Origin of the sequence: Streptomyces sp. NEAU-sy36 (assembly GCF_013423905.1) — a bacterium.
Lineage (GTDB): Bacteria > Actinomycetota > Actinomycetes > Streptomycetales > Streptomycetaceae > Streptomyces > Streptomyces misionensis.
Map to the genome: position 1 here is coordinate 1165336 of NZ_CP058977.1, position 227410 is coordinate 1392745.

Annotated in this window: 205 protein-coding genes and 5 tRNA genes (1 of these 210 cut by a window edge); 130 read left to right on the plus strand and 80 right to left on the minus strand. The window is 72.5% G+C overall.

Going from position 1 to position 227410, the window contains the following annotated elements; genetic code table 11:
• A protein-coding gene (locus HZZ00_RS05215) for a CDP-glycerol glycerophosphotransferase family protein (RefSeq protein WP_257585660.1) crosses the window boundary here: on the plus strand, positions 1 to 1120 show its 3' portion. The gene continues 983 nt to the left of window position 1, outside the view; 1120 of the gene's 2103 nt are visible here — the last part of the coding sequence; its start codon lies beyond the left edge, outside the window; the stop codon is at positions 1118 to 1120.
• Positions 1121 to 1447: 327 nt separating this feature from the next.
• Positions 1448 to 2659: a glycosyltransferase gene (locus HZZ00_RS05220; protein ID WP_180331107.1), complete on the plus strand. Its 1212-nt coding sequence runs from the start codon at positions 1448 to 1450 to the stop codon at positions 2657 to 2659.
• Between the two features lie 22 nt (positions 2660 to 2681).
• On the opposite strand, the gene HZZ00_RS05225 is transcribed toward HZZ00_RS05220, so the two are convergent.
• Positions 2682 to 4109 (minus strand): polysaccharide pyruvyl transferase family protein, encoded by a 1428-nt coding sequence (locus tag HZZ00_RS05225; protein WP_180331108.1) that lies wholly within the window; start codon positions 4107 to 4109, stop codon positions 2682 to 2684.
• A 218-nt stretch (positions 4110 to 4327) separates the two neighbouring features.
• On the opposite strand from HZZ00_RS05225, the gene proB reads away from it, so the two are divergent.
• The 5 genes from proB (at position 4328) to HZZ00_RS05250 (ending at position 9152) form a co-directional block, all read left to right on the plus strand.
• Complete coding sequence (gene proB / locus HZZ00_RS05230; protein ID WP_180331109.1) at positions 4328 to 5455, plus strand: glutamate 5-kinase; 1128 nt, start codon at positions 4328 to 4330, stop codon at positions 5453 to 5455.
• Between the two features lie 122 nt (positions 5456 to 5577).
• A complete protein-coding gene (locus HZZ00_RS05235) occupies positions 5578 to 6003 on the plus strand; it encodes a hypothetical protein (RefSeq protein WP_070027071.1) in 426 nt (141 codons plus the stop codon).
• Between the two features lie 75 nt (positions 6004 to 6078).
• Positions 6079 to 7365, plus strand: coding sequence for a glutamate-5-semialdehyde dehydrogenase (locus HZZ00_RS05240; protein ID WP_180331110.1), 1287 nt, complete (start codon positions 6079 to 6081; stop codon positions 7363 to 7365).
• 49 nt (positions 7366 to 7414) lie between these two features.
• On the plus strand, positions 7415 to 7996 hold the full coding sequence (locus HZZ00_RS05245; RefSeq protein WP_180331111.1) for a hypothetical protein: 582 nt from the start codon (positions 7415 to 7417) through the stop codon (positions 7994 to 7996).
• 88 nt (positions 7997 to 8084) lie between these two features.
• Complete coding sequence (locus HZZ00_RS05250) at positions 8085 to 9152, plus strand: hypothetical protein (protein WP_180331112.1); 1068 nt, start codon at positions 8085 to 8087, stop codon at positions 9150 to 9152.
• A 45-nt stretch (positions 9153 to 9197) separates the two neighbouring features.
• Here HZZ00_RS05250 and HZZ00_RS05255 read toward each other — a convergent pair whose 3' ends face one another.
• Positions 9198 to 10277, minus strand: a complete 1080-nt coding sequence (locus HZZ00_RS05255; protein WP_070027064.1) for a M48 family metallopeptidase — start codon at positions 10275 to 10277, stop codon at positions 9198 to 9200.
• A 100-nt stretch (positions 10278 to 10377) separates the two neighbouring features.
• Here HZZ00_RS05255 and HZZ00_RS05260 point away from each other — a divergent pair, with 100 nt between their 5' ends.
• From HZZ00_RS05260 to HZZ00_RS05325, 14 genes are all read left to right on the plus strand, one after another.
• On the plus strand, positions 10378 to 10548 hold the full coding sequence (locus HZZ00_RS05260; protein WP_107409123.1) for a hypothetical protein: 171 nt from the start codon (positions 10378 to 10380) through the stop codon (positions 10546 to 10548).
• Between the two features lie 141 nt (positions 10549 to 10689).
• A complete protein-coding gene (locus tag HZZ00_RS05265) occupies positions 10690 to 10842 on the plus strand; it encodes a hypothetical protein (RefSeq protein WP_180331113.1) in 153 nt (50 codons plus the stop codon).
• A 50-nt stretch (positions 10843 to 10892) separates the two neighbouring features.
• A complete protein-coding gene (gene nadD, locus HZZ00_RS05270; RefSeq protein WP_180331114.1) occupies positions 10893 to 11591 on the plus strand; it encodes a nicotinate-nucleotide adenylyltransferase in 699 nt (232 codons plus the stop codon).
• A 19-nt stretch (positions 11592 to 11610) separates the two neighbouring features.
• Positions 11611 to 13479 carry an LCP family protein gene (locus tag HZZ00_RS05275; protein ID WP_180331115.1) on the plus strand — a complete coding sequence of 623 codons (1869 nt, stop codon included), beginning with the start codon at positions 11611 to 11613 and terminating at the stop codon, positions 13477 to 13479.
• 91 nt (positions 13480 to 13570) lie between these two features.
• The gene (gene rsfS / locus HZZ00_RS05280) at positions 13571 to 14014 is read left to right on the plus strand and encodes a ribosome silencing factor (RefSeq protein ID WP_180331116.1); all 444 of its coding nucleotides are present in this window, start codon (positions 13571 to 13573) and stop codon (positions 14012 to 14014) included.
• A complete protein-coding gene (locus tag HZZ00_RS05285) occupies positions 14014 to 14682 on the plus strand; it encodes a histidine phosphatase family protein (protein WP_180331117.1) in 669 nt (222 codons plus the stop codon). Before rsfS ends, HZZ00_RS05285 begins: the two co-directional genes overlap by 1 nt.
• 98 nt (positions 14683 to 14780) lie before the next feature.
• Positions 14781 to 14853: transfer RNA gene (locus HZZ00_RS05290), tRNA-Ala, on the plus strand.
• 217 nt (positions 14854 to 15070) lie between these two features.
• The gene (locus tag HZZ00_RS05295; protein WP_067006897.1) at positions 15071 to 15304 is read left to right on the plus strand and encodes a hypothetical protein; all 234 of its coding nucleotides are present in this window, start codon (positions 15071 to 15073) and stop codon (positions 15302 to 15304) included.
• Positions 15305 to 15422: 118 nt separating this feature from the next.
• Positions 15423 to 15495, plus strand: a tRNA-Ala gene (locus HZZ00_RS05300).
• A gap of 275 nt (positions 15496 to 15770) precedes the next feature.
• On the plus strand, positions 15771 to 18644 hold the full coding sequence (gene leuS, locus HZZ00_RS05305; protein WP_180331118.1) for a leucine--tRNA ligase: 2874 nt from the start codon (positions 15771 to 15773) through the stop codon (positions 18642 to 18644).
• A gap of 128 nt (positions 18645 to 18772) precedes the next feature.
• Positions 18773 to 19426: a hypothetical protein gene (locus tag HZZ00_RS05310; protein WP_180331119.1), complete on the plus strand. Its 654-nt coding sequence runs from the start codon at positions 18773 to 18775 to the stop codon at positions 19424 to 19426.
• Between the two features lie 85 nt (positions 19427 to 19511).
• Positions 19512 to 20357 carry a DegV family protein gene (locus HZZ00_RS05315; RefSeq protein WP_180331120.1) on the plus strand — a complete coding sequence of 282 codons (846 nt, stop codon included), beginning with the start codon at positions 19512 to 19514 and terminating at the stop codon, positions 20355 to 20357.
• A gap of 202 nt (positions 20358 to 20559) precedes the next feature.
• Positions 20560 to 21558 (plus strand): ComEA family DNA-binding protein, encoded by a 999-nt coding sequence (locus tag HZZ00_RS05320; protein ID WP_180331121.1) that lies wholly within the window; start codon positions 20560 to 20562, stop codon positions 21556 to 21558.
• Entirely contained in the window at positions 21555 to 24077 is a 2523-nt protein-coding gene (locus HZZ00_RS05325; RefSeq protein WP_180331122.1) for a ComEC/Rec2 family competence protein, read from the plus strand. The genes HZZ00_RS05320 and HZZ00_RS05325 overlap by 4 nt, the downstream gene beginning before the upstream one ends.
• 26 nt (positions 24078 to 24103) lie before the next feature.
• Here the strand turns inward: HZZ00_RS05325 and HZZ00_RS05330 are convergent, their stop codons facing one another.
• Positions 24104 to 24619, minus strand: a complete 516-nt coding sequence (locus HZZ00_RS05330) for a DUF3761 domain-containing protein (protein WP_180331123.1) — start codon at positions 24617 to 24619, stop codon at positions 24104 to 24106.
• A gap of 275 nt (positions 24620 to 24894) precedes the next feature.
• Between HZZ00_RS05330 and HZZ00_RS05335 the strand changes: the two genes are divergently transcribed.
• From HZZ00_RS05335 to holA, 3 genes are all read left to right on the plus strand, one after another.
• Positions 24895 to 25776: a YceI family protein gene (locus HZZ00_RS05335; protein WP_180331124.1), complete on the plus strand. Its 882-nt coding sequence runs from the start codon at positions 24895 to 24897 to the stop codon at positions 25774 to 25776.
• A 41-nt stretch (positions 25777 to 25817) separates the two neighbouring features.
• Positions 25818 to 26063 (plus strand): hypothetical protein, encoded by a 246-nt coding sequence (locus HZZ00_RS05340; protein ID WP_180331125.1) that lies wholly within the window; start codon positions 25818 to 25820, stop codon positions 26061 to 26063.
• A gap of 66 nt (positions 26064 to 26129) precedes the next feature.
• Positions 26130 to 27119, plus strand: coding sequence for a DNA polymerase III subunit delta (holA, locus tag HZZ00_RS05345; protein ID WP_180331126.1), 990 nt, complete (start codon positions 26130 to 26132; stop codon positions 27117 to 27119).
• 191 nt (positions 27120 to 27310) lie between these two features.
• On the opposite strand, the gene rpsT is transcribed toward holA, so the two are convergent.
• A complete protein-coding gene (rpsT, locus tag HZZ00_RS05350) occupies positions 27311 to 27577 on the minus strand; it encodes a 30S ribosomal protein S20 (RefSeq protein WP_070027045.1) in 267 nt (88 codons plus the stop codon).
• Between the two features lie 225 nt (positions 27578 to 27802).
• Between rpsT and lepA the strand changes: the two genes are divergently transcribed.
• The 4 genes from lepA to hemW all read left to right on the plus strand — a co-directional run bounded on the left by lepA (position 27803) and on the right by hemW (position 35099).
• Positions 27803 to 29677 (plus strand): translation elongation factor 4, encoded by a 1875-nt coding sequence (lepA, locus tag HZZ00_RS05355; protein WP_180331127.1) that lies wholly within the window; start codon positions 27803 to 27805, stop codon positions 29675 to 29677.
• A 269-nt stretch (positions 29678 to 29946) separates the two neighbouring features.
• Entirely contained in the window at positions 29947 to 31821 is a 1875-nt protein-coding gene (locus HZZ00_RS05360) for a long-chain fatty acid--CoA ligase (RefSeq protein WP_180331128.1), read from the plus strand.
• Positions 31822 to 32002: 181 nt separating this feature from the next.
• Entirely contained in the window at positions 32003 to 33823 is a 1821-nt protein-coding gene (locus tag HZZ00_RS05365; RefSeq protein WP_180333394.1) for a SpoIIE family protein phosphatase, read from the plus strand.
• A 43-nt stretch (positions 33824 to 33866) separates the two neighbouring features.
• Positions 33867 to 35099: a radical SAM family heme chaperone HemW gene (hemW, locus tag HZZ00_RS05370; protein WP_180331129.1), complete on the plus strand. Its 1233-nt coding sequence runs from the start codon at positions 33867 to 33869 to the stop codon at positions 35097 to 35099.
• A gap of 100 nt (positions 35100 to 35199) precedes the next feature.
• On the opposite strand, the gene HZZ00_RS05375 is transcribed toward hemW, so the two are convergent.
• Positions 35200 to 36009: a DUF3097 domain-containing protein gene (locus HZZ00_RS05375; RefSeq protein WP_180331130.1), complete on the minus strand. Its 810-nt coding sequence runs from the start codon at positions 36007 to 36009 to the stop codon at positions 35200 to 35202.
• Positions 36010 to 36043: 34 nt separating this feature from the next.
• The gene (locus HZZ00_RS05380) at positions 36044 to 36766 is read right to left on the minus strand and encodes an MBL fold metallo-hydrolase (protein ID WP_070027040.1); all 723 of its coding nucleotides are present in this window, start codon (positions 36764 to 36766) and stop codon (positions 36044 to 36046) included.
• A 163-nt stretch (positions 36767 to 36929) separates the two neighbouring features.
• On the opposite strand from HZZ00_RS05380, the gene hrcA reads away from it, so the two are divergent.
• The 16 genes from hrcA to HZZ00_RS05460 all read left to right on the plus strand — a co-directional run bounded on the left by hrcA (position 36930) and on the right by HZZ00_RS05460 (position 53792).
• Complete coding sequence (gene hrcA / locus HZZ00_RS05385; protein WP_070027039.1) at positions 36930 to 37946, plus strand: heat-inducible transcriptional repressor HrcA; 1017 nt, start codon at positions 36930 to 36932, stop codon at positions 37944 to 37946.
• Positions 37947 to 39083, plus strand: coding sequence for a molecular chaperone DnaJ (dnaJ, locus tag HZZ00_RS05390; protein ID WP_180331131.1), 1137 nt, complete (start codon positions 37947 to 37949; stop codon positions 39081 to 39083). It begins immediately after the preceding gene.
• Positions 39084 to 39422: 339 nt separating this feature from the next.
• On the plus strand, positions 39423 to 40496 hold the full coding sequence (locus HZZ00_RS05395; RefSeq protein ID WP_180331132.1) for a nitronate monooxygenase: 1074 nt from the start codon (positions 39423 to 39425) through the stop codon (positions 40494 to 40496).
• Complete coding sequence (locus HZZ00_RS05400; protein WP_180331133.1) at positions 40493 to 41239, plus strand: 16S rRNA (uracil(1498)-N(3))-methyltransferase; 747 nt, start codon at positions 40493 to 40495, stop codon at positions 41237 to 41239. The genes HZZ00_RS05395 and HZZ00_RS05400 overlap by 4 nt, the downstream gene beginning before the upstream one ends.
• A gap of 19 nt (positions 41240 to 41258) precedes the next feature.
• On the plus strand, positions 41259 to 41651 hold the full coding sequence (locus tag HZZ00_RS05405; RefSeq protein ID WP_070027035.1) for a VOC family protein: 393 nt from the start codon (positions 41259 to 41261) through the stop codon (positions 41649 to 41651).
• Positions 41652 to 41765: 114 nt separating this feature from the next.
• Positions 41766 to 42305, plus strand: coding sequence for a hypothetical protein (locus HZZ00_RS05410; protein ID WP_257585663.1), 540 nt, complete (start codon positions 41766 to 41768; stop codon positions 42303 to 42305).
• Between the two features lie 45 nt (positions 42306 to 42350).
• A complete protein-coding gene (locus HZZ00_RS05415) occupies positions 42351 to 45560 on the plus strand; it encodes a S41 family peptidase (protein WP_180331134.1) in 3210 nt (1069 codons plus the stop codon).
• A 74-nt stretch (positions 45561 to 45634) separates the two neighbouring features.
• The gene (locus HZZ00_RS05420) at positions 45635 to 45988 is read left to right on the plus strand and encodes a histidine triad nucleotide-binding protein (RefSeq protein ID WP_180331135.1); all 354 of its coding nucleotides are present in this window, start codon (positions 45635 to 45637) and stop codon (positions 45986 to 45988) included.
• Between the two features lie 6 nt (positions 45989 to 45994).
• Complete coding sequence (locus HZZ00_RS05425) at positions 45995 to 46900, plus strand: ribonuclease Z (protein WP_180331136.1); 906 nt, start codon at positions 45995 to 45997, stop codon at positions 46898 to 46900.
• Between the two features lie 20 nt (positions 46901 to 46920).
• Complete coding sequence (locus HZZ00_RS05430) at positions 46921 to 47910, plus strand: adenosine deaminase (protein ID WP_180331137.1); 990 nt, start codon at positions 46921 to 46923, stop codon at positions 47908 to 47910.
• A gap of 266 nt (positions 47911 to 48176) precedes the next feature.
• Positions 48177 to 49319 carry a carbohydrate kinase family protein gene (locus tag HZZ00_RS05435; RefSeq protein ID WP_180331138.1) on the plus strand — a complete coding sequence of 381 codons (1143 nt, stop codon included), beginning with the start codon at positions 48177 to 48179 and terminating at the stop codon, positions 49317 to 49319.
• A 160-nt stretch (positions 49320 to 49479) separates the two neighbouring features.
• Positions 49480 to 50559, plus strand: coding sequence for a PhoH family protein (locus tag HZZ00_RS05440; protein WP_180331139.1), 1080 nt, complete (start codon positions 49480 to 49482; stop codon positions 50557 to 50559).
• Positions 50560 to 50571: 12 nt separating this feature from the next.
• Positions 50572 to 51069, plus strand: coding sequence for an rRNA maturation RNase YbeY (ybeY, locus tag HZZ00_RS05445; protein ID WP_180331140.1), 498 nt, complete (start codon positions 50572 to 50574; stop codon positions 51067 to 51069).
• A 9-nt stretch (positions 51070 to 51078) separates the two neighbouring features.
• Positions 51079 to 52374 (plus strand): hemolysin family protein, encoded by a 1296-nt coding sequence (locus HZZ00_RS05450; protein ID WP_180331141.1) that lies wholly within the window; start codon positions 51079 to 51081, stop codon positions 52372 to 52374.
• Positions 52371 to 52730 carry an MmcQ/YjbR family DNA-binding protein gene (locus tag HZZ00_RS05455; protein WP_070027027.1) on the plus strand — a complete coding sequence of 120 codons (360 nt, stop codon included), beginning with the start codon at positions 52371 to 52373 and terminating at the stop codon, positions 52728 to 52730. The genes HZZ00_RS05450 and HZZ00_RS05455 overlap by 4 nt, the downstream gene beginning before the upstream one ends.
• Positions 52731 to 52772: 42 nt before the next feature.
• Positions 52773 to 53792 carry a S66 peptidase family protein gene (locus tag HZZ00_RS05460; RefSeq protein ID WP_180331142.1) on the plus strand — a complete coding sequence of 340 codons (1020 nt, stop codon included), beginning with the start codon at positions 52773 to 52775 and terminating at the stop codon, positions 53790 to 53792.
• On the opposite strand, the gene HZZ00_RS05465 is transcribed toward HZZ00_RS05460, so the two are convergent.
• Positions 53777 to 55231 carry an MFS transporter gene (locus HZZ00_RS05465; RefSeq protein ID WP_180331143.1) on the minus strand — a complete coding sequence of 485 codons (1455 nt, stop codon included), beginning with the start codon at positions 55229 to 55231 and terminating at the stop codon, positions 53777 to 53779. The two genes, HZZ00_RS05460 and HZZ00_RS05465, sit on opposite strands and share 16 nt — an antisense overlap.
• A gap of 95 nt (positions 55232 to 55326) precedes the next feature.
• Between HZZ00_RS05465 and HZZ00_RS05470 the strand changes: the two genes are divergently transcribed.
• The 5 genes from HZZ00_RS05470 to HZZ00_RS05490 all read left to right on the plus strand — a co-directional run bounded on the left by HZZ00_RS05470 (position 55327) and on the right by HZZ00_RS05490 (position 58738).
• A complete protein-coding gene (locus tag HZZ00_RS05470) occupies positions 55327 to 56205 on the plus strand; it encodes a helix-turn-helix transcriptional regulator (RefSeq protein WP_180331144.1) in 879 nt (292 codons plus the stop codon).
• A gap of 38 nt (positions 56206 to 56243) precedes the next feature.
• On the plus strand, positions 56244 to 56597 hold the full coding sequence (locus HZZ00_RS05475) for a cytidine deaminase (RefSeq protein WP_180331145.1): 354 nt from the start codon (positions 56244 to 56246) through the stop codon (positions 56595 to 56597).
• Between the two features lie 115 nt (positions 56598 to 56712).
• Positions 56713 to 57666, plus strand: coding sequence for a GTPase Era (gene era / locus HZZ00_RS05480; protein WP_180331146.1), 954 nt, complete (start codon positions 56713 to 56715; stop codon positions 57664 to 57666).
• 47 nt (positions 57667 to 57713) lie between these two features.
• On the plus strand, positions 57714 to 58223 hold the full coding sequence (locus HZZ00_RS05485) for a nuclear transport factor 2 family protein (RefSeq protein WP_180331147.1): 510 nt from the start codon (positions 57714 to 57716) through the stop codon (positions 58221 to 58223).
• Positions 58224 to 58228: 5 nt separating this feature from the next.
• On the plus strand, positions 58229 to 58738 hold the full coding sequence (locus HZZ00_RS05490) for a hypothetical protein (RefSeq protein WP_180331148.1): 510 nt from the start codon (positions 58229 to 58231) through the stop codon (positions 58736 to 58738).
• Positions 58739 to 58765: 27 nt separating this feature from the next.
• Here the strand turns inward: HZZ00_RS05490 and HZZ00_RS05495 are convergent, their stop codons facing one another.
• Positions 58766 to 60079 (minus strand): GH1 family beta-glucosidase, encoded by a 1314-nt coding sequence (locus tag HZZ00_RS05495; protein WP_180331149.1) that lies wholly within the window; start codon positions 60077 to 60079, stop codon positions 58766 to 58768.
• Between the two features lie 130 nt (positions 60080 to 60209).
• On the opposite strand from HZZ00_RS05495, the gene HZZ00_RS05500 reads away from it, so the two are divergent.
• Complete coding sequence (locus HZZ00_RS05500; RefSeq protein WP_180331150.1) at positions 60210 to 61223, plus strand: hypothetical protein; 1014 nt, start codon at positions 60210 to 60212, stop codon at positions 61221 to 61223.
• A 26-nt stretch (positions 61224 to 61249) separates the two neighbouring features.
• Here the strand turns inward: HZZ00_RS05500 and HZZ00_RS05505 are convergent, their stop codons facing one another.
• Together HZZ00_RS05505 and HZZ00_RS05510 are read right to left on the minus strand one after the other, a co-directional pair.
• Complete coding sequence (locus tag HZZ00_RS05505; protein WP_180331151.1) at positions 61250 to 61516, minus strand: protealysin inhibitor emfourin; 267 nt, start codon at positions 61514 to 61516, stop codon at positions 61250 to 61252.
• 25 nt (positions 61517 to 61541) lie between these two features.
• Entirely contained in the window at positions 61542 to 62612 is a 1071-nt protein-coding gene (locus HZZ00_RS05510; protein ID WP_180331152.1) for a M4 family metallopeptidase, read from the minus strand.
• Positions 62613 to 62955: 343 nt separating this feature from the next.
• On the opposite strand from HZZ00_RS05510, the gene leuA reads away from it, so the two are divergent.
• The 3 genes from leuA to HZZ00_RS05525 all read left to right on the plus strand — a co-directional run bounded on the left by leuA (position 62956) and on the right by HZZ00_RS05525 (position 66835).
• On the plus strand, positions 62956 to 64677 hold the full coding sequence (gene leuA / locus HZZ00_RS05515; RefSeq protein ID WP_074992259.1) for a 2-isopropylmalate synthase: 1722 nt from the start codon (positions 62956 to 62958) through the stop codon (positions 64675 to 64677).
• Between the two features lie 183 nt (positions 64678 to 64860).
• Positions 64861 to 65556, plus strand: coding sequence for a TerB family tellurite resistance protein (locus tag HZZ00_RS05520; protein ID WP_180331153.1), 696 nt, complete (start codon positions 64861 to 64863; stop codon positions 65554 to 65556).
• A gap of 70 nt (positions 65557 to 65626) precedes the next feature.
• Positions 65627 to 66835 carry an exo-alpha-sialidase gene (locus tag HZZ00_RS05525; RefSeq protein ID WP_180331154.1) on the plus strand — a complete coding sequence of 403 codons (1209 nt, stop codon included), beginning with the start codon at positions 65627 to 65629 and terminating at the stop codon, positions 66833 to 66835.
• On the opposite strand, the gene HZZ00_RS05530 is transcribed toward HZZ00_RS05525, so the two are convergent.
• The gene (locus HZZ00_RS05530) at positions 66814 to 67422 is read right to left on the minus strand and encodes a ScbR family autoregulator-binding transcription factor (protein ID WP_180331155.1); all 609 of its coding nucleotides are present in this window, start codon (positions 67420 to 67422) and stop codon (positions 66814 to 66816) included. The two genes, HZZ00_RS05525 and HZZ00_RS05530, sit on opposite strands and share 22 nt — an antisense overlap.
• A gap of 395 nt (positions 67423 to 67817) precedes the next feature.
• On the opposite strand from HZZ00_RS05530, the gene HZZ00_RS05535 reads away from it, so the two are divergent.
• Positions 67818 to 68501 carry an HAD family phosphatase gene (locus HZZ00_RS05535; protein ID WP_180331156.1) on the plus strand — a complete coding sequence of 228 codons (684 nt, stop codon included), beginning with the start codon at positions 67818 to 67820 and terminating at the stop codon, positions 68499 to 68501.
• 7 nt (positions 68502 to 68508) lie between these two features.
• Here the strand turns inward: HZZ00_RS05535 and HZZ00_RS05540 are convergent, their stop codons facing one another.
• Complete coding sequence (locus HZZ00_RS05540) at positions 68509 to 69435, minus strand: dihydrodipicolinate synthase family protein (protein ID WP_180331157.1); 927 nt, start codon at positions 69433 to 69435, stop codon at positions 68509 to 68511.
• A 271-nt stretch (positions 69436 to 69706) separates the two neighbouring features.
• Between HZZ00_RS05540 and HZZ00_RS05545 the strand changes: the two genes are divergently transcribed.
• Genes HZZ00_RS05545 through HZZ00_RS05555 form a run of 3 tightly spaced genes read left to right on the plus strand, consistent with a single transcriptional unit; the run spans position 69707 to position 71656 of the window.
• Positions 69707 to 70129 (plus strand): hypothetical protein, encoded by a 423-nt coding sequence (locus HZZ00_RS05545; protein ID WP_180331158.1) that lies wholly within the window; start codon positions 69707 to 69709, stop codon positions 70127 to 70129.
• Between the two features lie 14 nt (positions 70130 to 70143).
• Entirely contained in the window at positions 70144 to 70752 is a 609-nt protein-coding gene (locus HZZ00_RS05550) for a cell wall protein (RefSeq protein WP_180331159.1), read from the plus strand.
• A 19-nt stretch (positions 70753 to 70771) separates the two neighbouring features.
• On the plus strand, positions 70772 to 71656 hold the full coding sequence (locus HZZ00_RS05555; protein ID WP_257585665.1) for a MauE/DoxX family redox-associated membrane protein: 885 nt from the start codon (positions 70772 to 70774) through the stop codon (positions 71654 to 71656).
• A gap of 56 nt (positions 71657 to 71712) precedes the next feature.
• Here the strand turns inward: HZZ00_RS05555 and HZZ00_RS05560 are convergent, their stop codons facing one another.
• The 3 genes from HZZ00_RS05560 to HZZ00_RS05570 form a co-directional block, all read right to left on the minus strand.
• Positions 71713 to 72396 carry a TetR-like C-terminal domain-containing protein gene (locus tag HZZ00_RS05560; RefSeq protein WP_180331160.1) on the minus strand — a complete coding sequence of 228 codons (684 nt, stop codon included), beginning with the start codon at positions 72394 to 72396 and terminating at the stop codon, positions 71713 to 71715.
• A 67-nt stretch (positions 72397 to 72463) separates the two neighbouring features.
• The gene (locus HZZ00_RS05565) at positions 72464 to 72667 is read right to left on the minus strand and encodes a DUF397 domain-containing protein (RefSeq protein WP_180331161.1); all 204 of its coding nucleotides are present in this window, start codon (positions 72665 to 72667) and stop codon (positions 72464 to 72466) included.
• Positions 72649 to 73482 carry a helix-turn-helix transcriptional regulator gene (locus HZZ00_RS05570; RefSeq protein WP_180331162.1) on the minus strand — a complete coding sequence of 278 codons (834 nt, stop codon included), beginning with the start codon at positions 73480 to 73482 and terminating at the stop codon, positions 72649 to 72651. Before HZZ00_RS05570 ends, HZZ00_RS05565 begins: the two co-directional genes overlap by 19 nt.
• 115 nt (positions 73483 to 73597) lie before the next feature.
• On the opposite strand from HZZ00_RS05570, the gene HZZ00_RS05575 reads away from it, so the two are divergent.
• The 4 genes from HZZ00_RS05575 to HZZ00_RS05590 all read left to right on the plus strand — a co-directional run bounded on the left by HZZ00_RS05575 (position 73598) and on the right by HZZ00_RS05590 (position 75735).
• Entirely contained in the window at positions 73598 to 73813 is a 216-nt protein-coding gene (locus HZZ00_RS05575; protein WP_070025171.1) for a hypothetical protein, read from the plus strand.
• Positions 73810 to 74028 (plus strand): hypothetical protein, encoded by a 219-nt coding sequence (locus HZZ00_RS05580; protein ID WP_180327580.1) that lies wholly within the window; start codon positions 73810 to 73812, stop codon positions 74026 to 74028. The genes HZZ00_RS05575 and HZZ00_RS05580 overlap by 4 nt, the downstream gene beginning before the upstream one ends.
• Positions 74029 to 74104: 76 nt before the next feature.
• Positions 74105 to 74854: a DNA repair protein RecO gene (gene recO / locus HZZ00_RS05585; RefSeq protein WP_180331163.1), complete on the plus strand. Its 750-nt coding sequence runs from the start codon at positions 74105 to 74107 to the stop codon at positions 74852 to 74854.
• Positions 74855 to 74895: 41 nt separating this feature from the next.
• Positions 74896 to 75735 carry an isoprenyl transferase gene (locus tag HZZ00_RS05590; protein WP_180331164.1) on the plus strand — a complete coding sequence of 280 codons (840 nt, stop codon included), beginning with the start codon at positions 74896 to 74898 and terminating at the stop codon, positions 75733 to 75735.
• Between the two features lie 25 nt (positions 75736 to 75760).
• On the opposite strand, the gene HZZ00_RS05595 is transcribed toward HZZ00_RS05590, so the two are convergent.
• From HZZ00_RS05595 to HZZ00_RS05610, 4 genes are read right to left on the minus strand one after another with little or no spacing between them, the layout of a single operon-like run.
• Positions 75761 to 76177, minus strand: coding sequence for a Fur family transcriptional regulator (locus HZZ00_RS05595; RefSeq protein WP_070025175.1), 417 nt, complete (start codon positions 76175 to 76177; stop codon positions 75761 to 75763).
• Between the two features lie 59 nt (positions 76178 to 76236).
• Positions 76237 to 77130, minus strand: a complete 894-nt coding sequence (locus HZZ00_RS05600) for a metal ABC transporter permease (RefSeq protein WP_180331165.1) — start codon at positions 77128 to 77130, stop codon at positions 76237 to 76239.
• Positions 77130 to 77903 (minus strand): metal ABC transporter ATP-binding protein, encoded by a 774-nt coding sequence (locus tag HZZ00_RS05605; protein WP_180331166.1) that lies wholly within the window; start codon positions 77901 to 77903, stop codon positions 77130 to 77132. The genes HZZ00_RS05600 and HZZ00_RS05605 overlap by 1 nt, the downstream gene beginning before the upstream one ends.
• Before the next feature lie 11 nt (positions 77904 to 77914).
• Entirely contained in the window at positions 77915 to 78874 is a 960-nt protein-coding gene (locus HZZ00_RS05610; protein ID WP_180331167.1) for a metal ABC transporter substrate-binding protein, read from the minus strand.
• Between the two features lie 160 nt (positions 78875 to 79034).
• Here HZZ00_RS05610 and HZZ00_RS05615 point away from each other — a divergent pair, with 160 nt between their 5' ends.
• Positions 79035 to 80417 (plus strand): glycine--tRNA ligase, encoded by a 1383-nt coding sequence (locus tag HZZ00_RS05615; RefSeq protein ID WP_070025179.1) that lies wholly within the window; start codon positions 79035 to 79037, stop codon positions 80415 to 80417.
• Between the two features lie 93 nt (positions 80418 to 80510).
• Here the strand turns inward: HZZ00_RS05615 and HZZ00_RS05620 are convergent, their stop codons facing one another.
• Positions 80511 to 81791, minus strand: coding sequence for an MFS transporter (locus tag HZZ00_RS05620; RefSeq protein WP_180331168.1), 1281 nt, complete (start codon positions 81789 to 81791; stop codon positions 80511 to 80513).
• Positions 81792 to 81856: 65 nt separating this feature from the next.
• Positions 81857 to 82912 carry a chitinase gene (locus tag HZZ00_RS05625; RefSeq protein ID WP_180331169.1) on the minus strand — a complete coding sequence of 352 codons (1056 nt, stop codon included), beginning with the start codon at positions 82910 to 82912 and terminating at the stop codon, positions 81857 to 81859.
• Between the two features lie 163 nt (positions 82913 to 83075).
• Between HZZ00_RS05625 and HZZ00_RS05630 the strand changes: the two genes are divergently transcribed.
• Both HZZ00_RS05630 and HZZ00_RS05635 read left to right on the plus strand, forming a co-directional pair.
• Positions 83076 to 84092: an aldo/keto reductase gene (locus tag HZZ00_RS05630; protein WP_257585668.1), complete on the plus strand. Its 1017-nt coding sequence runs from the start codon at positions 83076 to 83078 to the stop codon at positions 84090 to 84092.
• Positions 84093 to 84118: 26 nt separating this feature from the next.
• Entirely contained in the window at positions 84119 to 84706 is a 588-nt protein-coding gene (locus HZZ00_RS05635; protein ID WP_180331170.1) for a TetR family transcriptional regulator, read from the plus strand.
• On the opposite strand, the gene HZZ00_RS05640 is transcribed toward HZZ00_RS05635, so the two are convergent.
• Positions 84699 to 85226, minus strand: a complete 528-nt coding sequence (locus tag HZZ00_RS05640) for a hypothetical protein (protein WP_180331171.1) — start codon at positions 85224 to 85226, stop codon at positions 84699 to 84701. The two genes, HZZ00_RS05635 and HZZ00_RS05640, sit on opposite strands and share 8 nt — an antisense overlap.
• 303 nt (positions 85227 to 85529) lie before the next feature.
• Positions 85530 to 86966: an MFS transporter gene (locus HZZ00_RS05645; protein ID WP_180331172.1), complete on the minus strand. Its 1437-nt coding sequence runs from the start codon at positions 86964 to 86966 to the stop codon at positions 85530 to 85532.
• 101 nt (positions 86967 to 87067) lie between these two features.
• Between HZZ00_RS05645 and HZZ00_RS05650 the strand changes: the two genes are divergently transcribed.
• Together HZZ00_RS05650 and HZZ00_RS05655 are read left to right on the plus strand one after the other, a co-directional pair.
• Positions 87068 to 87943, plus strand: coding sequence for a helix-turn-helix transcriptional regulator (locus HZZ00_RS05650; RefSeq protein WP_180331173.1), 876 nt, complete (start codon positions 87068 to 87070; stop codon positions 87941 to 87943).
• A gap of 135 nt (positions 87944 to 88078) precedes the next feature.
• Positions 88079 to 89446, plus strand: a complete 1368-nt coding sequence (locus HZZ00_RS05655) for a S8 family serine peptidase (RefSeq protein ID WP_074992243.1) — start codon at positions 88079 to 88081, stop codon at positions 89444 to 89446.
• Positions 89447 to 89518: 72 nt separating this feature from the next.
• Here the strand turns inward: HZZ00_RS05655 and HZZ00_RS05660 are convergent, their stop codons facing one another.
• Complete coding sequence (locus HZZ00_RS05660; protein WP_180331174.1) at positions 89519 to 90964, minus strand: MFS transporter; 1446 nt, start codon at positions 90962 to 90964, stop codon at positions 89519 to 89521.
• Between the two features lie 164 nt (positions 90965 to 91128).
• On the opposite strand from HZZ00_RS05660, the gene dusB reads away from it, so the two are divergent.
• Entirely contained in the window at positions 91129 to 92259 is a 1131-nt protein-coding gene (dusB, locus tag HZZ00_RS05665; RefSeq protein ID WP_180331175.1) for a tRNA dihydrouridine synthase DusB, read from the plus strand.
• 63 nt (positions 92260 to 92322) lie between these two features.
• Here the strand turns inward: dusB and HZZ00_RS05670 are convergent, their stop codons facing one another.
• Positions 92323 to 94260: a glycogen debranching N-terminal domain-containing protein gene (locus HZZ00_RS05670; protein WP_180331176.1), complete on the minus strand. Its 1938-nt coding sequence runs from the start codon at positions 94258 to 94260 to the stop codon at positions 92323 to 92325.
• Positions 94257 to 95675 (minus strand): hypothetical protein, encoded by a 1419-nt coding sequence (locus HZZ00_RS05675; protein WP_180331177.1) that lies wholly within the window; start codon positions 95673 to 95675, stop codon positions 94257 to 94259. The genes HZZ00_RS05670 and HZZ00_RS05675 overlap by 4 nt, the downstream gene beginning before the upstream one ends.
• 139 nt (positions 95676 to 95814) lie before the next feature.
• On the opposite strand from HZZ00_RS05675, the gene HZZ00_RS05680 reads away from it, so the two are divergent.
• From HZZ00_RS05680 to HZZ00_RS05695, 3 genes are all read left to right on the plus strand, one after another.
• On the plus strand, positions 95815 to 97044 hold the full coding sequence (locus tag HZZ00_RS05680; protein WP_180331178.1) for an ROK family protein: 1230 nt from the start codon (positions 95815 to 95817) through the stop codon (positions 97042 to 97044).
• A 413-nt stretch (positions 97045 to 97457) separates the two neighbouring features.
• Complete coding sequence (ppdK, locus tag HZZ00_RS05685; RefSeq protein ID WP_180331179.1) at positions 97458 to 100178, plus strand: pyruvate, phosphate dikinase; 2721 nt, start codon at positions 97458 to 97460, stop codon at positions 100176 to 100178.
• A 264-nt stretch (positions 100179 to 100442) separates the two neighbouring features.
• Positions 100443 to 100682 (plus strand): hypothetical protein, encoded by a 240-nt coding sequence (locus tag HZZ00_RS05695; RefSeq protein WP_180327581.1) that lies wholly within the window; start codon positions 100443 to 100445, stop codon positions 100680 to 100682.
• A 35-nt stretch (positions 100683 to 100717) separates the two neighbouring features.
• Here the strand turns inward: HZZ00_RS05695 and HZZ00_RS05700 are convergent, their stop codons facing one another.
• The gene (locus HZZ00_RS05700; RefSeq protein WP_180331180.1) at positions 100718 to 101038 is read right to left on the minus strand and encodes a hypothetical protein; all 321 of its coding nucleotides are present in this window, start codon (positions 101036 to 101038) and stop codon (positions 100718 to 100720) included.
• Between the two features lie 224 nt (positions 101039 to 101262).
• On the opposite strand from HZZ00_RS05700, the gene HZZ00_RS05705 reads away from it, so the two are divergent.
• The 3 genes from HZZ00_RS05705 to HZZ00_RS05715 are packed head-to-tail and all read left to right on the plus strand — an operon-like array spanning position 101263 to position 104250.
• Complete coding sequence (locus tag HZZ00_RS05705; protein ID WP_180331181.1) at positions 101263 to 102525, plus strand: ABC transporter substrate-binding protein; 1263 nt, start codon at positions 101263 to 101265, stop codon at positions 102523 to 102525.
• Positions 102522 to 103424: a carbohydrate ABC transporter permease gene (locus HZZ00_RS05710; protein WP_180331182.1), complete on the plus strand. Its 903-nt coding sequence runs from the start codon at positions 102522 to 102524 to the stop codon at positions 103422 to 103424. Before HZZ00_RS05705 ends, HZZ00_RS05710 begins: the two co-directional genes overlap by 4 nt.
• A complete protein-coding gene (locus HZZ00_RS05715; RefSeq protein WP_180331183.1) occupies positions 103417 to 104250 on the plus strand; it encodes a carbohydrate ABC transporter permease in 834 nt (277 codons plus the stop codon). The genes HZZ00_RS05710 and HZZ00_RS05715 overlap by 8 nt, the downstream gene beginning before the upstream one ends.
• Before the next feature lie 8 nt (positions 104251 to 104258).
• On the opposite strand, the gene HZZ00_RS05720 is transcribed toward HZZ00_RS05715, so the two are convergent.
• A complete protein-coding gene (locus HZZ00_RS05720; protein WP_180331184.1) occupies positions 104259 to 104933 on the minus strand; it encodes a class F sortase in 675 nt (224 codons plus the stop codon).
• A gap of 154 nt (positions 104934 to 105087) precedes the next feature.
• Positions 105088 to 105642: a hypothetical protein gene (locus tag HZZ00_RS05725; protein WP_180331185.1), complete on the minus strand. Its 555-nt coding sequence runs from the start codon at positions 105640 to 105642 to the stop codon at positions 105088 to 105090.
• Positions 105643 to 106267: 625 nt separating this feature from the next.
• Here HZZ00_RS05725 and HZZ00_RS05730 point away from each other — a divergent pair.
• The 16 genes from HZZ00_RS05730 to HZZ00_RS05805 all read left to right on the plus strand — a co-directional run bounded on the left by HZZ00_RS05730 (position 106268) and on the right by HZZ00_RS05805 (position 119804).
• Entirely contained in the window at positions 106268 to 106456 is a 189-nt protein-coding gene (locus tag HZZ00_RS05730) for a hypothetical protein (RefSeq protein ID WP_180331186.1), read from the plus strand.
• Positions 106457 to 106711: 255 nt separating this feature from the next.
• Positions 106712 to 107641 carry a PqqD family protein gene (locus tag HZZ00_RS05735; protein ID WP_180331187.1) on the plus strand — a complete coding sequence of 310 codons (930 nt, stop codon included), beginning with the start codon at positions 106712 to 106714 and terminating at the stop codon, positions 107639 to 107641.
• A gap of 15 nt (positions 107642 to 107656) precedes the next feature.
• Positions 107657 to 109012: a TldD/PmbA family protein gene (locus tag HZZ00_RS05740; RefSeq protein WP_180331188.1), complete on the plus strand. Its 1356-nt coding sequence runs from the start codon at positions 107657 to 107659 to the stop codon at positions 109010 to 109012.
• A complete protein-coding gene (locus tag HZZ00_RS05745; RefSeq protein ID WP_180331189.1) occupies positions 109009 to 110343 on the plus strand; it encodes a metallopeptidase TldD-related protein in 1335 nt (444 codons plus the stop codon). The genes HZZ00_RS05740 and HZZ00_RS05745 overlap by 4 nt, the downstream gene beginning before the upstream one ends.
• Positions 110340 to 111287: an ABC transporter ATP-binding protein gene (locus HZZ00_RS05750; protein ID WP_180331190.1), complete on the plus strand. Its 948-nt coding sequence runs from the start codon at positions 110340 to 110342 to the stop codon at positions 111285 to 111287. The genes HZZ00_RS05745 and HZZ00_RS05750 overlap by 4 nt, the downstream gene beginning before the upstream one ends.
• Entirely contained in the window at positions 111284 to 112081 is a 798-nt protein-coding gene (locus HZZ00_RS05755; RefSeq protein ID WP_180331191.1) for an ABC transporter permease, read from the plus strand. The genes HZZ00_RS05750 and HZZ00_RS05755 overlap by 4 nt, the downstream gene beginning before the upstream one ends.
• 2 nt (positions 112082 to 112083) lie before the next feature.
• Complete coding sequence (locus tag HZZ00_RS05760) at positions 112084 to 112872, plus strand: ABC transporter permease (RefSeq protein ID WP_180331192.1); 789 nt, start codon at positions 112084 to 112086, stop codon at positions 112870 to 112872.
• A gap of 50 nt (positions 112873 to 112922) precedes the next feature.
• A complete protein-coding gene (locus HZZ00_RS05765) occupies positions 112923 to 114203 on the plus strand; it encodes a hypothetical protein (RefSeq protein ID WP_257585671.1) in 1281 nt (426 codons plus the stop codon).
• Positions 114204 to 114248: 45 nt separating this feature from the next.
• Positions 114249 to 115190, plus strand: coding sequence for a nucleoside-diphosphate kinase (locus HZZ00_RS05770; protein ID WP_180331193.1), 942 nt, complete (start codon positions 114249 to 114251; stop codon positions 115188 to 115190).
• Positions 115187 to 115405 (plus strand): bacterioferritin-associated ferredoxin, encoded by a 219-nt coding sequence (locus HZZ00_RS05775; protein ID WP_180331194.1) that lies wholly within the window; start codon positions 115187 to 115189, stop codon positions 115403 to 115405. The genes HZZ00_RS05770 and HZZ00_RS05775 overlap by 4 nt, the downstream gene beginning before the upstream one ends.
• The gene (locus HZZ00_RS05780; RefSeq protein WP_180331195.1) at positions 115392 to 116363 is read left to right on the plus strand and encodes an acetylxylan esterase; all 972 of its coding nucleotides are present in this window, start codon (positions 115392 to 115394) and stop codon (positions 116361 to 116363) included. Before HZZ00_RS05775 ends, HZZ00_RS05780 begins: the two co-directional genes overlap by 14 nt.
• Complete coding sequence (locus HZZ00_RS05785) at positions 116360 to 117316, plus strand: nucleoside-diphosphate kinase (RefSeq protein WP_180331196.1); 957 nt, start codon at positions 116360 to 116362, stop codon at positions 117314 to 117316. The genes HZZ00_RS05780 and HZZ00_RS05785 overlap by 4 nt, the downstream gene beginning before the upstream one ends.
• The gene (locus tag HZZ00_RS05790; RefSeq protein ID WP_180331197.1) at positions 117313 to 117966 is read left to right on the plus strand and encodes an MOSC domain-containing protein; all 654 of its coding nucleotides are present in this window, start codon (positions 117313 to 117315) and stop codon (positions 117964 to 117966) included. Before HZZ00_RS05785 ends, HZZ00_RS05790 begins: the two co-directional genes overlap by 4 nt.
• Positions 117963 to 118628: a hypothetical protein gene (locus tag HZZ00_RS05795; RefSeq protein ID WP_180331198.1), complete on the plus strand. Its 666-nt coding sequence runs from the start codon at positions 117963 to 117965 to the stop codon at positions 118626 to 118628. Before HZZ00_RS05790 ends, HZZ00_RS05795 begins: the two co-directional genes overlap by 4 nt.
• Positions 118616 to 119344, plus strand: a complete 729-nt coding sequence (locus tag HZZ00_RS05800; protein WP_180331199.1) for an HAD family phosphatase — start codon at positions 118616 to 118618, stop codon at positions 119342 to 119344. Before HZZ00_RS05795 ends, HZZ00_RS05800 begins: the two co-directional genes overlap by 13 nt.
• Positions 119328 to 119804 carry an adenylate cyclase gene (locus tag HZZ00_RS05805; protein WP_180331200.1) on the plus strand — a complete coding sequence of 159 codons (477 nt, stop codon included), beginning with the start codon at positions 119328 to 119330 and terminating at the stop codon, positions 119802 to 119804. The genes HZZ00_RS05800 and HZZ00_RS05805 overlap by 17 nt, the downstream gene beginning before the upstream one ends.
• Before the next feature lie 97 nt (positions 119805 to 119901).
• On the opposite strand, the gene HZZ00_RS05810 is transcribed toward HZZ00_RS05805, so the two are convergent.
• Both HZZ00_RS05810 and HZZ00_RS05815 read right to left on the minus strand, forming a co-directional pair.
• Positions 119902 to 121389, minus strand: coding sequence for a membrane-associated oxidoreductase (locus HZZ00_RS05810; protein ID WP_180331201.1), 1488 nt, complete (start codon positions 121387 to 121389; stop codon positions 119902 to 119904).
• Positions 121390 to 121391: 2 nt separating this feature from the next.
• Entirely contained in the window at positions 121392 to 122093 is a 702-nt protein-coding gene (locus HZZ00_RS05815; RefSeq protein WP_180331202.1) for a vancomycin high temperature exclusion protein, read from the minus strand.
• A gap of 182 nt (positions 122094 to 122275) precedes the next feature.
• Between HZZ00_RS05815 and HZZ00_RS05820 the strand changes: the two genes are divergently transcribed.
• From HZZ00_RS05820 to HZZ00_RS05835, 4 genes are all read left to right on the plus strand, one after another.
• Positions 122276 to 123550: a deoxyguanosinetriphosphate triphosphohydrolase gene (locus tag HZZ00_RS05820; protein WP_180331203.1), complete on the plus strand. Its 1275-nt coding sequence runs from the start codon at positions 122276 to 122278 to the stop codon at positions 123548 to 123550.
• Positions 123551 to 123654: 104 nt separating this feature from the next.
• Positions 123655 to 124920, plus strand: coding sequence for an NAD(P)/FAD-dependent oxidoreductase (locus HZZ00_RS05825; RefSeq protein WP_180331204.1), 1266 nt, complete (start codon positions 123655 to 123657; stop codon positions 124918 to 124920).
• Between the two features lie 46 nt (positions 124921 to 124966).
• Positions 124967 to 126874, plus strand: coding sequence for a DNA primase (gene dnaG / locus HZZ00_RS05830; protein WP_180331205.1), 1908 nt, complete (start codon positions 124967 to 124969; stop codon positions 126872 to 126874).
• A gap of 78 nt (positions 126875 to 126952) precedes the next feature.
• Positions 126953 to 128092, plus strand: coding sequence for an RNA polymerase sigma factor (locus tag HZZ00_RS05835; RefSeq protein ID WP_374028516.1), 1140 nt, complete (start codon positions 126953 to 126955; stop codon positions 128090 to 128092).
• 48 nt (positions 128093 to 128140) lie between these two features.
• On the opposite strand, the gene HZZ00_RS05840 is transcribed toward HZZ00_RS05835, so the two are convergent.
• From HZZ00_RS05840 to HZZ00_RS05855, 4 genes are all read right to left on the minus strand, one after another.
• Positions 128141 to 130069, minus strand: coding sequence for an ABC transporter ATP-binding protein (locus HZZ00_RS05840; RefSeq protein WP_180331206.1), 1929 nt, complete (start codon positions 130067 to 130069; stop codon positions 128141 to 128143).
• Positions 130069 to 131802 (minus strand): ABC transporter ATP-binding protein, encoded by a 1734-nt coding sequence (locus HZZ00_RS05845; RefSeq protein WP_180331207.1) that lies wholly within the window; start codon positions 131800 to 131802, stop codon positions 130069 to 130071. The genes HZZ00_RS05840 and HZZ00_RS05845 overlap by 1 nt, the downstream gene beginning before the upstream one ends.
• A gap of 163 nt (positions 131803 to 131965) precedes the next feature.
• A complete protein-coding gene (locus HZZ00_RS05850; protein WP_180331208.1) occupies positions 131966 to 133414 on the minus strand; it encodes an FGGY family carbohydrate kinase in 1449 nt (482 codons plus the stop codon).
• A 54-nt stretch (positions 133415 to 133468) separates the two neighbouring features.
• Positions 133469 to 133774, minus strand: a complete 306-nt coding sequence (locus tag HZZ00_RS05855; protein ID WP_180331209.1) for a YtxH domain-containing protein — start codon at positions 133772 to 133774, stop codon at positions 133469 to 133471.
• A 158-nt stretch (positions 133775 to 133932) separates the two neighbouring features.
• Between HZZ00_RS05855 and HZZ00_RS05860 the strand changes: the two genes are divergently transcribed.
• From HZZ00_RS05860 to HZZ00_RS05875, 4 genes are all read left to right on the plus strand, one after another.
• A tRNA-Asn gene (locus HZZ00_RS05860) sits at positions 133933 to 134005 on the plus strand.
• Positions 134006 to 134011: 6 nt separating this feature from the next.
• Positions 134012 to 134084: transfer RNA gene (locus HZZ00_RS05865), tRNA-Asn, on the plus strand.
• A 177-nt stretch (positions 134085 to 134261) separates the two neighbouring features.
• Positions 134262 to 134335, plus strand: a tRNA-Ile gene (locus tag HZZ00_RS05870).
• A gap of 223 nt (positions 134336 to 134558) precedes the next feature.
• Complete coding sequence (locus HZZ00_RS05875; protein WP_180331210.1) at positions 134559 to 135626, plus strand: acyl-CoA desaturase; 1068 nt, start codon at positions 134559 to 134561, stop codon at positions 135624 to 135626.
• A gap of 303 nt (positions 135627 to 135929) precedes the next feature.
• Here the strand turns inward: HZZ00_RS05875 and HZZ00_RS05880 are convergent, their stop codons facing one another.
• Positions 135930 to 136616: an ANTAR domain-containing protein gene (locus tag HZZ00_RS05880; protein ID WP_180331211.1), complete on the minus strand. Its 687-nt coding sequence runs from the start codon at positions 136614 to 136616 to the stop codon at positions 135930 to 135932.
• Between the two features lie 174 nt (positions 136617 to 136790).
• Here HZZ00_RS05880 and HZZ00_RS05885 point away from each other — a divergent pair, with 174 nt between their 5' ends.
• Positions 136791 to 137756 (plus strand): anti-sigma factor RsbA family regulatory protein, encoded by a 966-nt coding sequence (locus HZZ00_RS05885; protein ID WP_180331212.1) that lies wholly within the window; start codon positions 136791 to 136793, stop codon positions 137754 to 137756.
• A gap of 4 nt (positions 137757 to 137760) precedes the next feature.
• On the opposite strand, the gene HZZ00_RS05890 is transcribed toward HZZ00_RS05885, so the two are convergent.
• Positions 137761 to 138597, minus strand: a complete 837-nt coding sequence (locus HZZ00_RS05890; protein ID WP_180333400.1) for an EamA family transporter — start codon at positions 138595 to 138597, stop codon at positions 137761 to 137763.
• A 70-nt stretch (positions 138598 to 138667) separates the two neighbouring features.
• On the opposite strand from HZZ00_RS05890, the gene HZZ00_RS05895 reads away from it, so the two are divergent.
• The gene (locus tag HZZ00_RS05895; protein WP_180331213.1) at positions 138668 to 139531 is read left to right on the plus strand and encodes a MurR/RpiR family transcriptional regulator; all 864 of its coding nucleotides are present in this window, start codon (positions 138668 to 138670) and stop codon (positions 139529 to 139531) included.
• 18 nt (positions 139532 to 139549) lie between these two features.
• On the opposite strand, the gene HZZ00_RS05900 is transcribed toward HZZ00_RS05895, so the two are convergent.
• The 5 genes from HZZ00_RS05900 to HZZ00_RS05920 all read right to left on the minus strand — a co-directional run bounded on the left by HZZ00_RS05900 (position 139550) and on the right by HZZ00_RS05920 (position 147773).
• A complete protein-coding gene (locus HZZ00_RS05900) occupies positions 139550 to 140587 on the minus strand; it encodes a rod shape-determining protein (protein ID WP_070025224.1) in 1038 nt (345 codons plus the stop codon).
• A 134-nt stretch (positions 140588 to 140721) separates the two neighbouring features.
• Complete coding sequence (locus tag HZZ00_RS05905; RefSeq protein WP_180331214.1) at positions 140722 to 144528, minus strand: SAV_2336 N-terminal domain-related protein; 3807 nt, start codon at positions 144526 to 144528, stop codon at positions 140722 to 140724.
• Positions 144518 to 145561, minus strand: a complete 1044-nt coding sequence (locus HZZ00_RS05910; protein ID WP_180331215.1) for a MoxR family ATPase — start codon at positions 145559 to 145561, stop codon at positions 144518 to 144520. Before HZZ00_RS05910 ends, HZZ00_RS05905 begins: the two co-directional genes overlap by 11 nt.
• A gap of 32 nt (positions 145562 to 145593) precedes the next feature.
• A complete protein-coding gene (locus tag HZZ00_RS05915) occupies positions 145594 to 147387 on the minus strand; it encodes a trypsin-like peptidase domain-containing protein (protein WP_180331216.1) in 1794 nt (597 codons plus the stop codon).
• The gene (locus HZZ00_RS05920; RefSeq protein ID WP_257585676.1) at positions 147384 to 147773 is read right to left on the minus strand and encodes a CU044_2847 family protein; all 390 of its coding nucleotides are present in this window, start codon (positions 147771 to 147773) and stop codon (positions 147384 to 147386) included. The genes HZZ00_RS05915 and HZZ00_RS05920 overlap by 4 nt, the downstream gene beginning before the upstream one ends.
• 239 nt (positions 147774 to 148012) lie before the next feature.
• Here HZZ00_RS05920 and HZZ00_RS05925 point away from each other — a divergent pair, with 239 nt between their 5' ends.
• On the plus strand, positions 148013 to 151651 hold the full coding sequence (locus HZZ00_RS05925; protein WP_180331217.1) for a S8 family serine peptidase: 3639 nt from the start codon (positions 148013 to 148015) through the stop codon (positions 151649 to 151651).
• A gap of 7 nt (positions 151652 to 151658) precedes the next feature.
• On the opposite strand, the gene HZZ00_RS05930 is transcribed toward HZZ00_RS05925, so the two are convergent.
• From HZZ00_RS05930 to HZZ00_RS05940, 3 genes are read right to left on the minus strand one after another with little or no spacing between them, the layout of a single operon-like run.
• Positions 151659 to 153008, minus strand: a complete 1350-nt coding sequence (locus HZZ00_RS05930) for a carboxyl transferase domain-containing protein (protein WP_180331218.1) — start codon at positions 153006 to 153008, stop codon at positions 151659 to 151661.
• Positions 153001 to 154446 carry an acyl-CoA synthetase gene (locus HZZ00_RS05935; protein WP_180331219.1) on the minus strand — a complete coding sequence of 482 codons (1446 nt, stop codon included), beginning with the start codon at positions 154444 to 154446 and terminating at the stop codon, positions 153001 to 153003. Before HZZ00_RS05935 ends, HZZ00_RS05930 begins: the two co-directional genes overlap by 8 nt.
• A gap of 40 nt (positions 154447 to 154486) precedes the next feature.
• A complete protein-coding gene (locus HZZ00_RS05940) occupies positions 154487 to 155539 on the minus strand; it encodes a protein phosphatase 2C domain-containing protein (RefSeq protein ID WP_180331220.1) in 1053 nt (350 codons plus the stop codon).
• 134 nt (positions 155540 to 155673) lie between these two features.
• On the opposite strand from HZZ00_RS05940, the gene HZZ00_RS05945 reads away from it, so the two are divergent.
• Complete coding sequence (locus HZZ00_RS05945) at positions 155674 to 156546, plus strand: RimK family alpha-L-glutamate ligase (RefSeq protein WP_180331221.1); 873 nt, start codon at positions 155674 to 155676, stop codon at positions 156544 to 156546.
• Between the two features lie 138 nt (positions 156547 to 156684).
• Here the strand turns inward: HZZ00_RS05945 and HZZ00_RS05950 are convergent, their stop codons facing one another.
• From HZZ00_RS05950 to HZZ00_RS05965, 4 genes are all read right to left on the minus strand, one after another.
• Positions 156685 to 157251 carry a hypothetical protein gene (locus HZZ00_RS05950; RefSeq protein ID WP_180331222.1) on the minus strand — a complete coding sequence of 189 codons (567 nt, stop codon included), beginning with the start codon at positions 157249 to 157251 and terminating at the stop codon, positions 156685 to 156687.
• Positions 157252 to 157271: 20 nt separating this feature from the next.
• Complete coding sequence (locus tag HZZ00_RS05955) at positions 157272 to 158498, minus strand: MAB_1171c family putative transporter (RefSeq protein ID WP_180331223.1); 1227 nt, start codon at positions 158496 to 158498, stop codon at positions 157272 to 157274.
• Positions 158495 to 159121 carry a toxin-antitoxin system, toxin component family protein gene (locus HZZ00_RS05960; protein ID WP_180331224.1) on the minus strand — a complete coding sequence of 209 codons (627 nt, stop codon included), beginning with the start codon at positions 159119 to 159121 and terminating at the stop codon, positions 158495 to 158497. The genes HZZ00_RS05955 and HZZ00_RS05960 overlap by 4 nt, the downstream gene beginning before the upstream one ends.
• Before the next feature lie 114 nt (positions 159122 to 159235).
• Positions 159236 to 162202, minus strand: coding sequence for a beta-galactosidase (locus HZZ00_RS05965; RefSeq protein ID WP_180331225.1), 2967 nt, complete (start codon positions 162200 to 162202; stop codon positions 159236 to 159238).
• Positions 162203 to 162276: 74 nt separating this feature from the next.
• Between HZZ00_RS05965 and HZZ00_RS05970 the strand changes: the two genes are divergently transcribed.
• A complete protein-coding gene (locus HZZ00_RS05970; protein ID WP_180331226.1) occupies positions 162277 to 162735 on the plus strand; it encodes an Rrf2 family transcriptional regulator in 459 nt (152 codons plus the stop codon).
• A gap of 50 nt (positions 162736 to 162785) precedes the next feature.
• On the opposite strand, the gene HZZ00_RS05975 is transcribed toward HZZ00_RS05970, so the two are convergent.
• The 10 genes from HZZ00_RS05975 to HZZ00_RS06020 form a co-directional block, all read right to left on the minus strand.
• Positions 162786 to 164039 (minus strand): PLP-dependent aminotransferase family protein, encoded by a 1254-nt coding sequence (locus tag HZZ00_RS05975; protein WP_257585677.1) that lies wholly within the window; start codon positions 164037 to 164039, stop codon positions 162786 to 162788.
• A gap of 91 nt (positions 164040 to 164130) precedes the next feature.
• Positions 164131 to 165129: an NADP-dependent oxidoreductase gene (locus HZZ00_RS05980; protein WP_180331227.1), complete on the minus strand. Its 999-nt coding sequence runs from the start codon at positions 165127 to 165129 to the stop codon at positions 164131 to 164133.
• A gap of 41 nt (positions 165130 to 165170) precedes the next feature.
• A complete protein-coding gene (locus HZZ00_RS05985) occupies positions 165171 to 166409 on the minus strand; it encodes an MFS transporter (RefSeq protein WP_180331228.1) in 1239 nt (412 codons plus the stop codon).
• On the minus strand, positions 166406 to 167803 hold the full coding sequence (locus tag HZZ00_RS05990; RefSeq protein ID WP_180331229.1) for a hypothetical protein: 1398 nt from the start codon (positions 167801 to 167803) through the stop codon (positions 166406 to 166408). The genes HZZ00_RS05985 and HZZ00_RS05990 overlap by 4 nt, the downstream gene beginning before the upstream one ends.
• A complete protein-coding gene (locus tag HZZ00_RS05995) occupies positions 167800 to 169758 on the minus strand; it encodes a phenylacetate--CoA ligase family protein (protein ID WP_180331230.1) in 1959 nt (652 codons plus the stop codon). The genes HZZ00_RS05990 and HZZ00_RS05995 overlap by 4 nt, the downstream gene beginning before the upstream one ends.
• Positions 169755 to 170942, minus strand: a complete 1188-nt coding sequence (locus tag HZZ00_RS06000; protein ID WP_180331231.1) for an acetyl-CoA carboxylase biotin carboxylase subunit family protein — start codon at positions 170940 to 170942, stop codon at positions 169755 to 169757. Before HZZ00_RS06000 ends, HZZ00_RS05995 begins: the two co-directional genes overlap by 4 nt.
• Positions 170939 to 171901: a 3-oxoacyl-ACP synthase III family protein gene (locus HZZ00_RS06005; protein ID WP_180331232.1), complete on the minus strand. Its 963-nt coding sequence runs from the start codon at positions 171899 to 171901 to the stop codon at positions 170939 to 170941. Before HZZ00_RS06005 ends, HZZ00_RS06000 begins: the two co-directional genes overlap by 4 nt.
• The gene (locus HZZ00_RS06010; protein WP_180331233.1) at positions 171901 to 172740 is read right to left on the minus strand and encodes a TauD/TfdA family dioxygenase; all 840 of its coding nucleotides are present in this window, start codon (positions 172738 to 172740) and stop codon (positions 171901 to 171903) included. The genes HZZ00_RS06005 and HZZ00_RS06010 overlap by 1 nt, the downstream gene beginning before the upstream one ends.
• Before the next feature lie 108 nt (positions 172741 to 172848).
• The gene (hemA, locus tag HZZ00_RS06015; RefSeq protein WP_180331234.1) at positions 172849 to 174051 is read right to left on the minus strand and encodes a 5-aminolevulinate synthase; all 1203 of its coding nucleotides are present in this window, start codon (positions 174049 to 174051) and stop codon (positions 172849 to 172851) included.
• A 33-nt stretch (positions 174052 to 174084) separates the two neighbouring features.
• The gene (locus HZZ00_RS06020) at positions 174085 to 174249 is read right to left on the minus strand and encodes a hypothetical protein (RefSeq protein WP_180331235.1); all 165 of its coding nucleotides are present in this window, start codon (positions 174247 to 174249) and stop codon (positions 174085 to 174087) included.
• Positions 174250 to 174666: 417 nt separating this feature from the next.
• On the opposite strand from HZZ00_RS06020, the gene HZZ00_RS06025 reads away from it, so the two are divergent.
• Positions 174667 to 175959: a helix-turn-helix domain-containing protein gene (locus HZZ00_RS06025; RefSeq protein WP_180331236.1), complete on the plus strand. Its 1293-nt coding sequence runs from the start codon at positions 174667 to 174669 to the stop codon at positions 175957 to 175959.
• 92 nt (positions 175960 to 176051) lie between these two features.
• Here HZZ00_RS06025 and HZZ00_RS06030 read toward each other — a convergent pair whose 3' ends face one another.
• Complete coding sequence (locus tag HZZ00_RS06030; protein WP_257585678.1) at positions 176052 to 178508, minus strand: SdrD B-like domain-containing protein; 2457 nt, start codon at positions 178506 to 178508, stop codon at positions 176052 to 176054.
• A gap of 224 nt (positions 178509 to 178732) precedes the next feature.
• Here HZZ00_RS06030 and HZZ00_RS06035 point away from each other — a divergent pair, with 224 nt between their 5' ends.
• Positions 178733 to 179515, plus strand: coding sequence for a hypothetical protein (locus tag HZZ00_RS06035; protein WP_257585923.1), 783 nt, complete (start codon positions 178733 to 178735; stop codon positions 179513 to 179515).
• A gap of 24 nt (positions 179516 to 179539) precedes the next feature.
• On the opposite strand, the gene HZZ00_RS06040 is transcribed toward HZZ00_RS06035, so the two are convergent.
• A complete protein-coding gene (locus tag HZZ00_RS06040; RefSeq protein WP_180331239.1) occupies positions 179540 to 180883 on the minus strand; it encodes a nitrous oxide reductase family maturation protein NosD in 1344 nt (447 codons plus the stop codon).
• Positions 180884 to 180971: 88 nt separating this feature from the next.
• Here HZZ00_RS06040 and HZZ00_RS06045 point away from each other — a divergent pair, with 88 nt between their 5' ends.
• Positions 180972 to 182141: a Dyp-type peroxidase gene (locus HZZ00_RS06045; RefSeq protein ID WP_180331240.1), complete on the plus strand. Its 1170-nt coding sequence runs from the start codon at positions 180972 to 180974 to the stop codon at positions 182139 to 182141.
• Between the two features lie 138 nt (positions 182142 to 182279).
• A complete protein-coding gene (locus tag HZZ00_RS06050) occupies positions 182280 to 183251 on the plus strand; it encodes a helix-turn-helix domain-containing protein (protein WP_180331241.1) in 972 nt (323 codons plus the stop codon).
• On the opposite strand, the gene HZZ00_RS06055 is transcribed toward HZZ00_RS06050, so the two are convergent.
• Entirely contained in the window at positions 183245 to 183661 is a 417-nt protein-coding gene (locus HZZ00_RS06055) for a hypothetical protein (protein WP_180331242.1), read from the minus strand. The genes HZZ00_RS06050 and HZZ00_RS06055 overlap by 7 nt on opposite strands.
• A gap of 220 nt (positions 183662 to 183881) precedes the next feature.
• Here HZZ00_RS06055 and HZZ00_RS06060 point away from each other — a divergent pair, with 220 nt between their 5' ends.
• Both HZZ00_RS06060 and HZZ00_RS06065 read left to right on the plus strand, forming a co-directional pair.
• Positions 183882 to 184595, plus strand: a complete 714-nt coding sequence (locus HZZ00_RS06060; RefSeq protein ID WP_180331243.1) for a hypothetical protein — start codon at positions 183882 to 183884, stop codon at positions 184593 to 184595.
• Positions 184596 to 184724: 129 nt separating this feature from the next.
• Entirely contained in the window at positions 184725 to 185885 is a 1161-nt protein-coding gene (locus HZZ00_RS06065; RefSeq protein ID WP_180331244.1) for a serine hydrolase domain-containing protein, read from the plus strand.
• A gap of 8 nt (positions 185886 to 185893) precedes the next feature.
• Here the strand turns inward: HZZ00_RS06065 and HZZ00_RS06070 are convergent, their stop codons facing one another.
• The gene (locus HZZ00_RS06070; protein ID WP_180331245.1) at positions 185894 to 186313 is read right to left on the minus strand and encodes an organic hydroperoxide resistance protein; all 420 of its coding nucleotides are present in this window, start codon (positions 186311 to 186313) and stop codon (positions 185894 to 185896) included.
• 95 nt (positions 186314 to 186408) lie between these two features.
• Entirely contained in the window at positions 186409 to 187419 is a 1011-nt protein-coding gene (locus HZZ00_RS06075; protein ID WP_180331246.1) for an NADP-dependent oxidoreductase, read from the minus strand.
• A gap of 88 nt (positions 187420 to 187507) precedes the next feature.
• Here HZZ00_RS06075 and HZZ00_RS06080 point away from each other — a divergent pair, with 88 nt between their 5' ends.
• Positions 187508 to 187942, plus strand: a complete 435-nt coding sequence (locus HZZ00_RS06080) for a MarR family winged helix-turn-helix transcriptional regulator (protein WP_180331247.1) — start codon at positions 187508 to 187510, stop codon at positions 187940 to 187942.
• Positions 187943 to 187977: 35 nt separating this feature from the next.
• On the plus strand, positions 187978 to 188763 hold the full coding sequence (locus tag HZZ00_RS06085) for an EI24 domain-containing protein (RefSeq protein WP_180331248.1): 786 nt from the start codon (positions 187978 to 187980) through the stop codon (positions 188761 to 188763).
• 13 nt (positions 188764 to 188776) lie between these two features.
• Here HZZ00_RS06085 and HZZ00_RS06090 read toward each other — a convergent pair whose 3' ends face one another.
• Entirely contained in the window at positions 188777 to 189769 is a 993-nt protein-coding gene (locus tag HZZ00_RS06090; protein ID WP_180331249.1) for a GlxA family transcriptional regulator, read from the minus strand.
• A 160-nt stretch (positions 189770 to 189929) separates the two neighbouring features.
• On the opposite strand from HZZ00_RS06090, the gene HZZ00_RS06095 reads away from it, so the two are divergent.
• From HZZ00_RS06095 to HZZ00_RS06105, 3 genes are all read left to right on the plus strand, one after another.
• Positions 189930 to 190523 (plus strand): cysteine hydrolase family protein, encoded by a 594-nt coding sequence (locus HZZ00_RS06095; RefSeq protein WP_180331250.1) that lies wholly within the window; start codon positions 189930 to 189932, stop codon positions 190521 to 190523.
• Positions 190520 to 191239, plus strand: a complete 720-nt coding sequence (locus HZZ00_RS06100) for a cysteine hydrolase family protein (RefSeq protein WP_180331251.1) — start codon at positions 190520 to 190522, stop codon at positions 191237 to 191239. Before HZZ00_RS06095 ends, HZZ00_RS06100 begins: the two co-directional genes overlap by 4 nt.
• Before the next feature lie 168 nt (positions 191240 to 191407).
• Positions 191408 to 192535 carry a hypothetical protein gene (locus HZZ00_RS06105; RefSeq protein ID WP_257585679.1) on the plus strand — a complete coding sequence of 376 codons (1128 nt, stop codon included), beginning with the start codon at positions 191408 to 191410 and terminating at the stop codon, positions 192533 to 192535.
• 94 nt (positions 192536 to 192629) lie between these two features.
• On the opposite strand, the gene HZZ00_RS06110 is transcribed toward HZZ00_RS06105, so the two are convergent.
• The gene (locus HZZ00_RS06110; protein WP_180331252.1) at positions 192630 to 193607 is read right to left on the minus strand and encodes an aldose epimerase family protein; all 978 of its coding nucleotides are present in this window, start codon (positions 193605 to 193607) and stop codon (positions 192630 to 192632) included.
• A gap of 26 nt (positions 193608 to 193633) precedes the next feature.
• Complete coding sequence (locus tag HZZ00_RS06115; RefSeq protein ID WP_180331253.1) at positions 193634 to 194512, minus strand: SGNH/GDSL hydrolase family protein; 879 nt, start codon at positions 194510 to 194512, stop codon at positions 193634 to 193636.
• A gap of 256 nt (positions 194513 to 194768) precedes the next feature.
• Here HZZ00_RS06115 and HZZ00_RS06120 point away from each other — a divergent pair, with 256 nt between their 5' ends.
• Positions 194769 to 195263 carry a DUF3145 domain-containing protein gene (locus HZZ00_RS06120; protein ID WP_070027636.1) on the plus strand — a complete coding sequence of 165 codons (495 nt, stop codon included), beginning with the start codon at positions 194769 to 194771 and terminating at the stop codon, positions 195261 to 195263.
• An 81-nt stretch (positions 195264 to 195344) separates the two neighbouring features.
• Here the strand turns inward: HZZ00_RS06120 and fabF are convergent, their stop codons facing one another.
• The 5 genes from fabF to HZZ00_RS06145 form a co-directional block, all read right to left on the minus strand.
• Positions 195345 to 196607, minus strand: coding sequence for a beta-ketoacyl-ACP synthase II (fabF, locus tag HZZ00_RS06125; protein ID WP_180331254.1), 1263 nt, complete (start codon positions 196605 to 196607; stop codon positions 195345 to 195347).
• 95 nt (positions 196608 to 196702) lie between these two features.
• Entirely contained in the window at positions 196703 to 196951 is a 249-nt protein-coding gene (locus tag HZZ00_RS06130) for an acyl carrier protein (RefSeq protein ID WP_180331255.1), read from the minus strand.
• Between the two features lie 81 nt (positions 196952 to 197032).
• The gene (locus HZZ00_RS06135) at positions 197033 to 198064 is read right to left on the minus strand and encodes a ketoacyl-ACP synthase III (protein ID WP_070027633.1); all 1032 of its coding nucleotides are present in this window, start codon (positions 198062 to 198064) and stop codon (positions 197033 to 197035) included.
• A 17-nt stretch (positions 198065 to 198081) separates the two neighbouring features.
• Complete coding sequence (locus HZZ00_RS06140; protein ID WP_070027632.1) at positions 198082 to 199008, minus strand: ACP S-malonyltransferase; 927 nt, start codon at positions 199006 to 199008, stop codon at positions 198082 to 198084.
• A gap of 89 nt (positions 199009 to 199097) precedes the next feature.
• Positions 199098 to 200303, minus strand: a complete 1206-nt coding sequence (locus HZZ00_RS06145) for a CdaR family transcriptional regulator (RefSeq protein WP_070027631.1) — start codon at positions 200301 to 200303, stop codon at positions 199098 to 199100.
• A gap of 166 nt (positions 200304 to 200469) precedes the next feature.
• On the opposite strand from HZZ00_RS06145, the gene HZZ00_RS06150 reads away from it, so the two are divergent.
• Entirely contained in the window at positions 200470 to 201123 is a 654-nt protein-coding gene (locus HZZ00_RS06150) for a pirin family protein (RefSeq protein WP_180333403.1), read from the plus strand.
• A gap of 70 nt (positions 201124 to 201193) precedes the next feature.
• Here the strand turns inward: HZZ00_RS06150 and HZZ00_RS06155 are convergent, their stop codons facing one another.
• Positions 201194 to 202021: a serine hydrolase gene (locus tag HZZ00_RS06155; protein WP_070027630.1), complete on the minus strand. Its 828-nt coding sequence runs from the start codon at positions 202019 to 202021 to the stop codon at positions 201194 to 201196.
• 19 nt (positions 202022 to 202040) lie between these two features.
• The gene (locus HZZ00_RS06160) at positions 202041 to 202514 is read right to left on the minus strand and encodes a GNAT family N-acetyltransferase (protein ID WP_180331256.1); all 474 of its coding nucleotides are present in this window, start codon (positions 202512 to 202514) and stop codon (positions 202041 to 202043) included.
• Positions 202515 to 202611: 97 nt separating this feature from the next.
• On the opposite strand from HZZ00_RS06160, the gene HZZ00_RS06165 reads away from it, so the two are divergent.
• Complete coding sequence (locus HZZ00_RS06165) at positions 202612 to 203076, plus strand: MerR family transcriptional regulator (RefSeq protein ID WP_070027628.1); 465 nt, start codon at positions 202612 to 202614, stop codon at positions 203074 to 203076.
• Positions 203073 to 204089, plus strand: a complete 1017-nt coding sequence (locus tag HZZ00_RS06170; protein ID WP_180331257.1) for an aldo/keto reductase — start codon at positions 203073 to 203075, stop codon at positions 204087 to 204089. Before HZZ00_RS06165 ends, HZZ00_RS06170 begins: the two co-directional genes overlap by 4 nt.
• Here the strand turns inward: HZZ00_RS06170 and HZZ00_RS06175 are convergent, their stop codons facing one another.
• The 3 genes from HZZ00_RS06175 to HZZ00_RS06185 all read right to left on the minus strand — a co-directional run bounded on the left by HZZ00_RS06175 (position 204090) and on the right by HZZ00_RS06185 (position 207033).
• Positions 204090 to 204935: a DUF4429 domain-containing protein gene (locus tag HZZ00_RS06175; RefSeq protein ID WP_180331258.1), complete on the minus strand. Its 846-nt coding sequence runs from the start codon at positions 204933 to 204935 to the stop codon at positions 204090 to 204092.
• Positions 204936 to 205001: 66 nt separating this feature from the next.
• Complete coding sequence (locus HZZ00_RS06180) at positions 205002 to 206222, minus strand: alpha/beta hydrolase (protein ID WP_180331259.1); 1221 nt, start codon at positions 206220 to 206222, stop codon at positions 205002 to 205004.
• A gap of 184 nt (positions 206223 to 206406) precedes the next feature.
• Entirely contained in the window at positions 206407 to 207033 is a 627-nt protein-coding gene (locus HZZ00_RS06185) for a TetR family transcriptional regulator (RefSeq protein ID WP_180331260.1), read from the minus strand.
• Between the two features lie 121 nt (positions 207034 to 207154).
• Between HZZ00_RS06185 and HZZ00_RS06190 the strand changes: the two genes are divergently transcribed.
• Complete coding sequence (locus HZZ00_RS06190) at positions 207155 to 208774, plus strand: MFS transporter (RefSeq protein ID WP_180331261.1); 1620 nt, start codon at positions 207155 to 207157, stop codon at positions 208772 to 208774.
• A 255-nt stretch (positions 208775 to 209029) separates the two neighbouring features.
• On the opposite strand, the gene aceE is transcribed toward HZZ00_RS06190, so the two are convergent.
• Positions 209030 to 211777: a pyruvate dehydrogenase (acetyl-transferring), homodimeric type gene (gene aceE, locus HZZ00_RS06195; RefSeq protein WP_180331262.1), complete on the minus strand. Its 2748-nt coding sequence runs from the start codon at positions 211775 to 211777 to the stop codon at positions 209030 to 209032.
• A gap of 462 nt (positions 211778 to 212239) precedes the next feature.
• Between aceE and HZZ00_RS06200 the strand changes: the two genes are divergently transcribed.
• From HZZ00_RS06200 to HZZ00_RS06225, 6 genes are all read left to right on the plus strand, one after another.
• Entirely contained in the window at positions 212240 to 212677 is a 438-nt protein-coding gene (locus HZZ00_RS06200) for a DUF3052 domain-containing protein (protein ID WP_180331263.1), read from the plus strand.
• A gap of 121 nt (positions 212678 to 212798) precedes the next feature.
• Positions 212799 to 213257, plus strand: a complete 459-nt coding sequence (locus tag HZZ00_RS06205; protein WP_070027620.1) for a peroxiredoxin — start codon at positions 212799 to 212801, stop codon at positions 213255 to 213257.
• 140 nt (positions 213258 to 213397) lie between these two features.
• Positions 213398 to 213973 carry a TerD family protein gene (locus HZZ00_RS06210; RefSeq protein ID WP_070027619.1) on the plus strand — a complete coding sequence of 192 codons (576 nt, stop codon included), beginning with the start codon at positions 213398 to 213400 and terminating at the stop codon, positions 213971 to 213973.
• 102 nt (positions 213974 to 214075) lie between these two features.
• Positions 214076 to 214654, plus strand: a complete 579-nt coding sequence (locus HZZ00_RS06215; protein WP_070027618.1) for a TerD family protein — start codon at positions 214076 to 214078, stop codon at positions 214652 to 214654.
• Between the two features lie 63 nt (positions 214655 to 214717).
• Entirely contained in the window at positions 214718 to 215857 is a 1140-nt protein-coding gene (locus HZZ00_RS06220) for a DUF475 domain-containing protein (protein WP_180331264.1), read from the plus strand.
• 88 nt (positions 215858 to 215945) lie between these two features.
• The gene (locus tag HZZ00_RS06225; RefSeq protein ID WP_180331265.1) at positions 215946 to 216671 is read left to right on the plus strand and encodes a Tellurium resistance; all 726 of its coding nucleotides are present in this window, start codon (positions 215946 to 215948) and stop codon (positions 216669 to 216671) included.
• Here HZZ00_RS06225 and HZZ00_RS06230 read toward each other — a convergent pair whose 3' ends face one another.
• Positions 216672 to 217409: a TerD family protein gene (locus HZZ00_RS06230; protein ID WP_180331266.1), complete on the minus strand. Its 738-nt coding sequence runs from the start codon at positions 217407 to 217409 to the stop codon at positions 216672 to 216674.
• 178 nt (positions 217410 to 217587) lie between these two features.
• On the opposite strand from HZZ00_RS06230, the gene HZZ00_RS06235 reads away from it, so the two are divergent.
• From HZZ00_RS06235 to HZZ00_RS06245, 3 genes are read left to right on the plus strand one after another with little or no spacing between them, the layout of a single operon-like run.
• Complete coding sequence (locus HZZ00_RS06235; RefSeq protein WP_180331267.1) at positions 217588 to 218754, plus strand: HpcH/HpaI aldolase/citrate lyase family protein; 1167 nt, start codon at positions 217588 to 217590, stop codon at positions 218752 to 218754.
• Between the two features lie 16 nt (positions 218755 to 218770).
• Entirely contained in the window at positions 218771 to 221227 is a 2457-nt protein-coding gene (locus tag HZZ00_RS06240; protein ID WP_180331268.1) for a phosphoribosyltransferase, read from the plus strand.
• A complete protein-coding gene (locus HZZ00_RS06245; protein ID WP_180331269.1) occupies positions 221227 to 222042 on the plus strand; it encodes an HAD family hydrolase in 816 nt (271 codons plus the stop codon). The genes HZZ00_RS06240 and HZZ00_RS06245 overlap by 1 nt, the downstream gene beginning before the upstream one ends.
• Positions 222043 to 222063: 21 nt before the next feature.
• Here the strand turns inward: HZZ00_RS06245 and HZZ00_RS06250 are convergent, their stop codons facing one another.
• Positions 222064 to 222273 carry a zinc ribbon domain-containing protein gene (locus HZZ00_RS06250; protein WP_070027611.1) on the minus strand — a complete coding sequence of 70 codons (210 nt, stop codon included), beginning with the start codon at positions 222271 to 222273 and terminating at the stop codon, positions 222064 to 222066.
• Between the two features lie 170 nt (positions 222274 to 222443).
• Between HZZ00_RS06250 and HZZ00_RS06255 the strand changes: the two genes are divergently transcribed.
• From HZZ00_RS06255 to HZZ00_RS06265, 3 genes are all read left to right on the plus strand, one after another.
• Positions 222444 to 224627, plus strand: a complete 2184-nt coding sequence (locus tag HZZ00_RS06255; protein WP_374028544.1) for a transglycosylase domain-containing protein — start codon at positions 222444 to 222446, stop codon at positions 224625 to 224627.
• Positions 224628 to 224675: 48 nt separating this feature from the next.
• Positions 224676 to 225971 carry a hypothetical protein gene (locus HZZ00_RS06260; protein ID WP_180331270.1) on the plus strand — a complete coding sequence of 432 codons (1296 nt, stop codon included), beginning with the start codon at positions 224676 to 224678 and terminating at the stop codon, positions 225969 to 225971.
• A 108-nt stretch (positions 225972 to 226079) separates the two neighbouring features.
• Positions 226080 to 227363, plus strand: a complete 1284-nt coding sequence (locus HZZ00_RS06265) for an amidase domain-containing protein (RefSeq protein WP_257585680.1) — start codon at positions 226080 to 226082, stop codon at positions 227361 to 227363.
• Positions 227364 to 227410 lie beyond the last annotated feature (47 nt).

Genomic DNA, 227410 nt, shown 5'->3' on the forward strand with positions numbered 1-227410 from the left:
CAGCGACAAGCTCGCCAGCGTCAACCCGTTCAGCAAGGTCTACGACGAGGTGTGGACCGCGGGCCGGGCGGGGCGCGACCGCTACGCGATCGCCGACGTCGGTGTCCGCGACGACGACATCGTGGAGGTGGGCCGCCCGCAGCTCGCGCCCATCCAGAGCTGGCAGGGCGTGCCCGAGGGCCGCATCCCGACCGTGCTGTACGCGCCCACGTGGGAGGGCTGGGACGGCAACCCGGGCAACACCTCGATCGTGCTGGCCGGCGAGAACATCGTGAAGAAGCTGGTCGCGGCCGATCCGCCGGTCCGCGTCCTGTACAAGCCGCACCCGTTCACCGGCACGGTCTCCAAGCGGGCCGGCGCCGCCCACCAGCGGATCACCGCCCTGGTCGAGAAGGCCGCCGCCCAGCGGGCCGGTGACTCCCGGTTCACCGCCGACGCCAAGGCGATGGCGCAGGCCAAGGCCGAGCTGGCCCGCATCGAGGCCCGGCTCGCCGAGCTGGCCGGCCCGGCCGGCGAGCGCGGTGACGAGGCCGAGGCCACCCGTGACGGCGTCGTGGACGTGGCCAGGCACCAGGAGGTCGCCCGGCTGCGCGCCGAGTGGAACGACGCCTACTGGCGCTCCTTCCCGTCGTACGAGCACCGGGTGATCACCGGCGCCGAGCCGCGCCTGTACGACTGCTTCAACGTCTCCGACGCGATGGTCTCCGACATCTCCTCGGTGGTCTCCGACTTCATCGCGAGCGGCAAGCCGTACGCGGTCACCGACTCGGGCGAGCTGGGCGCCGAGGAGTTCAAGCGGCAGAACACCGCGGTACGCGCCGCGACCATCCTGACCAACAGCGCGGCCGAGCTGGGCGAGCTGCTGGCCGCCGTGCGCGACCCGGCCGGCGATCCGCTGGCCGAGGACCGGGTGGAGCTGAAGCGCTATCTGCTGGGCCCGGACGAGCCCGCGTCGATCCAGCAGTTCAACAACGCCGTGACCGATCTCGCCGTCAAGGCGGAGGCCCGCAACGTGGGCCAGCAGGCGCGGCTGAGCGGCGAGGGCGGCGGTCTGGCCGGCGCGGTGCCCGGACCGCGCACCGCGGCCGCCGGTGACACCGACGGCGTGAACGCGGGCTGACGCCCACCGCCGACGAGGGCCGGCCCCGGGACACGATCCCGGGGCCGGCCCTTTTCCGTTCCCTTGCCCCGGGTTTCTCCGGTTTTTGCCCGCCGTTCAGGTTTCCTGCGCCCTCTCTTACCCGGGCCGCCGGTCGCGGGTGAACGGTTCTTACCGGACTTCCGTAGTCTCGGGCGGTGCCAACCCGGATCGGCTCCGGCCGCCGGGACCGGTGTGACGTGCGCCACTCATGGTCGTACGGAGGGCAACCGCTTCCCCTCGGTGTCCGTCTAACAAGGTGCCATTGCGGCGAAACGCGGGGGAATGTTCCTTTTGCAAGGGGGAAGTGTGACCGTCGGGACGCAGCCTGATGTGACGGTGATCATCGGGGCGTACGAAGCGATGCCGTATCTGGTCGAGTGCCTGGCGTCCGTCGAGGCGCAGACCATCGACCCGGCGCGCCTGGAGGTCATCGCCGTCGACGACGGTTCCACCGACGGCACCGGGGAGTGCCTGGAGGAGTTCGCCGCCCGCGCGCCCATGCCGGTCACCGTGATCCGCCAGGAGAACTCCGGCGGCCCCAGCGGCCCGCGCAACGTCGGCCTCGGCAAGGCGGCCGGACGCTACGTGTTCTTCCTCGACGCCGACGACCGGCTCGGCCCCGAGGCCCTGGAGCGCATGGTCGCCATGGCCGACGAGAACGGCACCGACGTCGTGCTCGGCCGGGTCGAGGGCATCAACCGCACCCCGCCGAAGTCCATGTGGGGCAAAACGCTGCCGCGGACCGACGTCTTCTCCTCCAACATCAAGTTCACGCTCAGCGCCCAGAAGATGTTCCGCCGCGCGCTGCTGGAGCGGCACGGCATGCGGTTCGACGAGTCGCTGTTCACCGGCGAGGACGCCCTGTTCACGCTGGAGGCGTATCTGCGCGCGGACGGCGTCTCCGTGCTCGCCGACTACACCTGCTACTACCTGGTCGGCCGCGACGACGGCAAGCACGTCACCAAGACCGGCAGCTACACCCTGCGCTTCGACTCCGCGCGCGCCCTGATGGCGCTGATCGAGGAGATGGTGCCGGCCGGCGACAAGCGCGACATCCTCATGGTCCGGCCCTTCCTGATCACCCTGCTGCCGCAGTTCGGGCCGAAGTTCCTCAAGGACAGCGAGGAGGTGCGGCGCCACAAGCTGGAGCTGGCCAAGCCGCTCATGGACGCCCACTGGACCCCCGGAGTGGCCCGGCGGCTGCGGGTCCACGAACGGCTGCGACTGCACCTGGTGGCCTGCCGGCGGCCCGAACTCCTGCTGGACGTCCTGGAGTTCATGAAGGCGAAGAAGGAGCCCGAGGCGCTGCTGGAGAAGCGCGGCACCCGGGTCTACCTGGCGTACCCGCACTTCCGGTCGAAGGCGGCCGCCATCCCCGACGACATCTACCTCGCGGAGCCCCGCGAGGCCCGCGCCGTCCCGGGCTACCGAGCGGCCGCCGCCAACACCTTCCTGCGCCGGGCGGTGCGCAAGGTCCGCCGCACCCTGCGCGCGCGGAACTTCAAGGCGGCGGCCTGAGGGCCGCCGCCCGCCCCGGCCCTTACTGCTGCCGGCCCGACTGCAGCGCGCGCTTCAGGGGCCGGCCCACCGCCCGGCGGGCGCGCCGGTAGACCGACGGGGCGGGCGCCGCGTTCTGCGCCTTCTGCGCCCGCGCCAGCTCCTTGCGCAGCTCGGCGTTGTCCTGGGTCAGTTCGCTGACCTGGGTGTGCAGCCAGGAGAAGCGACCGCTGAGCGAGGCCGGGTCGGTGTCGTTCCAGGGCCGTACGCCCGGGGGGAACGGCAGCGAGCGCATCCGCTTCTCGAAGGCCGCGCCGCCGTCGCCGTGGGTGAAGGTGTTCTGCAGCCCGTTGCGCTCCATGAACCCCGTGAACCGCGCGAAGCGCTCGCCGTGGTTGCCGACCAGGGCGCCGAAGTCGGCCTGCGCGTACAGCAGGGCCGGGTCGGCCGAGGCCGGGTCCTTCGCGGCCTGGTCCAGGCGCCGGTGCGGGATCTCGAAGTAGCGGCACAGCTCCAGGGTGCGCGAGTCGCCGCACAGCACCGTGGCGGGCGTGCCGGCCAGCAGTGCGGTGATGTTGCCGTGGATGCGGGAGCCGAAGGAGAAGTCGAACTCCCGCAGGTCCTCGATCCAGGTGCGCGGATCGACGTACACCCGTACCTGGTCCGCCCGGTACATCGGGTGGTCCGGGTGCGTCGGCATCGCGGTCAGCCTGGCGTTGGGGTCCGTCAGGTCCCGCCAGTGCAGCTGCCGTGCGTCGCTGAGGTTCTGGCCGACGAAGCGCAGGTTCGGGTAGAGCGACCGCGTGCGGTCGAGGATCTTGTCGAAGCCCTGGCTGCGTATCGCGCCGTGCGAACCGTTGACCGAGATCCGCGAGTCGGGCGTCAGCTCGGGCACCCGCTTGCGCACGTCGAGGTCGGGGCCGTGCATGAACAGGGAAGGGCAGCCGATGACCTCGACGTCATTGAAGCCCATGTCCTTCAGGTACCGCTCGGTGAACTCGCCGCGCACCCCGATGGAGGCGCTGCGCTCCAGCACCGCCGCGCAGAAGTCCCGCACGGCCGGCTCCATGCGCTTCAGCCGCGCCGGGTCGTAGCCCACCCCGGTCTGCGCGCCGACGCCGAGCACCACGACCGGGATGCGCAGCCGGGAGATGAACCGGGTCAGCCGGGTCAGCGCGGCCTCGAAGGAGGGACGGAAGGCGTTGGCGAGCGGCACCACGAAGGCGTCGTACTCCTCGTTGACCCGCGCCGCCGCGGCCAGGTCGGTCCGCACGCCCCCCGAGACCACCTCGGTGCCCGGCACTTCGAGGATCTTGTGCGCCGCCTCCTGGAACACCAGGTTCCCGGAGTTGGTGGCGATCACGTCCCGGTGCAGGGCCTCTTCGACGGACAGGACGTCGTACGGGTTCTTGCCCGAGCGGAGCAGAATGCGCTTTTGCTGGCGAACGGTGGATGACACGATGATCAACATAAGTTTGCCCGAGATTTAATTTCTATAGGCAACCGGTACAACCTTTTTGCCGTGAGCAAATCGTGAGCAAACGGTGACCGAACGTAGTGGTACCGGGTGCTGAGTGCGACGACGGCGGTGCCGCGTCCAGCCGGCGAAACCGGGGGGCGGCGGATGTGTTCGGTCGCGTACATTGCGCAGCACGCAGGCGAACCCGGGTGAAAGGGACGACGGGCAAGGTGGGAAGTGCAAGGCGGGGCGTCGCTCAGGCGCGCAGGGTTGTCGTCAAGGTGGGGTCCTCCTCGCTGACCACCGCCGCGGGCGGGCTGGACGCCGACCGGGTCGACGCCCTGGTGGACGTGCTGGCCGGCAGCAGGCGCAAGGGCGACCGGGAGATCGTGCTGGTGTCCTCCGGCGCCATCGCCGCCGGGCTCGCGCCGCTCGGGCTGCGCCGCCGCCCCCGGGACCTCGCCCGCCAGCAGGCCGCCGCCAGCGTCGGCCAGGGCCTGCTCGTCGCCCGCTACACCGCCTCCTTCGCGCGCTACGGCGTCCGCGTCGGCCAGGTCCTGCTCACCAGCGACGACATGAGCCGCCGCGCCCACCACCGCAACGCCTCCCGCACCCTCGACAAGCTGCTCGCCATGGGCGCCCTCCCGGTCGTCAACGAGAACGACACCGTCGCCACCGACGAGATCCGCTTCGGCGACAACGACCGCCTCGCCGCCCTCGTCGCCCACCTCGTCCACGCCGATCTGCTCGTCCTCCTCTCCGACGTCGACGGCGTCTACGACGGCGACCCCAGCAGGCCCGGCACCTCCCGGATAGCGGAGGTGCGCGGCGCCGAGGACCTCGCGGGCGTGGAGATCGGCAGCGCGGGCAAGGCCGGCGTCGGCACCGGCGGCATGGTCACCAAGGTCGAGGCCGCCGGGATCGCGGCCGCCGCGGGCATCCCCGTGGTGCTGACCAGCGCGGTGCACGCGGCGGACGCCCTCGGCGGCGGCGACACCGGCACCTACTTCCACCCCACCGGCAAGCGCTCCGCCGACCGGCTGCTCTGGCTCCAGCACGCCTCCACCCCGCAGGGCGCGCTCATCCTGGACGACGGCGCCGTGGACGCCGTCGTCAGGGGCCGCAAGTCGCTGCTGCCCGCGGGGATCGCCGCCGTCGAGGGCGAGTTCGGCGCCGGCGACCCGGTCGAGCTGCGGGACACCTCGGGCCGCGCGGTGGCCCGGGGCCTCGTCAGCTTCGACGCCAGGGAGATTCCCCCGATGATCGGGCGCTCGACCCACGAGCTGGCACGCGAACTGGGTCCCGCGTACGAACGCGAGGTCGTACACAGGGACGATCTGGTGCTGCTGCGCTCGTAAAACGGGGCGTACCCCGGGCCTCCGGTGGGGGACGTTCCGTAAAACCGCCCCGCGAAGCCTTACGGCCTGCTCAACTTTGTGTCGGAGACATCTTTCCGAGCACTTGGGTGAAGGAGGCCGTCGTGAGACGAGTGCGCCCTGGGGGGACCACCCGAGGTGCCCTGACGAGCGTCGCGGCCGGGGACACCTACGAGGAACCCAGGGACCTGCCCCGGCTGTGGCACGTCACCCTCAGCGTGGCCGGCCCCGGCGTCCCCCTCACGGAGCTGCGCCGCTCCCTCGAACAACTGGCTCACGACCACCCCTTCCTGCTGACCAGCAGATACGCGAGCGACCACGCGGAGATCCGGTACTGGGAAGAGGCCCGCGACCTGCACGACGCGGCCGCCGTCGCGCTGCGCCTGTGGGGCGAGCACCGGCTCAGCGCCGGGCTGCCCCCGTGGGAGATCGTCGGCCTGGAGGTCGTCGACCGGGAGACGTACCACCAGCGCGTCGCCGAGGGATACGGGCCGCCGCCCGCGGTTCCCGTAGGGGTCCACCCCTTCTGAGCCCTTACAGGGGATTTCGTCTCGGGGTGTGGAACGTGCGCGGAAGGGCTCCGCGCCGCGCACTACCCTTCCCCCATGACCACGCTCTCGCCGTACGACTCGATGTCCCCGGTCACCCAGGCCGCCTACCGGGCCAAGGCCGCCGCCGCCGACCTCGCGCCGCTGCCGCGCGCCGCGAAGGACGACGCCCTGCTCGCCATCGCCGACGCGCTGGAGGTCCGCACCGGCGAGATCGTCGAGGCCAACGCCGAGGACGTGGCCAAGGCGCGGGCGAACGGCACCAGCGAGGCCATCGTCGACCGGCTCACCCTCACCCCCGAGCGGGTCCGCGCCATCGCCTCCGACGTCCGCGACGTCGCCGGGCTGCCCGACCCGGTCGGCGAGGTGGTGCGCGGCTCCACCCTGCCCAACGGCATCGACCTGCGCCAGGTCCGCGTCCCGCTCGGCGTCGTCGGCATCATCTACGAGGCCCGCCCCAACGTCACCGCCGACGCCGCCGCGCTCTGCCTGAAGTCCGGCAACGCCGTGCTGCTGCGTGGCTCCGCCTCCGCCTACGCGTCCAACACCGCCCTGGTCCGGGTGATCCGGGACGCGGTCGGCGGCGCCGGGCTGCCCGCCGACGCCGTGCAGCTGGTGCCGGGGGAGAGCCGCGAGTCCGTGCGCGAGCTGATGCGCGCCCGCGGCCTGGTCGACGTCCTCATCCCGCGCGGCGGCGCCTCCCTGATCCGGACCGTGGTCAACGAGTCCACCGTGCCCGTCATCGAGACCGGCACCGGCAACTGCCACGTCTATGTCGACGCGCAGGCCGACATCGACATGGCGGTCGACATCCTCGTCAACTCCAAGGCCCAGCGGGTCAGCGTGTGCAACGCCGCCGAGACCCTGCTGGTCCACCAGGACGTCGCCGCCGAGTTCCTGCCGCGCGCCCTGGACGCGCTGGCCGAGGCCGGCGTCACCGTGCACGCCGACGAGCGGGTCATGGCCTACGCCAAGGACTCCAAGGCCACCGTGGTCGAGGCGACCCCGGAGGACTGGGAGACGGAGTACCTGTCGTACGACATCGCCGCCGCCGTGGTGGACTCCCTCGACAAGGCCGTCGAACACATCCGGCTGTGGAGCTCCGGGCACACCGAGGCGATCGTCACCACCTCGCAGCAGGCCGCCCGCCGGTTCACCCGATTGGTCGACTCGACCACCGTCGCCGTGAACACCTCCACCCGGTTCACCGACGGCGGCCAGTTCGGCTTCGGCGCGGAGATCGGCATCTCCACGCAGAAGCTGCACGCCCGGGGCCCGATGGGGCTGCCGGAACTGACCAGCACCAAGTACATCGTCACCGGCGACGGGCACATCCGGCGCTGAGTTCCGGGCGTCCTGGCCCGTGGACGAATTTCCATACCGTCTGCCCAAATTGACCCCCCAGGTCTACTCTGGATGCGTGCCGGAGGACGTGGGGGGCACGCCGTTCCCGGACGGCTGGGAGCCCGACGACGACCACGACCGCGGGGTGTCGGACGAAGAGTTCGCCTCCGTGGTCTTCGACGAGGCCTTCGTACGGGCGGCGGTGGTCCACGAGCCGACCGCCGTCGAACGCCTCCTCGCCGCGGCGGAGGCCAGGGCCGAGGCCGCCGAGGCGGAGGCCCGCCGGGCCCGCGCCCGCAGCGAGCGGTACGACGACACCTACGCGAGCGCCGACCTCGGCGACGACGCGGACGACGACCTGGACGACCTGGACGACGTCCACGCCCTCGACCACGGCCCCTTCGACGGCCACGGCAGACAGGCCCGCTGGCACCGCCCGGTGGCCTGGGTCCTCGCCGTGGTGATGGGCGTCGGCATGGTCGCCCTGGCTTTCGCGGCGGTCTACCGGGGCACGTCCTCGGGCGGCCGGGACCAACTCCCGCCCGCCGCCCCGGGCCTCAACCAGGCCACGTCGGCCCCGTCCGCCGTCCCGGCCCGTCCCCAGGTGTCGGCGGTCCCGCACACTCCCTGACCGGCCGCCCCGGCCGTGGTGAGCCCCTGTCAGAAGTTGGCGTGGAGCGCGGCGTTTACCCGGCGTCCCCAGAACCCACTCTGAAAGTATGGGCGGGCCTGGAGACCCACCGGAGGGGACACCCGAGGGCGGCCCCGGTGGTGCCGAGGACGAGTACCGATCCGTCGTGTTCGACGAGTCGTTCGTCCGCGCTGCCCGCCTCCAGGAGTACTCCGCCGAGGAGCGGATGGCCGACCACGCGCCCGCCGTGCGCCGCCGCCCGCCGCTGCACCGGGGGCTCGCCCGCCAGGCCGTGATCCTCGTCCTGCTGCTCGCCGTGGCCTTCTGCACCGCCGTCTACATGGGGGTGCGCCACCCCGACGACTCCGCTGAGGACGCGCGGCCCGTGCAGCCCCTGCGGACGACCGTCATACCGCTGGCACCGCAGGGCAGGGTGCCCGGCGGCACGGACGCCGAGGCGCTGTACGCGCACAGCCCCGCGGCCCGGTTCGACATCGGCGCCGAAGGGGTCCCGCTGCCGGCCGCGCGCGGTACCGCCCACTTCTCCGACAGCCAGGTCATGGCGGCGCTGACCACGGTCAAGGACTACATCGTGCGCTCCTCGCTCCACCCCGACGTGCTCGGCGGCCGTACGGCGGCCCCCGCGCGGGCCCTGGTGGACTCCGACCAGCTGGCCCAGTTCGACCAGAGCTTCGACCACCCGGCGGCGGACGGCGGGCACGCGGCCACCGGCTGGGTGGTGCGCATCGACCCGTCCCGGGCCCGGCTGGCCGACGACCGCGTCCGCGTCCAGGGCGACCTGCGCGCCACCGAGGCCGATCCGGCCGCGCTGGACGTCACCGCCGACCACACCTTCGTCTACGCCCTGCGCCCGGCCGGCGCCGCGAGCGCGCGGGTGTCCCTGTTCACGGTCCGCCGCGCGCTGACCTTCCGGCTCACCCGCGACGACCTGCGTGCCCGCCAGGTCCAGCTGGTCACGGCCTACGTCGAGGCCGGCCCCCTGTCCTGCGCCGACGACTCCACGTCCTACCTGCACCCGCTCCTGGCCGGCCAGACGCCCCGGCCGGGCAGCCCCGCCGCCACCGACCCCTACGCGACCGAGGCCCCCGCCTCCCTGTGCGGCACCCTGGCGAGGGCTTCCCAGCCGACGGCGTAGACGCGAGTCCGGGCGGGGGCTTCGGGCGTCGTCGAGCGCCTTGCGCTACTGCGCCTCCGTGGCCGGCCCGTTCTTCGGCGGGGGCGGGCTCTTGAAGCCGTCGAAGCCGCGCCTGACCCGGCCGCCCAGGTCGCCCGCGCCGCCCGCGAGGTCGCTGACCAGCTTCATCAGCGGGTCCTTGGAGGACTTCACGTCGCTCGCGTAGCTCGCCGCGGACTCGCGGAAGGAGTCGCCGAAGGAGGCGTCCTTGTCCTCGTCCCGCCGGGGGTAGTGGCCGTCCATGATCCGCTGGTAGTCCCGCGACTCGGCCCACCGCTTCAGCTCGGCGGCCCGCACGGTGGTGAACGGGTGCGAGCGGGGCAGCACGTTGAGGATCTTCAGCACGGAGTCGCGCAGATCACCCCCGGAGTCGTACTCCTCCGCCTGCTCCAGGAACGCGTCCACGTTCATCTCGTGCAGATGGTTGCCGCCCGCGATCTTCATCAGGCCGCGCATCGAGGCCCGTACGTCCTGGCCGACCAGCAGCCCGGCCCGGTCGGCGGACAGCTCCGACTTGCGGAACCACTCCCGCAGCCCCGCGACGAGCCCCATGATCGCCAGATTGCCCAGCGGGATCCACGCCACCTTCAGCGCCAGGCTGGTCAGGAAGAGCAGGATCGTGCGGTACACCGAGTGGCCGGACAGCGCGTGGCCCACCTCGTGCCCGACGACCGCCCGCATCTCCTCCTCGTCCAGGAGCTCCACCAGCCCCGTGGTGACCACGATGATCGGCTCGTCCAGGCCGATGCACATCGCGTTCGGCTGCGGGTCCTGCGTGACGTACATCGGCGGGACCTTCGCCAGGTCCAGGATGTAACAGGCGTCCAGCAGCATGTCGTGCAGATGGCCGAACTGCCGCTCGGAGACCCGCACCGAGTCGGACAGGAACAGCAGTCTGAGGCTGCGCTCCGGCAGCAGCCCGCTGAGCGCCTTGAACACCTGGTCGAAACCGCTGAGCTTGCGCAGCGCCACCAGTGCGGAGCGGTCCGCCGGATGCTCGTACGCACGCGAGGAGATCCCCGGGAAGCGCGTCCGCTGCCTGCCGGGCACCCGCTCGTGCCCGCCCTGCCCATCGCCGTCGTGCATGTCTTCCCCCAACTGCGTCCGAGAGTGCCGTGCCCCCGAGGCGGGACACAGCCTAGGCGGAGATACCGTGGACGGGCAGACAGCCGAAGGAGTCCACGCCATGGAGCACCACCCCGCAGCCGCCCGGCTGACCGAGGCCGCAGCGAACGCCGTCCAGCAGCACGGGGGCGGAGGAGGGAACCTGCTCCGTATCGTGCTGGTCGTGATGATCCTGGGCTGCGTGCTGACCGCCTGGTTCCTGCTGCGCGGCTACAAGCAGAAGGACGACTGACCCCCGCCGGGAGTTCCCTGCCCGGGCCGCCCCGCCCGGCCGGCGGTCCCCAACGGCGGAGTCGGCGTGATCGCCGAAGGACCGCCCGCATACGATGAGCCGACATCTTTATCCCGCCCACACGCGAAGGTCCCGCCGAAGATGATGCTCAACAGCGCAGCCCAGTTGGTCTCCCTTGCAGCCGAAGAGGGCGGCCACCACGACAGCCTGAACCCCGCCGTCACCGGCGGCAGCGCCCTCGTCATCCTGCTCCTGCTGCTGTGGATCACCACGCGCTTCAACCGCGACCGCTGAGCCGAGACCCCGGCCGGGCGTCCCGGACCGGGCCGGTAGGGTCTGCACGCATGGGAGAGCAGGACATGCCTACCGGCCCGGCGCACACGAAGGCCGCCGACGACACGGTGAACGAGCCGCAGTACCGGCGGCACCGGCCGGGTCACGGCCCCGCCCGCCCGGGCAAGCGGCGCCTGGGTGTCATGGGCGGCACCTTCGACCCGATCCACCACGGGCACCTCGTGGCGGCCAGCGAGGTCGCCGCGCAGTTCGAGCTGGACGAGGTGGTGTTCGTCCCCACCGGCCAGCCCTGGCAGAAGTCGCACCGCCGGGTCTCCCCGGCCGAGGACCGCTACCTGATGACGGTCATCGCCACCGCCGAGAACCCGCAGTTCTCCGTCAGCCGCATCGACATCGACCGCGGCGGTCCCACCTACACCGTGGACACCCTGCGCGACCTGCGCGCCCTCAACCCCGACACCGACCTGTTCTTCATCACCGGTGCCGACGCCCTCGCCCAGCTGCTGACCTGGCGCGACAGCGAGGAGCTGTTCTCGCTCGCGCACTTCATCGGCGTCACCCGGCCCGGCCACCACCTCAGCGACAAGGGCCTGCCGGAGGGCGGCGTCTCCCTCGTCGAGGTCCCCGCGCTCGCCATCTCCTCCACAGACTGCCGTGCGAGAGTCGCCAAGGGGGACCCCATCTGGTACATGGTGCCGGACGGAGTCGTGCGCTACATCGACAAGCGCGAGCTGTACCGCGGCGAGTGAGCCGAGAGGGGCACCACCGGTGAACGACCGATACGACGCGGGTGACGCCGGCCACGGCGCCGGCCCGTACGAGCTCGTCGGCTACGACGAGTACGGCCAGCCCGTGTACCGCCAGGTTCCGGCACAGCAGGCGCCGAACGGGTCCTACGACCCCTACGGCGGGCAGCACCAGCAGCAGGACTACGGCTACGACCCCTACGGCGCGGGCACCCAGCAGCCCGCGCCGCCCTACGGGTCGTACGGCACCGGACAGCAGCCGCCGGCCACCGCCTACCCCGGGTACGACGCCCACCCCGGCTACGACCCCTACGGCACCCAGGCCCCCGGCCACCAGACGCATTCCGGGTACGACCCCTACGGGCAGGCGGCGACCAGCGGGCCCCAGCCCCGGGTCGCCGAGCAGACCGCCCACATCCCCCAGCAGGCCGGCCCTGCCGACGACGTCCGGCACGACCCGTACGCCGGTCCGCGGGCCGAGGAGCCCGCGCACGACCCGTACGCCGAACTGCGGAGCGACGAGCCCGCGCACGACCCCTACGGGGAGCCGCGGCCCGAGGGCGGCCGGCCCGACCCCTACGCGGAACTCGCCGCCGACGACACCTCCGGCGAACCGGACTACCGCACCGAGCAGTTCGCGTTCGTGGAGGAGCCGGACGGCGACTCCGAGGACGTCATCGACTGGCTGAAGTTCACCGAGAACCGCACCGAGCGACGCGAGGAGGCCCGCCGCCGCGCCCGCGGCCGGCTCGTCGCCCTCGCCGTGGTCCTCGCCCTCGTGGCCGTCGGCGGCGTCGGCTACCTCTGGTACGCCGGGAAGCTGCCCTTCCTGTCCTCCTCCGGCGGCGCGGCCGGCACCGGCACGGCGCTCGGCGCCCAGAAACGCGACGTGATCGTCGTCCACCTGCACAACACCGGCAAGCGCGGCACCTCCACGGTGCTGCTGGTCGACAACACCACCACCAAGCAGGGCAGCACCGTGCTGCTGCCCAACTCGCTCGCGCTGACCGACGACGACGGCTCCACCACGACGCTCGCCAAATCGGTCGACGACGACGGTTCCTCCGGCACCCGCGACCAGCTCAACACCGTCCTCGGCACCGACATCCAGGGCACCTGGCGCCTGGACACCCCCTATCTCCAGAACCTCGTCGACCTCGTCGGCAACATCGACATCGACACCAACACCGACGTGCCCGACCCGGACGCCAAGAAGAAGGGCACCGAGCCGCTCGTCGCCAAGGGCGCCGACCAGACCCTCAGCGGCAGGATGGCCGTCGCCTACGCCACCTACCGGGCCCCGGGCGAAGCGGACAGCGCCCAGCTGGAGCGGTTCGGACAGGTCCTCCAGGGCGTCCTGCGCAAGATCTCCTCCGACCCGGCGGACGCCACGGTCACCGTGCAGTCCCTCGCGCAGATCCTCGACCCCTCGCTCACCGACAAGGACCTCGGCGCCTTCCTCGCCAAGCTCGCCGACCTGGCCAAGAGCGGCGCCTACAAGACCGCCCTGCTGCCCGTGCAGCCCGACGGCACCCTCAGCGCGCAGACCAGCGACAGCGTGGTCAAGAACATCCTGGGCGGTACCGCCAAGAGCCCCGACGCCGGCTCCGCGGTCCGGGTCTCGGTGCGGAACGCCACCGGCGTCAAGGACGACACCCAGCAGGCCCGCGTGGTGCTCCTCAACGGCGGCTTCACCTTCCTGGAAGGCGGCAGCGGCGGCACCGAGACCACCTCCAAGGTCGTCTACCAGGACGCCGCCGACAAGCAGAACGCCACCGAGGTCGCCAAGACCCTCGGCCTGCCCGCCGGCTCCGTGGCCAAGGGCACGGTCTCCTCGGGCGCCGACGTCTCGGTCGTCCTGGGCCGGGACTACCGGCCGTCCGGTTCCTGACCCGGGCCGGGGCGCCCCGTAAACGCGTGGGGTGCCCCGGGCGGTCCGTGAGACCCTTGAGGTTCAGTGACCGCCGACGGAAAGCCACGCAGTGACCGCCACCGACCGTTCCCTTGAGCTCATCAACACCGCCGCACAGGCGGCCGCCGACAAGCTCGCCCACGACGTCATCGCCTACGACGTGAGCGACGTCCTGTCGATCACGGACGCCTTCCTGCTCGCCTCCGCCCCCAACGACCGCCAGGTCAAGGCCATCGTCGACGAGATCGAGGAGCGCCTCCAGAAGGAACTCGGCGCCAAGCCGGTGCGCCGCGAGGGCGACCGCGAGGCCCGCTGGGTGCTGCTCGACTACGTCGACATCGTGGTCCACGTCCAGCACAGCGAGGAGCGGGTCTTCTACGCCCTGGAGCGGCTGTGGAAGGACTGCCCCGAGCTGGAGCTGCCCGCCGACGCCAAGGCCACCCGCGGCAAGGCCGAGGAGCACGCCCGCCTCCAGGCCGCCGAGGCCGACCAGGAGCCGGGCGGGGAGTGGTGATGAGCGCCACGGGTGAGGTGACCGACCGCAAGGACCGGGGCCGCCGCATCATCCTGTGGCGACACGGACAGACCTCGTGGAACGTGGAGCGCCGCTTCCAGGGCAGCACGGACGTGCCGCTGACCGAGGCCGGCGTCGGCCAGGCCCGGCGGGCCGCCCGGCTGCTCGCCTCGCTGCGGCCCGACGCGATCGTCTCCTCGGACCTGACGCGGGCCGTGGACACGGCCGCCGAGCTGGCCGCGCTCACCGGCCTCGACGTCACCCGCGAGGAGGGCCTGCGCGAGACCTACGCGGGCGTCTGGCAGGGACTGACGCACGAGGAGATCATCGCCCGGCACGGCGAGGAGTACGCCGCCTGGAAGCGCGGCGAGGCGGTCCGCCGCGGCGGCGGCGAACTGGAGACCGAGGTCGCCGACCGCGCCGCGCCCGTGGTGCTGCGGCACGCGGAGAAGCTGCCGGTGGACGGCACGCTCGTGGTCGTCAGCCACGGCGGCACCATCCGCACCACCATCGGCCGGCTGCTCGGGCTGGAGGCCCGCAGCTGGGAAAGCCTCGGCGGCCTCACCAACTGCTGCTGGTCGGTGCTGGGGGAGGGGGCGCGCGGCTGGCGGCTGCTGGAGCACAACGCGGGCACCCTGCCGGAGCCCGTGCTCGGCGACGACGCCTGAGCCCGTTCCCGGCACTCCGGACCCCGGATTTCACTTTCTGGCAGGTCGCAGGCTAAAGTTCTTCTTGTTCGCCCCGCCGAGCGGGAAGAACACAGCAAGGGGCTATAGCTCAGTTGGTAGAGCGCCTGCATGGCATGCAGGAGGTCAGGAGTTCAATTCTCCTTAGCTCCACAGAGGAAGATCCCGTCCCCGTCAGGGGGCGGGATCTTCTGTTTGTCCCGCCTTCGCACCCGGCCGCCGTGTCCGGACCGGTACCGCGGCGTCGCTGACCGTGTCCGCCCGCTCGTGGCAGAATCAAACGGCCGGAAGGGGGCGCGGCCCGACGGGAGGGAGTTCGATGCCTGCCAGCATCGTGTGTACGGCCTGCGGCCACGGCCGGAGCTGAGCCATGGGTGCACACAGGCGGAAGTGCGACTGGTGCGGCAGCGGCACGCCCATCGTCCGCGACATGGAGCCGATCAACGCCGACTACCAGTACTGGTGCGAGGAGTGCGCGCGGGCGCTGATCATAAAAGGCGACCCCATCGAGACGTACCGCGAGCTGGAGGGCGAGCCGATCTACGGCCGGCTGCTGGAGGAGCACTGCACGCTCAAGAGGTTCTACTCGTTCGTCACGGCCTGAGCCAGAAGTCGGACATAGGTGACTAAAGGCACAGAGTGGAAACGGATTTGGTGCTGCACCCCCGGGACCTGTAATGTTTTCTTCGTCGCCGGGGGAACCGGGCGGCGAAACAAAACAAGGGGCTATAGCTCAGTTGGTAGAGCGCCTGCATGGCATGCAGGAGGTCAGGAGTTCAATTCTCCTTAGCTCCACAGAAGTCGAGGGCGGATCATCCGGAAGGATGGTCCGCCCTCGGCGCATTGCCGTCCCACGGGTCGGAAACCGTCGCGGCCGCCTCGGGGCCTGCGGTACCCTAGCGCCATGCGTGCCGTACGCCTTCTGCTTAGCGGGCCGCGCTGATCAGTACCGACCCCGGTGACACCCGAGAGGTCGGCATCGGCGCGGCATCCCCTCCTGCGTGAGGGGATTTTTCGTTTCTTGAAATGGCACAGCCGCTGGCAGGACGATCGATGGAGCTTTGAGGATCATGAGCGAGACGAACCCCGCTGCCGCCGCTACCCCGGCGGAGGCCGCCCCGTACCGCTACACGGCCGCCATGGCAGCCGACATCGAGGCACGCTGGCAGGACTTCTGGGACGCCGACGGCACCTACGCCGCGGACAACCCCACGGGCGACCTGGCGGGCGACGGCGCCGCCAAGCCCAAGAAGTTCATCATGGACATGTTCCCGTACCCCTCCGGCGCGGGCCTGCACGTCGGCCACCCGCTGGGCTACATCGCCACCGACGTCTACGCCCGGTTCCAGCGCATGACCGGCCACAACGTCCTGCACACCCTGGGCTTCGACGCCTTCGGCCTGCCCGCCGAGCAGTACGCCGTGCAGACCGGCACGCACCCGCGCGTGTCCACCGAGGCCAACATGGAGAACATGAAGGCCCAGCTGCGCCGGCTGGGCCTGGGCCACGACAAGCGCCGGTCCTTCGCCACGATCGACCCGGACTACTACAAGTGGACCCAGTGGATCTTCCTGCAGATCTTCAACTCCTGGTACGACGACGAGGCCCGCAAGGCCCGTCCGATCGGCGAGCTGATCGCCCAGTTCGAGACCGGTGAGCGCGCGATCCCGGGCACCACGCGCGGCTGGAACGAGCTGAGCGCCCGCGAGCGCGCCGACGTCCTGGGCGAGTACCGCCTGGCCTACGCCTCCGACGCGCCGGTCAACTGGTGCCCCGGTCTGGGGACCGTGCTGGCCAACGAGGAGGTCACCGCCGACGGCCGCTCCGAGCGCGGCAACTTCCCGGTCTTCAAGGCCAAGCTGCGCCAGTGGAACATGCGCATCACCGCCTACGCCGACCGCCTGCTGGAGGACCTGGAGGAGCTGGACTGGCCCGAGGCCATCAAGCTGCAGCAGCGCAACTGGATCGGCCGCAGCGAGGGCGCCCGCGTCGACTTCCCGATCGACGGCGAGCACATCACCGTCTTCACCACCCGCCCGGACACCCTGTTCGGCGCCACCTACATGGTGCTGGCGCCCGAGCACCCCCTGGTCGACGCGTTCACCCCGCAGGCCTGGCCCGAGGGCACCCACCAGGTGTGGACCGGCGGCCACGCCACGCCCGCCGAGGCCGTCGCCGCCTACCGCGCGCAGGCCGCCGCCAAGTCCGACGTCGAGCGGCAGGCCGAGGCCAAGGACAAGACCGGCGTCTTCACCGGCGCGTTCGCGACCAACCCGGTCAACGGCGAGCGCGTCCCCGTCTTCATCGCCGACTACGTCCTGATGGGCTACGGCACCGGCGCGATCATGGCCGTACCGGCGCACGACACCCGTGACTTCGCCTTCGCGCGCGCCTTCGAGCTGCCCATGCGCTGCGTGGTCGAGCCGACCGACGGCCGCGGCACCGACCCCGCCGAGTGGGACGACGCGTTCGCCTCGTACGACGCGAAGATCGTCAACTCGCGCGGGGAGGGCGTCGACCTGGACGGCCTGAACGTCACCGAGGCCAAGGCGCGGGTCACCGAGTGGCTGGAGCGCAAGGGCATCGGCCAGGGCACCGTCAACTTCCGCCTGCGCGACTGGCTGTTCAGCCGCCAGCGCTACTGGGGCGAGCCCTTCCCGATCGTCTACGACGAGGACGGCGTCGCGCACGCGCTGCCCGAGTCGATGCTGCCGCTGGAGCTGCCGGAGGTCGAGGACTACAGCCCGCGCACCTTCGACCCGGACGACGCGGACACCCAGCCCGAGACCCCGCTGTCGCGCAACGAGGAGTGGGTGCACGTCACCCTGGACCTGGGCGACGGGCCGAAGAAGTACCGCCGCGAGACCAACACCATGCCCAACTGGGCCGGTTCCTGCTGGTACGAGTTCCGCTACCTGGACCCGCACAACGACCGGCGGATGGTCGACCCCGGGATCGAGCAGTACTGGATGGGCCCGCGCGAGGGCATGCCGCACGGCGGTGTCGACCTGTACGTCGGCGGCGCCGAGCACGCCGTGCTGCACCTGCTGTACGCCCGCTTCTGGTCCAAGGTCCTGTACGACCTGGGGCACGTCTCCTCCGCCGAGCCGTTCCACAAGCTGTTCAACCAGGGCATGATCCAGGCCTACGTCTACCGCGACAGCCGGGGCATCGCCGTGCCGGCCGCCGAGGTGGAGGAGCGCGACGGCGCGTACTACTACCAGGGCGAGAAGGTCACCCGCCTGCTGGGCAAGATGGGCAAGTCCCTGAAGAACGCGGTGACCCCGGACGAGATCGCGGCCGAGTACGGCGCCGACACCCTGCGCCTGTACGAGATGGCGATGGGCCCGCTGGACGTCTCCCGCCCCTGGGACACGCGTGCCGTGGTCGGCCAGTTCCGGCTGCTGCAGCGGCTGTGGCGCAACATCGTGGACGAGGAGACCGGCGAGGTCACCGTGGTCGACACGGCGCCCGACGAGGACACGCTGCGCGCGCTGCACAAGGCGATCGACGGGGTGCGCCAGGACCTGGAGGGCCTGCGCTTCAACACCGCCATCGCCAAGATCACCGAGCTGAACAACCACCTGACCAAGGCCGGCGCGGCGCTGCCGAGGTCGGTGGCCGAGCCGCTGGTGCTGATGGTCGCCCCGCTGGCCCCGCACATCGCCGAGGAGCTGTGGCGCCGCCTGGGCCACACCGACTCGGTCGTCCACCGGGACTTCCCCGTCGCCGACCCCGCCTACGTGGTGGACGAGACGGTGACCTGCGTGGTGCAGATCAAGGGCAAGGTCAAGGCCCGCCTGGAGGTGGCGCCCGGCATCTCCGAGGAGGAGCTGGAGAAGGTGGCACTGGCCGACGAGAAGGTCGTCGCGGCGCTGGACGGCGCGGGCATCCGCAAGGTGATCGTGCGCGCGCCGAAGCTGGTGAACATCGTGCCGGCGTAACGGCGACGCCTCTCGGGGTACTCCCCTACGGGCAGGTTCGGGGTTTTTCTGGAACCCCGGGCCTGCCCGTTGCGTTTACGGTGGAGGAGTGTCGCGTCGCGCGGCGCACCGGTCCGAGGAGGAGCGTCGTGGAAGCAGTGATCATCGTCATCGCCCTCTTCTTCCTGGCCTTCGTCGTCCTCGGCGCGTACGCCACGATCAAGGTGGTGAGCGCCGCCAAGCGCGGCGTGGACCGCACCATCGGGCAGGCCCGGCGCACCGTCGAGGACCACACGCTGCGCGCCAAGTCCTTCGCGCAGGTCGGCCCGGCCGCCGAGCTGGCCCAGCTGCGGCTCACCCTGCGCACCTCGATGCGCGCCACCCAGGAAGCGCTGTACGCGGGCGCCGCCGAGGACGAGTCGCTCAAGGAATCCGTCGGTCTCTTCGAGCGCCTGAGCGTGCACGGACGCGAGCTGGAGGCCGACCTCAAGCGCCTGGAGTCCGAGCCGGACCGGGCCACGCTCGCCGCCCGCCTGCCCGAACTGCGCGCCCGCACCGAGCAGATCGCCAAGTCCGCGGACGCGCTGCGCTGGGCCGCCCGCGACCGGGCCCGCCGCTTCGCCGACGACGACCTGGGCGCGCTCAGCGCCCAGATCGACCTGGAGGCCGACGCCCTGCGCCACTGGACCGGACCTGCCGGGCCCCGGGCCGCCGAGGAGCCGGTCCCGCCCCCGATCACCCCGCCCGGCCCGCGCCCCGGCTACCCCTGGCAGAAGAACCCCCGCCCGGAAAGCACCACATGACGCCTCGCCCGGGCGCAGCGCGCCGGGCGCACACCCCGGGGGGCCGGGCTGCCGTGTGCGCGCTACGGCAGGTAACCTCCAGCTCATGTCCCGCCATGTCGCCATCGTCACCGATTCAACGGCCTACCTGCCGCCCCGGATGATGGAGCGCCACGGCATCACCGCGGTGCCGCTGACCGTGGTCCTCGGCGACCGGGCGCTCGAAGAGGGCACCGAGATCTCCACCCGCGCCCTCGCCCAGGCGCTGCAGAAACGACGCCCCGTCACCACCTCCCGCCCCGCTCCCGAGGTGTTCGCCGAGACCTACCGCGAGGTCGCCGGGTCCGGCGCGAGCGGCATCGTCTCCCTGCACCTGTCCGGCGAGCTGTCCGGCACCTACGACGCGGCCGTCCTCGCCGCGCGCGAGGCGCCGGTGCCGGTGCGGGTGGTGGACACCGGGATGGTCGCGATGGCCCTCGGCTTCTGCGCACTGGCCGCGGCCGAGACGGCGGAGGCGGGCGGCACCGTGGACGAGGCGGTCACGGCCGCCGAGAAGCGGGCCGCGGGCAGCTCCGCCTACTTCTACGTCGACACCCTCGACTACCTGCGCCGCGGCGGCCGCATCGGAGCCGCCCAGGCCCTGCTGGGCTCCGCGCTCGCGGTCAAGCCCCTGCTCCAGCTCGACGGCGGCCGCATCGAGCTGCTGGAGAAGGTGCGTACGGCGTCCAAGGCGATCGCCCGCCTGGAGGAGATCACCGCCGAGCGCGCGGGAAGCGCCGAGGTCGACATCGCCGTCCACCACCTGGCCGCGCCCGAGCGCGCCGCCGCCCTCGCCGACCGGCTGCGGGAACGGGTGCCGGGCCTGGCCGAACTGCACGTCAGCGAGGTCGGCGCGGTGATCGGGGCGCACACGGGGCCGGGGCTGCTGGGTGCGGTGGTCTCGCCTCGGTGAGACCGGGGCCCGTCCCGGTGGGACTCGGGTCCGTCCCGGTGACCGGCGGCCGCGGATCTCGGGCCGGATCCGGCGCCGGACGGGGCGCCCGCCCTGACGAGCGGCCACTCACACGGGTGACGGAGTTATCCACAACCGGGCGGCTGTCCCCGGGAATTGACCAAGATCATCGCGATGGGGCGGGATGTCCGATCCTCGTGCCATGGCACTTCGATCACGTTCCCGCACCGTAACCCCGACCAGCGGCCCCGGCCGTGGCCCCGCCTCCGACGGCCGCGTGCGCCATCGCACGAGCGAGCACCGACGCGTCCGCCCCCGCGCGCACGCACCCGCGGACGACCTGCGCCGCAGAGCGGAACTCCTCTTCGGCGAACGCGCCGTGCAGTGGGGGGAGTCCGGGAAAGCACCGCCGGAACAGGGCGTGCCGGACCAGGATTCGCCGCCCGCGGCGGAACCGGTCAAGCCGCCGGAGCCGTACGACGGGGTGTTCCCGGGCCGGCGCGAACGGGCCGGGGCGGCGCTGCGGGAGCGGCTGCCGGTGTGGTTGCAGGCGCGGTGCGGGGTGGAGCGCCGGGGGACGGTCGCCCTCGCCGTGCTGTTGGCGGCCGCCGCCCTCTTCGCGGTGCAGCACTTCTGGACGGGCCGGCCGCAGACCGTGAGCGCCCCTCAGGTGGTGCGCGCCCAGGCGACGCCCCCGAGGGCGCCGGGCGGGGGAGGGGAGGCGCCGGCCGTGGGCGGGGGAGCCTCCCCGACTCCGGGCGGGGAGATCGTGGTGGACATCGGCGGCAAGGTCCGCGACCCCGGCGTCCGCCGGCTCCCGGCCGGCTCCCGGGTGGCCGACGCGCTGCGGGCGGCGGGCGGCGTCCGGCCGGGAGTGGACACCGACGGGCTCAACCGGGCGCGCTTCCTGGTCGACGGCGAGCAGGTGGTGGTCGGCGGGCAGGGGGCGGGCGGCGGCCAAGGGGCCGGTGGAGCGCCCGCCGGGCCCGCCGCCCCGTCCGGTCCGGCCGGGCAGATCTCCCTCAACACGGCCACCGAGGACCAGCTCGACACCCTGCCCGGGGTCGGCCCGGTGCTGGCCCGGCACATCATCGACTACCGCACCCGGCACGGCGGTTTCCGCTCGGTGGACGAGCTGCGCCAGGTCAACGGCATCGGGGACCGCCGCTTCACCGACCTGCGCGACCTGGTACGGCCATGAGCGGCGCCCAGGTGCGGGGCACCGTACCGGCGGGCGAGCCGGGCCCCCTCGACCTGCGTCTGGTGCCGCCCGCGCTCGCGGCCTGGGCCATGGCGGCGCTGACGCCGGACGCGCCGCCGGCCCGGACCCTCGGCATCGTGCTCGGCTGCCTGGCCTGCGGAGTGCTCCTGCTCGCTGCGGGACGGTCCGGGAGCGCGCCGCGGCGGGCCCGCGGACGGCCCGGGTGGGCGCGGTCCTCGCTCGCCGCGGTGCTGCTCTGCGCCGCCGCATCGGCCGCGTCGGCGGGACTGCACGGAGCGGACGTACGGCGCGGACCGGTGCCCGAGCTGGCCCGCCGGTCCGCCACCGTGACCGCCGAGGCGCGGCTGACCGCCGACCCCCGGCTGAGCCGGCCCCGGGTGCGCGGCGACCACGCGGCCCCGGTGGCGGTGCTGCTTGAGGCACGGGTGCTGCGCGTCGAGGAGACCGGCGGGAGGGCGACGCGGACCAGGGCGCCGGTCCTGATGATCGTCGACGCGGGAGCCCCGGCACCCGGGGGCGTCCCGCGGGCCCGGGGAGACCGGGCGGCCTGGCTGCGGCTGCTGCCGTCCACCACGCTGCGGGTGACCGGGCGGCTGGTACCCGCCCTCGCCGGGGGCGACCGGACGGCGGCCGTGCTCCGGGTCCGCGGCGGGTCCGGGCCACGGGTCGTGGCGGGGCCGAGCGGGACGCAGCGACTGGCGGGGCGGCTCAGGGCGGGGCTGCGGGAGGCGACGGACGGGCTGCCGGGGGACGCGCGGGCGCTGCTGCCGGGGCTGGTCGTCGGGGACACCTCGCGGATCACCCCCGAGCTGGACGACGCCTTCAAGGCGACCGACCTGACCCATCTGCTCGCGGTCTCCGGCAGCAATCTCACCGTGCTGCTCGCCCTGCTCGTCGGCCCGCCCGGCCTGGCCCGGCTGGCCGAACGCCGGGGCCTGGCCCCCCGGCTGGGACTCTCGCTGCGGGCGACCGCCCTGCTCGCGGGGGTGCTCACGCTCGGTTTCGTGATCGTGTGCCGCCCCGACCCCAGCGTGCTGCGGGCCGCGGCCTGCGGAGCGGTCGCGCTGCTCGCCCTGGCCACCGGCCGCCGCAGATCCCTCGTCCCGGCGCTGGCCACGGCCGTACTGCTGCTGGTGCTGTACGACCCCTCGCTGGCCCGCAGTTACGGCTTCCTGCTCTCCGTGCTGGCCACCGGGGCGCTGCTGCTGCTCGCCCCCGGCTGGAGCGAGGCGCTGCGGCGGCGCGGGGTGCCCCCGAGGCTCGCCGAGGCGCTGGCGGCGGCCCTCGCGGCGCAGGCGGTGTGCGCGCCGGTCGTGGTGGTGCTGTCGGCCCGGGTGAGCCTGGTCGCGGTGCCCTGCAACCTGCTGGCCGAGGCGGCGGTGGCGCCCGCGACGGTGCTGGGCTTCGCCGCGCTCGCTACCGCACCGGCGGGCATGCCCCTGGCCAAGGCGCTGGCGTGGTGCGCGAGTTGGCCCGCCCGGTGGATCGCCGGGGTCGCCCGGGCCGGGGCGGCGCTGCCCGGGGCGGGGGTGGACTGGCCGGGCAGCCGGCCGGGAGCGCTGCTGCTCGCGGCGGTCACCGTGGCCGTCGTCCTGGCCGGGCGGCGGCTGGTGCGCCACCCGTGGTGGTGCGGGCTGTTCGGCGCGCTGCTCCTGCTGGCGGTGGTGCGGCCGGCGCCGCTGACCCGGGTGGTGACGGGCTGGCCGCCGCCGGGCTGGCGGTTCGCGATGTGCGACGTGGGACAGGGCGACGCGACCGTGCTGTCGGCGGGCGCCGGGGCCGGGGTGGTCGTGGACACCGGCCCCGATCCGGCACCGGTCGACCGCTGTCTGCGGCGGCTGGGCATCACCCGCGTCCCCCTCCTCGTGCTGACGCACTTCCACGCCGACCATGTGGCGGGGCTGACCGGTGTGCTGCGGGGCCGGGAGGTCGCCGCGATCGAGACGACCGGGTTCGAGGAGCCGGGGCAGGAGGCGGAGTTCGTCAGGAAGGAGGCCGCCGCCCGGCACATCCCGGTCACCCGGGCCGTCGCGGGCGAGGAGCGGCGCACCGGCCCGCTGACCTGGCGCGTCCTGTGGCCGCCGGCGGACGCCGCGCCGGCCTTCGACGGCCCGAACGACGCCAGCGTGGCCCTGCTGGTCCGCACCGGCGGGCTGCGGCTGCTGCTCCTCGGCGACCTCGAACCCCCGGACCAGCAGGCCCTGTTGCGCTCACCGCGGGCGGCCGAGCTGGCCGGCGTGGACGTGCTGAAGGTGGCCCATCACGGGTCGGCGTACCAGGACCCGGAGCTGATACGGCTCGCGGCGCCCCGGCTGGCGCTCATCTCCTGCGGCACCGGCAACCCCTACGGGCACCCGGCCCCGTCGACGGTGGCCGCGTTGCGGGCCGGTGGCGCGCTGGTGCTGCGGACCGACCGGGACGGGGCGCTCGCGGTCGGCGGGGGCGAAGGAGCCGCCGGTCCGGGCCGGGAGGTGCAGGTGACGCGCGAGGGACCCTGAACGGCCGACGCGGCCGCGCGGTCCGCCTACCGGTAGAAGACGGCCACGCCCCCGTGGTGCGAGCAGGCGCCCTGGTGGTGGGCGGCGTACGAGTAGGTGCCGTCGTTGCACCGGGCGGTGGCGCCGTTCCCGGCTCCGCCGGAGCCTCCCGAGGAGCCGGAGCCCCCGCTCCCCGACGACCCGCCCGACGAACCCCCGCTGCCGCCGGAGTTCCCCGAGCCCGCGGCCGGCGCGTGCCGGGTGACGGTCACCTCGACCTTCACCGTCTTCGTGGCGGTCACCGTGGGCGCGGGCTCGGGCGCCGCCGTCTGCGTGGCCGTCGCGGTGGCGGTGGCGGTGGCGGTGACCGTGGCGGTCGGCCGGACCTTGGCGGCGGCCGGCTGCGCGTCGCCCCCGCCGCCCTGTCCGCCGGCGCCGGCTCCGATGCCGAGGAGGAAGGCGAGTCCGATCCCCGGCAGCACGTACCGCTTGCGCGCCCATCGCGGGGCCGTTCGCCCGGGCGGGTGCGGCGGCCGTGGCGGCATGACGTACGGGTTGTTCATGTGTCCCCCCAAGCGAGTTCGGAGGTAAGACCGTAGCTCCGCTCGTGATGTTCGTGTGAAGTTTCCGTGAAGTGGTGGCCCGTTCGTGATGGAGTGAGGTGATGGTGCGAATCAGGCGCCGGGCGGCGAAAGGGCGCAGTCCCCGCAGTTTCCGCAGTTCCGGCGCATGCGCTGGATTGCCGTGATGTGGGTTCGTGTTGCCTCGAAAGCCGCAACAGTGATCGAATGAATCTTCGGCAACAGAAGATGTCGAGGCGTACAGGGGTGTGTCGTAGATGTTCGGCCGCTGGCTGGGTGATCGGACGAACCGGATGCAGCAGACGGGTCCCCTGGGGGCGGTTCGGACACCGCCCGGCGCGGGAGTGCTCAGCTGCCGGGTGGTCGACCCGGTCAACCAGCCGGTCACCGGCGCCGAGTTCACGGTCAGCGACCCGATGGGCCGCAAGGTGGTGTCGGGCGGTGTGGACCCGTACGGCTCGTTCCTGACGACCGTGCCGGCCGGGGAGTACCGGCTCGCGGTGTCCGCCGAGGGGTACGCGCCCTACCGGGCCACCGCGCTGGTCGCCGAGGACACCCTCGCCTCGCTGGGCGACGTCACCCTCCAGCTCGCCCCGCCGCCCGAGCTGCCGGCGCCCGGCGACTGGGAGGTGGACCCCGCGCACTCCGCCATCGCCTTCACGGCGCGGCACATCGGACTGGCCCGCGTCCACGGGCGGTTCGACTCGTTCGCCGGGGCGGTGCGGATCGCCGAGCGGATCGAGCAGTCGGCGATGCACGTGGTGATCGACGCGGCGTCCATCGACACCGGGGTCCGGATGCGCGACGACCATCTGCGCTCGGGGGACTTCCTTGACGTACAGCGGTTCCCGACGCTGGAGTTCTACAGCGACCGCTTCACGCACAAGGGCGGCAACCGCTGGGCGGTCACCGGAGCGCTGTCGCTGCACGGCGTGACCCGCACGGTGACGCTCGACACCGAGTACCTCGGGCTCGGCAACGGCATCGAGGGCGAGACCCGGGCCGCCTGCCGGGCCACCACCGAACTGCACCGCGACGACTTCACGGTCAGCTGGCAGTCGATGCTTGCCCGGGGGATCGCGGTGGTGGGGCCGAGCATCCGCGTCGACCTGGACGTGCAGATCGTGCCCAAGGGCTGACCTGGCGGCCAGCTCCCGGGCGGGTGCCGGACAATGGCGGCGTGAGCGATGTGAGACACGTGCTGGTGCTGCCCGACCGGGACGCCGCGCAGGAGGCGGCCGAGGCGCTCGGGGAGCGGTTCGGCCTGGACGAGGAACCCCGGCTGCTCCGCGACGCGCTGGCCGGCGAGGACGACGCCGAGGACGCCCAGTGGCTGGTCGTACTCGCCGACGAGGAGGAACGGCTGGACCCCCGGGAGCTGGACGCGTTCGCGGCGCAGTGGGACGGCTGGCGCGAGGAACCGTAGGACCCGGGGGCGCGGTGCGGGCCGCGGCCGGGGGCGTTGTCGGTGGGGCGTGGGATGCTTGGTGCGATGGCCAGGAAGACTGCGAACGACGACCCCCTCGCCCCGGTGACCGTTGCCGTGGGCCAGGAGGACCTGCTGCTCGACCGTGCGGTGCGGGAGGTGGTGGCCGCCGCCCGGGCCGCCGACGCCGACACGGACGTACGGGATCTGACCCCGGACCAGTTGCAGCCCGGCACTCTCGCCGAGCTGACCAGCCCCTCGCTGTTCGCCGAGCGCAAGGTCGTCGTGGTGCGCAACGCGCAGGACCTGTCGGCCGACACCGTCAAGGACGTGAAGGCGTACCTCGCCTCGCCCGCCGAGGAGATCACCCTCGTGCTGCTGCACGCGGGCGGCGCCAAGGGCAAGGGCCTGCTGGACGCCGCGCGCAAGGCGGGGGCGCGGGAGGTGGCCTGCCCGAAGATGACCAAGCCCGCGGACCGGCTGGCGTTCGTGCGGGCGGAGTTCCGCACCGCGGGGCGCTCGGCGACCCCCGAGGCGTGCCAGGCGCTGTGCGACGCCATCGGCAGTGACCTGCGCGAGCTGGCGTCCGCCGTGACCCAGCTGGTCGCGGACATCGAGGGCACGATCGACGAGGCCGTCGTCGGGCGCTACTACACCGGTCGGGCCGAGGCCTCCAGCTTCACGGTCGCGGACCGGGCGGTGGAGGGGCGTACCGCGGAGGCGCTGGAGGCGCTGCGCTGGTCGCTGGCGACGGGCGTGGCCCCGGTGATGATCACCAGTGCGCTGGCGCAGGGCGTGCGCGCGATCGGGAAGCTGTCCTCCGCGCGCGGGGGGCGCCCCGCGGACCTGGCGCGGGAGCTGGGGATGCCGCCGTGGAAGATCGACCGGGTGCGCCAGCAGATGCGGGGGTGGACGCCGGACGGCGTCTCGGTCGCGATGCGGGCCGTCGCCGAGGCGGACGCGGGCGTGAAGGGCGGGGGGGACGACCCCGAGTACGCGCTGGAGAAGGCGGTCGTGGTGATCGCGCGGGCCGCCCGGTCGCGCGGGCGGGGATAGCGGCTCCCGTACGCCGAGAACCCCGGCACCCGCCCTGGGGAAGGGAAGGATGCCGGGGTTCCCGGTCAAAAACTGTCGAGCCCGTTCCCGCGTGGCGAACGCAGGCCGCGAACAGGCTCTGGGTGCCGGTCGGGAGCGGATGAGAGAGGGCCCGCTCTGGGTCCTTCCGGCGGTCAGATCAAAGGGAGAACTCAGCCCTTGAGGGTCGCGACCTTGGAAGCAAGCGCCGACTTCTTGTTGGCGGCCTGGTTCTTGTGGATGACGCCCTTGGAGACGGCCTTGTCGAGGGCACGCGCGGCGGCGCGCTGCAGCTCGGTGGCCTTCTCGAGGTCACCCGCGGCAGCGGCCTCACGGGCCTTGCGGATCGCGGTCTTCAGGGAGGACTTGACGGCCTTGTTGCGCAGCCGAGCCTTCTCGTTGGTCTTGATCCGCTTGATCTGGGACTTGATGTTCGCCACGAAGGAGCCTTTTCAGGTTCAGGCACGGGGCCGCTCGGGTCCCGTACCGGTGATCCAAAATTTCTCTGACGTGCCTCGGCCGAGAGGGCATGAGGCACAGCCATCTACAGTACCAGTGGCCCTGCGACCGGCCCAAAACGCCCCTCGGTCCCTCCGCGTGGGACCATGGAGACTACGTATCGATCCGACCCGAGGCATAAGGCGCCTCAAGAGACAGGACCCTGCGTGCCCGCGACCCCTAACCATGTGCCCGAGCCGAGCCGTACCGACCCGGCTCTGATCCGCAACTTCTGCATCATCGCGCACATCGACCACGGCAAGTCCACGCTCGCCGACCGGATGCTCCAGCTGACCGGTGTGGTCGAGCAGCGGCAGATGCGTGCTCAGTACCTCGACCGGATGGACATCGAGCGCGAGCGCGGCATCACGATCAAGTCCCAGGCGGTGCGTCTGCCCTGGGCCCCGACCGAGGGCCCCGACCAGGGCACGACCCACATCCTCAACATGATCGACACCCCGGGGCACGTCGACTTCACCTACGAGGTCTCGCGGTCGCTGGCCGCCTGCGAGGGGACCATCCTCCTCGTCGACGCCGCCCAGGGCATCGAGGCGCAGACCCTCGCCAACCTCTACCTGGCGATGGAGAACGACCTCACGATCATCCCCGTGCTCAACAAGATCGACCTGCCGGCCGCCCAGCCGGAGAAGTTCGCCGAGGAGCTGGCGAACCTGGTCGGCTGCGAGCCGGACGACGTGCTCAAGGTCTCCGCGAAGACCGGTCTCGGCGTCGACGCGCTGCTCGACAGGGTCGTCAGGGACATCCCGGCCCCGGTCGGCGTCGCCGACGCGCCCGCCCGCGCGATGATCTTCGACTCGGTCTACGACTCCTACCGCGGTGTCGTGACGTACGTCCGTGTCATCGACGGCCAGCTCAACAGGCGCGAGCGCATCAAGATGATGTCGACCGGCGCGACCCACGAGCTGCTGGAGATCGGCGTCAGCTCGCCCGAGATGCTGCCGGCCGACGGCCTGGGCGTCGGCGAGGTGGGCTACCTGATCACCGGCGTGAAGGACGTCCGCCAGTCCAAGGTCGGTGACACCGTCACCAGCCAGAACAAGGGCGCCACCGAGGCCCTCGGCGGTTACAAGGACCCCAAGCCGATGGTGTTCTCGGGCCTGTACCCGCTGGACGGCTCCGACTACCCGGAGCTGCGCGAGGCGCTGGACAAGCTCCAGCTCAACGACGCCGCCCTCGTCTACGAGCCGGAGACCTCCGCCGCCCTCGGCTTCGGCTTCCGCGTCGGCTTCCTCGGCCTGCTGCACCTGGACGTGATCCGGGAGCGTCTGGAGCGCGAGTTCGGCCTCGACCTGATCGCCACCGCCCCCAACGTGGTCTACCGCGTGGTCATGGAGGACGGCAGCGAGCACACGGTCACCAACCCGAGCGAGTTCCCCGAGGGCAAGATCGACGAGGTCTTCGAGCCGGTCGTGCGGGCGACGATCCTCGCGCCCACCGAGTTCATCGGCGCGATCATGGAGCTGTGCCAGACCCGGCGCGGCACCCTGCTCGGCATGGACTACCTCTCCGAGGACCGTGTCGAGATCCGCTACACCCTCCCGCTCGCGGAGATCGTCTTCGACTTCTTCGACCAGCTGAAGTCCAAGACCCGCGGCTACGCCTCGCTCGACTACGAGCCCACCGGCGAGCAGGCCAGCAGCCTGGTCAAGGTGGACATCCTGCTGCACGGCGACAAGGTCGACGCCTTCTCGGCGATCACCCACAAGGACCAGGCGTACGCGTACGGCGTACGGCTCGTCGCCAAGCTCAAGGAGCTGATCCCGCGGCAGAGCTTCGAGGTGCCGGTGCAGGCCGCCATCGGCTCCCGGGTCATCGCCCGCGAGACCATCCGCGCCATCCGCAAGGACGTCCTCGCCAAGTGCTACGGCGGTGACATCTCCCGTAAGCGCAAGCTGCTGGAGAAGCAGAAGGAAGGCAAGAAGCGGATGAAGATGGTGGGTTCGGTGGAGGTTCCGCAGGAGGCCTTCATCGCGGTCCTGTCCAGCGATGACAGCGCGGGGTCGGGCAAGGGCAAGAAGTAACCGGGGTCGGCATTCGGTCACATGCCCAAAACGGACAGCAGGGGGCCCGTCGTGCGAAAGCGCGGCGGGCCCCGCGCGTACCCGGCGCCGCCCAGGGGCGCGAGCGCGGGGAAAGAGACAGGCCGAAGCCCCTTACGCAGCGGGCACTCGCGCCTTACCCTGATGCCTGCTCGATAGTTACTCGCGAGTTAAACAAGCCCGAACACCACCGTGAGTTAACCCAGCCGCACCGAGTACCAGCCGCGCTGTCGCGGGCCCCGGAGGATGTCGTGAGCGACACACAGACCCTGATCGAGAACCGTCCGCCGTCCGTCGCGGCCCTCTTCCTGGAGCGCGTGGCGGCCACACCGGACGCCGAGGCCTACCGCTACCCGGTGCCGCCCGCGTCCGGCCAGGGGCCCGACGACTGGAAGTCGCTGAGCTGGGCGGGGGCGGCCGAGCGGGTCTACGCCATCGCGGCCGGTCTGATCGAGCTGGGCATCCAGCCCGAGCAGCGGGTGGCGCTGGCCTCCTCCACCCGGGTGGAGTGGATCCTCGCCGACCTCGGCATCATGTGCGCCGGCGGCGCCACCACCACGATCTACCCGCAGACCAACGCCGACGAGTCCGCGTTCATCCTCTCCGACTCCGAGAGCCGGGTGCTGATCGCGGAGGACGCCGCGCAGGTCGCCAAGGCCGCCGAGAAGCGCGCCGAGCTGCCGGAGCTGACCAAGGTCGTCGTCATCGACCCGGCGGGCGTGGACGGCGACGACTGGGTGATCACCCTGGACGAGCTGGAGAAGCGCGGCGCGGCCCATCTGGAGCAGCACCCGGAGCTGATCAAGGAGCGGGTCGGCGCCCTCGCCAAGGACCAGCTCGCCACCCTCATCTACACCTCCGGCACCACCGGCCGCCCCAAGGGCGTGCGCCTGCCGCACGACAACTGGTCGTACATGGCCAGGGCCATCTCCGCGACCGGGCTGCTCGGCCCCGACGACGTGCAGTACCTGTGGCTGCCGCTCGCGCACGTCTTCGGCAAGGTGCTCACCTCCGGGCAGATCGAGATCGGTCACGTCACCGCCGTGGACGGCCGCGTCGACAAGATCATCGAGAACCTGCCGGTGGTGCGGCCGACCTACATGGCCGCGGTGCCGCGCATCTTCGAGAAGGTCTACAACGGCGTCGCCGCCAAGGCCCGCGAGGGCGGCGCGGCCAAGTACAAGATCTTCCAGTGGGCCGCCGAGGTCGCCCGCGAGTACGCCAGGACGGAGCAGGACAACTTCCGGCGCACCGGCAACCGCACCGTGCCCTTCGGCCTGGCCGCCAAGCACAAGGTCGCCGACACCCTCGTCTTCGCCAAGATCCGCGAGGCCTTCGGCGGCCGGCTGCGCGCCTGTGTCTCCGGCGCGTCCGCGCTCGCCCCGGAGATCGGCTTCTTCTTCGCCGGCGCCGGCATCCACATCCTGGAGGGGTACGGCCTCACCGAGTCCTCCGCGGCCTCCTTCGTGAACCCCGGCGAGGCCTACCGCACGGGCACGGTCGGCAAGCCGCTGCCCGGCACGGAGGTGCGCATCGCCGACGACGGCGAGATCCTGCTGCGCGGCCCGGGCATCATGCAGGGCTACCACAAGCTGCCCGACAAGACCGACGAGGTGCTGGAGTCCGACGGCTGGTTCCACACCGGTGACATCGGCGAACTCTCGCCCGACGGCTATCTGCGCATCACCGACCGCAAGAAGGACCTCATCAAGACCTCCGGCGGCAAGTACGTCGCCCCGGCGGAGGTGGAGGGCCAGTTCAAGGCGGTCTGCCCGTACGTCTCCAACATCCTCGTGCACGGCGCCGACCGGAACTACTGCACCGCCCTCATCGCCCTGGACGAGGACGCGATCATGGAGTGGGCGAAGGAGAACGGCCTGGAGGGCAAGCCGTACGCCGAGGTCGTCGCCGCCCCGGCGACGGTCGAGATGGTCGACGGCTACGTACAGCAGCTCAACGCCGGGCTCCAGCGCTGGCAGACCATCAAGAAGTTCCGGCTGCTGCCGCGGGACCTCGACGTGGAGCACGGCGAGATCACGCCGAGCCTGAAGCTGAAGCGGCCGGTGGTGGAGCGGGAGTACAAGGAACTCATCGACGAGATGTACGCCGGGACCCGCGAGAAGTAGCGGACGCGGGAGCCGCGGCGGGACGCGGGGGAGCGGCGGGGCGGGCGGGGCCGAAAGGAAGGGAGCGCTCGAAAGGCGCCGCCTTTCAGTCCCGTCGTAGCACGGTTCTCGGCCAGGAGTGGGCAGTTCGGTGACTTCACGCTTATGCGTGACGCCCTTCTGTCACCCTGGCCGCATGGACATGGCGGCCATACCCACCCAGTGGGAGACCGAGGGCCGGGGCGCCGGGGCGCGCGGCCACGTCACGCTGCCCGGCAGCCCGGTCGCGCCGGGCTCGGCGCGGGCCCTGGTGCGGGCCGCGCTGGCCGAGGCGCCCGGAGTCGCGCCCCGGCTGCTGGACGACGCGCTGGCGGTCGTCAGCGAGCTGGTCACCAACTCCGTGGTGCACGCCGGCACCGAGATGGACCTGGACTGGTGCCTGGAGGAGGACGGCGCGTTCGTGGTCGAGGTCGGCGACCGGCACCCGGCCCGGCCGCCGCGCGACGCGACCGCGGGCGAGCCGCCGTACGAGATCCCGGAGTACGGGCGGGGGCTGCGGCTGGTCGGCGCGCTCGCCGAGTCCTGGGGTGTCACCTACCGCACCGGCGCCAAGTCGGTGTGGGCCAGGCTGCCGCCGGGCGGCAAGGAGACCCCGGCCGGCGCCCGGGATCAGGACGCCCTGGAGGTCGCCGAGGACCTGGCCCCGCAGGCGCAGCGCGCCGACAGCGACCGGGACTGGCTCGGCCGGGGCGCGCTGTCCTTCCTCGCCGAGGCCTCCGACCTGCTCGCCGGGCAGCTGGACGAGAACCTGGTCACGGCCCTCACCGGCCAGCTGATCGTGCCCCGGCTCGCCGACTGGTGCGCGGTGTGGCTGGAGGACGAGGCGTCGGCGCGCGGCGGGTCGTACGACGGCCCCGCCCGGGTCTGGCACGCCAGCGAGAACCGCATCGAGGAACTGCGCGGCGCGCTGGAGAAGGAGCCGCCGCGGACGGGGGACGCGGTGGGGTTCGGCCCCGAGCCGTACCCGTGGCCCGGCGCCTCGCTCGGCCCGCAGGGCGCCGACGGCACGGCGCTGGCGTACCGGCTGGTCGCGGGCGGGCGGCCGCTCGGCACGCTGGTCATCGGGCGGTGCGGGCTCACGCGCTTCCCGGACGAGATCACCGGGCTGGTCGAGGACCTGGCCCGCCGGGTGGCGCTCGCCATCGGCGCGGCCCGGCAGTACGCCCGCCAGGCCACCATCAGCGCGGTGCTCCAGCGGGGCCTGCTGCCCGGCGCCGTCGCGGAGATCCCCGGGATGAGCAGCGCGCTGGTCTACGAGCCCTGCGACAAGAGCGGGCCCAGCGGCGACTTCTACGACCTGTTCCCGGCGGGTGACGGCCGCTGGTGCTTCGCCATCGGCGACGTGCAGGGCAAGGGTCCGGAGGCGGCGGTCGTCATCGGCCTCGCGCGGCCCTGGCTGCGGCTGCTGGCCCGCGAGGGCTACCGGGTGGCCGACGTGCTGGACCGCCTCAACCAGCTCCTCCTGGACGACGCCACCGAGGCGGCGGACGCCGCGGCCCGCGCGCTGGTGGTCGCCGACGGCCTGGCCGTGGCGCCAGGGGAGGGCCCGCAGACCCGCTTCCTGTCCTTGCTCTACGGCGAGCTGATCCCGTTCGACGGCGGGGTCCGCTGCACCCTGGCCTCCGCCGGGCACCCGCTCCCGCTGGTCCTCGGCCCCGACGGCGCCGTGCGCACCGCGGCCCGCCCGCAGACCCTGCTCGGCGTGGTCGAGGACGAGACCTACGTCAGCGAGACGCTGGACCTGCTGCCCGGCGACAGCCTGCTGTGCGTCACCGACGGGGTGACCGAGCGGCGCTGCGGCTCCCGCCAGTTCGACGACGCCGACGGCCTCGCCGACGCCCTGGCCTCCTGCGCCGGCCTCACCGCGGAGGAGATCGCGGAAAGGATCCGCCACCTGGTGCACACCTTCGGCGAGGCCCCGCCGGAGGACGACCTGGCGCTGCTGGTGCTCCAGGCGGGATGAGACGGCGGCCGGGGGAGCGCGGCGGTGCTGGACAATGGGTCGTATGCCTTCCGCACTCCCCGACGGTGAGCCCGTTCCCGACGACGGCGCGTTGCCCGCACACGCGCTCGCCGGGGCGGTGGAGCGTCCGCTCGGTTTCTATCTGCACGTGCCGTACTGCGCGACCCGCTGCGGCTACTGCGACTTCAACACCTACACCGCGACCGAGCTGCGCGGCACCGGCGGGGTGCTCGCCTCCCGCGACAACTACGCGGACACCCTCACCGACGAGATCCGGCTCGCCCGCAAGGTGCTCGGCGACGATCCGCGCCCGGTCCGCACGGTCTTCGTCGGCGGCGGCACGCCCACCCTGCTGGCCGCCGACGACCTCGTACGGATGCTGGCGGCGATCCGCGACGAGTTCGGGCTGGCCCCGGACGCCGAGGTCACCACGGAGGCGAACCCCGAGTCCGTCGACCCCGCCTACCTCGCGGCCCTCCGGGAGGGCGGCTTCAACCGGATCTCCTTCGGCATGCAGAGCGCGAAGCAGCACGTGCTGCGGGTCCTGGACCGCACCCACACCCCCGGGCGCCCCGAGGCGTGCGTGGCGGAGGCGCGTGCGGCGGGCTTCGACCACGTCAACCTCGACCTGATCTACGGCACCCCGGGCGAGAGCGACGACGACTGGCGGGCCTCCCTCCAGGCGGCGATCGGCGCCGGCCCCGACCACGTCAGCGCCTACGCGCTCATCGTGGAGGAAGGCACCCAGCTCGCCCGCCGGATCCGCCGCGGCGAGGTCCCGATGACCGACGACGACGTGCACGCCGACCGCTATCTGATCGCCGAGGAGACGCTCTCCGCCGCGGGCTTCGCCTGGTACGAGGTCTCCAACTGGGCCACCTCCGCGGCCGGCCGCTGCCTGCACAACGAGCTGTACTGGCGCGGCGCGGACTGGTGGGGCGCCGGGCCGGGCGCCCACTCGCACGTGGGCGGCGTCCGCTGGTGGAACGTCAAGCACCCCGGCGCCTACGCCGCCGCCCTGGCCGCGGGCCGCTCCCCGGGCGCCGGCCGCGAGGTACTGACCGCCGAGGACCGCCGCGTCGAGCGCATCCTGCTGGAGCTCCGGCTCCGCGAGGGCGCGCCGCTGGACCTGCTGAAGGAGGCGGGCCTCACGGCCGCGCGCCGGGCCGTGGCGGACGGACTCCTCCAGGAGGGCCCCTACGCCGAGGGCCGCGCCGTGCTCACCCTGCGCGGCCGGCTGCTCGCCGACGCGGTGGTGCGGGACCTGGTGGACTGACCACCCCGACGGCCTGGTGGACCGATCCGCCCGGCGACCCGGAGGACCGGGCCACCCGCCCCCGGAGGGGTCAGGCCAGGCGACCTGGTCCCCGGAGGGGTCACGCCCCGCCGCCCGTGACGAAGTCGATCAGCTCCTCCACGCGTCCCAGCAGCTCCGGCTCCAGGTCCTTGTAGGAGCCGACCCGCTTGAGGATCGCCTGCCACACCGCGCCGGTGTTGTCCGACGGCCAGCCGAGGGCGCGGCACACGCCCGTCTTCCAGTCCTGGCCGCGGGGCACGGCGGGCCAGGCGGCGATGCCCAGGGAGGCGGGTTTCACCGCCTCCCAGATGTCGATGTAGGGGTGGCCCACGACCAGGGCGTGCTCGCTGGTCACCGACTCGGCGATGCGCCATTCCTTGCTGCCGGGCACCAGGTGGTCCACCAGGACGCCGAGCCGGGCGTCGGGGCCGGGGCCGAAGTCGGCGACGATCGAGGGCAGGTGGTCCACGCCCTCCAGGTACTCCACGACCACGCCCTCGATGCGCAGGTCGTCGCCCCAGACCTTCTCGACCAGCTCGGCGTCGTGCCGCCCCTCGACGTAGATACGGCCGGCGCGGGCCACACGGGCGCGGGCGCCGGGCACCGCGACCGAACCGGATGCCGTGCGGGCGGGACGGGCCGGGGCGGCGGCGGGGCGCACGAGGGTCACCGGGCGGCCCTCCAGCAGGAAACCGCGGGGCTCCAGCGGGAAGACGCGGTGCTTGCCGAAGCGGTCCTCCAGCGTGACCGTGCCCGCCTCGCAGCGGATCACCGCGCCGCAGAACCCGGTGCCGGGCTCCTCCACGACCAGGCCCGGCTGCGCGGGCACCTCCGGCACCGGCTGGGACTTCTTCCAGGGCGGGGTGAGGTCGGAGGAGTACTGGCGCATTCGGATGACGATAGGAGAAGAGCGGGGCGGGCGCTCACGACACGCCGAAACGGGCGGCCAGGGCGTCCCGTTGGCGCCGTACGAAGGCCGCGTCCACCACCGCTCCGTGACCGGGCACGTACAGCGCGTCCTCGCCGCCCAGCGCCAGCAGCCGGTCCAGCGCGGCCGGCCAGCGGGACGGTACGGCGTCCGGGCCCGCCTGGGGCTCGCCGGACTCCTCGACCAGGTCGCCGCAGAACACCACCTCTCGCTCGCCCGGCACCAGGACCACCAGGTCGTGGGCGGTGTGGCCGGGGCCGACGTTGGCCAGCAGCACCTGGCGGCCCCCGCCGAGGTCCAGGGTGCGCTCCCCGGAGACCAGGTGCCGCGGCGGGACCAGCGCCAGCGCCGCCTCCTCCGCGTCCGCCGCCGGCAGCCCGTGGTGGACGGCGTCGTGGCGCAGCGCGTCGCGCTCGCCGGCGAGCACCGCCTCCGCGCCCACCGCCGCGTACACCGCCGCCCCCGCGAACGCGGCGGCGCCGAAGACGTGGTCGAAATGGGCGTGGGTCAGCGCGAGATGGGTCACACGGCCGCCCGCCAGTTCCTCCGCCGCCGCCCGCAGCCGCGCCCCCTCGCCCAGGCTCGACCCGGCGTCCACCATCAGCGCCGTGTCCGCGCCCAGGACCAGCCCCGCCGTGCAGTCCCAGCCCGGCAGGCGGCACCGCCCGACCCCCGTGGTCAGCCGCTCCCATCCCCGCTCTTCCCAAGTCACCGTCATACCGCGACGCTAGCCCCACGAGCGGTCACGGGGGCACCGACCTTGCCCGGTGCGTACCCCACGGCCGTACACTGGGCCGGGGAACGCTGGCACTCGCACGCGAAGAGTGCCAGGCGCCCGAACCGAGGGACAGAAGGGGACGACGTGCTGGAGGTGCGCGCGAATGCTGAGTGAACGCAGGCTTCAGGTGTTGCGCGCCATCGTCCAGGACTACGTCGGCACCGAGGAGCCGGTCGGGTCGAAGGCCCTGACCGAGCGGCACAACCTCGGCGTCTCCCCGGCCACCGTGCGCAACGACATGGCGGCCCTGGAGGACGAGGGGTTCATCGCCCAGCCGCACACCAGCGCGGGGCGCATCCCCACCGACAAGGGCTACCGGCTGTTCGTCGACAAGCTCGCCGGCGTCAAGCCGATGACCGCGCCCGAGCGGCGCGCGATCCAGAACTTCCTGGACGGCGCCGTCGACCTCGACGACGTGGTGGCGCGCACGGTACGGCTGCTCGCGCAGCTGACCCGGCAGGTCGCCGTCGTGCAGTACCCCTCCCTGACCCGGTCCACCGTGCGGCACGTGGAACTGCTCGCGCTCGCCCCGGCGCGCGTGATGCTGGTGCTGATCACGGACACCGGCCGGGTCGAGCAGCGGATGGTGGACTGCCCGGCGCCGTTCGGCGAGGCGTCCCTGGCGGATCTGCGCGCGCGGCTGAACAGCCGGGTCGCGGGCCGCCGGTTCGCGGACGTGCCGACACTGGTCGAGGACCTGCCGGACGCCTTCGAACCCGAGGATCGGGGTACGGTCTCCACGGTGCTCTCCACTCTTCTGGAGACACTGGTCGAGGAGAACGAGGAGCGGCTGATGATCGGCGGCACCGCCAATCTCACCCGTTTCGGACACGACTTCCCCCTGACGATCCGGCCCGTCCTGGAGGCGCTGGAGGAGCAGGTCGTGCTCCTCAAGCTCCTCGGCGAGGCGAAGGATCCGGGCATGACCGTGCGCATCGGGCACGAGATCGCCCACGAAGGACTCAACTCAACCTCCGTGGTGTCGGTGGGCTACGGTTCGGGCGGCGAGGCGGTTGCCAAGCTCGGCGTGGTCGGACCGACCCGCATGGACTACCCGGGAACGATGGGAGCGGTACGCGCAGTGGCACGGTACGTCGGACAGATCCTGGCGGAGTCGTAAGTGGCCACGGACTACTACGCCGTTCTCGGCGTGCGCCGCGACGCGTCGCAGGATGAGATCAAGAAGGCGTTCCGCCGGCTCGCGCGCGAGCTGCACCCGGACGTCAACCCCGATCCGAAGACCCAGGAGCGGTTCAAGGAGATCAACGCCGCTTACGAGGTGCTGTCGGACCCGCAGAAGAAGCAGGTCTACGACCTCGGCGGAGATCCCCTCTCGCAGTCCGGCGGCGCCGGCGCGGGCGGCTTCGGAGCCGGTGGCTTCGGCAATTTCTCCGACATCATGGACGCGTTCTTCGGCACGGCGTCGCAGCGCGGGCCGCGCTCGCGCACCCGGCGCGGCCAGGACGCGATGATCCGGATCGAGGTGGAGCTGGACGAGGCGGCCTTCGGGACCACCAAGGACATCCAGGTCGACACCGCGGTCGTCTGCAACACCTGCAACGGCGAGGGCGCGGCTCCGGGCACGTCCGCGCAGACGTGTGACATGTGCCGCGGCCGCGGCGAGGTCTCGCAGGTCACCCGGTCCTTCCTGGGCCAGGTCATGACCTCGCGGCCGTGCCCCCAGTGCCAGGGCTTCGGCACCGTGGTGCCGACCCCGTGCCCGGAGTGCGCCGGCGACGGCCGCGTCCGCTCGCGGCGCACGCTGACGGTGAAGATCCCGGCCGGTGTCGACAACGGCACGCGGATCCAGCTCGCGGGCGAGGGCGAGGTCGGCCCCGGCGGCGGTCCGGCCGGCGACCTGTACGTCGAGATCCACGAGCTGCCGCACAGCACCTTCCAGCGCCGCGGCGACGATCTGCACTGCACGGTGACGATCCCGATGACCGCGGCGGCCCTCGGCACCAAGGTGCCGCTGGAGACTCTGGACGGCCTGGAGGAGGTCGACATCCGGCCCGGCACCCAGTCCGGCCAGTCGATCCCGCTGCACAACCGGGGCGTCACGCATCTGCGCGGCGGCGGCCGGGGCGACCTGGTCGTCCACGTCGAGGTCCAGACGCCGACCAAGCTGGACCCCGAACAGGAGCGCCTGCTGCGCGAACTCTCCAAGCTGCGCGGCGAGGAACGCCCCCAGGGCCAGTTCCAGCCGGGGCAGCAGGGCCTGTTCTCGCGGCTGAAGGACGCGTTCAACGGTCGCTGACGCCGCTGTCCGGAGCCGTGGCCGGGGGACCGGGGGTCGTCCCCCGGGCGGGCACAGCCGGCCGGGGCAGCAGGGTCTGTTCTCGCGGCTGAAGGACGCGTTCAACGGTCGCTGACGCCGCTGTCCGGAGCCGTGGCCGGGGGTCCGGGGGTCGTCCCCCGGGCGGGCACAGCCGGCCGGGGCAGCAGGGTCTGTTCTCGCGGTTGAAGGACGCGTTCAACGGGCGCTGACCGGGCCGGGACGGCGGACGTCCGCGGCGCGCTGACCGGGCGCGTAGTGGAATATGCCGATGCGGACGCCCGATTCGGACTTGTTCGGAGGACGTGACACCATGCGGTCATGTCCTCCGCACTGACCGATCTTCTCCCCCACCCGATCGTGCAGGCACCCATGGCGGGCGGCGTCTCCGTGCCGGAGCTCGCCGCCGCGGTGTCCGGGGCCGGCGGGCTCGGGTTCCTGGCCGCCGGGTACAAGACCGCCGACGGCATGTACCAGGAGATCAAGCGGCTGCGGGGACTCACCGACCGCCCCTTCGGCGTCAACGTGTTCATGCCGCAGCCGGAGCACGCGGAGAGCGGCGCGGTGGAGGTCTACGCCCATCAGCTCGCCGGCGAGGCCGCCTGGTACGAGACCGAGCTGGGCGATCCGGACGGCGGCCGCGACGACGGCTACGACGCCAAGCTCGCCGTACTTTTGGACGACCCGGTACCCGCGGTCTCCTTCCACTTCGGCGTGCCGAGCCCCGAGGCGCTGGAGCGGCTGCGGCGGGCCGGCACGGTCACGCTGGTCACCGCCACCACCGCCGAGGAGGCCCTCGCGGTGGAGCGGGCCGGAGCGGACGCGGTGATCGCCCAGGGGGTGGAGGCCGGCGGCCACCAGGGCACCCACCGGGACATCGCGGAGAACGACGGCACCGGCATCGGACTGCTGTCGCTGGTCGCCCAGATCCGCGAGGCCGTGGGCATCCCGGTCGTCGCCGCGGGCGGCATCATGCGCGGCAGCCAGATCGCCGCCGTCCTCGCGGCGGGCGCGAGCGCGGCCCAGCTGGGCACCGCGTTCCTCGCCACGCCCGAGTCCGGTGCCCCCGCGGTGCACAAGGAGGCGCTGACCAATCCGCTGTTCGCGCGCACCGAGCTGACCCGCGCGTTCTCCGGGCGCCCGGCACGCGGACTGGTCAACCGCTTCCTGCGCGAGCACGGCCCGTACGCGCCCGCCGCCTACCCCGAGGTCCACCACCTCACCTCCCCGCTGCGCAAGGCCGCCGCCAAGGCCGGGGACGCGCAGGGCATGGCACTGTGGGCGGGCCAGGGCCACCGGCTGGCCCGGGACCTGCCCGCCGGGCGGCTGGTCGAGGTGCTCGCGGACGAACTCGCCGAGGCCCGCGCCGCGTTGGCGAAGGACGGTGCCCGGTGACCGCCCCGGTCTTCGTCGTCCCCGGCTTCGACGCGGACGGCGGCCGGTACGTCCTGGACGGCCCCGAGGGCCGGCACGCGGTGTCCGTGAAGCGGCTCCAGCCCGGCGAGGAGGTCGTGCTCACCGACGGCGCCGGGCGCTACGCGGTGTGCGAGGTGATCGGCAGCGAGGGCAAGGACCGGCTGCTCGTCCACATGAGCGGGATCCACGAGGAGGCCGCGCCGAGCCCCCGGATCACCGTCGTCCAGGCCCTGCCCAAGGGCGACCGGGGTGAGCTGGCCGTCGAGACGATGACCGAGGTCGGCGTCGACGCGATCGTGCCGTGGCAGGCCGCGCGGTGCATCACGCAGTGGAAGGGCGACCGGGGCCTCAAGGCGCTCGGCAAGTGGCGGGCCACCGCCCGCGAGGCCGGCAAGCAGTCCCGGCGGGTGCGTTTCCCCGAGGTCGCGGACGCGGCGACGACCAAGCAGGTGGCCGCGCTGCTCGCCGATGCGGACTTCGCCGGGGTGCTGCACTCCGACTTCGAGCACGTCAGCGAGCCGCTGGCCACGGCCGAGCTGCCCGCGCGGGGCGAGATCGTACTGGTCGTCGGCCCCGAAGGGGGCGTCTCCCGCGACGAGTTGGCGCTGTTCGAGGAGGCGGGCGCGAAGGCGTACGTGCTGGGCCCCAGCGTGCTGCGCACCTCCACCGCCGGTACCGCCGCGGCGGCCCTGCTGCTGGGACGCACCGGCCGCTGGTCCTGAACCTCAACCGGGAGACTCCGTGGAACTGGCCCAAGTACGCCTGCTGGTCACCGACTTCGCCGCCTGCTACCGCTTCTACGCCGACGTCCTCGGCCTCAAGCCGCAGTCCGGCGCGAGCGAGGGGCCGTACGAGAAGTTCAGTCCGCACACCGGCTCGGCGGGCATCGCCCTCCAGGACCGCGCCATGATGGCCGGGGTGCTGCCCGAACTGGCCGGTGCCGCGACGGGCCACCGCTCCCTGGTGGTGCTGCGGGTGGACGACCTCGACGCCTACTGCGCCGGCCTCGCCGCCCGGGGCGCCACCCTCCTGCACGGCCCCGCCCCGATGACCGACCGCATGCGCGTGGCCCACCTCAAGGACCCCGAGGGCAACCTGGTCGAACTCCAGGAGTGGCTGCTGCTGCGCGGCTGACACCCCGGGCGCCGCGACCGGCCGGGGCCCCGGTCCGGGACGCGGGCCGCCGAACGGGTGAGTGATCGGGCGCGGGCTTCCGGCGCGGCCGTGCGCGGTGGCAGTCTGCCGTGCATGGGGGCATTCATGTGGATCCGGGCCCGGCGCCGGGCGATCGGCGTCGCCGCACTGGTGCTCGCCGGCGCGGGCGCCCTGGTGGCCTGCGAGCCCGATCAGCTCGGGCCGGCGACCGTCGCCTACACCACCGACGGCACGGCGACCGCGGAGCTGACCCGGCAGCACGTCGACGTCGGCTGGCTGACCTGCGGCGGCGACCGGGGCGGCGGTGCCGCGGTGGCGGCGTCCGCGCCGGGCGCGAGCGCCGTGGTCGCCGTCGACTGCCAGGGCGAGACCAGGGACCGCCGCAGGATCACCGTCAACGGAGAGGTGACCAGGGCCGTCGACGGCGCCTGTGTGCGCGGGGACCTGCGGGCCAGGGTGGGCGGCAGACAGGTGTTCCACGTCAGCGGGCTCGGCGACTGCGGTGCCGCGCCCGGCCCGGCGTACCGGCCGTCGTACACCCCCGTCGACCCGCGCCCCGCCGTGACGGTCACCGTCACCCGCACCGTCTGGTGCACGGGTGATCCCGCCTGCCCGCCGGCCCAGGGCAAGTGATCGGAAAAGGACCCGCGAACGGCGTCCGCTGCGTATGGTGACGGGGTGACTCAGGGCGCTTCGACAGGAACCTCCGGCTACCTCCGATTCCCGCACCTGCACGGCGACTTGGTGACCTTCGTCGCCGAGGACGACGTCTGGCTGGCCCCCCTCGACGGGGGCCGCGCCTGGCGGGCCAGCGCGGACAACGTGCCCGTGGACCACCCCCGCATCTCGCCCGACGGCACCACCCTCGCCTGGACCTCCACCCGCGACGGCGCCCGCGAGGTGCACATCGCCCCCGTCGAGGGCGGCCCCGCCAAACGCCTGACCCACTGGGGCAGTTCGCGGACCCAGGTGCGCGGCTGGACCCCCGCGGGACAGGTCCTCGCCCTGAGCACCGCCGGTCAGCCCAGCCTGCGCCGCTCCTGGGCCCGCGCCGTCCCGCTCGACGGCGGACCCGCCGCCACCTTGCCCTACGGCCCGGTCGGCGACGTCGCGTTCGGCCCGCACACCGTGCTGCTGTCCGCCCCCATGGGCCGCGAGGCCGCCTGGTGGAAGCGCTACCGGGGCGGCACCGCGGGCAAGTTGTGGATCGACCGGGAGGGAACCGGGGAGTTCGTCCGGCTGCACGAGGAACTGGACGGGAACATCGAACACCCCGGCTGGGTCGGCGACCGCATCGCCTTCCTCAGCGACCACGAGGGCACCGGCGCCGTGTACTCCTCCCGCGCCGACGGCTCCGACCTGCGCCGCCACTCGCCGCTCGACGGCTTCTACGCCCGCCACGCCACCACCGACGGCACCCGCGTCGTCTACTCCAGCGCCGGCCGGCTCTGGCTGCTGGACGACCTCGACGGCGCGACCCCGCGCCCCCTGGACATCCGCCTCGGCGGCCCCCGCGTGGACCTCCAGCCCTTCCAGACGAGCACCTCCCGCTGGTTCGGCTCGGCCGCGCCCGACCACACCGCGCGGGGCAGCGCGGTCGCCGTGCGCGGCACCGTCCACTGGGTCACCCACCGCGCCGGGCCGGTGCGCGCGCTCGCCGCCGAACCCGGCGTCCGCGCCCGGCTGCCCCGCACCTTCCGCGCCGACGGCGAGGAATGGGTGGTGTGGGTGACCGACGCCGAGGGCGAGGACGCCCTGGAGTTCGCGCCCGCCACCGGCCTCGCCCCCGGCGCCACCCCGCGCCGGCTGGCCGCCGGACGGCTCGGCCGGGTCCTCGCGCTCGCCATGGCGCCCGACGGCAGCCGCGCCGCCGTCGCCTCCCACGACGGCCGGCTGCTGCTGGTCGAGCGGGAGACCGGCGAGGTCCGCGAGGTCGACCGCAGCGAGGACGGCGACGTGCGCGACCTGGCCTTCTCGCCCGACTCCGCCTGGCTCGCCTGGAGCCATCCCGGCCCGCGCCCGCTGAGCCAGCTGCGCCTCGTCCACACCAGCGACCTGACCGTCAGCGAGGCCACCCCGCTGCGCTTCCGGGACCACGCGCCCGCCTTCACCCTGGACGGCAGGCACCTCGCCTTCCTCTCCAACCGCTCCTTCGACCCGGTCTACGACGAACACGCCTTCGACCTGGCCTTCGTGGAGGGCACCCGGCCCTACCTGATCACCCTCGCCGCCACCACCCCCTCCCCGTTCGGGCCGCAGCGCCACGGCCGTCCCTTCGAGACCTCCGACAAGGAGGAGACCCCGGACAGCGAGGGCGTGCCCACCACCCGGATCGACCTCGACGGGCTCGCCGACCGCATCGTGCCCTTCCCGGTGGAGGCCGCCCGCTACTCCCACCTGCGCGCCGCCAAGGACGGCGTGCTCTGGCTGCGGCACCCGCTGCACGGCGTCCTCGGCGCCTCCCGCGCCACCCCCGACGACCCCGACCCGCACACCGAGCTGGAGCGCTACGACCTCGTCCAGCAGCGCCTGGAGCACCTGGCCGCGGACGCCGACCGGATCGAGGTCAGCGGCGACGGCAAGCGAGTGCTGCTGTGGACCGACGGCAAGCTGAAGGTCGTCCCCAGCGACCGGCGCGCCTCCGCCGACGAGGACAGCGACTCCAACATCACCGTCGACCTCGGCCGCATCCGGCAGACGATCGACCCCGCCGCGGAATGGCGGCAGATGTACGAGGAGACGGGCCGCATCATGCGGGACAACTTCTGGCGGCCCGACATGGGCGGCGTCGACTGGGACGGCGTCCTCGACCGCTACCGTCCCGTCCTCGACCGCATCGCCACCCACGACGATCTGGTGGACCTCCTGTGGGAGGTGCACGGCGAACTCGGCACCTCGCACGCCTACGTCATCCCGCGCGGCGGCTACGGCGGCGGCCCCCGCCAGGGTCTGCTCGGCGCCGACATCTCCCGCCACGAGGACGGCAGCTGGCGCATCGACCGCATCCTGCCCAGCGAGACCTCCGACCCCGAAGCGCGCAGCCCGCTCGCCGCGCCCGGCGTCGCCGTACGCCCCGGGGACGCGATCCTCGCCGTCGCCGGCCGCCCGGTCGACCCGGTGACCGGCCCCGGCCCGCTGCTGACCGGCACGGCCGGGCGCCCCGTGGAACTCACCGTCTCGCCCTCCGGCGGCGGCGAGGCCCGCCACGTCGTCGTGGTCCCGCTCGCCGACGAGGAGCCGCTGCGCTACCACGACTGGGTCGCCGGCCGCCGCGCCCACGTCCACGAGCGCTCCGGCGGCCGCCTCGGCTACCTGCACGTGCCCGACATGCAGGCGCCCGGCTGGGCCCAGCTCCACCGCGACCTGCGCGTCGAGGTCGCCCGCGAGGGCCTGATCGTGGACGTGCGTGAGAACCGGGGCGGCCACACCTCCCAGCTCGTCGTGGAGAAGCTGGCCCGCCGGATCGTCGGCTGGGACGTGCCGCGCGGCATGCGTCCCGAGAGCTACCCGGGCGACGCCCCGCGCGGCCCCGTCGTCGCCGTCGCCAACGAGTTCTCCGGCTCCGACGGCGACATCGTCAACGGCGCGATCAAGGCCCTCGGCATCGGCCCGGTCGTCGGCACCCGCACCTGGGGCGGCGTGATCGGCGTCGACAGCCGCTACCGCCTGGTCGACGGCACCCTGGTCACCCAGCCCAAGTACGCCACCTGGCTGGAGGGCCAGGGCTGGAACATGGAGAACCACGGGGTGGACCCGGACGTGGAGGTCGTCCAGCGCCCCCAGGACTGGGCGCGGGGCACGGACACCCAGCTGGACGAGGCGATACGGCTGGCGCTGGAGGCGCTGGCGGTCTCGCCCGCGAAGACACCGCCGGCCCTGCCCGACTGACCGGGCCACCCCGTGTCCGCCACCCGAACGATTACCATGCCCCCGTATCGATCACCGGCGTAGAGGAGCGGCGCATGCCCGGAGAACCGCAAGACGACTGCCTGTTCTGCAAAATCGTCGCCGGCGACATCCCGGCCACCATCGTCCGCGAGACGGACACCACCGTCGCCTTCCGGGACATAAACCCCCAGGCCCCCACCCACGTCCTGGTGATCCCCAAGGCCCACTACGCGAACGCCGCCGAACTGGCCGCGGGCGCCCCGGAGATCGCCGCCGACGTGCTGCGCGAGACCAAGGCCGTGGCCGACGAGGAGAAGCTCGACAGCTACCGCCTCGTCTTCAACACCGGCAGCGGCGCCGGCCAGACCGTCTGGCACGCCCACGCGCACGTCCTCGGCGGCCGTGGCCTGCAGTGGCCGCCCGGATAGGCAGCCGTGTCCGTCCGTGAACTGGTGGTGCTCGGCACCGCCAGCCAGGTCCCGACCCGGCACCGCAACCACAACGGCTATCTGCTGCGCTGGGACGGCGAGGGCATCCTGTTCGACCCCGGCGAGGGCACCCAGCGGCAGATGCTGCGCGCCGGGGTCGCCGCCCACGACCTGAACCGCCTGTGCGTCACCCACTTCCACGGCGACCACTCCCTCGGCCTCGCCGGGGTCATCCAGCGGATCAACCTGGACCAGGTGCCGCACGAGGTCACCGCGCACTACCCGGCCTCCGGGCAGCGCTTCTTCGACCGGCTGCGGTACGCCACCGCCTACCGGGAGACCGTCCGCCTCACCGAGGCCCCGGTGGCCGCCGACGGCGTCCTCGCGGTGACGCCGTCGTACACCCTGGAGGCCCGGAAGCTGTCGCACCCGGTGGAGTCCTACGGCTACCGGCTGACCGAGCCCGACGGCCGCCGGATGCTGCCCGAGCGGCTCGCCGCGCACGGGATCAAGGGCCCGGACGTGGGCGTGCTCCAGCGCGAGGGGCGGCTCGGGGACGTGACGCTGGCGGAGGTCAGCGAGGTACGGCGCGGACAGCGGTTCGCCTTCGTCATGGACACCCGGCTCTGCGAGGGCGTGCACGCGCTCGCCGAGGGCTGCGACCTGCTCGTCATCGAGGCCACCTTCCTGGACGAGGACGAGCGACTGGCCGTGGAGCACGGCCACTTGACGGCCGGTCAGGCCGCGGCGGTGGCGCGGGACGCGGGGGTGCGGCACCTCGTGCTGACCCACTTCAGCCAGCGCTACCCGGAGCCGGAGGAGTTCGAGCGGCAGGCGCGGGCCGCCGGCTTCACGGGGGAGCTGACCGTGGCGTACGACCTCCAGAGAGTGCCGGTTCCGAAACGACGGTGAAGGGCTCGTACCATGCTCTGATGCCCCTCCCCAAAGCAGAACTGCACCTCCACATCGAAGGCACGCTGGAGCCGGAGCTGGCCTTCGAGCTGGCCGCCCGCAACGGCGTGAAGCTGGCGTACGCCGACACCGACGAGCTGCGCGAGGCGTACCGGTTCCAGGACCTCCAGTCGTTCCTGGACCTGTACTACGAGCTGATGGCCGTCCTGCGCACCGAGCGCGACTTCGAGGACCTGGCCGACGCCTATCTGGCCCGCGCCGCCGCGCAGGGCGTGCGGCACGCGGAGATCTTCTTCGACCCGCAGGCCCACCTCGCCCGGGGCCTGACCATGGGCACGGTGGTGGAGGGGCTGTGGCGGGCGCTCGGCCGCAGCGAGGAGAACCACGGCGTCTCCACCCGGCTGATCCTGTGCTTCCTGCGCGACGAGTCGGCCGAGTCCGCGCTGGAGACCCTGGAGGCCGCGCGGCCGTACCTGGACCGGATCACCGGCATCGGCCTGGACTCGGCCGAGGTCGGGCACCCGCCGGCGAAGTTCCGCGAGGTGTACGAGGCCGCCGCCGCGCTCGGCCTGCGCCGGGTGGCGCACGCCGGCGAGGAGGGGCCGCCGGAGTACATCACCGAGGCCCTGGACGTGCTCGGCGTCGAGCGCGTCGACCACGGGCTGCGCTGCATGGAGGACCCGGCCCTGGTGGAGCGGCTGGTGCGGGAGCGCGTCCCGCTCACCCTGTGCCCGCTGTCCAACGTCCGGCTGCGCACCGTGGACACCCTGGCCGACCACCCGCTGCCGGCCATGCTGGACGCCGGGCTGCTGTGCACGGTCAACTCCGACGACCCGGCCTACTTCGGCGGGTACGCCGACGACAACTTCCGGGCCGTGGGCGAGACCCTGGGTCTGGGCGAGGACCGGCTGCGCGAGCTGGCCCGCAACTCCTTCCTCGCCTCCTTCCTGGAGGACGACGAGGAGCGCCGCGCCCGCTGTCTCGCCGAGGTCGCGGCCTACGAGTTCTGAGCGGTCCCCGGCATGGGATATGCTTGATCATGTCGAGGCCGCCGGGGCAACTCCCGGAGCCCGGCAGTGCGTTGGTGGTCCAAGGAAAGACGCCCCGCTTCCTGCGGGGAGATGCAGGTGCAAGGCCTGCCCGGCGCTCCACACGAGCCCCGTCCCGCCCTGTGCGGGGCGGGGCTCTTCCCGTTGCGCGGACCCGGCCGTATGCCCGTGCGCGAAGGTCGCCGTGGTGCACACTGGCCAGACCCGCACACGTCAGGGAGCGCACCGTGACCTCGTCGCACACCCTCACCGGAGAGGAACCCGAGCACCTCACCCAGGCCGGACGCAGGCAGGCCCAGGTCGACCCGCTCGCCGCGCTGCGCGAGCCCGGCGACCCGCCCTGGGACGTCTACCTCACGGGCACCGTCTTCCTCGACATCATCTTCACCGGCCTGGACTCGGCGCCCGTGCGCGGCACCGAGTCCTGGGCCCGCGGCATGGGCTCCAGCCCCGGCGGCGTCGCCAACATGGCCAGCGCCCTGGCCCGCCTCGGACTGCGCACCTCGCTCGCCGCGGCCTTCGGGGACGACCATTACGGGGAGTACTGCTGGGACGCGCTCGCCCAGGGCGAGGGCATCGACCTCACCGCGTCGCGCACGGTGCCCGGCTGGCACTCGCCGGTGACGGTCTCCATGGCGTACGAGGGCGAGCGGACCATGGTCTCGCACGGGCACGAGCCGCCGCCGGAGGAGCCGGCCCCCGACTGCCCGCCGCGCGCCCGGGCCGCCGTCGCCTCGCTCACCCCGGGGCGGCGGGCGCCGTGGATCGCGCAGGCCGCGCGGGAGGGCACCCGGATCTTCGCCGACGTCGGCTGGGACGAGACGGGCGCGTGGGACCTCGCCGGGCTGCCCGACCTGGAGCACTGCGAGGCGTTCCTGCCGAACGCGGAGGAGGCCAAGCGGTACACGGGCGCCGACTGCCCGCGCCTCGCGGCGCACGCGCTGACCGAGTACGTGCCGGTGGCCGTGGTGACCCTCGGGTCCGAGGGGGCGTACGCGGTGGACCGGCGCACCGGGGAGGCGGCGGAGGTGCCGGCCATCGCGGTGGAGGCGCTGGATCCCACGGGCGCGGGCGACGTGTTCGTCGCCGGGTTCGTGACCGGGTCCCTGGCCGGGTGGCCGCTGGCGGACCGGCTGGCGTTCGCGGGACTCACGGCGGCGCTGTCGGTGCAGGAGTTCGGGGGGTCGCTGTCGGCGCCGGGGTGGTCGGAGATCGGGGCGTGGTGGCGGCGGGTCCAGTCCGTGCCGGGGCAGGACCGGGCGGCGCTGCGCCGGTACGCGTTCCTCGACCGGCTGGTGCCGGAGGAACTGGACCGGCCCTGGCCACTGCGGCGGGCGGTGCCCACGATCGGGTTCCGCCGCTCCGGCTGACGGGACGGGGACGGGGCCGGGGGCCGGCCGGTCCCGGAAGGCGCGCGTCGGAAAAGCCCTACGGGCTTGTCAGCCGTCCGGCGTACCCTGGGAGGGACGAGGCCGCCCTGCGTCGTGGCGGCCGTGATCAGGAGGAAGCGCAGGCCTTCAGCGCCGGCCCATGACACAGACACCCACAGCTCACACCCCCGCGCAGGAGCAGGCGAGAGCGCAGTTCACCGTCCCCGCCCAGCACCCCATGGTGACCGTGCTGGGTTCCGGTGACTCCCTCCTGCGCGTGATCGAGAGGGCCTTCCCGGCGGCCGACATCCACGTCCGGGGCAATGAGATCAGCGCGGCCGGCGATCCCGTCGACGTCGCCCTGATCTCGCGCGTGTTCGACGAGATGATGCTGGTGCTCCGCACCGGGCAGCCGATGACGGAGGACGCAGTGGAACGCTCGATCGCCATGCTCAAGGCGAGCGACAACGGTACGAGCGACGGCCCGGAGACCCCGGCCCAGGTGCTGACGCAGAACATCCTGTCCTCGCGTGGCCGCACCATCCGCCCGAAGACCCTCAACCAGAAGCGCTATGTCGACGCGATCGACAAGCACACCGTCGTCTTCGGCATCGGCCCCGCCGGTACCGGCAAGACGTACCTGGCCATGGCCAAGGCCGTGCAGGCCCTGCAGTCCAAGCAGGTCAACCGGATCATCCTGACCCGTCCGGCGGTCGAGGCCGGCGAGCGGCTCGGCTTCCTGCCCGGCACGCTCTACGAGAAGATCGACCCGTACCTGCGCCCGCTGTACGACGCGCTGCACGACATGCTCGACCCGGACTCCATCCCGAAGCTGATGGCCTCCGGCACGATCGAGGTCGCGCCGCTGGCGTACATGCGCGGCCGCACGCTCAACGACGCCTTCATCATCCTGGACGAGGCCCAGAACACGAGCCCCGAGCAGATGAAGATGTTCCTCACCCGGCTCGGCTTCGACTCGAAGATCGTGATCACGGGTGACGTGACGCAGGTCGACCTGCCGAACGGGCAGAAGTCGGGTCTGCGGCAGGTGCAGGAGATCCTGGAGGGCGTCGAGGACGTCCACTTCTCCCGGCTGTCGTCCCACGATGTCGTCCGGCACAAGCTGGTGGGCCGTATTGTCGACGCGTACGAGAAGTACGACAGCAAGAACGGCACCGAGAACGGCTCCCCCAAGGGCGGCCGTGGCAGGACCGGCGCCAAGGGCACCCAGGGGAAGTAGACCGGCACGAGCATGTCGATCGACGTCAACAACGAATCCGGCACCGAGGTCGACGAGCAGGCGATCCTCGACATCGCCCGCTACGCGCTCGCGCGGATGCGCATCCACCCGCTCTCCGAGCTCTCGGTGATCGTCGTGGACGCCGACGCCATGGAGCAGTTGCACATCCAGTGGATGGACCTGCCCGGGCCCACCGATGTCATGTCCTTCCCGATGGACGAGCTGCGTCCGCCGGGCAAGGACGACGACGAGCCGCCGCAGGGGCTGCTCGGCGACATCGTGCTGTGCCCGGAGGTCGCCGCCAGGCAGGGGGCCGACGCGCCCACCAAGCACTCCATGGACGAGGAGCTCCAGTTGCTCACCGTCCACGGGGTGCTGCACCTGCTCGGCTACGACCACGAGGAGCCCGACGAGAAGGCCGAGATGTTCGGGCTCCAGGCCGCCATCGTGGACGGGTGGCGGGCCGAGCGCGGCCTGACCGGGCCCTCCCCGGCGCCGACCGTCTCGTAAGCGAGCCGCATGTCCCCGCAGATCGTGATCGGCGCGATCGCGCTGGTCGTCGTCGCCTGGCTCGCCGCCTGCGCGGAGGCGGGCCTCGCCCGGGTCTCCAGCTTCCGGGCCGAGGAGGCCGTGAAGTCCGGGCGGCGCGGCGGCGCCAAGCTGGCGCAGGTCGCCGCCGACCCCACCCGCTACCTCAACGTGGCCCTGCTGGTCCGTGTCGCCTGCGAGATGGCGGCCGCCGCCCTGGTCACCTACGCCTGTCTGGAGGCTTTCGCGGCCACCTGGCAGGCCCTGCTGGCCGCCATCGCCGTGATGGTCCTGGTGTCGTACGTGGCCGTCGGCGTCTCGCCGCGCACCATCGGCCGCCAGCACCCGCTGAACACGGCGACCTTCGCCGCGTACGTGCTGGTGCCGCTGGCCCGGGTGATGGGCCCGGTCCCGTCGCTGCTGATCCTCATCGGCAACGCGCTGACCCCCGGCAAGGGCTTCCGGCACGGCCCGTTCGCCTCCGAGGCGGAGCTGCGCGCCCTGGTCGACCTCGCCGAGAAGGAATCGCTGATCGAGGACGAGGAGCGCCGCATGGTGCACTCCGTCTTCGAGCTGGGCGACACCCTGGTGCGCGAGGTCATGGTGCCGCGCACCGACCTGGTGACCATCGAGCGGTTCAAGACCATCCGGCAGGCCCTCACCCTCGCCCTGCGCTCCGGGTTCTCCCGGATTCCGGTGACCGGCGAGAGCGAGGACGACATCGTCGGGATCGTGTACCTGAAGGACCTGGTCCGCAAGACGCACATCAGCCGGGAGGCGGAGAGCGACCTGGTGTCCACCGCCATGCGCCCGGCCGTGTTCGTGCCCGACACCAAGAACGCCGGCGATCTGCTGCGCGAGATGCAGAAGGAACGCAACCACGTCGCCGTCGTCATCGACGAGTACGGCGGCACGGCGGGCATCGTCACCATCGAGGACATCCTGGAGGAGATCGTCGGCGAGATCACCGACGAGTACGACCGGGAACTCCCGCCCGTCGTCGACCTCGGCGACGACCGTTACCGGGTCACCGCCCGCCTCGACATCACCGACCTCGGCGAGTTGTACGGCCTGGAGGAGTACGACGACGAGGACGTGGAGACCGTCGGCGGACTGCTCGCCAAGGCCCTCGGCCGCGTGCCCATCGCGGGCGCGTCCGCGCAGGTCGAACTCCCCGACGAGCGGCGGCTGAAGCTGACCGCGGAGGCGTCGGCCGGCCGCCGGAACAAGATCGTCACGGTCCTGGTGGAACCCGCCGGGCCCGACGAGGAGGAGAAGCCGGAGTGACCCCCCAGGAGCTGCGCGCCTTCTGCCTGTCCTTCAACGCGGCGGTGGAGGACTTCCCGTTCGACACGCAGACCTCGGTCTTCAAGGTGCTGGGCAAGATGTTCGCCCTGACGAACCTGGGCGCGCGGCCCCTGACCGTCAACCTCAAGTGCGACCCGGAGGACGCGGTACGTCTGCGCGCCGACCACGAGGGCCTGATCGTCCCCGGCTGGCACATGAACAAGCGGCACTGGAACACCGTCACCGCCGACGGCGCCCTGCCGGACCGGCTGCTGCGGGAACTGGTCGAGGACTCCTACGACCTCGTCGTGGCGGGGCTGCCGAGGGCGCAGCGGCTGCGGCTGGACCGGCCGTAATCGCGTTGCCCGGCGCGGTCGTCCTTGGGGAACATCCCGTGCATGACCATTCGATACCCGCGTCCCCTGCGCCCCGGTGACCGCATCGGCGTGACCTCGCCCTCCTCGGGCGTGGCCGGACCCCTCAGGGCCCGCCTCGACGCCGCGATCGAGGTGGTCGAGGCGCGCGGCTACGAGGTGGTCGTCGGCCGGTGCATGGACGGCACCACTCACATCAGCGCCCCGGCCGCCGAACGCGCCGCCGAGCTGACGCGGATGCTGACCGACCCCGCGATCCGGGCCGTGGTGCCGCCGTGGGGCGGCGAGACGGCCATCGACCTGATGCCCCACCTCGACTTCGAGGCGATCGGCCGGGCCGAGCCCACCTGGCTCGTCGGCTACTCGGACATGTCGACCGTGCTCGCGCCGCTGACCCTGCTCACCGGGGTGGCGACCGTGCACGGCAACTGCCTCATGGAGACCCCGTACCGGACGCCCGAGGGGCTGCTGTCCTGGCTGGACGTCGTGGCCGCGCCCCAGGGCCGGCCGTTCGCCCAGACCCCGCCCGGCCGGCACCACACCGGCGGCCGGCCCGACTGGGTCGGCGACCCCGGGATGCGCGAACTGCCGCTTGAGGGCACGGGCGGCTGGCGGCGGCTCGACGCCGACGGGGACGTGGACGTCGAGGGGCGGCTGATCGGCGGCTGCATCGAGACCGTTGCCCCGCTCGCCGGCAGCCGTTACCTCGACCCGGCGCGCCTCGCGGGCGACGGGCCGCTGCTCGTCTACGTCGAGGCCTGCGAGGACGGCGCGCTCACCATCGCCCGTCATCTGCACGGCATGCGCCTCGCCGGGTTCTTCGACCGGGCGGCCGCCGTCCTGGTCGGCCGCACCCGCGCCCCCGACGCGCCGACCCTCACCCAGCACGAGGCCGTCCTCGACGCGCTCGGGCCGCTCGGCGTGCCGATCGTCGCCGATGTCGAGTGCGGGCACGTGGCGCCCCACCTCCCGCTGGTGAACGGCGCGCGCGGCCGTGTGGTGCACACGGCCGCGCGGAGCGAGATCGTTCAGGTCCTGGACTGAGACCGGCGCAGGGCCAGGCCGATCAGGGCCGCGGCGGCGAGGACGATCGCCGCGTCCAGGGCGACCACGGTGTGCACGCCGGACAGCAGGTCGCCGGAGGTGGTGGCCAGGACGCCCAGCAGCGGGATGCCGATCGTGATGCCGACCTGCTGCGTGGAGGTCACCAGGCCGGTGGCCAGGCCCTGCTCCTCGTCCGGGACGCCCGAGGTGACGGTCAGGCCGTAGGAGATGATCGCGCCCAGGTGGCACATGCTGGCCAGGGCGACCGCGGCGGTGGCGAGCCACGCCGACCAGCCGTGGGTGTCCAGCAGGAGCAGGGTCGCGATCAGGGCGCCCTGGCCGGTCAGTGAGCAGACCAGGGTGCGGCGGGCGCCGAGGCGGCCGATGACCTTCGGCGCGAGGGTGCCGGCCACGACGGACAGCAGGCCCTGGACGCCGAAGACCAGACCGGTCTCGAAGGCGGACAGGTGAAGGATCCCCTGGAGGTACAGGGTCAGGACGAAGACGATGGTGGACATCATCGAGAAGGTGACCAGACCGCCCAGGTTGCCCCACGCCACCGTGCGCCGGCGCAGCATCGGCAGCGAGACCAGGGGCGCGGCCGAGCGGGACTCCACGATCGCGAACGCGGTCAGCAGCACCAGACCGGCGATCAGGGCCGCGATGACGTCGACGCGGCCGAAGCCGTGGTCGGCGGCGGTGGACAGGGCGTAGATCAGGGAGAGCAGGCCGGTGGTGACGGTGACCGCGCCGGGCACGTCCAGGCGCGGGCGCTCCGGGGCCGGGGCACCCGCGGCGCCGTGCGGGCCGCGGGGCGGCGTCTTCGGCAGCAGGCCCGGCGCCGGCGGCAGCACGATCAGCGCGAACAGCGTCAGCAGGGCCATCGTGGAGCGCCAGCCGAAGGTGTCGGTGAGGGTGCCGCCCGCGACCATGCCGATGGTGAAGCCCAGCGACAGCAGGGTGCCGGAGATGCCGAGGGCGCGGTCGCGGGCCGGGCCCTCCGGGAAGGTGGTGGTCAGCAGGGACATGCCGGTCGGTACGATCGCCGCCGCGCCGATCCCCTGGAGGGCGCGCCCGGCGAGGAAGGAGGCCGGGTCCCAGGCGAGGGTGGACAGCAGCGAGGCCGCGCCGAACAGGGTCAGCCCGGTCAGGAAGAGCCGGCGGCGCCCGAACAGGTCGCCGACGCGCCCGAACAGCAGCAGGAAGCCACCGGAGGGGAGCGCGAACGCGGTGATGGCCCACTGGAGCGCGGACTGGCTCATGCCGAGGTCGCGGCCGAGGTCGGGCAGCGCCACGTTCAGCACGGAGAAGTCCAGCGCGACCATGAACTGGGCCGCGCACAGCACGAACAGGACGAGCTTGTCACGCGTCGACAGCCGGGGGACACCGGGTGGGGTGGTCGTCGCGGGGGAGGTCTGGGTGGTGGTGTCGATCGCCATGGCAAGAGCTTCGGCCGGACGGAATACCGGTGGGGAGTCGGAACTTATGGTGGTGGTGGCACCACCAGACAGCATCGACGGGGGAGGGGCGCCGGATGCCCGCTGCTGAGGCGACACGAAGTCATCGGCGTGACGAACTGCGCGAGTTCCTGATGAGCCGGCGTGCCCGGGTCAGTCCCGAGGAGGCCGGGCTCCCGGCCGGCGGCGGCAGGCGCCGTACGCCCGGACTGCGCCGGGAGGAGGTCGCGGTGCTCGCCGGGGTGGGCGCCTCCTGGTACCAGTGGCTGGAGCAGGGGCGGGAGATCTCCGTCTCCCCGCAGGTGCTGGACGCGGTGGCCCGGGTGCTGCGGCTCAGCGACGCCGAGCGGCGGCACCTGTACCTGCTGGCCGGGCTCAACCCGCCCGCGCCCCAAGTGACGCCCGACAGGCGGGACATGTGCGACGGCCTGCGCAGGCTGATCGACACCTGGATGCCGTACCCGGCGCACATCATGGACCTCTACTACAACTGCGTGCTGTACAACGACGCGGCCGCGATCGTGCTCGGCATGCGCCCCGGCATCACCCAGAACTGCCTGATCGACTTCTTCACCGACCCGCTGTACCGGGAGCGCAGCCACAGCTGGGAGCGCAACGCGCGCACCGTCGTGGCGCAGTTCCGGGCCGCGTGCGCGGCGCGCCCGGAGGACGAGGGCTTCCGGGAGGTGCTCGCCCAGGCGAGCGCCGCCAGCGAGGAGTTCGCGGCGCTGTGGGCCGAGCGGGACATCGAGGACCAGGGGCAGGTGCGCAAGGAGCTGTCGCATCCGCTGGCCGGGCTGCTGGTCGTGGAGTCGACGGTGCTGAAGGTCCCCGCCCGGCCCGATCTGATGATCGTGCTGCACACTCCGCTGGACGAGGCGAACACCGCGGAGAAGCTGGAGTGGCTGGCCTCCCCGGAGGGCCGTCGGGGCGCGATGTACCCGGTGGCGGGGTGAGCGTCGTACGCCGTGGTACGGCTTCGTATGCTCGGGGCATGACCGACAGCAGCGCGCTCGACCCCGAGGACCGCAAGATCGTGACCCTGGCCCGCTCCGCGCGGGCCCGCAACGGTGTGCCCGAGGGCGCGGCCGTACGGGACGACACCGGGCGCACCTACGTCGCCGGGACGGTGGACCTGCCCTCGCTGAAGCTCAGCGCGCTGCGCACCGCCGTCGCCATGGCGGTGGCGTCCGGGGCGGCCTCGCTGGAGGCGGCGGCGGTGGTGAGCGACGCCGAGTCGGTGCCGGCCGAGGACCTGGCCGCGGTGGCCGACCTCGGGGGCGCGGGCGCCCCGGTGCTGCTCGCGGGCGCGGACGGCGCCGTGCGGGCCACCCTCGCCGCGGGCTGAACACCGGAACGAAGGCCCCTGGGGGCGCGGTGCGTCTGCGTGTCGGATCGCTCGCGCTGCGTCACCGGGGGTTCGCGGTGCGGCGGGGGCTTCGGGATCAGGGACAATGAACGGCATGAGCGTTCGCACCCAGTCATCCGAGCAGCCGGCGGAAACCGTCCACCGCGCCGGCTTCGCCTGCTTCGTGGGCCGCCCCAACGCGGGCAAGTCCACCCTCACGAACGCTCTGGTCGGGCAGAAGGTGGCGATCACCTCGAACCGGCCGCAGACCACCCGGCACACCGTGCGGGGCATCGTGCACCGGCCGGACGCCCAGCTGATCCTCGTCGACACCCCCGGGCTGCACAAGCCGCGCACGCTGCTGGGCGAGCGGCTGAACGACGTGGTGCGCGCCACGTGGGCCGAGGTCGACGTGATCGGGTTCTGTCTGCCGGCCGACCAGAAGATCGGGCCCGGTGACCGGTTCATCGCCAAGGAACTGGCCGGGATCAAGAAGACGCCCAAGGTCGCCGTCGTCACCAAGACCGACCTCGTGGACTCCAAGGCCCTCGCCGAGCAGCTGATCGCCATCGACCAGCTGGGCAAGGAGCTGGGCATCGAGTGGGCGGAGATCGTGCCGGTGTCGGCGGTCGGCGACAAGCAGGTGGAGCTGCTGGCCGACCTGCTGGTCCCGATGCTGCCCGAGGGGCCCGCGCTCTACCCGGAGGGCGACCTCACGGACGAGCCGGAGCAGGTGATGGTCGCGGAGCTGATCCGGGAGGCGGCGCTGGAGGGCGTGCGGGACGAACTGCCGCACTCCATCGCGGTGGTCGTCGAGGAGATGCTGCCGCGCGAGGACCGGCCGGCGGACCGGCCCCTGCTGGACATCCACGCGAACGTCTACATCGAGCGCCCCAGCCAGAAGGGCATCATCATCGGGCCGAAGGGCAAGCGGCTCAAGGAGGTCGGGATCAAGTCCCGCAAGCAGATCGAGGCGCTGCTGGGCACGCCGGTCTTCCTCGACCTGCACGTCAAGGTGGCGAAGGACTGGCAGCGGGACCCGAAGCAGCTGCGCAAGCTGGGCTTCTGACGGGCACCGCTTGACCTCAAGTGCGCTTGAGGAAGCAGTCTTCCGGCATGGACACCGAAGAGACGCGGCGAGAGCTGCGGGCCCTGACCGACCGTGCCGAGATCACCGATCTGCTCGACCGCTACCTGCGCTCACTGGACGACGGCGTCCTCGACGAGGAGTGGGCGCGCGCGTTCCACACCGAGGACGTCACCGCGGAGATGCCCATCGGCACCGTGCACGGCCGCGACGCCCTGCTGGCCCGCGTCCGGCAGGGCATGGCGCTGTTCGACCGCACCGTGCACCTGGGCACCAACACCGTCATCGAGGTCGACGGCGACCGGGCCACGGCCCGTGGTGCCCAGTTGAGCACCCATGTCCTCGCGGACGGCTCGGGCGGCGTCTTCGTCTCCGCCGGCCACGCCGATAACGAACTGGTCCGGACGGCCGACGGCTGGCGGATCTCCGCGACGGCGCTGCGGGTGGTGTGGACACAGGGCACTCCGCCCCGGCTTCCGGACGACCTCGCCGCCGTCGCGGCGGGCGGCGCAACCGGTGGGGCCGCTGAAGAGTCGTAGGCGACATGACGTATCCCCGCGCACGGCGCGTTCTCGGTGCCTCCACGCTCGTCGTGGCCTCGGCGGCACTGCTCCTCTCCTGCTCCGCCGACACCGGTACGGCCCCGAGCGCGGGGGCGCCGCCCACCCGCGCCGTGCGTACGCCGGCGCCCGTCACCTCCACCGAGGAGCCGGCCGACCCGAGCACGGTGGTGCCCTCACCGGGCCCGGAGAAGGTCCGCGACGCCTTCGCCGTACTCCAGGCCACCTACAACGACGGCTGCACCACCCCGGGGAACTGCGCGTACTTCCTGAACCGCGTGCTCGACAACCTCGACGGCCTCGACGCCGCGATGAAGGCCGACCCCCAGGGGCCCGCGCACTTCGAGCAGCCCCTCGCGTGGATCGCGGGACTGCGGCGCGAACTCGGCGACGACCGCTCCTTCGAGAACCTCAAGAAGCACCAGGAGCGGCTCACCGGAGTCCGGGACAGGATCAACGCCTGGATGCAGGGGCACCCGGAGGACTATCGCTGACGGGGGCCGCCCGGCCGCCGCGCCCCGTCAGCCCTGCGCCCGCAGCACGTCCCGGAACCACCGGTAGGACGCCTTCGGGGTGCGCTCCAGGGTGTCGTAATCCACGTGCACCAGCCCGAAGCGGCGCGCGTACCCCTCGGCCCACTCGAAGTTGTCCAGCAGGGACCAGACGAAGTAGCCGCGCACGTCCACGCCCGCCTCCAGCGCGGCGTGCAGGGCGCGCAGATGGGCGTCCAGGTAGGCGATGCGCTCCTGGTCGTCCAGGCCCTCGTAGGAGCAGCCGTTCTCGGTGATGACGACCGGCGGCAGCCGGTCGCCGTAGCGGTCGCGGAAGCCGCACAGCAGCTCGGTCAGCCCCTCCGGGACCACCGGCCAGCCGAAGTCGGTCAGCGGGCGGCCCTCGATCTCCCGTACGGAGAAGGGGAGTCCGGCCGGGATCGTCAGGCCGCCGAACTCGCCCCGTGTGCCCAGCGGGGCGCCCACCCGGGTCGGGGCGTAGTAGTTGACGCCGTACCAGTCCAGCGGCTCCGCGATCACCCGCAGGTCGGCGGCGACGTCCCCGGGCATCAGCTCGCCGAGCCCGTCCGGGTACTCGCCCAGCAGCACCGGCTCCGCGAAGAGGCGGTTGAGCAGCGTGTCGTAGAAGTCCGCCGCCGCCACGTCGTCCGGGTCGGCGGAGGCCGGCCAGGTCGGCCCATGGGAGTTGGCGATGCCGATGTCGCGCGCGCCCGCCGCGCGCAGCGCCCGCACCGCGAGACCGTGGGCGAGGAGCTGGTGGTGAGCGACCGGGAGGGCGTCGAACAGCAGCCGCCTGCCGGGCGCGTGGGCGCCCAGGGCGTGGCCCAGGAGGGTGTGTTCGGCCGGCTCGTTGAGGGTGATCCACTTGGTGACCCGGTCGCCCAGCCGGCCGGCGACCGCCGCCACGTGGTCGGCGAAGCGGGCGGCCGTGTCCCGGTCCAGCCAGTCCAGGTGGGCGGGCAGGTCCCAGTGGAAGAGGGTCGGCACCGGGCGGACGCCCGCCGCGCACAGCTCGTCCACCAGCCGGTCGTAGAAGTCCAGGCCGCCCGGGGAGGCGACCCGGGGCCAGGAGACCGAGAAGCGGTAGGCGTTCACGCCGAGACCGGCGAGCAGGGCCACGTCCTCGGGGTAGCGGTGGTAGTGGTCGCAGGCGACCGCGGCCGTGGAGCCGTCCTTCACCCGGCCCGGCTCGGCGGTGAACACGTCCCACACGGACGGACCGCGCAGCTCGGCGGCGCCCTCGATCTGATGGGCGGAGGTGGAGACACCCCACAGGAAGCCGGCCGGGAACCGGGGGAGCGGATCGCCCGCGTCAGTCGCCATGGCGGGATCATCCGTACCCTCGGTAACGAAGTCAACGCCCGTGTACGCGACGGCTGCAGAGCGCTTTGGTGTGGGCCGCTTGGCCCAATCGACTGGCATACGGGGGCAGTCCGTTCCGACACTGTCCCGCATGACTCTCCATCAGCTGACCACCGGGAGACGCGGGCGCCTGCTGACCGCACTCGCGGCCTGTCTGTTCGCCGTCCTGGGCACCGCGCCGGGCGCGCTCGCCGACACCCGTCCGGCCAGGGCCGCCGACTGCGTCTCCACCCCGGCCGAGTACCGGGCGGCATGGGACGCGCGCGAGGAGCGCTGTGTGGCGCCCACCCTGTTCGGCACCACCCACACCCGGGGCGACACCACCCTCTACCCGAGCGGCTTCTGGTACGCGTGGGCGGGCTCGAACACCAATCTGGAGCGGTATCTGCAACTGCGCAGCCGGTACGGCGACCAGCCGCCCAAGACCGGGATCGGTGTGCTGTCCTTCGTCGGCTACCCGGGCCTCGACACCTGGGACACGCCGACCGACCTCGCCGTCTACACCCTGCCCCCCGGAGTGCGGGCGCAGGTGCCGGCGTTCGAGACCTGGTTCCGGCTGCTGGACGAGGAGTTCGGGAACACGGGCGCCTATCCGCTCGCCGCCCAGCGGGACCTGGTGCTCGCCTACTCACGGCTGCGCAGGGGGGAGGACGTGGTCGGCGCCTTCCAGGACGTGACCGGGTGCAGGCGCTCCCAGCTCCTCAAGGGGGCGGCGCCCTCGGCGGCGATCGGCTGCAACCGGTCCTTCCTGGACGCGCTGGCGGCCGCCGGTCCCTCGCCGTACGACGGGGCCTCCTCGCTGGACTGCTTCGCCCGCTTCCAGACCCGCTACACCGGCCCGCGGAACGCCGCCGCGCTGCGGGCCGCGCTGTACCAGTGCCAGGACGCCGGGTTCCTCAACACCGGTGTGGGCCTTGGCTACAACACGTACGCCAACCCGTTCGTGTGCCGTCCCGCCGCGGCGCAGACGGTGCGGCAGCGGTACACCGGGCGGGAGTTCATCCTCCCCAACGCGTCCTTCGCCGACCTGTCGAGCCACGTCGACATCCCGCTCGACCTCGGCACGCCGGGCCGGCGGGGCTTCCTCACGAAGGGCTACTGCTAGGGCCTAGGCGCGGCGGGCCTCCTCCGCTAAGCACCCTCCTTGAGCACCCGGGAGACCAACTCCCGCTGCTCGTCGGTCAGTCGTGGGTCGGCCGCGTACACCGTGCGGCCGTCCACCGTGATCTCGTAGCTGAAGCCGTCCGGGACGCCGGCCGGCGGGGTGTCCTGGCCGGACGCGAGCACGCGCGCGGCCAGGCCGTCCCAGTCCGGGGCGTCGGGCCGGGCCGAGGTGTCCACCTCGGCCCGGCGCTCGATGCCGGCGAAACCGCCTGTGCGCCTCACCTGAATCCGCATGGGTCCAGTGTCGCAGTGCGCGGGGCTAGCGTGTGTGCACTCCGACCTGTTCCCATGCCTTCTCGACGGCCTCGAACTCGTCCCCGCCGCCGTAGCGGTGGCGCGCCGCCTTCAGGGTGAGCTTGGCGAAGTCGGCGAACTGGGCGTCCGACTTCAACTCGCCGCCGGTCAGCGTGTCGTACCAGATCTGCCCGGCCTTCTCCCAGGCGTGCCCGCCGAGGGCCTTGGCGGCCAGGTAGAACGCGTGGTTCGGGATGCCGGAGTTGATGTGCACGCCGCCGTTGTCGCGGCCGGTGCGCACATAGTGGTCCATGCTGCCCGGCTGCGGGTCCTTGCCGAGGTTCGGGTCGTCGTACGCCGTGCCCGGCGCCTTCATCGAGCGCAGCGCGGTGCCGTGCACGCCCGGGGCGAGCAGCCCGGCGCCGATCAGCCAGTCGGCCTCGGCTGCGGTCTGGCCCAGCGCGTACTGCTTGATCAGCGAGCCGAAGACATCGGAGATCGACTCGTTGAGCGCGCCGGACTGGCCGAAGTACTCCAGGTTCGCGGTGTGCTGGGTGACGCCGTGGGTCAGTTCGTGGCCGATGACGTCGACGGGGATGGTGAAGTCGAGGAAGACCTTGCCGTCGCCGTCGCCGAACACCATCTGCTCGCCGTTCCAGAAGGCGTTGTCGTACCCCTCGCCGTAGTGCACGGTGGCGTCGAGCGGGAGGCCGTTGCCGTCGATGGACCGGCGGCCGTAGACCTTCAGATACAGGTCGAAGGTGGCGCCGAGGCCGGCGTAGGCGCGGTTGACGGAGGCGTCCTGGCCCGGCTCGGAGCCCTCCTCGCGGACCTTGGTGCCGGGCAGGTCCTGGGTGTGGTGGGTGTCGTAGATGGTGCGGTGCGGACGGTCGGCGGCGGCACCCTCCGGCGGGGCGACGGCGGTCGCGCCGAGCACCGTGGTCAGGCGGCGCCGGGTGCGCTGGGCGGCGTCGTGCTCCAGGGAGCGGCGGGCGGGTGCCGACAGGTCCGGGTCCTCGGCCTGGGACAGCCGGTCGAGTACGTGCGGCGGGACGATCGTGCAGAAGACGGGCTCGAAGCCCCCGTTCGTCGTCATGTAACCGACCATCGCACTGAGTGACGTCGATGTCACTACTCGCAACCATCATTGGTGAAATACCGGGACAGTGGGCGCGACGCGGCGTGACGATGTGGTAGGGCGATGTGATGCGGTGCACTTTTTGTCCCTTTTGGTTCCCCGGTCCCGCATACTGGAACGCGTCCCCGGATGCTGGAAGGCATCGGCTAGGCTGCGCTGCATCATGCGTTTCGGGCTGCTTCTCCTTAGCTGCCGCGGCGAGGGTCTGTAGTCGAGGCCGACTCCCTCCCCGCGGAGCTTGGCGTCGCGTCGTCGGCCGTCCAGTCGGACATCTGCCAGACCCATCGAGGAGCCACGCACCATGGCCAACCGCCAGCAGCCCAGTTCCATGCCGGTCCACAAGTACGGCCGCTACGACCAGGTGGACATCCCGGACCGCACCTGGCCGGACCAGCGGATCACCGTCGCCCCCCGCTGGCTCTCCACCGACCTGCGGGACGGCAACCAGGCCCTGATCGACCCCATGTCGCCCGAGCGCAAGCGCCGGATGTTCGACCAGCTGGTCAAGATGGGCTACAAGGAGATCGAGGTCGGCTTCCCCGCCTCCGGCCAGACCGACTTCGACTTCGTGCGCTCGATCATCGAGGAAGAGGGCGCGATCCCGGAGGACGTGACGATCTCCGTACTGACCCAGGCCCGCGAGGACCTGATCGAGCGGACCGTGGAGTCCCTGAAGGGCGCGCGGCGCGCCACCGTCCACCTGTACAACGCCACCGCCCCGGTCTTCCGCCGGGTCGTCTTCCGCGGCTCCAAGGACGACATCAAGCAGATCGCCGTCGACGGCACCCGCCTGGTGATGGAGTACGCAGAGAAACTGCTGGGCCCCGAGACCGAGTTCGGCTACCAGTACTCGCCGGAGATCTTCACCGACACCGAGCTGGACTTCGCGCTGGAGGTCTGCGAGGCGGTCATGGACGTCTACCAGCCCGGCCCGGGCCGCGAGATCATCCTCAACCTGCCCGCCACGGTGGAGCGTTCGACCCCGTCCACGCACGCGGACCGCTTCGAGTGGATGCACCGCAACCTGTCCCGCCGCGAGTACGTCTGCCTGTCCGTGCACCCGCACAACGACCGCGGCACGGCGGTGGCGGCGGCCGAGCTGGCGCTGATGGCCGGCGCCGACCGCGTCGAGGGCTGCCTGTTCGGGCAGGGCGAGCGCACCGGCAACGTCGACCTGGTCACCCTGGGCATGAACCTGTTCTCCCAGGGCGTCGACCCGCAGATCGACTTCTCCGACATCGACGAGATCCGTCGTACGTGGGAGTACTGCAACCAGATGGAGGTCCACCCGCGCCACCCGTACGTGGGCGACCTGGTCTACACGTCCTTCTCCGGCTCCCACCAGGACGCCATCAAGAAGGGCTTCGACGCCATGGAGGCCGACGCCAGGGCCAAGGGCGTCACGGTGGACGACCTGGAGTGGGCGGTGCCGTACCTGCCCATCGACCCGAAGGACGTCGGCCGTTCCTACGAGGCGGTCATCCGCGTCAACTCGCAGTCCGGCAAGGGCGGTGTCTCCTACGTCCTGAAGAACGACCACAAGCTGGACCTGCCGCGCCGGATGCAGATCGAGTTCTCGAAGATCATCCAGGCGAAGACGGACGCCGAGGGCGGCGAGATCACCCCGAAGGAGATCTGGTCGGTCTTCCGGGACGAGTACCTGCCCAACCCGGAGAACCCCTGGGGCCGCATCCAGGTCAGGACGGGCCAGTCGACCACCGACAACGACGGCGTGGACACGCTCACCGTCGACGCCACCGTGGACGGCGAGGACCGCGTGCTGACCGGTTCCGGCAACGGTCCGATCTCGGCCTTCTTCGACGCCCTGCACGCCATCGGCATCGACGTGCGCCTGCTGGACTACCAGGAGCACACGATGAGCGAGGGCGCCTCCGCGCAGGCCGCCTCCTACATCGAGTGCGCGATCGACGGCCAGGTCCTGTGGGGCATCGGCATCGACGCGAACACGACGCGTGCCTCGCTGAAGGCGGTCGTCTCGGCCGTCAACCGAGCCGCCCGCTGACCCACCCCCACCGGCGGTTTCCCGGCCCTGGTCGCCTCGCACGGCGGCCGGGGCCCCGTCGGTTCTCGGCCAGGGGACCGGACAGGTCACGGATCGGTCTCGTCCGGGGTGCTGACTCCGCCGCCCGATGTGGCTAACATCACGCCAGCGCGGCGATGGTGTCGTGCTCTAGGGAGGTGCGACGTGCTGCCAGTACGGGGACGAGACGGCCGTGACACCAGGGCTCTGCGCGTCCTGGGCACCCGCACCGCATGGACTCCCGTGGGCGACGGCGAGTTCTACTGCCCGGGCTGCGGGGGCGACCGCAACTACCAGCGGCTCACCGGGCGCCGCAGGCTCACCGTGTTCGGGGTGCCGGTGCTGCCGCGCGGCACGACCGGGCCCGTCGTGGAGTGCGCCGACTGCGGCCACCACTACGGCACCGAGGTCCTCGGCCACCCCACCACCCGCCGCTTCTCCGCGATGCTCCGCGACGGCGTGCACACCGTGGCCCTCGCGGTGCTCGCCGCCGGCGGCACCGGCTCCCGGGCCTCCCTGGAGACGGCCTGCGCCGCGGTCCGCGCGGGCGGCGTCGACGACTGCACGGAGGAGCAGCTCGCCGCCCTGGTCGACGCCCTGGCCGCCGACACCGGCCGGGTACTGGGCGAGCCCTGCGGCGCCAGCCTGACCATAGAGCTGCACGAGGCGCTGGACCCGCTCGCCCCGCACCTGGCCCCGGCCGGACGCGAGGCCCTGCTCCTCCAGGGCGCCCACATCGCCCTGGCCGACGGCCCCTACACCCCCGCCGAGCGCGACGCCCTCACCACGGTCGGCGCGGCCCTGACCCTCCCGGCCGAGGACGTCACCCGGCTGCTGGCGGCCGCCCGGACACCCTCCTGAGCGCCGGACCGCCCGATCAATGGCCCGAACGGAGTAAGACGAGTCCGTCCCGGGCGGGCAGCATCACGGCGTGACACTGCCGCGCCGCGCCCTCCTCACCGGCCTCCCGTCCCTCGCCGCCCTCGCGCTCCCGGAACCCGCCCACGCCGCGCCCCGCGGGCCCGCCGCCGGCCGCCTCTCCTCGCGGCCCTACGTCTCGGGCCGGGGCGGTTACGCCGCCTACCGCATCCCCGCGCTGGTCCGCACCCGGCGCGGCACGGTCCTCGCCTTCGCCGAGGGCAGGCATGACGGCGTCGGCGACAGCGGGGACATCGACGTCGTGCTGCGCCGCTCCACCGACGGCGGCCGCACCTGGGGCCCGCTCGCCGTGGTGGCCGCGGGGAACGGGCACACCCGGGGCAACCCGGCGCCCGTGGTCGATCCGCGCACCGGCGACATCGTCCTGGTGACCTGCGGCAACGCGGGGGACGTCACCGAGGCGCAGATCATGCGCGGCGAGGTCACGGCGGCGCGGGGCCGCCGGGTGTACGTGCAGCGCAGCACGGACGACGGCCGCACCTTCACCCCGCCGCGGGACATCACGGACGCGGTGAAGCGGCCCGGCTGGCGCTGGTACGCGACCGGACCGGGCCACGCCGTCGCCCTCACCCGGGGCCCGCGAACCGGCCGCCTCCTCGTCCCCGCCAACCATTCCACCGCGCCGGCCCCGGGCTCGAAGGACACCGGCAGGGAGGCCCGGCACTACGCCGGTCACGCCCTCTACAGCGACGACGGCGGCACCACCTGGCACCTCGGCTACCAGTCCACCGGCCCCGCCGGGACCGTCAACGTCAACGAGACCAGCGCCACCCAACTGCCCGACGGGCGGGTCTACTTCAGTGCCCGCGACCAGAGCGGCGGCGCCCCGGGCAACCGCCTCGACAGCTACTCCTCGGACGGCGGCGCCACCCTCGACCGCCCCTATGCCACCCAGCCCACCCTGAAGGACGTGCCCGTGGTCCAGGGCAGCGTGCTCCAGCTCCAGGGGGACGGTGCCCCGCTGCTGTTCTCCGGGCCCTCCGTGCCGACCGCGCGGCGCGCCATGGCGCTGTGGTCCAGCGCGGACGCCGGGCGCACCTTCACCCGCCTGGCCACCCTGTCCGACGGCCCGGCGGCCTACTCCGACCTGGTCCAGCTCGGCCCGGGGGCGGCCGGCGTCCTGTACGAGACGGGTCCCTACGACGCCCTGGAGTTTTGGCGGGTGACCGGGATCGGCGGTCACCCGCCCGCCGGCCGGTGAGTCCCCGGCGCGGGCCGCAGCGAGGGCAGGGTCAGCTGCCACCAGTCGGTGAGCCGGTCGGTGACGGTGGCCGCGCCCTCCAGCGCCTCGGTGAGCGAGCACAGGCCGAAGAAGGCGCGCACCAGGGCCCGCGCGGTGGGGGCGGGCCGGACGTGCGGGGCCACCTGGCCGGCCAGCCGGGCCTCGGCGAGCAGCCGGGTGGCGGCGGCGGTCCAGAGCGCGAAGGGGTCGGGCAGCGGGGCGTCGATGGTGGCGCGCTCGGCCCACAGTCGTGCGCCCGCGCGCGTCACCGGGTCCTCGGCGAGGGCGCGGGCGATGTCGTAGCTGAGGCCGACGAGGCGTTCCACCGGCGGCACCGCCCGGTCCGCGTACGCCGTGGTGAGCTGGGGCCAGGTGGCGAACCGGTCCCGGACGACGGCGAGCGCGATGCCCTCCTTGCTGGCGTAGTGGAAGTAGACGGCGCCGCTGGTCCGGCCCGACCGTGCGCTTATGTCGTTGACGCTGGTGCCCGCGTAGCCCTGTTCCGCGAAGAGCTGGGCCGCCGCCTCCAGGAGTGATCTGCGGGTTGCCTTGGCCCGTTTCTGCACCGTTTTCCCGCCCGCCCTCGCTCGGCTCTTCTGACTGCCACGAATGTAATGCGCCCGCGTACGCCCGGAGCAAACAGGAACCACCCTCCGGCGGTAATTACGTATTTCTTTCGAGGGTGAACGCGGTCGAGTGGTAAGGGGTGCGCTCCGCGACGGCGTCGCATGTCTCCCGCATATGCGCCAACTGTCATGCGTACAAGTCGATTTGGCGACACGGCGGGCGATGGGCGGCCGGGTCGCCATACACCCGAAAACCGTCGCCGTCGAGTCGCTCTATGGGGTTATTGCCTGATTTACCGCCGCGAAAATAACGTAGTCATCGCTATCTTTCCGCTTCCTGCGGACAGCCGGGAATGTCGCACATCCCTTTCAAGCGAGGTGCATAGGAGGCCACTGTGACCACCACCGCCCAACTGCTCGACTGGTCGCCACGGGCCGTCGTCTTCGACTGCGACGGCACTCTGATGGACAGCGAACGCCATTGGCAGGAAGCCCGAAACCTGGCCTTCCGGGAATTCGGACTCCAACCGCCACCCGGCTTCGCGGAACAGGCCAAGGGAGTGCACTACGCGGACTGCGGCCGGCTGATGGCCGAGTCGGTGCACAAGCCCGAGCTGACGGACGGCCTGACGGCGGCCCTCCTGGACCACTTCCTGGAGCTGGTCACCGACGACCCGGTGACCATGCCGGGCGCCGCCCACCTCGTCCGGCTGCTGGCCGGACGGATGCCGCTGGCCGTGGCCAGCAACTGCCCGATGGTGGTGGTGGAGGGCAGCCTGGAGCGGGCCGGGCTGCGCGGGTACTTCCAGCACATCGTCGTCCCGGACACCGGGGAGGCCGAGGTGCGCCCCAAACCGTGGCCCGACGTCTACGACCTCGCGGCCCGCCTGTGCGGTGTCCCGCCGGAGGAGGCGCTGGCCGTCGAGGACTCCCTCACCGGCGTGGAGGCGGCCCGCACCGCGGGTCTGCGGGTGCTCGGGGTCGGCCCCCGCCCGCCCGGCGACGGCGCGGAGCGGGCGGATCTGTGGCTGCCCTCGCTGCACACGCCCGAGCTGCTGACGTGGGCCGAGGCGCACTGAGGCGGGGTCACAGCAGCCCGGCGCAGGCGAGGTACTTGGCGACCTTCTCCGTCTCCTCGCCGGACAGCGGCACCTGCGGCTCGGCCGTGACCGGACAGTCGATCACGCCCCGCAGGTGCAGGGCCGCCTTGAACGCGCCGAGCGCCGAGGAACCGGCGCCCATCCGCGCCGGATCACCGACCGCCGTCAGCCCGAACAGGGCGCACAGCCGCTCCTGTTCGGCCCGCGCCCCCTCCCAGTCGCCCGCCCGGCACTGCCGGTACAGCCGCACGTACCCGTGCGGGTCGACGTTGGCGAGCCCCGGCACCGCCCCGTCCGCGCCCAGTGCCAGCGCGGCGTCGGCGATCAGTTCCGAGCCGGTGAGCACGCCGAAGCCGGGGTGGGCGCGGGCGCCGGTGACCAGCTCCCGGAAGGCCGCCAGGTCCCCGCTGGAGTCCTTGATCCCGGCCAGCACCCCGTCCCCGGCGAGGCCGAGGACCAGCTCGGCCGGGAGCTTGGTGTGCACGGCGACCGGGATGTCGTAGGCGATCACCGGCACCGGGCTCAGGGCCGCGATCCGGCGGTAGTGGTGCACGATCTCCGAGGGGTGGGTGCGGGCGTAGAACGGCGCGGTGACCACCACCGCCCCGGCCCCGGCCGCCGTGACCGCCCGCACGTGGTCGAGGACCCGGGGGGTGGTCATGTCGATGGCCCCGGCCAGCACCGGCAGCTGCCCGCCCAGGTGCCCGGTGACCGTCTCGACCACCCGCCGCCGCTGCGCGTCCGTGAGGAAGGCCGCCTCCGATGTCGAGCCGAGCACGAACAGTCCGTGCACCCCCGCCCCCACCAGATGGTCCACCAGCCGCAGCAGCGAGGGCACGTCCACCTCCCGTTCGGGGGTCAGGGGCGTGCAGACGGGCGGGACGACTCCGGTGAGCGGCGCGGGGAAGGTCATCGACGGCTCCTGCGGGCTAGGGCGGGGGATCGAGGGGTCCTCCTCCCAGGATGGTGACAGGGCGAGCGGTGTGCCAGGCGCGACGCGGCCGGCCGCACGGGTCGGGTCCGTCAACCGGTCCCTCTCCCGCCCCCTGGCCAACGCGCGTAGAAACGAGCATCATTGGCAGGCGCCAACGCGCGACCCCCGCACCGTTTCGTTCGTCGTTTTGTCATGCACGCGTCATTGATCGCGGTGCCCGTGATCTCCCCGTCGACGAAGGGACACAGCAATGGCTTGCGGATCCACCAGTCTTTGGGCAGGAGAGACCTCCTGGTTCTGCTGCGGCAGTTCCTGGGGCCCCTGCGGCAGCACCGGAACCGGTGCCTGCGGCACCTGCCAGTCCGGCAAGAACATGGCCGCCTGGCCCAACCTCTCGGCGGCCTGCTGGAGCGTCACCAACCCGGCGGCCTGCGGCGAGAACATGCCCAGACGCGGTTGCGGCTCGGTGATCAACGTCAAGCACCAGTGCTCCGGCGCCACGGTCTGCGTCACGCTCGCCGACTGCGGCCCCAACACCCAGATGTGGTGCAGCGAGCAGACCTGCTGCAACGGTGCCTGCCGCACCCACCGGGTCATCGACCTGACGCCCGCCGCCTACTCCGCCATCGGCAGCCTCAGCTCCGGGCTGCTTCCCGTCTACATCTACGAGTGAGGAGGAACCCCGTCATGAGCGAACGCCACGGACTCGACCGGCGCCGCCTGCTGACCAGTGCGGCGCTCGGCGGTGCCACCATCGTGGGCGCCTCCGCGCTCGGCGGCCTGGACGCGGACGCCGCCTTCGCCGCCCCCATGCCCTCCCTCGACCCGGCGGTCTCCACGTCGGTGTTCGTCGACGGGCGCGTCAGCCGGATCAGACGCGGCGTCCTCGACGTCGTCGAGGCGGACGGCACGCACAAGCTGATCCAGCTCACCAACGCCACCAGCATCTGGAAGCTGGAGACCGTCACCGCCGAGGCCGTCGAGGTCGGCGACGGCCTGTACGCGCGCGGTGTGGAGATGCCCGACGGCAGTGTGGCCGCCGACGCGGTCTGGGTGAACATCGTCAACCTCTACGTCACCGTCCGCGGCATCGAACGCTCCCGGCTGCACCTGAGCCACGGCCGCAACGCCGTGGTCGGCAACATCGTGGAGAAGAAGACCACCGCCTCCTTCCGCGGCGGCGCCCTCACCACCAACCTCTCCCAGCTGCGGATCGGGCACCACGCCCAGGTCCTCGGCGCCTGGCGGCCCGCCGACGACAGCGTGGACATCGCCCGTATCAGCGTCGGGCACTGAGACAGGAGGGGGTACGCAAGTGAGCGCATCGCTCGCCATGAATCTCGCCCCGCTGCTGCTGGGGGCCCTGCTCGCCGGCACCGGGGCGGCCAAGGCGTTCGGCCGGCGGGTCGCGGCGCAGGCGGCCGGCACCGTCCTGGTCCGCGTCCTGAACGACGGCCGCCGCGCCACGCTCGTCCTGCGGGCCACCGGCGTGCTCGAACTCGCCGTAGCCGCGGCCCTGTTGGGAGTGCCGGCCACCCCGGTACCCGGCGTCGCCGCCCTCGTCCTGGGCGTCGGCTTCCTCGGCTACCTCGGCTACGCCCGGGTCACCGCCCCGCAGTCGTCCTGCGGGTGCACCGCCCGCGCCAACGGCCCGATCACCTGGCGGGCCTTCGTCCGCGCGGGGCTGGTCGCGGCGGGCGGTGCCACGGCGGCCGGAGCCCGAACCGCCTGGTGGAGCCAGGTGGTTCGCGACCCGGTGGCGTCGGTGCTCTTCCTCGCCGCCGTCACCGCCGTCCTGGTCGCGGTCTCCAGCGACCTCGACCACCTGTGGCTGGTCCCGCTGCGCCGGACGCGGCTGAAGGTCTTCGGGCACCCGCTCGTCCCGGGCCGGGACGACGAGGTGCCGGTGGCCGCCTCCGTCGAGCTGCTGGAGCGCTCGCTGGCCTGGGTGGCCGCCGCCCCCGTCGTCCGCTCCGGGCTGATCGACCACTGGGAGTCCGACGGCTGGCGCTTCCTCCAGTACGCGGGGGTCCACGACCCGGAGGGCGCCGCGCGTCCGGTCACCGTGCTCTTCGCGGTGGACCCGCGGCAGACCAGGGACACCACCGACAGCCCGGCGATCCGCGTCACCCTGATCGACGACCGGACCGACGAACCGGTGGCGGCGGACCTGCTCGGCGGCCTGCTGCCGGCGAGCTGAACCCGCGCCTTGCCCCGGCCGGTGCGGGCGGCTCCCGCACCGGCCGGGGTCCGGCGTCAGTGGGGCAGGCCGATGTACTGGCCCATGGCCGTCGCCGCGTGCGTGAAGAAGGCGGCCGGGTCCGCGGCCACGCCCGCGATGTGGCCGTTGACCTCGAAGCCGACCATGCCGTGCAGCTGGGTCCAGATGATCAGCATGCGGGTGATGGTGGGCGTCGGCAGGCCGCTCAGCATGCCCTCGGCCAGGGGCTCGATCGTGCGGGCCATGCCCTCGGACAGCTCGGGCGTGGGCACGTGGTCCAGGGCCAGTTCGCCGGCCGCGAGTGCCTCGCGCACCAGGCCGAGCAGGACGAGTACGGTCCGGGCACCGGCGACCATCGTCTCCGGCGGGGCGTCGTAGCCGGGCACGGGCCGGCCCCAGATCAGCACGTACTCCTCCGGGTGGGCGAGCGCCCACTCGCGTACGCCCTCGCAGGTGGCGACCCAGCGGCCCAGCAGGTCGGCGCCCGCCTTCTCGGCCTCGGCCGCGGCGCGCTCCGCGCTGTCGCCCATGGCGTTGTAGGCGGCCAGCACGAGATCGGTCAGCAGGCTGTCCCGGTCGGGGAACCGTTCGGCGATCGACGCCGGGTCCAGCCCGGCGTCCCGGGCCAGCCCGCTCGGGTCGAGATCGACCTGGTGACGAGCCGCCAGGCGACGGCCCGCCTCGGCCTTCAGGAGGTCGTGAGCATCGGAAGTCGTCATGATCCCGACCCTGCCAGAGGGCTTCGGGCGCGTCGATTACGTCCGGGGTAATGCGGCGCGAATGCGCCTAGTTCTGGCCGGTGACCGAACCGACGAAGCGGGCCCACGCGTCCGGGCCGATGAGCAGTACCGGCCCGCCGGTCAGCTTGCTGTCGCGGACGGGGACGACGTGGGGGACTCCGTCGGCGACTTCGAGGCACTCATTCGAGCTGTCGCCGCTGCTGTAGCTGCTCTTGCGCCAACGGGCGTTGCTCAGGTCGTGCTTGCGCATCGTCTGTAGTCCTCCGCCGCCGAGTCGAACAGAGTCAGGGACGCCTCCGGCGACAGCGCGGCGGCCCTGATGAGATCGTAGGACGACCACTTCCGCTTCACCACCGCCGGTTCGTCCAGCAGACTCCCCGAAGACACGCCTTCTGTATAGACAGTTGGCGGAGCATCCTCGAACTCCATGAGCGTCATCAGCTTGCCCATCTCCGGGTGTGCTCCAGCGGAGAAGGGCAGCACCTGAAGCACCATCTTGCGCGCCCGTGCCAGCGCCGCAATGTGCTCAAGCTGGCGCGCCATGATTGCCGGGCCACCTACCGTGATGCGCAAGGCTGCCTCGTGCAGGACCGCCCAATACACGGGGCGTGCTGCGTCCTTGAGAACCTGTGTCCGCGCCATACGCGCATTGACCAGACTCTCGATGTACTCATCGGTGGCGAGTGGATTACCCGCCAGAAACATCGCCTGTGCGTACTCCCGCGTCTGGAGGAGCCCAGGCACAACCGAGGGCGCCCACTGGTAGATCGCCGTCGCGAGCCCCTCCAACTCCACAACGTGTGCGAAGTAGGCGTCGTACGGCTGGTCCCTGATGAGCTTCTTCCACAGCCGTTCGAAAAAGCCGTCGGTTTGTAGGATCTCGTCGATCCGCTGGGCCACGTCCAACTGCGGTTTCCTGATCGCCTGCTCGAACTGGCCGATGTAGCCGCCGGAGACGAATACCCGCGCGCCCAGCTCCGCCTGCGTGAGCGCCGCGTTCTCCCGCCTCCGTTTCAGTTCCGCGCCGAAGAACTCCCATGCCGCCTGCCGTGAACCGTTGGCCATGGCCAACCCCCTTCGACTGACCCGTACTTGTAGGGCTCGGATGGTCGCCGAGTGTAGAGCCGGAGCGTCACCATGGATGTGCGAAGCGTGAAATCCGAAAGAAAAGGGGAGCGCTATGGCGAAGCATTCGGCGATGTGTGTCCAGGAGGCGGAGGACGCGGTGCAGGAATTGCGGGGCGCGCTCGCGAGCGCCGGAATCGTGTTGCCCTCACTCGGTCTCGACCCGGTGATGCTCGCCCGGGAGTCGCCCTGCCCGCTGGTGGAATTGGGGCGGTGTTCCGTGGACGTCGCACGGCGGCTCGCCGTCGTGGTCGCGGGGGTGGCGGGGTGACACTGCCGCCGGTCGGGAGCCATGCCGTCGACACCGGGTCCGGGCGGGTGGGGATCGTGATGGCGTACGAGGGGGCCGGCGTGTGGCTGCGGCCCTACGGGGGCGGACGGGAATGGGAGGCCGAGGTGGGGGCCGTGCGGGCGGCCAGTCCCGCCGAGCGCATCCGGGCGGAGACGGCGTACGTCAACGCCCGCAGCCGGGGCGAGGTGCCCTGACCCACCGCCGTACGGGCGCCCGGCGCCGCCGCCACCGGCGGCCGGGCGCCCGCGCCCCATGGGGGACAATGGGGGCATGAGTCTGTTCCGCGACGACGGCATCGTGCTGCGCACCCAGAAGCTGGGCGAGGCGGACCGGATCATCACCCTGCTCACGCGCGGTCACGGGCGGGTACGCGCCGTGGCGCGGGGCGTGCGGCGCACGAAGTCGAAGTTCGGGGCCCGGCTGGAGCCCTTCTCCCACGTGGACGTGCAGTTCTTCGCGCGTGGCAGCGAGCTGGTGGGCCGCGGGCTGCCGCTGTGCACGCAGAGTGAGACCATCGCCCCCTACGGTGGCGGGATCGTCGCCGACTACGCGCGCTACACCGCCGGTACGGCCATGCTGGAGACCGCCGAGCGGTTCACCGACCACGAGGGGGAGCCGGCCGTGCAGCAGTACCTGCTGCTGGTCGGCGCGCTGCGCACGCTGGCCCGCGGCGAGCACGCCCCGCACCTCGTGCTCGACGCCTTCCTGCTGCGCTCCCTCGCGGTCAACGGGTACGCGCCGAGCTTCGGCGACTGCGCCAAGTGCGGCATGCCGGGCCCGAACAGGTTCTTCTCGGTCGCCTCCGGCGGCTCCGTGTGTGCCGACTGCCGGGTGCCCGGGAGTGTCGTACCCTCGCCGGGGACCCTGGTCCTGCTGGGTGCGCTGCTTACGGGAGACTGGGAGACGGCCGACGCCGCCGAGGCGCGGCATGTCCGCGAGGGCAGCGGACTCGTCTCCGCGTACCTGCACTGGCACCTGGAGCGCGGGCTGCGGTCGCTGCGCTACGTGGAAAAGTCCTGAAAGCCGTCGAGAGTCACACGTCGTAAGGGGAGTCGGAGCACATGGTGGTACGCGGGATCCTGGGGCGCCAGCGGCGCGAGTACACGGCACCGGAGCCGCACCCCTCGGGCGCCCGTCCCCCGAAGCTGCCCGACGAGCTGGTCCCGGAACACGTGGCGATCATCATGGACGGCAACGGGCGGTGGGCCAAGAAGCGGGGGCTGCCGCGCACCGAGGGGCACAAGGTCGGCGCCGAGCAGGTGCTCGACGTGCTCCAGGGAGCGATCGAGATCGGCGTGCGCAACGTCTCGCTGTACGCCTTCTCCACCGAGAACTGGCGGCGCTCGCCCGAAGAGGTCCGCTTCCTGATGAACTTCAACCGCGACTTCATCCGCAAGAGCCGGGACCAGCTCGACGGGCTGGGCGTGCGGGTGCGGTGGGTCGGCCGGATGCCCAGGCTGTGGAAGTCGGTCGCGAAGGAGCTCCAGGTCGCGCAGGAGCAGACCAAGGACAACGACCGGATCACGCTGTACTTCTGCATGAACTACGGCGGCCGGGCCGAACTCGCCGACGCGGCGCGGGCGCTGGCCGAGGACGTGAAGGCCGGGCGGCTCGATCCGTCCAAGGTGAACGAGAAGACGATCCAGAAGTACCTGTACTACCCGGACATGCCGGACGTGGATCTCTTCCTGCGGCCCAGCGGCGAGCAGCGGGTGTCCAACTACCTGCTGTGGCAGAGCGCCTATGCCGAGATGGTCTTCCAGGACGTGCTGTGGCCGGACTTCGACCGGCGCGACCTGTGGCGGGCCTGCGTCGAGTTCGCCTCCCGCGACCGGCGCTTCGGCGGGGCCATCCCGAACGAGGAGCTGCTGGCGATGGAGGGCAACACCCCCGCGTCGTAGGGGTGGCGCCGGGGGCGCGGCCGGGTCAGTCGCTCCGGTCCGCGCACTCCGCGCACGTACCGAAGATCTCGACCGTGTGGGCCACGTTCACGTAGCCGTGCTCGGAGGCGATCGCCTCGGCCCACTTCTCCACCGCCGGGCCCTCCACCTCGACCGCCTTGCCGCAGGTCCGGCAGACGAGGTGGTGGTGGTGCTCGCCGGTGGAGCAGCGGCGGTAGACGGACTCGCCGTCGGACGTGCGCAGGACGTCGACCTCGCCGGCCTCGGCGAGGGACTGGAGGGTGCGGTAGACGGTCGTGAGGCCGACGGAGTCGCCCTTGTGCTTGAGCATGTCGTGGAGCTCCTGCGCGCTGCGGAACTCGTCCACCTCGCCCAGCGCCGCCGCCACTGCTGCCCGCTGCCGGGTCGCGCGGCCCTTCACGGGCGGTCCAGCGGTCGTCACCGTTGCCTCCTCACGTCACACCCTGACCGGGCCATTGTGCCAGCCCGGACCGCCCGGGGTCAGGCGTTGATCTCCTCGCCGGCGCCCCGCGCGGCCGGAATCACGCACTCCGCCGGGTCCCCCGCGGAGCCGCTCGCACGGGCGCGCCGACGGGCCACGGGCGTGGCGAGCACGGCCAGGGCGACGAACGCGGCGATGGTCAGCAGGACGATCGTCGCGCCGGGCGGCACGTCCTGGTAGAACGACGTGATCGTGCCGCTCACCGTCACCGTCACGCCGATCGCCACCGCGATCGCGAACGTCGCGGCGAAGCTGCGGGTGAGCTGCTGGGCCGCCGCCACCGGGACCACCATCAGCGCGGAGACCAGCAGCAGGCCGACGACGCGCATCGCGACCGTGACCGTGACCGCCGCCGTGACCGCCGTCAGCAGGTTCAGCGCACGGACCGGCAGGCCCGTCACCCGCGCGAACTCCTCGTCGTGGCTCACCGCGAACAACTGGCGGCGCAGGCCCACGGTGACCAGGACCACGAACGCGGCCAGCAGGCAGATCGCCAGCACGTCCGACCGGGAGACCGTGGACAGGGAGCCGAAGAGGTACGTCGTCAGGTTCGCGTTGGAGCCCGTCGGGGCCATGTTGATGAACATCACGCCGCCCGCCATGCCGCCGTAGAAGAGCATGGCGAGGGCGATGTCGCCGCGGGTCCTGCCGTACCAGCGGATCAGCTCCATCAGGAGGGCGCCCAGCACGGAGACCGCCGTCGCCATCCAGACCGGGGAGGCGGACAGCAGGAAGCCGAGGCCGACGCCGGTCATCGCCACGTGGCCGATGCCGTCGCCCATCAGGGCCTGGCGGCGCTGGACGAGGTAGATGCCGATGGCGGGCGCGGTGACGCCGACCAGGACGGCGGCGAGCAGGGCCCGCTGCATGAAGGCGTAGTTCAGGAAGTCCATCAGCTCAGCAGTCCCGTGCGGATCGGATCGGTGGTCCCGGGGGCGTGCGGGTGCACGTGGTCGTGGCCGGGCAGGGCATGCTGGCCCACGGCCCGCGGGGGCGGGCCGTCGTGCAGGACGCAGCCGTCCCGCAGGACGACAGCCCGGTCGATCAGGGGTTCCAGCGGGCCCAGTTCGTGCAGCACGAGGAGGACCGTCGTACCCGCCTCCACCTGGGCCTTCAGCGTTCGGGCCAGGATCTCCTGGCTGGCCAGGTCGACGCCCGCCATCGGCTCGTCCATGATCAGCAGCTCGGGCCGGCCGACGAGCGCTCGGGCGATCAGGACGCGCTGGTGCTGGCCGCCGGAGAGGGCGGTCACCGCGTCCTTGGCGCGGTCCGCCATGCCGACCCGCTCCAGGGCGTCCCGCACGGCCTGCCGGTCGCCGCCGCGGAAGAGGCCGAAGCCGGTGCGGGCGAGGCGGCCGGAGGAGACGATCTCGGTGACCGTCGCCGGGACGCCGCCCGCGGCCGTGGTGCGCTGCGGCACGTAGCCCACGCGGGCCCAGTCGCGGAACGCGCGCCGGGGGGTGCCGAAGAGTTCGACGGTGCCGGCGGTGACGGGCACCTGGCCGATGACGGTGCGGACCGCCGTGGACTTGCCCGAGCCGTTGGCGCCGAGCAGGGCGACGACCTCGCCGCGGCGGACGGTGAGGTCGATGCCGCGCAGGACGGGACGGCCGCCGAGGTCGGCCCGGACGCCGCGCAGGGATATGACAGGCTCGCTGGTCTCCATGGGATCTCCCGTCACTTGGCGCCCAGCGCCTGCTGGAGCGCCTTGAGGTTGGCGTTCTGGACGGAGAAGTAGTCCGTGCCGCGGGACTTGGCCGTGATGCCCTCGATCGGGTCCAGGACGTCGGTCCTCAGGCCCGCGTCGTGCGCGATGGTCTTCGCGGTCTTGTCGCTGACGAGCGTCTCGTAGAAGACGGTGGAGACGTGGTCGGCCTTCGCCATGTGCTCCAGGTCCCGCACGCGCGCGGCGCTGGGCTCGGAGTCCGGGTCGAGGCCGTTGATCGCCTCCTCGGTGAGGCCGTAGCGCTCGGCGAGGTAGCCGAAGGCGGCGTGCGTGGTGACGAAGACCTTGGACCGGGTGTGCGCGAGGCCGTCGCGGAATTGCCGGTCGAGGTCGTCGAGCCGCTTGACCAGGGCGGCGGTGTTCTTCTCGTAGTCCGCCGCGTGCTGCGGGTCGGCCTTCTCGAAGGCCTTGCCGACGCCCTTCGCGACCTGGGCGTAGCGCACCGGGTCCAGCCAGATGTGCGGGTCCTTGCCCGCCGACTCCTCGCCCGGCCGGTCGTCGTGCGCGGCCGCGTGACCGCCGACCTCGTTGCCGTGCGACTCCAGGGTGGTCAGGGAGGCGGCGTCGATCTTCGCCGGCACCGAGGACTGGGCGACCGCGTCGTCCACGGAGGGCTGGAGGTTCTTCAGATAGAGGACGGCGTCGGAGTCGTCGATCGCGGCGATCTGCTTGGGGCTGATCTCCAGGTCGTGCGGCTCCTGGCCGGGCGTGGTGAGACTGGTGACGTGGACGTGGTCGCCGCCGATCCGCTCGGCGAGGAACGACATCGGATAGAAGGACGCGACGACGTCGAGCCGGCCGTCGCCGGTCGCCGCGGAGCCGCTCCCCGAGCAGGCGGTGAGGGTGCCGGCGCCGAGGACGGCGACGGCGGCGAGGGCGGCGGCGGACAGCGGACGTCGACGTATGTTCATGACAGTCATTTTCAACAAAAATGGAAACCGTTGTCAACAAGCCCCTGGCGGGGTCCCAGGCGGGGGCCGATTTGGTCGTGGGGGAGCCTGCGCCGGTAACCTGAATCATTCGCTGGAAGCATCTCGCTTCAACGCCCGTCGTCGTAATGAAGAGAGCACCGTGGCCGCCGACAAGATCGACACCATCGTCAGCCTGAGCAAGCGCCGTGGCTTCGTTTTCCCGTGCAGTGAGATCTACGGCGGTCAGCGTGCCGCCTGGGACTACGGACCGCTCGGTGTCGAGCTGAAGGAGAACATCAAGCGTCAGTGGTGGCGCTACATGGTGACGTCGCGCGAGGACGTGGTCGGCATCGACTCGTCCGTCATCCTGGCCCCCGAGGTCTGGGTCGCGTCCGGCCACGTCGCCACGTTCACGGACCCGCTGACCGAGTGCACCGCGTGTCACAAGCGGTTCCGTGCCGACCACCTCGAAGAGGCCTACGAGGAGAAGAAGGGCCACGCCCCGGCGAACGGCCTGGCCGACATCAACTGCCCGAACTGCGGCAACAAGGGCCAGTTCACCGAGCCCAAGCAGTTCTCCGGCCTGCTGTCGACGCACCTCGGCCCGACCCAGGACAGCGGCTCCGTCGCCTACCTGCGGCCCGAGACCGCGCAGGGCATCTTCACCAACTTCGCCCAGGTGCAGACCGCCTCGCGCCGCAAGCCGCCGTTCGGCATCGCCCAGATGGGCAAGTCGTTCCGCAACGAGATCACGCCGGGCAACTTCATCTTCCGCACCCGTGAGTTCGAGCAGATGGAGATGGAGTTCTTCGTCAAGCCGGGCGAGGACGAGAAGTGGCAGGAGTACTGGATGGAGCAGCGCTGGGCCTGGTACACCGGGCTCGGTCTCCGCGAGGAGAACATGCGCTGGTACGAGCACCCGAAGGAGAAGCTCTCCCACTACTCCAAGCGCACCGCCGACATCGAGTACCGCTTCCGGTTCGGCGGCTCGGAGTGGGGCGAGCTGGAGGGCGTCGCCAACCGCACCGACTACGACCTCTCCTCGCACGCCAAGGCCTCCGGCCAGGACCTGTCGTACTACGACCAGGAGAACCAGGAGCGCTGGACGCCGTACGTCATCGAGCCGGCGGCCGGTGTCGGCCGGACGATGCTGGCGTTCCTGCTCGACGCGTACGTCGAGGACGAGGCGCCGAACGCCAAGGGCAAGATGGAGAAGCGCACCGTGCTGCGCCTCGACCACCGTCTCGCCCCGGTGAAGGTGGCCGTCCTGCCGCTGTCGCGCAACGCCGAGCTGTCCCCGAAGGCCAAGGGTCTCGCGCAGGCGCTGCGGCAGAACTGGAACATCGAGTTCGACGACGCGGGCGCGATCGGCCGCCGGTACCGCCGGCAGGACGAGATCGGCACGCCGTACTGCGTGACCGTCGACTTCGACACCCTTGAGGACAACGCGGTGACGGTCCGCGAGCGGGACACGATGAAGCAGGAGCGTGTGTCGCTGGACCAGATCGAGGGCTACCTGGCCCAGCGCCTCGTCGGCTGCTGATCCCGGTCCTCTCCGGCCTCGCGCCCGCCCCCCGGTCGACCCGTTCGGCCGGGGGGCGGGCGTTTTCGCGCATCCGACGGGCCCCGCGTCCGGTCAGGGCGTGCCCGCCGCCTCGTCCCGCGGCACCCCGCCGAGCGGACGGGCGCCGTCCGGGCCGGTGCAGGGGGGCCGTTCGAGGCGCAGGTCGCGCACCCCGGGCGCCAGCGCGGTGCCGGCGCAGACGACGGCGACCAGGACGGCCGCGGCCGCGAAGGGCGGCCCGGCGCCCCAGGCCTGCAGGGCGATCGGGGCCAGGATCACGCCGAGCGGCTGCGCGGCGAGCGAGACCAGCCAGTCGTAGGAGGCGACCCGGGCGAGCACGGCTTGCGGAACGGCCGTCTGCACCGCGGTCTGCCAGGTGGGGTTGAGGAAGCCGAGGCCCGCCATCGCGATGCCGTATCCGGCGACGAGCACGGGCACCGGTGCCGCGACGGCGAACAGGGCCAGGGGCAGGGCGTAGCTCGCCAGGACCAGGTTGCCGGCCAGGACCGGGCGCCGGGGCCGGGCCCGTCCGGCCACCAGCGAGCCGGCCAGCAGGCCGATGCCGCCCGCCTGGGTCACCGCGACCCACGCGCCCGGCCCGCCCAGTCGGGTGACCGCGACGAGCGGACCGAGGGTGAGCAGCACGTTGGCGGCGAAGTTCCAGGTCGCGTGCGCGATCAGGCTGATCCAGTACCAGTCCCGGGCGCGCACCTCGGCCCAGCCCTCGGCCAGTCCCGCGAGGACCGGGCGCCGGGTGCCGGCCGGCGCCGCCTCCCCGTCCAGCCGGACGAGCAGCATCATGGTCGCGCTGACCGCGAAGGCGGCCGAGTCGAGCACGAACACCCAGCCGGTGCCGACCGCCCAGATCGACGCGCCGGCCAGGGCGGGGCCCGCCAGCTGGGAGATGCTCTTGGCCACTCCCATGAGCGAGTTGGCCTTCTGCCGCTGCGCCCCCGAGCCGGGCACCGCGCGGATGACGAGCGGCGAGAGGTTGGCGAGACCGACGGCCGAGGCGACCCCCGCCACCGCCTGGGCCACGGCGATCAGTGCGATCGAGGGGTGCGGACCGACCAGCTGGACGGCGACCACCGCCTGCGTCAGCACCCGGGTCAGATCGGCGGCGAAGGCCACCCGGCGGGTGTCGTGGCGGTCGGCCACCACGCCGGCCACGGGCAGGGTGAGCAGCCGGGCCCCCAGCGCGCAGCCGAGCACCACGGCCAGCGAGGTCGCCGAACCGGTCACCTCCACCACGGCGAGACTCAGCGCGGTGGGCACCAGCGCGTCGCTGAGCGTGGACATGGTGCGGCTGACGAAGAGCAGCCGGAAGTCGCGTGAACGAAGAGGATGAGTCACCCCGCAACTGAACACCGGGGCGTCACGGGGCGGGTCTCACCCACCGCCCGCGGACCTCCGGATGCTCAACGGCCCTGCAGCGCCTTGACGTTGTCGCCGAAGGTCCAGTTCTTCGAGCCGTCCCAGTTGATGGACCAGTCCATCAGGCCCTTGAGGGACGTGCCGTAGTGCTGCCAGGACTGGGAGACCAGGGACGGGGACATGTAGCCGCCGCCCGCGCCGGGCTGCGCGGGCAGGCCCGGGACCTGCTTGTCGTAGGGCACCTTGATCGTCGTGCCCTGCACCACCAGGCCCTTGTTCAGGCAGTCGGTCTGGGCGGTGAAGCCCGCCACCGTGCCGGCCCCGTAGGAGTCGCCGGAGCAGCCGTACATGCTGCCGTTGTAGTACTGCATGTTCAGCCACCACAGCCGGCCGTTGTCGGCGTACTTCTTGATGATCGGCAGGTAGGCGCCCCAGATCGAGCCGTAGGTGATGCTGCCGCCGGTGACGTACGCCGTCTCCGGGGCCATCGTCAGGCCGAAGCCGGCCGGCATCCCGGCGAGGATGCCGTCGATGATGCGGATCAGGTTCGCCTGCGACGGCGACAGCTGGTTGATGTTGCCGCTGCCGGTCAGACCCGTCTCGATGTCGATGTCGATGCCGTCGAAGTTGTACTGCTTCAGGATCGGCACGATCGTCGAGACGAACTTGTCCGCCACGGCGGTGGAGTTGAGGTCGATGCCCGCCGTCGCGCCCCCGATGGACAGCAGCACCGTCTCGCCGGAGGCCTTCGCGGCGCACATCTCCGCGGGCGTGGGCACCTTGACCCCGGAGTCCATGCCGTCCTGCCACAGCGCCGTGCCGTCGGAGAGGATCACCGGGAAGGCCGCGTTGATCACGTTGTAGCCGTGGGCGGGGATGCGGGAGTCGGTGATCGGGGTCCAGCCGAAGGGCGGATGGACCCCGTTGGCGGCGCCGTCCCAGTTCTCCCAGTAGCCCTGGAGCACCTTGCCGGCCGGGCGGGACTTCACCGCGCAGGTGTCGGCGGCCGGGGCGGCCGAGGCGGTGGCGGCGGCGGGCAGCTGGGTGAGGCAGGCGGTCGCGAGCGCGGCGGCGAGCAGGGACAGGGTGCGACGGAACATGCGGGGCCTCCCGGTGGGGTGCGGTGAGGTGCCGGAGTCGTGCTCATGACAGTGGTCTGGTCCACGCCGGACGTCAATAGGTCTGGACCAAAGAGCCGCCGCGAATGACAGCTGACAGATGACAGATATTGAAATCTGTCAGCTGTCATGTCACTCTGGAGCCATGACGACCACGATGCGAACCCGCTCCCTGGGCACCACCGGCCCCCAGGTCTCCGCCCTCGGCCTCGGCTGCATGGGCATGTCCGCGCTGTACGGCGACGCCGACCGCGCCGAGTCCATCGCGACCATCCACGCCGCCCTGGAGGCCGGTGTCACCCTGCTGGACACCGGCGACTTCTACGCCATGGGGCACAACGAGATGCTCATCGGCGAGGCCCTGCGCGCCGCACCCGCCGCGCGGCGCGAACAGGCCCTGGTCAGCGTGAAGTTCGGCGCCCTGCGCGACCCGGACGGCGGCTGGAGCGGCTACGACGGCCGGCCCGCCGCCGTGAAGAACTTCGCCGCCTACTCCCTCCAGCGCCTCGGCGTCGACCACATCGACGTCTACCGGATCGCCCGTCTCGACCCCGACGTGCCGATCGAGGAGACCGTCGGCGCCATCGCCGAACTGATCGAGAAGGGGTACGTGCGGCACGTCGGCCTCAGCGAGGTCGGCGCCGACACCATCCGCCGGGCCGCCGCCACCGCGCCGGTCTCGGACCTCCAGATCGAGTACTCGCTGATCTCGCGCGGCATCGAGCGGGAGATCCTGCCGACCGTCCGCGAACTGGGCATCGGCGTCACCGCGTACGGCGTGCTGTCGCGCGGCCTGATCTCCGGCCATTTCGACCGCGACCGGCAGCTGGCCGCGAACGACTTCCGCGCCCACTCGCCCCGCTTCCAGGGCGAGAACCTCCAGCACAACCTGAACCTGGTCGACGCGCTGCGCGCGATCGCCGAGCGCAAGGGCGCCACCGTGGCGCAGACCGCCATCGCCTGGGTGCTCTCGCGCGGCGCGGACATCGTGCCGCTGATCGGCGCGCGCACCCGCGAGCGGCTGGCCGAGTCGCTGGGCGCGCTGGAGGTGACCCTGGACGCGGCCGACCTGGCGGCGATCGAGGAGGCCGTGCCGGCGGACGCGGCGGCCGGCGACCGCTACCCGAGCGCGCAGATGGCACACCTCGACAGCGAGCGCTGATCCGGCCGCCGGGTACGGTCTAGAACATGGCACCGACCAGCGAGACCCTGACCGCCGAGCGCATCCTCGAAGCGACCGAGGAGGTGCTGCGCCGCCACGGCCCGGCCAAGGCCACCGTGGTGGACGTGGCCCGCGCGCTCGGCGTCAGCCACGGCAGTGTCTACCGGCACTTCCGCACCAAGGCCGCGCTGCGCGAGGCGGTCACCAAGCGCTGGCTGGACCGGACCTCCGAGAAGCTCGCCCGGATCGTCGACGCGACCGACCGGGACCCCGCGGCCCGGCTGCGGGACTGGCTCACCGCCCTGTTCGAGGCCAAGCGGCACAAGGCGGGCGACGATCCGGAACTGTTCGCCACGTACACGGTGCTGACCGACGAGAACGGCGCGGTCGTCGGCGAGCACATAGCCGAACTGACCGCGCAGCTGACGCGCATCATCACGGAAGGAGCCGGGTCGGGCACCTTCGCGGTGCCCGACCCGGCGGTTGCGGCCCGGGCCGTCTTCCAGGCCACCGGTCGTTTCCATGATCCCTGTTATGCCAGGGAGTGGACCCGGCCCGGCGTCGGCGAGGAATTCACGGCCTTGGTGGACCTGTTGGTGCGGGGTCTCAGCTGACCCGGACGGTGATCGCCGCGGACTGGACGCGGCCGTCGCGGGTCACCACGCGCACCGTCTCGGTGCCCCGGGCGGTGAACGTCCGGCGGATGGTGAAGGTGCCGTTGCGGTTCACGAGGGCCGTGGTGCGCAGGGTGCTCCAGCGGCCGTCCACCCGGCGCTGCAGGACCAGGGTGGTGCCGGCCCGGACGTCCCGGACGCGACCGGTGAAGGCCACGGCGCGGCCGCGCCGGACGGTCGCCTCACGGGTCGAGACGGTGATGGAGCCGCGCGTGACCGTGCGCGTCGGTCGCGGGGTTTCCGTGCGGTTCACGCGCGGGCGCTCGGTGCGGGTCGGCATCGGGGCCGTGCGGGTGCGCATCGGGCTCGGCGTCGTCGTGGCCGTGCCCGTGCGGGTCGGGGAAGGGGTGGGGGTCGGGGCGGCGAAGGCTGCGGCCGTACCGCCGGTGAGCAGCGCCACAGTGATGGCGCCGGTGCCCAGCGCGCGGCCGTAGCGGTGGTGGCGGAGTACGGAGGTCATGGTTCTCTCCTGTCGCTCGATCGTCGCTCGATCGGACGTCATCCAGGCTGACCCGACTTCGCTCCGTCGGCCACTCGAAGCGCTGTGTGACCGCCCCCGGTGATCTGTGTACACGCAGGTCAGGGGCGTATTGCGGGAGTTTTCCGGTGGGCCTTTCCCGGCCTGGGGCGAGCGGTGGCGGCACCGCCCCGGGTTGCGCCGTCCGGCGGCGCCCGGGTAGTGGCCCGGTGAGGCCCGACGGGCGCCCCGGGGACTTTGGGGCCCGCGCCCCCACGGACGGCTCCCGGACGTCCCGCGGATGCCCTACGGCAGCTCCCCGACGGCCCGCGGCAGCCGCAGTCCGAGCAGCCCCGTCAGCGCGATCCCGCCCACCTGCGCGAGCAGTGTGACCAGCAGGGCGTCACGCATGCCCAGGTGCGGGACCAGGGCGAGGAACAGCGTGCCCAGCGTGGCCACGCCCAGCGCGAGCGCCGACTGCTGGGTGGTGACCATCACCCCGCCGCCCACCCCGGCCCGGGCCGGCGGCACCTCGGACAGCACGATCCGCATGACGTTGGGGAGTTGGAGCGCCTGACCGGCCCCGGCCACGGCCATCCCCGGCACCAGCGCGACCACGTCGAGGCGCGGCCACTGGCGCCACACGGCGAGCGCGATCAGCAGCACGCCGACAGCCTGGACGAGGGACCCGGCGCTGACCACCCGGGTGCCGTAGCGGCCGATCAGCCGGGGCCCGGCGAGCGAGGTGAACAGGAACACCACGGCCATCGGCGCCAGCGCGAGCCCGGCCGGCACCGGACCGAGCCGGGCGCCCTGCTGGAGCGCCAGCGCGATCACGAACATGAAGCCGCTGAAACCGACCGCGAACGGCACGATCAGCACCAGCCCGCGCCGCAGTGACGCCGGCCCCAGCAGGCTCGGCGGCACCAGCGGGGTCCGCCCCGCCCGGTCCGCCCGCCGCTCCACCAGCCAGAAGGCGGCCGCCGCGAACGGGAACGCGGCCAGCGACAGCCAGGTCCACAGGGGCCAGCCGGTCGCCTCGCCCTCGGTGAGCGGGGCGAGCAGCGTCAGCAGGGACAGCCCGAGCAGCACGGTGCCGGGCCCGTCCACGGGCTCCGGGTGCTGCGAGCGGGTCTCGGGCATCACCCGCACGGCGAGGACCAGCCCGAGGACCACCACCGGCACGTTGACCAGGAACACCGCCCGCCAGCCGGTCCCGGCGACGTCGGCGGCGACCAGGACCCCGCCGAGTATCTGCCCGGCCACCATGGCCAGACCGGCCGTGGCGCCGTACAGGCTCATCGCCCTGGCCCGGCGCGCGCCGCGGGTCGCGGACTGGATGGTGGCGAGGACCTGCGGCAGCATCGCGGCGGCCGCGGCGCCCTGCGCCACCCGCGCGGCCACCAGCGGCCAGGCGCCGGGCGCGAGTCCGCAGGCCAGCGAGGTCAGCCCGAAGGCCGCCATGCCGCCGAGGAACAGCCGGCGGCGGCCGAACAGGTCCCCGAGCCGGCCGCCGAGCACCAGCAGCACGGCGTACGCCACCCCGTACCCCGCGACCACCAGCTCCAGCACGGCCTCGCCCGCGTGGAGGTCCGCGCCCATGGTCGGCAGGGCCACGTTGACGATGAAGAAGTCGACCAGCGGCAGCGCCGCGGCCAGCAGAACGGTGAACAGTCCGAGCCCGCCGAGTGCGGGCGGCGCGGTCGCCCGGCGTACGGCGCCGGCGGTGATGGTCTCACTCATGCCACCGAGCCTGCGGCCCGGCCCAGACGGGTACCAGAGTGTTCTCATCCTGGTACCAGCACTACCTGGAAACAGGATGACCGCACCGGCACCCTGGAACCATGACGAGCACGGTCACCGTCCGGCAGCAGGACGGCACCGCCGCGGGCGCGGAGATCCGGCGGCACGAACTGGCCGCCTTCCTGCGCAGCCGGCGCGAGCGCATCAGCCCCGAGCAGGTCGGCCTGCCGCGCGGCCCCCGCCGGCGGACGCCGGGGCTGCGCCGCGAGGAGGTGGCGCACCTGTCCGCGGTCGGGGTCACCTGGTACACCTGGCTCGAACAGGCCCGTGCCATCCAGGTCTCCGTGCAGGTGCTCGACGCCCTCGCGCGCACCCTGCGGCTCGACGCCGGCGAGCGCGCCCACCTGTTCCAGCTGGCCGGTGCCAACGACCCGTCTCCCGCAGCGAGTTGTTCGAGCGCCACCCCGGCCATCCGGGAGATGCTGGAGCGCCTCGAACCGTTCCCGGTCTCCGTGCAGAACAGCCGGTACGACATCGTCGCCTACAACCGCACCTACGGCCGCCTCCTGGGCGACCTGGACGCGATCCCGCCCGAGGACCGCAACTGCGTGCTGCTCGCCTACACCAACGCCGACTGGCAGGCGGCGATCGTGCACCTGGAGGAGAGCCGGCGGCTGATGGCCGCCCGGCTGCGCGCCTCCCTCGCCGGTCATCTCGGCGAGCCCGCCTGGAAGATGCTGCTCGGGCGGCTGGAGGAGTCGCCGGTGTTCCGGGAGCACTGGGAGCGCTACGAGGTGGTGCGCCACCGCTCCAGGACCAAGGAGTTCCTCAACCCCTACGTGGGCCACCTGACGCTGGAGCACACCGATCTGTGGCTGGCCCCCGAGGCGGGCCTCCGGATGGTGACGTACACGCCGGGCGACGAGGTGACGCGGGAGCGCCTGGAGCGGCTCCACCTGCTGGCGCGGGGGAGTTGAACGGTCCCCCGGGTCCGGGTGGGCTTTCGGTAAAAGGTTCGACATCTACGGTTCAACAGGGTTGTCCTGTGCATGACCCGCCCGATGGGATGCGCACGACCACTTCGGTCGACTCCGCATCTCTCAGGGGACTTCATGCACATAGCCCGTACCGGGCGAGGCGTCGCGGCCGCCACCGCGACCGCCGCCGCCCTCGTCGCCGCCGCGCTGGCCACCGCCGCCCCCGCAGGCGTCGCCGCCGCCCCCGCCGCCGTGCCGCACACCTTCGCGGCTCCGGCCGTCGCCGGGCACACCCTGGCCCACGACGTGGACAGCCCGATCTCCATCGCGCAGTGCCAGGCCAAGTGGCACATCAACTGCTACACACCGTTGCAGTACCGCACCGCGTACCACCTCGACTCGCTGTACCGCAAGGGCGTCACCGGCAAGGGGCGCACGATCGTCATCGTCGACTCGTTCGGCTCCCCGACGATCCAGCACGACCTGGACGTCTACAGCAAGCAGTTCGGCATGCCGAGCACCAAGGTCGACGTGGTCAAGTGGGGCAAGGTGCCGCCCTTCGACCCGAAGAACTCCGACATGACGGGCTGGGCCGGCGAGTCCACCCTGGACGTCGAGATGGCCCACGCCGTGGCGCCGGGCGCCAAGATCGTCCTGGTGGAGACCGGCGTCGCCGAGACCGAGGGCGTCACCGGTCTGCCGGAGATGATGAGCGCCGAGAAGTCCCTGATCGACCACGGCGTCGGCGACGTCATCACACAGAGCTTCGGCGCCACGGAGAACACCTTCCCGGGCTTCGGCAAGGGCGACTTCTCCAGCATCCGCAACCTGCGGTACGCCTTCGAGGACGCGGCCCGCAAGCACGTGACCGTGCTCGCCTCCTCCGGCGACGGCGGCGCCACCGACAGCACCGCGGACGGCAAGGGCTACTACAAGGAGCGGGTCAACTCCTGGCCCTCCGCGGACCCGCTGGTGACCTCCGTCGGCGGCACCCAGCTCCACCTGGACGAGCAGGGCAAGCGGATCGCGCCGGACAGCGTCTACAACGACTACGGCGCGGGCGGCGGCGGCCAGTCCCACGTGTTCACCCGGCCGGACTTCCAGAACGGGGTGAAGAAGGTCGTCGGCAGCCGCCGCGGCACCCCGGACGTCTCGATGGCCGCCGCGGTCAACGGCGGCGCCTGGGTGTACTCCAGCTACGACCCGACCGCGGTCGGCTGGGACGTCTACGGCGGCACCAGCGAGGCCAGCCCGCTCTTCTCGGGCATCGTGGCCCTCGCCGACCAGGTGGCCGGACACCGCGTGGGCGACATCAACGCGGCCCTCTACAGCCTGGCCAAGCACAAGGGCACCGGCATCGTGGACGTCAACGACGGCACCGACAACAGCTACCAGGGCGTCACCGGCTACAAGGCCGTCGACGGCTACGACATGGCCACCGGCGTCGGCACGGTCGACGCGCCGGCCTTCGTCGCGGCGCTGGCGAAGGCCTCCCGCCACTGAGGCGGGGCCCTCGGACACGAGTGAGCCGGCCCGGGGTCGCGTACCCGGGCCGGCTCCGGCGTGTGCGGGCGGCTACCGGCCGGCCGTGACCACCTGCCGGATCTCGGAGGTCTCCAGCCGCGCCGCCGTCCGCTCGGCGGTGCGGTGGGCCCAGCGGCCGCTGGTGAGCAGGCCCAGGACGAGCACGGCGACACCGCAGACGGTGAGGATCCACCAGCCGGGACGGGCGGCGGAGACGAACGCGGCGCGGTAGGACGACGCGCCGATGCCGGAGGCGAGCACGGCGCCGATCACCGCGACGCCGAGGGTCTGGCCGAGCTGCCGGCTGGTGGAGGCGACGGCGGCGGCGACCCCGGCCTGGGAGCGGGGCATGCCGGAGACGGCCGTGTTGGTGATCGGCGCGTTGACGAAGCCGAAGCCGACGCCGAACAGCACGTAGCCGAGGAACAGGGTGACGTTCGAGGTCTCCGCCTCGAACAGCGCGAACAGGACGGCGCTCACGGTCATCGCGGTACCGGCGATCAGCAGCGGAACCCGGGGGCCGCGAGTGCCGACCAGCCGGCCGGACAGCGGCGCGCACAGGAACGTCGGCACGGCCATGGGCAGCATCCACAGGCCCGCGTGCAGGGCGTCGAGGCCGCGCACGTTCTGCAGGTACAGCGTCGACATGAACAGGAAGCCGCCGAGCGCGGAGAAGGCGCAGATGGCGATCACGGTCGCGCCGCTGAACGGAGCGGAGCGGAAGAAGCGCAGGTCGATGAGGGGTTCGTCACGCCTGGGCTCGTACCAGAGCAGGGCCGCGAGGGCCGCTACGGCGATCGCGAAGTACGGCGCGACCGAGCCGGAACCGGACTCCGGCGCCTGGATGATGCCGTACGTCAGCGCGCCGAACAGGGCGATGACCAGCACCTGCCCGGCCGGGTCGGGACGGCGGGCCTTGGGGGCGCGGGACTCCGGCACGAAGCGCAGGGTGAGCAGCAGGGCGGCCAGGCCGATCGGGAGGTTGATCCAGAAGATCGCGCGCCAGCTCACGCTCTGCACGAGCAGCCCGCCGACCAGCGGTCCCGCGGCCATGGATATGCCGACCACGGCACCCCAGGCGCCGATCGCGCGGGCGCGTTCACGGGCGTCGGTGAAGGTGTTGGTGATGATCGACATCGCGACCGGGTTGAGCATCGAGCCGCCCACCGCCTGCACCATGCGGAACACGATCAGCGACGACAGGTCGGGCGCGAGCGAACAGAGCACCGAGCCGATGGTGAAGACCGTGAGACCGGCCATGAAGACGCGCTTGCGGCCGATCCGGTCGGCCGTGGAACCCGCCAGCATCAGCAGCGAGGCGAGGACGAGGGTGTAGGCGTCGATGGTCCACTGCAGACCCGAAGTGGTGGCGTGCAGATCGCGCTGCATGGAGGGCAGCGCCACATTCAGCACGGTGTTGTCGAGGCTCACGATCAGCAGGCTCATGCAGCAGATCGCAAGCACGAGCATGCGCCTGCGGTGACTCAACTCTGGCATGGCCGTCATCGTACGCCGATTTCGATAGTGCGTCTAACTAATGACTGTTACACGGTACCGGGCGGATCCCGGGTACGCGGGGGCCCGGCACCCCGGCCGGTGAGGGACAATGGGGTCCTGTCCCACGCCGTTCTTCCGTTGTACAGCCGTTCCGGAGCCGTCTGATGACCCACCCGCTGACCATCGGCCCGCACGCCGTGACGCCGCCCGTGGTGCTCGCACCCATGGCGGGCATCACCAACGCCCCCTTCCGCACCCTGTGCCGGGAGTTCAGCGGGGGCAAGGGCCTGTTCGTCAGCGAGATGATCACGACCCGGGCGCTGGTCGAGCGCAACGAGAAGACCATGCAGCTGATCCGGTTCGACGCGAGCGAGACGCCGCGCTCCATCCAGCTGTACGGCGTGGACCCGGCGACCGTCGGCAAGGCCGTCCGCATGATCGCGGAGGAGGACCTCGCCGACCACATCGACCTGAACTTCGGCTGCCCGGTGCCCAAGGTGACCCGCAAGGGCGGCGGCTCGGCGCTGCCGTACAAGCGGAACCTGCTGCGCGCGATCCTGCGCGAGGCGGTCTCCGGCGCGGGCGACCTGCCGGTGACGATGAAGATGCGCAAGGGCATCGACGACGACCACATGACCTACCTCGACGCCGGGCGCATCGCCGTCGAGGAGGGCGTGACGGCGATCGCGCTGCACGGCCGTACCGCCGCGCAGCACTACGGCGGCACCGCGGACTGGTCGGCCATCGCGCGCCTGAAGGAGCACGTGCCCGAGATCCCCGTGCTCGGCAACGGCGACATCTGGTCCGCGCAGGACGCGCTGCGCATGGTCCGCGAGACCGGGTGCGACGGGGTGGTCGTGGGCCGGGGCTGCCTGGGGCGGCCGTGGCTGTTCGCGGACCTCGTCGCCGCGTTCGAGGGGCGCACCGACCACCAGCGGCCCACGCTGCGGGAGGTCGCCGACGTGATGGTGCGGCACGCCCGGCTGCTGGGGGAGTGGCTCGGGGACGAGTCCAAGGGCGTGATCGACTTCCGCAAGCACGTCGCCTGGTACCTGAAGGGCTTCGCCGTCGGTTCCGAGATGCGCAAGCGGCTCGCGATCACCTCGTCCCTGGAGGAACTGCGGGCCGGCCTCGACGAACTTGACCTCGCCCAGGAGTGGCCCGCCGGCGCCGACGGCCCGCGCGGCCGGACCTCCGGCAACAACCGGGTGGTGCTGCCGGACGGCTGGCTGAAGGACCCCTACGACTGCGCGGGCGTGAGCGCGGACGCGGAACTGGACACGTCGGGCGGCTGAGCCGTCCCCGCCCGCCCGGCCCGCGCCGCTCCCGGCTGCTCCCGCCCCGGCCGCCGGTCAGGCTCAGGCGCCCCCCACCGCCGTCAGCAGCGCCAGGGGCGCCGCCGCCGAGCGTGACTCGCGGGTGCAGGCGTGCGGATAGGGGACCGGCTCGGGGTGCGTGGAGCGGGGGTAGCCCGCCAGCACCTCGGGCAGGCGGTGGCCGCCGGCCGTGGCGGCGTCGACCAGGGCGTGCGCGATGGTCCGCGCCTCGTCGTGCAGGCCGTAGCGGGCCAGGCCGAGGGCGATCAGGGCGTTGTCGTGCGGCCAGACCGAGCCGCGGTGGTACGAGAGCGGATGGTAGGCGGGCTGGCCCGCGGCCAGCGTGCGCACCCCCCAGCCGGAGAAGAAGTCGGGTTCCAGCAGACGGCGGCCCACCACCTCGCCGTACTCCTTGTCCAGCAGGCCGGTCCACAGCAGGTGTCCCGCGTCCGAGGCCAGCGCGTCGATCCGGCGCCCCTCGCCGTCCAGGGCCAGCGCCGGGAAGGAACGGTCCGGCAGCCAGAAGTCCCGCTGGAAGCGGTCGCGCAGATCGGCGGCCGACTGCTCCAGCAGTGCCGCGTACGTCCCGTCGGACCACACCGTGCGCGCCACCCACGCCGTGCGGCGCAGCGCGTCGTACGCGTACCCCTGGGCGCCCGCCGCCATCACCGCCCCGCTCGGCCGGGTGCCGTCGGCGCAGCAGATCGCGCCCGGGGAGTCCTTCCAGTTCTGGTTGGCGAGGCCGCCCTCGTCGGCGCGGTAGACGAGGTAGCCGCGGGAGGTGAGGCCGCCGTGGTCCAGCATCCAGGCGACGGCGGCGCGCGCGTGCGGCTCCAGCCGGCGGGCGAGGGCCGGGTCGCCGGTCCGCTCGGTGTAGGCGCCGAGGAGGATCAGGAAGAGCGGCGTCGCGTCGACCGAGCCGTAGTAGCGGCCGTACGGCACCTGCCCGAAGTGCGCCAGTTCCCCGTGCCGTACCTCGTGCACGATCTTGCCCGGCTGCGCGGTCCCCGAGGCGCCGGCGCCGGTCGCCTGGGTCGCGGCGAGCGCGAGGAGGGTGCCGGCGGCCGGGCCGGTGCGGTACGGGAGCGCGAACAGGGAGGTGAGCAGGGCGTCCCGGGCGAGCAGCGTGAGGTACCAGGGGGCGCCACCGGCCGGCACCCGCAGCTCCTCGCCGTCCGGCCCGGTGGCCGGGATCTGGAGCCCCGCGAGGTCCGTCAGGCCCCGGGCGCAGGCCGCCGCCAGCTCCGGCCAGCCGGTGGGGAAGGCCACGCCCTGCACGAACGCGTCCTGTTCGGCATTGAGTTGGCCGTGCACGGCGGCCGGGTCGCGGGGCACGCGCAGCGCGCGCCGGTCGCCGTGCGGGCGCGCCATCACCCGCAGCACCAGCTCGCGCGTGCCGTGCGGGGGCAGCTCCAGCGTCCACACCAGCCGGCGGGCGCCGGTGCCGGTCTCCTCCACGGCGTCCGGCGCCGGGTCGGCCGTGATGGTCGTGCAGGACCGCCATTCCGCGCGCCGGTAGGTGAACTCGATGCCGTCGTCCATGACGACCCGGGAGCGCAGGGCACCCGCCTTGACGTAGGTGCGGTGGTCGGGGCGCAGCTCGAACTGGTCGGCGAAGTCGGCGTCGGCGGTGATGGCCAGCCGGATGGTGGTGGGCACCGGGCGGTTGCTGGTCACCCGCACCGTCTCCACGAACGAGCTGTCACCGGCCGCCTGTTCACGGAAGAGGGTGTGCGCCGGGGGCTCCGGCCGGCCGCCGCGCGGGACGAGGACACAGCGCGCGGTGTCGCCGTCCGCGACCGGCGTGAGCACCTCGGGCACCGCGCCGTCCACGGTGAGCTGCCAGCGGCTGAGATGGCGGGCATCGCGCACGAACAACCCGTCCGGGGAGCCGCCGCCCCGGACCCCGCTGATGTCGCCCCGATCGCCCACGGCGGCGAACGTCGCGCCGTGCACGAGCAGATGTTGCCGGTCGGTCATCCCCGGTCCCTTCCCTCGTCACTTGTGTCGAACGTGCCGGTGCCTGACTTGGACACGCCCCCTTGCGGGCGCTTGAGAAGCTCTTTATGCAGGTCGAGTGCGAGTGCGGCGGTCCAGCCGAAACCGCTCGCGCCACAGGCCTCGCCCGTGTACGGATCGACGTACTCCGCGAAGCCGGTCTTCTCGGCCAGCTCCAGCAGCGCCGTGCGCAGCGCGTCGGCCGGTGCCGGCTCGCCGTGCAGCCGCAAGCCCCGCTCCAGCAGCCAGCCGGTGTTGAACCAGGCCGGCCCGCGCCAGTAGCGGTGCGGGTCGAACGCCTCCCCGAGCAGGTCGTAACTGGGCACGAGCCGGGTGCGGGTGCCGAGCCCGAAGTGGGGGCCGGCCAGGGTGCGGACGAGCGCGGCGGCCAACTCGCGGGGCAGGGACGGCAGGACGAGCGGGACGAGGCCGGACACGCCGCGTTCCGGGAGCAGGCCGCCGCCGCGCAGGTCCCGGCACAGGAACATCCCCGACCGCGGGCTCCACAGCCGGTCCACCAGCGCCGCCGTCAGCCGTTCGGCGCGGGCGTGGCGGGCGGTGGCGGTCGCGCCGAGTTCGGCGGCGATCAGCGCGAGGGCGTGTTCGGAGGCGACGAGCAGGGCGTTGAAGGCCGGGTCCTCGACGGCGAACTCGCCGTGCCCGTCGGCGTACCCGGCGTCCCGGTAGTCGGCGGCCAGCCGCACGTACCGCCCGTAGTCCAGGTCCGTCGGCCGGTCCTCGGGCGCGCCGTGGGCGAGGTCGGCGCGGCGGAAGGAGCGGGCCGGGGCCGGGGCGATCCGGGCGAGCGGGGCGTCCCAGCAGGGGCTGTTGTCCATCCCCTGCTCCCAGGGGTGTACGACGGACACCAGGCCGCCGCCGCCCAGGTCCCGGCGGTGCAGCAGATAGCGGTGCCAGGCGGCCAGCCGCGGGTAGACCCGGGCCAGGAAGCCCCGGGCGGCGGAGAGCCCGGGGTCGGCGCGGTGCACCAGCCAGGCCGCGAGCGCGTGCACCGGTGGCTGCACGATGCCCGACGTCTGTACGGTGCGCGGGGCGCCCGCGGCGCGTCCGGCGGTGGCGGAGCGCCAGAAGCCGGGGCCGGGGAAGTAGGCGCCGGACGGGACGGAGGGGTTGAAGACGATGTGCGGCACGCGCCCGTCGGCCCACTGGGCGGCCAGCAGCGTCTCCAGTTCGGTCTGGGCGCGCAACGGCGACAGGTGCCGCAGTCCGATCGCGATGAACGCCGAGTCCCAGGACCACTGGTGCGGGTACAGACGGCGGGAGGGGACCGTCGAGCTGCCCGTCCAGTTGGCGTCCAGCACCCGCGCGGTACCGGCGCACAGGCGGCAGTCGGATTCGTACCCCGCCCCAGGGGCGGTGAGTTGGGCGGTGCGGTCCACTCGGGGCTCCCCGGAGACGATGACGTCCGGACGGCCGCGCGACCCTCGGGTTCGGTCGTGGCCGTCGTCGAGTTACGCCTATTTAACAAGCAAAACTCACTATGTAATGCAGGCTTGGGAAACACAAGAGGGGGTGCGCATGACCGGACGACCGGGCAGGACCGGGAGCCACACCAGGAGCGGCAGTCAGGCGGGCGCCGGCGATCTGCTCGAACTGGTGCGCAGCGGACGGGCGGTGACCCGGGGCGCGCTGCAGGAGGCGACCGGACTGTCCCGCGCGACCGTCGGCCAGCGCCTGGACCGGCTGTTCCGGGCCGGCTGGCTGCGCGAGGGCGCCGGCGGCCCGGTCGGCTCCCCGCTCGGCGGACGCCCGTCCATCACCCTGGAGTTCGACGGCTCCCACGCGGTCGTCCTCGCCGCCGACCTGGACACCCGGCACGCCCGTGCCGCCGTCCTCTCGCTGACCGGCGAACTCCTGGCCGAGCACTCCGGCACCCTGGTGATCGAGGACGGGCCGGAGCCCGTGCTGGCCGAACTCGGGCGCTGGTTCGGCACGTTGCTGGAGAAGGCCGGGCGGCGCGCGGGCGAGGTGTGCGGGATCGGGCTCGCGGTGCCGGGTCCGGTGGACAGCGAGACCGGCCGGGTGGTGCAGCCGCCGATGATGCCCGGCTGGGACGGCTACGACATAACCGGCCGCCTCTCGCGCGCCTTCACCGAACACACCGGGGCGGCGCCGGTCCCGGTCCTCGTGGACAACGACGCCAACCTCATGGCCTATGGCGAGCAGCGCGCGGGACATCCCGGCTGCGCGGCCTTCGTGCTGGTCAAGGTGTCCACGGGGATAGGGGCCGGGGTGGTGGTCGACGGCTCGATCTACCGGGGCGTCGACGGCGGCGCGGGCGACATCGGGCACATCCGGGTGGGCACGGACGCGCTGTGCCGCTGCGGTTCGTACGGCTGCCTGGCCGCCGTGGCGAGCGGTGGCGCGGTGGCCCGCAGGCTCGCGGCCTCCGGGGTGCCGGCCGCCTCCGGCTCGGACGTGCGGGAGCTGCTGGCGGCGGGACACCCGGAGGCGGCGGCGCTGGCCCGGGAGGCCGGGCGCCGGGTCGGCGACGTGCTGGCGACCGTCGTCACGCTGCTCAATCCGGGCGTGCTGATGATCGCGGGCGATCTGGCCGGAACCCCCTTCCTCACCGGTGTCCGGGAGCTGCTGTACCAGCGGGCGCTGCCGCGCTCCACGGCCCACCTGGACGTGGTCACCTCCCGGCTGGGGGAGCGGGCGGGGCTCATCGGGGCGGGGGCGCTGGTGGTGGAGCACCTGTACGCGCCGGAGCGTGTGGAGGAGCGGCTGCGGGCGCTCGGGGTGTGACGGGGGCGCGGTCCACGAGGCGGTCCACGAGGCGGTCCGGATGGTGAAATCCCGGGCACTGTGGCAGCGTGATTCTCACCACCCCTGATAAGGGTTGCGCTCATATGAGCAGACAAATGGCGGCTGCACTTCTCAAAGGGTGGCACTGGGTGCCACCCTTTGATCGTTCATCGATCGAACTCAGTCGTGGGTGCGGTTGCTCATTTGAGCGTCAAACCGAGCTTGCGGGTGAGTTTGCGTTCAAGAAGTGAAGACATAACAGCGGTCGGGCTTGCCAAGCTTTGACTTTCGATCCGCTGGCGGACGAGTGGTTACATGCGCATGACGCGCAAGTGGACGTACCCATGTGCCTTCGATCTGGGTATGTTCCTCGCCGTCAGGGCAGCCACCGTGGCCTCAAGGAGTCGAGTCCCGTGTCGGAAAACAAAGCACCCCACGCAGCGAAGTTCGTTTACGACTTCACCGAGGGAAACAAGGACCTCAAAGACCTCCTCGGTGGCAAGGGCGCCAACCTCGCCGAGATGACCAACCTCGGTCTCCCGGTTCCTCCCGGTTTCACCATCACCACGGAGGCCTGCAAGGTCTACCTGGAGAGCGGCGAGGAGCCGACGGCACTGCGTGACGAGGTGAGCGCGCACCTCGACGCCCTTGAGGCCCGCATGGGCAAGAAGCTCGGCCAGGCGGACGACCCGCTGCTGGTGTCGGTCCGTTCGGGCGCCAAGTTCTCCATGCCCGGCATGATGGACACGGTCCTCAACATCGGTCTGTCGGACAAGTCGGTGCAGGGCCTGGCCAAGCAGGCCGGCGACGAGCGCTTCGCCTGGGACTCCTACCGCCGCCTCATCCAGATGTTCGGCAAGACCGTCCTCGGCGTCGAGGGCGACCTCTTCGAGGAGGCGCTTGAGGCGGCCAAGGCCGCCAAGAAGGTCACGGTCGACACCGACCTGGAGGCCGCGGACCTGAAGAAGCTGGTCACCACCTTCAAGAAGATCGTCAAGAAGGAGGCCGGCCGGGACTTCCCGCAGGACCCGCGGGAGCAGATGGACCTCGCCATCAAGGCCGTCTTCGAGTCCTGGAACGGTGACCGCGCCAAGCTCTACCGCCGCCAGGAGCGCATCCCGCACGACCTCGGCACCGCCGTCAACGTCTGCTCGATGGTCTTCGGCAACCTCGGCCCCGACTCCGGCACCGGCGTCGCCTTCACCCGCGACCCCGCCTCCGGCCACCAGGGCGTCTACGGCGACTACCTGCAGAACGCCCAGGGCGAGGACGTGGTGGCGGGCATCCGCAACACCGTCGCGCTGGCGGAGCTGGAGCAGATCGACAAGAAGTCGTACGACCAGCTGATGCAGATCATGGAGACGCTGGAGAACCACTACAAGGACCTGTGCGACATCGAGTTCACGATCGAGCGCGGCCGGCTGTGGATGCTCCAGACCCGGGTCGGCAAGCGCACCGCGGGCGCCGCCTTCCGCATCGCCACCCAGTTGGTCGACCAGGGCCTGATCGACGAGACCGAGGCGCTCCAGCGCGTCACCGGCGCCCAGCTGGCCCAGCTGATGTTCCCGCGCTTCGACGAGAAGGCGAAGGTCGAGCAGGTCGGCCGGGGCATCGCGGCGTCGCCGGGCGCGGCCGTCGGCAAGGCGGTCTTCGACTCGTACACCGCCGTCAAGTGGTCCCGCTCGGGTGAGAAGGTCATCCTGGTGCGCCGGGAGACCAACCCCGACGACCTGGACGGCATGATCGCGGCCGAGGGCATCCTCACCTCGCGCGGCGGCAAGACCTCCCACGCGGCCGTCGTCGCCCGCGGCATGGGCAAGACCTGTGTCTGCGGCGCGGAGGACCTGGAGGTCGACACCAAGCGGCGCCGGATGACGGTGCCCGGCGGCCGTGTCGTCGAGGAGGGCGACGTCATCTCCATCGACGGCTCCACGGGCAAGGTCTACCTGGGCGAGGTCCCGGTGGTCCCCTCGCCGGTCGTGGAGTACTTCGAGGGCCGGATGCACCCGGGCGCGGACGACGCCGACGAGCTGGTCGAGGCCGTGCACCGGATGATGGCCTTCGCCGACCGCAAGCGCCGGCTGCGGGTGCGGGCCAACGCGGACAACGCCGAGGACGCGCTGCGCGCCCGTCGTTTCGGCGCCCAGGGCATCGGCCTGTGCCGCACCGAGCACATGTTCCTCGGCGAGCGGCGCGAGATGGTCGAGAAGCTGATCCTCGCGGACACCGCGGCGGAGCGCGAGTCGGCCCTGTCCGAGCTGCTGCCCCTGCAGAAGAAGGACTTCGTCGAGCTGTTCGAGGCGATGGACGGCCTGCCCGTCACCATCCGCCTCCTCGACCCGCCGCTGCACGAGTTCCTGCCCGACATCACCGAACTGTCGGTGCGGGTGGCGCTGGCCGAGTCCCGCCAGGAGCCGCACGAGAACGACCTGCGCCTGCTCCAGGCCGTGCACCGGCTGCACGAGCAGAACCCGATGCTGGGCCTGCGCGGCGTCCGCCTCGGCCTGGTCATCCCCGGTCTGTTCGCCATGCAGGTCCGCGCGATCGCCGAGGCGGCCGCGGAGCGCAAGGCGGCCAAGGGCGACCCGCGCGCGGAGATCATGATCCCGCTGGTGGGCACGGTCCAGGAGCTGGAGATCGTCCGCGAGGAGGCCGACAAGGTCATCGCGGAGGTGCAGGCGGCCACGGGCACGGAGCTGAAGCTGGCGATCGGCACCATGATCGAGCTGCCGCGCGCCGCGCTGACCGCCGGGCAGATCGCGGAGGCGGCGGAGTTCTTCTCCTTCGGCACCAACGACCTCACGCAGACCGTCTGGGGCTTCAGCCGCGACGACGTCGAGGCCTCCTTCTTCACGGCCTACCTGGAGAAGGGCATCTTCGGCGTCTCCCCCTTCGAGACCATCGACAAGGACGGCGTGGGCTCCCTGGTGAAGGCCGCCGCGGAGGCCGGCCGGCGCACCCGGCCCGACCTCAAGCTCGGCGTCTGCGGCGAGCACGGCGGCGACCCGGAGTCGGTCCACTTCTTCCACGAGGCCGGCCTCGACTACGTCTCCTGCTCCCCCTTCCGCATCCCGGTCGCCCGCCTCGAAGCGGGCCGCGCGGCGACGCAGTCCACGGGCAGCGACCACCGCTGATCCCGGCCGGGCACGAACCCCGGGCCCGCCGTCGGTCCCCGACCCTCATCCGATCGGCGGCGGTCCCGGCGCACGAAAGAGAGGGGCGGCATCCCTGTGCGGGGGGTGCCGCCCCTCGGCGCTGCCAGGCCCTTTCGTCCGGAACTCCGAGTCGGTTCGTCAGATGACCTGCTTCTCCTCGGTGACCATCACGGCCACCGAGTCCATGTCGATGAAGCGTGCCTCGTCGGACAGCGCCGTTACGAGGACGAGCACATCCAGCGGGTGCGTCTCATACAGGCGTTCCTGGCGGCCGGCATGCCCAGCGGCACCATCGCCGAGATGGCGCCCTGCATGTCCGAGCCGACCGAGGACAGGGCGCGGCGGGCACTGGAGATCATGGGCCGCGAGCGGGCCCGGCTGTCCGAGGCCATCGACGGCCTCGCCGCCGCCAGGGACGCGCTGGACCACCTCATCGAGGACAACCAGACGTATCTGGCCCGCTCGGCGGACGGCGGGCGGTGACCTGGGGGCGTCCGGATCGGCGCGCGCCGCTCGTGTCACTTCCTGCGGACGATCTCCAGCGCCAGCGCCATGCTGGTGAGCAGCACGAACGCCACGAGTGAGGCGAAGAACAGAGCCTCGATCCAGCTCGCGTTCGCACCGGTGAGCGTGCCGTCCGCGAAGGCGCATGTCACCTCTGGAGGGAAGCTCCGCCGCCGCAGGTCGCCGCAGGCGTTGGGCAGGTCGTCATGGACGACGTACGCGTTCACCCAGCACAGCACCCAGCTGAGGAGGCAGACGCCCATGGAGGCCAGGGACACACCCCATAACGCGGTCGGGTGGCGCGCTGTCCGGGGATCCGCCGGATGTGTCGTCATGGCCGGCAGCGTACCGGCACGATCTTCGAGGCCCTCCTCGAAGCCCCGGCGTGCCCGCGGCCCACCCGGACTGCGCAATCCGCCGCACGCTCACCGCCCGCCACCTTTCGCCGCGTCACACACCGTCCGTCCCGAGTGACACACCGCAGTAACACCCCTTTCGTAATCGCCGCGCATGGTTGATCGTTGGGCCGTGCGTTGAGGACCGACGTCAGGGGGAGAGCATGACGATCAGCCGTAGGACGCTGCTGGGCGCGGGTGCCGGGGCCGGGGTCGGGGTCGCGGTGCTGAGCGCCTGTGGGTCCAACACCGGGCGTGGCGGCGGGGGTTCGGGCGGGACGACGCTCGCGCAGTGGTATCACCAGTACGGGGAGCCCGGGACCGAGCAGGCCGTCGAGCGGTATGCCGCGGCCTACAAGAAGGCGCACGTCACGGTGCAGTGGCGGCCGGGGGACTACGACCGGCAGACCGCCGCCGCGCTGCTCACCGACTCCGGGCCCGATGTCTTCGAGGTCAACGGGCCCTCCCTCGACCAGATCCAGGGCCGGCAGGTGGAGGACCTGACCGAGCTGGTGGCGGGGGTCAAGGACGACTTCAACAGCGCCGTGCTCGCGCCCAAGACGTACCGGGGGCGGATCTACGGGATTCCGCAGACCATCGACATGCAGATGCTCTACTACCGCAAGAGCCTGCTGGCCGACGCCGGGGTGCGGCCGCCCGAGACCCTCGACGAACTGGTCGACGGCGCGCGCCAACTGACCAGCAGGAAGGTGAAGGGGCTGTTCCTCGGCAACGACGGCGGCGCGGGCGTGCTCGGCGGAACCCCCCTGTACGCGGCGGGACTCACGCTGGTCACGGAGGACGGCAAGCCCGGCTTCGACGACCCGGCGGCCGCCCGCACCCTCGGCAAGCTGCGCCGGCTGTACGCCGAGAAGTCCTTGTTGCTCGGCGCGCCCGCCGACTGGTCCGACCCGTCCGCCTTCCTCCAGGGGCTGACCGCGATGCAGTGGTCCGGGCTGTGGGCGCTGCCGCAGGTGCAGAAGGAACTGGGCGACGACTTCGGGGTGCTGCCGTTCCCGAAGGACGGCGCCGCCGGCCGGCCCTCCGTGCCCGTCGGGGCGTACGGTGCCGCCGTCAGCGCGCGCGGCCGGCACAAGGAGGCCGCCAAGGAGTACGTGAAGTGGCTGTGGGTCGAACGCACCGACTACCAGGAGGACTTCGCCCTCTCCTACGGGTTCCACATCCCGGCCCGGATCTCCCTCGCCGAGAAGGCAGCCAAACTGAGGACCGGCGCCGCCGCCGACGCCGTACGGTTCACCACCGAGCACGGCGACGCCCAGCCGCTGCTGTGGACCCCCGCGAGCCAGGTCGCCTACCAGGACGCGCTGAGCAGGATCATCAAGGACGGGGCGAACCCGGAGAGCGAACTGCGGACCGTCGTACGGAAGGTGTCCGCCGAACTCGACCGCGTCACGCACACGTCGTGAGGCGCCGAAGGACCCTGTGGTTCTGGGTCTTCGTGGGGCCGTTCGCGATCGGGCTCGCGCTGTTCACGTACGTTCCGCTGCTGTGGAGCGTCGGCCTGAGCTTCTTCGACGCCCACAACACCGTGACGCCCACGCACTTCGTCGGCCTGGACAACTACACGGCGATGCTGCGGGACGGCGCGTTCACCGGCAGCCTGCGCACGTTCCTCGTCTTCACCGCCTTCATCGTGCCCGTCACCTTCGCCCTCTCGCTCTCCCTCGCCCTGATGGTCAACCGGGTGCGCCGGGCCCGCGCCTTCTTCCGGTCGGTGTTCTTCCTGCCCGCCGCGTGCAGTTACGTCGTGGCCGCCCTGATCTGGAAGATGTCGATCTTCAACGGGGTGCGGTTCGGGCTCGCCAACACCCTGCTCGGCTGGTTCCACACCGACCCCGTGGCCTGGCTGTCGACCACCGATCCGCCCTGGTACTGGCTGGTCATCGTGACCGTACGGCTGTGGCTCCAGGCCGGGTTCTACATGATCCTGTTCCTCGCCGGGCTCCAGCGGATCGACCCGGTGCTCTACGAGGCCGCCGCCGTGGACGGTGCCCGGCCCGGCTGGACCGTGCTGCGGCACATCACGCTGCCCCAGCTGCGGGCCACCTCGGTCGCGGTGGCGCTGCTGCTCGTCATCAACGCCTTCCAGGCCTTCGACGAGTTCTACAACCTGCTCTCCGACGCGCGGGGTTACCCGCCGTACGCCCGCCCGCCGCTCGTCTACCTCTACTACACCGCCCTCGGGCAGGGGCAGAACCTGGGACTCGGCAGCGCGGGGGCCGTCATCCTCGCGCTGATCATCGCCGTCGTCACGGTGGGACAGGCGCGCTGGCTGCGACTGGGGAGGACGGAAGCCGATGGATGACGCCCTGGTACGGGCCGGGCGGGCGCTGCGCGCGGTGGTGCTCGTGGTGCTCGCGCTGCTCTTCCTGATCCCCTTCTACCTGCTGGTCCGCAACGGGCTGTCCAGCGAGCAGGACATCACCTCGCCCTCGTGGACCCTCTTCCCGGGCGAGGTGCGGTGGGGCAACGTACGGGAGCTGTTCGACGACCCGTCCGTGCCGTTCGCCCGCTCGCTGCTCAACTCCGCGCTGATCGCCCTCGCCACCACCCTCGGCACCCTCCTGCTGGCCTCGCTCGCCGGATACGGCCTCGCCCGCATCCCCTACCGGCACGCGAACAAGGTGTTCTACGGCGTCCTCGGCACCCTGCTGGTCCCGGCCGCCGTCACCTTCGTGCCGAGCTTCGTGCTGGTGTCCACGCTGGGCTGGATCTCCACATTGCGCGGCCTGATCGTGCCGACCCTGTTCTCGGCCTTCGCCTGCTTCGTCTTCCGGCAGTACTTCCTCGGGTTCCCGAGGGAACTGGAGGACGCCGCACAGGTCGACGGGCTCGGGTACTGGCGGACGTACTGGCTGGTGGTCGTCCCGAACGCGCGACCGGTGTTCGCGGCGGTCGGCACCATCGTCTTCCTCGGCGCCTGGAACTCCTTCCTGTGGCCGCTGGTGATCGGGCAGGACCAGAGCGCCTGGACGGTCCAGGTGGCGCTGTCCTCCTTCACCACCGCCCAAGTGGTGCGCCTGCACGAGCTGTTCATCGCGGCTGCGGTGTCGATCCTGCCGCTGCTGCTGGTGTTCCTGTGCTTCCAGCGGTGGATCGTGGCGGGGGTGGAGCGCTCGGGGATCGACTGACGCCCACCTCAGCGGCTGCCGGTCAGATGGGCGAAGACGACCACGTTGCCCTGGTAGCCGGTGGTCTTCGAGTAGCCGCCGCCGCAGGTGATCACGCGCAGTTCGGGGCGGCGGGCGGCGCCGTAGACCTTCCGGTCGGGGAAGGCGCTGGCGGCGTAGACCTCGACGGCGTCCACGGTGAACTCGGCCACGGTGCCGTCCCTGCGGTCGATCTCGATCCGGGCGTCCCGCTTGAGCGCGCCGAGGTCGTAGAAGACGGCGGGGCCCTCCTTGTTGTCCACGTGTCCGGCGACGACCGCGGTGCCGGTCTCGCCGGGCATGGTGCCGGCCTCGTACCAGCCGGCCAGGTTCTTGTCCTGGGCGGGCGGCACGTCCAGGCTGCCCGAGGGGGTGAGGGCGAGGCCCATCAGGGGCGCGTTGACCCGGATCGACGGAATCCGGATGCGCAGTGGCGGGGACGGCGGGAGCGCGGGCGCGGTGAGGCGTTCCCCGCCGGGGTCGGGGCGGCCCTCCGCGGCCGTCGGCTGCGGGGGCGCGTGCGTGTCGCCGAGCAGCCAGACCCCCGCGGCCAGGGCCACGACGGTGACCGCGGCTATCGCGGTGTCCCCGAGCCTGCGCGCCCGGCGCCCGCGCGGGCGCCGGGCGCCCCGGGCACGGCTCGCGGGCAGGCGTGTGCTGCGCATGGCAACCCCTCTCCCGGGGGCGGACCCCCGCAGTGGACCTGGGGCGGTCCCGCCCGGTGCGGCGGGACCCCCTCCCCCTCCGGGCCGCGAGGGGCATCGGACCCGGAGGGGGCGGGACGTGCGGTACCGGCGGACGGACAGCGGAGGGTGTCCGTCAGATCCCGTCGCCTCTCGCCCGGCGATGCAGGAGCCAGGTACCGCCCGCGGCTGCGACGGCCAGTGCCGCCACGCCCGCCGCGGTCTGCACGGGGTCGGGACCGAGCGCGCCGCCGACCCCCGTCTTCACGCTTCCTCGCGGCTGCACCTGGTCGTGCGCCGCGTTCAGGGCGACCACCAGGTCGCCCGTCACCTGCCTGGTGCCCTCCGCGCACTTCGCGACGATCTCGTACGTCCCCGGCTGCGCGCTCGGCGGCACCTGGAACTGACCGATCGCCTCGCCCTGGTGGGTGGTCGGCGCCAGGGTGAAGACACCGGCGCCCACCGCGCCCGCGTCCCCGGTCGCGCCGCCCTTGTCGCCGCACGCGGCGGTGTTCACCGTGACCTGGCCGCCGGGCATCGCGGTGGCCGGGTACACCTCCAGGCTGCCCGTGGGGGCACCGAAGAGCCGGGCCGCCGGCCGCGGGACGCCGCCGTGGGCGGGCGCGGTGGCGAGCGCCGCCGTGGCCACGGCGAGCGCGGTACCGGTCAGCAGACGGGCGGTGCGTCGCATGGTGCTCCCCGAGCTTGTCCGACTGATGTGTCTCGTGCCCTTCCGAGGTAACGGGGTCATGGCCGGATCCGCTTGCCGAGAGATCGCCCGGACTGCGGTGAACGGGTGGCGTCCCGGGTGCCCGTACGGCGTAGCCCCCGGGGAGTTCCGGCAGGTCAAGGGTGGTCTGCCAGGAAATGGGAGAAGAAAGTACGAAGAACACACGAATGGAGCGACGGGGGCGGTTGAACGGGTGACCAGGCTCCGCCCGGCCGTTCGCACCGCCAAAAAGGACATACGTCTGATCTGTGTCGCCCAGGTGAACCGGAATGAAACCCGGCGGCAGAAGGATCTTGACTCCGGGTGCGGCCGCGGTTAAGTTTTTGACGCGCCTTCGGGGGAAGGTGCCATAGAACCGGGGGGCTCTTTGATCGGAACGCCGGCCGTGACAGGCCTGACGAGTTCCTGATTCTTCTGCGTAGTTTCGCAGCTCTATCGCATTCCTCATTCAAAGTCTTCGGCAGTTCGCCGTGCGGTGCCCGACGCCTCGCACGGACTGCCGAATGGGGTCTTCTGTCATGCCCATGACTAGGTGGCCCCGCCGCGCCCGCTGAGGGCGACACCCCAGCGGAGGGAGGTGGAAAGCATGGAGAACATCGAGGTCATCGAAGTGGAGGACGACATCGTCGAGTTCGAGTCCGCCGAGGACAACGCCGCGAACGTGGCCAACGTCGCCAACGTGGCGAACGTCGCCAACGTCGCGAACGTTGCCAACGTGGCGAACGTCGCGAATGTCGCCAACATCGTGAACATCGCGAACGTGGCGAACATCTGATGAGGCTGGGTGACGGGGAATTTCCCCGTCACCCCGTCTCCTCCCTGTCAAATTCCTGTGGAAAGGTAAACCCGAACTGTGGCGCGCTCGGTGATTGAAGAAAAGCTGCAAGCGGCCCGCGTATTGGCGGAGGCGCTTGCCGCCGACGACAATGGATCAATTGATTCCATGTATATTGCGGGAAGCCTGACGGCGGGCCTCGGAAATCCCACGAGCGATGCCGACCTTTTCGTTCTCTACGCGGACGAGTCCGCCATGGGCGACGACGTCACGCAGTACAACGTGAACGGACACCGGGTCGACGTCGAGCGCTACACCCTCCCCTTCGTCGAGGACGCGGTGGAGACGGTCACCTCGTTCGAGCTGCGCCGGGACAACCTGACCGACCTGCACAAACTGCCCGGCAAGCTGGACTTCGTCTGCCGCCTGTACACCTCCGAGACCGTGGCGCCCTCGCCCGCACTCGACGGCTTCAAGCAGCGCATCGACGCCTCCGTCGCCACCATCCGCCAGGTGGCGGTCAATTACTCCGCCATCGCGGTCAACGGCCACCTCGAGGACTTCCTCGGCGCCTCCGTCGACGGCGATTTCGAGACAGCGGCTCTGGTCGGCCAGGAGCTGACCGCCTACGCGGGCAAGGCCGTCGCGGCGGCCTCGGGCGACCTCTACTACAGCAAGAAGTGGGTCTACAAGCAGCTCGACCGCACCCCCGTAGCCGGCTTCCCGAAGGACACCTTCGTCGAGTTCCAGCGCGGCAACTGGACCGACCGCGGCGACCGTGCCGCCGAAGAGCTCGTCTTCTTCGTGCAGACCTGCGTCGCCGCCGCCCAGCTGCTCAGCCGCCAGGGCGTGTCCCTGGACGCCTGGCCGTGGGCCGGACCGGCCGAGCCGGCCGCGGACGGCCTGTGGCGCAACCCCTCGTACAACGTCCTCGGACAGCGCGAGGGCATCCTGCTGCACTGGGAGCTGCGCCGCCAGCTGATGCTGCGCGACCCCGCGGCCTTCGTCTGGGCGCTGTGCGACGGCCGCAGCGCACAGGGCGTCGTCGACGCCGTGCAGGGGCTGGCCGAGCACGTCCCCGCGCTCAAGACCATGACCCCCGAGCGCGTCGAGCGGCTGCTGGAGTCGCTGCGCTCACGCGACCTCGTGGGCGGCGCACCGTACTCCGTCCTCGGCACCATCTGATCGGCAGCGAGACCCATGGCAGCGACGACGACCCGGCCGACCGGCACCGAGGATCTGCTGGAGACGGCCCAGTGGGCCATCGAACGGCTCGGCACCCGCGCGCAGTACGCGCAGGCCTACGCGGAGCGCACCCTGGAGGTGCGCGTGGAGTGCCTGGACGGCGAGGTGCTCGCCACCTGCGTGGAGCCCCGCGAGGGCCTCGCGTGCATGGTCCGCGAGGACGGCCGCTGGCGCCACCGGGCCTTCTCCGTCGCCCAGTTGCCCTCGCTGCCCACCTGGGCGGCGGCCGACCGGTCGGCGCCCGGCGCGGACCTGCCGGCCTGGCCGGACGTTCCGGACGCGCAGTTCACGCCCGTGGCCGCGCGGGACTGGCTGGTCCGGGGCGCCGCCCCGGCCCACTCCCTGCGCACCATGGAGGACTTCACCCTGCGCAGCATCGCCGTCGTGGACACCGACGGCGTGCGGTCGGCCGGCACCACCCGCGTCGTACGGCGCCGCGCCGAGGCCACCGTCACCCGCGACGGGAACCGCTACCGGGGGCTGAGCCGCTGGCTCCAGCGCGGCCCGGGGGCCGGCACCGCCGACCGTGACGCCGTACCGCAGGACGTGGCCCGGACCGCCGTGGAGCACGCGCACGACTCCGCGCGGGCCACCCTCGGCGGGCGCCACCGCACCCCCGTGGTCTTCGGCCCCTCCGCCGCCGTCGGCCTGCTGCACGAGCTGATCGGGCACGCGCTCGAAGCCGACAACTTCGCGATGCGCAGCGACTACGTCGCGGGGCTGCGCAAGCCCGGCGCCGTGCCCGCCTCGGTGACGATGTACGACGACCCCACCCTCGCCGACGGCTACGGCTCGTACGACATCGACGACGAGGGCATCGCCGGCACCGTCACCACGCTCGTCGCCGACGGCGAACTCGGCGCCCCGCTGTCCAGCGTCCGCACGGCCCAGCGCCACGGCCACCCGTCCACCGGGAACGGCCGCCGCCGCGACTACCGCGCCCTGCCGCTGCCCCGTGCCAGCAACACCGTGCTGGCACGCGGCACCGACGACCCGGCCGCCCTGCTGGCGCCCTCCGCCCAGGGCCTGCTGCACGTCGGCTGCCTCGGGGCCGGGATGATCCACCTCAGCTCCGGCGAGTTCCACTTCGCCGCGCTGAACTGCACCTACGTCACCCCCGACGGCCACCGCGTCCCGGTGCGCGACGTCAGCCTGTTCGGCGACGCGCTGGAGACCCTCGCCCGCGTCGAGGGCATCGGCACGGACTTCGGCGGCGACAGCGTCACCTGCGGAAAGCAGGGCCAGATGATCGGCATCGGGCTGTTCTCGCCCTCGATGCGGTTCTCCGCACTGGATTGGAGCGCGGCGTGAAGACCCTCGAACCCCGCCTCGGCCAGGCGCTCGCCGTGGCCGAGGCGGTCCGGTCGGCCCTGCGGCCGGCGGAGCACGCGGCGACGTTCCTGGAGCGCACCGCCCGGCGCCGGCTGGTGTGCGACGCCACCGGCAAGAAGCAACTCCTGGTCGAGGACCCCCCGTTCAGCGGATTCGTCCGGCTGGAGCGCGACGGCCGGGAGCTGTACCTCAACGCCGGCCGGCTCACCGAGCCCGGTGCCGCACGGCTGCTGGCGGCCGGGCGTCCGCTCTTCCACCTCGGCAGCCCCGCGGCAGACCGCGACCGGGCGCACGCCCACCGGGCCGGCGGCGGCCCGCGCACCCCGGCGGAGCCTCTCGACATGGCCCGGGCCGCCGAGCGCACCGACGCGCTGACGACGGCCATCGCCGCCGGGCTGCTCCCCGGGCAGAGCGTGGCCGCCCTGCACGTGAGCGACGTGCTGCGGGAGTCCGTCTTCCTGGACAGCGCCGCGGCCCGCCTCCAGGACCAGTGCTACGGCGTCGAGCTGACCGCCGTCGTCACCGACGGATCCGGCACGCACGCGGTGTCGGCCACCCGCTACGCCGCCGCGCTCGACGACATCGACCTGACCGGGTTCGGCCGCGAACTGGCCCTGCTGCACACCGGGATGGGCACCGGCACGCACACCTTCACGGGCAGCCGCGTCGCGTTCACGCCGTCCGCCGTCGCCCAGGTGCTGCGCGCCCTGGTGAACACGATCCTGCTCAACCCCGTCGCCGACCCCGCGCCGCTGGCCACCGACCTGGTGGACGAGGGTCCGCGCGCGGCGGGCTACGGCGCCGTCGCCTTCGACTGCGAGGGCACCGCGACCGGAGTCACCCGGCTGGTCGGCCGCGACGGACGCCAGCGCGCCGTCGCCACCCGCAAGACCCCGTCCGGGCCGGGCGAACCGCGACCGCCGCTGACCGGCCACGCGTGGTGGAACCCGCTGAAGAACTTCCCCCAGACGACGGCCGGCAACGTCCGGCTGACCCCCACCCCGGACACCACCGCCGACGCCCTGCTCGCGGGCGAGCGCTGCGTGGTCGTGGACGCCCGCACCCTGGGCGTCGAGGAGTTCCGCTCGGGCGGTCAGCTCGCGTTCCGGCTCCTGGCCGCCCAGGCCGTGGACGGCGTCCCGGGGCGGGCCTGCACTCCGATGTCCGTCGAGGGGTCGGCCATCGACTTCCTCGCCGCGGTCACGGCCGTCGCCGACACCGTGTCCTACTTCCCCGGCCAGATATCGGCGGGCGGGGCCTACCTGGAGATGGACATCACCGGGATCACCTCGAAGGTAATGGGATCATGACAGTTTCCAGCGGAGGGCTCGAAGCCCGCGGCCTCGTACGCGAGTTCACGACGAAGGACGGCTCGGTACGCCGGGCGGTCGACGACGTGACCCTGGTGGTACGGCCCGGCGAACTCGTCTCCGTGCTCGGCCCCAACGGCGCCGGCAAGACCACCACGGTCAAGATGCTGACCGGGCTGCTCCTGCCGACCGCGGGCCAGGTCCTGATCGACGGGCACGACGTGGTGCGCGACCGCCGTCGCGCCGCCCTGGCCTGCGGTTTCAGCCTCGGCGGCGACACCGGCCTGTACCCGCGCCTGACGGCCGCGCAGAACCTGGAGTTCTTCGGCCTCATGTACGGCCTGCGCGGTTCCCGCCTCGCGGGGCGCACCCGTGAACTCCTGGACGAAGTGGACCTCGCGGACCGCTCCGGCGACCTCGTGGGCTCCTTCTCGCGCGGTATGAAGCAGCGGCTGCACCTGGCCCGCGCGCTGCTGCACGAGCCGTCCGTGCTCATCCTGGACGAGCCCTCCGCGGGCCTCGACCCCCAGTCCGCCGCCACCATGCGCGCCCTCGTCGCGCGGCTGACCGGGGAGGGCCGCAGCATCCTGCTGACCACCCATGACATGCGCGAGGCCGAGGAACTGAGCCGCCGCATCGTCCTGATGAAGGACGGCCGCGTCCACGTGGAGTCCACGGCGGGCGAACTGCGGCTGAACGCGGCGAACCGGCTGGGCCACGTCGTCAACGCGGTGTTCTCCGCCGCCGAGGCACCCGAGGGCGTGAAGGACTGCCCCGGAGTGCTGCGCGTCGAGCGGGACGGCTCCGCCGTCACCCTGCGCGTCACCGACGGCGCCGCCGCCGTGCAGTGGCTGCTGGCCGCCTTCCCCGGGCAGACCACCAGCGTCGCCGTCACCCCGCCCACCCTCGAAGAGGTCTTCCTGGACATGGTGGCCGCGTCATGACCACCGTACGCACCGCACCCGCATCCGTGAGGCGGCCGCGGACCGGTTCCGGGGCGACCTACGCCCGGGCGGTCGTGGACCAGCTGCGGATGCACGCGACCAGCCCCATGGCCATCTTCTCGACGCTCGCGATGCCCTGTGTGTTCGCCTTCGTCGTGCACGCCAACGCCACGCGCGGCTTCTCCCGCCACACCACCAGCGACATGGCCGTCGGCTCGGCGGGCATCGGCATGCTCGACTCGATCATCGTGCTGGTGCTGTTCAGCATGATGGGCGAGAAGCAGTGGAAGACGCTGTACGCCGCCCTCGGCAGCCCCGGCGGCCTGGTCCCCGTGGTCCTCGGCCGGCTGACCGGCACCGCCGTCCAGTCGCTCACCGCGCTGCCCGGCACCCTGATCGTCCTCGGCCTGCTCTTCGGCATCGACGGCGGCTTCGACTGGACGCGCTGGCTCGTCGGCGGCGTCCTGCTCGCCTTCGCCACCGCCTCCATGATCGGGCTGCTCGGCTTCGTGGTCCTGCGCTTCCCGTTCTCGGCCGGCATGACCAACGGACTGACCGGCCTGATCATGGCGCTCAGCGCCCTGATCGTGCCCCAGTCCGCGCTGCCGGCGCCCGTGCGGAAGGTCGCCCTGATCGTGCCGCAGTCGCACGTGATGGCCTGGATCCGGGGCGCGGGCGCGGACCAGCTGGCGGCGGCGGTGGGCCTCACCGCCGTCTTCTGCGCCCTGGTCGTGGTCGCCGTGCGGCGCCTGGAGAAGACCGTCCGCCACGACGCCCTTCCGCTGGAGGCCTGACCATGCGCACCCCCGCCTCCCGCACCGGCGCCGCACGTGCCGCGCTGCGCGGTTCGGCCCTGTCCTACCGGGCCCTGTTCACCTGGTTCAACCCGCTGGGATACCTCAGCTCGCGCATCGTGCGCCCGATCGGCATGGCCATCGCCTTCACGTCGCTCGCCACCCACTACGGAGCCGGCGCCGCCCGCATGCTGGTCGCCTCCAGCCTGCTCGCGGGCGCGGGCGCGGTCGTCTACGGGATGGCCCTGTCGGTCGGCAACGAGCGCTCCTTCAACACCCTCGGCGTCTGGCTCGCCTCGCCCCAGAACAAGGTCGCCGCCGCCTGTCAGCGGGCCCTGCCGCACATCGTGGACGGCTTCGTCGGCGGCCTGTGCACGTACCTCGTGTGCAGCCTGCTGTACACCACCCTGCCCATCGGCATCCCGCAGTACGCCGCGCTGCTGGCCGTCGGCGTGCTGACGACCGCGGGGTTCGGGCTGACCCTCTCGGCCCTCGCCCTGCTCGTCGAGGACCTGTTCGTCGGGCCCAACATGGCCGAACTCGTCCTCATGGTGCTGTCGGGGACCCTGGTGCCCCAGAGCCGGCTCCCCGGCTTCCTGGTCCCGCTGAGCGAGGCGATGCCGCTCAGCCATGTGATGCGGGCCGTCGACGGCCTCCTCGCCGGGCGGGCGCACAACGTGTCCCTGGTCGTCGAACTGGCCGTCGGCGCCGCATGGGCCCTCGCCGGTGTGCTCTTCGTGCATCTGGCCGCCCGCCGCGCGACCGCCCGTGTCGCGCTCGGCAACGCCTGAACAGTCCGGAAGAGAAACGCCTGAACAGTCCCGGAAAAGAAAGAAGACAAGTGAACAACAGCCTGCCATCCACCTGGTCCGCGAACGCCTGGATCGACCCGCGCGGCACCTTCTCCGGTCCGGTACAGCACCAGGACGGCCTGATCACCCCCGGCCCGCTGACGGCCGCGCCGCTCGGCGACACCGAGCCGTACCTGGTCCCCTCGCTCCCCGTCGAGGTGCACTGCCACGGCCTGGGCAGCGTCGACTTCTCCAACTTCGCGGAGATCGACCTCTTCGAGGTCGACAAGCACGCCGCCTCCGAGGGCCTGCTGTGCATCCCGACCCTGTACCTGCGCCAGGAACGCCTCGACGGATTCGTGGAGTTCATGCGGGGCTTCGCCGCGCTGAAGGCCGACGGCAAGCTCCCGTTCGTCCCGGCCATCGCCCTGGAGGGACCGCTCGTCGCCAGCTTCGGCGGCACCCCGGCCAGCTCCGTGTGGGCACCCTCCAAGGAGGAGTGGGAGAAGCTCGCGAGCTGCGGCCCGCTGGGCCTCGTCTACATCATGCTGTCGCCGGACGCCCTCCAGTCCAGCTCGTACCTGGCCGCCCAGTTCACCCCGGACCACCCGTCCCTGGAGTGGATCGTCACCCGCCTCGTGGAGAGCGGCGTCCGCCCGGCGCTGGGGCACTTCGCCAAGGAGAACCCGCAGCTCGGCGCCGACTGCATCGAAGAGGTGCTGGCCGCGGCCGAGGCCGCCGAGTGCCCGCACGACGGCGTCCGGGTCGTCACCGACCACCTCTTCAACGAGATGCCGCTGCTGATCAAGCACGCGTTCCGCACCTCCAAGGCGCGCGCCAACCGGGACGCGCTGCTGGCCCGGTACGACCTGCCGTCCTGGAACCTCGCCGACCTGCACGAGCAGGTCGGACCGGTGCCGGCCGCCATCATGCGCGGCGCGCACGCCGGCCGCATCGCCGCCTGCCTCAACTTCGACGGCGAGCACGTCGACTTCGCCATCGCCAAGCGGGCCATCGAGATCGTCGGACCGCGCAACATGATGCTGATGACGGACCGCAGCGACGTCGCCCGGCTGGCCGGCCAGGACCTGCACCAGGAGCCCGGCAGCGACCTGTGGTACCAGGAGCAGGGCGTGGTCGCCGCCGGCACCCAGCCCATCGACCAGCAGATCGCCAACGTCCGCGCCCTGGGCGTGCCCGAGGCCGACATCTGGCACCTGGTCTCCTTCACCGCGTACCGCACCTTCTTCCCGGGGGTGGACCTCGCCGCCGGCCGGTTCGCGCAGGGCTGCCACGTGGATGCCGAGCGGCAGCGCCGCGCCCTGATCTGAGCGCACCCACCCGAAGAGAACGAGGCGAACATGAGGAGCACAGGAATGGAGACGCAGCGTTCCGCCGAGCGCCCCCACGACATACCGCCCGGCCTGCTGGCCGCCGTCACCCGCTCGCCCGTCAAGGAGCGGCTGTTCGGTACGGACACCTACACCCGGGAGGCCGCCTGGACGTTCGGCGACCACACGGACGAACTGCTGCGCACCGCCCTTTGCGTCCTCAAGCCCGATGCCGCTGTAGGGCGGCGCTACGGCACCGCCCTGCAGGCACTGCGCGACAACGGGTTCCGCCCGCTCGACGTGGTGCGCTTCCGGCACGACCGGCTGACCATCCGCGAGACCTGGCGCTTCCAGCTCAACTTCGCCGACCGCGAGCGCATCGCCACCATGGAGCTGTACCTGCGCTCCCTGGACTGCGTGCTGCTCGTGCTGCGCGACGAGCAGCACCGGCCCGGCGCCGTACCGGCCGCCGTCCGGCTGGCCTCCCTCAAAGGCCCGGCGACCGCCGAACGGCGCAGGCCAGAGCACCTGCGCGAGCGGCTGGGCGCGCTCAACGGGCTGTTCAACTTCATCCACACCACCGACGAACCCCTCGACGTGCTGCGCGACCTCGGGCTGCTGCTCGAACCCGGGCGCCGCGAACGGGTCCGCGACCGGATGGTGTCCGGCCACGACGCCACCGACGAGGTGACCCGCGTCTTCGCGGCCATCGAGGACACCGTCGAACCCCACGACCTCGACCCCGAGCGCAGCCGGCGGCGCCTGGAGAGCGCCGGCTCGCCCGCCGGGGCACTCGCCCGGCTGCACGCCCGGGGCACCGCCGTCACCGCCGCCGAACTGCTCCAGGCGGCCCACCACCCGGACGCCGACCCCGGTGACCTGTGGGACCTGCTGTCGGTGCTGACCGCCACCGTGCGCTTCAACACCCCCGGCATCGAGCGCATCTACCCCAACGTGCTGCTCACCGCGTGGCAGGAGCAGGCATGAGCGGCGGCAGCGTCTGCGTCTGCTACCAGGTCGGCGAGGACGAGATCGTCGGCTGGATCCGCCGGGGCGTCACGACCGTCGAGGGGCTGGGGGAGTGCTGCGGCGCCGGACGGGGCTGCGGCGACTGCCACGAGATGCTGGAGGAATTGGTCGAGGACTTCGGCGACCCGGCCGTGAGCGACCTCGAAACGGCGGCGAGCCATGCCCGGCGATGAACTCGGGCGGTTCTGGCACGCCACCCTCACCGAGGCCACCGAGCTGCCCCTCGACATACAACTGACGGCGGTATCCACGCCGTTGGCCGGCTGCGACGTGTACGACGTCTCCTTCGCCGGGGCGCACGGCCACCGCGTCGCGGCCTGGCTGATCCTCCCCGGGGGCCGCGCGGCCGACGGCCCGGCGCCGTGCACCGTCCAGTTCCTCGGCTACGGCGAAGGCCGCGGCCACGTCCTGGACAGCGTGCTGTGGCCCGCCCTCGGCTACGCCACGCTCGTCGTGGACACCCGCGGCCAGAGCGGCGCGGGCGGTCGCGCGGGCGCCACCCCGGACCCCGTCGGCCTCACCCACCCCCAGGTGCCGGGCTTCGTCACGCGCGGCATCCTCGACCCCGCCACGTACTACTACCGGGACGCCTACGTCGACGCGGTGCGCGCCGTCGCCGTGGCCGCCGGGCACCCGGGAGTCGACGTCGGCCGCATCGCCACCACCGGCCGCAGCCAGGGCGGCCAACTGGCCCTGGCGGCAGCGGTGCTGAGTCCGCTGGTCGGCGCCGCGCTCGTCGAGTCGCCCTTCCTCGCCGCGCTGCCCGATCCGACCCGGGTGCCCGACCGGCAGCCCTACCGGGAGCTGCTGCGCTTCGCCGAGTCCTACCCGGACCTGGTGCCGCGCGCGGCGCGGACGCTCGCCCTCTTCGACGTCGCCGAGCTGGCGGCGTACGGCCGCTGCCCGGCGCTGTTCTCCGTGGCCGGCCGGGACCAGCGCTGCCTGCCGGAGACCGGGTACGCCGCACACGCCCGCTACCCGGCTCCCAAACGGCTGCTGACCTGGCCGCTGGCCGAGCACGCCGCGCCCAACACCCCGCTCCGGCTCGCCGAGGCGGAGTTCCTGGCCGGCGTCTTCGCCCAGGCCGCCCCGCCCGCCCCCGCGTTCTGGCAGGAAGGACACGACAGATGAGACGCCTGCATCCGCAGAGCCCGCCCGTCTCCCGGCTGACCGAGGTCCCCGCCGGCCTCCTGGAGACCGTCACCTGGTCGGAGCGCAAGGCCGATCTCTACGCGGTCGACCAGTACTTCCGCGAGGCCGTCTGGACCTTCGGGGACATCACCGAGCGGATGCTCGGCATCGCGCTGTGCATGCTCAAGTCCGAGGCGACCGCGGGGCGCAGGCTGCGGCCCGCGCTGCGGATCCTGCGGGAGGCGGGCTTCCGCCCGGTGGACGCGGTGCGCTTCCGGCACGACCGGATGACGATCCGCGAGGTCTGGCGCTACCAGTTCAACATCGCGAGCCGCGAGCGCATCGAGGCCATGGACGTCATCCTGCCCAGCACCGAGACGGTGGCGCTGGTCCTGCGGGACGAGCACTGGCGGCCGGGGGCCGTCCCCGCCGCCGTACGGCTCAACGCGCTCAAGGGCCCGGCCGACCCGGCCCAGCGCGAGCCGGAGCACCTGCGCCACCAACTGGGCGTGGTCAGCGGCCTGTTCAACTTCACGCACATCTCGGACGAGCCCGCGGACGTGCTGCGCGAACTCGCCGTCATCTGCGACGAGCCCCGGCGCGACCTGATCCGCCGCCGCATCCTGGACGATCACGACGCCCGCCCCGACGCCCTGGACATCTTCCAGGAGCTGGAGGACCGGCACCCCGAGCACGACTTCGACCTGGAGGCCAGCTGGCGCCGGCTCGCCGCGGCCGACGGGCCGCTCGCGGCCCAGGGCGGCCGGCGCCCCGGCCTCAGGGAGATGCTCGACCTGACCCACCGCACGTCCCTGGACGATCCGCACCGCTGGGACCTGCTGACCGTCGTCACCCATCTGCTGACCGCGATGAACGTCGAGGGCGTGACCCCCACCGTGCCCAACGTCACGGCGGCCTGGCGGCCGCGGCGGCTGGACGGGGTCGCCTCGTGACCGCCGTGCTCACCACCCTCAACCTCGCCGTGGAACGGCGGGGCCCCTGGGCCACCCTCGGCTACAGCGGCATCGACAAGCGGCCGGTGGCCCACCGGGTCATGGCCCGCCACGAGGGACTCGAAGGCGACCTGGTCGCCGACCGGCGGGTGCACGGCGGCCCCGACAAGGCGGTGTACGCCTTCGCCCGCGAGGACGCCGTCTTCTGGGAAAAGGAGCTGGGCCGCGAGATCCGGCCGGGCAACTTCGGCGAGAACCTCTCGACCACCGGCCTGGACATCACCGGCGCCGAGGTCGGCGAGCGCTGGGCCATCGGCGAGGCGGTCTTCGAGGTCATCCGGGCCCGCAAGCCCTGCCGCGTCTTCGCGGGCTTCTGGGACGTCCCGGACCTGGTCAAGCGCTTCATCGCGCACGGCGCCCCGGGCGCCTACCTGCGTGTGGTGAAGGAGGGAACCATCGGGGCGGGCGATTCCATCGAGATCATCGAGCGGCCCGGACACGGGGTGACCATCGGCTACATGCTCAGGGCGCTGACCACCGAGCCGCACCTGATGCCCCGCTTCCTGGACGCCCCCCAGATGCTGCCCAAACACCATGAGAAGGCCCGCAAGTGGCTGGCCACGCACCCCCAGGAGGCACCCGTCCGATGACCACCACCGCATCCCGGTCCCTGATCGACCCGGCGCGCCTGGCCGCCCTCGACTGGTCCGACATGCCCGCCCTGCACCGGCCGATGGAGGACCTCCTCGAAGAGCTGGTGTCCCACCCGACCTGGCTCAACGACGCCTTCGACCATGTGCTGGCCACCCCGGAGCTGCTGAACCAGTGCGAGCGGCTCCAGGAGCTCGACCGGGTCGTCCTCGTCAACGACAAGGCCAGCGACGTACGGATCAGGCTGCACGTCTTCACCGGCAGCGACTTCGACCGGCCGCACAACCACCGCTGGAGCTTCGGCTCGCGCATCCTGCACGGCAGCTACCAGCACCACCTCTACGGCGACTACGACGAGCTGGACCCCGACACCCGGATCGGCACGCCGGCCCTGGTGCGCGAGGAGGTCGCGGGCTCCGGCTACGTGATCCGGCACACGATGGTGCACACCGTCGCCTCCCCGCCCGACACCACCTCCCTGATCGTCCGCGGCCCCTCCGAGAAGAACCGCTTCCTCGTGATGAACCGCGACAACGGCGAGGCCTGGTGGCAGTACGGCCAGAAGGACGAGAAGCCCGAGGACCAGGCCAAGCGCCGGCTCGGCGCCGAGCGCGTCGAGGAGATCCGGCAGCTGCTGATCAGCCAGGGATGCATCCGTTGACCGCGACCGCCACCCCCCGCACGACCGTCTCGCTCGTCATCTTCGACTGCGACGGCGTGCTCGTCGACAGCGAGCCGATCGCGGTGCGCACCCATGTCGCCCTGGGCGCCGAACTGGGCTGGCCGCTGAGCGAGTCCGACGTCATGAACCGCTTCGTCGGCCGCTCGACCACCTCGATCGGCGAGCAGATCGCCGAGCGCCTCGGCGCCGAGACCGCCCGGATCTGGGACGAGCGGTTCCGGGATATGCACGCCAAGGCGGTGGACGAGGACCTCACCGCGGTCGACGGCATCACCGAGGCGCTGGACGGCCTGGAGGCCGCGGGCCTCGGCGCGCGGCACTGGTGCATCGCCTCCAGCGGCAGCCACGAGAAGATGCGGCACACCCTCGGCCGGGTCGGGCTCTACCAGCGGTTCGAGGGCCGTGTCTTCAGCGCCCACGAGGTGGCGCGCGGCAAGCCCGCGCCGGATCTCTTCCTGCACGCCGCGCGGCGGATGGGCGTCGACCCGTCCCGCTGCGTCGTGGTGGAGGACAGCAGGTTCGGCGTCCAGGCGGCCGCCGCCGCCGGGATGCGCTCCTTCGGGTACGCGGGCGGCCTCACCCCGGGCGAATGGCTCACGGGGACCGCGACGGCCGTCTTCACCGACATGCGCCGGCTGCCGGAGCTGGTCGCCGCGCACGGCACGGGGGAGGTGTCCGGTGCCGCTGGAGATTGAGCGCAAGTTCCTGCTCGGCGCGGAGCCGGTGCCGCCCGGTGTGGCGACCGAGCCCATCGAACAGGGCTATCTCGCGGTCACCGGCACGGGCACCGAGGTGCGGGTGCGCCGCATCGCGGGCCGGTGCGTCCTCGGGGTCAAGCACGGACACGGCGAGCTGTCCCGGGTCGAGGTCGAACTCCCGCTCACCGAGTCGGAGTTCGACGACCTGTGGCCCGCCACGGCCGGTGCCCGGCTGGTGAAGACCCGGCACTCCGTGCCCGTGCGCGACACCCTCGCCTACGTCGACGTGTACGAGCAGGAGCTGTCCGGCCTGCGCACCGTCGAGGTCGAGTTCCCCTCGGAGGAGGCGGCGCGGGCCTTCACCCCGCCGCGGTGGTTCGGCCCGGAGATCACCGGCGACAAGCGGTACCGCAACCGCCGGCTGGCCACGGAGGGCCTCGGCCCACTCGCGCCCTGACGGACACGGCCGCCGCCCCCCACCCGCCCGGGCGCGGGGCGGCGCCGGTTCGACCGCGGCACCGGCGGCCGGAGGGCGCCGTCTCCCCGCCCGGTTCCTACTGCCGGTTCAGCGAGCGCGTGATGCCCGCCGCGATCGTCGTCGCCAGGACCCAGCCCAGGGCGATCAGCAGATAGGACAGCCACTGGTAGGCGCCGCGCGGGGCGAACGCCGGTTCCTGGCCGAAGTCGATGATGGGGAGCAGCAGGTCGAGGGTGTAGAAGAGCGGGTTGAAGGCGGGCGCCTCGGACGGTTTGAGGGCCGGCGGGTGGTGCAGGGCGAAGACCAGGGTGCCCGTGCACAGCAGGAGCAGCAGCCAGCCCGCGGCACGCATCGGGCGGAAGCCGTAGCCGACGGCCGCGTCCTGGAGGCAGCCCCACAGCCGGGCGTACGGCGGCAGGGTGCGGCGGTGGCGGCGCAGCTTGGCCAGCTGGACGGTGCGGGCCGCGGCGTCGTCCCCCACCGTGCGGTACGCGGTGGTCAACTGCTCGTACGGGTGCGGGAGATAGCCGTCCGGTTCGCGCTCCAGCAGCGGCAGCCGCTGCTCGGCGGGCAGGTGCGGGGTGAGCACCCGGTAGGCCAGCCCGTCGAGTTGCACCCGGTCCGGCCACACCCCGGGCGGCACGTGCAGCAGATCGAGCTGCGCGCGGCGCAGATTGACGTCTCCCTCGATCGGCGCGGCGTCCCGCAGCCACAGCTCCCCGATGACACCGCTGCTGGCGCGCAGCGCCTGCCCGCCGGGGTTGGCCAGCCGCGCGTGCGCCAGGTTGAGCTGGCGGGGGATGCGGGCGCCGCCCAGATTGACCCGGCCACGGACGCGCAGCCGCATCGCGTGCAGATCGGTGCCGACCGCCAGGACCTCGGCGTGCAGCGCGGTGTCGCCGGGGGCGTCCAGCACCGCGTCGTTGAGGTTCACCTGCCCGCCGACGACGGCCCCGTTCAGCTGCACCCTGCCGTGCGCCACCAGCCCCGGCGCCCAGACGTCCGTGCCCACCTCCGCGTGGTTGAGCTGGAGCACGGGCTCCGCCGGGGTCTCGCCGGGCGTGCCCAGCCGCGCGCCGTTGGCGAAGAACGCCCCCGCCAGCTTGGCCCCTTGCAGCCGCACCGGGCCCGTGAACCGGCAGCAGGTGATCCGCAGGACCCCGTCGGCGCGCAGCGCCCCGGCCGTCAGCCCCGGCAGCACCGAGTCGCTGAGGACCAGGGCGCCCACCCGCGCCCCGTACAGGTCCGGCGCCCGCTCGAAGTGGCAGGAGCGCAGCCGCACCGGGTGGGCGACGGTGCCGTACCGGAGGTCGAGGCGGCCGGTGACGCGGGCGCCCGTCACCTTCAGGCCGGCCGTACGGCCCTCCCGCACCGGCCCGGCCAGCAGCAACTTCCGCAGGAACTCGGCCCGCAGGGTGCGCTCGGGACCCCATCCGGCGCCCCGCGCGGGATCGTCGTCCGCGTCCTCGGGGGAGTCGGGCCGTACCCGCAGGTCGACCCCCTCGCCGAGCGGGAAGGCGTCCCGGACCCGCCGCTCGGCGGGCGTCAGATCCGCGATCTCCACGCTCAGCCGTCCTCGCGCCGGTCCGGACTCCCGGATCCCGCCAGCGCCTTGGCGATCCCCTGCTCCCGGGGCCCGAGGAAGGTCGGATCCGGCCGGAACACCACGTCCAGTGCCGCCTTGCCCGCCGCGAACACCTCGCGCGCGCCGCCGTAGTACCAGGTCGCGTCGTGCTTCGCGTCGACCCCGACGCCGTACGAGTCCACCCCCGCCGCCTCGCACAGCGCCACCGCCCGGCGGATGTGGAAGCCCTGGCTGACCAGCACCGCGCGGTCGACGCCGAAGATCTTCCGGGCCCGCACACAGGAGTCCCAGGTGTCGAACCCGGCGTAGTCGCGCACGACCTTCCCGCCCGGCACCCCGTGCCGCGTGAGGTAGGCGCGCATGGCGTCCGGCTCGTCGTAGTCCTTGCGGCTGTTGTCCCCGGTGACCAGCACGGCCCTGACCCGGCCCGCGTGGTACAGCGCCGCCGCCGCGTCCAGCCGGTGCGCCAGATACGGCGAGGGCCCACCGTTCCACAGCCCGGCTCCGAACACCACCGCGACCGGCGCCGACGGCACGTCGGCCACCGTGCGCAGCCGGTCCGCCGTGGACGTGAACAGCCAGGCGGCCGGGGCCAGCGCCAGCACACAGGCGGCCATCACGGCCTGCACCAGCCGCCGCTGCCCGGTGCGCGTGCGCGGCAGCCGCGGTCGACGGATCCTCATACAGCCCCCCTCGCTACGGATTCCGGAGTCCGGTCCCGACCAAGGAGGACGCCGCCCGCGCCGATCCGGTTCGCTCCGGTGTGCGATTCCGCTTCGCCACGGCGCCCGGATTCCCCAACGCGCCGTCCGACTGGGCCACCCGGCACCCCCCGTTTGTCACCCGTGGCGCTTACTGTCGAAGCATGGCAGGCAGCGCACCCCCCGATCCCTACGGCCCGGCCGCCCTGGAACGCTGGGCCCCCGAGCCCGACAAACGCCCGGGGCGCACCGCCTTCCAGCGGGACCGGGCCCGCGTCCTGCACTCCGCCGCGCTGCGCCGCCTCGCTGGCAAGACCCAGGTCGTCACCCCGGGCAGCCACAGCCAGGTCTGGGACGCCAGTCCCCGCACCCGGCTCACCCACTCCCTGGAGTGCGCCCAGGTCGGCCGGGAACTGGGCGCCGCCCTCGGCTGCGACCCCGACCTGGTCGAGGCGGCCTGCCTCTCCCACGACCTGGGCCACCCGCCCTTCGGCCACAACGGCGAAGCGGCGCTGAACGAGTTCGCGGACGACTGCGGCGGCTTCGAGGGCAATGCCCAGTCCCTGCGGCTGCTCACCCGCATCGAACCCAAGCGGTTCACCGCGGAGGGCTCCGTCGGCCTCAACCTCACCCGCGCCACCCTCGACGCCGCCACCAAGTACCCCTGGCCGCGCGGCGCCCACCCCACCGACCCGGCCTCCGCGAAGTTCGGGGTGTACGAGGACGACCGCCCGGTCTTCGACTGGGTCAGGGCCGAGGCCCCCGGCATCCGCACCTGCTTCGAGGCCCAGGTCATGGACTGGTCCGACGACGTGGCCTACTCGGTGCACGACGTCGAGGACGGCCTGCACGCCGGCCACATCGACCCCAACTGCCTGTACGCCGAACCGGAACGGCAGGCGGTGTTCGAGGTGGCCGTCGGCCGCTACGTCCCCGCGGACACCGATCCCGCCGAACTCGCCGAGGCCCTCGACCGCCTCCAGGCCGCCGAGTGGTGGCCGCACGGCTACGACGGCAGCGCGGTCGCCCAGGCCCGGCTCAAGGACGCCACCAGCCAGCTCATCGGCCGCTTCTGCCTGGCCGCCGAGGGCGCCACCCGCGCCGCGTACGGCGGCGGCCGGCTCACCCGCTACGGCGCCGAACTCGTCGTACCCCGCGCGACCCGGACGGAGTGCGCGGTGCTCAAGGCGGTCGCCGACCGGTACGTGATGCAGCGCGCCGAGCAGGAGCGGCTCCGCGCCGACCAGCGGATCATCGTCGCGGAGCTGGCCGAGGCGCTCACCGCCCGCGCCCCGGACGGCCTGGGCCCGCAGTTCCGCGCCCTGTTCGACAAGGCGCCCGACGACCACGCGCGCAAGCGGGTGATCGTCGACCAGATCGCGTCCCTCACCGACGCCTCCGCGCTCTCGCTGCACGCGAGACTGACGGGGCGTATGTGAGAGGAACGTGTCACCGGTGGCCTGATCGGGTCACCCCCCCTTCCCGCAGCACGCCCGGTGCGGGACGCTCGCATGTGGCGGCACCCTTACGAGGAGGCAGACAAGTGGTCGACGCGGATCAGACATTCGTGATCGTCGGCGGTGGTCTCGCGGGAGCGAAGGCGGCCGAGACGCTCCGCGCGGAAGGCTTCACCGGCAGGGTGATACTGATCTGCGACGAACGCGACCACCCCTACGAGCGCCCGCCGCTGTCCAAGGGCTTCCTGCTCGGCAAGGAGGAACGCGACAGCGTCTTCGTGCACGAGCCCGCCTGGTACGCGCGCAACGACATCGAGCTGCACCTCGGCCAGAGCGTCGACCGCATCGACCGTACGGCCAAGACCGTGCGCTACGGCGACGACGGCACCCTCGTCCGCTACGACAAGCTGCTCCTCGCGACCGGCGCCGAGCCCCGCCGCCTGGACATCCCCGGCACCGACCTGGCCGGCGTGCACCATCTGCGCCGCCTCGCCCACGCCGAACGGCTCAAGGGCGTGCTGGCCTCCCTCGGCCGGGACAACGGGCACCTGGTGATCGCCGGCGCCGGCTGGATCGGCCTGGAGATCGCGGCGGCGGCCCGCGAGTACGGCGCGGAGGTCACGGTGATCGAACCGGAGCCGACCCCGCTGCACGGCGTGCTCGGCCCCGAGCTGGGCAACGTCTTCGCCCAGCTGCACCGCGAGCACGGGGTCCGCTTCCACTTCGGGCGCAGGCTCACCGAGATCGTCGGCCAGGACGGCATGGTTCTCGCCGTGCGCACCGACGACGGCGAGGAGCACCCGGCGCACGACGTCCTCGCGGCGATCGGCGCCACCCCCCGGGTCGCGCTCGCCCAGGCCGCGGGCCTGGAGATCGCCGAGCGGGCGCGCGGCGGCGGCGTCGTGGTGGACGAGCGGCTGCGCACCTCCGACCCCGACATCCACGCGGCCGGGGACGTCGCCGCCTTCCCGCTGCCGCTGTTCGACGACCGGATCAGGGTCGAGCACTGGGCCAACGCGCTCAACGGCGGACCGGCCGCCGCGCGCTCGATGCTGGGACAGGACTCGGTGTACGACCGGGTGCCGTACTTCTTCACCGACCAGTACGACCTGGGCATGGAGTACAGCGGGTGGGCGCCGCCGGGCACGTACGACCAGGTGGTCATCCGGGGCGACATGGGCCGGCGCGAGTTCATCGCGTTCTGGCTGCGGGAGGGCAGGGTGCTGGCCGGGATGAACGTGAACGTGTGGAACGTCACGGAGCCGATCCAGAAGCTGGTGCGAGCCCGGAGCCGGGTCGACACGGACGCGCTCGCCGACCCCCACATGCCCCTGGACCGCCTCCTCCCCTGAGCCCCGGCCGCCCCGGGACCGTCCGCGCGCCCCGTAGAATTCACCCGTGGCAGGACGGATCAACGACGAGGACGTGAAGGCGGTACGGGACGCGGTCCCGATCGACGCCGTGGTCTCCGAATACCTCCAGCTGCGCAACGCGGGCGGCGGCAACCTCAAGGGGCTGTGCCCGTTCCACGACGAGAAGTCGCCGTCCTTCCAGGTCAGCCCGAGCAAGGGACTCTTCCACTGCTTCGGCTGCCAGGAGGGCGGCGACACCATCACCTTCGTGATGAAGGTGGACCACCTCTCCTTCTCGGAGGCGGTGGAGCGGCTCGCCGCCCAGGCCGGGATCACGCTGCGCTACGAGGAGGGCGGGTACAACCCGGCCCACCAGCGCGGCGAGCGGATCCGGCTGGTCGAGGCGCACAAGATCGCGGCGCAGTGGTACGCCGAGCAGCTGGCCACCAGCCCCGAGGCGGAGACCGGCCGGGTCTTCCTCGCCGAGCGCGGCTTCGACCAGGCCGCGGCGGAGCACTTCGGCGTCGGGTACAGCCCCCAGGGCTGGGACCACCTCACCCGCTACCTGCGCGGCAAGGGCTTCAGCGACAAGGAACTGATCCTCTCCGGCCTGGCCCAGGAGGGCCGGCGCGGGCCCATCGACCGCTTCCGGGGCCGGCTGATGTGGCCGATCCGGGACATCGGCGGGGACGTCGTCGGCTTCGGGGCGCGCAAGCTCTACGAGTCGGACAACGGCCCCAAGTACCTGAACACCCCCGATACCGCGATCTACAAGAAGTCGCAGGTCCTGTACGGCATCGACCTGGCGAAGAAGGAGATCGCGAAGGCCAGCCGGGCGGTGGTGGTCGAGGGCTACACCGACGTCATGGCCTGCCACCTCGCCGGGGTGACCACGGCCATCGCGACCTGCGGCACGGCCTTCGGCGGCGAGCACATCAAGATCCTTCGCCGGCTGCTGATGGACAACGGATCGGCGCGGGTGATCTTCACCTTCGACGGTGACGCGGCCGGGCAGAAGGCCGCCCTGCGCGCGTTCGAGGACGACCAGAAGTTCGCCGCCGAGACGTACATCGCGATCGCGCCGGACGGCATGGACCCGTGCGAGCTGCGCCTGGCCAAGGGCGACGAGGCGGTGGCCGACCTCGTCGAACCCCGCACTCCGCTGTTCGAGTTCGCGCTGCGGCAGATCGTGAGCCGGTACGACCTGGACACCTCCGGGGGGCGGGCCGCCGCGCTGGACGAGGCGGCGCCGATCGTGGCCCGGATCAAGAACAGCGGCGCGCAGCACGAGGTCGCGGTGGAGCTGGCCGGACTGCTGGGCATCCTGGACACCCAGTTCGTGGTCCGCCGGGTGGCCCAGCTGGCCCGCTGGGCCCGGGACCGGGGCGGCAGGGGCCCCCAGCAGGAGCGCCCGCGCGGCGCGGAGCAGCAGTGGGCGTCGGCCCCGCGCCCGGCGAACTCCGGCCCGGCCCTCACGCTGCGCAACCCGGTGTACGCCGCCGAACGCGAACTGCTCAAACTCGCCCTCCAGCGCCCCGAGTTGGTCTCCCCGGCGTTCGACGCCTACGGGGTGGACGAGTTCACCGCCCCGCCCTACGCCGCCGTACGCCAGGCCATCGCGGAGGCGGGCGGCGCGGAGTACGGGGTGGCCGACCCGCAGGAGTACCTCGTCCGCGTCCGCGAGGCCGCGCCGGACGACACCGTGCGCGCCATGGTCACCGAACTGGCCGTCGAACCGATCCTGCGCCGCACCGTGGACGAGACCTACGCCGGCACGGTCCTGGTCCAGATCCGCCGCCGCGCCGTGGAACGCCGCATCCGCGACATCGAGTACCAGATGACCCGGCTGTCCGCCGGCGGTGACCCGGCCCAACTGGCCGCGGTCCAGAACGAGATGTGGGTCCTCCAGCAGTACGACCAGTCCCTGCGGGCGCGGGGCGCGGAGGCGCTCTGAGCGGCTGCCGAACGGCGATCGGCAGCAGTGGGTCACGGACCGGATGCAAAAAGTCATCGCACGCCCCTCGTGGGAGCGATGTGCCGTACCCCACACTGTTGGGGGTGCCCGAGTCCGGTGAACATCCTGGAGGTCGCCCTCGTGCAGACCCAGACCCTCACCCCCGCCGACAGCAGCACCGGTGCCCGCGCGGACGAACCGGACACGGAGCCGGACGTGGAGCCGGACGTGGAGCCGGACGCGGAGCCGGACGTCCTGCCGGTCGTTCCCCCGCAGGGCCGTGCTTCCCTGCATCCGGAGAACGGGGGACCCACCGCCGACCTGTTCCGGCAGTACCTGCGCGAGATCGGCCGCATCCCGCTGCTCACCGCGGCCGAGGAGGTCGAACTCGCCCGCCGGGTGGAGGCCGGCCTGTTCGCGGAGGAGAAGCTGGGCAACACCCCCGACCTGGACAGCGGGCTGGCGCACGATCTGGACCGGCTGGTGGTCATGGGGCGGGTGGCCAAGCGACGGCTGATCGAGGCCAACCTGCGGCTCGTCGTGTCCGTCGCCAAGCGGTACGTGGGGCGCGGGCTGACCATGCTCGACCTCGTCCAGGAGGGCAACCTCGGGCTCATCCGCGCCGTGGAGAAGTTCGACTACGCCCGCGGCTACAAGTTCTCCACCTACGCCACCTGGTGGATCCGCCAGGCCATGTCCCGCGCCCTCGCCGACCAGGCCCGCACCATCCGCGTGCCGGTGCACGTCGTGGAGCTGATCAACCGGGTGGTACGGGTGCAGCGCCACATGCTCCAGGAGCGGGGGTACGAGCCGACGCCCGAGGAGGTCGCCGCCCACCTCGACCTGTCGCCCGAGCGGGTCGGCGAGGTGCTGCGCCTCGCCCAGGAGCCGGTCTCGCTGCACGCCCCGGTCGGCGAGGAGGACGACGTGGCGCTCGGCGACCTCATCGAGGACGGCGACGCCGCGAGCCCCGTGGAGTCCGCCGCGTTCCTCCTGCTCAAGCAGCACCTGGAGGCGGTGCTGTCCACGCTGGGCGAGCGCGAGCGCAAGGTCGTACAGCTGCGCTACGGCCTCCTCGACGGCCGCCCCCGCACCCTGGAGGAGATCGGCCGCCTCTTCGGCGTCACCCGCGAACGCATACGCCAGATCGAGTCCAAGACCCTCGCCAAGCTCAGGGACCACGCCTACGCGGACCAGCTGAGGGGCTACCTGGACTGACGAAAAGAGGGGGCCGCCTCGCGACGGCCCCCTCTTCCCGTCCCCCGGTCAGTCGACCTCGGCCACCGCCTGCGCGAACTGCGCCTGGTACAGCCGGGCGTACGCCCCGTCCGCCGCCAGCAGGTCGGCGTGCGCGCCCTGTTCGACGATGGAGCCGTTCTCCATGACGAGGATCGTGTCCGCGTCCCGGATCGTGGAGAGCCGGTGCGCGATCACGAACGAGGTGCGCCCGGCGGCCAGTTTGGCCATCGCCTTCTGGATCAGCACCTCGGTGCGGGTGTCCACGGAGCTCGTCGCCTCGTCCAGGACCAGGATCACCGGGTCGGACAGGAACGCGCGCGCGATGGTGATGAGCTGCTTCTCACCGGCGCTCACCCCCGTGCCCTCGTCGTCGATCACGGTGTCGTACCCCTCGGGCAGCGTCCGGATGAACCGGTCGGCGTGCGCCGCCCGCGCGGCCTCCTCGATCTCGCCCTGGGTCACCTCGCGGGAGGCGCCGTACGCGATGTTCTCCGCGATGGTGCCGCCGAACAGCCAGGTGTCCTGGAGCACCATGCCGATCCCGGACCGCAGCTCGTCCCGGGTCATCCGGCGCACGTCCACCCCGTCCAGGGTGATCCGCCCGCCGGAGACGTCGTAGAACCGCATGAGCAGGTTGACCAGCGTGGTCTTGCCCGCGCCCGTGGGGCCCACGATGGCCACCGTGTGCCCGGGCTCCACCGTGAGCGAGAGGTCCTCGATCAGCGGCTTGTCCGGGTCGTACCGGAAGGACACGTGCTCCAGCTCCACGCGCCCGCGCAGCCGTTCCGGCCGCTCGCCGGGCACCGGGTCCGCCTCCTGCTCCTCCGCGTCCAGGAGTTCGAAGACCCGCTCGGCCGAGGCCACGCCGGACTGCACCAGGTTCGCCATGGAGGCGACCTGCGTCAGCGGCATCGAGAACTGGCGCGAGTACTGGATGAAGGCCTGCACATCACCGATGGACAGCGCGCCGGACGCGACCCGCAGCCCGCCGACGACCGCCACCAGCACATAGTTCAGGTTCGACACGAACATCATCAGCGGCTGCATCACACCGCTGTTGAACTGCGCCTTGAACGCAGCCTGGTACAGCGCCTCGTTCTGCTCGGCGAACTGCTTCGCCGACTCCTCCTGCCGCCCGAACACCTTCACCAGCGTGTGCCCGGTGTACATCTCCTCCACGTGGGCGTTGAGCGCGCCCGTCGAACGCCACTGCTGCACGAAGTGCGGCTGCGAGCGCTTGCCGACCCGGGTGGCGACGACGAAGGACAGCGGCACGGTCACCAGCGCGACCAGCGCCAGGATCCAGGAGACGTAGAACATCATCACCAGCACGCCGACGATGGTCAGCACCGAGTTGATCAGCTGGCCCATCGACTGCTGGAGCGTCTGCCCGATGTTGTCGATGTCGTTGGTGGCCCGCGACAGCACCTCGCCGCGCTGGCGCTTGTCGAAGTACGACAGCGGCAGCCGCGACAGCTTCGTCTGCACGGACTCGCGCAGCCGGTACATCGTGCGGTTCACCGTCCGGTTGACCAGCCGGGTGGCGACGGCCATCAGCAGACCGGCGACGAGGAAGGTGCCGAGCGCCAGCAGCAGCACCTCGCCGACCGCCCCGAAGTCGATGCCCTTGCCGGGCGTGAAGTCGGTGCTCTGGAGCATGTCCGCGACGGAGCCCTTGCCCTCGGCCCGCATCCCGGCCAGCACCTGCGCCTTGGTGGCCCCGGCGGGCATCTGCCGGCCGATGATGCCGGCGAACACCAGGTCGGTGGCCTTGCCCAGGATCTTCGGGCCGACCACGCTCAGCGTCACGCTGACGACCACGCACAGCAGCAGCAGGCAGACGGTGGCCCGTTCGGGCCGGAACTGGGCGACCAGCCGTTTGCCGGACCCCTTGAAGTCCATCGACCGCTGGTCGGGACTCCCCCCGGCCATCATGCGTCCCATGGGCCCGGCCATCAGGCGGCCTCCGCTTCCGTCAGCTGGGAGAGCACGATCTCCCGGTAGGTCTCGTTGCCCGCCATCAGCTCCTGGTGCCGGCCGGAGCCGACCACCCGGCCCTCGTCCAGGACGATGATCCGGTCCGCGTCCCGGATGGTCGCCACCCGCTGGGCGACGATCACGACGGTCGCCTCCGCGGTCTCCCGGGCCAAGGCAGCGCGCAGGGCCGCGTCGGTGGCGTAGTCGAGCGCGGAGAAGGAGTCGTCGAAGAGGTAGATCTCGGGGCGCTGCACGAGGGTGCGCGCGATGGCGAGCCGCTGGCGCTGGCCGCCCGACACATTGGTGCCGCCCTGGGCGATCGGCGCGTCCAGACCGCCCTCCAGCCTGGTCACGAACTCCTTGGCCTGCGCCACCTCCAGCGCGTGCCACAGCTCCTCGTCCGTGGCGTCCGGATTGCCGTAGCGCAGGTTGGTGGCGACGGTGCCCGCGAACAGGTACGGCTTCTGCGGGACCAGCCCGACCGTCCGGGCCAGCAGCGCCGGCTCGACCTCGCGGACGTCCACGCCGTTCACCAGGACCTCGCCCTCGGTGGCGTCGAACAGCCGGGGGACCAGCCCGAGCAGGGTGGACTTGCCGCTGCCGGTGGAGCCGATCACGGCCGTGGTCTCGCCGGGCCGGGCCACCAGCTCGACGGAGCGCAGCACCGGCTCCTCGGCACCCGGATAGCGGAAGCCGGCCGCGCGGATCTCCAGGTGCCCGTGCCGGCGCAGCTCGGTGACCGGCGTGAGCGGCGGCAGCACGCTGGAACCGGTCTCCAGTACCTCCTGGATGCGCTCGGCGCACACCTCCGCGCGCGGCACCATCATGAACATGAAGGTGGCCATCATCACGGACATCACGATCTGCATCAGATAGGCGAGGAACGCGGTCAGGTCGCCGATCTGCATCCCGCCGCTGTCGATGCGGTGCGCGCCGAACCACACCACCGCGATGGACGACACGTTCACCACCGTCATCACCATCGGGAACATCAGCGACAGCAGCCGTCCGGTGGCCAGCTGCATCTCGGTCAGCTCGCCGTTGACCCGCCCGAAGCGGGCCTGCTCGTACTCGTCGCGGACGAAGGCGCGGATCACCCGGTTGCCGGTGATCTGCTCGCGCAGCACCCGGTTCACCTTGTCGAGGCGGGTCTGCATGGTGCGGAACAGCGGCCGCAGCCGGCGCACGATCAGCGTCACGCAGATGGCCAGCACCGGGACGACCGCGACCAGCACCCCGGACAGCGGCACGTCCAGGCCGAGGGCCAGCACGATGCCGCCGACGCACATGATGGGCGCCGACACCATCAGTGTGAACGTCATCAGGACCAGCATCTGGACCTGCTGCACGTCGTTGGTCGTACGGGTGATGAGCGAGGGCGCGCCGAAGTGGCCCACCTCGCGGGCGGAGAAGGACTGCACCCGGTCGAAGACGGCACCGCGCACGTCCCGGCCGAGCGCAGAGGCGGTCCGCGCGCCCAGGTACACGGCACCGATGTTGCACACGACCTGCACCAGCGAGATGCCGATCATCAGGGCGCCGAACGACAGGATGTAGCCCGTGTCGCCCTTCACGACGCCGTTGTCGATGATGTGGGCGTTCAGGGTGGGCAGGTACAGGGTGGCGCAGGTCTGCACGAACTGGAGCAGCACCTGCAAGGTGATGGGTTTCTTGTAGGGCCTGAGATAGGTCCGTAGAAGTCGTATGAGCACGCTACGTCTCTCGGAGTCGGCGACAGGGGCAGTCGGATTGCCCCTGGCCCCTATCGTCGGACACTCCACCCGCGTTACCTCAACCGATTAACCCGACAGCGGATTTCCGTACGGCCTTATGGGTGTTGGTGGTAAAGGTGCGGTTTGCGGCATTTGGTACGGCTCACTGGAAGGCGCCGGGGTGGGTCTGCTCCCGCACCGCCGTGAACTGCTGCCGCACCGCCTGCCCGACGGCCATCTCCTCGCCCGGCTCCAGCACCTGCGCCGCCGCGCCCTGCCAGGCCGGCGGAGTGCGCGGATCGAGGGTGCCCTGCGACACGCCCAGCGCCCAGGCCGCCTGCCGGGCCGCGCCGATCGCGGTGTAGTCCGCGGGCTGCGGCACGACGACCTGCGCCCCGAACAGCGAGGGCGCCGCGGCCTGCACGGCGGGCAGTTCGGCGGCCGGGCCCAGCAGGAAGATCCGCCGCACCTCCACGCCCCGCCCGCGCAGCACGTCCAGCGCGTCGGCGAGCCCGCACAGCATGCCCTCGAACGCGGCCCGCGCCAGGTGCTCCGGCTTCATCGACTCGCGCCGCAGCCCGGCGAGGGTGCCCGCGGTGTGCGGCAGGTTCGGCGTGCGCTCGCCCTCCAGATAGGGGAGCAGGACCAGGCCGTGCGCGCCCGGCGTGGACTTCATCGCCAGCTCGGACAGGGCCTCCAGGTCCGGCAGGCCGAGGAGTTCGGCGGTGCCGCGCAGGGCGCGTACCGCGTTCAGCGTGGTGACGACCGGCAGGTGCATGCCGGTGGCGTCGGCGAGCGAGGTGATCATCCCGGACTGGTCGGCCAGCGCCTCGGGGTGCACGGCCATCACCGAGCCCGAGGCGCCGAGCGAGACCACCGCGTCCCCGAGCCCGATCCCGAGCCCGAACGCGGCGGCCATGGTCTCCCCGGTGCCGGCCGAGATCAGCAGCCCCTCCGGGGTGGTGCCGGCCGCCTCGGCCGGGCCGATCACCTCCGGCAGCATCGCCTGGTGGCCGAGCGCCAGCTCGACCAGGTCGGAGCGGTAGACACCGGTGGCCGCGGACCAGTAACCGGTGCCGGAGGCCCCGCCGCGGTCGGTGGTACGGCGCACCGGGCGCCCGAGCAGCTGCCACACCAGCCAGTCGTGGGCCTGGAGCAGCACGGCGACGCGCCGGGCGTTCTCCGGTTCGTTCTTGGCCAGCCAGCGCAGCTTGGTGACGGGGTGCGCGGACTGCGGCACACAGCCGACGGCGTGCGCCCAGGCCTCCCGGCCGCCGAGCGCGTCCACCAGGTCGGCCGCGGCGACCTGTGCGCGCCGGTCCCCGCCGGTCATCGCCGGGCGCACGGTGTTGCCCTGGGCGTCCAGCGGGACCAGCGCGTTCTGCTGCGCGGAGACGCCGATGGCCTGGACCCCCTCCAGCAGTCCGCCGCCCGCGGCTTCACCGAGGGAGAGGAGCCAGGCCTGGGGGTCGACGTCGCTGGGGCGGGAGCCTTCCGGCGGGTCGACGGGATGGGGGGCGTACCCCTGCCTGAGTACGGCACCGGTGTCTGTGTCGCAGACCACGATGCGGGTGAAATCAGGTGAGCTGTCCAAACCGGCGACTATCCCCATGCGGACGATTTTGCCGCATCACCGCGCCGGCTCCGGTCCCCGGGCGCCGCCGGGTCAGGTGGCGCTGGTGCCCCAGTCGTCCCCCGCGGTGCCGCCCGAGGTGCGGTCCTTCAGGGAGCGGACCCGCTGGGCGACCGAGTCCGGGACGCGGTCGCCGACCTTGTCCGAGACCGTCTGGAACGCCTTGCCCGCGTAAGCGCGGCCCTGCTGGGCCGCGGTCTCGGCGGTGTTGCGTACGGCCGGGTTCCGGGCGATCTGACGAGCGGACTTCTTCAGCTGCTCGTAGCGCTCGTGTCCGGCCCGTGTGCCGAGTACGTAACCGATGGCCAGTCCGGCGATGAACGTGAGCCGGTAGCGCATGGCTGCCACCTTCCCGTGCGTAGGTATCTGGTGCGACGCAGGTGCCCGAGGGTACCGATTGGCGGAGCACCCCCCTGCTTGCGCTAATGTATGTGTCGCAGCGAGCGACCGCCCCCTGTCGAATACCCGGGGAGGTCCGTTCGATGCAGACGAGGCGATCCTCCGTAGCTCAATTGGCAGAGCAGCCGGCTGTTAACCGGCAGGTTACTGGTTCGAGTCCAGTCGGGGGAGCTTCGGTCCTCCGTAGCTCAATTGGCAGAGCAGCCGGCTGTTAACCGGCAGGTTACTGGTTCGAGTCCAGTCGGGGGAGCACGCTGAACGAGGGCCCCTCAGGGGTCCTTTTTCATGCCCGCGGGAACCGCCGTCGCCCGCGCCGATGTCCTCAAGGTCATGAGCGGCGCACAGGCCGACCATCCGAAGCAGGAGATCGTATGAGCGGCTATGCTGCGGCAGACGGCGCGCACACTTGTACGTGACACGCCGCTATGGGGCGGTAGCTCAGCCGGTTAGAGCAGCGGACTCATAATCCGTCGGCCGTGGGTTCGAGTCCCACCCGCCCCACCGCAGGGCTCTCCCGCGCAATCGTTTCTATCCGCGGGGACCCGAGAACGGGGGCCGCCACTCCACAGTGGCGGCCCCCGTTCATTCGTTCAGACCAGAGAAACCCCGCACCGCCCGGGGCGGGGTGTGGTCAGCCCCCTGACCCGACCGGGGGGCAAGCCCCCCTGCCGCCCGGTGGCTGGCAGGCTGTCCCGCGCGGACGGCCGTCGCGAGACTCGACGGCATGACGATTTCCACACAGGCACCCGTGGTCGCGGGAACATCCGCCGCCGTCGGCAGCGACTTCGCCCGCCTCTCCCGGCGCATCACCGAGGCGGGTCTGCTGGAGCGGCGCCCCGGTTACTACACGCTGCGCCTCGGTGTGGTGATCGGGCTGCTGGCGGCGGGCTGGGGGGCCTTCCTCGCGCTCGGTGACACCTGGTGGCAGCTCCTGGTCGCCGCCTTCCTGGCGCTGGCCTTCGGTCAAGTGGCCCTCGTCGCCCACGACCTGGCCCACCGCCAGGTCTTCCGGCGGCGCCGGCCGAGCGAGATCTGGGGCCGGCTCTTCGGCAACCTCGGCATCGGCATGAGCTACGGCTGGTGGATGAACAAGCACACCCGCCACCACGCCAACCCCAACCACGAGGACCTCGACCCCGACGTCGCCCCGGACATCCTGGTGTGGTCCACCGACCAGGCCCGTGCCAGCAGCGGCACGGCCCGCCTCATCGGCGGCCACCAGGCGTACCTCTTCTTCCCGCTGCTGACCCTGGAGGGCTTCAACCTGCACGTCGCGAGCGTGCGGGCGCTGCGGTCGCCGTCGATGAAGAGCCGGCTGCTGGAGGGGGCCCTGCTCTTCCTGCACCTGGCGGCCTACCTGTCCGCGCTGTTCGTGGTGCTCCCGCCGGGCAAGGCGGTGGCGTTCCTCGCCGTGCACCAGTGCCTGTTCGGCGTCTACCTCGGCTGCACGTTCGCGCCGAACCACAAGGGCATGCCGACCTTCAGCGGCGACGAACGGCCCGACTTCCTGCGCCGCCAGGTGCTCACCTCCCGCAACGTGCGCGGCGGACGGCTCACCGACGTGCTGCTCGGCGGGCTCAACTACCAGATAGAGCACCACCTGTTCCCGAGCATGCCCACCCCCCACCTGCGGCGCGCGCGGCCCGTGGTGCGCGCGTACTGCGCCGAGATCGGCGTGCCCTACCACGAGACCGGACTGCTCCGCTCCTACCGCGAGGCGCTCGCCCATCTGCACCGGGTGGGGGAACCGATCAGGCGGCGACGCGGGGCGGCGAGGGGAAGCCAGGTGTAAACCGGCCGGGGCGAGGGCCGGTTGCGCCGGGTGCGGCCGGTCGTCGCACCCGGCGCGCCTGTGGCCGCCCCCGCGGTGACGCCCGGTCACGAAAGGGCGGGAAGAACCCGCGCACTTCGGCGGATGCCGGTCACCGAGGCTTGAAGCCCACCCGGCGTGGGCACGGACCTCCTACCGGTGTCGGGAGGAGACGTCATGGACCGTCGGATCCGGGTACGCGTGAGCCGGCGGCCCACCGCGCCGCGCGAGCAGGAGATCGACCGCAGGACGCCGTCGGGGCGCGTGCTGCCGTACTGAGCGCCGTCACCCGTGCGCCCGGGAGACATGGCGGGCCGCCGCGCGCAGGGCCGCCCGCAGGGGTTCCGGCGGGGGCGGGCCGTCGGGCGCCGCGCTGGCGATGATCGCGGCGGCGATGTGGCGCAGCTTGGTGTTGGTGCGCTGCGAGGTCTCGCGCAGGATGTCCCAGGCCTGGTCGGGGGTGCAGCCGTGGGCGGCCATCAGGACGCCGCGGGCCTGGTCGATCACCGGGCGGGAGTCCAGGGCGTGGCGCAGCTGTGCTATCTCCGTGCGCAGCACGGCCAGCTGCTCGGCGCGTTCCCGGGCCACCGCGGAGGCCGTGCGGTCCAGTGAGCCCGCGGGCGGGCGGGTGCGCAGCGGGTCGGTGGTGTCCAGGCCGATCAGCTCCAGGACCCGGCGCGGCTGGCCCTGCCAGCGGCACGTGGTGACCCGTACGCCCTGCCGGACGCCGTACTCGGTCAGCAGGTCCAGCAGGGTGAGTCCGGTGGTGTCCATGAAGGTCACCCCGGCCAGGTCCAGCTCCACCTCGGTGATGTCCGACGGCAGCGCGGCGAGGGCCTCGGCGACGGTGTCCGTGGACCCGTGGACCAGTTCGCCGTGCGCCGTGAGGAGCGCCCGGCGGCCCTCGGTGCGGCCGTCGATCGCCAGGGCGTTCAGCCACAGGCCGTGGGCTGTCAGTCCCGCTGAGGTCATGTCTCCCCTCCCGATCGGTCCTTGGCGCCACGCGGGTCGCCTGCCCTGCGTGCCGACGGCTACACCCGTGGCCCGCGGCCCGCAGCGCCGGGCGCGATCCGTGCCACCCTGTTCCCCTGGGGCCGCGCCGGCCCGCATGGCCCTGGCCGGAAAGGGCAGGCGCGGCCGTGGTCCATGCCCCCCGGGAAGCGAGGTGTCCCCGTGCACGCAGCGGTCGAGCCGTTCGTCCATCCCGCGCTGTTCTACGGCGACGCGCACGCCTACCTGGCCGGTACGGTCCCCTTCGTGCGCGCCGGGCTGGCCGCGGGCGAGCCGGTCGCCGTCGCCGTGCCGGGGGAGCGGCTGCGGCTGATCCGGGACGCGCTGGGGGCGGACGGCGAAGGGGTGCGGTTCCTGGACATGCGGGAGGTGGGCCGCAACCCCGGCCGGATCATCCCCGGGGTGCTGCGCGCCTTCGCGGACGCCCAGCCGCCCGGCCGGCGTGCCCGGATCATCGGCGAGCCCGTCTGGGCGGGGCGCGGCCCGGCCGAGTACCCCGCCTGCGTCCAGCACGAGGCGCTGATCAACGCGGCGTTCCAGGGGCGCGAGGTCACCATCCTGTGCCCCTACGACACCGCCGGACTGGACGCGCGGGCCCTGGCCGACGCCTGGGCCACCCATCCGGTCGTCATCGAGGGCGGCGAGGAGCGGCCCAGCGCGGCCTACGACCCGGAGGGCGTCGTGGCCCGCTGCAACGTGCCGCTGCCGCCCGCCCCGCCCCCCGGCCCCGGGGTGCTCCGCGTCGCCTTCGACGAGGACCGGCTGGGCGCCGCCCGGCACCTGGCCACCGGCCACGGCGGCGGGCTGGGGCTGACCGGTGAGGCGCTGGAGAACCTGGCGCTGGTCACCGCCGAGCTGACCACCAACAGCGTGCTGCACGGCGGCGGTTCGGGCACGCTGACCGTGTGGGCCGAGGACGGGCGGGTGCTGTGCGAGGTCCGCGACCGGGGCCGGCTCACCGACCCGCTGGCCGGCCGCCGCCCCGCCGGCCGCGACCAGCGCGGCGGCCGCGGGCTGCTGCTGGTCAACCTGGTGTCGGACCTGGTGCGCGTGCACACCGGCCCGGACGGCACGACCATCCGCTGCTACCTCGGTCTTTAGTGCGTCAGTGCATCAGACCGATCCCGGTCAGCACCACCGCTCCCGCCACCAGCCGCAGCCGGCCGAAGGGTTCGCGGAACACGAGGGTGGCGATGACCGCGGCGACGAGGATGCCGGTCTCGCGCAGGGCGGCCACCGCGGCGACCTGGCCGTGGGCCTGGGCCCAGACGACCAGGCCGTACGCCGTCATGGACAGCACCCCGCCGGCCAGCCCGGTGCCGGCGACGGGACGGAGCTGGGCGAGCAGTCGCCCGCGGCGCCGGGCCAGCGCGATCAGCGGTATGACCGGGCCCTGCAGCAGGAACAGCCAGGCGGTGTAGGCGAGCACGTCGGAGGAGTGCCGTACGCCCACGCTGTCGACCAGGGTGTACGAGGCGATGATCGTGCCCGAGCCGAGTGCCGCGCCGAGGGCCGGCAGCTGGGCGCGGCCGATCCGGCCGGAGGCCAGCGCGAGGGCGGCCAGGCCCCCGGAGACCAGCAGCACGCCCGTCGCCTGGACGGGGGTCAGCGTCCCGCCGAGGAGGGTGACCGAGGCGATGGCCACGAGGAGCGGGGCGACCCCGCGCGCCAGCGGGTACATCTGCCCGAAGTCGCCCAGTTCGTAGGCGCGCAGCAGAAACAGCTGCGAGGCGACCTGGAGGGCGGCCGAGGTGGCCAGGAACGGCCAGGCCCCCGCCGGCGGCAGCGGTGTGCAGCAGACCAGGACGGCCGCGCAGCCGGTGCACGCGAGGCTGATCAGGGTGAAGCCGGTCAGCTTGTCGGGTATCCGGTGGGCTATCGAGTTCCAGACGGCGTGCAGCACCGCGGCCGTGAGGACGGCGGCGAGCACTCCGGCGGACATGGTGGCCGGCATGGCGAGGCGACTCCTGGCGGGGAGGGTGTGGAATTCAATTCCACGCTAGACTAAGACCATGGAACAGAATTCCGCCACCGGGGGAACCGCCGGCCCGGGCTCCCTCCCCGCACGGGTGCGGGCCCGGCTGCCGGAGCTGCGCGAGACCGAGGCCCGTGTGGCGCGGGTGGTGCTCGACCAGGGCGCGGCCCTGGTCCACCTCAGCGTCAGCGACGTCGCCGCGCTGGCCGGCACCGCGTCCTCCACGGTCGTGCGCACCTGCCAGCGGCTCGGCTTCCGGGGCTTCCAGGAACTGAAGATCGAGGCCGCCCGGCACACCGCGCCACCGCCACCGCCGCCGGTCGACGAGCCCGCCGCGCACGCCCTCGCCGCCACCCTGCACGCCTCCCGCGACGCCCTGGACGGCGTCGCCGCCACCCTCGACACCGCCGCCCTCACCGCCGCGGCCGAGGCCCTGCACACCGCGTCCCGCGTGGTCGTCGTGGCCGCCGGACTGTCCGGCGCGGTCGCCCTGGACGCCGCCTACCGGCTGCGCGCCCTCGGCTGCGTCGTCGACGCGCCGCCCGACCCGCTGACCGCCCAGCTCGCCGCCGCGCAACTGCCGCCGGACGGGGTGCTGCTCGCCATCAGCCACACCGGGGCCACCCGCACCACGGTCGACGCCGCCCGCCGCGCCCGGCAGGCAGGAGCCACCGTCGTCACCGTCACCAGCTACGCCCGCTCACCGCTGAGCGAGACCAGCGGCCATGTCCTGGTGGCCGGCGGGCAGGACCTCGTCTTCGGCCTGGAGACCTCCGCCAGCCGGATCGCCCATCTCGCCGCGGTGGACGCCCTCACCCACCTCCTGATGGGTCTGCGCCCCGAAACCGCCCGCCACCACCTCGACCTGTCCGCCGACATCACGGCCGACCACGCCTACTGACGTGCCGGGGGCGGCGGTTCAGGCGGCCAGCGGGTCCAGGACCAGCGGCTCGATCCGGCCCTCCAGCATCTCGCCCAGCCCCCGGGCGGCACACAGGTCCGGGCGCTCGGCGATGAACACCGGCATCCGGGTGGCCTCGCGCACCATCTGGTCGAAGCCGGGCAGCAGCGCCGAACCGCCGACCATGATGATCCCGCGGTCGGCGAGATCGGCGACCAGGTCCGGCGGGCACTCGCGCAGCACCTTGCCGATGCCGTCCAGGACGGCCGTCAGCGGGGTCTGGATCGCGTTGCGCACGGCCGCGGTGTCGACCCGCACGTTCCGGGCGAGACCCGTGGCCACGTCCCGCCCGTTGATCTCGGTCTGGGCCGGGCCCTGCGGAGTGAGCCCGTTCTCGGACAGGGCCAGCTGGAGCGGCCGTACCGACTGGCTGGGCAGCACCAGCTGGTGCGCGTGCCGCAGGTGCTGCACGATCGCCTGGTCCACCGCCTCCCCGCCCACCGGAATCCGCTCGGCGGTGACGATCGAGCCCAGCGACAGCACCGCGACCTGGGTGGCCGCCGCCCCGCACACCATGATCATGGTCGCCTCGGGCCGCTCCACCGGCAGCCCGCAGCCCACGGCCGCCGCGATCAGCGTGTCCACCAGCTCCACCCGGCGCGCACCGAGCCCGACCAGCGTCTCCACCGTCGCCCGCTGGGCCAGCGGATCCGCGTCGTGCGGGGTGCAGGCGGCGGCCCGCAGCCGGGCCTTGCGGCGCAGCGCACGGCGCATCTTGTCGCCGATCAGATGCCGCAGCATGCGCTGGGCCATCTCGATGTCGACCACCGTGCCGCCGGAGATCGGCCGTACGACCCTGATGTAGTGCGGCGTCCGCCCGGTCATCTGCTCCGCGAAATCACCCACCGCGATCAGCGAGCCGGAACGGATGTTCACGGCCGCGACCGAGGGCTGGTCCACGACGAGTCCGGCGCCCTTCACATACACCCGGGTACGGGCCGCGCCCAGGTCGACGGCGAAGTGGCAGCGGCGCAACTGCTCCAGGCTGACGGTCACGGCGGTTCCTCCCGGCGGGGCTTTCCTTCTCCCTGCATCCTGCGCGGGGCCCGGGCGCGGGCGCCTTCTGAGGGGGGCCGGGCGGGGCGCCGCCATACGGGGGGCATCGCCCGGCCCACCGGAGTGTCGCCGGGTCAGCCGGTGCGGATCGCCTCCAGCAGCGGTTCGAGCGAGGAGACCACGGCCGCACCGCCGCCCTCCCGCAGCCGCCGCTGCCCGGGGGCGGTGGGGGCGAACCCGACGAAGGGCAGCCCGAGCCGCTGGGCCGCGGTCAGCTCGGCGACCGAGGAACCGAGCAGGACCGCCGTGTGCGCGGGGACGTCGAGGTGCTCCAGGGCCCGGCGCAGCGAGTCCGGGTCCGGGGTCAGCAGTCCGAGGTCCTTGCGGCGCGCGTGCACACCGGCCAGCGGCAGCTTGTGGGGCGCAAGGCCCCGGTGCACCGCCCGCGAACTCACGTCCGACACCACACTCACCCGCCGCCCGGACCGGTGCAGCGCCCGCACCAGCGCGAGCGAGAGGTGCGTCATGGGCGCGTCGGGCACGGCGGCCAGCTCCAGCTCGTCCAGCCGGTCCCGCAGCAGCGGCCCGACCGGCTCCCGGGCGAACGCGCGCAGCAGGTCCAGCGGATGCGGGAACGCCCCCGTGACCGTCGGCAGCGGCCGCCCCGCCAGCGCGTCCCCGGGATCGCGGTGATCGGCCACGACGTTCAGCAGGTCCAGTACGGCCGCCCGCGCGCCCTGCACCGTGAACAGCCGGGCGAGTGGCCCGTCGAAGGCGACCAGCACGCACTCGGCCCGGGTGAGGAGGGCCGCCGGGGGCGGGGCGGCGGCGGGCGCGGACCCCTGTGCGCCCTCCGGGCCCAGCCGCACGCGGCACGACACGGCGAGCCCCGGCACCGGCCAGTCCCGCACCGCCTCGTTGACCGCCCGCTGCGCCGCGCCCGCCCGGCGCGCCGGATGCCGGCGGGTGATCGCGGCCGCCGCGGCGCGCAGATGCTCCAGCAGCAGCGCGGAGACACCGGCGACACCGGCCCGGACGAACGCCACCGGATCGGTCACCTGCCAGGTCAGCTCGGCGACCGCGGTGAACGCGGCCTTGCCCGCGCTGGGCAGCGACAGGGTGTGCCGGGCCTGCTGCACGGTGAGGTCGACCGAGTAGTACGTCTCCGCGCGCGGCGGCAGGGAGCCGTACGGCTGGATCGGGTCGAACACGGTGAGGGGGCCGTCGGCGCGGGTGTGCACGATGGCGGTACGGCCCGGGGTGGGGACGCCCAGCTCGCTCAGGTCCCGGGTGATGAACGGGCCGCGCACCAGCTCGCGTTCGCCCCCCTCCCGGGGCTCGGGACCGAGGCGGCAGTACCAGGCCGCCGGGGGCGCCTCGGGGTCGTCGTCGCGGTAGAGCGGCTCGAAGGGCCGGGCTTCCAGGGCGGCGGAGCTGGCGGCGAACTCGTCGTAGAGCACGGGCGGTACGACGACGTCGACGCCCGTGGCAGCCGCCGCGGGGGAGACGGACACCGGCCCGAACGCCACCCGCAGCCGGGCCGGCCGCGCCAGTCCGGCCAGCGCGTGCGGGAGTTCGCGCAACACCGCGACCAGCACGGGCAGCAGATAGGCGTCGGACGCGGCGCGCACCCGGTAGCCGTCCGGGCGGACGTCCACCCGGAACCGGTCGTAGGGCAGGGAACGGGACAGGACGTCGTGCACGGCGGCTTCGAGGGTGATGCGGACCTCGGGCCGCCCCGCGAGGTCGTCGGTGATGAAGAGGATGCCGGTGTCCGCGCCCGGTGGAACGGCCCCGGCCGGCTCCCGGGGCCGCGTCGGCTCGAAGGGCGTGCCGGGATACTGGTCGAGCATGATCGCCGCGAGCGCCTCCAGTACTTCCGAGGCGCTCTCCCGGACGATCGGCGCGGAGTCCAGGCAGGTCAGCACGGGACCGTTCGGAGAGAGGACGATGGAGCGGCTGTTCACCTCGCCGCGCGGCTCCTCCCCGAAGCGCACGGCGAGGGCCGTGTCGCCGATCTCCCGCAGCAGAGCGCGCAACTCGTCACGGGTCGGCCGGTTCGCGTCGTCGGCCATGCACTCGTCCAGCGTCGGCCCCGCCACGAACTCCCGCACCAGGTAGGGGGTTCCGTCGGCGAAGCCGTGACCGAGGACGCGCGCGACCCCCGGGTGGTCCACCGCGCCGAGGCTCCGGCACAGCTCGGAGAAGGGCGCCACGGGCTCGTCCGGGGCGTACCGGCACACCACGACCGGTGCGTTCCCCTCCCGGGTGTCCTCGGCGACCCAGCCCCGGTCGCCCGCGCGGGACCTCCGGGTCAGCCGGTACCGTCCCGCGAACAGCCCCGCCCTGGCCCCCGGCGCCAGCCGCCGCACGCTCTCCGCGCTGAGCGTGGCGACGACCTCGCGCTCCACGGGCGTCGGCGTGCCCCGCTCGGACGGGATGCGCACCCAGAAGTCACCGCGCGCCACCCCGGCCAGTTCGTCGATGAACTCGCCCATCCGGTCGAGGAGTCCGACCGTGCGGACGCGTTCGCTGTGCGGCAGCCCGAGCAGCAGCAGTTCGCGTACGCCCTCCCGGAAGGCGTAGGAGCCGGGCGGGGCGCCCGGCAGCGCGGTCAGCAGGCCGCTGAGCACGACCTCGGCCAGATGCCGGGGGCGCGGGTCCTTCTCCACGGCGGCCTGCACCAGCCGCATCACCGGCAGGTCGGGGCGGCCGACGGCGAGGTGCCCGGCCAGCCGGAACGCCTCCGGGGAGGCCGTCGCCCGGAACCGCAGCACCAGCTCCTCGGCGGACAGCCGGCCGATGTCCGTGCGGTCCTGCGCGCTCGCCGGCAGCGGTCCGCCCAGCCAGGCCGCCGCGGCCGGGAACCGGGTGCCGCCCGGTGTCGTGAGCACACCGGCCCAGTGCGCCAGCCAGCTCGGCTCCGGCTCCAGCACCGGGAGGGGCACGGCACCCTCCGGACGGCCGAACTCCGGCTCCTCGTACGGGGCGAAGGCGAGCGCGGCCGTGGGCGCCACCGGGTGCGGGGCCGACAGCAGGCCGGGGGCCGCGGGCAGCGCCGACTCCCGCCACAGGTGCTCGGGCAACGGCTGTACGACGGCCAGCGGCATTCGGCGCGCCCAGCGGTGCAAGGTGGCGTACCAGCGGGTGCCGGCCGGGCCCTGCCGCCACTGCGGGCCCATGCAGTCGCTGATCAGCAGGGTGACGGTGCGGCCGTCGGCCGGGATCCGCCCCTCGGCGCCGCGCAGGGTGCCGTCCGCGTCGGCGCGGCACAGGGTGACCGTGCGGAACGCGCCCGACTGCGCCAGGGCGGTGTGCAGTTCCCGGATCAGGGGGCGCCAGACCGGCATCGTGGGACCGGCGTCGTACACCAGGTTCAGGCTCAGCCAGCGCTCCCGGGCGGGGCGCAGCACGGGCAGCCAGTGGTCGGGGTCGGCGCCGAGGCGGGCGATGCGGTCGGCGGTCGCCCGCTCGTCCAGCTCCCGGCCCACGGGCGCGTCGACCCGGCGCCGCAGGACGCGCAGCGCCCGCTGGAGGGCGAGCGGGTGGCGCAGCATCGGCGGCGCCGGGGCCAGCAGCGAGGCGCCGGGCGGCCCGTCCGCCGGGGCGGGGGAGGGCCGGTGCGCGGGGAGCCGCACGGGGACCCGGGCGGGCGGCTCCGGGGCGGGGTCCGGCGGGGCCTGCTCGCGCGGCGGCCGCTTCCGGGCGGGCGCGTCCACGGCAGCGGGAGCCGGGGCGCGGTCCGGGTCCTCCCGCGCGGGGGCGGGGCCCTCGCGGGTGTCGTCCGCGTCGGGCCCGGGCCCCATGTGCCGGGCCAGCCAGAGCAGTTCCGCCAGCTCGCGCGGGGTCGGGGGGACGCCGTGGGCCGCCTCGGCCAGCACGGCGGCGAGGCGGGCCAGCGCGTCCGGGGTGTCCCGGGAGCCGGGGCCGTCAGAAGACATCGGACTGTGTGCTCTGCCCCAGGTGCGGCATCAGCTGCTCGGCCAGCCGGTCCAGGGACTCGGCGGTCAGCTCGCTGGTGCCGGCCAGATAGATCGCGTTGAGGAGCTGGTCGGTGGCCAGGTCGCCCGCGCTGGTGCGCTCCAGGAAGCGGGTGATCAGGCTCCGCGCGTACGCGTCGGGCTCGCCGAGGTGGGCGCGGACGATGTCGGCGAGGTGCCGGTCGTCGGGCTGGCGCAGCCGCAGCGTCACACAGCGGCGCAGGAAGGCGGGCGGGAACTCGCGCTCGCCGTTGCTGGTCAGCACGACGAACGGGAAGGCCCGGCAGCGGACCCGGCCGCGCGCCACCGGGACCCGCTCGTCCGTGCCGTCGGCGGGCACCCGGGCGATGCCGTCCGGGGACAGCTCGGCGGCGCGCACCAGTTCCGGGATCTCGTACTGGCCCTCCTCCAGCACGTTCAGCAGGTCGTTGGGCAGGTCGAGGTCGCTCTTGTCGATCTCGTCGATGAGCAGCGCGCGGGGGCGGGCGTACGGCAGCAGGGCGGTGCCGAGCGGACCGAGGCGCAGGTGGTGCTCGATGCCGGTGTCGTCGGCCGCGGGCCCGGCGGCCTCGGGCCGGTCCTGGCGGGCGGCCTGCTGCCGGGCCGCGTACAGGCGGGAGAGGGGGTCGTACTGGTAAAGGCCGTCGTGCAGGGTGCTGCGGCTGGTGATGTTCCAGCGCAGCACCGGGCCGAGCCGCAGCTCCCGGGCCACGGCGTACACCAGCGACGACTTGCCGGTGCCGGGCGGCCCGGTGACCAGCAGCGGGCGGCGCAGGTACAGGGCCGCGTTGACCAGCTGCACCGTCTCCTCGGTGGCCCGGTACGTCATGGCGCGGTGCAGCCGGTCGGGGGAGACGGCGGACAGGTCGGCGGTCGCGTCGGGCGCGGCGAGCGGGGGGCCGCCGTCGAAGGCGCGCCAGGGCGGCGGCGGGGGCAGCTTCTCGATGCCGTCGTGCGGCTCGTTCGTACCGGTGTAGACGGGCCACAGGGGCATGGCTTCTTCTTCTCCGTGGGGGGTGCGGGCGGTCAGTCGACGGGTGAGTGCAGGCTCGCGGCGGGCTCGGGGAAGCAGCGCGGGTCGTCCCAGAGCAGTTGCAGGTCCCTCGCCCAGTGCCGGTCCGGTTCGTCGGCGGCGTCCGCGGTCATCCGTAACGACAGGACGTGGCGCGGGAGTTCGGCGGGCGGTACGCCGGCGACGGCGGCGGTCAGCTGGTCGAGGAAGGCGGTGCCGGGGCAGGGGGAGGGGGCCTCGGCGAGGACGGCGGTGTGCGGCCGGCCGGCCCGCCGCTGCCCGTGCTCGCTCCAGGCCGGCCGCGGATCCTCGTGCCCGCACCCCGCGCCCGGCTGCTCGCCGTGGACCGCCGCCGGGCACCCCGTGCGGGACCACACCAGCACCGGGACCGGCACGTTGAGGCCCACCTCGAAGTGCTCCCGGGCCGCCGCGGGCGGGACCGCGAACCCGGCGAGCCCGGCGTCGCCGTCCCACAGCCGCTTGCGCAGGCTCGGCGGCCGCTCCTGGCTGCCGCACTCGACACGGTGCACCTCGATGGGGAGCCCGGCGTCCAGCTGCTGCCACTTCTTGTGCAGCCTGCGCCGCAGCCGCCCGCTGCGGTGCCGGGCGCGGTCGGTGACCACGAGGGGGTAGGCGCAGCCCAGGGGGGTGCTGTCGTCCGCGCCGCACTCCCAGTGCGCCACCGCCTCGTTGAGCCACTCGCGCGGCAGCACGAACGTGACCAGTTCCTCGGCGTCCGGGTCGAGATGGGCGACGGCCTCGTCGATGCGGCGCTGCACGTACGCCCGCACCCCGGTGCGCGGCAGCCGGCGGGTGCCCACCGGGCGGCGCTGTCCGTCGCGGTACGCGGACACCTCCACGGTCACCTGGTCGGGCCCGGCGCCGCTGTGGTCGATCTCCACCACGACCGGCGCCCAGGCCGTGGCGGCCGCGGTCGCGCGCGGCGCCGCGCGCGGGGCCGGCGGGCCCGGGTCCACCAGCTCCCGCAGCCGCCCGGCGAACCGGTCGACCGCCGCCGGGTCGGGGACCTCCCACTGCACGTACGCGGCGGCCGCGCCGAGCGTGGAGAAGCCGCCCGCGGGCAGCGGCGGCCCGAAGGCGCCCACCGCGTCCACGTACATCCGGTTGGGATCGCACTCCCGGCCGGCCCCCGCGGCCCGCCGCAGCAGCGCGTACAACTCCCGCAGCACATCGGTGTCATGGCCCGGGGTGGGCACCAGTGAACCCAGCTCCGGCCAGTACCGGGCCAGCACGTCCAGCGGCAGCATCCGGCCCTTGAGCACGTTCGGCGCGTCCGAGGCCGCGGTGATCATGCCGACCACCCGGCCGTCGGGCAGCGTCGCCGCCGCCCCGCTGAACCCGGCCTCGATCGGCTGCCCGTGCCCCTGCCAGGACACCAGCTCCAGCCACTCGCCCGCGATCAACTGCCCCGAGACGGCCCGGTATTCGGCGAGCGTCCCCTCGTCGTAACCGACCGGGAAGCCATAGGCGACGAGCTTCGGGTACGGCTCGGTGTACGCGCTGTCGGGCGGCGCGAAGCGGGCCGGGACGAGCGGCACCTCCCGCTCCAGTTCGAGCACGGCCAGATCGCCGGGGTCGGTGGGGCCGCCCGCCCAGCCGCCGTGCGCGACGACCGACGCGGACAGCTCGCCCAGCTCGCGCGCGTGCGGGAAGACCACCGTCACCGGGTCCTGGTCGCTCCGGCGCACGACATGGGCGCAGGTGAGCACCCGGCGCGGGGTGACCAGGAAGCCCGCTCCCACCTCCTGGCCACAGTGGATGCGGGCATGCCAGGCGGCACTGTTCATGGGCGGTCGGCGGCCTCCGTGTCGGACACGGCCTGCCCCGGCACGGCGGGCACGGGGCCGGCCGGCGCCGCCGCCCCGGGCGACCAGCTGAGCTTGACGGTCAACTGCCCCTCGGCGGAGCCCTTGGCGATGATCGCACCGGCCTCCGCGGACATCTTCACGCCGAACTCGATCTCCACCGAGTCGGGCCGCAGGGCGCCGTCGCGGAAGACCCGCAGCGCGGCCTCCGCCGCCGCCCGTACCCCGTCCAGCGCGTCCTCGAAGGTGCCGGCCGCCCGCAGCACCCCGTCGCCCCGCGAGACCAGCCGGGTGCCGGGCCGGGTGCCGACCCCCTCCACCACGACGCGGGCGCCGTCCTGTGTCGTGAACTCCACCAAGCCGTCCATGACGCCGATTCCGTTCCCCCTCGTCGCTGACCTGTGGGCAAACCCCATGGTACGGACCGTGCTTGGGCCGTCCCACTTCTTTGCCGCGTGGCGGGCCGGCCGGTGATCGTGGCGGGAACCCGCCAGGGTGACAACCCGCCACCTCCGCGCCACTGTGCCGTCACACCGGCCGCACCACACTCGTCCCAGCACTCGACGCACGGCACGCAGCGGCAGTTTCGACGTGGAAGAGGGCGTGGATGACCAGAGGACCAGTAAGACGCCGGGCCGTCCTGCTGTCGGCGGGGCTCGCGCTCGCCGTACTGCCGGCACCCGGGGCGAGTGCCGCGGCGGCCGGACCCGCCCCGGCCGCCGGACCGGCCCCGGCGCCGGCGGCACACCAGGACCAGCGGACCGTCACCCTCGTCACCGGCGACAAGGTGACCGTCACCGACCTCGGGCAGGGCAGGCAGACCGTCACCGTGCGACGCCCCCCGGGCGCCACCGGAGCGGTGCGCAGCCTGCGGAGCGGCGGCGACCTCACCGTCGTACCGGACGAGGCGCTGCCGTACCTGCGCTCCGGAAGGCTGGACCGGCGGCTGTTCGACGTGAGCGCGCTGATCCGGCAGGGACTCACCGACGCCAAGGCCAAGTCCCTTCCGCTGATCGTGGGTTACGGCGGTAACACCCGCACCGCCGCCGCGGCCCCGGCCGGCACCACCCGCACCCGGAACCTGCCCAGCGTCCGCGGGGCCGCCGTCGAGGCGGCCAGGGGGTCCGCGTTCTGGCGGTCCTTCACCCGCGGCGACGGCGTCGACAAGGTGTGGCTGGACGGGCGGGTCGAGGCCGACATGGCCGAGAGCAACGCCCAGATCGGCACCCGGGCCGCCTGGGACGCGGGCCTGACCGGCAAGGGCGTCACCGTCGCCGTGCTGGACTCCGGCGCCGACCTCACCCACCCCGACCTCGCCGGCCGGGTGAGCCTGACCAAGAGCTTCGTCGACGGCGAGGACATCGACGACCACCTCGGCCACGGCACCCACGTCACCTCCACCGTCGGCGGCAGCGGCGCCGCCTCCGACGGCAAGGAGAAGGGCGTGGCCCCGGACGCGACGCTCGCCGTCGGCAAGGTGCTCGGCGACCAGGGCTCGGGCAGCGAGTCCCAGATCATCGCGGGCATGGAGTGGGCCGCGCGGGACGTGCACGCCCGGATCGTCTCCATGAGCCTCGGCTCCACCGAGGCCAGCGACGGCACCGACCCGATGGCGCAGGCGGTGGACAGCCTCTCCCGGGAGACCGGCGCGCTCTTCGTCGTCGCCGCGGGCAACACCGGCGCCCCCTCCTCCATCGGCTCGCCCGGCGCCGCCGACGACGCCCTCACCGTCGGCGCGGTGGACTCCGCCGACCAGCCCGCCTACTTCACCAGCGCGGGTCCCCGCCAGGGCGACAACGCCCTCAAGCCCGACCTGTCCGCCCCCGGCGTCGACATCCTCGCCGCCCGCTCCCGGCTCACCGACGGCAGCGGCTACTACACGAGCATGAGCGGCACGTCCATGGCGACCCCGCACGTCGCCGGGGTGGCCGCCCTGCTCGCCCAGGAGCACCCCGACTGGACCGGCGCGCGGCTGAAGGACGCGCTGATGTCCACCTCCACGCGCCTGGACGTCTCCGCCTACACGGCGGGCGCCGGCCGGGTGAGCGTCCCGGACGCCGTCCAGGCCACGCTGACCGCCACCGGCAGCGCCGACCTCGGCTTTCACGGCTGGCCCTACGACGCCGACAAGCCGGTCACCCGGACCCTCACCTACACCAACTCCGGCGACCACGACCTCACGTTGAAGCTGTCCGCACAGGGCGCCCCGGACGGCGTCGTCACCCTGGCCGACACCGCACTCACCGTCCCGGCCCACGGCACCGCCACCACCACCGTCACCGGCGACGCCGGCAAGGCGCCGGTCGGCACCACCAGCGGGCAGATCGTGGCCGCCGACGACACCGGCACGGTACGCGCGCACACCGTGTTCGGGCTGGTCAAGGAGGACGAGCGGTACACGCTCACCGTCCACGTCAAGGACCGCTCCGGCGCGCCCACCGCGGCCGACCTCACCGTGCAGCGGCTGGCGCAGGGCGTGGACCCCGAGTCGGACCACGTCGGCGACTCCGGCACCCTGCGGCTGCGCCTGAAGCCCGGCACGTACGCCCTGACCTCGTTCCTCGACGTGCGCGGCAGCCACGGCCCCGACTCGCTCGGCCTCGGCTTCCTCGCCGCCCCCGAGGTCGACCTCACCCACGACACCGACGTCACCCTGGACGGCAGCACCCTGAGAGAGGTGAAGGCCGCGGTGCCCCGACGCACCGAGACCCACCAGATCCTCATGGAGTACGACCGCGCCGCCGACGGCGCCGACCTGTTCGGCGCCGTCCAGGTGCCCCTCACCTACGACAGCGTCTTCGCCGCCCCCACCCCGGAGGTCACCCGGGGCAGCTTCGAGTACCGCACCGTGTGGCGGCTGGCCGAGCCCCAGCTGGAGGTCAAGGGCATCGACGAGGCGACCGTCCAGGCGGGCGGCACGCTGACCGACGGCCGGCGCAGGCTGCCGCTGACGGACGTCGGCGACGGCCCGGTCCCCGCGTCCGCGCGCGGCGAGGCGGTGCTGGCGCGGCTCGCCGACGGCGCCGATCCGGCCGCCCTCGCCCAGTCCGCCCAGGACGCGGGCGCCGAGGCCCTGTTCGTCACGGACGACGCGCCGGGCCGGCTGATGGACTGGTGGGGCACCGACGACAACACCGACCGCCCCCTGGTGATCGCCACCGTGAACCAGGCGGACGCGGCCCGGCTGCGCGCCGCCCGGCACGTCGACATGACCGGCACCCGCAACTCGCCCTACGTGTACGACCTGTCCGACGGCCACCGGGGCGCCATCCCGGACCGCGACCTCACCTACACGCCCACGGGCCGCGACCTCGCCGCCCTCCAGGTGTCCTTCCACGCCCCCCAGCCGGCGAGCGGCGGCGAGTTCCGCTACTCGATCACCGACGCCTTCCCCGTCGGCATCGGCTTCCAGGAGAGCGTGGACCTGCCCGCCCGGCGCACCGACTACGTCTCCACCGGCCCCGGCCAGCTGTGGCACGAATCCGTCACCCTGGGCGAGGGCACCCTGGAGGAACGCAGCGGGCTGGTGCGCTACGACGGCGGCGGCAAGCCCCGGCTCGACTGGTTCCGGCCGGTGTGGCACCCGTACCTCGGCACCGGTCTCGGCTGGGGCCAGCAACGCGCCGGCGACCAGATCCAGTTGAACACCCCCGGCTGGGGCGACTCCGGCCCCGACCACACCGGCTTCGGCGACGTGTGGGGCGACAGCGGCATGAGCCAGACCACCTCGGTGTACCTGGACGGCGTCCTGGCCGACCGCCGCGAGGACTCGACCGCGTACGTGACCGACGCGCCGGCCGACGAGCACACCTACGAGGTCGTCACCGACACCGCCCTCGACCCGGCCCGCTGGAAGCTCGCCACCGAGGGCCACACCGCATGGACGTTCCGCTCCGCGCGGACGGCCGACGACCACTGGACCCGCCTGCCGCTGATCAACCTCTCCTACGGCCTCGACACGGACCTCGCGGGCACCGTGGAGGCCGGGCGGCTGCCGGTCACGCTGGGCGCGCGGTACGTGGCGGGCGCGGCGGGCACCGGGACCCTCGGCGGGGGCCGGCTGGAGGTGTCGTACGACGAGGGCACGAGCTGGCGCACGGTGCCGCTGGCCGGGTCCGGCACCGAGTGGCGCGGCACGCTGGACGTGCCGCGCGGCGCCGCCTCCGTGTCGCTGCGGGCCACGGCCCGCGACGACCGGGGCGGCTCGGTGACGCAGGAGATCATCCGGGCGGTCGGCGTCCGGTAGGGACCGGTCAGGGGCCCTGGACGATGCCCCTGACCAGCCCCAGCTCCACCAGGTCCTGCGGGCGGATGCGGAGCTGGTCGGCGGTCGCCTCGACGGCCTGCGGCGGGCGTTTGAGGATGGCCGCCGCCTGCTCCGGGGCGATCACCGAGAAGTAACTGTCCGGCGTGGCCCAGGTGTTGCCGGGAGCGGCCAGGGCCAGGGCCCCGCCGGAGCCGCCCTCGCCGATCACCAGCGTGGTGACCGGCACCCGGGCGGCGGCCACCGCGCCGAACACCTCGGCGATCGCCGCGCCCGCCCCCTGCCGCTCGGCCTCCGCGTCGCTCGCGGCACCGGGCGTGTCCACCAGGGTCAGCACGGGTATACCGAGCCGGTCCGCCAGCCGGATCAGCCGGGCCGCCGTCCGGTACCCGGCGGGCCGGGTCGCCGTCCCGGTCTGCGCGGCGAACGCGACCGTACGGCCGTCCCGCTCGCCGAAGCCGCAGAGCATCCCCTCGGGGTCGGCGCCGCCGCACCGGTCGCCGCCGAGGTGGGCCCGGTGGGTGAAATAGGCGTCCAGGTAGGCGTGCGCCCGGGGGCGTTCGGGGGAGCGGGCGCGCCGGACGGCCGCCCAGCCGCTGTCCGGGAGGCCGGGGGCGGGGGTGCCCAGGGCCGCCGGGACGGGGGCCGGTACGGCCTCGCCCGGGCGGGAGAGCAGCCGCAGCCACGTCCCCAGCGCCTCCTTCAGGTCCTCCGGCCGCACCACCGCGTCCGCCGATCCCACCGCGACCTGCGACTCGGCCGTGTAGGCGGCGGGGTCGGCGCCGGCCGGGCGGACGCGGGAGCCGGCGAAGCCCACCTGGGCGCCGGACAGGGCGAGGATCACGTCCGCGCCGGCCCCGAGGGTGGCCCAGCCGCCCCCGGTGGTCGGGTCCCGCAGGACCGCTATCTGGGCCTGGCCCGCCTCCCGGGTGAGCGCCGACTGCCGGGCCACCCGCTGGAGCTGGGTCAGCGCGACCATGCCCTCCTGCATCCGGCTGCCCCCGGTCGCGATCAGCGGCACGACGGGCAGGTGGTGGTCACGGGCGTACGTGTACGCCGCCGCCAGCCGGTCCCCGGTGCGTTCGCCCAGGGAGCCGCCGAGGAAGCCGAACTCGAACGCGATCAGCACGGCCCGGGCGCCGGTCACGGTCGCGGTGCCGCAGACCACCGACTCCTGCTCACCGGTGCGCTCGGCGGCGCGGGCGCGCGAGGCGTCGTACCCCTGCCAGCGCAGTGGTCCGTCGGGGGCGGACTCCCGGGCGGGCGCCGGGAGTTCGGTGAAGCTGCCGTCGTCCGCGACGAGGGCGAGCATCTCCCGCGCGGAGCACCGGTCAGCCATCGGCCAGCGCCCGCTTCATGATCTTGCCCATGTCGTTGCGCGGCAGGGCGTCCAGAAAGCGCACGACGCGGGGCCGCTTGTGCGGGGCGAGCCGCCGGGCCACGTGCCCGGCCAACTCCTCGGTGCCCGGCGGCGCCTGCGGATCGACCGGGACGATCCAGGCGACGATCCGCTCCCCGAGATCGGCGTCCGGCTCCCCGGTGACCGCCGCCTCCCGCACCCCCGGGTGTTCCAGCAGCGCGTTCTCGATCTCGCCCGCCCCGATCTTGTAACCACCGCTCTTGATCAGGTCGGTCGCCTTGCGCCCCACGATCCGCACGTACCCGTCGGGCTCGCGCACCGCCATGTCCCCGGTGCGGAACCAGCCGTCGGCGGTGAACGCGGCGGCCGTGGCGTCGGGCCGGTTCAGATACTCGGTGAACAGGTTCGGCCCGCGCACCTGGATCTCCCCGACGGTCTCCCCGTCCAGGGCGGCGATCTCCGAGCCGTCCTCCTCCACCAGCCGCAGCCGCACACCGGGCAGCGGCACCCCGACCGTTCCGGCGCGGGGCTCCCCGTCGGCGCGCACGCTGGTGTTCATCAGCGTCTCGGTCATGCCGTAGCGCTCGATCACCCGGCGGCCGGTGGCCGCCGCGATCCGCTCGTGGTCGTGGACCGGCAGCGCGGCCGAGCCCGAGACCAGCAGCCGGGCACCGCCGAGCGCCTCGGCCAGTTCCGGGTCGCCCGGCAGGGCCTCGGCGATACGGTGGTACATCGTCGGCACCCCGAACAGCATGGTCGCGCCGTCGGCCAGCTCCCGCGCCACGCCCTCGGTGGAGAACCGGCCCAGATGCCGCACCGAGCCGCCGCGCCGCAGCGGCCCGAGGACACCGAGCACCAGCCCGTGCACGTGGAACAGCGGCAGCCCGTGCACCAGCACGTCCGCCGCCGTCCACCGCCAGGCCTCCGCCAGCGCGTCCAGCGTCGCGGCGAGGGCCCGCCGGGGCAGTACGGCACCCTTGGGCGGACCGGTGGTGCCGGAGGTGTAGACGATCAGCGCCGGGTCCTCGTCGGACACGCCGGCGGACGGGACCGGGGCGACGGCGGCCGCGTCCACGTCGACGCGCTCCAGCTCCCCCAGGGCGGCGGGCAGCCGGGCCCCCGGCGCGGCCAGCACCGTCCGGGGCGCGCTGTCGGAGACGATGTGCGCCAGCTCCTTCTCGCCCGACTTCGGGTTGAGCGGCACGGCGGCGGCCCCGGCGAGCAGCACCCCGGTCACGGCGACGGCCGTCTCCAGCTCGGGCGTGGCCCACACGGCCACCCGCCCGGCCCCGGCGATCCGCGCCGCCACGGCCCCGGCGGCCCCGGCCAGCTCGCCGTACGTCAACGACCGCTCGCCGAACCGCACCGCGACCCGCGTGGGCGGACCGTCCGTCAGGGCGGGAAAGAGGGAGGACACGCGGCGGACTCCTTCGCTCTCGGGACCATCTGCGTCCTTCCTACACCACCGGGTCCCCGGGGGTCGCCGGCCGTCCGGCCGCGGAGGGCGCGGTGACGTCGGCGACCACACAGGTCACGTTGTCGGGGGCGCCCGCCGCGAGGGCCGCGTCCACCAGCGCCCGCACCGTGCCCCCGGGCCCGGCGCCGCCCCCCAGCAGCCGCGCGATCCGGGCGTCGGGCACCGCCTCCGTGAGACCGTCCGAGCACAGCAGGTACCGGTCGCCCGGCAGCGGCTCCTGGAGGCGCAGGTCCGGCACCGGGCCGGCCCCGCCGGTCAGGGCCTTGAGCAGCGTCGGCGAGCGGGGTTCGACGCGGTGGTCCCGGGTGAACCGGTACAGCTCGCCGCCGCGCAGCAGGTACGCCCGCGAGTCCCCGATGTGCGCGAGGGCCAGCCGGGACCCGGTCCACAGCAGGGCGGTCAGCGTGGTGCCGGCGTCGTTCGCGCCGCCCGTCAGGTCCCGTACCGCCTCGCCCGCGCGGCGCACCGCGTCCTCCAGCGCGCCCAGCACCCCGTCCGCGGGCGGCTCCTCCGCCTCGTCCAGGAAGCGCAGCGCCGCCACCGCCGCGCCGCTCGCGGACCGGCCCGCCGGGCCGAACCCGTCGGCCACGGCGAGCAGTCTGCGGCCCGCGTACACGGTGTCCTGGTTGGCCGGGCGCACCAGCCCGCGGTCGGTGTGCGCCGAGTGCCGGAGTTCCAGCATGGTCATGGGTTCCCTTCCCGGTTCGCCGGTCAGCTCCGCGACGAGGAACGCGGCGAGGTCCCGCCGTACGGCCGTCTCCGCCTCGACCCGCGCCCAGTACGCGCCGATCTCCCGCGCGGCCTCGGCCGGCGGCAGCGCGCACACGGCGCGTATCCCGGCCAGCGGCATCCCGAGCCGCCGCAGCCAGGCCACGAGCCGGGCCCGGCCCAACTGGCCGGCGGCGTAGTACCGGTACCCGGTGTCCGGGTCGACCCGGGCGGGCCGCAGCAGCTCCAGCCCGTCGTACAGCCGCAGTGCCTTCGGCGACAGCCGGCTCAGCCTGGCGAACGCCCCGATCGTCAGCAGTTCCATCGCATCCGCGCCTCTCGTCGTCCGCCACCGATGCTGGGGCTTCACCGAAGGTGAAGGTCAAACCCCCTGTCCCGGTTCCGGGGCGCTTGTTAGCCTCGCCGGTGTTCGAACCGCCGTACGACAGGGAGTCCGCCGTGCCCCGCATAGCCCTCGCCACCTACGACCCCGGTGCCGGGCCGAGCAAGGACCGCGATCTGCCGGCGCTGGTGCGGGCCCTGAACGACACCGGGGCGCGGGCGGACGCCCCCTTCTGGGACGACCCGGACGTGGACTGGGCCGGGTACGACCTGGTCGTCATCCGCTCGCCCTGGGACTACAGCTGGCGCGCCGAGGAGTTCGCGCACTGGCTGGAGCGGGTGGGGCGGGTGACCCGGGTCGCCAACCCGCTCGACGTCGTGCGGTGGAACACCGACAAGCGGTACCTGGGCGACCTGGCCGCGGCCGGGGTGCCCACCGTGCCCACGCGCTACATAGCCCCGGGCGAGCCCGCCGCCCTGCCGTCCGACCACGAGTACGTGATCAAGCCGACGTCCGGCGCGGGCGCCCGCTTCGCCGCCCGCTACACCCCCGACGAGCACGACACGGCGCTGCGGCAGCTCGCCCGGATGCACGCCGAGGGCTTCACCGCGATGGTGCAGCCCTACCTCGCGGGCATCGACGTCACCGGGGAGCGGGCGCTTCAGTTCTTCGGCGGCCGACTGCTGCACGCGAGCCGCAAGGCGGCCGTGCTCACGCCCGGGACGCCGTACGACGCCGACAAGGTCGCCCACCCGGACCTCACCCCCTGGCAGCCGACGGACGCCGAACTCGCGGTCGCGGAGAAGGCGTTGGCGGCGGTGCCCACCCGATCTCCGCTGCTCTACGCCCGCGTGGACCTCGCCGACGGCCCGGACGGCGCGCCCCGCCTGATGGAACTGGAACTGGTGGAGCCGAACCTCTTCCTCTTCCTGCACCCGGACTCGGTGCCGCACGTGGCGACGGCGATCCTGGCCGAGGCCCAGGGGTAGCCCCCGACCGTGTCACGGCACGCCCCGCCACCGCGGTCGGCGATACCCGCGGCGACGTGGCGGCCAGGCCCGCGCGGACGTGACCGAGCGGGAGAAGCGGACCCGGGCGACGGGCTTCGAGGACTGAGCCGGTGGCGCTCAGGCCACGACGGCGGTCCGCTGGAGCAGGCCCCAGGTGAACTCGGCGACCACCTCGCGCGGCACGCCGGCACGGTCGGGCGCGGTGAGGGCGAGGCCCCAGCGGGTCGGGGCGGTGCCCTCCAGCGGGCGGGCCGGCGGGAAGGCGCGGGCGGCCTCGTCCACGGTGCAGGACCAGGGGGTGAGGTCGTCCAGGGTGCGCAGGGCCGGCCCGGGTGCGCCGGGCGCGCGGACCAGCCACTCGTTCCACACGGCGCCGCCCGGCCCCACCAGCACCTCGAAGCGCAGCTCGGGCCAGAGGGGAAGGGCCCAGCGGCGGGCCTCGCAGTCGACGTCGCCCAGTCTGCGCGGCAGCACGGCCTCCGGCTCGCCGAGGACCGAGCGGTAGCGGGCGGCGGCGGACCGCGACCGCGGCGAACGCACCATCGCCTGCCAGCGCTTGTTGGCCTCCCGCATGTCCGCGGCCGACACCCCGAGCCGCCGTCTGGCCTCGTCCACCAGAACGGGGTTGTGATCGCTCATCCGCCGCAGCAGCACCAGTTGGAAATCAAGGGCCACGCCTCCCATGGTGCGCCCTCGGGGACCCGTCACTCGGGCACCCGGACACCGGAGGGCGGCACGGCCCCCGCGAGGACGCGGACCGCCGCCACCTCCCGGCGCCGGCGCAGCGCCCGGGAGATCTCCCCGATCTCCCGCAGCAGCGCCGAGGGATCGGCGTCCGCCGCCGGGGCCGCCCCGCCCCGGCCCCGCTCGACAGCGTCCAGGACGCCCACCGCCGCGGCCAGCGCCCGCGCCCGCGCCGGATCGTGGCCGAGGGACACCGCCGCCGCGTACGCCCGCCGCTCCAGCCCGGCGTCCAGCCGCCGCGCCAGCGGCAGCAGCGCGTCCCGGATGAACGTCTCCCGCCGCGTCAGCCGCAACCCGGCCGGCGCCCGCAGCGCGAAGCGGGGCCCCGGGACACCGCCGGCGTCCCGCAGCAGCCGGTACAGCGGCCTCAGCCGGTGATGGGCGAGCCGCAGGCGTAGCCGGCCGTGCAGGGCCTGGCCGGCGTGCGGCAGGATGAATCCGGCGGCCAGCAGGATCGCCGCGAGCGAGGCCACCGGCGGTGCCAGGTTCGTGCTCAGCCAGTCCGGGGAGCGCCCGCACCACCGCGCGACGACGGCGCCGAGCTTCGCCCCGTCGTAGAGCAGGCTCAGCGCGTACCCCCCGCCCAGCAGCCGCAGCCCCCACCGCAGCCAGACGTCCAGCCCCCGGTCACCGGCCCAGTCCCGGATCAGCCGGAGGCTCAGCGCGCACGCGACGGCGTGCGCCAGCAGATAGAGCAGGATCTCCTCGCGCATGAACGGCGTGCGCGCGTAGTACGTGTCCAGGTCCCGCACCCGCTCCACCGGCACGTCGGCGAGCAGGAACAGCACCCACAGCAGGGCGATCACCCCGGAGTACACCGAGACCACCCAGCGCGTCGCCCGCCGCGTGACCGCCGACCGCTCGGGCAGCCCGTTGCGCCAGGTGACGATGAACAGCAGGCACGCCCCCGAGTTCGCGGCGATCAGTGAATAGCACCAGGGAGCAGCGAAGTTGGCGACCCCGGTCAGCCGGTTCAGCCACACGATCATCGACGGCATGCAGAACACGAACACCGCGGCGGCGAGCACCAGCACCCCGCCGACCGCGCGCAGCAGCGGGTCCCGCCACAGCCGGATGATCGTGGGCAGCTTGAGCACCAGCGCGGCGGTCAGCAACACCGTGGGGACCCAGAAGGAGATGTACAGGTGGCCGAGCAGCGCCGACGGATCCAGCGCCAGCGTGCTCACCGCGCGGCTCCGCCCCGTCCGCGGTAGCCGAGGGCGCGCTGCGGCGGGGCGGCCGCGGCACTCCCGGAACCGGCGACGGGAGCGTCCCCGGTTCCGGTGAGCCGGGGCCGGAACAGCGTGGCGAGCCGGTGCCCGAAGTCGTCGGCCTCCGCCTCGTCCGCCTCCCGGGACCCGTTGCGCGCCGCCACCGTCAGCGCCATGTCCGGCCAGCCCGGCGTCTTCGCGAACGCCCGCGCCGCCGCGTCCCCGGCGAGGTGGTGGTGCCGGTGCCCGGCGTGCAGATGCCACAACTCATGGCCCAGGATGACCAGTTGCTGCACCTCCTCGGCCCGCTCCTCCACGATCACCAGGTCGAAGTCCGCGAACTCCACCCACAGGCCCGTGACCTCGATCTCGTCCGGGAAGCGTTCGAACCGCAGCTCCAGCGGCCGGCCGCCGCGCAGCGCGCTCATCTCCTCGCACAGCGCCCGGCACAGCCCCCGTACGTCGCCGGGCGCTTCGGGCCGGGCGCGGACGGCCGCGGACAGCTCGCCCGCGAGGGTGCGCATGGCCGAACCGGGCCCCGGGCGCCGCAGCCGTGCGGTCAGCCGGGCCGCCCGCCCCCGCGCGCCCGCGATGCCCATCCGTGCCCCTTCCCGCCGACAGCCCAACCGTCCGAGCGTACGCGCCGGGATATGCCCCCGTCACGCGGTCGCACGCCCCCGGCCCGCGGCGACCACCCTGCCCGACGCGCCGTCTCAGCGGCCGGGCGACGGCACCACCGACACCTCGGTCCCGCCGAGCGCCCGGCCCAGCAGCGACAGCCGCACCGTCCCCGGCCCCGACAGCGTCGTGAACTCCGAGAGCACCGCCAGCGCCAGCGTGTTCTCGCCCCGCGTCCGCAGGATGCCGTTGGGCAGCACGAACGTGTGCTGCGGGCCCACGTTGTTGATGTACTGCCCGAGGTTCCAGCCGTTGAGGAAGATCTGCGCCCGGTACGCGCGGTACGGATCGTCCTGAAGCGTCAGCCCGACGGACGCGTCGACGTCACCGGGCACCGCCAGCCGGAAGGACGTCCGGTACCAGGTCACCCCCTGGTACCGCGCCGACACCGGGAAGCGCACCGGCTCCCAGTCGCGGTCCGCGAAGCCCGGCAGGTGCCAGCCCTCCCGCTCCCCGTGCAGCCCGCCGTTGTTCAGCGGGCCGCGCACCGGGTCCGGCCGTCCCTCGCCCTGGATGCGCCAGACGACCTCGGGCGACGCCCCCGTGAAGACGGCCGCCGTCAGCCCGCGGGCCGCCTTGTGGGCGTCGTCGGCCCTGCCGTCCTGGTCGTGCTGCATCCGCCGCACGAGCACCGACAGCACATGCCGGCCGGGGGAGCGCAGCTCCTCGCGCACCGGGAAGGCGGCCGTGTCCGTCCAGGTGCCCTTGCGCAGGGTGTCCCGGTCCGGCACCGGCATCCGGTGCGTGCCCAGCGGTTCGCCGTCCAGCCAGGCCATCAGCAGGCCCTGCGTGCCGGTGCTGTAGCCGAGCGCGACCTCCTCGATGCCGCGGGCGTCGTCGAAGGTGCCCCGGTACCAGACGTCGCCGTAGTGGAAGCCGTAGTCGTCGGCGAAGAGCACCGGCTGCCCGGCGGGCACCGCGGTGGTGCTGAACGACGTCTTCTTGTCGGCGGTCCGCCAGCCGGAGTCGTCGTAGCCGGGCCCCGCCTCCGGGTTCTCCCGCCGCATCCGCCAGCCGCCGAGCCGGGGCAGCCGCACCTCGGGCACGCCGGGCAGCGGGCCGGTGGTCATCAGGCTGCCGGACAGGGTCACCCGCACCGGCAGCCTGCGGCCGTTCCACACCAGGGTGTCGATGCCGCGCGGCCCCCACACCTCCATGCTGGTGGTCTCGGCGATGTCACCGGTCAGGTGGACCTCGGAGCCGCGCACCTCGGCGTGGCGCAGCAGCGCGGGGCCGTAGACCAGCACGGTGCCGGACGGGGTGTCGTACGGGAACAGGCGTACGGCGGTGGCGTCGTCGGCGAGCAGGAGCAGCAACGGGCGGTCCCGCTCGCCCTTCTCCACCAGCACCCGGATCAGACCGCCCTGCCCCAGCGGCGCGTTGACGTGCAGCCCGGTGTCGTCCAGGACCCACGCGGCCTCCGGGTCCAGGCGCAGCACGTCGGGCTCGTCGGGGCAGTCGACCAGCAGCTCGGCCATCTCGCCCTTGGGCCCGGTGAACACGGCGATGTCCTGCCGGCCCGCGGTCACGCGCATCGACGGCTGGACGCTCGCGTACTTCAGCCTCCGCGGCCCCAGCGAGAGGTTCGCGGCCACCAGCTTGGCGTCCCGGGCGGGCACGCTGACCCGCAGGCCGCCCGCGGCGGTCGGCAGATCGGCGGTGACCGTGTCGTCGCCGTCGTTGCGGGCGACGTACACATGGGCGCCGGTGTCCGGGTTGGTCAGGTGGTAGACCTTCAGGCCCTCGGCCCGCACGTCCGCGGCGCGGTCCAGTTTCGCGAAGTCCGGCACGCGTTGCAGCAGATGGCCGAGCTGGTGCATCGGTGCGATCTTGTCGGTGACCTGGCGGGCCTCGTCGATGGCCGCGCCGTAGTCGTACGACGTGTAGACGACCGGCGCGGGCAGCCAGCCCCACGAGGTCCCGCCGAAGGTCATGTAGACGTTGTGCAGGGTGAGGCCGTTGGCCAGGTTGGTCAGGTAGAAGCGGCGCTCGTAGGCGGCGTCCCGGGTGCGCCGCGCCTGCGCGTACCCCTTGCCGTCGAAGAAGGCTCCGCCCCACGGGTCGAACCAGCCGCCGCCGAACTCGGGCACGAACCCGGGCGTCGACGGCGAGGCGCTCGCCCCGCCCTTGGCGCCGCCGGGCCCGAACGTCCCCCAGTCCGGCGGGGTCGCCTGCGGCGAGGGGTACCCGTCGAAGCCGTACAGCCAGCCGCCGCGCTCCGAGCCGGTGTCGAACGAACCGGGGGTCCAATAGCCGTTGCGGCCCTTGTCGTTGTGGAACAGCGGTACGTCGATGCCGTCGGCGCGCACCTTCTTGTACAGGTGGGACATGTAGGCGCGGCTGCCGGCCGAACCCACCCGCGCGTCGTACTCGTTCTCGATCTGGTAGAGCAGCACGGTGCCGGTGCCCTGGGTGAACAGGTGCGCGCGGGCGATGCGGTTCACCTGTGTCAGCCACTCGTCGACATGCGCCAGGTACTCCGGGTCGTCGGACCGGGCCCGGCCCTTGGCCGCGGTCAGCCAGCCGGGGAAACCGCCGCCGTCCACCTCGGCGTTGATGTAGGGGCCGGGCCGCAGGATGACGTACAGCCCGGTCTCGGCGGCCGTGCGCAGGAACAGGTCCAGGTCCCGGACACCGGTGAAGTCGTACCGGCCGGGCGCCGGCGAGTGGTAGTTCCAGGCCACGTAGATGCTGACGGCGTTGTAGCCGTGCGCCCGCATCTTCTGGAGCACGTCCCGCCACAGGGACGGGCTGGGCAGCCGGAAGGGGTGCAGCTCGCCGGACCAGACCACCAGCCGCCTGCCGTCGACCAGCAGGGAGTAGCGGTCGTACCCGATGGTGTGCCGCTCGCCGTCCGCGCTCGGCGGGGCGGGCGCCGGGCCGGTCGGCACGGTGCGCGCCGCGAACGCCGAGGACGCCCCCGGGCCGCCGCTGCCGCCCAGGGCGAGACCGAGCGCGGCCGAACCGGCCAGGGCACTGAAGGTACGTCTGCTGAGCGCCAAGGTGGAGCCTCCGGGCGATCTTACGGGGCGCGGATGCGGCCATTCTCCACGCGGGGGCGTCCCACAATGGACCCATGAGGATCTCGGCACGGGCGGATTACGCGGTACGGGCGGTACTGGAGTTGGCCGTACGGCAGGGTAACGGCCCGGTGAAAGCAGAGGAAATCGCGGCCGCGCAGGGGATCCCGCACAAGTTCCTGGAGGGCATCCTCGGCGATCTGCGCCGCGCCGGGGTGGTGGACAGCAGGCGCGGCGGGGGCGGCGGTTACCGGCTCGCGCGCCCGGACGCGGCGATCACCGTGGCGGACGTGATCCGCGCGGTGGACGGCCCGATCGTCTCGGTCCGCGGCGAACGCCCCACGGGACTCTCCTACACGGGCACGGCCGAACCCCTGCTCCCCCTGTGGATCGCGCTGCGCGCCAACGTCCGCCGCATCCTGGAGGGCGTCACGGTCGCGGACCTGGCGGCGGGCGCCCTGCCGGAACCTGTACGGTCCCTGGCGGCGGAACCGGCGGCCTGGGAGAACCCCTAGTCGTCCCGGTCTCCCGCCTCGGGCCGGGCCCGGGTACACCCTGACGCCTCTCAACCCGCGCTGAGCGAGAGTTCGGGGCGGCGGGGCAGGCGGACGTCCAGGTTCCGGTCGATGACGGAGGCGAGCCGCCGAACCCCCTCGCCGACCTCGCCGGGGTCCGGCAGGCAGAACGACAGACGCAGTTCGCGGTGCCCCCGGCCGTCGGCGTAGAAGCCGGTGCCGGGCACGTAGGCCACGCCGGCGGCCAGAGCCTCGTCCAGCATCCGCTTGGAGTCCAGCGGTTCCGGCAGGGTGAGCCACACGAAGAAGCCGCCGTGCGGCAGCGTCCAGCGGACCGACCGGGGCATGTACTCCTCAAGGGCTTGGAGCATCGCGTCGCGCCGGGCCGCGTACATCTCCCTGAGAGCCGCCAGCCGGGTACGCCAGGGCTGGGTGCGCAGATACCGGTCCACCGTCATCTGCGCCAGCGACGAGTGGGAGAGCATGGCGCTCTCGGCGGCGAGAACGAGTTTGCCGCGCACGGAGGCCGGTGCGAGAGCCCAGCCCACCCGCAGTCCGGGCGCCAAGGTCTTGGAGAACGAACCCAGGTAGATCACGTCGTAGGCGTCCGCGCGCAACGGCCGTCGCGGCTCTCCCTCGTACCGGAGCAGACCGTAGGGGTTGTCCTCGACGACCGGTACGCCGGCGCGGCGGCACACCTCGAGAACGTCCTGCCGCCGCCCCTCGCTCATGGTGACGCCGGTCGGGTTCTGGAAGGTGGGCACGGTGTAGAAGAACTTCGCCGGCTTCCCGACGGCCGCGAGCCGGGCGAACGTCTCCGCGAGGGATCCGGGCAGTACGCCCTCCTCGTCGATCTGAACCTGCGTGATGTCGGCCTGGTGGGCGGCGAAGACGGTGAGGGCGGTCACGTAGGTGGGCGCTTCGGCGACCACACTGTCCCCCGGGTCGATGAACAGGCGCGCGACCAGGTCGAGTGCCTGCTGTGATCCGACGGTGACGACGACGTCGTCCGGTCGGGCGTGCAGCCCTTCCTCGGCCATCACCCGGCAGATGCTCTCGCGCAGCGCCGGATGCCCTTGGGCGGCTCCGTACTGGAGTGCCGTTCTGCCCTGGCTGGTGATGATGTCACCCACCATGTCTCCCACGGTGCCCAGCGGCAGGGCGCCCACGTCCGGCATGCCGCCGGCGAGGGAAATGATCTCCTCGCGCGCGGCGGTGGCGAACAGGGCCCGTACCTCGGAAGGCAGCATCCGTGCCGTTCTCGCGGCGAAACGGGACTGCCAGGGGTCGTCCAGCATATGCATGTGTGGGTCCTCGAACCGGTGGGGGCGATGGGCGAAGGTGGTGGACGAAGTCGCCGGGTCCGCGCGGTGGCCCGGCGCGGCGCGGGGCGTGTCAGTCGGCGCGGACACGGACGAGGGTCTTGCCGACGTTGTCGCCGTTGAGCATCCCGATGAAGGCCGTGACGATCCCCTCGAAACCATGGGTGACGCTCTCGGCGGAGAAGACCCGGCCCTCTTGGATGCGGGGTACCAGGAAGTCCTCCAGTTCGGCGCGCGCGTCACGGTGGTTGCGCACCAGGAAGCCTTCGAGGCGGATGCTCTTCTCGACGATGTCGAAGAGGTTGCGAGGGGCCGGTGGCGGATCCGCCTCGTTGTACTGCGCGATGGCTCCGCACCACGCGATCCGGCCGTGGTCGCGCATGGACGCGATGGCGGCCTCCAGGTGCTCGCCGCCGACGTTGTCCAGGCAGACGTCGATCCCGTCCGGGGCGGCCTGGGCCAGTTGTTCCCTCAGCGGACCGGCCCGGTGGACGAGGGCCTCGTCGAACCCGAGCCTGTCCACCAGGTGGCGTGCCTTGGCCGGGGAGCCGGTGCTGCCGATCACCTTGCGGGCCCCCCGCAAGCGGGCTATCTGGCCCGCGGCGCTGCCCACTCCGCCCGCCGCCGCCGTGATGAACACCGTCTCCCCCGGCCGCATCCGCGCGACCTTGGTGAGACCGACGTACGCGCTGAGCCCGGTGCCGCCGAGCAGCCCGAGCCAGGCGGTGAGCGGCACGTTGTCGTGCTCGGGCAGCACGCGCACGTCCTCGGCGCGGACGAGCGCGTGGGTACGCCAGCCCTGACGGTGCTGGACGAGCGTGCCGGCGGGCAGCAGGGGATCGCCGGAGTCGATGACCCGCCCGAGCGCCCTGCCCTCCAGCGGGGTGCCGAGTCGCCACACACCGTCCATGTTCTCCCTCATGTAGGGATCGACGGACAGGTAGAGGTTCTCGACCAGGGCGGTTCCCGGCCCGGGCTCGGGCAGGGGGGAGGAGACGAAGGCGAAGTCCCGTTCGACGGGCATTCCGGCCGGACGGCGTCTTTGGTGCACGGACAGCATGGACGGCTTCATGGGGGTCCTGTTCTGGTGGTCTGGTCCGGCGGCGGGGCGGGTCATGCGCGTTCCCAGCGCACCAGGGTGGGCAGCGCCAGGACCACGACGACGAGGTTGAGGGCGGCGCCGATGATCCACGGTGCGATGAGGCCGTACGAGTCGGCGACCAGGCCGCCGGCCGCGGCGCCGAGGGGGATCGCACCGTAGGCCACCATGCGCCCGGCACCGCTGACGCGGCCGAGCAGGTGGTTGGGGGTCAGGCGCTGTTTCAGCGAGCCGGACACCACGTTCCAGACGGCCAGGGACGCCGAACGGAGAGTGAAGAGCAGGATCATCACCAGCGGGCCTCTGCTGAGGACCCCGATGGCCAACCAGATGAACGGGCCGGTCAGTTGGACGGTCAGTGCGACGGTCCGGCCGCCGAAGCGGTCCACCAGGCGCTTGGACACCAGACCGCCCAGAACACCGCCGACGGCCATGGCCGCCAGCAGGACGCCGTATCCGCTGTCGCCCACGTGCAGCACGTCGTGGGCGAAGAGTACGAGCGTGGACAGTGCCATGGTCTTGCAGAAATTGCTGGCCGCCGCCATCAACGACAGGTTGCGCAGCAGCCGGTTGCGCAGGAGGAAGCGGAGCCCTTCGGCCGTGCTCGCGGACAGCGCTCGGGGGGCTCCGTCGGGGGCCTGGCGCGGCAGCCGGCGGATGCGCAGGATCAGCAGCAGTGAGACCAGGAAGGTCGCGGCGTCCGTCCAGAAGGGCAGCGGGAGCCAGAAGGAGAACAGGGCGGCACCCAGTGGCGGGCCGGCGAAGTCCCGGGTGACCGATTCGGTCGCGATCTGTCTGCCGTTCGCCGTCTCCAGCAGGCCGGTGGGGACCAGGTTGACCACGAGCGCCTGGTTGGCACCGCTGAACAGGACGTCACCGAGGCCGATGGTGAAGGCGAGGACGTACAGCGGCCAGAGATGGCGCAGTCCCGCGGTGGCGGCGAGGGCGACGGCCGTCATGGCGACGAGCTGCCATATCTGCGCACCGACCATCAGGCGGCGCCGGTCGAAACGGTCCACGACCGTTCCGCCGATGACGGCGAGGAACCAGGGCAGCTCCGCCGCCAGGACGACAGCGGAGATCTCGCGCGGGTCCTGGGTGAGGCGGTGGGCCAGCAGGGGAAGGGCGGCGATCAGCGCTCCGTCGCCGAGCGTGGAGACGGCACCCGCCGACCACAGCAAGCGCCAGTCGCGGCCAAGACTCCCTGACGTGCCGTCCACCGCGGCGCGCGTGTCCGGCTCGACCGCGGTCATCGGTGGTCTCCGTACAGGACGCCCGCCGTGCGGGTCTCGGCGTGGGCGGTGATGCCGATGACGGAGCTGGTGCCGGCGGGCAGCGCTCGCGCGTAGGTGCCCGCGTGCCCGCGAGGCGTGTAGAACAGGCCCCAGGCCGCCTGCCACGGCGCTTCCCGTCCGGTGTGCGGGTCGGTGACGGGTTCCGGTCGGGGCAGTACGCGGCGCTGGACCACGCAGCCGGCCTCCATTCCCTGCCGCAGCACCCGGAACCACTCGTCCACGCCGGTGTCCCAGCCCGCCACGACACCCCGGCCGCCGAACTCGGCGTCCGGTTTGACCACGAGGTGCTCGCGCTGGTCCATGCAGTGGTCCAGCAGGGACGATCCGCTCGTCCTGCCGGATCCGCTCGTCCTGCCGTCGGCGGTGCCCAGGCGCCGGGTCCAGGGCAGGGTGCGCTGGACGACCGCCCGCTCTTGCGCGGAGAACGCGTCGGCGTAGCGCTCGTCGGACAGCAGCGCCATGCACCGTTTGCCGGCGAAGAGTTCGCTCTCCATGGGTATCCACAGCGCGGCCCGGCCCGCGCGCTGGGCATGCAGGAGGGGCGCGATCAGGTCCGGCCCCTGGGGTTCCGCCAGCACCTGCTCGATGTTGAAGCAGCGGAAGACGACGTCGACGGGCCTGCCCGCCAGCAACAGCCGCTGCCCGCGCAGCCGCAGCCCGTCGAGCTCGCCGATGTGGCACTCCAGCCCGTGTCGCCGGAGCAGCGAGCGCAGGGGTTTCCACGCCGTTCCGTAGCGGGCCAGCCCACCCGGCCCTTCCACGAGGGCGATGACGGGTTCGCGCCCCGGGGCCACGGCGGCGCCGGCGGCGCGCAGAGCGGCGGCCAGCTCCGCGCCGGTGTCGGTGTAGCCGAGCCCGTGTTGCTTCGCGAAGGCGGCGAATTCGGGATCGCCGAGCAGCGCGCGGGGGATCGCGCCCGCACGGTCGACACCGCCGACGGCGCTCGCGAGGCCGAACTCCAGCAGCTTGAACGACGTTCCGTCGTGGTACATGTCGGCGCGCCCGTAGAGCTGGGGCGCCATGCCGCCACAGCTGCGGGCCAGGGCGGCCCGAGGACCCGTCATGCCGATCGCCGCGCAGTAGCGGTCGAGGTCCCCCTCGAAGAGGCGCCGCGGCAACGACGTGAGCATGGTCAGCAGGTGCAGTACGTCGGCGCTGAAGCCGTTGAGCTGGGCCCGGTCGGCGAAGACCGGGCGCGGGAGGTACCGTCCGCTCCAGTCGGCCAGTTCCGGGGCCCGTTGGACTCGTTCCATGGCGTGTGCGAGACGGCTGCCCGAGGCGTGGACGGCCTCCTGGTAGGCGCGGGTGAGGGAGTCCGTTGCGAGGGGGCTCGGTGCTGGGGCGAGGGTCATGATGCGGATTCCAGTCGGTGATCGATGACGGTGGCGAACTTGCCGCTCACCGGGTCACGGGAGATGGCCCCTTCCGCGAGGCACTCCACTCGCATGTCGAAGACCTTCAGGCCGGCGTCGAAGTCCGTCGCGGTCCCGAGCTTGGAGAACTGCCGCAGGAGGTGGGCCCGCAGGTCCTCGGGGACACAGCTGCGTGCCGACTCCGTGCGCAGCACGACCGTTTCCTGCCGGCCCTCGGGGACGATCTCCACCTGGAGGCGTGAGACGCCGAAGGGCTGGAGTGCGTCGAGCAGTTCGGAGTGCAGGACGCGTCGGCCCATGATTTTCAGGAGCCCGTCCGCGCGTCCGGCGTAATCCAGGACAGGGCCGGTGATGCCGCAGGCGCAGTCGGAGAGCCGGATGCGTCCGTAGTCGCCGATGCGGTAGCGGATCAGCGGGCCTTCGGTCTTCTGCAGGCAGGTGATCAGGAGGTGGCCGAACGTGCCGTCGGGCACCGGTTCCCCGGCGTCGTCGACCACTTCGACGAGGTTGTAGTCCTCGCACAGATGGTGCCGGGTGCCCGTCATGGCCGAGCACTGATAACCCAGTTGGGCACCGTCGTTGGCGGCGAGGATGCTGGAGATCACCGTGGTGCCCAGTTCCTCGCGCAGCCATGCCTTGTCGGATTCGGCCATGGGGGTGCCCCCGTAGACGACCTTCTCCAGGCGCAGCTCCGGCCTGATGTCCTTGGCCTGGCGCAGCAACGGAAGCAGGAGGGCAGGCTGCCCCAGCACCGCGTTGGCCGCGAAGCCGGGGCCGGTCAGCCTGAGCAGGTCTTCGGCGGTCACCAGCTGGCCCGTGGTGTAGCACTGCACCGGCATCAGGGACAGTTCGCACGCGGTGGTGATCAGACCGCCGTACAGGGCTCCTCCGAACAGGGTGTTGATGAGCCGGTCACCCTCGGAGAGTCCCAGGGCGTAGAAGAGCGGTACGGCTTCACGGACCATGTTGGCCCAGTCGGAACGCGAGTAGGCGACGTACCGGGGTGTGCCGCTGGAGGCTCCGCTGCGCAGCACCTCGCCGCTCGGCACGGCCGCGGTGGTCAGCCCCTGCCCGTGCGGCAGCGAGTGCGCCTCCAGCGTCTCCTTCTCGAGGACGGGGAGCATGGACAGGTCCGAGCGTTTGGTCACCGCGGGCAGTCGGGCGTAGTGATCGGCTCGTCTCGCGTTGTGCACGAGATAGCGCAGCTTGGCGTCGATGCGGTCGGCTGCCGGCTGCCGGCTGCGGGCCAGGGGCAGGGAGGTGCCGGGCCGATGGACGCGCCGGGACGGCAGCCTTGCCCAGGACGCTTCGCGGTCTGCGGTCCACACGGCGCTCGCCAGCCGCGTGGGGCAGCGTCCGAGGGCGGCACCTTCGATGCGCAAAGCCGTCGGGTCGCCGTCGTCGGTGGTGGTGACCAGGTCGTCGGACGGGACCGCGGGGTCTTCGGTGCCCTGTGCGGCGGGGAGCAGCACGACGTCGGGGACACGCAGGAGTACGCCGTCCGCCTGGGTGCCGTGTTCTTGTACGCGACCGGGCGGGAGCGGGTGGCCGTGGTCGCGCAGACGACCGAGAAGGCCGGTCCAGAAGGGCACCCGCGCACGGTCGGTCCGGATGACGACGGCATTGCCCATGGCCCAGGACAGCAGCAGGCCGCGCAGGGTGTTGCCGGATCGCAGATCGTCCAGCAGCACGGAGCCGACGGGGGACCACTCGATCACGTCGCCGGTGGCGGGCAGCGTCTGGAAGGGGTACTGGCCGAGACCGTCGAAGAGCGCGTCCAGCGTCTCGGTGAGCGGATCGGGGGCGAAGAGCGCGCCGAGTGCGTCGAAGCCGTGCCGGGCGAGCAGGCCGCCGAGGAGGCCGTCCGGCTCGGCGTCCAGTTCGGCACGGGCGTCGGCGACTGCCAGGAGGAGATCGGTGGGATGGTGGCTCACGGCGCGGTGCCTCTCTCTACGGTGATGGAGCGGGCACAGTCCGCCAAGAAGTCCCGCAGCGATTCCGGATCGGTGTGTGACGCCTCCACGAACACGGGCGCCTGCCACTCCTGGTAGGTCACCGTCGCGGGGAGCGGCCGCGTCGGTGGCAGCACGTGCATCCGGTCGACACAGGGGTGGTCGCGAAGCCGCGGCGGGACGGTGATGCGGTGGTGGCCGCCGGCGGGCAGGTGGTGTCCGGGGAAGACCAGCCAGCCGTGGTAGCGGCCACTGGGCTGCGCCGGCGGCCGGGGCGCGAGACCGAGGTAGGCGGCGATCTCCAGGGACGGCAGGTGGGAGCCGGTGTGCCGGTGATGGGCGGTGACCACTCCGGCGCCCCCGACCCGGTTGCCGATCTCCAGGAAGACGAGGTCGTCGTCCGGGGTCTCGAAGTACTCCAGGTGGACGGACCCGGTGGTGATGCCGAGCGCGTCGACGACGCGTTGGGCGAAGCCGTGATGGCGCGGGTCCGGCGGTATCTGGTGCGAGCCGAGCGGCCGGCCGGCCACGTAGTCAACCGGTTTGCCGACGTATCTGCTGGTCACAAGAGTGATCAGCCTGCCGTCGCGCACCACGCCGTCGGTGTGGAGGACGTGACCCTCGATGTACTCCTCAAGCTGGTGGTCGCGCCGGTTCTCGAGTTTGCGGTAGGCGCAGAGGGCTTGTCGCGCCGTCTCGTAGACCCGCACGCCCTCACTGGAGGCGCCCTGGCGCGGCTTGATCACCGTCTTGCCCGTCCAGGGGAGGGGGCCGCAGGCCGGGGGCCGGGACACGAAGAGGGGGACGCGGATGGCGGAGCCGCGCAGGGCCTCCTTCATGGCGACCTTGTCGCGTACCCGTTCCACCTGTTCGAGCGATGGCCCCGGCAGGCCCAGGTGCTCGCGCACCCGGTGTGCGACGAAGCCGCCGAACTCGGAGAGGGAGAGCACATGTTCGTAGCCGTCGGCCGGTGAGGTGCGTGCGATGACGGCTTCGGCCAGGTCTTCGCCCGCCGGAGTCTCCAGGCGCCCACAGGGCAGGTCGCCCGGGATGTCGGCGAGCGAGTCGGCCGGGCCGGCGTAGGTGACCTCGTGGACACCGTGGTCGATGGCACGCCCGTAGTCGATCTTGCGGTAGGGCACCTGATGAATGACCAGGATCTTCATGGCCGGTACTCCAGACTCGTTACGCCCCAGGTGAATCCCATGGCGCTGGTCGCCAGCAGGATGAGATCGCCGGGCCGTAGACGCCGCTCGTCGACCAGGTCCCGCAGCGCTATGAACGTGTCCGCGCCACCCATGTGCCCCAGCCGGTGGTAGTTGAGGACACTGCGGCTCTCGGGGATGCCCAGAGTCCGCAGAAGACGCGTGTGCATCTCGCGATCTCCCTGGTTGACGAGGAAGTAGCTGATGTCGCCCGTTGTGCGTCCCAGTGCCGCCAGGCTCCTGCCGACGAGCGTGGTGAAGTTCTCTACGTATGCCTGGGCCAGCCCCTTGCGGTGGGGGCCCCGGCGGATGACGACCTCGCTGTCGCGTCGTTCCCCGTAGTAGTAATCGCTCCAGCTCGGATCGGTGCGCATGGCGGTGTGCAGGACCGGCAGAACGCCGCCGTCGCGCGCCAGCAGTACCGCCGCAGCCGCGTCACCGAAATTGAACAGAGCCTTCGAAGCAGGGTCACTGCGGTCCACCATCCTGCTGAGTCGATCGGCGATCAGGACCAGCGCGTATCCGCCCGGCTCGCCGTGGGCGAGCGCGTCCGAGGCCACGCGCAGCGCCGTGGTGCCGGCGTTGCAGAAGTTGGTCACCTCGAAGCAGTGCGCGTCGTGGATGCCGAGTGCCTGTGCCACGCGGGCGGCAGGCGACCAGAACGGCAGATCCCACTCTCCCGAGCCGGCGAAGATCACCTGGCGGACGGAGGACACGGCACCGGGCGTGCGCTGGAGCATCGCCCGGGCCGCGTCCCACGCGAGCCGCCACGAGGACTCGCCCTCGCCGAGGGCGGGGAAGGCGTCGCAGTGGACGATCTCGTGGATCTCGTCGACGTCCAGCCCCGCCGTGGCGTGCAGCCCCTCCACGGTGACGTGCGAGGCCGGGTAGCGGATCTCGATGTCGGCTATGGCGGCCACTACTCAGCCGCGATGCTCACGCGGTGCACGGTTCGGGAGACCCCCGGCGCCACCTCCGTGGCGGCGTGGTAGGTGGTGGCGGTCTTCCACAGGACGAGATCGTCGGGGGTCCAGCGGTGGGTGTAGACATGCTCCGGGTCCTGGATCAGCGAGTCGATGAGCGCGAAGAACTCCGCGTTCTCGTTGGCGTCGAAGCCCACCACCGAGTCCATGTACTCGGGCGCGCCGTACAGGTAGGAACGGCCGCTGTCGGGGTCCTTGCGGACCAGCGGGTGCTCCACCGGCGGGTGCTGTTCGGCGATGACCGCGCGCAGTTCGGCCACCGAGAGGCCGGCGTGTTCGGCCTGGATGCGGAACCGCTTGGCGACCGTGTGCAGTGCCGTGCGTCCCTCGATGCGGGCCTTCCACTCGTCGGGGAGGCGGTCGTAGACGTCGACGGCGCTGGCGTAGAGGGTGTGCCCGCTGGTCGAGGGGACGTTCACACCGTGCAGCAGGGTGTAGGGGGCGGGGTCGCTGACGTAACTGGAGTCCTGGTGCCAGAAGTTGCCTACCCGGGCGACTCCGATCGGCTTGTCGGCCCGGGTCTCGTTGGAGGAGATCATGATCTCCTCGTGGTCCGGGTGCCGGTAGCGGCTCATGAGGAACGGCACGGGCCGGCCGATCCGGCGGGCGAGTTCGATCTGCTCGGACGGGGTGATCCGCAGGCCGCGGACGACCACGAGTTCACGCTCGGCGAGGTTCCGCAGGACCGTGTCGAAGACGTCGTCGTCGCGGAGGTCCTCGATGGTGGCACCGACGATCTCGGTGCCGATGAACGGCGTGAGGTCTTGCATGTCCATGACATATCTCCTGGTGGGGTCGCCCGCGGCACACCGGCCGCGAGGTGGTGGACGGACTCGAGGTGGTGGATGGAGCGGTGTTCGTGCGACCTGAGTGACGTTCTTCGGTCAGTCCTGGTCGAGGCACGCCCGCAGTGCCCTGACGAAGTCGTCGATCTGCTGCTGCGTGCGGAAGGGGGCGGTGGTCACCCGGAAGCGCTCGCCGCCCTTGGGCACGGACGGGAAGTTCACCGGCTGCACATAGATGCCGTACTCGTCCAGAAGCCTGCGGGCGACACGGCGGATGCGCGTGCCTCCGGGCACGAGCACGGGGACCAGGTGGCTGGGGGCGTCGATGAAGGCGATGCCGGCTTCGCTCAGGGCCTTCTTCATCCGGGCGGCATTGGTCCGCAGGTCGCGACGGAGCCCCTCGTCCTCGCGGATGACGCGGAGGCTGGCGAGAGTGGCGTCGAGGCTGGACCGCGGAATGGTGGTGGTGAAGATGAACCCCGGGGCGTGGGACCGTACATAGTCCAGGGCGATGTCGGGTCCCGCGACGTATCCGCCGGTGGTGCCGACCGCCTTGCCGAAGACCCCCTGGACGAAGGTCGCCCGGTCTTCGCCGATCTCTTCGCACAGGCCGGCTCCGCTGGGGCCGTTGACGCCGATGGCGTGCGTCTCGTCGAGGTAGGTGAAGGCGTTGTAGCGCTCGGCGAGGTCGCAGATCTCCCGGACGGGGGCGTAGTCGCCGTCCATGGAGTAGACGGACTCGAAGACGATGAGCTTCGGGCGGGCGGCGTCGCACAGGGCCAGCTCCGCTTCGAGCGCGACGAGGTCGTTGTGCGGGAAGACGCGCTTCTCCGCGCCCGTTCGCCGGATTCCCTCGATCAGGGAGCGGTGGTTGAGCGCGTCCGAGAAGACGACCACGTCCGGTATGGCGACGATGAGCGTGCTCAGGGTTTCGAGGTTCGCGATGTAGCCGCTGTTGAAGACGAGCGCTCGCTCCTTGCCGTGCCAGGCCGCGAGCGACGCCTCGAGTTCGACGTGGGCCTCGCTCGTCCCCGCGATGTTGCGGGAGCCGCCGTTGCCCGTGCCGTGCCGGCGGGTGGAGTCGATCTGTGCCTGGATGACCTCCGGGTGCTGGCTCATCCCGAGGTAGTCGTTCGTGCACCACACCTGTATCTCGCGGCCCTGGTGAAGCGCGTGACCGGGTTTGTCGGCGAGGTACGAGCAGGGCACGAACTCCCTGTAGAGGCCGGAATCACGCAGCTCGTCGAGGTCCTGACGGAGCGTGTCGAGGGCGGAGCGGGAAAGCAGTGAGGCCGTGGTCATGCCATGTCTCCAGTCGTTGTCCGTCGGGCAGCGTCACGGCCAGTCGATGTCGTCGGGCGACGGGCCGGCCTGCACGGCGCCGGTCGCGGCACTGTGGTGGGGGCCGACGGCGAACTCGGCCGCACGGCCGCCGGCCTGCACGACGAGGAAGACCCCGAGGGCGATCAGGGCCCGGGTCACACGCTGCTTGGATCTCATCTTTCATCCCTTCGGGATGCCGGAAGCACCTGGGGCCTCCGGCGAACGGGCGTGCAGAGCGGCAACGTTGTGTGTCCGGCCCGTTGCCTTCGGTCGTAAACCTAGACGCGCAGGCACACGCTTGGCAACCCTGGTTGGTAAACTTGCCAAGCCTTGGCAACCCTGAATCGAGCTATTCACGCTTGCCAGGAGAGGGGCTGACGCCTCCGTGTCGGTCGGCCGCCCACCCCTTCGTGACTACCTGGTCGTCGGAGTGTTGCCAAAAAATGTCCAATGGCTGCCAACGGCTGGGTAGACTGACCCAGGGCAATGCGAAGAAGCGGGGGGAACCATGCGAACGACATCCCGATCACCACGGGACAACGCGCGGATGCCCTCCAGCGCGCGTGGGCGGGCCTTCGGAGAGGACGTACCGCGATGTTGAAAGGTCATGACGGAGCCCCCCTGCCTGCGGCGGCCCGCACGGTCCGCGCCTGGCAGCAGCCCGGCTTCGGGCACCAGCTCAGAAAGCTGCGCACGGAACGGGGCCTCTCGCAGAAGGACCTGGTCGGGGACGGCATGTCCGCCGGGTACCTGTCCCGGCTGGAGAGGGGTGAACGCCCCCCGACCGAACGCGCCGTGCGGTATCTGGCCGGCCGCCTCGGCGTGTCCCCGGACGAATTCGAGAAGACGCCCTCCGCCGCGGACACCCGCAGCCTGGCGCAAGTGCTCGCCGCCGCCGCCTCCGCCTCGGGCGCGGACACCGCGCAGCTGACCGCGGATCTCCGGGACGCCCTCGGTACCGATGAGCCGCACAACCCGGAACTGCGCTGGCAGGCTCTGTGGCTCCTGGCCCGCTACGCGGGCGACGAGGGCGACCGCGACGAGCAGTTGGCGCACCTGCGGGAACTCGTGTCTCTCAGCGACGAACTGTCCGCTCCCCAGCTGCGCGTACGCGCCCGCACACAGCTCGCGAAGTGCCTGCGCTCCACCGGTCAGCTCCACCCGTGCCTGGACTACGCGGGCGAAGCCTTCCGGATCGCCTGCGACCACGGCCTCCCCGCCCACGAGCAGGCGAGCGCCCTCATGGTGCTGGTCTCCGCCGAGGCGGAGAGCGGCCGCATCACGGAAGCGGCGGCCCACGCCGTCGCCCTGCAGACGATGGCGGACCGGACCACGGGCACGCTCCCGGCGGAGGCGAGATGGACCTGCGCCATGGTCAGCGTGCGCCAGGGCGACCACGACGCCGCGCTGAAGCTCATCGAGGGCGCCCTGGCCGACATGGACGCGCACGACAGCCTGTTGCTCTGGCTGCGCCTCCGGCTCGCCGCCGGCTCCCTGTACCTCCAGGCCACACCGCCGCGTACCGCCTTGGCCGCCGAGTGCCTCAGAGAGGCTGGGCGAGCCGTCAGCCTGGTCGGCACCGAACAGCACGAGCAGGAGCTGCTTTCGCTCGAAGCGCGGCTGGCGTTCGGTGAAGGACGCTTGGACGACTGCCGGTTCCTGTGCCGCCAACTGGAAGGCCAGGACCTGCGGTTGGGCTTCCGCGACCGCATGCGCCTGGAAGTCGTACGATGCCGGCTCGCGGTGCTCGACGGCGACTTCGAGGGCGGCACCTCTCGCCTGAGGGAGCTGGCGGAACAGGCCGGCCAGGCACTGAACGTCGATCTCGCGGCGGACATCTGGCGCACTCTCGCCGAGATCCTCGCGTCCCGGAGCGACAAGAACTGACTCCACGCCGTTCCCGGCCGCTCCGGGCTCGCGTGACGAAACGGTGACGGGCCGGTGCGAGGCACCGGCCCGTCTGTGGTGGAGCGTGTGCGTCAGCGGCGGCGTCCGGCCAGACGCCTACGGCTCACGTAGACGGCGGCCGTTCCCGCGCCGAGCAGCAGGGCGACGAGGGAGACGAGCCTTCCCACGTTCGCCATACCGGTGCTGGCGAGGGGCCCGCTGCCGCCACCCTGGTGCGCCCCGCCCCCAGGAGCGGCGGGCGTACCGGCGGCCGGCGGTGCCGAGGCCGGGGGAGCGGACGCCGGGGGACTGGACGACGGCGAGGCGGAGGGCGTCGGCGGCACCTTCGTGGGGATGTAGACGCCGGCGTCGATGGTGTGGTCGACACCGCCCGGCTTCGCCGGCGCGGTGACCGGCGCCGATCCCTTGCACAGCCGGCCGGAGCGGGGCGGGGTCACATTGGAGTCGTGCGCCCGGTCGGCGCCGGCCCGCGGCAGGGTGAACCGCAGCTTGGTGGCCGGCGGCTGTCCCGGCACATCGGTGGTGTCCGCGGTGCACACGTCGAACTCCACGGTGTACTTCGCGCCCGGCGTCAGCTGGTAGTCGGCGCCGACACCGCCGAAGTAGTACTCGCCGTCGGCGTCGGTCCTGGTGGTGGCGACCTGCTTGCCGTGGGCGTCCAGCAGGTTGATCGTGGCGTCCGGCAGCAGCACCTGCCCGGCGTCCTGGATGCCGTTGTGGTCGCCGTCGTACCAGACCACGTTGCCGATCTGGATCGGGGCGTTCGCCGCGGCGTACGCGATGTCGCCGAGGCCGCCGGCCTTGCCGAACCCGTTCTGGTTCAGGCCGACGAACTGGTAGGCGTTGGCGTTCGGGTCGTTGCCCGGCCCGGCGCCGGTGGTGATGTCGTAGTAACCGGTCCCGTCGGTGGCGACATGGGCGGTCGGGTCCATCTGCGTGGTGACGACCCACTGCTGCTGCGGGATGTAGGCGACCGAGCCCAGCGAGGTCTCCTGGTGCGGACCGGGCTGGTCCGGCGCGCCGAGGTTCGGGAAGAAGTCACCCGGGAAGTACTCGACGACGCCGGCGGACTCGGCACCGTCGGCGGCGGCGCCGGTCGCGTGGTTCGGGCAGTTGCCGGTGCCTTCCCACGCGTATCCGCCCTCGGGCTTGGCGCAGGCCATGTTGACGTCACCGCCGGCCATGCCGTTCTCGGGGGTGTCGTTCCCCTCCCGCGGGTCCAGCCCGCCCCAGCTGACCACGTCCATGAACCGGTCGCGGAAGCCGAGGATCAGGGAGCCGTCGCGGGCGAAGGCCATGCCGGCCAGCTCCGGCTGCGGGTCGATCATCGTCCCGTTCACCTTGAGGCTGTCCCAGTCCTCCAGGCGGGAGTTCCACGGGTGCCAGAAGTGGGACTGGGGGACGGCGGAGGCGCCGGTGAGGACGTTGCCGCGCTCGTAGGTCAGCGGTTGGGTCAGCACGGGGGTGAACCGCTTGCCGTCGTAGGTGGAGACGACGACCTTCAGGTCCTCGCGCTTCTGTGTGCTCTCCGCGCTGCACACGCCGCCGACGTACAGGGTGTTGTCGTGGGTGGCCAGGCCGAACGGCCGCCAGTCGGCGGACGAGGCGCAGCCCGGGTCGGGGATCGGCACCGTCGCCCTGGGCGCCGAGGCGGTCGTCCCGGTCGCGTCGAAGCTCACCAGCGAGCGGGTGCGCAGGTTCACCGCGTACAGGGTCCGGCCGTCCTCGGACAGGGCGAGACCGCCGATGGACTCCTTGCCCGGTGCGTCGGTGAACCCGGCGTCCTTGATCATGCGGGCCGTGTCGTGCGCGGTGACCGTGGCGCCCGGCACCTTCGCGAACAGCTTCGGGGCGCCCCCGCCGGTGGTCGGCACGGTGTAGATCGCGTCACCGCCGTCCGGCCCGTACGGGGTGTAGCGGCGGGCGAACTCCGACTGGAACAGCCGCTGGTGGTCGCGGTCGTAGGCGAGCCCGAAGGTCGTGCCCACCTGCTCCTGCGTGGCGAGCACGTCCGGGCAGGCCGTCTGGTCGGGGCAGGTGCCGCGGGTCTTGGTCCCGAAGGCCACCAGTGCCCGGGTGTCGGTCCCGCCGGCGGCGTTCTGCACCGGCACGAAGTACCGGGTGTCCGGCAGCGCGTAGTCGGCCGGGTCCCAGACGCCGGTGATCACCGAGGCGTTCTTGCCGCCCGAGACGTCCACGAACGTGGTGAAGCTGTCGAAGTGGTTCTCCGCCGTCGAGGCCGGCGCCGCCCGCAGGTACCCGCTGTAGGGCGCCGGCACCGTGACGTCCACGCGGTACCGGCCGCCGGTCAGCGAGGCCGACGGGGCGACCACGACCTTTCCGGTGGCGTCCGTGACGCCCGAGACGTGATGTCCCGCGGCGTCGGTGACGGTGACCTTCATTCCTCGTTGCGGCACGTCCATGGTCGTGTTGATCACGCCGGTGCCGAAGAAGTCCCGCAGTGTCTCGACGGTCAGTGTGCCGTCGGAGGTCGAGGCGCCGGCCTGCTCGGCACCCGTCGCGATCATGCCTGTGGCACCGCCTGTCAGCAAGAGACAGGACAGGCCCACCCGCACCAGCCTACGTAATGGCATCGCATTCCTTCGCGTCGTCTACGTCATCGCCCGACTCGGCACAACTCGACAGCAATCCCCGTGTGAACCATACAAGTTGACGTTCCGTCATTTACACGGAAACGGAAAAGTCGGGGATGCGGCCCAAGGGCCTGTTAGCATCCCGGCGCGTGCGGACCATGAAGAGCAAACGGGGTCTTCCGCGGCGCGCGGCGGACGGACGCCGCCGTCGGCCGAAGTTACGCTGGGCGGTGGCCGGGCTCACCCTCGCGGCCGCCGCGGCGACCGCCTTCGTCCTCGCCGGGAACGGCGGCGATGCGAGCGGCAGGCGCGCGTTGACGCCGGACGAGGCGAACCGGCTGGCGATCACGCGGTTCCGCAACTACCAGGCGGGCGGCCGCGAGGTGACGATCACCGTGCCGAGCGCGGCGGGCGGGCTGGTCGTCACCGGGTCCGTCGACTACCGCGCCGGGATCGGGTACGGAGTGGTGCACGGCACCGGGCGCGACGCGTCCGGCGACGGGCTGATCCAGTGGACGGCCACCACCGTCCTGGTCCACCCCATGGCCGACGCCCCCGCCACGGCGCCGCCGTCGCCGCCCGCGTCCGGCTGGTACCGCCGCCCGCTCCAGAAGTCCGGCAGTTCCTTGGACAGTTCGCTGGCCATCACGCTCGGCCTCGGCAGCGACCGGCCGGACAACGCCGAACTGCTGCCGCAGAACGGTGCCGCCCGGCTCGGCCACGACACCGTGCACGGCCGTCCGGTGGACGTGATGACCGGCCCGGACGCCCGCGCCAGGGCCGGTACGGCGGACACCGTGCGCTACTGGATCGGCTCGGACGGCACGATGTACCGGGTGCAGGCCGGCGTGGCGTCCGAATCCCGGCCGCTCGTCATCGACTTCGGCACCGGCGGGTACACACCGGTGCGGCCCGCACCCGGCATCACCCCCACGCGCTAGCTGCGTCGTACCGGCCCGCGGCGCTCACGGGCTCTTCACCCGTGCCCCGGTCGCGAGCAGCGACGACGGCGGCAGCGGGACGTCCGCGGTGTCCGGCAGCGCCGGGACGGCCGGGACCGTGGTGGCGCCGGTGGTGGTGGCGTTCGGGAACTGCGGCTGCGGGCCGGGCGCGACCACGTCGGTGAACGGGATGCCCCGGGGCGCCGTCGGCTTCGACCAGGTGCCGGACGGCGTGGGCGAGCCCGCGGGCAGCGGACACGCCGCGATGGCCGCGAGCCGGGCGGGCACGGTGGTGCGCAGCGTGTTGCCGCTCAGGCAGTTGCCCTTGCCGCGGGTGGCGGAGGGGAACGTCCAGCCGACGTCGACGCCGTTGGCGGCGAAGGTGTTGTCCGTGATCCGGTTGTCGTCGGAGGGCAGATCGGCGGTCGCGGTGATCACGAACCCGGCGTTGGCGTTCCCGGTGATCCGGTTGCGCAGGAACCGGTTGCCGCTGCCGCCGTCGACCCCGACGCCGATGCCCCAGCCCCCGTCGGCCTGTTCGGGGGTCCCCGGCTGCTGGTTGTCCGCGATCAGGTTGCCGGCGACGACCGCGCCGCGCTGCGGCAGCAGCTTCTCCTGGTGGTCGGAGTCGGTGGTCAGGCCGACGCGGTTGCCGACGAACCGGTTGCCCACCACGTACATGTCCCCGCCGGCGTTGGTGCCCTCGTAGCCGACCGCGTTGAGCTCGGCGATGTTGTCCCGCACCACGACCCGGCACGGCTTGCACTGCCCGACGTAGATCCCCGAGTCGGCCCCGCCCGAGGCGTAGGAGTGCTCGATGACCCCGTTCTGCGCGGAGAACGCGTAGATGCCGTACAGCCCGTTGCGGGTCGCGGTCACGTACGAGACCAGGAACGACTTCAGGAAGGAGACGGGCTCGTCGCCGGTGTCGTAGCCGCCGCTGCGCCCCGGCAGCCCGGCGACGGCCGCCGCTGAACCGGTCACCAGCACGCCGTTCTGCGTGTTGTTCCGCACGGTCAGGTTCTCCACGGCCACCCCGGGCGCCGCGACGACGACACCGTTCGGCTGCCGCAACCGCCCGTCGATGACGACCCTCTCCCGCGACTCGCCGCGCAGGGTGATGCGCGGCGTCCTGATCCGCACCGACTCGTGGTACTCGCCCGGCGCGACCAGCACCAGGTCGCCGGGCCGGGCCAGGGCCACCGCGTCCGAGATCGTCGGGGCGTCGGCGGGCACGTGGATCGTCACCCGCGCGCCGTCCGGCCGCCGGCCCTTGGCCGCGCCGTCGTCCCCGCCGCTGCCGCAGCCGGCCACCAGCGTCAGGGTGCCGAGCACCGCCGCCATCACGCGTAGAGCTAATCGAGGCATGATCCCAGAATGGCACGCCGGACGAATTCGGCGCGGAAAACCGGAAGTTGGACGTCAGGTGCGATTCGGGTATGGCACTCTGCACCCCATGCGCCGAGCCGATCACCACCCGTCACGCCGCGCGTTCCTCGATGTCACCGGCGCGCTGGTGGCCACCGGCCTGGCCGCCGGGTGCACCGCGGACGCCGCCCGTCCGGGCCGGGCGGGCCCGGCGGCGACCGGTGCGGCACGGGTGCCCGCGAGGGGCCGGCATCAGGCGGGCGTCACGCTTCCCCAGCCGGCCCAGCACCATCTGCTGGCCGTGGTGGCCGACCTCGGCGCCGGCGTGGCCCCCGGCCCGCTGCTCGCCGAACTCGGCACCGCCATCGCCGAGCTGACCTCCGGCAAGGACCCGCGCCTGCTCGGCCTTGAGCCGGGCGACCTCACCGTGACCGTCGGCGTGGGCCCGCGGCTGGTGCGCGCGGCCGGCGCCGCGCTGCCCGGCGCGAGGGACCTCCCGCGGTTCTCCCGCGAACGGATCGCCCCCCACGCGCGCGGCGGGGACCTGCTGCTCCAGATCTGCGCGAGCGACGCCCCGGTCGTACCGGTCGCCGCCGCCGCGCTCCTGCACCAGGCCGGTGACCGCGTCCGCGAACGCTGGCGGCAGTCGGGCCACCGCGGCGCGGACGTGCCCGTCGGCGAGGGCCTGGCCGCACCCCGTAACCTGCTCGGTTTCATCGACGGCATCGTGGGTCCGCACACCGCCGCCGAACAGCGGCGCGACCTGTGGCTGGCCGGGCCGCCCGCGGTCGCCGGGGGCACCATCGCCGTGGTGCGGCGCATGGAGCTGGACCTGCCGCGCTTCGCCGCCCTGCCGGTGGTCCGCCAGGAGGCGGTCTTCGGACGGCGCCGGGACAGCGGAGTGCCCCTGTCCGGCGGCTCCGCGGCCGCGGGTCCGGAACTCGGCGCCAAGACACCCGACGGTCGCTATCTCGTGCCCGCGGACGCCCACGCGCGCAGGGCGCACGCCACCGTGGTCGGGGTCGGCCTCATGCTCCGCCGCTCCTACAGCATCGACGAGCCCGCCCCCGGGCTGCTCTTCATCAGCTTCCAGAACGACCTGCGGACCTTCACCGCCACCCTCGCCCACATGGACGTCTCCGACGCGCTGCTGCCCTTCACCACGACGACCGCGAGCGCGACGTTCCTGATCCTGCCGGGCTTCGACCGCGGACACCCGCTCGGTTCCGGCCTGTTCGGCCGATCGCCCTCCGGCTGATCACCGTCCGGCCGCCCCCGTCCGGCCGTTCACCCTCGCGCCCGCAAGCGAGTTGTCCGATTTGGCGCTTGTTTGGTGTGGTCTGGCAGTCCGAAGGTGGAGGTGAGCGCATAAATCGGTAGACGGGGGAATGGTGCCATGCTCGAAGACGTCTTCGACACCGAGAACCTGCCGGTGCGGGACCGGGTGGAGGCATGGCGGGAGATCACGGCGAGCGCGTTGATCCCCAACGAGTTCCGGGTGGACCCGGCGGCCGGGTTCCGGGCGTCGCTGCGGGCCGCGAACCTCGGCGGCGCGCAGGTGGCGGCCATGACCTACGGGTCGCACCGGACCCGGCGCACCCCCCGGCTGATCCGGCGGTCCGACCCCGAGATGTACGCGGTGGGGCTCGTCCTGCGGGGCGCGCAGGGCATCCGCCAGGACCAGTGCCACGCCTTGCTCGACGCGGGCGAGCTGGTCGTGTACTCCACCTCGCACCCGTTCGAGGCCGTGGTGGACGTCCGTGACGGCGTCGCGGCCTCCGTCGTGGTGCAGGTTCCGAGGGCCCTGGTGCCGCTGCCGCCGAACCGGGTGAACCGGCTGCTGGCCGCGCGGCTGCCGGGCCACGAGGGGGTGGGGCGGCTGCTCGCGGGTTTCCTCGTCCATCTGTCCACCGACACCGGGCCCTGTCGCCCCGCCGACGGCCACCGGCTCGGCGGCGTCCTCGTGGACCTGCTCACCGCGTGGCTGGCGCACCACGCCGACGCGGTGGACCGGACACCGGCCGAGACCCGCCGGGGCGTCCAGCTGCTGGAGGTCCAGCACTTCATCCGCCGCCACCTGGGCGACGCCGGACTGACGCCGGCCGCCGTCGCCGCCGCCCACCACATCTCCCTGCGGTCCCTGCACCGCCTCTTTCGCGAGCACGCCGCGGGCACGACGGTCGCCGCGTACATCCGCGACCAGCGGCTGGCCGCCGCGCGCCGCGATCTCGCCGACCCGCGGCTGGCCTCCCGGCCCGTGCACGCGACGGCGGCCCGGTGGGGCTTCCCCCGGGCCGCCGACTTCACCCGCGCCTTCCGCACCGCGTACGGCACGACGCCGAGCGAGTACCGCGCGTCGGCTCAGTAGGCGATCCAGCCCTTGGACGAGGACGTGCGGTTGAACTGGAGGTAGAAGCCCGAGCCGTGCAGGACGCCCTTGGCGACGACCGTCCAGACGCCCGCCTTGGCCGACGTCCAGCCGTTGCACGCGCCGGTCTTCTTGAAGCAGACCTTGACGCTGAGGCTGACGTCGGACTTCACGTTGATGTCGTTGCAGCTGGTGGTCGTGTAGGCCCACGAGCCGGTGGCGGGCCAGTGCGCGTTGCTGCTGCCGCCGCCCGCCGTGCTGGTGTAGTACCTGGCGGTGTCGTAACAGGACGCCTTGACCGCCGGGCCCGCCTTCGGCGCGGCGCCGGCCGGTCCGGCCGCGAGCATGGTGCCGCCCGCCACCAGGACGGCGGCGAGGGCGGCGGGTGCGATACGGGTACGGGTGCGCATGGAGCTTCCCCCTTGACTGGGCGGTTCGGTCAGGGGAAATGCTGACGGCCGGCACCCCGCGGCGCATTAGCACCGCGCGCCGACGGCTTGGCGCTGCGTGCCTGCCGTGGGGGAGGGCGGTGCGGGCCGGGACCGTCGTCCCTCTCTCTTGATTCCGCACCGAACCTTCACGGTCGTGCCTAGGCACGTGACACGGGTGGACCTTAGTCTTCCGCGCGTCATGGACTACTGCCTCCCGTGCCGACGGCACCTCAACGGCGCCCTGGTCTGCCCCGGGTGCGGCACACCGGCCGACCGGCCCGCGGTCCCGGCGCGGGAGGAACGGGACCGGGAGGACCCGGACCGGGAGAAGCCGGCGGAGACGGAGCCGCCGGGGGAGCCCGTACGGTCCCGCTCGCAACGGCGTGGCCGCAGGGCCGCCGCCGCCCACCGTCGCCGCCGTCGCCGTACCCTCCTGATCGCCGCGGGCCTCCTGCTGGCGGCGGGCGGACTCGGAGCGGCCGAACTCGGCCCGGACGCACCCCTCGCGCCGTTCGCCGGGGGCGGTGCGGGCACGTCCGCCGCGGACGCCTCGGCGGGCGGCGGCGCGGGCGGCGCGGGCGGCGCGGGCGGCGCGGGTGGCGCCGCGTCCCCGGGCGGCCGTGCGGCCGTGCCGTCCCCGGGCGGTGCCGCTCCTGCCGCCTCCGGATCCCCGGCGGCACGGGCGTCCGCGTCCGCCTCCGGTTCCGCGTCCCCCTCGGCCGGCACCTCCGCCACCGCCACGGACGAGCCGCCGTCGCCCCCGGCCGACGGCAGCGGCGGCGCACCGGCCCCCACGAGCCCCGCCACCCCGCCGGCCACGGCCCCCGCCACCAGCCCTCCGGCCTCCGCGCCGCCGCCCCCCGCGCCCTCGCCCACCCGCACCTGCGCACGCTTCCTGTGGTGGTGCGGCTGAGCCGGTCCGCTGCCACGCGCCTCTTCCGTGCCATCGGCCATCCGGGGCATCGGTGACACCGTCGGGCCTTCTGGGCGGTTGAGCCGGGCAGGAACACCGGTCGAGCAGAGGTCGAGTGGAGGAGAGCGGATGACGCGGGACATCACCGTGCGCGGCACGGTCGCCGAGGGCTACGAGGCGGTGCGCGAGGAGTTCGCCGCCTTAGTCGCGGGCGAACGCGAGGACTACGAGGGACAGTTGTGTGCCTACGTGCACGGGCGGCGGGTCGTTGACCTGTGGGCGGGTGATGGCGCGGCGGGCGACGCGCTGTACGGCGTGTTCTCCGCGGGCAAGGGTGCCGCGCACCTCGTCGCGGCGCTGCTGGCGCAGGACGGCACGTTGGAGCTGGACCGCAAAGTGACCTACTACTGGCCCGAGTTCGGGGCCGAGGGCAAGTGCGAGCTGACGTTGCGGGACCTGCTGGCGCACCGGGCCGGACTGGTCGGCACCGACGCCGGCTTCACCCGCGCGGAGCTGGCCGACGACCGTGCGATCGCCGAACACCTTGCCGACCAGCGGCCGTTCTGGCGTCCGGGGGCCGCCTTCGGCTATCACGCCCTGGTCATCTGCGCGTTGACGGGGGAAGTGGTGCGCCGGGCCACCGGACGCACCGTCCAGGATCTCTACGAGGACCGGATCCGCGCCCCGTACGCCCTCGACCTCTACCTGGGCCTGCCCGCCGTGGAGGAGTCCCGCTTCCGCCCGGTCCAGCCGCCGCTGCCCACCCCCGAGCAGCAGGCGTCCGTCGACGCGCTGCGCGCCGGTCCGCACACCCTCTCGGCGATCGCCTTCAACCGGCACGCGGCCGAACCGACCGAACTGGAGCGGCTGCACGACGACCCGCTGATCCGCGCCAAGGGCCCCGCCTCGGTGGGCGCGGTCGGCTCGGCGCGGGGACTGGCGCGGATGTACGCGGCGATGATCGGCGAGGTGGACGGCAAGGCGCCGCTGCTGAAGCCGGACACGGTCGCGGAGTTCGGCCGCATCCACTCGGTCGGCTACGACCTGGTGACCCGCACCCACAAGACCTTCGGGCTCGGCTTCCAGGCCACCGCCGACCTCTGGTACCCGTTCCTGGGCGCGGGCGCGCTCGGGCACAGCGGCGCGTGCGGCGCCCAGGGCTTCGCCGACCCCCGCAGCGGCCTCGCCTACGGCTACACCCGCCGCCGCTTTCTCTTCCCCTACGGGGCCGCCCCGGAGAACGCCCGGCTGGCGCGGGCGGTGCACAGGGCGGCGCTGGCCGTGGGCTGACCCGCGGTTCAGGCCAGCGTGACGCTGATGTTCCCGCGCGTGGCCTTCGAGTACGGGCACACCTGGTGGGCCTTCTCCACCAGGGCCCGGGCGGTGGCCGCGTCGGTGTTCGGGATGTGTGCGGAGATCTCCACGATGATCCCGAAGCCCTCCTCGTTCCTGCCGATCCCGACCTTCGCGGTCACGGTCGAACCGGAGACGTCGGCGCCCTCCTGCCGGGCGACGACGGCCAGCGCGCCCTGGAAGCAGGCGCTGTACCCGGCGGCGAACAGCTGCTCCGGATTGGTCCCGGCGCCGCTGCCGCCCATCTCCGCGGGCGGGTTGACGACGACGTCGAGCCTGCCGTCGTCGGTGGCGACCCGGCCGTCCCGGCCGTTCTCGGCGGTGGCGACGGCCGTGTACAGCACATCGGACTGGGTGATGGGCATGCGGCGTCCTCCTGGTCGGTCCGCCGCCGACTCGCGCCCACGATCGACGGCGGATTTCGGAAAGAAGTTACCGCAAGACGGAAGCTCTGGGGAGATCAGAGCTTGACGACCATCTTCCCGGTGTTGTCCCCGCGCAGCAGCCCGAGGAACGCCTCCAGGGTGTTCTCGATGCCGTCGACCACGGTCTCCCGGTACTTCAGCCGCCCCGACGCCACCCAGGGGCCGACCTCGCGCACGAACTCCGGCTGGAGGTCGCGGTGGTCGCTGACCAGGAAGCCCTCGATCCGGCCGCGCGTCTGGATCAGCCGGGCGAGATTGCGCGGGCCGGGCGCGGGCTCGGTGTTGTTGTAGACCGAGATCATGCCGCAGACCGCGATCCGGCCGCCCTCGCGCAGGGAGCCGATCGCCGCCTCCAGGTGGTCGCCGCCGACGTTGTCGAAGTACACGTCGATGCCGTCCGGCGCCGCCTCGCGCAGCTGCTCGGAGACCGGCCCGTTCTTGTAGTTGAAGGCGGCGTCGAAGCCGTACTCCTCCACCAGCAGGCGCACCTTCTCGTCCGAACCGGCCGAGCCGATCACCCGCGCGGCGCCCTTGAGCTTGGCGATCTGCCCGACCTGGCTGCCCACGGCGCCCGCCGCGCCGGAGACGAAGACGATGTCGCCCTCCTTGAAGGCGGCGGTGCGCAGCAGGCCCGCGTAGGCGGTCAGCCCGGTCATGCCGAGCACGCCCAGGTACGACGACAGGGGCGCGGCCTCGGGATCGACCTTGACGGCGTGCTCCGCGCCGATGGCGGCGTACTCGCGCCAGCCGAGGGGGTGCAGCACGTGGTCGCCGACGGAGAAGCCCTCGGCGCGGGACTCGATCACCTCGCCGACCGCGCCGCCCTGCATCGCCTTGCCCAGCTCGAAGGGGGCCACGTACGACTTCTGGGCGCTCATCCGGCCGCGCATGTACGGGTCCACGGAGAGGTAGGTGTTCCGTACCAGCACCTGGCCCTCGCGCGGGGTCGGGAGCGGGGACTCGACCAGCGCGAAGTCGTCGTGCTTCGGCCAGCCGACGGGCCGGCTGAGCAGGTGCCATTCGCGGTTGACGGTCGTCGCGGTCATCACGGGAGCCTTTCGTTTACTTCAGTACCTGAAACAACGGTGCAGCTGAATATTTCATGTTGTCAAGTAAAGAGGTACGCTGGTGGGCATGGCCACACCGCACCACACCCGTCCGGACCAGCTGACCACGGACGTCGTCGAACTCATCGCCGAGGTCGTCGCGCGCTACCACGCCGACTACGACGAGGCCGCCTCGGCCCACGCGCTCACCGGTGCCCAGGCCAAACTGCTCAGCCTGCTCGCGCTCGGGCCGACGCCCATGCGCAAGCTCGCGCAGAAGATGAAGTGCGAGCCGTCGAACGTGACCGGGATCGTGGACCGACTGGAGGCCCGCCGACTGGCCGAGCGCCGCGCCGACCCCGCCGACCGCCGGGTGAAGGTGGCCGCCGCCACGGAGGAGGGGCTGCGGGTGGCCCGGGACCTGCGCGAGGGCCTGCACTTCGCGCGCGAGCCGCTGGCCGGGCTGTCGGAGGACGAGCGGCGCACCCTGCGGGACCTGCTGCGCCGCATGCTCGACGGGTGAACCTGTCACCGGCGAGCTGTGGGTAGGGTTTCGCCATGCGTGATCTCGGGGTGGGTTTCCGTCTTCTTCTCGACGGCCAGCGGTGGGTGGTCCGGCACGGCCGGCAGTACGGCTTCGCGCTGCTGCCGGGCCTGATCGCGCTGGTCCTCTACGTGGTCGCGCTGATCGCCCTCGCGGTGTGGGGCGGGGACGCGGTGAGCTGGGCGACCCCGTTCGCGGACCACTGGCCGAGCCCCTGGCAGTCGCTGTTCCGCGGCTTCCTCACGGCGGTGCTCTTCGCCCTGGGCCTGCTGCTCGCCGTGCTCACCTTCACCGCGGTGACCCTGCTGATAGGCCAGCCGTTCTACGAGAACCTCTCCGAGCGGGTCGACGCCGACGTCTCGCCCGACGGCACGGCCCCCCGCTCGGACCTCCCGCTCGCGCGCGAGCTGTGGACATCGGCCCGCGACAGCGTCCGGATCCTCGTCCGGGCGATGGTCTGGGGTGTCCTGCTCTTCGCCCTGGGGCTGCTGCCGTTCGTCGGCCAGACCGTCGTGCCCGTCCTCGGCTTCTTCGTCACCGGCTTCTTCCTCACCGAGGAGCTGACCGCGGTCGCCCTCCAGCGCCGGGGCGTCGAACTCCGCGCCCGGCTCGCCCTGTTGCGCTCGCGCCGGATGCTGGTGTGGGGCTACGGGACGCCGCTGGGGCTGGTCTTCCTGGTGCCCTTCGTGGCGGTGTTCCTGATGCCGGGCGCGGTGGCCGGCGCCACGCTCCTCGCCCGGGAACTGCTGGGCGAGGACCGCGCGGAGGAGTCGGCGCCGGCCGAGAAGCCCGCCTCCTGACGACCAGCCCGGCTCAGTCGGGAGTGGTCCTGAACCGCCGCCGGTACTCGGTCGGTGTGGTGTCCAGCCTGCGCCGGAAGGCCCGGACCAGGGTGTCGAGGGTGCCGAACCCGCAGGCGGCCGCGATGCGTTCGAGCGTGGCGTCGGTGGACTCCAGCTGGTTGCGCGCGTGTTCCACGCGGACCGACTCGATGTAGGCGTGCGGGGTCGTGCCCAGCTCGTTCTTGAAGATCCTGGTGAGCTGCCGGTCGCTGATGTGCGCGTGTTCGGCGAGCTGGGCGACGGTCAGCGGCTCGGCGATGTGGCGCAGCACGTAGTGGCGCAGATCCTCGATGCGCCGCGTCGTGGAGACCTGCTCCAGGGGGACGCTGAACTGGCTCTGTCCGCTGGGCCGTTTCAGGTACATCACCAGTTGCCGGGCGACCCGCAGCGCGACGGCCTCGCCGAGGTCGTCGGCGATCAGCGCGAGGGAGAGGTCGAGACAGGCGCTGATGCCCGCACCGGTCCACACGTTCCCCTGCCGGATGAAGATCGGGTCGGCGTCGACCGCCACCGCCGGGTGGTCCGCGGCCAGTTGCCGCGCGGTCGACCAGTGCGTGGTGGCGCGCTTGCCGTCGAGCAGTCCGGCCGCCGCGAGGATGTGGGCGCCGACGCAGACGGAGGCCACCCTGCGGGTGCGGTCGGCGAGTTCCCGCACCCGCCGCACCAGCGCCGGGTCCACCAGCGGGTGCACCCGGTGGTCGCCGTCCACCTCCACCGCCCCCGGCACGATCACCGTGTCGATGCCGCGCGCCGCCAGTCCGTCGAAGGTGACGTCGGGCAGCACCCGCACCCCGGCGGCCGTGACCACCGGGTCCATGGTCTCGGCGGCGAGCACCACCTCGTACGCGGCGGCCTCCTCGGTCTCGCGCCGCGCGAGGTGGAAGACCTCCGGCGGCCCGGTGACGTCGAGCAGGTCGACCTGGTCGAACAGGACGATCACGATCAGCTGGTGGGCGGTGCGCACGAACCCCTCCGGACGGTCAGGACGACACCGGCCTCCGCGATGTCGGTTTCTGCATGCTAGACGTCATTGCCGACGCGACGGGGCGGGCCATAGCGTCATAAGCGCAAGCCGCCGCACGGCGCGCTGCCTCGCCAACTCCCGATTTCTCAGGCGGTATTCCATGCCCAGAACGACGCTGCGTCAGCTCAACGGCTTCGACGAGACCCCCGCGAAGCTGGCCGATTCCACCCTGGTCCTGATCGACTACCAGAACACCTACACCACCGGTGTGATGGAGCTGGACGGCTGGCAGCCGGCCCTCGACGCCGCCGCGCGGCTGCTGGAACGCGCCCGCCGGGAGGGCGCCAAGGTCATCCACGTCGTCAACGACGGCGGCGAGGGCACGCCGTACGACATCCGCGCCGAGATCGGACAGATCCACCCGAGCGTGGCCGCGGCCGACGGCGAGCCCGTCGTCGTCAAGCAGGCCCCCAACGCCTTCCACGGCACCGAACTGGGCCGGCTGGTGGACGAGGCGGGCCGCGGCGACCTGGTCATCGCCGGCTTCATGACCCACATGTGCGTGGCCTTCACCGCCCAGGGAGCCTTCCTGCGCGGCAACCGGCCCACCGTGGTGGCCGACGCCTGCGCCACCCGCGCGCTGCCGGTCAACGGCCGGGAACTGGACGCCCAAGGGGTGCACCTCAGCGCCCTCGCCACCATCGCCGACCTGTACGGGGTCGTCGTCCCGACCCAGGAGGAGCTCGGCCGATGAGGTCAACGCGCCGCATCGCCGCGCTCGGCACCGCCGCCCTCCTCACCGCCACGCTCGCCGCGTGCGGCTCCGGCTCGCAGGACTCCTCCCCCGGCAAGCCGGCCGCGGCGGCCGCCGCACGGACGAACGTCGCCAAGGACACCACGACGCTGCGCAAGCTCAACGGCTTCGACGAGACCCCGGCCACGCTCTCCGACGCCACGCTCATCCTGGTCGACTACCAGAACACCTACACCGACGGTGTCATGGAACTCGACGGCTGGAAGCCGGCCGTGGCCAACGCCAAGGCCCTGCTGAACCGGGCCCGCGCGGCGGGCACGCCGGTCATCCACATCGTCGACAAGGGCTACGACCTCTCGTCGAAGGCGGGCGGGATCATCCCGGACCTCAAGCCCGCGAAGGGCGAGCCGGTCGTCCGCAAGAGCGTTCCGGACGGCTTCCACGGCACCGATCTCGCGCAGAAGGTCAAGCAGGCGGGGCGCAAGAACGTCATCGTCGCCGGCTTCATGACCAACATGTGCGTCCTGTTCACCACGCAGGGCGCGTTCCTGGCCGGCTACCACCCCACCGTCGTGGCCGACGCCTCGGCCACCCGGCCGCTGCCGCTGAAGGGCGACCCCGAGGGCATCCCCGCGCGGCAGGTGCACGAGGCCGCCCTCGCCACGGTCCAGGACCTCTACGGCGTCGTGGTGCCGTCGCAGAAGTCCCTGACCTGATCCGCCGCGGCGCACGCCGCCGGTGCCCCCGGGCACCCATGGACCGGCCGGCCCGCCGGTGACCGGACACGCCGGCAGGCCGGCCCACCCCCACGAACACCCCCACGCCCCCCCACGCCTTTCCCCCCACCCCACGAAGACCGATCACTGATCACGGAAAGACGGGGCATGACCACTCGCAGAGGATTTCTGGGGACCGTTTCCGCCGTAGGGGCAGCCACCCTGCTGATGGAGACCCAGGCGGCCGCCAACGCCTCGGCCGCGACCACCGCGACCGACGAGAAGGCCGCGCGGGACGCGATACGCAGCGTCAACTCCGGGATGCGCGCCAACTACGCGTCCCTGAAGGCAGAACTGATCAAGCACCTCAGCCCGGTCGTCGTCGTGCAGAACAACGCCGTCGGCGGGCGCTTCACCCTGATCGACAAGGGCGTCCAGGTGGAGACGGTGGACCCGGTGCCCGAGTACTTCGAACTGGCCAAGTCCATCGCCCACGTGCCCCTCGGCATCTACTCGGTGATCGCCGCCTACCTCGGCGGCAAGGTGCCGAACATCCCCAACGCCGACCGCATCGACCCGCACGACCTGGCCATGGTCGCCTTCAAGGCCGCGGGCGACACCGGCTGGATCACCCCGCTGACCAGCTTCCGGGCCACGCTGGGCGCGGCCCGCACCAAGCTGCCCACGGCGAACCTCCCCGCCGACCTGGAGACCTCCAGCAACACCATCCTCACCGAGGCCATCCGGTTCATCGACACCGCCCTCGGCGCCAAGTCCTTCGACATGGTGGCCTTCAACCGGTTCGCCGCCACCGTGTACCCGTCCATCCGGGTCAACATGACCTTCGCCTCCACCGCGCAGATCACCGGCATCGAGGCGCTGATGAAGCGGTGGCGGGCGCTGATCGGCGAAGCCGCGTGGAGCGACCTGTACGTCATGGTGCTGTCGATCTGGACGACCGCCGAACTGAACCAGGCCTCCATCATCATCCGGCGCACCATGAACCAGGCGAAGGTGGACACCCACCTCATCGACCTGCCGACCGCGGAGACCCCCGCGGACCCGATCGGCGTGGCCCTGGACAACCTCGCCCGCATCGTCCAGGACAACGTGGCGGCCGAGATGGTCTTCAACTCCGCCCTCGACGTCGCCGACGCCCTCAAGGGCAAGGAGGACCTGCTCTCGAAGGAGATCCTCAAGCAGCTCGACGGCACCGCGCCCGCCGCCAAGACCGCCGCCTTCGGCGCGGCGGCGGCCGGCACCTGCCCGGTCACCGGGCGGACCGCCACCGTCTGACCGACCCGGCGTCCCCCGGTCCGCACCGGCCGGGGGACACCCCGGGGCCGCGAAAGGACGGCTCCCGGGCCGGCCGGCCCGCCCCCACGCGCGTTCAGCGCGCCGAGAACCCGTACACCGTCTCCGAGCGGTAGACCTCGCCGGGCCGCACCACCGTCGAGGGGAAGTCGGGATGGTGCGGGGAGTCGGGGAAGTGCTGGGTCTCCAGGGCGATTCCGGCACCCGGGACGAACGGGGCCGGCAAATGGTCACCCGTGTACAGCTGGAGGCCCGGCTCGGTCGTCGAGACGGTGAGCGTGCGGCCGGAGCCCGGGTCGTGCAGCTCGGCGACCTCCTGCGCCGTCCGCGTGACCCCCTTGTCCAGCACGTAGTTGTGGTCGTACCCCGAACCCACCTTGCGGGCCGTACGGAAGTCGAGGCGCGAGTCCGCCACGTCCCGCAGCTCACCCGTCGGGATCAGCCCCTCGTCGACCGGGGTGAACCGGGAGGCGGCGAGCCTCAGTTCGTGCCCGCCCGCGGAACCGGACTCGGCGCCGGCCAGGTTGAAGTAGCTGTGGTTGGTGAGGCTGAGCACCGTCGGCGCGTCCGTCGTCGCCTCGTACGAGATCCGCAGCGCGCCCGACGCGGACAGGGAGTAGGTCACCGCGACCTCCACGGTGCCCGGGAAGCCCTCCTCGCCGTGCGGGCTCACCCGGCTCAGCCGCACCCCGTGCTCCACCGGCGCCGCCGCCCACACCCGCTTGTCGAAGCCCCGCGCACCGCCGTGCAGCAGGTTCGGCCCCTCGTTCGGCTCCAGGGCGTACACCCGGCCGTCCAGCGGGAACCGCGCGCCCGCCAGCCGGTTGGCGTAACGGCCGATCAGCGCGCCCAGGTACGGGTCCGGATGCGCGAGGTAACCGTCCAGAGCGGCGAATCCCAGCGCCACCTCCGCCGGCCGGCCCTCCCGGTCCGGCACCCGCACCGACCGCACGACCCCGCCGTACGTCAGGACCTCCACCCGTGTCCCGCCCCGCTCCAGCGTCCAGCGATGGACCTCGGTGCCGTCGGGAAGTCTGCCGAAGAGTTCACTCATGGTGAAAACCCTAGGTCACCGTTGATCTAGGACGCCGGATCCGGTGCGGTGACGGTCCGGTAGGCGATCGCCGCGAGCCGCGCCTGGCCGTCCCTGCTGGGGTGGAACCAGTCCCAGTGGCTCAGCTGGTCGGTGCCGAACCGGTAGTCGTACACCGCGTTCCCGTCGAAGCGGCAGCGCCGGTCCCGGGCGCAGACCTCCTTGAGCACCTTGTTGTACGCCACCACCCGCTCCTGCACCCGGTCCCGCCGGCGCGCCGCCGACTCGCCCAGGTCGTCCGCGTCGCCCAGCATCGAGGGGCAGATGCCGAGCTTCCAGACCTCCTTGCCCAGCGGATCGTCCCGGCCCTGCTCCCACAGCCGCTTCAGGTTCGGCACGCTCGCCACGTACACCTGGGCCGCCGGACGGGCCGTGCGCAGTGTCCGCAGCGCCTCCTCGAAGTCCGCGCGGAACCCGGCCACCGACGTCATCGCCCGGGGGGAGGAACGGCAGGCGTCGTTCGCGCCCGCCATCACCGTCACCAGCTCCGGGTCCCGGGCCGCCGCCTCCCGCATCTGCCGCGTCAGATCCGCCATCCGGGCGCCGGTCATCGCGTAGTTCCAGCTGTGCGTCGCCGCCCCGGTCGCACCGAGCAGCCGTACCGCCAGCGAGTCCACCCTGGCGTCGCTGCCCGTCGCCCAGGACACCTCGGGACAGTCCGACAGCACCGTGCACGCGTCGAAGCCCCGGGTGATGGAGTCGCCCACCGCGGCGATCGAGGCCGGGCTGCGGTTCCACACCGGGGCCCGCATGGCCCGCGCCTTGGTGCCCTCGGCCGCGGGCGAACCCCCGGCGGCGTCACATCCGGCGAGGCCCAGCACGGCGGCCGCCGCGACGGCCAGCGCACGGTGGCTTCGCTTCCGCATTCCCGCAAGTCTCCTCGCTCGGTGTCGGGTGTCTTCCCCCATCACAACGTGCGAGGGTTCCCGGCGCCCGGCCCGCTGGAACGAACGGACCCCGTACAAGCGTCCCCCTGGGTGAATGGCGGAGGATTCCTGGCGCCGGGACCGACGGTACGTCACACTCCTTGCGCCGCCGCAAGGTAGCCTCGCCATCAGTGCGGCCGTCGCGCCACGGCCGCCGGCCAGCCAGCAAGATGTCCCGCTCTGCCCGGAGGTTCCGGTGACGACACGTGGAGTTCTGTACGTGCACTCCGCGCCGCGCGCGCTGTGCCCGCACGTCGAGTGGGCCGTCGCGGGGGTGCTCGGCACGCGCGTCAACCTCGACTGGATCCGGCAGCCCGCGGCCCCCGGCACCTGGCGCTCCGAGTTCTCCTGGCAGGGCCAGGCCGGCACCGCCTCCAAGCTCGCCTCCGCGCTGCGCGGCTGGCACCTGCTGCGCTTCGAGGTCACCGCCGAGCCCTGCCCGACCGCCGAGGGCGAGCGCTACAGCTGCACCCCCGAGCTGGGCATCTTCCACGCCGTCACCGGCATCCACGGCGACATCCTCATCCCCGAGGACCGGCTGCGTGCCGCCCTCACCCGCGCCCAGCGCGGCGAGAGCGACCTGGCGGCCGAACTGGCCAAGCTCCTGGGCAAGCCCTGGGACGACGAACTGGAACCCTTCCGGTACGCGGGAGAGGGCGCCCCGGTGCGCTGGCTGCACCAGGTGGTGTGAGACCGCGCACGACCCGGACGGGCAACGGGAAGGGCCCCCACCAGCCGGTGGGGGCCCTTCCCGTGTCTCGGAGACTGTGGCTCAGAGGGTGCGGAACGCCAGGGCCACGTTGTGCCCGCCGAACCCGAACGAGTCGTTCAGCGCGGCGATCCGGCCCTCGGGCAGCCGGCGTGCCTCGCCCACCACGATGTCCGCGTTCACCTCGGGGTCGAGGTCCGCGACATTGATCGTGGGCGGCGCCGTACGGTTCACCAGCGCCAGGATCGACGCCACGGTCTCGATACCGCCGGCGCCGCCGAGCAGATGACCGGTCATGGACTTGGTCGCGGAGATCGCCATGTGGTCGACGTCGTCGCCGAACACCTTCCACAGCGCCTTGATCTCGGCGACGTCACCCTGCGGGGTGGACGTGGCGTGCGCGTTCACGTGCACGATCTCGGCCGGCTTCAGGTCCGTGTTGTCCAGCAGGTTCTGCAGCGCGTGCGCGATGCCGTTGCCGGACGGCTCCGGCTGCGTGATGTGGTGGCTGTCGGCGGAGATGCCCTGGCCGACGGCCTCGACGTAGATCCGGGCGCCGCGGGCCTTCGCGTGCTCCTCGGACTCCAGGACGATCACACCGGCGCCCTCGCCGAGCACGAAGCCGTCGCGACCGGAGTCGAACGGCCGGGACGCGCCCGCCGGGTCGTCGTTGTTCTTGGACATCGCCATCATGTTGCCGAACGCGGCGATGGGCAGCGCGTGGATCGCGGCCTCGGTGCCACCGGCCACGACCACGTCCGCACGCCCGGTGCGGATCATCTCGATCGCGTACCCGATGGCCTCGGCGCCCGAGGCGCAGGCCGACACCGGGGTGTGCACACCGGCGCGGGCGCCCAGCTCGATACCGACGTTGGCCGCGGGGGAGTTGGGCATCAGCATCGGCACGGTGTGCGGGGAGACGCGGCGCACACCCTTCTCGCGCAGCACGTCGTACTGGTCCAGAAGCGTGGTCACGCCGCCGATCCCGGAGGCGATCACCGTACCGAGACGGTCGGGGTTCACGGACGCGTCCTCGCCGGCCCGGGCGGTGAAGCCGGCGTCCTGCCAGGCCTCACGGGCGGCGATCAGCGCGAACTGCGCCGAACGGTCCAGCTTGCGGGCCTGCGGCCGGGGGATGATCTCGCCCGGCTCGACGGCGGCCCTGGCGGCGATGCGGACCGGGAGGTCCGCCGCCCAGTCCTCCTCCAGCAGACGGACACCGGACGTGCCGGCGACCAGGGCCTCCCAGAACGAGGATGCGTCGCCACCCAGCGGTGTGGTTGCGCCGATACCGGTGACGACCACGGTGCGATTGGTCGGGCTCACGGGAATTCTTTCTCCAACGGATGCGGGAATCTACGGCGCCACCGCCGGGTGGCGGGGCTGTACAGCCTGACGGCCGTGCGGCCTCAGCGAGTGGCTCAGGGCTGGTGCTTGAGGATGTACTCGGTCGCGTCGCCGACGGTCTTGAGGTTCTTGACGTCCTCGTCGGGGATCTTCACGTCGAAGCGCTCCTCGGCGGCGACGACGACCTCGACCATGGACAGCGAGTCGACGTCCAGGTCGTCGGTGAAGGACTTGTCCAGCTGGACGTCCTCAACCGGGATGCCGGCGATCTCGTTCACGATTTCGGCGAGACCTTCGACGATCTCTTCCTGGGTGGCGGCCATGTCAGGCGCTCCTTCTTCGATAATCCAGACGGTTTGTGGCAGTTGTCCCCTTGCCGAACCGCATGATCCGGCACGGAGTGCCTAGGGGAGGGTAACGACCGTGGCGGCGTAGACGAGACCCGCCCCGAATCCGATGACGAGCGCGGTGTCGCCGCTCTTCGCCTCCCCGGTCGCCAGGAGCCGCTCCATGGCGAGCGGGATCGAGGCGGCCGAGGTGTTGCCGGTGGTGCGGATGTCGCGGGCGACCGTGACATGCTCCGGCAGCTTGAGGGTCTTCACCATCGAGTCGATGATCCGCACATTGGCCTGGTGCGGGATGAAGACGTCCAGGTCGTCCGCGGTGATCCCGGCCGAGTCCAGCGCCTGCTGGGCGACCTTCGCCATCTCGAACACGGCCCAGCGGAACACCGCCTGGCCCTCCTGCGTGATCGCGGGGAACTTGACGTTGCCCTCGCTGTCCACGGGAAGCTCGGACACGTCGCCGATCCGGAAGCGGTCCCACGGGACGGTCTGCTTGATGGTGCCGGCCTTGTCGCCCTCGGAGCCCCACACGGTCGGGCCGATGGCCGGCTCCTGGGAGGGGCCCACGACGACCGCGCCCGCGCCGTCGCCGAACAGGAAGGCCGTCGCCCGGTCCTCCAGGTCGGTCAGGTCGCTCAGCCGCTCCACGCCGATGACCACGACGTACTCGGCGGAGCCCTCCACCACCATGCCCTTGGCCAGGGTGAGGCCGTAGCCGAAGCCCGCGCAGCCGGCCGAGATGTCGAACGCGGCCGCCTTGTCGGTGCCGAGCTTGTCGGCGATCTCGGTGGCGATGGCCGGGGTCTGGCTGAAGTGCGACACGGTGGAGACGACGACCGCGCCGACCTGCGACGCGTCGATGCCGGCGTCCGCGATCGCCTTGCCGGCCGCCTCGACCGACATCGCGGAGACCGTCTCCTCGGGGCCGGCCCAGTGCCGGGTCTCGATGCCGGAGCGGGAGCGGATCCACTCGTCGGACGAGTCGATCTTCTCCAGGATCACCTCGTTGGGCACGACCCGGGTCGGGCGGTACCCCCCGACGCCGAGGATGCGGGCGTACGGGGCGCCCTTACTGGGCTTGATCTTCGCCATCTACGGCTCCTTAGGCGTCAGGCGTCGACGTGCTCGGTGATGAGCGCACGGGCCGCGTCGAGGTCGTCAGGGGTCTTCAGGGCCAGCGTCTTGACGCCGGGCAGCGCCCGCTTGGCCAGTCCGGTCAGCGTGCCGCCGGGGCACACCTCGATGAGCGCGGTGACGCCCAGCTCCTTGAAGGTCTCCATGCACAGGTCCCAGCGCACGGGGTTGGCGACCTGGCCGACCAGGCGGTCGAGGACCTCGGCGCCGGTCGCGACGGCCTTGCCGTCCTTGTTGGAGACGTAGGCGACGCGCGGGTCGGCGGGCGACAGCTCCGCGGCGGCCTTGGCCAGCGTCTCGACGGCCGGGGCCATGTGCCGGGTGTGGAAGGCGCCGGCGACCTTCAGCGGGACGACCTTGCGGACGCCCTCGGGCTTGTCCTCGTTCAGCGCGGCCAGCTGCTCCAGCGTGCCGGCGGCGACGATCTGACCCGCGCCGTTGATGTTCGCCGGGGTCAGCCCCAGCTTCTCCAGGTGCGCGATCGAGGTCTCCGGGTCGCCGCCGAGCAGCGCCGACATGCCGGTCTCGGTGATCGCGGCGGCGTCCGCCATGGCCAGGCCGCGCGTGCGGACCAGGCCCAGGGCGGCGGCGTCGGACAGCACGCCCGCGAAGGCGGCGGCGGTGATCTCACCGACGCTGTGGCCGGCCACCGCGCCGGGCGTGAACTCGGAGGTGGCACCGAGTGCCGCGCCGGACAGGAGCCCGGCGGCGACCAGCAGCGGCTGGGCCACGGCGGTGTCCCGGATGGCGTCGGCGTCGGCCTCGGTGCCGTAGTGCACCAGGTCCAGACCGATGGCGTCCGACCAGGCGGCGACACGGTCCGAGGCACCGGGGAGTTCGAGCCAGGGGGTCAGGAAGCCGGGCGTCTGGGCGCCCTGGCCGGGAGCGACGAGTACGAGCACTCTCACACTCTCTCTTGGGGACGGGCGCGGCCGCCCGTGGGGACAGGGACGAAGAACACGAAGGGCTTTTGTTGGGCTCCGACAAAACCCTATGCCTGGGCCTCGCCGTCGACCAGACGCCCCAGGATCAGCGCGATCCGCAACGTGAACGCGGATCGTACATCCGAAGGCGACCAACCGGTGACGTCTGTCACACGTCGGAGCCGGTAGCGCACGGTGTTCGGGTGAACGAAGAGCATCCGTGCCGCGCCCTCCAGGCTGCTCGCCTGCTCCAGGTAGACACTCAAGGTCTCCAGCAACGCCGAGCCGGCCTCTTCGAGCGGTCTGTAGATCTCCTCCACCAACTGCTCGCGGGCGCTCGGATCACCCGCGATCGCGCGCTCCGGCAGCAGATCGTCCGCCAGCACCGGCCGCGGCGCGTCCGGCCACGCGGTGCACGCCTTCAGACCCGCGGCGGCGGCCTGCGCGGACCGGGTGGCGGCCAGCAGGTCGGGTACGACGGGACCGGCGACCACCGGCCCGGCCGCGTACGGCCCGATCAGCGACTTCGCCACCGCGAGCGGGTTGGGGCTGCCGCCCGCGATCACCACCAGCCGGTCCCCGAGGACGCCGGTGAGGACCTGGAGCTTGGCATGCCGGGCGGCCCGCCTGATCGCCTCCACGGTCAGCTCGCTGTCCCCGTCCGGGGCGGTCCCGAGCAGGACGCACACATGCTCGGGCGAGTTCCAGCCCAGCGCGGCGGCCCGGCTCACGGCACCCTCGTCGGCCTCGCCGCTGAGCACGGCGTTGACCACCAGCGATTCGAGCCGTGCGTCCCAGGCGCCGCGTGCCTCCGCCGCCTGCGCGTACACCTGGGCGGTGGCGAAGGCGATCTCCCGCGCGTACACCAGCAGCGCCTCGCGCAGCACCCGCTCGTCGCCCGGCGCGGCCACCTCGTCGATGGCGCTTTCCATGACCTCGATGGTGGTGCGCACCATCTCCACGGTCTGACGCAGCGTGATGGCCCGGGTCAGCTCGCGCGGCGCGGTCCCGAACACGTCGGTGGAGATCGCCTGCGGGGCGTCCGGCCGCCGGAACCACTCGGTGAACGCCGCGATGCCCGCCTGGGCGACCAGCCCGATCCAGGAACGGTTCTCCGGGGGCATGGCCCGGTACCACGGCAGGGTCTCGTCCATCCGCGCGATGGCCTGCGCGGCGAGATTCCCGGAGGACTTCTCCAGCCGTTTCAGGGTCGCGGCGTGCGTATGGACGTTCGATGCTGCGGGGTCACTGCTGTGGGATTCGGGTTCGGGCACGGGGACAAGAGTGCCTTATCCGGACGGCACCATGCGCCGCCGGGTCACCGGTGGGGACGGGCGGGGGGCACGGGAGCGATCGGAGCGGGACGCCGGTGCGGACCCGTGGCACGGGGCGGGGTGCGGGTCCGCCCGGGGGCGGGGCGGGGATACGGTGGTGATCGTGATGGACGTACGGCGCGCCGCCGAGCGCTATCCGGGCGGGGACCCGGCGGCCGGGATCGAGACCCGCCACGCCTTCTCCTTCGGCCCGCACTACGACCCGGACAACCTGGCCTTCGGCCCGCTGATCGCCTGCAACGAGGAGCGCCTCGCGCCGGGCGCCGGATTCGGCGAACACCCGCACAGCCACACCGAGTTCGTCACCTGGGTGATCGAGGGCGAGCTGACCCACCGCGACTCCGCCGGCCACGAGACGACCGTGCGCCCGGGGGACGTCCAGCACCTGCGCGCCGCGGCCGGCGTACGGCACGTGGAACGCAACGACGGTGACCGCCCGCTGGCCTTCCTCCAGATGTGGCTGACGCCCCGGGAGCCGGGCGGCGACCCGTCGTACACGATCGTCCCCGGCATCGCCGACGCCGCCCCCTACGCCGTCCCCGCCGCGGGCGCGACGCTCCACGTCCGCCGCCCGGCCGAGGGCGCCCGCACCGCCCTGCCCGACGCGCCGTACCTCTACGTCCATGTCGTGCGCGGCGAGGTGCGGCTGGCCGGCGAGCATCTGCACCCCGGCGACGCGGCCCGGATCACCGGCGCCCGCGGCCTGACGGCGGTGGCGACGACCCGGGCGGAACTGCTGGTCTGGGAGATGACCGGCTGAGGCCGGCGCGGCCTGCCCGCGGAGGTGAACCGCCTCCCGCCGGGGACGCCGGACGGGCCGGCCGGGCGAGTCAGCGGGCGGCGCGCGTCTCGGCCAGCACCGCGTCCGTGAACACCGGCCACGCCTCGATCGCCCACGGCCCGAAGGCGCGGTCGGTCAGGGCGGCGCAGGCGAGGTTCGCGTCCGGGTCGACCCACAGGAACGTACCGGACTGGCCGAAATGGCCGAAGGTGCGCGCGGAGGACGAACCACCCGTCCAGTGCGGGGACTTGGAGTCGCGGATCTCGAAGCCCAGCCCCCAGTCGTTCGGGTTCTGGTGCCCGTACCCCGGCAGCACGCCCTTGGTGCCCGGGAACTGGACCGTCATCGCCTCCGCCACCGTGCGCGGGTCCAGCAGCCGGGGCGCCAGCAGCTCCGCCGCGAACCGCAGCAGGTCCTCGACCGTCGAGACCCCGTCCTTCGCCGGGGAGCCCGCGAGCGAGGTGGCCGTCATGCCCAGCGGCTCCAGCACCGCCTGCCGCGCGTACTCGGCGAACGGGATGTCCGTCGCCTTGGCGACATGGTCCCCGAGCTGCTCGAACCCGGCGTTGGAGTACAGCCGCCGCTCCCCGGGCGGGGCCGTCACCCGGTGCTCGTCGAAGGCCAGGCCCGAGGTGTGCGCGAGCAGGTGGCGGACCGTCGCCCCGGGCGGGCCGGCCGGCTCGTCCAGCTCGATCGCCCCCTCCTCGTACGCCACCAGCGCCGCGTACGCGGCCAGCGGCTTGGTGACCGACGCGAGGGGGAAGCGGTGGGCGACGGGGCCGTGCGTCCCGAGGACGGTCCCGTCGGCTCGTACGACACCCGCCGCCGCGGTGGGCACGGGCCAGTTCTCGATCGACGCCAGGCTGTTCAACGACATGCGGACGAGCCTATGCGGCTCACAGCTCCAGCCGCATCGACGGGTCGGGCTTGCGGACGAAGCCGAGCGACGCGTACAGGGGTTCGGCCTGCGCGGACGCGTTGAGGTCGACCCGCCGCACGCCCTGCGCCCGGAACCACTCCAGCAGCTCTTCCACGCACGCCCGCGCGTACCCGCGCCGCCGCGCACCGGGATCGGTGGCCACGCTGAACACATGCCCGACCCGTCCCTGCGGGTTCCCGGCCCGGCCGATGCGGTACTCCACGGTCCCGCAGGCCAGCGCGGCCAGCGCGCCCGGCCGGTCCGGATGGTCCACGACGAAGGCCGCGAAGCCGCCGCCCGGATCGGCCAGCCGGTCCCGCAGCGCCGGAAGCGAGTCGGCGTGCCAGTCCGTCGGCCCGCCGCCGTCCGCGGACATCGAGTCGATCATCACCTGCCGCAGTCGCAGGACCTCGCCGGCCTCCTCGGGCAGTGCCCGCCTCACTGGACTCATGAACCCGTAGGCTAACCACCGGCCGCGCCGCCGGTCCCGCGGTTTTCTTACCGGCCTCGCTTGCTTGGAGTGCACTCCAAGGTCATAGCGTTGAGGCATGACGGTGATGCAGACCACGCCTGCGACGCTTGAGGAATCCCACCCAGCCGACATCTGCTCCGCCCGGCCCGCGCCCCATCCGCGCCCCGACGGCCAGGACCGCTACACGATCAGTGAGGTCGTCGCCTTCACGGGGCTGACCGCGCACACCCTGCGCTGGTACGAGCGGATCGGGCTGATGCCGCACATCGACCGCTCGCACACCGGGCAGCGCCGCTACAGCAACCGCGACCTGGACTGGCTGGACCTGGTGACCAAGCTGCGGCTGACCGGCATGCCGGTGGCGGACATGGTCCGGTACGCGGAACTGGTGCGCGCGGGCAGCAGCACCTACCGGGAGCGGCAGGAACTGCTGGAGCAGACCCGCCGGGACGTCCTCGGGCGGATCGCCGAACTGCGCGACACGCTCGCCGTACTCGACCGCAAGATCAGCTTTTACGCGACAGAGGGGACCACTCGATGACCGACGCCAGGATTCCGACGGCACGCCTGGGAGCGCAGGGGCCGGAGGTCGGCGTGCAGGGCCTCGGCTGCATGGGCATGAGCTTCGGCTACGGCCCCACCGACGCCGAGCAGGCCCGCGCGGCCCTCGACCGGGCGCTGGAGCTGGGCGTGACCCTCTACGACACCGCCGACGCGTACGGCGCCGGAGAGAACGAGCGCTTCCTCGCCCCCTTCTTCCGCGCCCACCGCGACGAGGTGGTGATCGCCACCAAGTTCGCCCTGTCCATCCCGAAGGACGACCCGACCAAGCGGATCATCCGCAACGACGCCCCCTACATCCGCGAGGCCGTCGAGGGCAGCCTCCGGCGGCTCGGCGTGGACGTGATCGACCTCTACTACATGCACCGCCGCGATGTGAACGTGCCCATCGAGGAGACCGTCGGCACGATGGCGGAGCTGGTGCGCGAGGGCAAGGTCAAGCACCTGGGCCTCAGCGAGGTCACCGCCGACGAGCTGCGCGCCGCGCACGCCGTGCACCCGATCGCGGCCGTGCAGTCGGAGTGGTCCCTGTTCAGCCGGGACATCGAGGCGCACGTGGTGCCGGCCGCGCGGGAGCTGGGCGTCGCCCTGGTGCCGTACTCGCCGCTCGGGCGGGGCTTCCTCACCGGCGCTTTCGCCAACGCCGACCAGGACCTGACGGCCGACGACTTCCGCCGTCAGCAGCCCCGCTTCACCGGCGACAACGCGGCGGCCAACGCGGCCCTGCTCGAACCCCTGCGCGCCATCGCGGAGGCCCATGGCGCCACCCCGGCCCAGATCGCCCTGGCCTGGGTGCAGCAGCGGGCGGCCGTCGACTCGCTGGCGGTCGTCCCGATCCCGGGGACCCGCAAGGCGAGCCGGGTGGCGGAGAACGTGGCCGCCACCCGCATCACCCTGACCGAGGCGGAACTGTCCCGGCTGGAGCCGATCGCGGGCAAGGTCGCCGGCGATCGGTACGCGGACATGAGCTTCACCTCGGCCGGCCGGGAGTAGTCAGAGCTCCGCGAGCAGCTGCGCCTTCTTGCCGGCGAACTCCTCGTCGGTGACCAGCCCCGCCTGGTGCAGCTCCCCGAGGTGCCGGATGCGTTCGGCGATGTCCGCCGGATCACGGCGGCACCGCGGCGCCGCCGGCACCGGACGGCGCGAGCGGACCGCCGCCAGCACCGCGGCGGCGAACGGCAGCGACTCGTGCACCGGACCGTAGCCGAGCCCGAACACCACCGCCGCCGGATCCTGGTCGGGCTCGGGCGCCACGTCCGGTGCCGGGCCAACGGCGCGCAACCGGAGATAGCCCGCCAGGGCCTCCGGTGAGCGCCACTCCACCCCGCACAGGTCGGCGACCGGATAACTCTGGTCGCCGGCCTTCCACTTGGCCGACGACGCGCCCGTCCACGACCACCGGAACTGCACCGACGTGCCGTCGAAGGCGGCCTTCCCGTCGTACGCCTTGAACTGCAACGGCGCCTCGGGCGCCGCCACCAGATAGCGGTCCGCCGGCCCCGACTCGGTGAGCCGCGACGTCAACTCCTCGGCGCGGGACGCGGCCTCGGACTCCCGCTCGGCCGGCAGGACCAGCCGGTAGGGATCGGAGCCCTCCTTCAGCTGGCCGTCGGCCGCCTCCATCAGCGGATCGGCACCCGCGCGGGGCAGCAGCCGCAGGACGACGGTGCCGCGCCGGCCCGGAGCGAGCCGCACCTCCTCGACCGCGGACAGCGGGATGCGCCGCTCCCCGAGCGCCTGGAACAACTTCGGTGTTCGAATCCCCCGTTCGTAACGGATGAGCACGGAGTCGGACTCGAACTCCCAGACGGCATGAAAACCCGCCAGTACGTCACCCATGCGGCTCATCGTATGCGGCACGTCCCCCTCCGTCGCCTCCCTCGCGGACCGCACTTCCTGCTGTTTCTACGCGCGTTGGGCCGTCTTCGCGCCGGGCAGGTCCGCCCGGCACGCGGCGGTACCGTCGGCGCAGGTCACCTCGGCGTAGGCGCCCGTGCCGATGTCGGCGAGGTTGCGCAGGCTGTCCGTGCCCGGCCGGAAGTAGCCGGCATGGCCCTGCGCGTCCTCGGCGGACAGCACCCGGGCGCCGAAGGCGGCGGAGACCGGGTCGGCGCCGTGCCCGAGCCCGCCCAGCTCCAGGTACGGCACGTCCGCGATCCAGTCGGTGGCGTCCCGCATGGCCCACACCCGGGCGGCGGTGTCCAGGTGGGCGGCCTTGGAGACCCGCATGCCGGGGCTGGCGGCGACCGCTATGTCGGTGACCCGCCGCGGCATCCCGGGCGCGGCCACGCCGCAGAGCACCGAGCCGTAGCTGTGGCAGAACATCGACACCGGGGCGCCGCCTGGCAGGGCCCGCAGCAGCGCGTTCAGCCGCAGGGAACCCTCCGCCGCGCGCAGCCCGGTGGCCGCGTCCACACCGAGGCCGTCGGGGGAGGTGTAGTCGGCCCAGGCGATCACCGCCGTACGCGTGGCGGGGCGCGTCGCGCGCTCCTGTGCGTACAGCGCCTTGGCCATGCCGACCGGGGCGGTGTACGGCCGGTTCGTCTTCTGGAAGGTGAGCAGGTCGGTGTCGACACCGGGGACGACGACCGAGATCCGCTCGGCCCTGGTCAGGTTCCCGAAGACCTCGGAGATGCGGCCGGTGCCCTCCGGGTCGAAGGAGAGGATCTGCCGGCCGGGGGTCAGCAGCGACTCGTAGCGGTGCATACGGCGGCCCGCGTCCTGCTGGCCGGCCGTGCTGAGCCGGCTGTCGTGCATGCGCTCGCGCTCGGTCGCGCGCTCCTGTTCCAGCGCCAGGTGGTTCGCCCGGTAGCGCAGGTCGACCGGCGCGCCGTTCATGTTGCCGACGGCGAGCGGGTAGCGGTGGACGAGGCGGGTGCGGTCGTGGGCGGAGAGCGTGGCGAAGAAACGGGAGAGCCGCGCGGGGCCGGCCTCCGGATCGGGCAGGCGCAGCCCGTGGAGGCTGCCGTGTCTCCACTTGTCGAGCGAGGCCTGCAGCTCGCTCGACTCCCGGTGGGTGCGCAGCGCGGTCCATCCGGTGGTGGCGAGCATCACGAACACGACGGCCAGCGCCAGCATCGCGCGCCAGACGTTGAGTTGCGGGGAGGAGGTGTCGAAGGAAGTCACTGGGAGGACACACTAGGAGAACGAGACGGTCTCGCGGTAACCGGGTGACGGGGATCACGTTTCGGCGGAAGTCGAACACGCCGTGAACGATCTTTCGAACCCGGCGAAGTGGATCGGGCGGACGCCGCGCCGGCGGTCGCCCGGACCCGCGTCGGACGATCTCTCCGGCGTGCTGCCAACGGCCTCAGGCCGAGCGCCAGTTCCCCCCGAGTGCCGAAGTCACCTGATCGAGGTACGAGACGGTGAGCTTCCGGACGGCTTCCAGGCTGCAGTCACGGCCCGAGCACCACTGGCGCTCCGTGACCCTTATCACCCCGCCGAACACCGCCACCGCGAGCCGCGGCCGGGGGTCGGTGTCCACGTCCACGCCCTCCCGCTCGGCCAGCAGCCGCGCCATCGTCTCCTCGGCCGCGGTCGAGCGGCGCAGATGGGCGGCGAGCAGCGCGGGCGTCGACTCGATCGTGCGGTACATGCGCAGATACAGATCGACCGGCACGGCCGACTCCAGGTTGCTCCGGACCGCGTCCCAGCCCTCCAGGACGGCCTGCCGCAGCGCCTCCATCGGCGGCTCGTGCGGCGGACGCGCGCGCAGGGCGGCGAGGAAGAGCGCCTGCGCCCGCTCCTGCATGGCGAAGGCCGCGTCCTCCTTGCCCGCGAAGTAGCGGAAGAAGGTGCGCTGGGAGACGTCGCAGGCCGCGGCTATCTCGTCCACGGTCGTGCGCTCGTACCCCCGGGTGGTGAACAGTTCCAGAGCGGCCCGCAGCAGCGCCTCCCGGGTACGCCGCTTCTTGCGCTCGCGCAGCGTCTCCATGGCCCTCGGCGGCCCCTCTCATGACGTTCGGCCAGCTCAGCAGTGTATATCCGCGACCTGGCAGTCACCGACTTATGAAGATGTTTGTCAATTGTCAGTGGCTGTCACTAGTCTCGAACGCATGACTGGTCAGACCACCATCGACACGACAGGGCCGGGTGACGGAGCCCCGGCGGCCCCGGCGGAACGGACCCCGGACGCGGGGCTGCGCGGCCACCCCTGGCTCACCCTGATCACCGTTGCCGTAGGGGTCATGATGGTGGCCCTGGACGGCACCATCGTGGCCATCGCCAACCCGGCCATCCGGGACCATCTGCACGCGAGCTTCGCCGATGTGCAGTGGATCACCAACGCCTACTTCCTCGCCCTCGCGGTCACCCTGATCACCGCGGGCAAGCTCGGTGACCGCTTCGGCCACCGGCAGACCTTCCTCATCGGCGTGACCGGCTTCGCCGCCGCCTCCGGGGCGATCGGCCTGTCGCACACCATCGCCACCGTCATCGTCTTCCGGGTCTTCCAGGGCCTGTTCGGCGCGCTGCTGATGCCGGCCGCGCTCGGCCTGCTGCGGGCCACGTTTCCGGCCGAGAAGCTCAACATGGCCATCGGCATCTGGGGCATGGTGATCGGCGCGTCCACCGCGGGCGGCCCGATCCTCGGCGGCGTCCTCGTGCAGCACGTCAACTGGCAGTCGGTGTTCTTCATCAACGTGCCGGTCGGCGCGATCGCGCTGGTCCTCGGCGCGCTGATCCTGCTCGACCACCGGGCCGACAACGCGCCGCGCTCCTTCGACGTGCTGGGCATCGTGCTGCTGTCCGGTGCGATGTTCTGCCTGGTCTGGGCGCTCATCAAGGCCCCGTCCTGGGGCTGGGGCGACGGCAGGACGTGGGGCTTCATCGTCGCCTCGGTCCTGCTCTTCGCGTTCTTCGCGTTCTGGGAGACCAGGGTCGCCGAGCCGCTCATCCCGCTCGGCCTGTTCCGCTCGGTGCCGCTGTCGGCCGGTGTGGTCCTGATGGTCCTCATGGCCATCGCCTTCATGGGCGGCCTGTTCTTCGTGACGTTCTACCTCCAGAACGTCCACGGCATGTCCCCGGTCGACGCGGGCCTGCACCTGCTGCCGCTCACCGGCATGATGATCGTCGCCTCGCCGCTCGCCGGCGCCGCGATCACCCGGTTCGGCCCGCGGGTGCCGCTGGCCGGCGGCATGGCCGCGACCGCGATCGCCATGTACGGCATGTCCACCCTCAAGGCCGGTACCGGCAGCGGGGTGATGTCCCTCTGGTTCGCCCTCCTCGGCCTCGGTCTCGCACCGGTCATGGTCGGCGCGACGGAGGTCATCGTCGGCAACGCGCCCATGGAGCTGTCCGGTGTGGCCGGCGGCCTCCAGCAGGCGGCCATGCAGATCGGCGGCAGCCTCGGTACCGCGGTGCTCGGCGCGGTGATGGCCTCCAAGGTCGACAGCTCGCTGGAGGGCAACTGGAAGGCGGCCGGGCTGCCCCCGCTGACCCCGGCCCAGCTGGACCAGGCCTCCGAGGCGGTGCAGGCCGGTGTGGCACCGGTGCAGAAGGGGATACCGGCGCCGATCGCCGCGAAGATCACCGAGGTGGCCCACCACACCTTCATCTCCGGCATGAGCCTCGCCTGCCTGGTGGCGGCGGGCGTCGCGGTGGTCGCCGTCCTCGTCGCCTTCCTCACCAAGCGGGGCGACAACGCGGAGGCGGGGGCGGGCGTGGGTCACATCTGACCCGCGGTCGCCCGGCCGGGTGACTCGGCCGGGGTTCCCTGGCGCGGCGCGCACCGCGCGCCGCAGAGTGGATCACGCCCGGGCGCACGCTGCAGGAGGGGAACAGCGTGCGCCCTGCGGGCCTTTGACCGGGCACGACTCGCCGCCGGGGCCCCGGCGGCCGCCCGCCGAAGCCCCGTATCCCGGCCCCCGTGTCCCAAGCCCCGGTCCCGCGCCGGGGTGCCCCTTGTCGCGGGGGCGCCCCGGCGCCGGTGGTCAGGCGTCGCCGCCGGCCGCTCCCGGGTGGGCCGCCGTGACGTCCAGGACCTGGTAGCGGTCGATGGCCTGCTTCAGGGCGGAGCGGTCGATACGGCCCGCCCGCGCCAGCTCCGTGAGCACGGCCACCACGATCGACTGCGCGTCGATGTGGAAGAACCTGCGCGCCGCGCCCCGGGTGTCGGCGAAGCCGAAGCCGTCCGCGCCGAGCGACTGGTAGGGCCCCGGCACCCACCGGGCGATCTGGTCCGGCACCGACCGCATCCAGTCGGACACGGCCACGAACGGCCCCTCCGCGCCGCTCAGTTTGCGCGTCACGTAGGGGACGGCCTGCTCCTCCTCCGGGTGCAGCAGGTTGTGCTGCTCGCAGGCGACGGCCTCCCGCCGCAGCTCGTTCCAGGACGTCGCGGACCACACGGCCGCCCGCACGTTCCAGTCCTCCGCGAGGATCCGCTGCGCCTCCAGCGCCCACGGCACCGCCACCCCGGACGCCATGATCTGCGCCGGGATCGCCCCGCCGGGGCCGTCGGAGAGCTTGTGGATGCCCTTGACGATGCCCTCGACGTCCACGTCGGACGGCTCCGCGGGATGCCGGATGGGCTCGTTGTAGACGGTGAGGTAGAAGAAGACGTCCTCGCCGTGCGGGTGTTCGGGCGAACTGCCGTACATCCGCCGCAGACCGTCCTGCACGATGTGCGCGATCTCGTACGCGTACGCCGGGTCGTAGGCCACGCACGCCGGGTTCGTCGAGGCCAGCAGCTGCGAGTGCCCGTCGGCGTGCTGAAGGCCCTCGCCGGTCAGCGTCGTACGGCCCGCGGTCGCGCCGAGGACGAACCCGCGCGCCAACTGGTCGGCCATCTGCCAGAACTGGTCACCCGTGCGCTGGAAACCGAACATCGAGTAGAAGACGTACACCGGGATCAGCGGCTCGCCGTGCGTGGCGTACGCCGAGCCCGCCGCGATCAGCGAGGCCGTGCAGCCCGCCTCGGAGATGCCGTCGTGCAGCATCTGCCCGGTGGGCGACTCCTTGTAGGCGAGCAGCAGTTCACGGTCCACCGACTCGTACTGCTGCCCGAGCGGGTTGTAGATCTTCGCGCTCGGGAAGAAGGAGTCCATGCCGAACGTGCGGTACTCGTCCGGCGCGATCAGCACGAACCGCCGGCCGATCTCCTTGTCCCGCATGAGGTCCTTGAGCAGCCGCACAAAGGCCATCGTGGTGGCGATGGACTGCTGCCCCGTGCCCTTCTTCACGGTCGCGTACGCCTTGTCGTCCGGCAGCGCGAGCGGCTTGGAGCGCACGACGCGCGTGGGGACGTAACCGCCGCAGCCCTTGCGGCGGTCGTGCATGTACTGGATCTCCTCCGAGTCCCGGCCCGGGTGGTAGTACGGCGGCAGGCCGGACTCCAGCTCCCGGTCGGAGATCGGCAGGTGCAGCCGGTCCCGGAAGCGCTTGAGGTCGTCGACCGTCAGCTTCTTCATCTGGTGCGTGGCGTTGCGGCCCTCGAAGTTCGGGCCCAGCGTCCAGCCCTTGATCGTCTTGGCCAGGATCACCGTCGGCTGGCCCTTGTGCTCCTTGGCCGCCTTGAACGCCGCGTAAATCTTGCGGTGGTCGTGCCCGCCGCGCCCCAGGTGCAGGATCTGGTCGTCGGTCATGTTCTCGACCATGGCGCGCAGCCGGTGGTCGTCGCCGAAGAAGTGCCGGCGGATGTAGGCGCCCGACTCCGTGGCGTACGTCTGGAACTGCCCGTCCGGGGTCATGTTCATCTTGTTGACCAGGACGCCGTCCCGGTCCTGCGCGAGCAGCGGGTCCCAGCTGCGGTCCCAGATCAGCTTGATCACGTTCCAGCCGGCGCCCCGGAAGACCGACTCCAGCTCCTGGATGATCTTCCCGTTGCCGCGCACCGGCCCGTCCAGGCGCTGGAGGTTGCAGTTGACCACGAAGGTCAGGTTGTCCAGGCCCTCCCGGGCCGCCAGCGTGAGCTGGCCCAGCGACTCCGGCTCGTCCATCTCGCCGTCGCCGAGGAACGCCCACACGTGCGACTTGGACGTGTCCGCGATCCCGCGCGCCTCCATGTAGCGGTTCATCCGCGCCTGGAAGATCGCGCCCAGCGGGCCGAGGCCCATGGAGACCGTCGGGAACTCCCAGAAGTCCGGCATCGAGCGCGGGTGCGGATAGCTGGACAGGCCGTTCGGGTACTTCGACTTCTCCTGGCGGAAGCCGTCCAGCTGGTCCTCGGTGAGCCGGTCCAGCAGGTAGGCGCGCGCGTAGATGCCGGGGGAGGCGTGGCCCTGGAAGAAGACCTGGTCGCCGCCGTCGCCCTCGTCCTTGCCGCGGAAGAAGTGGTTGAAGCCCACGTCGTAGAGCGAGGCCGAGGAGGCGAAGGTGGCGATGTGGCCGCCCACGCCGATGCCGGGCCGCTGGGCGCGCGAGACCATCACGGCCGCGTTCCAGCGGGTCGCGTTCAGGATCCTGCGCTCGATCTCCTCGTTGCCCGGGAAGAACGGCTCGCTCTTGGTGGGGATGGTGTTGACGTAGTCCGTGCTGCGCATCTCGGGCACGGCCACGCGCTTCTCGCGGGCCCGCTCGATCAGCCGCAGCATGAGGTAGCGCGCCCGCTCCCGGCCGCGCTCGTCCACGACCGCGTCGAGGGAGTCGAGCCACTCCTGGGTCTCTTCGGGATCGAAGTCAGGAACCTGACTCGGAAGGCCGCCAATGATGATCGGGGTGCGATCGGATCCGGAAGCCACGCTGTTCCTTACCTGTCGGAGGGCCGGTTCTTGCTCGTACTGCTGCTCGCTGCTCGTACCGCTACTCGTCGCCTACTGTTCGTGCCCGCGCCGTTCCCCATCGTGTACCGAGGGAGCACGCCCGTCATCTCCACCGCCGGCTCCCCGCCGTACCGCCGGAGCACACCGCCGGTCAAAACGCAACGATACGCCCGGGGTGTGACGCGCTTGGCAAAGTTGTTCGATGGTTCCATCCATGGATGATTCCGGGCCACGCAAACCGGGCACATCGGGGTGATGTGGGTGGCGCGGAATCGAGATACGGTGCCAGGAGTTGCGGCGACACGGCCGGGATCGTCACCGTTTCGGCGGTCGGGACCGCCGGGTACTTGCGCGATCCGCCCCGCCCGTGTGGACTACGGCCAATGCTTCGCGCACGCGCGTGGCTGAGATATTCACCAAGACATGATCAGGAGGCAACCCGTGAGCGCGACCGCGGACCACGCGGAGGAGCGGACGAACCCTGCCGCCAGGCTGGGGTTCCAGCCCGGGCAGGTGGTCCAGGAGATCGGCTACGACGACGACGTCGACCAGGAACTCCGCGAGTCCATCGAGGAAGTCATCGAGGGCGACCTGATGGACGAGGAATACGACGACGTGGCCGACGCCGTTGTGCTGTGGTTCCGTGATGACGACGGCGACCTGACGGATGCGCTGGTGGATGCCACCACGTACATCGAGGAGGGCGGCGCGATTCTGCTCCTCACGCCGAAGACGGGTCGTGACGGGTACGTGGAGCCGAGCGACATCCAGGACGCCGCCACGACGGCCGGGCTGACCGCGGCCAAGAGCGTGAGCGTCGGCAAGGACTGGAGCGGCAACCGGCTGGCCACGCCGAAGGCGGCCAAGTCGAAGCGGTGACCGCCGCCCGGACGGGCCGGATCCCACCGGCCCGTCCGGGGACCCTGGTGATCGCTGCGTAGGGTGGAGCCGAGCGTTTGCTGTGCTCTCACCCGAACAGCCCACCGAAGGGAAGCACGACATGGCGATCCAGGTCGGCGACAAGGCCCCCGACTTCGAGCTCAAGGACAACCACGGCCGCACCGTGCGGCTCGCCGACTTCCGCGGCGAGAAGAACGTGGTCCTGCTCTTCTACCCCTTCGCCTTCACCGGCGTGTGCACCGGCGAGCTGTGCGCGCTGCGCGACAACCTGCCGAAGTTCACCGACCGCGACACCCAGCTGCTCGCCGTCTCCAACGACTCCATCCACAGCCTGCGCGTCTTCGCCGAGCAGGAGGGCCTGGAGTACCCGCTGCTCAGCGACTTCTGGCCGCACGGCAACGTCTCGCGCGCCTATGGCGTCTTCGACGAGGACAAGGGCTGCGCGGTGCGCGGCACCTTCGTCATCGACAAGGACGGCGTGGTGCGCTGGACGGTGGTCAACGGTCTGCCGGACGCGCGCGACCTCAACGACTACGTGAAGGCGCTCGACACCCTGTAAATCGGCCGGTCGGCCGACATCCGGGGCCCTTCGGGTCCAGGGTCCGCGGGGGGCGGGAACCCGTCACTAGGATCGGTTCGTTGATCCCATATCCGAAGCACGACGGGGCTCCCCGCCCCTCGACACCACATGGAGGACTCGTGGGAGTCAGCCTCAGCAAGGGCGGCAACGTCTCGCTGACCAAGGAGGCCCCGGGCCTGACCGCCGTCATCGTCGGTCTGGGCTGGGACGTGCGGACCACGACCGGCACCGACTTCGACCTCGACGCGAGCGCGCTGCTGCTGAACACCTCCGGCAAGGTCGTCAGCGACCAGCATTTCGTCTTCTTCAACAACCTCAAGAGCCCCGACGGCTCCGTGGAGCACACCGGCGACAACCTCACCGGTGCGGGCGAGGGCGACGACGAGGCCATCAAGGTCGACCTCGCCGCGGTCCCGGCCGACGTGGACAAGATCGTCTTCCCGGTGTCGATCTACGACGCCGAGAACCGCCAGCAGTCCTTCGGCCAGGTCCGCAACGCGTTCATCCGCGTCGTCAACCAGGCCAACCAGCAGGAGATCGCCCGGTACGACCTCAGCGAGGACGCCTCCACCGAGACCGCCATGGTCTTCGGCGAGCTGTACCGCAACGGCGCCGAGTGGAAGTTCCGCGCCATCGGCCAGGGCTACGCCTCCGGCCTGCGCGGCATCGCCCAGGACTTCGGCGTCAACGTCTGACGTCCGCGCAGTTCGCGGCACTCCGTCCGGCGCCGAGCCGTTTACGGCCGGCGCCGGACGCGCAGGACAACAGGGAAGCACCGTCAGGGGAGGACCAGCATCATGGGCGTCACGCTCGCCAAGGGAGGCAACGTCTCCCTCTCCAAGGCCGCACCGAACCTCACCAACGTCATGGTCGGGCTCGGCTGGGACGCGCGGTCCACCACCGGCGCCCCCTTCGACCTGGACGCCAGCGCGCTGCTGTGCGGTGCGGGCAACCGGGTGCTGGGCGACGAGTGGTTCGTGTTCTACAACCAGCTCACGAGCCCGGACGGCTCCGTGGAGCACACCGGCGACAACCTCACCGGTGAGGGCGAGGGCGACGACGAGTCCATCCTGGTGGACCTCGCCAAGGTGCCGCCCCAGTGCGAGAAGATCATCTTCCCCGTCTCCATCCACATGGCCGACGAGCGCGGGCAGACCTTCGGCCAGGTCTCCAACGCCTTCATCCGCGTGGTCAACCAGTCCGACGGCCAGGAACTCGCGCGCTACGACCTCAGCGAGGACGCCTCCACCGAAACCGCCATGATCTTCGGCGAGCTGTACCGCTACCAGGGCGAGTGGAAGTTCCGTGCGGTGGGCCAGGGGTACGCGTCCGGATTGCGCGGCATCGCTCTAGACTTCGGAGTCAACGTTTCGTAAAGCCGTGCTCGGCGCGGGGGAGACCCTCATGGGAGGCGCCCCCACAACACGATGGGGTAACCAGTGCTTCTGAAAACCTTCGGCTGGTCGTTCGCGGTGACCGCGCTCGGCCTGGTCGCCGCCGTCTTCTACGGGGGCTGGGAGGCCTTCGGGGTCGTGGCGATCCTCGCCGTCCTCGAGATCTCGCTGTCCTTCGACAACGCGGTGGTCAACGCCGGGATCCTGAAGAAGATGAACGCCTTCTGGCAGAAGATCTTCCTCACGGTCGGCGTGCTCATCGCCGTCTTCGGCATGCGACTGGTCTTCCCCGTCGTGATCGTCGCCATCACCGCCAAGCTCAACCCGATCGACGCGGTCCATCTGGCCTTCGCCGACAAGGACCGCTACCAGCAGCTGGTCACCGACGCCCACCCGGCGATCGCGGCCTTCGGCGGCATGTTCCTGCTGATGATCTTCCTGGACTTCATCTTCGAGGACCGCGACATACAGTGGCTGCGCTGGATCGAGCGCCCCCTGGCCAAGCTCGGCAAGGTCGACATGCTGTCGGTCTGCATCGCCCTGATCGTGCTGCTGATCACCTCCTTCACCTTCGCAACCCAGGCCCACCAGCACGGCGGCGTCCACGCCGACAAGGCGCAGACGGTCCTGATCTCCGGCATCGCCGGCCTGATCACCTACATGATCGTCGGCGGTCTCTCCGGCTTCTTCGAGGAACGCCTGGAGGAAGAGGAGGAGCGCGAGCACGAGGAGGAGGAAGAGGCCGCCCGCACCGGCAAGAAGAAGTCGGCCGTCCTGCTGGCCGGCCAGGCCGCGTTCTTCATGTTCCTCTATCTGGAGGTCCTGGACGCGTCCTTCTCCTTCGACGGCGTGATCGGCGCCTTCGCCATCACCAACGACATCGTGATGATGGCCCTCGGCCTCGGCATCGGCGCGATGTACGTCCGCTCGCTCACCGTCTACCTGGTCCGCCAGGGCACCCTGGACGACTACGTCTACCTGGAGCACGGCGCCCACTACGCGATCGGCGCCCTCGCCCTGATCCTGATGGTGACCATCCAGTACGAGATCAACGAGGTGATCACCGGCCTCGTCGGCGTCGTCCTGATCGCCCTGTCCTTCTGGTCCTCCGTGCGCCGCAACCGGGCTCTCGCGGCGGCCGGGGCCGGCAGCGGGGAGAAGGCCGAGGTCTCCTCCGGGGTGTGACACCCTGACCGGTGAGGAACGCTTCGTTCGGGGCGGCGGGCACGGCCGGCCGCCCCGACGGCATGCGGACGACGACCTGGGGGCGGCAATGGGCTTCTTCGACGGGCTGCTGGGCGCACGCGCGGTCGACTTCGACTCGGGCGGCACCGGCAACGCCATCGAACTCACCAAACGGCACCACACGGTGTCCTTGAGCAAGCAGGGCGCGGCCACCGGCCATCTGCGCGTCAACCTCACCTGGCGGATGCGCAGCTCCGACTTCGGCATGCAGCGGCCCAGCCTGCTGCGCCACCCCCTCAAGGCCCTGAAGCCGCCGGAGATCCAGGGCCACGGACAGAGCATGGTCGACGTCGACCTCGACCTCGGCTGCCTGTACGAGCTGACCGACGGCACCAAGGGCGTCGTCCAGCCGCTGGGCGACTACCTGGGCGACGTCAACGCGGCCCCCTACATCAAGATCAGCGGCGACGACCGGTTCGGCTCGGGCTCCGGCGAGACGATGTACATCAACCTCGACCACCGCGAGTCCATCAAACGCGTCCTGGTCTTCGTGTACATCTACGACCAGACCCCCGCGTTCGACCGCACGCACGCCATCGTCACCCTGTACCCCAGCAGCGGCCCCCGCCTGGAGATCAGCCTGGACGAGCGCCACCCCCAGGCCCGCTCCTGCGCCGTCCTGCTCATCGAGAACGTCAAGGGCGAACTCATGGTCCGCCGCGAGGTCAAGTTCGTCTACGGCTTCCAGGCCGAGCTGGACCGCCTGTACGGATGGGGCCTGCAATGGGGCCGCGGCTACAAGACCAAGGCCTGATCACCGCCCGATGAACTGCGGCCCCTGCGGCGGCAGCCGGAACCCGGGGCCGGGCGCCGGCGGCACCGGCTGCGGGTATCCGTACGCCGGCGCGGACGTCGGCTGCGGGTAGCCGTAGGCCGGCTGGGGCGGCACCGCCGTCGCCGGCTGCTCCGGAGGCAGCGGCTGGGACACCGTCGCCGGCTCCTCCGGTTCCGACTCGTCCACCGAGATCCCGAAGTCCGTGGCGAGGCCCTTGAGGCCGTTGGAGTAGCCCTCGCCCAGCGCCCGGAACTTCCAGCCCTCACCGCGCCGGTACAGCTCCCCGCAGATCATCGCGGTCTCCGCGCCGGTCTCCGGCTTGATCTCGAACGTCGCCCACGGCTCACCGCCGGCCACCGCCGCGTCGTACACCAGGATGCTCAGGTTCGGCACCTGGTCGAAGGCGACCCCGTCCGCCGAGGCGACCAGCAGGATCCGCCCGATCTCCGGCTCGACGCCCGCCAGGTCTGTCTGGATCGTGTCGGTGAGGCCCTCGGCGATGCGCTTCTTGCCCAGCCGCCACACCGTTCCCGACGGATGCCGGGGCTGGTTGTAGAAGACGAAGTCCTCGTCCGAGCGCACGCGGCCGTCGGGGCCCAGCAGCAGCGCCGAGGCGTCCACGTCGGGGACCGACTGCCCCGGTGTCCAGCGCAGCACCGCGCGCACCGTGGTGGCCTCCAGCGGGACGTTCGAGCCCTTCAGCATCGCGTGCGTCATGCCGTCATCCTGCCCTCTCGGCCCTGGCCACGACAATGCGGGGGGTGTCGGCCGCCGACACGGCCGGGTCACCGGAAATTCACGTCCGCAGGGAACCCCGGACAGGTGTTCCTACGTACTATTACCGGCCACCTTTTACCGAATCCAGGGGTTCGGCACGCGTCTTCGAGGGAGTCCTATGCGTCATTTCGGGCACGTCGCCCCCGAGGTGCGGCAGCGCCTCTTCCACCGGGAGCCCCGCACGTTCACCGCGGACTCCCCGGCCCGGCTGCTCGCCACCGCCCTCGGCGCCACGCTCTACAGCCCCGCCACCCGGCCGAGACTGGCCGACGACATCCTCAGACAGGCGGGCAACGGCGTGGTCTCCATGGTGCTGTGCCTGGAGGACTCCATCGACGACGCGGACGTGCCCGCGGGCGAGGAGAACCTGGTCCGCCAGCTCGCCGACCTCGGCTCCCGGCCCGCCGCCGAGCCCCCGCTGCTGTTCATCCGGGTGCGCGCCCCCGAGCAGATCCCCGACCTCGTACGCCGCCTCGGCGACTCCGCGCGGCTGCTGTCCGGCTTCGTGCTGCCGAAGTTCACCGAGGAGCGCGGCCTGCCCTTCCTGGAGGCCCTGGCCGCCGCCGAGGCCCACACCGGCCGCCGCCTGTTCGCCATGCCGGTCCTGGAGTCCCCGGAGCTGCTGTATCGCGAGTCGCGCGTGGACACCCTGGAGGGCATCTTCCGCGCCGTCGACAAGTACCGCGACCGCGTCCTCGCGCTCCGCCTCGGCGTCACCGACTTCTGCTCCTCCTACGGGCTGCGCCGCGCCCCCGACATGACCGCCTACGACGTCCAGGTCGTCGCTTCCGTGATCGCCGACGTGGTGAACATGCTGGGCCGCGCCGACGGCACCGGGTTCACCGTCACCGGCCCCGTGTGGGAGTACTTCCGCCATTCCGAGCGCATGTTCAAGCCCCAGCTGCGGCAGAGCCCCTTCCTGGAGGTGCAGGCCGTCGAACTGCGCGAGAGGCTGCTGGAGCACGCCATGGACGGGCTGCTGCGGGAGATCTCCCTCGACCAGGCCAACGGGCTGCTCGGCAAGACCTGCATCCACCCCTCCCACGTCCTGCCCGTGCACGCGCTGTCCGTGGTCAGCCACGAGGAGTTCAGCGACGCCCGGGACATACTGCGGCCCGAGCGGGGCGGCGGAGGCGTCCTGCGGTCCGCGTACACGAACAAGATGAACGAGGTGAAACCGCACCGCGCCTGGGCCGAACGGACCCTGCTGCGCGCGGAGGCGTTCGGCGTCGCCCACGAGGACGTCGGCTTCGTGGAACTGCTCGCCGCCGGCATACCCGGCTGACCTCTCCAAGGAACGCATGAACAACGCAGTGAACGACGCGGTCTGGTCCGGCAGCTGGGTCGCCGAGCGACTCGGGGTCGAGCTCCGCGGCGACGACGGGCTGCCGGCCCTGCTGGGCCTCGCCCTGCGCCGCAACCCCAAGCGGGCCCACCTGCTGGTCTCCAACGTCCTCGGCAAGCACGTACCGCAGGCGCCCTCGGTGGTGTACGGCCACGGGGTGCGGCTCGGCCGGCGGGTGGCGGAGCGGCTCGGCGGGGAGGCGGCCCGCGCGGTCGTCCTCGGCTACGCGGAGACCGCGACGGGACTCGGGCACGCCGTGGCCGACGGCCTCGGCACGGCGCCGTACCTCCACTCCACACGGCGGCCGGTCGCCCAGGTCGCCGCCGCGGGCGGGTTCGAGGAGTCGCACTCCCACGCGACCTCCCACCTGCTGCTGCCTGCCGACCCCGCACTGCTGGCGGGCGACGGGCCGTTGGTGCTGGTGGACGACGAGTTCTCCACCGGGAACACGGTGTTGAACACCATCCGTGACCTGCACGCGCGGTATCCGCGCCGCCGGTACGTGGTGGCGGCGCTCGTGGACATGCGGTCGGCCGGGGACACCGCGCGGATGGCGCGGTTCGCCGAGGAGATCGGGGCACGGGTGGACCTGGTCGCCGCGGCCTCGGGCACGGTGCTGCTCCCGGAAGACGTGCTGGAGAAGGGGCGGGAGCTGGTGGCCCGCCACGAGTGTGCCGGGCCCGGGCCGCACGCGCGGCCGGACGCCGCGCACCGCGCTCCCGTGACGGTGGACCTGGGCTGGCCCGCCGGCCTCCCCGACGGGGGCCGGCACGGGTTCACCCCCGCCCACCGCGCCCGTCTCGAAGCCGCCCTGCCCGCCATGGCCGAGCGGATCGCGAAGGCGCTTCCCGCCGGGGCCCGGCGGGTGCTGGTCCTCGGCTCCGAGGAGCTGATGTACGCCCCGCTCCGGCTCGCCCACCAGCTGGAGCGGACCGTGACGGCCGAGGTGCGCTTCTCGACCACCACGCGCTCGCCCGTGCTCGCGGTGGACGACCCGGGATACGCCATCCGCAGCCGCCTGGTCTTCCCGGCGCACGACGACCCGGCCGACGGGCCCGGCGAGCGGTACGCCTACAACGTCGCGGGCGCCGGCTTCGACGCCGTCGTCGCGGTCGTCGACTCGGCCGGCGACACCCCCGCGCTGCACGCGCCCGACGGACTGCTGGCGCGGCTCGCGGCGCAGGTGCCGCACGTACTGCTCGCGGTCGTCCCCTCCTACGTCCCCGCGCCCCCGCGCGCTCCCGAAAGGCCGGCCATGCTGCCCGAGCCCCTCCGCGGCCCCGCGTTCTCCTCGTACGCCCCCGAGGAGGTCGGCTGGCTGCTCCAGGACCTCTCGGAGGTCGCCCTGGAGGCGCCGACCGAGGAGCGGGAGGAGGCCGTCCAGAACGGCGGGGCGCACTACGCCGAGTCGCTGCCCGTGGAGTACCAGCCCAGCGCCCGCTACCAGGAGCTGTTCCACGCGGCCCTGGACGCCTCGGCCGCACGGATCGCCCGGGCCGTCGGCGTGGTGACCGAGACCGTCCTCGGCGAGCGGTCGCCGCGCCCGGTGCTGGTGTCGCTGGCCCGCGCCGGAACCCCGGTCGGCGTGCTGATGCGCCGCTGGGCCGCGTTCCGGCACGGCCTCGAACTCCCGCACTACGCCGTGTCGATCGTGCGCGGGCGGGGCATCGACGCCAACGCGCTGCGCTGGCTGGCCGCCCACCACGACCCCCGGGACGTGGTGTTCGTCGACGGCTGGACCGGCAAGGGCGCCATCACCCGCGAACTCGCCGCGGCCGTCGAGGAGTTCGCCCGCAAGACGGGCGTCACCGGCTTCGACCCGCAGATCGCCGTGCTCGCCGACCCGGGTTCCTGCGTGCGCACCTACGGCACCCGCGAGGACTTCCTCATCCCCTCCGCCTGCCTCAACTCGACCGTCTCCGGGCTGATCTCCCGTACGGTCCTGCGCGCCGACCTGGTCGGCCCGGACGACTTCCACGGCGCCAAGTTCTACCGCGAACTCGCCGGCGCCGATGTCTCGGTGGCCTTCCTCGACGCCGTCGCCGCCCGCTTCCCGGAGGTCGCCGACACCGTGGACGAGGCGGTCAAGGAGCTGTCGGCCGAGGACCGCACCCCGACCTGGGCGGGCTGGCGGGCCGTGGAGCGGATCAGCGAGGAGTACGGCATCCACGACGTGAACCTCGTCAAGCCCGGCGTCGGCGAGACCACCCGGGTGCTGCTGCGCCGGGTGCCCTGGAAGATCCTCGCGCGCGCGGGCGCCGGCCGCGACTTGGACCATGTCCGGCTGCTCGCCCGGCAGCGCGGGGTACCGGTCGAGGAGGTCGCCGAACTGCCCTACAGCTGCGTCGGGTTGATCCACCCCAAGTACACGCGCGGGGCCACCGGGGCCGACGGCAGGGCGGTGAACGTCTGATGCCGGTGCTGGTGGCGAGCGATCTCGACCGTACGCTGATCTACTCCTCGGCGGCTCTCGCGCTGACCATGCCGGACGCGCGGGCCCCCCGGCTGCTGTGCGTCGAGGTGCACGAGAGCAAGCCGCTGTCGTACATGACGGAGACGGCGGCGCGGCTGCTGACCGACCTCGCGGACCGGGCCGTGTTCGTGCCGGCCACGACCCGGACCCGCAAGCAGTACCAGCGCGTCAACCTGCCCGGCCCGCAACCCGGGTACGCGATCTGCGCCAACGGCGGCCATCTGCTGGTCGACGGGGTCACCGACCGCGACTGGCACGCCCGGGTGCTGGCCCGGCTCGCCGAGGAGTGCGCGCCCCTGACGGAGGTCCGGGACCATCTGACGCGCACCGCCGACCCGGTGTGGCTGCGCCGGCAGCGGGTCGCCGAGGACCTGTTCGCCTACCTCGTGGTCGAGCGCGAACTGCTGCCCGAGGAGTGGGTGAAGGAGCTGACGGCCTGGGCGGACGACCGCGGCTGGACGGTCTCCCTCCAGGGCCGCAAGCTCTACGTCGTGCCCGGGCCGCTCACCAAGAGCGCCGCGCTGCGCGAGGTGGCCCGCCGTACCGGCGCCGGCCTCACCCTGGCGGCGGGCGACTCCCTGCTGGACGCCGACCTCCTCCTGGCCGCCGACCAGGGCTGGCGTCCGGGCCACGGCGAACTGGCGGACACCGGCTGGTCGGCCCCGGGGATCAGCGCGCTGCCGGAGCGGGGAGTCCTCGCGGGCGAACGAATCCTGGGCGAATTCCTGAAGGCGACGCGCGCCGCGACCCTCTAGACAGGGCCGGCGTACGGGCGGCTAGCCGCAGCAGCCGCCGCCGCAGCAGCCCCCGCCCTGGGGCGCCGGGGCGGCGGAGCCCGCGGTACCGCCCACCGCGACCGTGGACAGCAGCTTGACCGTGTCCTCGTGCCCGGCGGGGCACACCGCGGGCGCCGCCGACTCGGACATCGGCCGGCTCAGTTCGAACGTGTCGCCGCAGCTGCGGCAGCGGTACTCGTAGCGAGGCATGAGGTCAGGGTAACCGGGGCGCCCAGGGAGGCGTCTCAATGTTTGATGAGTGTTGGGATACACCCGACACTCGTGCGGAGGAATCGAAAACTTCGCTGATAACTTGTGAACGCCGTTGCGAGGACGCTCAGCTCACCGCGCGAGCAAGAGCGAGTGCGGAGGGGAGACGCATAGTGACCGATGCGTCGCAGGGGGAGGGCCGTTCCGAGGCGGGCGGCGGCGACGAGCAGCCGCTCGACTCCGACAGGACCCTGCATCTGAGAGTGGAGGGCCTGCGGGCCGACGAGACCATGCAGCTGCGCGTGCCCGCGCGGCCCGAGCCGTCCCCGGCGGGCGGCCGGGCCGAGCGCCGGCGCAGCACCCGGCCCTCGGGGAAGGAACGCGTCGGAGGCGCGGCCGCCCGCGTGCTGGGGCCGCTCGCCCCCTACGCGCGCCGCCTCAAGCCGGCCTACCCGCGTCCCGGACGGACCGGCTGGCGGCGCTGGGTGCCCTCCTGGCGGCAGTGGCTGGGCGGCGTCCTGACCTCGTTCGGCCTGCTCGGCGCCTTCCTGGTGACCGCGTACGCGGTCACCGACATACCCTCCGACCTGAACACGTACGCGACCCAGCAGGACAACGTCTACTTCTGGTCCGACGGCACCCCGATGGCCCGCACGGGATGGGTGCAGCGGCAGGCGATGCCGCTCAAGGACATACCCCCGGACGTCCGCTGGGCGGTCCTCGCGGCGGAGAACGAGACCTTCTACTCGGACCCCGGCATATCCGTGAAGGGCATCAGCCGGGCGCTGTTCCGCACCGTGGGCGAGGGGGACACCCAGGGCGGCTCCACCATCACCCAGCAGTACGTCAAGAACGTCTACCTCAACCAGAACCAGACGGTCAGCCGCAAGTTCACCGAGGCGATGATCTCCCTCAAGCTCGACAACAAGATGAGCAAGGACAAGATCCTGGAGGGCTACCTCAACACCAGCTGGTTCGGCCGCGGCACCTACGGCATCCAGCGCGCCGCCCAGGCCTACTACGGCAAGGACGTCAGCGAACTCAACGTCTCCGAGGCCGCGATGCTCGCCGGACTGCTCAAGGGCGCCGGGCTGTTCGACCCCACCCTGAGCAAGGCCAACCACCAGCGGGCCGTGGAGCGCTGGTCCTGGATCCTCGACCGCATGGTCAAGATCCACAAGCTGACGCCGCAGGAGCGCGCCAAGTACACGACGTTCCCCGAGCCGCTGAAGTCCAACCCGCTGTACAACACCGGCGAGCAGAGCGACTACCTGGTGGAGCTGGCGTCTCAGTACGCCAAGAAGGCCGCCCATCTGACCGACCAGCAGTTCGACCTGGGCGGCTACCAGATCTACACCACGTTCGACCGCAAGCGGGAGAACGCGCTCACCGACGCCGTCACCAAGGCCCGCAAGCAGGCGAAGCAGGACAACCCCGACGCCGCGAAGAACGGCCACTACGGCGCCGCCTCCGTCGCCACCGACGGCCGGATCCTCGCGGTCTACGGCGGCCCCGACCACCGTACCCAGGGCTACAACGAGTCCAACGCGACCACCGTCCCCGCCGGTTCCGCGTTCCTGCCCTTCGTCTACGCCGCCGGGCTCGAACACGGCGTTCACAAGACGCGCGGCGGACCCGCCACCCCCGTCACCCCCGACAGCGTCTACGACGGCGACGACGGCGTCCCCGTGACCACCCCCGAGGGCCCCTACTGGGACCGCAGCGGCAAGAAGGTCGCGGCACACAACGACGGCAACAGGTCCTATGGGAAGATCACCCTGCGCGAGGCCCTCGCCAAGTCGGTGAACACCCCGTTCATGCAGCTCGGCATGGACACCGGCCTCGCCCAGGTACGGCAGACCGCCCAGGCCGCCGGACTGCTGTCCTCCAGCATCGGCCCCCAGGTGCCCGCCCTGTCCCTCGGCAGCTCCACCCCCAGCGCCATCCGGATGGCCAGCGGATACGCCACCTTCGCCGCCGACGGCACCCACACGGAGCCCTACTCGGTCAGCCGCATCACCCGCAACGGCGCCCCCGTCGCCCTCGCCACCCCGCACCCGGCCCGCGCGGTCGGCCCCGAGGTGGCCAAGGACGTCGACCAGGCACTCACCGACTCCTTCCGCGCGGCCCACCCGGACGTGACCAAGCCGGGCCTGTCGGGGAAGGCCGGCACCGCGGACAAGGACACCGCCGCCTGGTACGCCGGTACGGACGACTCCGTGTCGACGGCGGTCGTCCTCTACCGCATCGATCTGGCGAAGTCCCTGGAGCCACTGCCGCTGAAGGGCCTCGCGGGCAGCTCGCCGGACAACGTGCCCTACCGCCTCTGGTCGGCCGCCATGGGTCTGGACTGACCGCCCGGACCCCCGACCCCCCTCGTCCCCTGGGAGATTGAGCCGCGCATGTCCCGCAAGAAGTCACCGAAAGGCCGGCGTCGCGCCCCCGGCCGCCGCCGCGTCCCCGCCGCCACCCGCCCGCAGGTCATCACCCTCGCCGCGTTCCTCGTCGTGGCCTCCCTGGTGGCCGGCTACCTCGCCCTGAGCCGCCCGGACGACACCACGCCGACCGCCGCCTCCGGCAAGGGCGCCGGCACCGCCGCCCCCAAACCCTCCGCGACCGCGAAGTGGGACGGCAAGACGCACGTCCTCGGCGACGGCTCCACCTCCTACACCGGTCCGCAGCAGGGCACGCTGAAGCCCGTGCCGCTCAAGCCCGGCGAGAAGCCGCCCCAGTTCGTCGTCTTCTCCTGGGACGGCGCCCTGGAGGGCGACGACCACCTCTTCTCGCACTACCGGGAGATGGCCAAGGAGTACAACGCCCACATGACCTTCTTCCTCACCGGCATCTACCTGCTGCCCAAGAGCAAGAAGGACCTCTACCACGGGCCGATGCACCAGCCCGGCGACGCCGCCATCGACTACCCCACCGACGAGCACATCCGCACCACCCTGGAACAGCTCCGCCTCGCCTACGAGCAGGGCAACGACATCGGCACCCACTTCAACGGCCACTTCTGCGAGGCGAAGGGCGGCGGCGACTGGAGTGTCGACCAGTGGAAGAGCGAGATCGACCAGTTCTACTCCTTCGTGGAGAACTGGAAGACCAACACCGGCTACAAGGACATCCCGCCGCTGCCCTTCGACTTCAAGCAGGAGGTCGCCGGCGGCCGCGCGCCCTGCCTGGAGGGCCAGCCCAACCTCCTGAAGGCCATCAAGAGCTACGGCTGGCGCTACGATGCCAGCTCCCCGGGCGACTTCCAGATATGGCCCACCAAGAAGAACGGCGTCTGGGACTTCCCGCTGCAGATGCTCCCGTACGAGAACGGCAAGTTCCAGGGCCTGTCCATGGACTTCAACTTCCTCTACAACCAGTCCGGCGGCGAGACCGACGGCGACCCCGCCAAGTACCCGCAGTGGCTCCAGCAGACCGTCGACTCCTACATGGCCGGCTTCAACCGCGTCTACTACGGCAGCCGCGCCCCGCTGTTCATCGGCAACCACTTCGAGCACTGGAACGGCAGCATCTACATGAAGGCCATCGACCAGATCATCCCGAAGATGTGCACCAAAAAGGGCGTCAAATGCGTGTCGTTCAAGGAGCTGGCCGACTGGATGGACGTCCAGAAGCCGTCCACCCTCGCCGCGCTGCGCAGCCTCGACCCCGCCCAGTCCCCGGACTGGTCCACGGTCGTCAAGTGACGTAAACGCAGGCCGGGTTCCGCTTGTGCAACCCCCTTCACATCCGCCGCGCGCGGCATGCGAAGATGCCCCATCCCGGTAGGTCTACCGGAACAGAGGGGAACATCATTGAAGTCGAGAAAACTGAGCCGTAAGCGGCGTCGTGCCACCGTCGTCGGCGCCTCGGCCGCCGCCGTGGTCGCCGGCGTTGCGCTCATACCCAACTGGAGCGCGGGCGCGGCCGTCACCGACGACCCGACCGTGGACGCGTCCACCAAGGCGACCTTCCAGAAGCTCGCCGACGCGGTCTTCACCGACCGCACCCAGGCCCTGGTGGACGGCTCCACCGGCGCCCACACCCGCCACACCGCGGGCTTCTCCGGTTCCGTCCGCCTCTCCGGCGGCCAGACCCGCGAGCAGTCCTCCGCCCTCGGCAAGCTGCGCGCCCGTAAGACCCTCCTCGCCAAGCTGGGCGAGAAGTACAGCGCCGGCGACACCAAGGTGACGCTCGACGCCACCGAGGTGCACGGCCGCAGCGCCAAGGTCGCCGTCACCGAGACCACGACGCTGACCTACAAGAAGGGCACCGTCCCGGCCAAGGGCCCGAAGACCACCGGGTTCCAGGCCCACCACGAGCTGACCTTCAAGGCCGGCCGGCACGGCGACTGGCAGCTCACCGGCATCCACGACACCGACGACGGCTACCTCGCCGTCAACCAGGTCGAACCGCCGGCCACCTCGTCAAAGCCGACCACCCCGCCCACCGGCGGCACCTCGCCGTCGCACCCCGCGCCGTCCACCGGCGGCACCTCGCCGTCGCCTGCCACGTCGCCCGCGGGCACCCCGTCGTCGCTCTCCGACGCCGGCCCGACGGACGCGCCCCGCGCGGCCACCAGCTACCCCGCGCCGGCCAACCCCAAGCAGCTCACCGGGGGCGCCTACGACTACAAGGCGATGGTCGCCTACGCGCAGAAGTACTGGAACCACTACAACCCGGACTACCCCGACTACAACGGTGCGGGCGCCGGCGGAGACTGCACCAACTTCGTCAGCCAGGTGCTGAAGGCCGGCGGCTGGAAGCACGTCCCCGGCTACACCGACGACTACACCAAGTGGTTCGGCAACGCCGACATCCAGTCCGACTCGTTCGTCGGCGTCAACGAGTTCTCCTGGTTCGCGCTGTCCTCCAAGCGCGTCACCCCGCTCGCCAACGTCTACCAGGCGGACCTCGGTGACGTGATCCAGATGGACTTCAACCGGGACGGGTCCAAGGACCACTCCATGGTCGTCACCTACCGCAACGGCTCCGGCGTGCCGTACGTGACCTACCACTCCACCAACACCTACAACAGGTCGGTGGCCAGCCTGGTCGCGTCGTACCCGACCGCGTACTTCTACGCCTACCGCACCTGAGCGGAACGGCCGCCCGGGGGCGCCGGCACGGGCACCCCGGGCGGCCG

Bases quoted from the DNA above. Each gene is read 5' to 3' on its own strand.
- HZZ00_RS06070 (WP_180331245.1), bottom strand. From the start codon at position 186,313: ATGCCCATCACCCAGTCCGATGTGCTGTACACGGCCGTCGCCACCGCC.
- HZZ00_RS05720 (WP_180331184.1), bottom strand. From the start codon at position 104,933: ATGCGCAGCACACGCCTGCCCGCGAGCCGTGCCCGGGGCGCCCGGCGC.
- HZZ00_RS06260 (WP_180331270.1), top strand. From the start codon at position 224,676: ATGTCCCGCAAGAAGTCACCGAAAGGCCGGCGTCGCGCCCCCGGCCGC.
- HZZ00_RS06215 (WP_070027618.1), top strand. From the start codon at position 214,076: ATGGGCGTCACGCTCGCCAAGGGAGGCAACGTCTCCCTCTCCAAGGCC.
- HZZ00_RS06230 (WP_180331266.1), bottom strand. From the start codon at position 217,409: ATGACGCACGCGATGCTGAAGGGCTCGAACGTCCCGCTGGAGGCCACC.
- HZZ00_RS05240 (WP_180331110.1), top strand. From the start codon at position 6,079: ATGACCACGCTCTCGCCGTACGACTCGATGTCCCCGGTCACCCAGGCC.
- HZZ00_RS05250 (WP_180331112.1), top strand. From the start codon at position 8,085: ATGGGCGGGCCTGGAGACCCACCGGAGGGGACACCCGAGGGCGGCCCC.
- HZZ00_RS06045 (WP_180331240.1), top strand. From the start codon at position 180,972: ATGCGCCGAGCCGATCACCACCCGTCACGCCGCGCGTTCCTCGATGTC.
- HZZ00_RS05960 (WP_180331224.1), bottom strand. From the start codon at position 159,121: ATGGGCATCGCGGGCGCGCGGGGGCGGGCGGCCCGGCTGACCGCACGG.
- HZZ00_RS05680 (WP_180331178.1), top strand. From the start codon at position 95,815: ATGACCGGACGACCGGGCAGGACCGGGAGCCACACCAGGAGCGGCAGT.
- nadD (WP_180331114.1), top strand. From the start codon at position 10,893: ATGGGAGAGCAGGACATGCCTACCGGCCCGGCGCACACGAAGGCCGCC.
- HZZ00_RS05750 (WP_180331190.1), top strand. From the start codon at position 110,340: ATGACAGTTTCCAGCGGAGGGCTCGAAGCCCGCGGCCTCGTACGCGAG.
- HZZ00_RS05640 (WP_180331171.1), bottom strand. From the start codon at position 85,226: ATGACCTCCGTACTCCGCCACCACCGCTACGGCCGCGCGCTGGGCACC.
- HZZ00_RS05755 (WP_180331191.1), top strand. From the start codon at position 111,284: ATGACCACCGTACGCACCGCACCCGCATCCGTGAGGCGGCCGCGGACC.
- HZZ00_RS05820 (WP_180331203.1), top strand. From the start codon at position 122,276: ATGGCAGGCAGCGCACCCCCCGATCCCTACGGCCCGGCCGCCCTGGAA.
- leuA (WP_074992259.1), top strand. From the start codon at position 62,956: ATGGCCAACCGCCAGCAGCCCAGTTCCATGCCGGTCCACAAGTACGGC.
- era (WP_180331146.1), top strand. From the start codon at position 56,713: ATGAGCGTTCGCACCCAGTCATCCGAGCAGCCGGCGGAAACCGTCCAC.
- HZZ00_RS05740 (WP_180331188.1), top strand. From the start codon at position 107,657: ATGGCAGCGACGACGACCCGGCCGACCGGCACCGAGGATCTGCTGGAG.
- HZZ00_RS05905 (WP_180331214.1), bottom strand. From the start codon at position 144,528: ATGTCTTCTGACGGCCCCGGCTCCCGGGACACCCCGGACGCGCTGGCC.
- HZZ00_RS05330 (WP_180331123.1), bottom strand. From the start codon at position 24,619: ATGAACAACCCGTACGTCATGCCGCCACGGCCGCCGCACCCGCCCGGG.
- HZZ00_RS06105 (WP_257585679.1), top strand. From the start codon at position 191,408: ATGACCACTCGCAGAGGATTTCTGGGGACCGTTTCCGCCGTAGGGGCA.
- HZZ00_RS05285 (WP_180331117.1), top strand. From the start codon at position 14,014: ATGAGCGCCACGGGTGAGGTGACCGACCGCAAGGACCGGGGCCGCCGC.
- HZZ00_RS05715 (WP_180331183.1), top strand. From the start codon at position 103,417: ATGGATGACGCCCTGGTACGGGCCGGGCGGGCGCTGCGCGCGGTGGTG.
- hrcA (WP_070027039.1), top strand. From the start codon at position 36,930: ATGCTGAGTGAACGCAGGCTTCAGGTGTTGCGCGCCATCGTCCAGGAC.
- HZZ00_RS05850 (WP_180331208.1), bottom strand. From the start codon at position 133,414: ATGGGGATAGTCGCCGGTTTGGACAGCTCACCTGATTTCACCCGCATC.
- HZZ00_RS05610 (WP_180331167.1), bottom strand. From the start codon at position 78,874: ATGAACATACGTCGACGTCCGCTGTCCGCCGCCGCCCTCGCCGCCGTC.
- HZZ00_RS05775 (WP_180331194.1), top strand. From the start codon at position 115,187: ATGAGCGGCGGCAGCGTCTGCGTCTGCTACCAGGTCGGCGAGGACGAG.
- HZZ00_RS05735 (WP_180331187.1), top strand. From the start codon at position 106,712: ATGGGCGACGACGTCACGCAGTACAACGTGAACGGACACCGGGTCGAC.
- HZZ00_RS05770 (WP_180331193.1), top strand. From the start codon at position 114,249: ATGGAGACGCAGCGTTCCGCCGAGCGCCCCCACGACATACCGCCCGGC.
- HZZ00_RS05375 (WP_180331130.1), bottom strand. From the start codon at position 36,009: ATGCGCCAGTACTCCTCCGACCTCACCCCGCCCTGGAAGAAGTCCCAG.
- HZZ00_RS05800 (WP_180331199.1), top strand. From the start codon at position 118,616: ATGCATCCGTTGACCGCGACCGCCACCCCCCGCACGACCGTCTCGCTC.
- HZZ00_RS05880 (WP_180331211.1), bottom strand. From the start codon at position 136,616: ATGACCTCAGCGGGACTGACAGCCCACGGCCTGTGGCTGAACGCCCTG.
- HZZ00_RS05725 (WP_180331185.1), bottom strand. From the start codon at position 105,642: ATGCGACGCACCGCCCGTCTGCTGACCGGTACCGCGCTCGCCGTGGCC.
- HZZ00_RS06130 (WP_180331255.1), bottom strand. From the start codon at position 196,951: ATGGCCGCCACCCAGGAAGAGATCGTCGAAGGTCTCGCCGAAATCGTG.
- HZZ00_RS06060 (WP_180331243.1), top strand. From the start codon at position 183,882: ATGGACTACTGCCTCCCGTGCCGACGGCACCTCAACGGCGCCCTGGTC.
- HZZ00_RS05510 (WP_180331152.1), bottom strand. From the start codon at position 62,612: ATGACGACGAACGGGGGCTTCGAGCCCGTCTTCTGCACGATCGTCCCG.
- holA (WP_180331126.1), top strand. From the start codon at position 26,130: ATGGCCAGGAAGACTGCGAACGACGACCCCCTCGCCCCGGTGACCGTT.
- HZZ00_RS05560 (WP_180331160.1), bottom strand. From the start codon at position 72,396: ATGACGACTTCCGATGCTCACGACCTCCTGAAGGCCGAGGCGGGCCGT.
- HZZ00_RS06160 (WP_180331256.1), bottom strand. From the start codon at position 202,514: ATGAGTCCAGTGAGGCGGGCACTGCCCGAGGAGGCCGGCGAGGTCCTG.
- HZZ00_RS06085 (WP_180331248.1), top strand. From the start codon at position 187,978: ATGCGTGATCTCGGGGTGGGTTTCCGTCTTCTTCTCGACGGCCAGCGG.
- HZZ00_RS05670 (WP_180331176.1), bottom strand. From the start codon at position 94,260: ATGACCGACCGGCAACATCTGCTCGTGCACGGCGCGACGTTCGCCGCC.
- HZZ00_RS06250 (WP_070027611.1), bottom strand. From the start codon at position 222,273: ATGCCTCGCTACGAGTACCGCTGCCGCAGCTGCGGCGACACGTTCGAA.
- HZZ00_RS05780 (WP_180331195.1), top strand. From the start codon at position 115,392: ATGCCCGGCGATGAACTCGGGCGGTTCTGGCACGCCACCCTCACCGAG.
- HZZ00_RS06110 (WP_180331252.1), bottom strand. From the start codon at position 193,607: ATGAGTGAACTCTTCGGCAGACTTCCCGACGGCACCGAGGTCCATCGC.
- HZZ00_RS05795 (WP_180331198.1), top strand. From the start codon at position 117,963: ATGACCACCACCGCATCCCGGTCCCTGATCGACCCGGCGCGCCTGGCC.
- HZZ00_RS05395 (WP_180331132.1), top strand. From the start codon at position 39,423: ATGTCCTCCGCACTGACCGATCTTCTCCCCCACCCGATCGTGCAGGCA.
- HZZ00_RS06150 (WP_180333403.1), top strand. From the start codon at position 200,470: ATGGACGTACGGCGCGCCGCCGAGCGCTATCCGGGCGGGGACCCGGCG.
- HZZ00_RS06245 (WP_180331269.1), top strand. From the start codon at position 221,227: ATGCCGGTGCTGGTGGCGAGCGATCTCGACCGTACGCTGATCTACTCC.
- HZZ00_RS05450 (WP_180331141.1), top strand. From the start codon at position 51,079: ATGTCCCCGCAGATCGTGATCGGCGCGATCGCGCTGGTCGTCGTCGCC.
- HZZ00_RS06075 (WP_180331246.1), bottom strand. From the start codon at position 187,419: ATGACCGCGACGACCGTCAACCGCGAATGGCACCTGCTCAGCCGGCCC.
- HZZ00_RS05460 (WP_180331142.1), top strand. From the start codon at position 52,773: ATGACCATTCGATACCCGCGTCCCCTGCGCCCCGGTGACCGCATCGGC.
- HZZ00_RS05915 (WP_180331216.1), bottom strand. From the start codon at position 147,387: ATGAACAGTGCCGCCTGGCATGCCCGCATCCACTGTGGCCAGGAGGTG.
- recO (WP_180331163.1), top strand. From the start codon at position 74,105: ATGAGTCTGTTCCGCGACGACGGCATCGTGCTGCGCACCCAGAAGCTG.
- HZZ00_RS05575 (WP_070025171.1), top strand. From the start codon at position 73,598: ATGGCGAAGCATTCGGCGATGTGTGTCCAGGAGGCGGAGGACGCGGTG.
- HZZ00_RS06100 (WP_180331251.1), top strand. From the start codon at position 190,520: ATGAGGTCAACGCGCCGCATCGCCGCGCTCGGCACCGCCGCCCTCCTC.
- HZZ00_RS06155 (WP_070027630.1), bottom strand. From the start codon at position 202,021: ATGTCGTTGAACAGCCTGGCGTCGATCGAGAACTGGCCCGTGCCCACC.
- HZZ00_RS05930 (WP_180331218.1), bottom strand. From the start codon at position 153,008: ATGGCTGACCGGTGCTCCGCGCGGGAGATGCTCGCCCTCGTCGCGGAC.
- leuS (WP_180331118.1), top strand. From the start codon at position 15,771: ATGAGCGAGACGAACCCCGCTGCCGCCGCTACCCCGGCGGAGGCCGCC.
- HZZ00_RS05255 (WP_070027064.1), bottom strand. From the start codon at position 10,277: ATGCACGACGGCGATGGGCAGGGCGGGCACGAGCGGGTGCCCGGCAGG.
- HZZ00_RS05550 (WP_180331159.1), top strand. From the start codon at position 70,144: ATGAGCGAACGCCACGGACTCGACCGGCGCCGCCTGCTGACCAGTGCG.
- HZZ00_RS06055 (WP_180331242.1), bottom strand. From the start codon at position 183,661: ATGCGCACCCGTACCCGTATCGCACCCGCCGCCCTCGCCGCCGTCCTG.
- HZZ00_RS06040 (WP_180331239.1), bottom strand. From the start codon at position 180,883: ATGCCTCGATTAGCTCTACGCGTGATGGCGGCGGTGCTCGGCACCCTG.
- HZZ00_RS05950 (WP_180331222.1), bottom strand. From the start codon at position 157,251: ATGGGAGGCGTGGCCCTTGATTTCCAACTGGTGCTGCTGCGGCGGATG.
- HZZ00_RS05895 (WP_180331213.1), top strand. From the start codon at position 138,668: ATGGAACAGAATTCCGCCACCGGGGGAACCGCCGGCCCGGGCTCCCTC.
- HZZ00_RS06165 (WP_070027628.1), top strand. From the start codon at position 202,612: ATGACGGTGATGCAGACCACGCCTGCGACGCTTGAGGAATCCCACCCA.
- HZZ00_RS05885 (WP_180331212.1), top strand. From the start codon at position 136,791: ATGCCCCCCGGGAAGCGAGGTGTCCCCGTGCACGCAGCGGTCGAGCCG.
- HZZ00_RS06235 (WP_180331267.1), top strand. From the start codon at position 217,588: ATGCGTCATTTCGGGCACGTCGCCCCCGAGGTGCGGCAGCGCCTCTTC.
- HZZ00_RS06030 (WP_257585678.1), bottom strand. From the start codon at position 178,508: ATGATCGCGACGGGTGCCGAGCAGGCCGGCGCCTCGACCTCCGACGGC.
- HZZ00_RS06010 (WP_180331233.1), bottom strand. From the start codon at position 172,740: ATGGACATGCAAGACCTCACGCCGTTCATCGGCACCGAGATCGTCGGT.
- HZZ00_RS05500 (WP_180331150.1), top strand. From the start codon at position 60,210: ATGACTCTCCATCAGCTGACCACCGGGAGACGCGGGCGCCTGCTGACC.
- HZZ00_RS05875 (WP_180331210.1), top strand. From the start codon at position 134,559: ATGACGATTTCCACACAGGCACCCGTGGTCGCGGGAACATCCGCCGCC.
- HZZ00_RS05365 (WP_180333394.1), top strand. From the start codon at position 32,003: ATGGCGGCCATACCCACCCAGTGGGAGACCGAGGGCCGGGGCGCCGGG.
- ybeY (WP_180331140.1), top strand. From the start codon at position 50,572: ATGTCGATCGACGTCAACAACGAATCCGGCACCGAGGTCGACGAGCAG.
- HZZ00_RS05420 (WP_180331135.1), top strand. From the start codon at position 45,635: ATGCCCGGAGAACCGCAAGACGACTGCCTGTTCTGCAAAATCGTCGCC.
- HZZ00_RS05920 (WP_257585676.1), bottom strand. From the start codon at position 147,773: ATGGACGGCTTGGTGGAGTTCACGACACAGGACGGCGCCCGCGTCGTG.
- HZZ00_RS05980 (WP_180331227.1), bottom strand. From the start codon at position 165,129: ATGAAGCCGTCCATGCTGTCCGTGCACCAAAGACGCCGTCCGGCCGGA.
- HZZ00_RS06000 (WP_180331231.1), bottom strand. From the start codon at position 170,942: ATGAAGATCCTGGTCATTCATCAGGTGCCCTACCGCAAGATCGACTAC.
- HZZ00_RS05465 (WP_180331143.1), bottom strand. From the start codon at position 55,231: ATGGCGATCGACACCACCACCCAGACCTCCCCCGCGACGACCACCCCA.
- HZZ00_RS05440 (WP_180331139.1), top strand. From the start codon at position 49,480: ATGACACAGACACCCACAGCTCACACCCCCGCGCAGGAGCAGGCGAGA.
- HZZ00_RS05625 (WP_180331169.1), bottom strand. From the start codon at position 82,912: ATGTTCCGTCGCACCCTGTCCCTGCTCGCCGCCGCGCTCGCGACCGCC.
- HZZ00_RS05925 (WP_180331217.1), top strand. From the start codon at position 148,013: ATGACCAGAGGACCAGTAAGACGCCGGGCCGTCCTGCTGTCGGCGGGG.
- HZZ00_RS05430 (WP_180331137.1), top strand. From the start codon at position 46,921: ATGCCCCTCCCCAAAGCAGAACTGCACCTCCACATCGAAGGCACGCTG.
- HZZ00_RS05295 (WP_067006897.1), top strand. From the start codon at position 15,071: ATGGGTGCACACAGGCGGAAGTGCGACTGGTGCGGCAGCGGCACGCCC.
- HZZ00_RS05855 (WP_180331209.1), bottom strand. From the start codon at position 133,774: ATGCGCTACCGGCTCACGTTCATCGCCGGACTGGCCATCGGTTACGTA.
- HZZ00_RS05970 (WP_180331226.1), top strand. From the start codon at position 162,277: ATGAGGATCTCGGCACGGGCGGATTACGCGGTACGGGCGGTACTGGAG.
- HZZ00_RS05505 (WP_180331151.1), bottom strand. From the start codon at position 61,516: ATGCGGATTCAGGTGAGGCGCACAGGCGGTTTCGCCGGCATCGAGCGC.
- HZZ00_RS05380 (WP_070027040.1), bottom strand. From the start codon at position 36,766: ATGACGGTGACTTGGGAAGAGCGGGGATGGGAGCGGCTGACCACGGGG.
- HZZ00_RS05315 (WP_180331120.1), top strand. From the start codon at position 19,512: ATGTCCCGCCATGTCGCCATCGTCACCGATTCAACGGCCTACCTGCCG.
- HZZ00_RS06225 (WP_180331265.1), top strand. From the start codon at position 215,946: ATGGGCTTCTTCGACGGGCTGCTGGGCGCACGCGCGGTCGACTTCGAC.
- HZZ00_RS05700 (WP_180331180.1), bottom strand. From the start codon at position 101,038: ATGACGACACATCCGGCGGATCCCCGGACAGCGCGCCACCCGACCGCG.
- HZZ00_RS05630 (WP_257585668.1), top strand. From the start codon at position 83,076: ATGACGACCACGATGCGAACCCGCTCCCTGGGCACCACCGGCCCCCAG.
- HZZ00_RS05570 (WP_180331162.1), bottom strand. From the start codon at position 73,482: ATGGCCAACGGTTCACGGCAGGCGGCATGGGAGTTCTTCGGCGCGGAA.
- HZZ00_RS06020 (WP_180331235.1), bottom strand. From the start codon at position 174,249: ATGAGATCCAAGCAGCGTGTGACCCGGGCCCTGATCGCCCTCGGGGTC.
- HZZ00_RS05645 (WP_180331172.1), bottom strand. From the start codon at position 86,966: ATGAGTGAGACCATCACCGCCGGCGCCGTACGCCGGGCGACCGCGCCG.
- HZZ00_RS06065 (WP_180331244.1), top strand. From the start codon at position 184,725: ATGACGCGGGACATCACCGTGCGCGGCACGGTCGCCGAGGGCTACGAG.
- HZZ00_RS05840 (WP_180331206.1), bottom strand. From the start codon at position 130,069: ATGGCCGGGCCCATGGGACGCATGATGGCCGGGGGGAGTCCCGACCAG.
- HZZ00_RS05990 (WP_180331229.1), bottom strand. From the start codon at position 167,803: ATGACCCTCGCCCCAGCACCGAGCCCCCTCGCAACGGACTCCCTCACC.
- HZZ00_RS05705 (WP_180331181.1), top strand. From the start codon at position 101,263: ATGACGATCAGCCGTAGGACGCTGCTGGGCGCGGGTGCCGGGGCCGGG.
- HZZ00_RS05600 (WP_180331165.1), bottom strand. From the start codon at position 77,130: ATGGACTTCCTGAACTACGCCTTCATGCAGCGGGCCCTGCTCGCCGCC.
- HZZ00_RS05225 (WP_180331108.1), bottom strand. From the start codon at position 4,109: ATGTTGATCATCGTGTCATCCACCGTTCGCCAGCAAAAGCGCATTCTG.
- HZZ00_RS05650 (WP_180331173.1), top strand. From the start codon at position 87,068: ATGACGAGCACGGTCACCGTCCGGCAGCAGGACGGCACCGCCGCGGGC.
- HZZ00_RS06135 (WP_070027633.1), bottom strand. From the start codon at position 198,064: ATGGCGAAGATCAAGCCCAGTAAGGGCGCCCCGTACGCCCGCATCCTC.
- HZZ00_RS06205 (WP_070027620.1), top strand. From the start codon at position 212,799: ATGGCGATCCAGGTCGGCGACAAGGCCCCCGACTTCGAGCTCAAGGAC.
- HZZ00_RS05985 (WP_180331228.1), bottom strand. From the start codon at position 166,409: ATGACCGCGGTCGAGCCGGACACGCGCGCCGCGGTGGACGGCACGTCA.
- HZZ00_RS06035 (WP_257585923.1), top strand. From the start codon at position 178,733: ATGAAGAGCAAACGGGGTCTTCCGCGGCGCGCGGCGGACGGACGCCGC.
- dusB (WP_180331175.1), top strand. From the start codon at position 91,129: ATGACCCACCCGCTGACCATCGGCCCGCACGCCGTGACGCCGCCCGTG.
- HZZ00_RS05475 (WP_180331145.1), top strand. From the start codon at position 56,244: ATGACCGACAGCAGCGCGCTCGACCCCGAGGACCGCAAGATCGTGACC.
- HZZ00_RS06115 (WP_180331253.1), bottom strand. From the start codon at position 194,512: ATGCGGAAGCGAAGCCACCGTGCGCTGGCCGTCGCGGCGGCCGCCGTG.
- HZZ00_RS05490 (WP_180331148.1), top strand. From the start codon at position 58,229: ATGACGTATCCCCGCGCACGGCGCGTTCTCGGTGCCTCCACGCTCGTC.
- HZZ00_RS05265 (WP_180331113.1), top strand. From the start codon at position 10,690: ATGATGCTCAACAGCGCAGCCCAGTTGGTCTCCCTTGCAGCCGAAGAG.
- HZZ00_RS05495 (WP_180331149.1), bottom strand. From the start codon at position 60,079: ATGGCGACTGACGCGGGCGATCCGCTCCCCCGGTTCCCGGCCGGCTTC.
- HZZ00_RS06095 (WP_180331250.1), top strand. From the start codon at position 189,930: ATGCCCAGAACGACGCTGCGTCAGCTCAACGGCTTCGACGAGACCCCC.
- HZZ00_RS05470 (WP_180331144.1), top strand. From the start codon at position 55,327: ATGCCCGCTGCTGAGGCGACACGAAGTCATCGGCGTGACGAACTGCGC.
- HZZ00_RS05890 (WP_180333400.1), bottom strand. From the start codon at position 138,597: ATGTCCGCCGGAGTGCTCGCCGCCGTCCTCACGGCCGCGGTGCTGCAC.
- HZZ00_RS05910 (WP_180331215.1), bottom strand. From the start codon at position 145,561: ATGCCCCTGTGGCCCGTCTACACCGGTACGAACGAGCCGCACGACGGC.
- hemW (WP_180331129.1), top strand. From the start codon at position 33,867: ATGCCTTCCGCACTCCCCGACGGTGAGCCCGTTCCCGACGACGGCGCG.
- HZZ00_RS05835 (WP_374028516.1), top strand. From the start codon at position 126,953: ATGTGCCGTACCCCACACTGTTGGGGGTGCCCGAGTCCGGTGAACATC.
- HZZ00_RS05660 (WP_180331174.1), bottom strand. From the start codon at position 90,964: ATGCCAGAGTTGAGTCACCGCAGGCGCATGCTCGTGCTTGCGATCTGC.
- HZZ00_RS05940 (WP_180331220.1), bottom strand. From the start codon at position 155,539: ATGGAACTGCTGACGATCGGGGCGTTCGCCAGGCTGAGCCGGCTGTCG.
- HZZ00_RS05730 (WP_180331186.1), top strand. From the start codon at position 106,268: ATGGAGAACATCGAGGTCATCGAAGTGGAGGACGACATCGTCGAGTTC.
- HZZ00_RS06080 (WP_180331247.1), top strand. From the start codon at position 187,508: ATGGCCACACCGCACCACACCCGTCCGGACCAGCTGACCACGGACGTC.
- HZZ00_RS05655 (WP_074992243.1), top strand. From the start codon at position 88,079: ATGCACATAGCCCGTACCGGGCGAGGCGTCGCGGCCGCCACCGCGACC.
- HZZ00_RS05485 (WP_180331147.1), top strand. From the start codon at position 57,714: ATGGACACCGAAGAGACGCGGCGAGAGCTGCGGGCCCTGACCGACCGT.
- HZZ00_RS06240 (WP_180331268.1), top strand. From the start codon at position 218,771: ATGAACAACGCAGTGAACGACGCGGTCTGGTCCGGCAGCTGGGTCGCC.
- HZZ00_RS05335 (WP_180331124.1), top strand. From the start codon at position 24,895: ATGTTCGGCCGCTGGCTGGGTGATCGGACGAACCGGATGCAGCAGACG.
- HZZ00_RS06170 (WP_180331257.1), top strand. From the start codon at position 203,073: ATGACCGACGCCAGGATTCCGACGGCACGCCTGGGAGCGCAGGGGCCG.
- HZZ00_RS05760 (WP_180331192.1), top strand. From the start codon at position 112,084: ATGCGCACCCCCGCCTCCCGCACCGGCGCCGCACGTGCCGCGCTGCGC.
- HZZ00_RS05975 (WP_257585677.1), bottom strand. From the start codon at position 164,039: ATGCATATGCTGGACGACCCCTGGCAGTCCCGTTTCGCCGCGAGAACG.
- HZZ00_RS05320 (WP_180331121.1), top strand. From the start codon at position 20,560: ATGGCACTTCGATCACGTTCCCGCACCGTAACCCCGACCAGCGGCCCC.
- HZZ00_RS05260 (WP_107409123.1), top strand. From the start codon at position 10,378: ATGGAGCACCACCCCGCAGCCGCCCGGCTGACCGAGGCCGCAGCGAAC.
- HZZ00_RS06175 (WP_180331258.1), bottom strand. From the start codon at position 204,935: ATGGGTGACGTACTGGCGGGTTTTCATGCCGTCTGGGAGTTCGAGTCC.
- HZZ00_RS05605 (WP_180331166.1), bottom strand. From the start codon at position 77,903: ATGGAGACCAGCGAGCCTGTCATATCCCTGCGCGGCGTCCGGGCCGAC.
- HZZ00_RS06050 (WP_180331241.1), top strand. From the start codon at position 182,280: ATGCTCGAAGACGTCTTCGACACCGAGAACCTGCCGGTGCGGGACCGG.
- HZZ00_RS05635 (WP_180331170.1), top strand. From the start codon at position 84,119: ATGGCACCGACCAGCGAGACCCTGACCGCCGAGCGCATCCTCGAAGCG.
- HZZ00_RS05565 (WP_180331161.1), bottom strand. From the start codon at position 72,667: ATGCGCAAGCACGACCTGAGCAACGCCCGTTGGCGCAAGAGCAGCTAC.
- HZZ00_RS05815 (WP_180331202.1), bottom strand. From the start codon at position 122,093: ATGAGGATCCGTCGACCGCGGCTGCCGCGCACGCGCACCGGGCAGCGG.
- HZZ00_RS05545 (WP_180331158.1), top strand. From the start codon at position 69,707: ATGGCTTGCGGATCCACCAGTCTTTGGGCAGGAGAGACCTCCTGGTTC.
- HZZ00_RS05540 (WP_180331157.1), bottom strand. From the start codon at position 69,435: ATGACCTTCCCCGCGCCGCTCACCGGAGTCGTCCCGCCCGTCTGCACG.
- HZZ00_RS05410 (WP_257585663.1), top strand. From the start codon at position 41,766: ATGGGGGCATTCATGTGGATCCGGGCCCGGCGCCGGGCGATCGGCGTC.
- hemA (WP_180331234.1), bottom strand. From the start codon at position 174,051: ATGACCACGGCCTCACTGCTTTCCCGCTCCGCCCTCGACACGCTCCGT.
- HZZ00_RS06025 (WP_180331236.1), top strand. From the start codon at position 174,667: ATGTTGAAAGGTCATGACGGAGCCCCCCTGCCTGCGGCGGCCCGCACG.
- HZZ00_RS06185 (WP_180331260.1), bottom strand. From the start codon at position 207,033: ATGGAGACGCTGCGCGAGCGCAAGAAGCGGCGTACCCGGGAGGCGCTG.
- HZZ00_RS05590 (WP_180331164.1), top strand. From the start codon at position 74,896: ATGGTGGTACGCGGGATCCTGGGGCGCCAGCGGCGCGAGTACACGGCA.
- HZZ00_RS05325 (WP_180331122.1), top strand. From the start codon at position 21,555: ATGAGCGGCGCCCAGGTGCGGGGCACCGTACCGGCGGGCGAGCCGGGC.
- HZZ00_RS06190 (WP_180331261.1), top strand. From the start codon at position 207,155: ATGACTGGTCAGACCACCATCGACACGACAGGGCCGGGTGACGGAGCC.
- HZZ00_RS05785 (WP_180331196.1), top strand. From the start codon at position 116,360: ATGAGACGCCTGCATCCGCAGAGCCCGCCCGTCTCCCGGCTGACCGAG.